At 39.3% G+C, this 187,058-nt stretch carries 160 protein-coding genes and 4 tRNA genes (1 of these 164 cut by a window edge); 105 read left to right on the forward strand and 59 right to left on the reverse strand.

Going from position 1 to position 187,058, the window contains the following annotated elements; all coding sequences use genetic code 11:
• From QNI15_RS12525 to QNI15_RS12535, 3 genes are all read left to right on the forward strand, one after another.
• Positions 1-1,905: the 3' portion of a T9SS type A sorting domain-containing protein gene (locus QNI15_RS12525; RefSeq protein ID WP_314031993.1), read on the forward strand. 465 nt of this gene lie to the left of the window's left edge; 1,905 of the gene's 2,370 nt are visible here — the last part of the coding sequence; its start codon lies beyond the left edge, outside the window; its stop codon occupies positions 1,903-1,905.
• Positions 1,906-2,046: 141 nt separating this feature from the next.
• Positions 2,047-3,285: a fumarylacetoacetase gene (gene fahA, locus QNI15_RS12530; RefSeq protein ID WP_314031995.1), complete on the forward strand. Its 1,239-nt coding sequence runs from the start codon at positions 2,047-2,049 to the stop codon at positions 3,283-3,285.
• A 15-nt stretch (positions 3,286-3,300) separates the two neighbouring features.
• The gene (locus QNI15_RS12535; RefSeq protein ID WP_314031997.1) at positions 3,301-4,200 is read left to right on the forward strand and encodes a flavin reductase family protein; all 900 of its coding nucleotides are present in this window, start codon (positions 3,301-3,303) and stop codon (positions 4,198-4,200) included.
• A 555-nt stretch (positions 4,201-4,755) separates the two neighbouring features.
• On the opposite strand, the gene QNI15_RS12540 is transcribed toward QNI15_RS12535, so the two are convergent.
• The gene (locus QNI15_RS12540) at positions 4,756-5,172 is read right to left on the reverse strand and encodes a hypothetical protein (RefSeq protein WP_314031999.1); all 417 of its coding nucleotides are present in this window, start codon (positions 5,170-5,172) and stop codon (positions 4,756-4,758) included.
• Between the two features lie 401 nt (positions 5,173-5,573).
• On the opposite strand from QNI15_RS12540, the gene QNI15_RS12545 reads away from it, so the two are divergent.
• Entirely contained in the window at positions 5,574-6,209 is a 636-nt protein-coding gene (locus tag QNI15_RS12545; RefSeq protein ID WP_314032000.1) for a hypothetical protein, read from the forward strand.
• A gap of 38 nt (positions 6,210-6,247) precedes the next feature.
• Here the strand turns inward: QNI15_RS12545 and QNI15_RS12550 are convergent, their stop codons facing one another.
• Complete coding sequence (locus QNI15_RS12550; protein ID WP_314032001.1) at positions 6,248-6,655, reverse strand: hypothetical protein; 408 nt, start codon at positions 6,653-6,655, stop codon at positions 6,248-6,250.
• A complete protein-coding gene (locus QNI15_RS12555; protein ID WP_314032003.1) occupies positions 6,655-7,050 on the reverse strand; it encodes a VOC family protein in 396 nt (131 codons plus the stop codon). The genes QNI15_RS12550 and QNI15_RS12555 overlap by 1 nt, the downstream gene beginning before the upstream one ends.
• A 199-nt stretch (positions 7,051-7,249) precedes the next feature.
• Between QNI15_RS12555 and QNI15_RS12560 the strand changes: the two genes are divergently transcribed.
• The 4 genes from QNI15_RS12560 (at position 7,250) to QNI15_RS12575 (ending at position 11,215) form a co-directional block, all read left to right on the forward strand.
• A complete protein-coding gene (locus QNI15_RS12560; RefSeq protein WP_314001276.1) occupies positions 7,250-8,269 on the forward strand; it encodes a hypothetical protein in 1,020 nt (339 codons plus the stop codon).
• A gap of 242 nt (positions 8,270-8,511) precedes the next feature.
• Positions 8,512-9,072, forward strand: coding sequence for a hypothetical protein (locus QNI15_RS12565; protein WP_314001278.1), 561 nt, complete (start codon positions 8,512-8,514; stop codon positions 9,070-9,072).
• A 402-nt stretch (positions 9,073-9,474) separates the two neighbouring features.
• The gene (locus QNI15_RS12570) at positions 9,475-10,353 is read left to right on the forward strand and encodes a helix-turn-helix domain-containing protein (protein WP_314032004.1); all 879 of its coding nucleotides are present in this window, start codon (positions 9,475-9,477) and stop codon (positions 10,351-10,353) included.
• 124 nt (positions 10,354-10,477) lie between these two features.
• Positions 10,478-11,215, forward strand: a complete 738-nt coding sequence (locus QNI15_RS12575; protein ID WP_314032006.1) for an SDR family oxidoreductase — start codon at positions 10,478-10,480, stop codon at positions 11,213-11,215.
• 601 nt (positions 11,216-11,816) lie between these two features.
• Here the strand turns inward: QNI15_RS12575 and QNI15_RS12580 are convergent.
• The 3 genes from QNI15_RS12580 to QNI15_RS12590 form a co-directional block, all read right to left on the reverse strand.
• Complete coding sequence (locus QNI15_RS12580) at positions 11,817-12,782, reverse strand: NAD-dependent epimerase/dehydratase family protein (RefSeq protein ID WP_314032007.1); 966 nt, start codon at positions 12,780-12,782, stop codon at positions 11,817-11,819.
• A gap of 76 nt (positions 12,783-12,858) precedes the next feature.
• Complete coding sequence (locus QNI15_RS12585) at positions 12,859-13,437, reverse strand: Crp/Fnr family transcriptional regulator (protein WP_314032008.1); 579 nt, start codon at positions 13,435-13,437, stop codon at positions 12,859-12,861.
• A 331-nt stretch (positions 13,438-13,768) separates the two neighbouring features.
• Positions 13,769-14,773, reverse strand: coding sequence for a hypothetical protein (locus QNI15_RS12590; protein WP_314032009.1), 1,005 nt, complete (start codon positions 14,771-14,773; stop codon positions 13,769-13,771).
• Positions 14,774-15,012: 239 nt separating this feature from the next.
• Between QNI15_RS12590 and QNI15_RS12595 the strand changes: the two genes are divergently transcribed.
• Positions 15,013-15,531 carry a hypothetical protein gene (locus QNI15_RS12595; protein ID WP_314032010.1) on the forward strand — a complete coding sequence of 173 codons (519 nt, stop codon included), beginning with the start codon at positions 15,013-15,015 and terminating at the stop codon, positions 15,529-15,531.
• Positions 15,532-15,775: 244 nt separating this feature from the next.
• Here the strand turns inward: QNI15_RS12595 and QNI15_RS12600 are convergent, their stop codons facing one another.
• From QNI15_RS12600 to QNI15_RS12620, 5 genes are all read right to left on the reverse strand, one after another.
• The gene (locus QNI15_RS12600; RefSeq protein WP_314001294.1) at positions 15,776-16,021 is read right to left on the reverse strand and encodes a helix-turn-helix domain-containing protein; all 246 of its coding nucleotides are present in this window, start codon (positions 16,019-16,021) and stop codon (positions 15,776-15,778) included.
• 608 nt (positions 16,022-16,629) lie between these two features.
• Positions 16,630-17,799: an AAA family ATPase gene (locus QNI15_RS12605; RefSeq protein WP_314032012.1), complete on the reverse strand. Its 1,170-nt coding sequence runs from the start codon at positions 17,797-17,799 to the stop codon at positions 16,630-16,632.
• A 111-nt stretch (positions 17,800-17,910) separates the two neighbouring features.
• A complete protein-coding gene (locus tag QNI15_RS12610) occupies positions 17,911-18,174 on the reverse strand; it encodes a helix-turn-helix domain-containing protein (RefSeq protein ID WP_314001298.1) in 264 nt (87 codons plus the stop codon).
• A gap of 1,327 nt (positions 18,175-19,501) precedes the next feature.
• The gene (locus tag QNI15_RS12615; protein ID WP_314001300.1) at positions 19,502-19,729 is read right to left on the reverse strand and encodes a hypothetical protein; all 228 of its coding nucleotides are present in this window, start codon (positions 19,727-19,729) and stop codon (positions 19,502-19,504) included.
• Between the two features lie 680 nt (positions 19,730-20,409).
• Complete coding sequence (locus QNI15_RS12620) at positions 20,410-21,801, reverse strand: alkaline phosphatase family protein (RefSeq protein WP_314001302.1); 1,392 nt, start codon at positions 21,799-21,801, stop codon at positions 20,410-20,412.
• 163 nt (positions 21,802-21,964) lie between these two features.
• On the opposite strand from QNI15_RS12620, the gene QNI15_RS12625 reads away from it, so the two are divergent.
• Positions 21,965-22,120: a hypothetical protein gene (locus tag QNI15_RS12625; protein ID WP_314032014.1), complete on the forward strand. Its 156-nt coding sequence runs from the start codon at positions 21,965-21,967 to the stop codon at positions 22,118-22,120.
• Between the two features lie 273 nt (positions 22,121-22,393).
• Here the strand turns inward: QNI15_RS12625 and QNI15_RS12630 are convergent, their stop codons facing one another.
• The gene (locus QNI15_RS12630; protein ID WP_314032015.1) at positions 22,394-23,023 is read right to left on the reverse strand and encodes a hypothetical protein; all 630 of its coding nucleotides are present in this window, start codon (positions 23,021-23,023) and stop codon (positions 22,394-22,396) included.
• Between the two features lie 783 nt (positions 23,024-23,806).
• On the opposite strand from QNI15_RS12630, the gene QNI15_RS12635 reads away from it, so the two are divergent.
• The 5 genes from QNI15_RS12635 to QNI15_RS12655 all read left to right on the forward strand — a co-directional run bounded on the left by QNI15_RS12635 (position 23,807) and on the right by QNI15_RS12655 (position 32,354).
• Positions 23,807-24,916, forward strand: a complete 1,110-nt coding sequence (locus QNI15_RS12635; protein WP_314032017.1) for a sensor histidine kinase — start codon at positions 23,807-23,809, stop codon at positions 24,914-24,916.
• The gene (locus QNI15_RS12640; protein WP_314032019.1) at positions 24,913-25,677 is read left to right on the forward strand and encodes a LytR/AlgR family response regulator transcription factor; all 765 of its coding nucleotides are present in this window, start codon (positions 24,913-24,915) and stop codon (positions 25,675-25,677) included. The genes QNI15_RS12635 and QNI15_RS12640 overlap by 4 nt, the downstream gene beginning before the upstream one ends.
• 312 nt (positions 25,678-25,989) lie before the next feature.
• Complete coding sequence (locus tag QNI15_RS12645; protein WP_314032020.1) at positions 25,990-28,629, forward strand: TonB-dependent receptor domain-containing protein; 2,640 nt, start codon at positions 25,990-25,992, stop codon at positions 28,627-28,629.
• Between the two features lie 350 nt (positions 28,630-28,979).
• Positions 28,980-29,261: a hypothetical protein gene (locus QNI15_RS12650; protein ID WP_313976807.1), complete on the forward strand. Its 282-nt coding sequence runs from the start codon at positions 28,980-28,982 to the stop codon at positions 29,259-29,261.
• A gap of 228 nt (positions 29,262-29,489) precedes the next feature.
• The gene (locus tag QNI15_RS12655; RefSeq protein ID WP_314032021.1) at positions 29,490-32,354 is read left to right on the forward strand and encodes a PQQ-dependent sugar dehydrogenase; all 2,865 of its coding nucleotides are present in this window, start codon (positions 29,490-29,492) and stop codon (positions 32,352-32,354) included.
• Positions 32,355-32,907: 553 nt separating this feature from the next.
• On the opposite strand, the gene QNI15_RS12660 is transcribed toward QNI15_RS12655, so the two are convergent.
• The 4 genes from QNI15_RS12660 to QNI15_RS12675 form a co-directional block, all read right to left on the reverse strand.
• The gene (locus QNI15_RS12660) at positions 32,908-33,483 is read right to left on the reverse strand and encodes a DUF4256 domain-containing protein (protein WP_314032022.1); all 576 of its coding nucleotides are present in this window, start codon (positions 33,481-33,483) and stop codon (positions 32,908-32,910) included.
• A gap of 189 nt (positions 33,484-33,672) precedes the next feature.
• Positions 33,673-34,056 (reverse strand): DoxX family protein, encoded by a 384-nt coding sequence (locus QNI15_RS12665; protein ID WP_313999682.1) that lies wholly within the window; start codon positions 34,054-34,056, stop codon positions 33,673-33,675.
• Positions 34,053-34,532 (reverse strand): SRPBCC family protein, encoded by a 480-nt coding sequence (locus QNI15_RS12670; protein ID WP_314032023.1) that lies wholly within the window; start codon positions 34,530-34,532, stop codon positions 34,053-34,055. The genes QNI15_RS12665 and QNI15_RS12670 overlap by 4 nt, the downstream gene beginning before the upstream one ends.
• 6 nt (positions 34,533-34,538) lie before the next feature.
• Positions 34,539-34,862 carry an ArsR/SmtB family transcription factor gene (locus tag QNI15_RS12675; RefSeq protein WP_313999686.1) on the reverse strand — a complete coding sequence of 108 codons (324 nt, stop codon included), beginning with the start codon at positions 34,860-34,862 and terminating at the stop codon, positions 34,539-34,541.
• A 295-nt stretch (positions 34,863-35,157) separates the two neighbouring features.
• Here QNI15_RS12675 and QNI15_RS12680 point away from each other — a divergent pair, with 295 nt between their 5' ends.
• Positions 35,158-37,539 (forward strand): ABC transporter permease, encoded by a 2,382-nt coding sequence (locus QNI15_RS12680; RefSeq protein ID WP_314032024.1) that lies wholly within the window; start codon positions 35,158-35,160, stop codon positions 37,537-37,539.
• A gap of 405 nt (positions 37,540-37,944) precedes the next feature.
• Here QNI15_RS12680 and QNI15_RS12685 read toward each other — a convergent pair whose 3' ends face one another.
• Complete coding sequence (locus QNI15_RS12685; protein ID WP_314032025.1) at positions 37,945-39,405, reverse strand: amidohydrolase; 1,461 nt, start codon at positions 39,403-39,405, stop codon at positions 37,945-37,947.
• Between the two features lie 246 nt (positions 39,406-39,651).
• The gene (locus tag QNI15_RS12690) at positions 39,652-40,659 is read right to left on the reverse strand and encodes a LacI family DNA-binding transcriptional regulator (protein WP_313977435.1); all 1,008 of its coding nucleotides are present in this window, start codon (positions 40,657-40,659) and stop codon (positions 39,652-39,654) included.
• Between the two features lie 391 nt (positions 40,660-41,050).
• Here QNI15_RS12690 and QNI15_RS12695 point away from each other — a divergent pair, with 391 nt between their 5' ends.
• The 18 genes from QNI15_RS12695 (at position 41,051) to QNI15_RS12780 (ending at position 61,242) form a co-directional block, all read left to right on the forward strand.
• A complete protein-coding gene (locus QNI15_RS12695) occupies positions 41,051-41,821 on the forward strand; it encodes an SDR family oxidoreductase (RefSeq protein WP_313999692.1) in 771 nt (256 codons plus the stop codon).
• A 66-nt stretch (positions 41,822-41,887) separates the two neighbouring features.
• Complete coding sequence (kduI, locus tag QNI15_RS12700) at positions 41,888-42,718, forward strand: 5-dehydro-4-deoxy-D-glucuronate isomerase (protein WP_314032026.1); 831 nt, start codon at positions 41,888-41,890, stop codon at positions 42,716-42,718.
• A 138-nt stretch (positions 42,719-42,856) separates the two neighbouring features.
• A complete protein-coding gene (locus QNI15_RS12705) occupies positions 42,857-45,190 on the forward strand; it encodes a glycosyl hydrolase family 28 protein (RefSeq protein WP_314032027.1) in 2,334 nt (777 codons plus the stop codon).
• Positions 45,191-45,214: 24 nt separating this feature from the next.
• Positions 45,215-45,562 carry a cupin domain-containing protein gene (locus QNI15_RS12710; RefSeq protein WP_313999698.1) on the forward strand — a complete coding sequence of 116 codons (348 nt, stop codon included), beginning with the start codon at positions 45,215-45,217 and terminating at the stop codon, positions 45,560-45,562.
• Between the two features lie 71 nt (positions 45,563-45,633).
• Positions 45,634-47,553: a glycoside hydrolase family 88 protein gene (locus tag QNI15_RS12715; protein WP_314032028.1), complete on the forward strand. Its 1,920-nt coding sequence runs from the start codon at positions 45,634-45,636 to the stop codon at positions 47,551-47,553.
• Positions 47,554-47,591: 38 nt separating this feature from the next.
• Positions 47,592-48,677 carry a pectinesterase family protein gene (locus QNI15_RS12720; RefSeq protein ID WP_314032030.1) on the forward strand — a complete coding sequence of 362 codons (1,086 nt, stop codon included), beginning with the start codon at positions 47,592-47,594 and terminating at the stop codon, positions 48,675-48,677.
• Between the two features lie 19 nt (positions 48,678-48,696).
• Positions 48,697-50,226, forward strand: a complete 1,530-nt coding sequence (locus tag QNI15_RS12725) for a tagaturonate reductase (RefSeq protein ID WP_314032032.1) — start codon at positions 48,697-48,699, stop codon at positions 50,224-50,226.
• 117 nt (positions 50,227-50,343) lie between these two features.
• Positions 50,344-51,744: a glucuronate isomerase gene (gene uxaC / locus QNI15_RS12730; RefSeq protein WP_314032034.1), complete on the forward strand. Its 1,401-nt coding sequence runs from the start codon at positions 50,344-50,346 to the stop codon at positions 51,742-51,744.
• Between the two features lies 1 nt (position 51,745).
• Positions 51,746-52,756: a sugar kinase gene (locus tag QNI15_RS12735; protein ID WP_314032035.1), complete on the forward strand. Its 1,011-nt coding sequence runs from the start codon at positions 51,746-51,748 to the stop codon at positions 52,754-52,756.
• Between the two features lie 144 nt (positions 52,757-52,900).
• Positions 52,901-53,566, forward strand: coding sequence for a bifunctional 4-hydroxy-2-oxoglutarate aldolase/2-dehydro-3-deoxy-phosphogluconate aldolase (locus QNI15_RS12740; protein ID WP_314032036.1), 666 nt, complete (start codon positions 52,901-52,903; stop codon positions 53,564-53,566).
• 3 nt (positions 53,567-53,569) lie between these two features.
• Entirely contained in the window at positions 53,570-54,889 is a 1,320-nt protein-coding gene (locus QNI15_RS12745; RefSeq protein ID WP_313976767.1) for an MFS transporter, read from the forward strand.
• A 23-nt stretch (positions 54,890-54,912) separates the two neighbouring features.
• Complete coding sequence (gene rhaM, locus QNI15_RS12750; RefSeq protein ID WP_313999715.1) at positions 54,913-55,227, forward strand: L-rhamnose mutarotase; 315 nt, start codon at positions 54,913-54,915, stop codon at positions 55,225-55,227.
• A gap of 45 nt (positions 55,228-55,272) precedes the next feature.
• Complete coding sequence (locus QNI15_RS12755) at positions 55,273-55,689, forward strand: nuclear transport factor 2 family protein (RefSeq protein ID WP_313999716.1); 417 nt, start codon at positions 55,273-55,275, stop codon at positions 55,687-55,689.
• Between the two features lie 233 nt (positions 55,690-55,922).
• The gene (gene fbp, locus QNI15_RS12760; RefSeq protein ID WP_313999718.1) at positions 55,923-56,948 is read left to right on the forward strand and encodes a class 1 fructose-bisphosphatase; all 1,026 of its coding nucleotides are present in this window, start codon (positions 55,923-55,925) and stop codon (positions 56,946-56,948) included.
• Positions 56,949-57,062: 114 nt separating this feature from the next.
• Positions 57,063-58,076 (forward strand): NAD-dependent epimerase/dehydratase family protein, encoded by a 1,014-nt coding sequence (locus QNI15_RS12765; protein ID WP_313999720.1) that lies wholly within the window; start codon positions 57,063-57,065, stop codon positions 58,074-58,076.
• Entirely contained in the window at positions 58,049-58,909 is an 861-nt protein-coding gene (locus QNI15_RS12770; RefSeq protein ID WP_314032037.1) for an MBL fold metallo-hydrolase, read from the forward strand. Before QNI15_RS12765 ends, QNI15_RS12770 begins: the two co-directional genes overlap by 28 nt.
• Positions 58,910-58,929: 20 nt before the next feature.
• Positions 58,930-60,219, forward strand: a complete 1,290-nt coding sequence (locus QNI15_RS12775) for a F390 synthetase-related protein (protein WP_314032038.1) — start codon at positions 58,930-58,932, stop codon at positions 60,217-60,219.
• Positions 60,220-60,261: 42 nt separating this feature from the next.
• Entirely contained in the window at positions 60,262-61,242 is a 981-nt protein-coding gene (locus tag QNI15_RS12780) for a 3-oxoacyl-ACP synthase III family protein (protein WP_314032040.1), read from the forward strand.
• 30 nt (positions 61,243-61,272) lie between these two features.
• Here QNI15_RS12780 and QNI15_RS12785 read toward each other — a convergent pair whose 3' ends face one another.
• The 3 genes from QNI15_RS12785 to QNI15_RS12795 all read right to left on the reverse strand — a co-directional run bounded on the left by QNI15_RS12785 (position 61,273) and on the right by QNI15_RS12795 (position 63,875).
• Positions 61,273-62,241: a 5-oxoprolinase subunit C family protein gene (locus QNI15_RS12785; RefSeq protein ID WP_314032041.1), complete on the reverse strand. Its 969-nt coding sequence runs from the start codon at positions 62,239-62,241 to the stop codon at positions 61,273-61,275.
• Positions 62,242-62,330: 89 nt separating this feature from the next.
• Positions 62,331-63,056: a 5-oxoprolinase subunit PxpB gene (gene pxpB, locus QNI15_RS12790; protein WP_314032043.1), complete on the reverse strand. Its 726-nt coding sequence runs from the start codon at positions 63,054-63,056 to the stop codon at positions 62,331-62,333.
• Between the two features lie 51 nt (positions 63,057-63,107).
• Positions 63,108-63,875 (reverse strand): glycosyltransferase family 2 protein, encoded by a 768-nt coding sequence (locus tag QNI15_RS12795; protein ID WP_314032045.1) that lies wholly within the window; start codon positions 63,873-63,875, stop codon positions 63,108-63,110.
• A 206-nt stretch (positions 63,876-64,081) separates the two neighbouring features.
• Between QNI15_RS12795 and QNI15_RS12800 the strand changes: the two genes are divergently transcribed.
• Complete coding sequence (locus QNI15_RS12800) at positions 64,082-64,705, forward strand: hypothetical protein (RefSeq protein ID WP_313999734.1); 624 nt, start codon at positions 64,082-64,084, stop codon at positions 64,703-64,705.
• 45 nt (positions 64,706-64,750) lie between these two features.
• Here QNI15_RS12800 and QNI15_RS12805 read toward each other — a convergent pair whose 3' ends face one another.
• Together QNI15_RS12805 and QNI15_RS12810 are read right to left on the reverse strand one after the other, a co-directional pair.
• Positions 64,751-66,427 carry an amidase gene (locus QNI15_RS12805; protein ID WP_313999736.1) on the reverse strand — a complete coding sequence of 559 codons (1,677 nt, stop codon included), beginning with the start codon at positions 66,425-66,427 and terminating at the stop codon, positions 64,751-64,753.
• Between the two features lie 499 nt (positions 66,428-66,926).
• On the reverse strand, positions 66,927-68,714 hold the full coding sequence (locus QNI15_RS12810; RefSeq protein WP_313999738.1) for an ABC transporter ATP-binding protein: 1,788 nt from the start codon (positions 68,712-68,714) through the stop codon (positions 66,927-66,929).
• Positions 68,715-69,061: 347 nt separating this feature from the next.
• Here QNI15_RS12810 and nusB point away from each other — a divergent pair, with 347 nt between their 5' ends.
• From nusB to coaE, 6 genes are all read left to right on the forward strand, one after another.
• Positions 69,062-70,237, forward strand: coding sequence for a transcription antitermination factor NusB (nusB, locus tag QNI15_RS12815; RefSeq protein WP_314032046.1), 1,176 nt, complete (start codon positions 69,062-69,064; stop codon positions 70,235-70,237).
• A 65-nt stretch (positions 70,238-70,302) separates the two neighbouring features.
• Positions 70,303-70,605 (forward strand): YtxH domain-containing protein, encoded by a 303-nt coding sequence (locus QNI15_RS12820; RefSeq protein WP_313976752.1) that lies wholly within the window; start codon positions 70,303-70,305, stop codon positions 70,603-70,605.
• A 118-nt stretch (positions 70,606-70,723) separates the two neighbouring features.
• Positions 70,724-71,158 (forward strand): DUF1573 domain-containing protein, encoded by a 435-nt coding sequence (locus tag QNI15_RS12825; protein WP_313999743.1) that lies wholly within the window; start codon positions 70,724-70,726, stop codon positions 71,156-71,158.
• 87 nt (positions 71,159-71,245) lie between these two features.
• On the forward strand, positions 71,246-71,587 hold the full coding sequence (gene yajC / locus QNI15_RS12830) for a preprotein translocase subunit YajC (protein WP_313976750.1): 342 nt from the start codon (positions 71,246-71,248) through the stop codon (positions 71,585-71,587).
• Between the two features lie 64 nt (positions 71,588-71,651).
• Positions 71,652-72,617: a hypothetical protein gene (locus QNI15_RS12835; RefSeq protein WP_313999745.1), complete on the forward strand. Its 966-nt coding sequence runs from the start codon at positions 71,652-71,654 to the stop codon at positions 72,615-72,617.
• A gap of 34 nt (positions 72,618-72,651) precedes the next feature.
• Positions 72,652-73,269, forward strand: a complete 618-nt coding sequence (gene coaE, locus QNI15_RS12840; RefSeq protein ID WP_314032048.1) for a dephospho-CoA kinase — start codon at positions 72,652-72,654, stop codon at positions 73,267-73,269.
• 13 nt (positions 73,270-73,282) lie between these two features.
• Here the strand turns inward: coaE and moaCB are convergent, their stop codons facing one another.
• Complete coding sequence (gene moaCB / locus QNI15_RS12845) at positions 73,283-74,230, reverse strand: bifunctional molybdenum cofactor biosynthesis protein MoaC/MoaB (RefSeq protein WP_314032049.1); 948 nt, start codon at positions 74,228-74,230, stop codon at positions 73,283-73,285.
• A gap of 452 nt (positions 74,231-74,682) precedes the next feature.
• Here moaCB and QNI15_RS12850 point away from each other — a divergent pair, with 452 nt between their 5' ends.
• Positions 74,683-75,666, forward strand: coding sequence for a GTP 3',8-cyclase MoaA (locus QNI15_RS12850; RefSeq protein WP_313999754.1), 984 nt, complete (start codon positions 74,683-74,685; stop codon positions 75,664-75,666).
• 18 nt (positions 75,667-75,684) lie between these two features.
• Here QNI15_RS12850 and QNI15_RS12855 read toward each other — a convergent pair whose 3' ends face one another.
• The 5 genes from QNI15_RS12855 to lon all read right to left on the reverse strand — a co-directional run bounded on the left by QNI15_RS12855 (position 75,685) and on the right by lon (position 85,766).
• Positions 75,685-76,095 (reverse strand): MaoC family dehydratase, encoded by a 411-nt coding sequence (locus QNI15_RS12855; protein ID WP_314032050.1) that lies wholly within the window; start codon positions 76,093-76,095, stop codon positions 75,685-75,687.
• 99 nt (positions 76,096-76,194) lie between these two features.
• A complete protein-coding gene (locus QNI15_RS12860; RefSeq protein ID WP_314032051.1) occupies positions 76,195-80,190 on the reverse strand; it encodes a PAS domain-containing protein in 3,996 nt (1,331 codons plus the stop codon).
• Between the two features lie 418 nt (positions 80,191-80,608).
• Positions 80,609-81,976, reverse strand: coding sequence for an ATP-dependent protease ATPase subunit HslU (gene hslU, locus QNI15_RS12865; protein ID WP_313999758.1), 1,368 nt, complete (start codon positions 81,974-81,976; stop codon positions 80,609-80,611).
• 115 nt (positions 81,977-82,091) lie between these two features.
• A complete protein-coding gene (gene porQ, locus QNI15_RS12870) occupies positions 82,092-83,138 on the reverse strand; it encodes a type IX secretion system protein PorQ (protein WP_314032052.1) in 1,047 nt (348 codons plus the stop codon).
• A 114-nt stretch (positions 83,139-83,252) separates the two neighbouring features.
• The gene (lon, locus tag QNI15_RS12875) at positions 83,253-85,766 is read right to left on the reverse strand and encodes an endopeptidase La (protein WP_313999762.1); all 2,514 of its coding nucleotides are present in this window, start codon (positions 85,764-85,766) and stop codon (positions 83,253-83,255) included.
• Between the two features lie 405 nt (positions 85,767-86,171).
• Here lon and QNI15_RS12880 point away from each other — a divergent pair, with 405 nt between their 5' ends.
• The 3 genes from QNI15_RS12880 to QNI15_RS12890 all read left to right on the forward strand — a co-directional run bounded on the left by QNI15_RS12880 (position 86,172) and on the right by QNI15_RS12890 (position 91,501).
• Positions 86,172-88,124 (forward strand): OmpA family protein, encoded by a 1,953-nt coding sequence (locus QNI15_RS12880; RefSeq protein WP_314032053.1) that lies wholly within the window; start codon positions 86,172-86,174, stop codon positions 88,122-88,124.
• Between the two features lie 477 nt (positions 88,125-88,601).
• Positions 88,602-90,236 (forward strand): GAF domain-containing protein, encoded by a 1,635-nt coding sequence (locus tag QNI15_RS12885; protein WP_313999766.1) that lies wholly within the window; start codon positions 88,602-88,604, stop codon positions 90,234-90,236.
• Between the two features lie 38 nt (positions 90,237-90,274).
• Positions 90,275-91,501 (forward strand): BaiN/RdsA family NAD(P)/FAD-dependent oxidoreductase, encoded by a 1,227-nt coding sequence (locus QNI15_RS12890; RefSeq protein WP_314032054.1) that lies wholly within the window; start codon positions 90,275-90,277, stop codon positions 91,499-91,501.
• An 11-nt stretch (positions 91,502-91,512) separates the two neighbouring features.
• On the opposite strand, the gene QNI15_RS12895 is transcribed toward QNI15_RS12890, so the two are convergent.
• The 4 genes from QNI15_RS12895 to QNI15_RS12910 all read right to left on the reverse strand — a co-directional run bounded on the left by QNI15_RS12895 (position 91,513) and on the right by QNI15_RS12910 (position 93,706).
• Positions 91,513-92,190, reverse strand: coding sequence for a hypothetical protein (locus QNI15_RS12895; protein ID WP_314032055.1), 678 nt, complete (start codon positions 92,188-92,190; stop codon positions 91,513-91,515).
• Entirely contained in the window at positions 92,183-92,770 is a 588-nt protein-coding gene (locus QNI15_RS12900) for a DUF4126 domain-containing protein (RefSeq protein ID WP_313999772.1), read from the reverse strand. Before QNI15_RS12900 ends, QNI15_RS12895 begins: the two co-directional genes overlap by 8 nt.
• Positions 92,771-92,849: 79 nt before the next feature.
• A complete protein-coding gene (locus tag QNI15_RS12905) occupies positions 92,850-93,284 on the reverse strand; it encodes a DUF2147 domain-containing protein (RefSeq protein WP_313999774.1) in 435 nt (144 codons plus the stop codon).
• A 104-nt stretch (positions 93,285-93,388) separates the two neighbouring features.
• Positions 93,389-93,706 carry a rhodanese-like domain-containing protein gene (locus tag QNI15_RS12910; protein ID WP_313976734.1) on the reverse strand — a complete coding sequence of 106 codons (318 nt, stop codon included), beginning with the start codon at positions 93,704-93,706 and terminating at the stop codon, positions 93,389-93,391.
• Between the two features lie 258 nt (positions 93,707-93,964).
• Here QNI15_RS12910 and QNI15_RS12915 point away from each other — a divergent pair, with 258 nt between their 5' ends.
• The 4 genes from QNI15_RS12915 to QNI15_RS12930 all read left to right on the forward strand — a co-directional run bounded on the left by QNI15_RS12915 (position 93,965) and on the right by QNI15_RS12930 (position 97,615).
• On the forward strand, positions 93,965-94,384 hold the full coding sequence (locus QNI15_RS12915) for an OsmC family protein (RefSeq protein WP_313999776.1): 420 nt from the start codon (positions 93,965-93,967) through the stop codon (positions 94,382-94,384).
• Between the two features lie 75 nt (positions 94,385-94,459).
• The gene (locus QNI15_RS12920) at positions 94,460-95,635 is read left to right on the forward strand and encodes a trans-sulfuration enzyme family protein (protein WP_314032056.1); all 1,176 of its coding nucleotides are present in this window, start codon (positions 94,460-94,462) and stop codon (positions 95,633-95,635) included.
• Between the two features lie 170 nt (positions 95,636-95,805).
• A complete protein-coding gene (gene ilvA, locus QNI15_RS12925) occupies positions 95,806-97,062 on the forward strand; it encodes a threonine ammonia-lyase IlvA (protein ID WP_314032058.1) in 1,257 nt (418 codons plus the stop codon).
• Positions 97,063-97,099: 37 nt separating this feature from the next.
• Positions 97,100-97,615, forward strand: a complete 516-nt coding sequence (locus QNI15_RS12930; protein ID WP_313999782.1) for a DUF6702 family protein — start codon at positions 97,100-97,102, stop codon at positions 97,613-97,615.
• A 15-nt stretch (positions 97,616-97,630) separates the two neighbouring features.
• On the opposite strand, the gene QNI15_RS12935 is transcribed toward QNI15_RS12930, so the two are convergent.
• A complete protein-coding gene (locus QNI15_RS12935) occupies positions 97,631-98,209 on the reverse strand; it encodes a hypothetical protein (RefSeq protein ID WP_314032060.1) in 579 nt (192 codons plus the stop codon).
• A 115-nt stretch (positions 98,210-98,324) separates the two neighbouring features.
• A complete protein-coding gene (locus tag QNI15_RS12940; RefSeq protein WP_314032062.1) occupies positions 98,325-98,813 on the reverse strand; it encodes a hypothetical protein in 489 nt (162 codons plus the stop codon).
• 297 nt (positions 98,814-99,110) lie between these two features.
• Between QNI15_RS12940 and QNI15_RS12945 the strand changes: the two genes are divergently transcribed.
• The 9 genes from QNI15_RS12945 (at position 99,111) to QNI15_RS12985 (ending at position 108,010) form a co-directional block, all read left to right on the forward strand.
• A complete protein-coding gene (locus QNI15_RS12945; protein ID WP_314032063.1) occupies positions 99,111-100,364 on the forward strand; it encodes a sulfite oxidase in 1,254 nt (417 codons plus the stop codon).
• Between the two features lie 19 nt (positions 100,365-100,383).
• Complete coding sequence (locus QNI15_RS12950; RefSeq protein WP_314032064.1) at positions 100,384-100,797, forward strand: hypothetical protein; 414 nt, start codon at positions 100,384-100,386, stop codon at positions 100,795-100,797.
• Between the two features lie 44 nt (positions 100,798-100,841).
• Complete coding sequence (rnr, locus tag QNI15_RS12955) at positions 100,842-103,082, forward strand: ribonuclease R (RefSeq protein ID WP_314032066.1); 2,241 nt, start codon at positions 100,842-100,844, stop codon at positions 103,080-103,082.
• A 72-nt stretch (positions 103,083-103,154) separates the two neighbouring features.
• Complete coding sequence (locus QNI15_RS12960) at positions 103,155-104,141, forward strand: hypothetical protein (RefSeq protein ID WP_314032068.1); 987 nt, start codon at positions 103,155-103,157, stop codon at positions 104,139-104,141.
• Positions 104,142-104,508: 367 nt separating this feature from the next.
• Positions 104,509-105,225, forward strand: coding sequence for a GntR family transcriptional regulator (locus tag QNI15_RS12965; protein WP_314032070.1), 717 nt, complete (start codon positions 104,509-104,511; stop codon positions 105,223-105,225).
• Between the two features lie 29 nt (positions 105,226-105,254).
• The gene (gene deoC / locus QNI15_RS12970; RefSeq protein WP_314032072.1) at positions 105,255-106,019 is read left to right on the forward strand and encodes a deoxyribose-phosphate aldolase; all 765 of its coding nucleotides are present in this window, start codon (positions 105,255-105,257) and stop codon (positions 106,017-106,019) included.
• A gap of 236 nt (positions 106,020-106,255) precedes the next feature.
• Positions 106,256-106,969, forward strand: coding sequence for a CDP-alcohol phosphatidyltransferase family protein (locus tag QNI15_RS12975; RefSeq protein WP_314032074.1), 714 nt, complete (start codon positions 106,256-106,258; stop codon positions 106,967-106,969).
• A 387-nt stretch (positions 106,970-107,356) separates the two neighbouring features.
• Positions 107,357-107,761, forward strand: a complete 405-nt coding sequence (locus QNI15_RS12980) for a response regulator (RefSeq protein WP_314032076.1) — start codon at positions 107,357-107,359, stop codon at positions 107,759-107,761.
• Positions 107,762-107,881: 120 nt separating this feature from the next.
• Positions 107,882-108,010, forward strand: coding sequence for a hypothetical protein (locus QNI15_RS12985; protein WP_313976719.1), 129 nt, complete (start codon positions 107,882-107,884; stop codon positions 108,008-108,010).
• Between the two features lie 4 nt (positions 108,011-108,014).
• Here the strand turns inward: QNI15_RS12985 and QNI15_RS12990 are convergent, their stop codons facing one another.
• The gene (locus QNI15_RS12990) at positions 108,015-108,944 is read right to left on the reverse strand and encodes a 1-aminocyclopropane-1-carboxylate deaminase/D-cysteine desulfhydrase (RefSeq protein ID WP_314032078.1); all 930 of its coding nucleotides are present in this window, start codon (positions 108,942-108,944) and stop codon (positions 108,015-108,017) included.
• 97 nt (positions 108,945-109,041) lie between these two features.
• Between QNI15_RS12990 and QNI15_RS12995 the strand changes: the two genes are divergently transcribed.
• A complete protein-coding gene (locus tag QNI15_RS12995; RefSeq protein ID WP_313999805.1) occupies positions 109,042-110,082 on the forward strand; it encodes an RluA family pseudouridine synthase in 1,041 nt (346 codons plus the stop codon).
• 283 nt (positions 110,083-110,365) lie between these two features.
• Positions 110,366-111,118: an acyl-CoA desaturase gene (locus QNI15_RS13000; protein WP_313999807.1), complete on the forward strand. Its 753-nt coding sequence runs from the start codon at positions 110,366-110,368 to the stop codon at positions 111,116-111,118.
• A gap of 52 nt (positions 111,119-111,170) precedes the next feature.
• On the opposite strand, the gene gldE is transcribed toward QNI15_RS13000, so the two are convergent.
• From gldE to mutY, 3 genes are all read right to left on the reverse strand, one after another.
• Entirely contained in the window at positions 111,171-112,463 is a 1,293-nt protein-coding gene (gldE, locus tag QNI15_RS13005; RefSeq protein WP_314032116.1) for a gliding motility-associated protein GldE, read from the reverse strand.
• 177 nt (positions 112,464-112,640) lie between these two features.
• Complete coding sequence (locus QNI15_RS13010; protein ID WP_313976714.1) at positions 112,641-113,117, reverse strand: single-stranded DNA-binding protein; 477 nt, start codon at positions 113,115-113,117, stop codon at positions 112,641-112,643.
• A 119-nt stretch (positions 113,118-113,236) separates the two neighbouring features.
• Complete coding sequence (gene mutY, locus QNI15_RS13015; protein ID WP_313999810.1) at positions 113,237-114,292, reverse strand: A/G-specific adenine glycosylase; 1,056 nt, start codon at positions 114,290-114,292, stop codon at positions 113,237-113,239.
• A 288-nt stretch (positions 114,293-114,580) separates the two neighbouring features.
• Between mutY and QNI15_RS13020 the strand changes: the two genes are divergently transcribed.
• From QNI15_RS13020 to QNI15_RS13030, 3 genes are all read left to right on the forward strand, one after another.
• On the forward strand, positions 114,581-114,883 hold the full coding sequence (locus tag QNI15_RS13020) for an HU family DNA-binding protein (RefSeq protein ID WP_313976712.1): 303 nt from the start codon (positions 114,581-114,583) through the stop codon (positions 114,881-114,883).
• A 113-nt stretch (positions 114,884-114,996) separates the two neighbouring features.
• On the forward strand, positions 114,997-115,926 hold the full coding sequence (locus QNI15_RS13025; protein WP_313999812.1) for a tetratricopeptide repeat protein: 930 nt from the start codon (positions 114,997-114,999) through the stop codon (positions 115,924-115,926).
• A gap of 832 nt (positions 115,927-116,758) precedes the next feature.
• The gene (locus QNI15_RS13030) at positions 116,759-118,315 is read left to right on the forward strand and encodes an Rne/Rng family ribonuclease (protein ID WP_313999814.1); all 1,557 of its coding nucleotides are present in this window, start codon (positions 116,759-116,761) and stop codon (positions 118,313-118,315) included.
• Positions 118,316-118,389: 74 nt separating this feature from the next.
• Here QNI15_RS13030 and QNI15_RS13035 read toward each other — a convergent pair whose 3' ends face one another.
• A complete protein-coding gene (locus QNI15_RS13035; RefSeq protein ID WP_313999816.1) occupies positions 118,390-119,055 on the reverse strand; it encodes a porin family protein in 666 nt (221 codons plus the stop codon).
• 225 nt (positions 119,056-119,280) lie between these two features.
• Between QNI15_RS13035 and QNI15_RS13040 the strand changes: the two genes are divergently transcribed.
• The 25 genes from QNI15_RS13040 (at position 119,281) to QNI15_RS13160 (ending at position 144,027) form a co-directional block, all read left to right on the forward strand.
• Positions 119,281-120,264 (forward strand): gliding motility protein GldB-related protein, encoded by a 984-nt coding sequence (locus tag QNI15_RS13040; protein WP_313999818.1) that lies wholly within the window; start codon positions 119,281-119,283, stop codon positions 120,262-120,264.
• 80 nt (positions 120,265-120,344) lie between these two features.
• The gene (locus tag QNI15_RS13045; RefSeq protein ID WP_313999820.1) at positions 120,345-122,141 is read left to right on the forward strand and encodes an ABC transporter ATP-binding protein; all 1,797 of its coding nucleotides are present in this window, start codon (positions 120,345-120,347) and stop codon (positions 122,139-122,141) included.
• Between the two features lie 144 nt (positions 122,142-122,285).
• Positions 122,286-122,368, forward strand: a tRNA-Tyr gene (locus QNI15_RS13050).
• A 77-nt stretch (positions 122,369-122,445) separates the two neighbouring features.
• Positions 122,446-122,518, forward strand: a tRNA-Gly gene (locus QNI15_RS13055).
• 84 nt (positions 122,519-122,602) lie between these two features.
• Positions 122,603-122,674 (forward strand) — tRNA-Thr (locus tag QNI15_RS13060).
• A 66-nt stretch (positions 122,675-122,740) separates the two neighbouring features.
• Positions 122,741-123,928 carry an elongation factor Tu gene (tuf, locus tag QNI15_RS13065; protein WP_313976706.1) on the forward strand — a complete coding sequence of 396 codons (1,188 nt, stop codon included), beginning with the start codon at positions 122,741-122,743 and terminating at the stop codon, positions 123,926-123,928.
• A 163-nt stretch (positions 123,929-124,091) separates the two neighbouring features.
• A tRNA-Trp gene (locus QNI15_RS13070) sits at positions 124,092-124,162 on the forward strand.
• 32 nt (positions 124,163-124,194) lie between these two features.
• Positions 124,195-124,395: a preprotein translocase subunit SecE gene (gene secE, locus QNI15_RS13075; RefSeq protein ID WP_313976705.1), complete on the forward strand. Its 201-nt coding sequence runs from the start codon at positions 124,195-124,197 to the stop codon at positions 124,393-124,395.
• A gap of 23 nt (positions 124,396-124,418) precedes the next feature.
• Positions 124,419-124,982 (forward strand): transcription termination/antitermination protein NusG, encoded by a 564-nt coding sequence (gene nusG / locus QNI15_RS13080; protein ID WP_313976704.1) that lies wholly within the window; start codon positions 124,419-124,421, stop codon positions 124,980-124,982.
• A 245-nt stretch (positions 124,983-125,227) separates the two neighbouring features.
• Positions 125,228-125,671 (forward strand): 50S ribosomal protein L11, encoded by a 444-nt coding sequence (gene rplK, locus QNI15_RS13085; RefSeq protein WP_313976703.1) that lies wholly within the window; start codon positions 125,228-125,230, stop codon positions 125,669-125,671.
• A 56-nt stretch (positions 125,672-125,727) separates the two neighbouring features.
• Positions 125,728-126,426 carry a 50S ribosomal protein L1 gene (gene rplA, locus QNI15_RS13090; RefSeq protein WP_313999822.1) on the forward strand — a complete coding sequence of 233 codons (699 nt, stop codon included), beginning with the start codon at positions 125,728-125,730 and terminating at the stop codon, positions 126,424-126,426.
• Between the two features lie 55 nt (positions 126,427-126,481).
• Positions 126,482-127,015, forward strand: a complete 534-nt coding sequence (gene rplJ / locus QNI15_RS13095) for a 50S ribosomal protein L10 (protein ID WP_313999824.1) — start codon at positions 126,482-126,484, stop codon at positions 127,013-127,015.
• 80 nt (positions 127,016-127,095) lie between these two features.
• Entirely contained in the window at positions 127,096-127,473 is a 378-nt protein-coding gene (rplL, locus tag QNI15_RS13100; RefSeq protein WP_313999826.1) for a 50S ribosomal protein L7/L12, read from the forward strand.
• 259 nt (positions 127,474-127,732) lie between these two features.
• Positions 127,733-131,605 carry a DNA-directed RNA polymerase subunit beta gene (gene rpoB, locus QNI15_RS13105; RefSeq protein WP_313999828.1) on the forward strand — a complete coding sequence of 1,291 codons (3,873 nt, stop codon included), beginning with the start codon at positions 127,733-127,735 and terminating at the stop codon, positions 131,603-131,605.
• Between the two features lie 136 nt (positions 131,606-131,741).
• Positions 131,742-136,055, forward strand: a complete 4,314-nt coding sequence (gene rpoC, locus QNI15_RS13110) for a DNA-directed RNA polymerase subunit beta' (protein ID WP_313976698.1) — start codon at positions 131,742-131,744, stop codon at positions 136,053-136,055.
• Positions 136,056-136,273: 218 nt separating this feature from the next.
• Complete coding sequence (locus QNI15_RS13115; protein ID WP_313999830.1) at positions 136,274-136,597, forward strand: DUF3467 domain-containing protein; 324 nt, start codon at positions 136,274-136,276, stop codon at positions 136,595-136,597.
• A gap of 119 nt (positions 136,598-136,716) precedes the next feature.
• Complete coding sequence (locus tag QNI15_RS13120; protein ID WP_314032080.1) at positions 136,717-137,328, forward strand: DUF4178 domain-containing protein; 612 nt, start codon at positions 136,717-136,719, stop codon at positions 137,326-137,328.
• A gap of 18 nt (positions 137,329-137,346) precedes the next feature.
• Positions 137,347-137,865 carry a hypothetical protein gene (locus QNI15_RS13125; protein WP_314032082.1) on the forward strand — a complete coding sequence of 173 codons (519 nt, stop codon included), beginning with the start codon at positions 137,347-137,349 and terminating at the stop codon, positions 137,863-137,865.
• Positions 137,866-137,896: 31 nt separating this feature from the next.
• Positions 137,897-139,237: a hypothetical protein gene (locus tag QNI15_RS13130; RefSeq protein WP_314032084.1), complete on the forward strand. Its 1,341-nt coding sequence runs from the start codon at positions 137,897-137,899 to the stop codon at positions 139,235-139,237.
• 35 nt (positions 139,238-139,272) lie between these two features.
• Positions 139,273-139,473: a hypothetical protein gene (locus QNI15_RS13135; protein WP_313976693.1), complete on the forward strand. Its 201-nt coding sequence runs from the start codon at positions 139,273-139,275 to the stop codon at positions 139,471-139,473.
• 28 nt (positions 139,474-139,501) lie between these two features.
• A complete protein-coding gene (locus QNI15_RS13140; protein ID WP_314032085.1) occupies positions 139,502-140,164 on the forward strand; it encodes a hypothetical protein in 663 nt (220 codons plus the stop codon).
• An 11-nt stretch (positions 140,165-140,175) separates the two neighbouring features.
• Positions 140,176-140,421, forward strand: a complete 246-nt coding sequence (locus QNI15_RS13145) for a DUF350 domain-containing protein (RefSeq protein WP_313999842.1) — start codon at positions 140,176-140,178, stop codon at positions 140,419-140,421.
• A 30-nt stretch (positions 140,422-140,451) separates the two neighbouring features.
• Positions 140,452-142,038, forward strand: a complete 1,587-nt coding sequence (locus QNI15_RS13150; protein ID WP_314032086.1) for a polyamine aminopropyltransferase — start codon at positions 140,452-140,454, stop codon at positions 142,036-142,038.
• A gap of 93 nt (positions 142,039-142,131) precedes the next feature.
• The gene (locus tag QNI15_RS13155; protein ID WP_314032087.1) at positions 142,132-142,914 is read left to right on the forward strand and encodes a phosphatidylinositol-specific phospholipase C/glycerophosphodiester phosphodiesterase family protein; all 783 of its coding nucleotides are present in this window, start codon (positions 142,132-142,134) and stop codon (positions 142,912-142,914) included.
• 42 nt (positions 142,915-142,956) lie between these two features.
• The gene (locus tag QNI15_RS13160) at positions 142,957-144,027 is read left to right on the forward strand and encodes a DUF3089 domain-containing protein (protein ID WP_314032088.1); all 1,071 of its coding nucleotides are present in this window, start codon (positions 142,957-142,959) and stop codon (positions 144,025-144,027) included.
• A gap of 33 nt (positions 144,028-144,060) precedes the next feature.
• On the opposite strand, the gene QNI15_RS13165 is transcribed toward QNI15_RS13160, so the two are convergent.
• The 4 genes from QNI15_RS13165 to rfaD form a co-directional block, all read right to left on the reverse strand.
• Positions 144,061-144,576 carry a tetratricopeptide repeat protein gene (locus QNI15_RS13165; protein ID WP_313999852.1) on the reverse strand — a complete coding sequence of 172 codons (516 nt, stop codon included), beginning with the start codon at positions 144,574-144,576 and terminating at the stop codon, positions 144,061-144,063.
• A gap of 559 nt (positions 144,577-145,135) precedes the next feature.
• Positions 145,136-145,465 carry a hypothetical protein gene (locus QNI15_RS13170; RefSeq protein ID WP_313999854.1) on the reverse strand — a complete coding sequence of 110 codons (330 nt, stop codon included), beginning with the start codon at positions 145,463-145,465 and terminating at the stop codon, positions 145,136-145,138.
• Positions 145,466-145,578: 113 nt separating this feature from the next.
• Positions 145,579-145,950 (reverse strand): hypothetical protein, encoded by a 372-nt coding sequence (locus QNI15_RS13175; RefSeq protein ID WP_313999856.1) that lies wholly within the window; start codon positions 145,948-145,950, stop codon positions 145,579-145,581.
• A gap of 424 nt (positions 145,951-146,374) precedes the next feature.
• Positions 146,375-147,340 carry an ADP-glyceromanno-heptose 6-epimerase gene (gene rfaD / locus QNI15_RS13180; RefSeq protein ID WP_313999858.1) on the reverse strand — a complete coding sequence of 322 codons (966 nt, stop codon included), beginning with the start codon at positions 147,338-147,340 and terminating at the stop codon, positions 146,375-146,377.
• A 372-nt stretch (positions 147,341-147,712) separates the two neighbouring features.
• Between rfaD and QNI15_RS13185 the strand changes: the two genes are divergently transcribed.
• Together QNI15_RS13185 and lpxB are read left to right on the forward strand one after the other, a co-directional pair.
• Entirely contained in the window at positions 147,713-148,132 is a 420-nt protein-coding gene (locus QNI15_RS13185) for a 6-pyruvoyl trahydropterin synthase family protein (protein WP_313976683.1), read from the forward strand.
• 61 nt (positions 148,133-148,193) lie between these two features.
• A complete protein-coding gene (gene lpxB, locus QNI15_RS13190) occupies positions 148,194-149,345 on the forward strand; it encodes a lipid-A-disaccharide synthase (protein ID WP_314032090.1) in 1,152 nt (383 codons plus the stop codon).
• 33 nt (positions 149,346-149,378) lie between these two features.
• On the opposite strand, the gene QNI15_RS13195 is transcribed toward lpxB, so the two are convergent.
• The 3 genes from QNI15_RS13195 to QNI15_RS13205 form a co-directional block, all read right to left on the reverse strand.
• Positions 149,379-150,224, reverse strand: a complete 846-nt coding sequence (locus QNI15_RS13195) for an N-acetylglucosamine kinase (protein ID WP_314032092.1) — start codon at positions 150,222-150,224, stop codon at positions 149,379-149,381.
• A 157-nt stretch (positions 150,225-150,381) separates the two neighbouring features.
• Entirely contained in the window at positions 150,382-150,621 is a 240-nt protein-coding gene (locus QNI15_RS13200; RefSeq protein WP_313976680.1) for a cytochrome b5 domain-containing protein, read from the reverse strand.
• 54 nt (positions 150,622-150,675) lie between these two features.
• Positions 150,676-151,428, reverse strand: a complete 753-nt coding sequence (locus tag QNI15_RS13205; RefSeq protein WP_313976679.1) for an RDD family protein — start codon at positions 151,426-151,428, stop codon at positions 150,676-150,678.
• Positions 151,429-151,703: 275 nt separating this feature from the next.
• Here QNI15_RS13205 and QNI15_RS13210 point away from each other — a divergent pair, with 275 nt between their 5' ends.
• The 6 genes from QNI15_RS13210 (at position 151,704) to QNI15_RS13235 (ending at position 158,550) form a co-directional block, all read left to right on the forward strand.
• On the forward strand, positions 151,704-152,705 hold the full coding sequence (locus tag QNI15_RS13210) for a stage II sporulation protein M (RefSeq protein ID WP_314032093.1): 1,002 nt from the start codon (positions 151,704-151,706) through the stop codon (positions 152,703-152,705).
• Positions 152,706-152,732: 27 nt separating this feature from the next.
• On the forward strand, positions 152,733-153,740 hold the full coding sequence (locus QNI15_RS13215; protein WP_314032094.1) for a hypothetical protein: 1,008 nt from the start codon (positions 152,733-152,735) through the stop codon (positions 153,738-153,740).
• Positions 153,741-153,831: 91 nt separating this feature from the next.
• Positions 153,832-154,713 (forward strand): DUF4129 domain-containing protein, encoded by an 882-nt coding sequence (locus QNI15_RS13220; protein ID WP_314032096.1) that lies wholly within the window; start codon positions 153,832-153,834, stop codon positions 154,711-154,713.
• Between the two features lie 61 nt (positions 154,714-154,774).
• The gene (locus tag QNI15_RS13225) at positions 154,775-156,106 is read left to right on the forward strand and encodes a DUF4350 domain-containing protein (protein ID WP_314032097.1); all 1,332 of its coding nucleotides are present in this window, start codon (positions 154,775-154,777) and stop codon (positions 156,104-156,106) included.
• A gap of 54 nt (positions 156,107-156,160) precedes the next feature.
• Positions 156,161-157,132 carry an AAA family ATPase gene (locus tag QNI15_RS13230; RefSeq protein WP_313999871.1) on the forward strand — a complete coding sequence of 324 codons (972 nt, stop codon included), beginning with the start codon at positions 156,161-156,163 and terminating at the stop codon, positions 157,130-157,132.
• 92 nt (positions 157,133-157,224) lie between these two features.
• A complete protein-coding gene (locus QNI15_RS13235) occupies positions 157,225-158,550 on the forward strand; it encodes a DUF58 domain-containing protein (protein ID WP_313999874.1) in 1,326 nt (441 codons plus the stop codon).
• A 448-nt stretch (positions 158,551-158,998) separates the two neighbouring features.
• Here QNI15_RS13235 and QNI15_RS13240 read toward each other — a convergent pair whose 3' ends face one another.
• Entirely contained in the window at positions 158,999-159,538 is a 540-nt protein-coding gene (locus QNI15_RS13240; RefSeq protein WP_313976672.1) for a hypothetical protein, read from the reverse strand.
• Positions 159,539-159,998: 460 nt separating this feature from the next.
• On the opposite strand from QNI15_RS13240, the gene QNI15_RS13245 reads away from it, so the two are divergent.
• A complete protein-coding gene (locus QNI15_RS13245) occupies positions 159,999-161,291 on the forward strand; it encodes a GDSL-type esterase/lipase family protein (RefSeq protein ID WP_313976671.1) in 1,293 nt (430 codons plus the stop codon).
• Positions 161,292-161,453: 162 nt separating this feature from the next.
• Positions 161,454-162,962, forward strand: coding sequence for an MBOAT family O-acyltransferase (locus tag QNI15_RS13250; RefSeq protein ID WP_314032099.1), 1,509 nt, complete (start codon positions 161,454-161,456; stop codon positions 162,960-162,962).
• 92 nt (positions 162,963-163,054) lie between these two features.
• Here QNI15_RS13250 and QNI15_RS13255 read toward each other — a convergent pair whose 3' ends face one another.
• Positions 163,055-164,665, reverse strand: coding sequence for an MFS transporter (locus QNI15_RS13255; RefSeq protein WP_313999882.1), 1,611 nt, complete (start codon positions 164,663-164,665; stop codon positions 163,055-163,057).
• A 239-nt stretch (positions 164,666-164,904) separates the two neighbouring features.
• Between QNI15_RS13255 and purN the strand changes: the two genes are divergently transcribed.
• The 5 genes from purN to QNI15_RS13280 all read left to right on the forward strand — a co-directional run bounded on the left by purN (position 164,905) and on the right by QNI15_RS13280 (position 169,988).
• The gene (purN, locus tag QNI15_RS13260; RefSeq protein WP_313999885.1) at positions 164,905-165,480 is read left to right on the forward strand and encodes a phosphoribosylglycinamide formyltransferase; all 576 of its coding nucleotides are present in this window, start codon (positions 164,905-164,907) and stop codon (positions 165,478-165,480) included.
• Between the two features lie 249 nt (positions 165,481-165,729).
• On the forward strand, positions 165,730-167,256 hold the full coding sequence (gene purH / locus QNI15_RS13265; protein WP_313999888.1) for a bifunctional phosphoribosylaminoimidazolecarboxamide formyltransferase/IMP cyclohydrolase: 1,527 nt from the start codon (positions 165,730-165,732) through the stop codon (positions 167,254-167,256).
• A gap of 184 nt (positions 167,257-167,440) precedes the next feature.
• A complete protein-coding gene (locus QNI15_RS13270) occupies positions 167,441-168,466 on the forward strand; it encodes a rod shape-determining protein (protein WP_313976666.1) in 1,026 nt (341 codons plus the stop codon).
• 107 nt (positions 168,467-168,573) lie between these two features.
• Positions 168,574-169,422 carry a rod shape-determining protein MreC gene (mreC, locus tag QNI15_RS13275; RefSeq protein ID WP_313999891.1) on the forward strand — a complete coding sequence of 283 codons (849 nt, stop codon included), beginning with the start codon at positions 168,574-168,576 and terminating at the stop codon, positions 169,420-169,422.
• A gap of 53 nt (positions 169,423-169,475) precedes the next feature.
• Positions 169,476-169,988, forward strand: coding sequence for a Rod shape-determining protein MreD (locus QNI15_RS13280; RefSeq protein ID WP_313999894.1), 513 nt, complete (start codon positions 169,476-169,478; stop codon positions 169,986-169,988).
• A gap of 6 nt (positions 169,989-169,994) precedes the next feature.
• Here QNI15_RS13280 and QNI15_RS13285 read toward each other — a convergent pair whose 3' ends face one another.
• From QNI15_RS13285 to QNI15_RS13320, 8 genes are all read right to left on the reverse strand, one after another.
• Complete coding sequence (locus tag QNI15_RS13285; RefSeq protein WP_314032117.1) at positions 169,995-170,723, reverse strand: ABC transporter ATP-binding protein; 729 nt, start codon at positions 170,721-170,723, stop codon at positions 169,995-169,997.
• A gap of 77 nt (positions 170,724-170,800) precedes the next feature.
• Positions 170,801-170,932, reverse strand: coding sequence for a hypothetical protein (locus QNI15_RS13290; protein ID WP_314032101.1), 132 nt, complete (start codon positions 170,930-170,932; stop codon positions 170,801-170,803).
• A 36-nt stretch (positions 170,933-170,968) separates the two neighbouring features.
• Entirely contained in the window at positions 170,969-173,962 is a 2,994-nt protein-coding gene (locus QNI15_RS13295) for a tetratricopeptide repeat protein (RefSeq protein WP_314032102.1), read from the reverse strand.
• Between the two features lie 319 nt (positions 173,963-174,281).
• The gene (gene gatC, locus QNI15_RS13300; RefSeq protein ID WP_313999906.1) at positions 174,282-174,569 is read right to left on the reverse strand and encodes an Asp-tRNA(Asn)/Glu-tRNA(Gln) amidotransferase subunit GatC; all 288 of its coding nucleotides are present in this window, start codon (positions 174,567-174,569) and stop codon (positions 174,282-174,284) included.
• A gap of 67 nt (positions 174,570-174,636) precedes the next feature.
• Positions 174,637-175,791, reverse strand: coding sequence for an endonuclease/exonuclease/phosphatase family protein (locus tag QNI15_RS13305; protein ID WP_314032104.1), 1,155 nt, complete (start codon positions 175,789-175,791; stop codon positions 174,637-174,639).
• A gap of 266 nt (positions 175,792-176,057) precedes the next feature.
• Positions 176,058-177,377, reverse strand: a complete 1,320-nt coding sequence (locus QNI15_RS13310) for an FGGY-family carbohydrate kinase (protein ID WP_314032106.1) — start codon at positions 177,375-177,377, stop codon at positions 176,058-176,060.
• 108 nt (positions 177,378-177,485) lie between these two features.
• The gene (locus tag QNI15_RS13315; protein WP_314032108.1) at positions 177,486-178,769 is read right to left on the reverse strand and encodes a sugar isomerase; all 1,284 of its coding nucleotides are present in this window, start codon (positions 178,767-178,769) and stop codon (positions 177,486-177,488) included.
• A gap of 167 nt (positions 178,770-178,936) precedes the next feature.
• Complete coding sequence (locus QNI15_RS13320; RefSeq protein ID WP_314032109.1) at positions 178,937-181,060, reverse strand: bifunctional aldolase/short-chain dehydrogenase; 2,124 nt, start codon at positions 181,058-181,060, stop codon at positions 178,937-178,939.
• 166 nt (positions 181,061-181,226) lie between these two features.
• Between QNI15_RS13320 and QNI15_RS13325 the strand changes: the two genes are divergently transcribed.
• The gene (locus QNI15_RS13325) at positions 181,227-182,237 is read left to right on the forward strand and encodes a GntR family transcriptional regulator (RefSeq protein WP_314032111.1); all 1,011 of its coding nucleotides are present in this window, start codon (positions 181,227-181,229) and stop codon (positions 182,235-182,237) included.
• A gap of 109 nt (positions 182,238-182,346) precedes the next feature.
• On the forward strand, positions 182,347-182,556 hold the full coding sequence (locus QNI15_RS13330) for an alkylphosphonate utilization protein (protein WP_313999924.1): 210 nt from the start codon (positions 182,347-182,349) through the stop codon (positions 182,554-182,556).
• Between the two features lie 14 nt (positions 182,557-182,570).
• On the opposite strand, the gene QNI15_RS13335 is transcribed toward QNI15_RS13330, so the two are convergent.
• The gene (locus QNI15_RS13335) at positions 182,571-183,644 is read right to left on the reverse strand and encodes an acyltransferase family protein (RefSeq protein ID WP_314032113.1); all 1,074 of its coding nucleotides are present in this window, start codon (positions 183,642-183,644) and stop codon (positions 182,571-182,573) included.
• A 286-nt stretch (positions 183,645-183,930) separates the two neighbouring features.
• Positions 183,931-187,058 (reverse strand): Ig-like domain-containing protein (locus QNI15_RS13340; protein WP_314032115.1); only part of this gene is annotated, 3,128 nt, incomplete at its 5' end.

The raw sequence follows: 187,058 nt of genomic DNA on the forward strand, positions 1-187,058 counted from the left end.
ATTAATGCAAATAATTCTTCTGCCCGAAAGGCAACTGTGAAGATTTATAACAAACAAACTGGGCAATCCATTGGATGGACTGCCTGGCCAGATTCAAGATCCATTGTCATTCCATTTGCCAACGCACAGGAGGCTACTACTAATCGGACGATTGGAATAAATCTTGATGAAAAGACTTTCAGTGAGTTTGATGCAGTATTTGAAATAAGTACATGGAGTGCCAATGATGCGTTGCTAAGTAAAAAGTATTACACCGTTCCTGTTGTTGTACGGCGGTTCTATCGGGTGTTACAAGCTAAATTTGTGAGTCCGATGGATGGTGATACCGGAGTTTCCTTGCTGCCTGTAATCCGGCTTACCCGTCCGGTTGAAACTGAAAAGCCTGGTTGTGATCGACCGGTTATTTTTGATACCTACGAGATAGATCGATATCCGGCAGACTGGCAGGGAGAAGACTATCAGGTAAAGGCGTTTGGCGATACTACATCCAGTTGGAGACTACCTGTTGCTTTAAAGCCAGGTGTTAAATATCAGGTAAAAGTAACCTATCGCAATGGTGGGGCTCCTTTTCCTCCATTGGAAGTATCTGAAACATTCACCACAATTGCCAGACCACTTTCTCAACCTTTGCTGGTTTCGCCTGCTCCGGATTCTACACTATATCTTGTTCCTTTTATAATGAGCTCTAATGGGGGCGATGTGACTGTGAATGCCAACGATTCCCGAGCCCGTTATATCAGAATTGATATATTTAAGACATCAACAGGAGAAAAAGTAAATTACCAACGCAATGGAGGAGTTACCTACAAGTTGCTTACTGCTGAAACTGCACAAGAAAATGTGAGTGCTGGTGCATTTATAAATGGATTTGACGGAACCCCCTATGCAGCGGAAGTCTTATTGACTACCAAGGATTCTCTAGGAGCAATGATCGGGCAAAGTAAATATAACATTACCATTAAGCCTCTTCCGGCAGATTCGACACTTGTTGTAGAATTTATAGATCCTGTGCAGGGACAAACGAATGTACCTTTGCGACCAACTATCCGTGTGAGAGAACCAGAAAATATATCTCAACATCAGTTGTATATATTCTATGGATCATACGAAATAGATCGGTATCCGGCAGATTGGCAAGGTTCAGACTATCAATTAGATCTTGTTCTGAATCGGGGTATCACATCCTGGCAGCCTGCTGCAACTTTACAACCCAATACTACTTATCAGGTACGGGTTGAATATCTTGTTCCTGGATATGGATCTTCCGATAAACAATCTATACTTACTTTTACTACAGGGCCTGCTGCAAGTACAGATCCACTACTGATCTGGCCTGCTGGCAACTCGTCGGTTTCACTATGCAATGTTGATACCTTACAGGTTAATGCCAATGATGCCAATGCGAAGAAGCTATCTGTAAAAGTATGGCGGAATGACCCGAGACAACTAATCAATGAATATACCTATGTCTTTGATAGTTCTTCTCAGGCAACACAGCTATTGCATATTCCGAACAATACGCAGAATATGCTAGCAAACCAACAATACCTGATAGAATTGAAAACACTGGCTGGCAACGGTAGCTTACTAAAACAAAAGTATTTTACCCTATTTACAACAGCCTGTTCTTCAGGTGCAAGACTGGCAGGTAATCTGGAACCAGCCCAAACATCTTTTGCATTTCCGAATCCATCTGCCACCGATTTCCAGGTACAACTACATGGAGGCTATCAGAATGCTAAACTGACTGTAATTGCAACAGATGGACGGATTGTTGGAGAGCAGGAGGGACAAGGAAATAGTGCAGTTCTGATTAAAACTACTAATCTGCCTGCTGGTTTGTATCTGATCCGGATTTCTGACCGGACAGGAATCAGAGAACAACTGAAAGTTGTAAAGCAATAGTACACTAAACAAAATTCAATACATTATTTCAACAGCACCGTTTGGCAGTTTTTCTGTAAAGCGGTGCTGTTCCTGTATATACCCATTTTATCTTCCTGAAAAATCTTCTACATTTAACGATCAACAAACAGAATAAGAGTTATGAAAAAATCCTGGGTACCAATACCAGAAGGAAGCGACTTTCCATTAGAAAATCTGCCATATGGTATTTTTCAGATTAACCGACAACATCCTCGTGCTGGGGTAGCGATAGGAGAGTACATTCTGGACCTTCATGCAGTGGCTTCTGTTGGCTTGCTGGAAGAGATACCCAATGCGGCTGAAGTTTTTGGTAGTTCTTACTTAAATGCATTTATGGCACTCGGGAAGCCTGTATGGCAAATCACCCGTCAAAGAATAATGGAATTACTCTTGGAAGGGAATAATGAGCTACAATCCTATCGGGATCAGGTATTGGTCAGGCAGGCGGATGCTACTTTACAGATGCCTGTTCAGATTGGTAACTATACAGACTTCTATTCCAGTATAGAACATGCAACTAACGTAGGGAAACAATTCCGACCGGATAATCCACTTTTGCCCAACTGGAAACATTTGCCCATAGCCTATCATGGGAGAGCCTCTTCTATTGTGATATCAGGAACCAATATTCACCGACCCAAAGGACAACGAAAAGCGGCAGATGCTGATTTACCTACTTTTGGCCCATCCAAACGAATGGATTTTGAACTGGAGGTTGCCTTTGTGATAGGCAAGGAAACAGCTTTAGGACAAACTGTTTCTACTAGTCAGGCTGAGGAGCATATCTTTGGCTTCTTTTTATTTAACGACTGGTCTGCCCGTGACATTCAGGGATGGGAATATCAGCCTCTGGGACCATTTCTCGGAAAGAACTTTGCTTCTTCCATATCACCTTGGATTGTGACCCTGGATGCACTGGAACCTTTCCGAACAGGCAGTCCGGTTCAGAATCCTGCTGTATTGCCATATTTGCAATATGAAGGGGAGCACTCTTTTGATATTCAGCTTGAAGTAGCCATTCAGCCGGAAGGGTTAGAGGAACAGGTAGTTTGCCGATCCAACTTCAACTATCTGTATTGGAACATCTGCCAGCAACTGGCACATCATACTGTTAACGGGTGTAATCTCTGTATTGGAGATGTTATGGCATCCGGTACTATCTCGGGTGAGAGTGCAGATAGTTGGGGATCACTGCTTGAGCTTACAGAGGGAGGAAAAAAGTCGTTGATTTTTTCAGATGGTATAGAAAGAAAGTTTCTGGAGGATAATGATACCGTTGTTATGAGAGGTTTTTGTGAAAAAGATGGCTTACGAATTGGTTTTGGGGAAGTACGTGGTAAATTACTGCCATCATTGTAACTACGGAATTATAGCATGATCCATACATTTGATTTTACCAAACTTTCCGTGATGGAAAGCCAGGGGCTGCTGCAAAGTTTAGTTTGTCCTCGTCCTATTGCCTTTGCCAGTACAGTTGATGCACTGGGCAATGTCAATCTGAGTCCTTTTAGCTTTTTCAACATGTTCAGTACCAATCCGCCTATTGTGGTGTTTTCTCCTTCCCGCAGAGGGAGGGATGCTACTACCAAACACACCTATGAAAATGTGCTGGAAGTACCGGAGGTAGTTATTAACATTGTAAACTATGCTATAGTAGAACAAACCTCTCTGGCTAGTGTTGAATATGAGAAAGGTGTAAACGAATTCATTAAAGCTGGGCTTACACCAGTGCCTTCTGAAAGAGTGAAACCACCACGGGTAGCAGAAAGTCCGGCCAGTCTGGAGTGTCGGGTAAATGAGATTATCCCGTTAGGAACGGGTGGGGGTGCTGGTACACTGGTCGTTTGTGAAGTATTGCTGGTACATGTGAAGGAAGAAGTGCTAGATGCATCCGGTAAGAGGGCAAATCCCAGAGCGTTGGATCTGGTTGCCAGGATGGGAGGAGATTACTATGCCCATATATCAAGTGAGTCGTTATTTATCGTACCTAAACCGAATCAGAAAAAAGGGATAGGCGTGGACCAGATTCCTTTTCGTATCCGTAACAGCCGGATTTTGTCAGGAAATAATCTGGGAAGGTTAGGCAATACGGAAGTAATGCCAGATAAGGATGCTGTGTCGGCCTTTGCAAATGACCCGCGCATTGCAGAGATCTTTGAACGGTTTTCGCATCATACAGAATCATTAGAAGATCATTTACATCAACTGGCAAAAGAATTACTGGAGGCCGGGCAGGTAGACAATGCCTGGAAGACTTTGTTACAGTTACCATAAGAATAGGAGTCATTCCAAATATTGAGTAAAAGGATTTGACTTTGCAGCGGAATAAATAGTGAAATAAATAAGCTACCATGAGCCGTTGTGGCGGTGTGCTGGCCTTCTTGCTGCCACAAGGAGAGCTCCTGTCCCATAACTTTTCTGAGAAAGTGGTTGGTACATACAGAAAAAATACTCTCTCTGTCCTCCTGAAAGGAATCCCCTGCTGTCCTTCTGAAAGAATCTTGTGACAAATAGAGCCATGTCCGGTTTCTGAGAGAGAAAAATATCTCCAGTCGGAAAGGCCGCTGGTCTTGCAACAGCCTGCCACGCCCACGCTAAATTGTGGCAGGCTTGGCGTGGGCGGGAAGATCCTTTCAGGAGGACAAAAAGGAAGAGAGGGCAAACGAAGGAGCACAGGAAGAAGAACTGTCCTTCCAGGAAGTGTGTTTCTGAGTGTTTTACTTAGCAGCAGTGAACCTCTTGGCTTTCCAGAAAAGCTACCTAAAACAAAAAGCCGTAGTCCAATAGACTACGGCTTTTCATATTCCACAAAATACTACCAGCTACATATCAAGCTGCCAGTGTTGCTTTGTGATTGGTGATTGCCGACATAGAGCCATCTATTACTGATAGGCGTTGCTCAATCTCATCTAGTTCCGATTCGCGTAACACTACCGCTGTGGTACCATATTGCAGCTTACGTTGTTGGGCAGTAAACAACTTGTATTCCGCCTTTACTTTTCGTGTCTCCATCTCCGTTTTAGTTGTGCCTTCAGGCAGCACAGCGATGATGGCAGTCAAAGAGTCTACTTCAGCTTCTGCTGAGGCTAAGGTAGCCTCAATATCACTTGCCCGGTCTGAGGCGTTATCACGGTTACGGGTAGTCGCGATTTGCTTGTATTCCAGATCACTTTTCAGGTCGCTGAGTTGGTCAAGTACTTTGTTGCAGTCTGCTTTGGTTGTCAATAAGGTTAATGTTAAGGCCATATGAATGTATAATTAGTTGTGTGTAACATAGAGTCACCAGTCAGTGTCCGGACTACTTGCTGATTGACTTTACAAATATCGGCATTAAATGCATGCGATTTTGAGCGTTGTTTTGATTATCAGAACTACGCTCAAATGGTACATTATACTTAATTATAGTTACTTTTATTCACCAGTGGTAGGTTTATATGCGTGGATTATCGGCAAATACTACATAGGAAAGAAAATAGTCGAAAGGAGAATTCTTTAAGAAAGGGTTATCCCTATTTTTGAAAGCAACTTTTCTACTGCTGACGTCAGATTAGTAGTAAAAGCAGAGTGATAAAGCAATGACTTCTGGATATAAGGACTGAATAGTTCATTGTGACACACATAAAAACACACTATATAAACGAATTACTATGGGATTATTTAAACGGATCTTCGGCAAAGGAGATGCAGAGCAGGACAAAAGGGTTAATAACGAAGTTGAGCAAATAAAGTCTGGCCAGATTACCAAAATCTATCCTATCCTGAAGCCGGGCGACTGGGTTGGGATACAGGCAGGTGCATTGAAACAAACGTTGTTAGGCACACAGGAACAGCCCGAACTGGTAGTTGCCTTTGGATATGATGCACCCACTAACTTTGTTTTTTTAATGCCTAATGACCTGGAAGGTAAAGATCCCGGTCAGGTACTGACTTCCGCCTACGAAAACCTGGAAGCGATAGAGTCGCCCTTCGAGTTTATTGGAAGTCTTGCTAACCAGGCATTGGCAGCCTCTGGCAATGACTTTTCAAGCGAAAAGATTCTTTGTCAGAACCATATGTTAAAGGCGCATGAACTACTACAGGCAGAAGAACTATTGGTGTCTATTCCAAGACGTACCTGTATGACAATTATCTCCAGACAAGCAGACAGAGATTCATTAGCTAAATTTGCCGCTATACACAACTATACCTGGCAGGACGACTCTTATGGAAACGCCCCCATCATCAATGCGTTATTTATTGTCAAAGATGGATTGATTAGTAGTGTAATCTCTCTGGATAAGTAATCAAGGGAGATTTAAGCTATGTGACAAGTTCATGGGGGTTAGTCTACTATGTCAAGCTTCTCTAAGAGGCTAGCAGCTTTCTTTGATTCATAGTCTTTTAGCTGTTTTTTGGTGGCCCGTCCTTTCCAGCTTATTTCCAGGATCTCGGTGAGCAGGACTTTATTGTAGTTGTGCAGCCACATTGCAATATAGGGATAAGCCTTAAAATGGTCGGGTAAGTGAAAAATCTCCGGGTGGCTGTCCAGGTATTTGTCTCTTTCCTCAAATCCGATCCGAATAGAGATAAACTCTCCACTGTCGTGAAGGCGACACATAAGTTTTCCGCGAACCGTTACCGAAGGTGTACCTTCATGAGAAATGCCTTCTTCTGTGTCAGGGAAGGTTAAGGCAACAGCCTTCACCGGATCAAAATCGGCATAGTTAAATTTTTGTCGCTGGTCTTTCATCAGTATGCGGGATGGGTTTGTGTACTTACTGCCCAGTAGTTGCCTGCTATGTCATAAAACGAACCTCGTGTGTCCGGATCTCCTTCTTTATTGACAGGCTTCTCGATGATCTGACAACCATTGTCTATGGCTAACTGAAAGGTACTGAATACATCTGGCACATAGATATGCAACATGGTTTTGTTAGCAGCATAGTTTTCCGTGCTGTTGCTGATCATAAGTACGGTATCGTCAAGCCGCAATTCTATATGAGCAATCTTGCCGTCTTCACGGCCAAAGCGTCTTAGAGTGGTAGCATCAAAGATTGTGGTAAGCTGATCTACCAGTTTTTGGGCATCGTCAACAATGAGGTATGGAGCAAGAGAAGTATACTTTTCAGGTTTGTAGGTGGTCATGTTGTGTGGTAAGTGCTGGTTGTGTGATTTCTACTAGTCTAGTGCTGAGCCTTTAACCAAAGATAGGTGCCTTGTGTAGGATTTGCAAGTGAGTAGTTTGTTTTGTTGGACCTGATACCCTTGAGATATAGTATCTTGTGTACATCCAATAGTTAGTATATTTACTGCCTCTGGTATATACATATATCCTTTAAAATTCATGAACAACAAGTTTGAGATCTTAGATAATCTGTCAATAATTACACAACCCGGAGTTTCAGTAAGTCAGCTGATGTTAAATGGTATCAGCCTTGGAGACGATGAAAGCCTGCTCAGCATAGAATTTGTAGAATCTCAATGGCAGGTTGACAAAATGACAAAGTGGGTAAAAAGCAAAATAGGTGGTCAATATAAAATCAAAAATGGAAAAGTTGTAGAGATATCTCTGATGGAAGAGTTGGTAGAAAGTCTACGAATCACCTCAACTAAAGATATTTTCCAGAATTTTGGCCCTACTAAGGCCATTGATAAAAAGTATGGTCAACTCCTTTTCCATTACGAACCCCGTAATATAGTAGTACACTGGTCTGAAACTGATAAGAAACTGACTAGAATCTTTTGGGGTGATGTAATCCCTTATCCGACCCTTCGTCGGGAAAATCTGCTAGAGCAATATCTTGACCTACGAGGCTTCTCGCCTGAGCCACACTCGTGGAGTGAAAAAAACTTTAGAAATAATCCACCAAGGCTGTATCGGTATAAGCAGTTAGACTCACTCTTCCAGGCATTTGGCATTGACCTAAAATACATGCAGTCATTTGAGGAGGGAGAGTTCATTAAAGCAAGACCAGTAACAGATTATACAGAATGGTTTAGTGATATAGAAGCTTATGGTCTCCAAACAGGCTTGGAAAGAGATAGAGACTTTAATAGGGATACTGTAAACCATGACAAATTGATACGCATATTTGCCTACTTATTCAAATACCGCATGGTATTGGAAAGAACACTTCAGTATAATTCTGGCTGGTTGGAAGCTGGCGCCACATGGGCTAGATACATGATTGATAAGACGGAAGGTTTCCTCAATGAAGAAAACAGAGCCTACATAAAGTATCTGGATAATTTGTTGTGTTTTGCCATAGATCCATATCAGCAGCAATACAAAAAATACGAGTTAATAGAAAAGTATGGATATCCGGATGTAGATCTGAGTGATATTGATGCTGACTATTATTAAATACATATCATCGCAGATTCATTCTATGAACGAGTTTGCGGACATTCTTATTGAAGAAATTGTGGGTCTTATCCAAGTTACTTCTATTATATTCCAGGCGACTAGAATACAGGCAGTTATCAATACTATTAATCTCAGCATATACAAATAACAAAGACGAAATAAATGCAGGAGAACGACTGACAGCTGCTTATTAAACCAGATAAAACTCTCTAATATAAAAAAATACCTGTAATCAAGTCATGAAAGCCCTTGCTTTACTATTTCTATCTATAATATTACTCTCTTGCAAAACTTCTGTTTTAACTAGTAAACGGGAAGGTTGTCTACTAGACTCTAGTAAGGCAGAAAGAATAATAGAATTTCTCACCCGTACTGTCCCCGAGTATAAGATTAAAGCTAAAGAAGACTTTTCTTTTGAGAAGGATAATTGCTTTATTAAGAGAGTTGGAATCTATGATTTAACAAATTCTCCCGTTATTAATACTTTTACAAATAGAAGCGAATTCAAATTAGAAAATTCCCATATCTATCATTTTTATGTACTAGATCCGCAACTTTCGTTTAGTCATATTTTGTATATAGATAGGAATGGTCAGTTCACCTTTTTTGAATCAATTAATTGCAAAAACAGAGGCAATACATTACAGGAAGTAATTAGTTATCTTACTCACAAGTTAGCAACAAACCCACAAAAAGATCAAATCATAGAAAGAGTCAAAAATTACAGAAATTATTATAGGATAGGTGCAATTGACGATATTTATGTACCTCTGCAATGTGACTGTGAATCTTGTGAGTAGAACAATTTTCTAACAAGTACATCTGACTTTGACTTCATAAGAAATCCCTTTCTTAAATCACTCTATTTTATCCTCCTAAAAGAATCAGTCTATCTCTTTGGAAAAGTCATCTCCCCCTTCGCTGTCCTCCTGAAAGGAACTCGTGACAAGACCGGCGGCATCTCCCTTTGGAGTACATTTTTCTCTCTCAGAAATCAAGCATAGCACTATTTGTCACAAGATTCTTACAGAAGGACAAAGAGGGGTGTATTTTTTCCAGACGGGCAGATGGGGAGTTTCTTTCAGGAGGACAGGAAAGGGATTTCGTCTTTCAGGAGGGCTGTCAGCTATGGATAAACAAGTAAGTCATTATGTTGTAAAAGGTAATAGCAATTCAAAGTTTGATTTTGTTAACTTTGTAGAATGAGCAATGCAACGATAACCGAGCTTCCGGGAAATATTACGGCAGATCTGCAACGGAAAGGATTTAAGGTTCACGAAATTTTAGAGACTGTAGATATCTCGCAATCCCATCGCAGAAGGGACTACTATAAGATCGTGTTGGCTACAGGCAATATGACCATTTACTATGGGGATCAAGTCCTGGATATTAACGATACTTTCCTGTTTTTCAGTAATCCCCATATCCCTCATACGGTTGTGCATCATACAGAGCAGAAGAAAGGGTATGCCTGTATTTTTACGGAAGCGTTTATGGCTGGCAGGGATCGTGAACTTCTACAAAACTCTCCTTTGTTTCGGGTTGGCACAACGCCTCTCTTTTTCCTAACTAAAGACCAGACGGCCTTTCTGACAAGCATTTACCAGAAAATGCTTGCTGTACACAATAGTCCTTATGACTATAAAGATGAATTACTCAGAAACTGTATAGAACTGATCATTCATGAAGCGTTACAAATGCAGCCAGTGCCTAATGGACTAACACAACGAAATGCAGCGTCACGGATTGCCTGGCTATTTATGGAATTGCTCGAAAGGCAGTTTCCTATTGAAAGTCCCAAAGATCCGCTCCGCTTACGTACCGCTCAGGACTTTGCAGAATCGTTGTCTGTGCATATCAACTACCTCAACCGGTTGGTGAAGGAAGTAACTGGCAAGCCTACCTCTGTACATATCGCTGAACGGATTGCCACAGAAGCTAAGGCACTATTGCAGCATAGCAACTGGAGTGTGGCAGACATCGCCTATGGACTGGGATTTGAGTATACTACTTATTTTAACAACTACTTCAAACGGGTAACAGGTGCTACGCCCAACTCTTTCCGGAAGAAAAAAGTTTGATTCTCATACTTTTTGGTTTGATTCTCTTTTAACAAAGACCCGCCAAAAAGAGACCTTTGTATGTATAAACAATTGAAGAGGACGGTCACGAAGGCCACTCTATTATACATTACATACGAAAACCATGAAAAAAGCATTGATTACCGGAGCCAATAAGAGTATTGGTTTTGAAGCTGCCCGCCAGTTATTACAACAAGGATATTATGTGTACCTGGGTAGCCGTAGTTTAGCAAATGGCCAGGAAGCTGTCGAGAAGCTGAAAGCCGAAGGATTACACGAAGTCGAAGCCATTCAGTTAGATGTAAGTGATCCGGAATCCGTAAAGGCTGCCCGTGCCGCAGTGGGTGAAAAAACAGAGGTACTGGATGTGCTGATCAATAATGCAGGCATCAACGGAGGTCGGCCACAAAACGCTCTTACAGCAAGCCTGGAGCAATTTAAAGCGGTATATGAGACCAATGTGTTCGGAGTGGTACTGGTAACACAGGCATTTATAGACCTGTTGCAGAAGTCGCCTGAGCCTCGCATTGTGAATGTAACCTCAGGGATGGGTTCACTTACCCTTCACAATGATCCTACCTGGAAGTATTATCACAATAAGGGTGCAGTGTACCACTCCTCAAAAGCGGCACTGAACATGTATACGGTTGTGCTGGCATACGAACTGCGTGATACAGCATTTAAAGTAAACATGGTTGATCCTGGCTTCACTGCTACTGATTTTAACCAACATCGGGGTACGGGTACGGTTGAGGAAGCAGGCAAACGTGTGGTAAAATACGCTGTCCTCGGCGCCAACGGCCCAACCGGAAAGTTTGTCAGTGAAGAAAACAACCCTGAAACAGGAGACATTCCGTGGTAAGCTTGGCTATTGGATGGCGTTAATACATTCGTATAAGGCGGCTCTTTGAAGTAGAATACTCCGAAGAACCAACTCAGGAGAAACATTCTCCTCCCTGTACTCCTAAAAGAGAGCCCTTATTGTGTCCGATAGTTTTTTCAGAAATGAAGATTAAAAAAGAGAGCACTGGTTCGAACGTCCGTTCGGACCCAAAATGAAAGCAACGTCTGTTGCGTTGGGACAAATTGAGCCTTGTTCAGATTTGTGATAGTAACTAAACAAGGTTTTACCTACCAACGCAGCGGACGCTCAATGCTGTCAACTTGAGAAAACCACTCAAACTACCTCATCTGTCCTTCTGGAAGAATCTCGTGGCAAGACCGGCGGCCGTTCCGACTGGAGATAATTTGTCTCTGACAAACCAAACGCGGCACTATTTGTCACAAGGTTCTTTCAGAAGGACAGAAAGATAGTCTAGTCCTTAGGAGAGGGATAAAGCTTTTCCCGTCGTTGGTGTTATTCACCAACGAGCTGTTTCCCACCGTTCAGGTTGGTGATAATACCAACATGGGGACATAATAGGAAGGCTGTGAGAGAATAAGGCTCTTATTATACCTCCACACTACTTTCTCATGCTGTTTAACCCTTCCTCTATGGTTACAAATGTCTTGTAGCCAAGTTCTTGCCTTGCCCGTTTGTCGTTGGTGATAAACTCCAGGCCTAGTGTGTTCACAAGTCCTTTATAGAGAAGTGGATGGCCTTTCAGCCTGAAGGTTTTCCAGACAAATTCCATAACAGCTGCGATACGTTTTGCCGCTGCCAGAGAGACAGTTTTATCAGGAATGCTGACACCTTGTGTGCCTACATAGCTTTGTATAAAGTCTTTGAAAACGGGAGTTTCTCCATCTGTCAGAAAATATGTTTTGCCACTTTGCTCTTTCTGATCTGCCAGTATCAAGGCATGACATACATTGGTGACATGACAGGTTACCAGGCGGTGATTGCCACCATTTATAAACTGCATTTGTCCTTTTTTTATAGCGTCTATAATGGCAGGCAATACATTAGGGTCGCCTTTGCCCCAGATCAAGGGTGGCCTCAGGGCTATAGTCTGAAAGTGGCGGGTGTTGGCTTGCAGAACCAGATTCTCGGCTTGCAGCTTGGTTCTTGAATAGCCGTCGATGATGTTATCAGAAACAAAACTCTCGTCTGCATGTACGATAGGCCGGCCATTCATGATAACAGAAGCGGCACTCAGATAGACAAATTTATGTACACCTGCATTTTTAGCAGCCGACAACAACAGTGCTGTTGCCTCAACATGTAGTTTTCGGAGGTCTTTTTCTGAGGCGAAAAAGTCTACAGAGGCAGCCAGATGAAATACTGTTTCACAGTCTTTCACTCCCTGTGCCAGTTGCTGAGCGTCGTTCAGATCACCTTTTATGGCAGTAGCACCTAGCTTTTCTACTTTTTGGATAGCCTGAGCCGAACGTGCCAGGGCTTTTACTGTATACCCTTGCTCTATGAGCATAGGAATAAGGTTTTGTCCCACAAAACCCGAACCTCCTGTTACAAATACCTGTTTCATATATCGATTGCGTAAGATTGCAATACAAAGATGCAGGCAACAGGAGGCACAAAACGTTTACAAAAGACAAGAAAGATCAGGCCTTCTCTAAAATTCGTTTCCGGATACGGCTCAGCGAAGTAGCCGTAATGCCCAGATAAGTAGCAAGCATATGCTGAGGTACCCTTTGCAGAATTTCAGGGTTTTGAGAGAGTAACTTTACATACCGTTCTTCCGGATTATCCAGAATAAATAGAGAAAGAGTCTGCTTAAACTGAATGAGTACACCTTCAAGTACCTTTCGTATGAACTCATTCATTAATGGTACTTGCTGATACAGCCTGTTCAGATCTGCTTTTTTCAGAACAAACAGAGTACAGGGTTCCAGGCACTCTATAATTTCTTCGCTTGGAATACCCATAACAATGCTATCAAATGCCCCTATAAAGCCATTCTCTGTCATAATATAGGTAGTGATCTGTTCACCGTCTTTCACAAAATATTTCCGGATACAGCCTGTGAGAAGAAAATACAGTGCATCCGTTTGCTGATTATAGGAAACCAACTCTGTTTTCGCAGGGACCTGTGTAAGCGTCAGAGCAGACACAAGGAGATTTTTGTCTTGCTCGGTAAATTTTACAAACCTGTCAGTATATCTAAAAAATATGTCTGTCATGAAGGTAACTGTCTGTATACAATGCAGTAAAGCTTAAATATACATAGGAAATGACAAGAAAGACGAATTAGGATTCGCCTATACTTTATTTCAATGGATACAGTGAGGTAGTAAAGTATGTTTTGAGAGGCATGTTTTGAGGAGGTTGAATCTGAAGTATTAAAAGCTGTTGTAAAATAATAAACAGATACTGGTTTTAAGTAACGATGTCTCAATTCCTACTTCACACTATAGGCGATACCAAATTTACTATGTACTTAGAAATATAGTAAATCCAGTATCACTGATAGCCTCCACCTTCTGTATTCCAGCCGTTACAGGGTTGCTCAACTTACTGACAGGTTATATTGTAAGTAGTAGTAGTGATCCTGGTCTGGCCATTGTAGGTATATTTCTGAATCTTCTTGGTGGGATATCCCTGCTCATTGTATTCGTACTCATATAGGTAGGACTCATACTCTTGTAGCGTATGAGTCGGATTACTATTATTATAATCGTTCTTATCATACGAAATCTGCTTGGTCATATTATACACCTCTTCTCCGGATATGTTGGCAGGGTGGCCTTTAGGAATAGGGTTTATCAGAGTTTCAATATCTTTCTTGGTATCATATTCATATACAGTGTAGGATTCAAGCAGATCAATATAATAGTTTTTAAGATTAATTAATTCTCCATCTGCATTATACTGATATACTATTTTATAGCCATTTTCCTTGGACTTAGACAACATACGACCTTTCTCATCTGTTTCCACCGTATAGTGGTAATTATAGTCACGTAACCCATCTCTTTGATAATACGCTAGGATTTCTGTTAGTTTTCTATCTGTATAACGATACAAAATTGAATCTTTATACCCAAGAACAGAGCCATCATTGGACAAGCTTTTTCCTTTCCATATCATAGATGTCATTTTACCATCTGTATTGTAATTGAATTCATTTGTATACTGATAAGAGGTTGATTCATATGTAGTATTGAATCTAGAAAGTTTACCTTGTATGTAAGTATATTTGACGATACCTTGACCAGGATTTGTACTCTCAGTAGTGGTTTTCTGTTCAGTTAAAAAACCTTCCGAATTATATATATTAGTTGTATAGATGATGATGCCTGAAGATATATTTTTTGTGCTGACCAGCAATCCTTGAATATTATATTCATAATGTATGGTAATCGTATCCCTGGAGTTGTCCGGGTAGAGCGTAATGGACTGGCTATCGGTTAATCTACAGGTTTTCTGAGGAGTGGGAGTTTCGTCATTGTCAGATTTGCAGGCAGTAATCAATACTAGTCCTGTTAACAGGAAAGGGAGTAATCGTTTAAACATCATGAAGTAGAAAGGTGACAGAATTATTTTTACTAAGGAGCAAATATATATGGAAAGAAAACAAGCTCTTTGTGATGTTACTATTTTATTTGGTTACCTCTGGTTAGTTGAAAGCAATAAATACTTCAGAATGAAGAGCAAAAGCCTGGCATTACTTATCAAAAAGTGGCCTGATTATGGATAGCATGCTACTCACTTTATAGGTTTAAAAACTGATTTATAAGTTTCCTGTTTACTTACTCATGAAAAAAATCCAGTTGAAACACTACCTGTTGGGACTAATCCTGATGCTGATCTCATTTTCTGCTTATTCGCAAAACTGGCATCTTGTAAGATTAGATAAAATAGGAACCCTTGAATTACCTGCCACCGAAACAGTCATGCGTACAGATACATTACAATATGTCTTTTGCCAGACTGAAAAAATGACGATTCAGATTGTGAATAGTACACTGCCTGGTAAGATAGAGCCAAATGTAGTAAAGATACCAGCAAAAAGAGCAAAAGAACTTCTGCAGGAATTTACGGAGCGTTATCTAAGAGGTGAAAACTATCAGATCTTATATCAGCTTGAAATAGATGTACAGAGTATGAAAGGAATGGATTTGGGATTCAAAGACCCTTCTGGAGAACTGACATATATGCGTATGCTTATTGTAAATAATTGTATCGTAATAATGGGAGTAAAAGCTAATAAGTCACATAAAGAAATAGCAGAGGTTAATAAAGATCGATTGTTTGAGTCCCTGACGTTATTTTAACAGAATACTCACCTGCTTATAGTGTAATTTGCAGGTGAAGAGATGGAGCACAAAACATTCACTGGAATAAATTATCAACATGAGTCATCCCGAACTTTGAGAATAAAGATGTCATGCCACCCTTATTGCGTGTTATCACCAACATAAACGATAGGAAAGAGCTCGTTGGTGATAACCCCAACGACGGGAAACTTTTTACAGGCGTCAGTATCTCTGTGACGCCTGTTTTAATATTCACTGCTTGTTACCCATTATCTGTAATCGACTTGTTGTACATATCGCCGCATCCTGTCATCAACCAGTTTAGATTGATATCGTAGGTAATGTGCAAGCTAAACAGGAAAAAACAGCTGGGTAAAGTGTATCCCTTTTCCATTTGAGAGATATTGCTTTGGCCTAATCCCATTCGCTGCACAAATTCGCGTTGAGGCAGTTTAACAATCTCTGTACGTATATAATGTATGCGTTGGCCTATCTTCTGTAAATTCATAGATATTATCAGTTAAAGTGGTGAATTAGTAGTAATGAGTTGAGTTATATTCAGGATGGCTGGTTGAATAGTATTTAGTTCAAACATTTGTGATGCGTTGATTTCAATATATTATGGTGGCTGATGAGCCAGACTACAGCTTGGTTGGATCAGAGGGTTTTGCATAGAGTTATAGTTAAAATTTTTGTTGTGTAGGATTGTGTTCAAGAATTTGTTTTGGGTTGAAGTATACATACATATCTAAATCAGAGATAAAATAGAGATTATAGATTTTCCTATTGCAAGCATAAGTTGAAGGTTGAACTATATGGTTATTTTGTACTATTAATGGTATATACTGTATTTTGCATATATTTTTTTAGTTCTTTTTAGTGCATCTACTGACCTAAAAAATGACCTAAAAAACACCACTTTTTTAGGTCATTTTAGTTTATTTCTGGCTCACCTGTTTTTTATCAAATATCATATAACAAACTATTTATCAATGCATTATCACGTATTTTTTGGTTCACTTTTTAGTACATTTTTAGTTTGTTGATTATTTTTTATTTTTTGGTTCACAGTTTCTCTCTCCTATAGGAGAGAGAAACTGTGAACCAAAAAAGTTGTCAGGGTATAGTAACAAGATGATAGATGGCTGCTTTTTTTCCACCACTAACTCTTACATATCCAAATTCAACAGCTTGAGCAATTAGACGTTTTACCTTACTTTCGTTTTCACCTGAGGCTTCCAGCATAAGTTTTTTAAACTCTACGGCTGGTATCTCAGTAGTCATTCGTTTGGTAAATATTTTTTCAATAATCTGCTGTAGCTTAGGTGCATGATTAGGGTTAGGCTGAGATGGAAGCATTATAGGGGCATCTATTGCTGTGAAGAAACGTCGCTCTTTATTCCAGATAAAATATCTTTCAACTGAATCTGAGCTGTGAGAAAGTTTGCCTAAATCAAACTCAGATGTGAGCATTCGTAGCCCTTTCCTCATGGGAACTTTCTTAAGCAGCAGAAATGCCCGGCTCCAGCGATGCAGGAACGTCCCAAAGTGCCCGGCGGCTGTTTCACTGTTTTTGTTGGGATGCAAGGTGCAGATTGTAGCCAGGTTAAATTCGGCTGTCAGGGTACGTATCCAGCGGACAGCCTCAGGGGCTCCTTCCGGATCGTTCATGTTGGTAGTGAGGTCAAGACAGCCGTCCAGTATCAAATAATCATAGGGCTCTCCATTATCAATCGCCTCCTGCAAAAACAGACGAATGTCGTCGCGTCTTTCTTCCAGGGTTCCCAGTTCAATTTGGGAGCGAATCCGCACATTGTACAACTGGTTGTCCTTCAGCAGGTTTTCGTCCATACCTGTCCGTCTGAAAATACGGCCTAACGACTTGGCTACATCGTCTGTGGATCGTTCAAAGTCAAACAGCACCATTCGGCTTTGTGGAGTAGCGGCTTCATAGTGAAAGCCAATCAGCGGGTTAGGATACGGTGTATGCGTGATATGGGATACAAATCCCGCTACAATGTCTTCCACCAGATTAGACTTACCTGCACCCGGAGCTCCAATTACAGATAGTATCTCGCCTTTGCTGATCAGATCTACATCATGAATACGAATGGCCGGCTTGCGGTTGCGGGCCTGGTACGTGAAGTCAATATCTATACTTCGTTTACGTTCCGGTTTGGGTTGAGTCATAGAGAAGTCCACCGGTCTCCCTTCTCTGAACTGATTGACCAGTTGGTGAAATTCGTTGCTGTTAGTATTCTGATGATTAGTGTTATATTGATTCATGGTGAGTTAAAAGTAGAGTATATTGTTAGTTCTGGCACATGGTTAGGTTGCAGACCTCTTTGAGCCTCATTGATACTTCACTGCAGTATGTCAGATTAATTCGAATTCTGCTTAACTAACATCCTGTTTGCCATCCATAATCCAAGCTTCCAGGTCAGTACGGCTGAAATACAACTTCTTGCCCCGCTTCATATAAGGGATGCGGTCTGCGGATACCAGATTATAAATAGTAGATTGGGCTAGTCCTGTGATTTGCATCGCCAGTTCAATACCTCCCAGATGTGCCGGAGAAGGTTGGCAGTAGGAATGAAGTTCCAGAACAAGAGCTTCCAGACGGATAAGTCGATCCTGAAGATCGTCAAACGGATTGTGCATGAATAAGTAGGTTTTGGTAAAGATTGATTACACCAGAACCCCTTATGAGGACAACCAGAGACAATACAGTTGAACGGTAAGTAGCAAAATATACGCTGAGCAAATCTGCCAAACTCCTGGTTGCCTTTTCGACGAAAAAGTAGTTATGGGTATTTACTTTTACTTACTTTTTGCTAAATTTGTAGAGCCTCGTTGCTGGTATGTCAACACCTCTTATACAAAGAGTCTGTATACTACAGGCAACATAAGGTACTCACATCTGTATTGTCTCTGATAAAAATAAAGCAGCCTTTCTGCAAAACAGAAGGTTGATTCTAAGTCCAGCTGTAGTTCTGTCGCCAAACTTCGCTACACTGGCCTCATGCTAGGAGTCTCTCACAAAGGGATTCCTTTTTTATTATATAACTAACTTGGTTTTTCTGCTGTACCGAATAGCCACTGGTGGCTGTGTAAGATTGGTATGTCTGAGATAAAAAAAGACAAACTCAAAACCCGATGCGAGCATCTTTAAATTCATGTAAATAAAAATATTTAGTAACATTTTTCTAACAATATCTGGCTTTCTAAAAAATAATCCGGTGAAGGGATAGGTAAAAGGCTTTGCTTTTTCGAGCAACTTCTGGCTGCTTTTTACTTTTCAAAAATAGAAAAAATAAGCTTTCCATACAAAGGTTATTTTGCCTGCATATACTATAACTTTTACCAGTACTCCTGGGTATTTTATGAAACTTACACCTTATTATATTTAGAGACTTTGTATTTTACTGAGAACCAGAATACTAGTCAGATACTCACAAAAGATGATCGTATTTTCCTTGCTACAGATATGGAGGGTGACGGAAAATATTTTTTTATAGCACACCAATAAGTATACAGGTAGTATAAGCAGCGACCAGAGAAGCGGAAGTTTAAAATTTGGCTCCAGTGAATTTAAAGCCTCTCAGAGCCTCTATAAACCTAAATCACCTGCCTGTTCGACAAATGACTTTACCTGATGTCTTTTAGTGGCTCTAATGCATTCTAAAAGCAAAATCGACTTTTTCCTATATTCTTGACAAAGCCGAATCCTTACATTCTGAAACCACCTCTTTACCTAAAAGAATTTTCCTGTAAGTGGCGTTACTGTGCTTTCGGAGAAGAAATATAACTAATGACAAAGATTACTGAATATCTCCAAGTGTTTATCTGAGTGTAAAAATAGTCTTACCAACAGTTTTTATAAGGTATACTTACCTAAAGACTTGCTTTATTGAGAGTAACAATTGAACTCTATACCACTAATTAATGTAGATATAGTAACAATTAAAAAAGTATATAAAATATTTTTTTAATTATCTTCCTGCTCTGGGAATAAATTCTGCCAATAGTCAGTAGCTGTCATAGATGGACTTCCAACTCTTATCAACCGACCTTCTGAAAGGAGTGTTTTTCTCTTCTCTCTTCCCTGCTTGTGTCCTCCTGAAAGAATCTGTTTATTCTTCCCTTCGTCAAAGGAGCTACCCCTTTCTGTCCAACTGGAAAAATCCCCTCTTTTGCCCTCCTGAAAGAATCTCACATTCTCTGTCCGTATGAAAAAGCCCCCACCTCGTTGTCCTTCTGTAAGAATCTTGTGACAAATAGAGCCACACTTGGTTTGTGAGTGAATTTATTCTCCAGTCGGAAAAGCCGCCGGTCTTGTCACAAGATTCTTTCAGAAGGACAGGGAAGGGAAATGCTCTTTCAAAAGATGTAGAGGGTAAGTAATCCTCTCAAGAGAACACAGAGGAATATCCTTTCAGGAAGATAAAAAGATGATGTGAAGTGATCCTTTAAGGAGGACTAAGAGGAAATGTTCTTTTCAATGAAGTATTTTTAAGAGTGGCTTTCTTTCATTAACAGTATAGAGTGGATACTTGTGTCAGAAACCTTTCTCCAGAAAAGATATAAATACAGGCGTGTTTAGGTTCAGATAGATTTTGCCTGTGTTTATAAACCAATAGAATGTACTGTAGGGGCGACTGGCGGTCGCCCTGGTTCCGAACGCGAATGATTGGGTTTATCAGACAACCGTTTCGGATGTATCCAATACCGTGCCTGTGAGAACCAGGGCGACCGCCAGTCGCCCCTACATTTCTCACTGTTTGTTTACAAATCTATTCCCTGACAAAACTGGGCATGCCTATACATAGCCAACCAGGCACAATCAATGAATGGTATCTTGTTCAAAACAAACAGACGTTCCAGTCCAGAATACACTTATACAGCTACTTCCTTTTGTGACTTCAGGTGAGCCATAATTACATCAAACACTTCAGTGGGCTGAATATGTGACTGTCCGAGTAAGTCCTTGCTTTTAGTCATAATCAACGGATATTCTTTCTTAGAATCGGGCATTCTACCGTGAGAGCCTTTTACCAGTGTAGGATCCAGTGGGATGATATCCATCAGCATCCGGAAGCCCAGCTTCTTTTTCAAGACTTTAAAAGCCACCTTAGGCAGAAGGAATTTAATCTTAGGGTCTGCATGCAGCTCTACAGGATCAAAGCCAGGCTTTTTATGAATCGCTACCAGACGTGCAAAATCAGGTGCTTTGGCATCGTCAAACCAGTAATAATAGCCAAACCAGGAGCGGGCATCTGCTATAGCTATTATCTCTCCGGCACGCGAGTGTGCCAGATGAAGTTGTTCGCGTTCTTTTCCTGCATATACCTTATCTACACCCGGAACGGCTTCGATCAACTTTTTAATCCTCGGAATATCCGACTCATTCTTAACATAGATATGAGCAATCTGGTGATCTGCAACCGCAAACGCATCACTGGCACCTGCATCCAGAAGTTCCAGTCCACGTTCTTCCCGAATGGCCAGCAATCCTTCTTTCCGAAGCACCCTGTTCAACATTATAGGACGGTCAACCTGGGTAATGCCGTATTCTGAAAGCAGAATCACCTGTGCACCCTTGCTTTCATAATACTCTACCAGCTGTTTGCACACCTTATCTATTTCCTGCAGATCTGTAGCAATTCTCGGATCTTCAGGGCCTATCCGTTGCAGGTTATAATCCAGATGAGGCAGGTAAATCAGGGTAAGTGTGGGGTTATATTTCTGATCCACCTCAATAGAGGCGTCTGCCAGCCATTGGGTAGATTTAATGTTCGTATTAGGCCCCCAGTAGGTGAACAAGGGAAATGTGCCAAATTTAGCTTGCAGGTAATCCCGCAAGTCAGCAGGTTGTGTATAGCAATCCGGAAACTTGCGGCCATCTTCCAGGTATTGAGGTCTGGGTGTCACGGAGTAGTCTACCGAAGAGTACATGTTAAACCACCAACCCATATTGGCACAGGTAAATGTAGGATCAAGCTCTTTGGCTACTTCCCATATCTTGGGAGCTTCAACCAGTTTATTGGACTGATGCCAGTTACGCACTTCACATACGTCCCGATAATACCAGCCATTGGCTACAATACCATGTTCATCAGGCCATTTGCCTGTATAATAAGTAGCATGTGCGGTACAGGTAACGGCTGGCATTACTGGTTGCACCGTTGCCTGACTGGCCTTTAACGACCACTCTTTAAGAAAAGGAGTATTTTCTCCGATTAGTCCGGTGGTTAAACCTACTACATCAATAACAACTGTTTTCTTCATGAAAGTATGTTTTTAAATAACAAAGACGCTTGGCAGCCTAGTATTCCAGTAAGCAGGCAATTTACATTATATTTCATTTTTTTACAGGTATCTTGATTCAAAACAAATAGTCCATTTATAACTACTTAGGGACCAATCCTATGAGAAAACGCTTGTGATTGCGATGCAGCCTATTAAGGACGAAGACGGACTACCCTCTGTGTTTACAGTACATCATTGGGATTGGGGCATCGGACTGGGTATTGCCTGTTGTGGCAGAAGCAATATAGAAGATGACTGGCATGCGGATAGTGATTGGGTATTTGTGGTTTCAGAGTAAGGCAACAACCCATTCCAACTCCTTAGCAGCAAATTGGTATTAGTAAAACTGTCAGATCTTTTTTTCTGGATTCATTAAAAGAGAAACTAATTCAGCGGTTGGATGAGGCTGGTGAAAATTTCCATTAATGGATCTAGATAACTATTCTTTCCTTAGCTTGTGATTTAGCCAAGCTCTCAATTAACAACACAGATAAAGTTCCTATATATAAGAGACTATTCTTAGGCTTACACTGAATATCTTTATTCTATATTACAGTTAAATAATCTAAAATTACATTTTCCTCACTACTGATTTAAAGATACTCATTTGCCCTTTCTTGTTAAGAACACAATATATGGTAACGTATCGTTCCGGGCTTATCCGAGGTGTGTTGTTTTGTTGTTCTGCAGGGGAATTCTTTGATTTATTATCAATAAAATAAGAAAAACTAAACTGCAAAGTATCTACATCTTCAGCATAATAACACAAATAAAATTTACTACTCATACCAGGTTTGACTTTTTTGAACTCTACTCCATAATGATACTCTATCATTATACTTTCATAAGGATCATAGCGATGGATTGCTTTAGGAGTATGATACTTAACAACATCAAGAGCAATTGTCGAGTCTCGTCCAGGAATAACAATGTCCCGAGAAGATCCATTGCTCACAGTTAAAAAACAAAATTTGTTTAACTTTTTTATATTTCCTAAAAGCTTTACTCCAGAAGAAGGCTTAGCTAAGGAAATATCATTTTTTTCAGGTACTTCTATGCTGTAACGAATACTATCGAACTTTACCAAAGAGGTATCCTCTTTTACAACTTGAGTTTGTTGAGCAGTATCAGCACTCTTTTCTTTTTGTCTAGAAGAGCAACTCAGAAAAAGACAAAAAAACAGGATGTTTATTGATTTCATTCTAAAACTATACACTATTTAATTATTTTTAACAATCTACATCTTTCCTTGATATTCCCATCCAAATTCAAAAAAATGAAGTGGTACCAACACCTAAAAGTGGGCAGGTAGGTTGTTCCCGCAAGAAAGGCAAACGACTAGTTACCTTGGTACGGGTGAGTATACTATAGTTCAAAATGCTAAAGTGCGTTGAATTTATTGCAAATAACAGGCTGGAAGGCCATTCACATTGTCTCTCTTCAGAAATTTTTTTGCATAGAGCTAACCGCAAAATTGTTGTTGCATGGAATTAACCGCAGAACTGACGCATGAGCGAAAGTCACTGCAAAAAATTTTGATGTGTATCTTCTGACCTCCCTTTCTGTCCTCCTGAAAGGATCTCGTGACAAATAGAGTGGCGCTTGTATTATGAGCGAAAAAAATACTCTCCAAATTCAGTGGCCGCCGGTCTTGTCACGAGTTCCTTTCAGGAGGACAAAGGGGGAGGATTTTTCCAGACGGTTAGGGAGAGGAGATCCTTACAGGAGGGGGAAGTCTCTTTCAGCAAAGCTCCATCGCTTCCACCTTTCAACCTTCTATACAACCTTCCGTCCTCAGAATTTCCGGTTCCGCAGACAAAAAACGGCATTCAGGAACATTCATTTTATTGAGCAACGATAGTAGCAGAAATTTGTAAGGAGAAAAAATCTGTGGCAATATCTGTCATTTAGAAAGGTAAATCATTTCTTTTCATAAAGTAAAAAATCACCTTTGCTATAAGTTGTTTTTTACCAAAGAGCTATTATGGCCTATCGTTTAAATACAAAGCAGAAATGGCAGTTGGCTATCAGCCTGATGGTGATATACTATCCCATTTTTCTGTATATGTACCTTCCCATTTTTGGTGGCGACTGGCAGGGTATCAAGGCCTCTATTCTCTTTCTTGTTGTTGACGCATTTGCTATCCTGTTCTTTTACTTTATCTGGATGGGCGTCACAGAGTGGATATTGCATCAACTGGCCGAGCGCTTTGGAGAAGGATTTCTGCTGGAATTTAAATTTCCGGCCCAACTGGTTACGGTAGTTCTTTCGCTGGTGCTGGCGGTTAGCTTTGTAATGGTTTATCGACGGGTTGTGGGGCTGATGGACTTTGGCCTTCAATACTTTACAGGAAAACATTTATTTCAGCAGCCTCCTTCTTATATGACCCATGCATTGTGGGCTTTTGTGGATCGGTCCAGCATTGGCTATTTTCTGATGCTGATGCTATCCAGCTTTTACCTGATTGCCAACCGACGCGCCAATCAGCGAATGAAAGAGATTTATGGGAAGGCAGAACGCTTTGAGAAAGAGAATATCCAGGCACAGTTTTCTGCTCTGAAAAATCAGGTAAACCCCCATTTTCTCTTCAACAGTCTCAGTATCTTATCCTCTTTGGTGCAGGTAGATGCCGAGCTGTCAGAAAAGTTTATTGACCAGCTATCCAGAGCCTATCGGTATATACTCGAACAAAAAGACAATGAGCAGGTCTCACTCAAGACGGAACTGGAATTTATTCAATCCTATGTTTTTCTGCTCAAGATCCGGTTTGAGGATAAGTTTAATGTGGTGATTCAGGTGCCTGAAACCTACTGGAATCACTATAAAATAGCCCCTTTGACATTGCAGCTATTGATAGAAAATGCAGTAAAACATAATCGTATGTCATCTGAGGAGCCACTGCAGGTGTATATCCGGGCTGAGAATACGAATCTTATTGTAAAAAATAAAATCCAGCTTCGTACACAGTCCGATATCTCAACCGGTGTTGGGTTGCAGAATATTATCAACCGCTACCACCTGCTCACCGACAGACAGGTCTGGGTTGGTGAATCAGATGGAGCTTTCATTGTTAAAATTCCCCTACTTTCATGAAAGTACTTATTATAGAAGATGAAAATCTGACTGCCCGCCGACTGGAATCTTTACTACTTAAGTATGATCCCAGTATTGAAGTTCTTGCCAAAATACCTTCTGTTGCTAAGGCTGTGCAATGGTTCCGGGAAAATCCTTCTCCGGATCTGGTGTTTATGGACATTCATCTCGACGATGATCTGGGCTTCCGTATCTTTGAACAGGTACAGCTACTGGTTCCTATTATCTTTACAACAGCTTATGACGAATACATGATACAGGCATTTAAGGTAAACAGCATTGATTACCTGTTAAAACCTGTAAACTATGAGGAACTCGTGGCAGCCTTAAACAAATATCAGCTGTTGAAAAAACAGGCTCAGGCAGCCACTCCTGATCTGACTACCTTGCTCAACCTATTGGGTAAACCCAAAGAGACAGACTACAAAGATCGTTTTATGGTTACTGTCGGGACAAAGATCCGTAGCATAGAGACTTCCGAAATTGCCTATTTCTTTCTGGAAGAAAAAGTTGCCTTTCTGGTTACTCAGGATGGTTTACATTTACCCGTAGACTATAGTCTGGATAAGCTAACACAGATACTCAATCCCCGGCAGTTTTTCCGTATCAGCCGTCAATACCTTGTGTCTCTGTCTGCAATTGAAACTATTCATACCTATTCAAGCAGCAAATTAAAGCTGGATCTGAAACCCAAGGCCCGCCACGAGGTATTCGTCAGCGGAGACCGGATAACTGATTTTAAGGAATGGCTGGGTAAATAAGCCTGAGAGGTTGTTTACATTCTTTTTAAAGAGAAGAAAAGGACAGATTTTAGAGCGAAGCGACCCGTCGTTGGTGTTATCACCAACGACCACTTTCCCATCATGCAGGTTGGTGATAACACCAACCTGGGGAAGGTTAACACCAACAACGGGAAGAGACTTTATAGAATAATTTCAGACAACCTCCTATAATCGACAGACATTCAAGAGGGAAAATCAGGGACTCATCCTACTAAAACAGGCACTCCGCAAGGTTGATTTTACCAGCAGAAAGAGGAGAAGTAATTTCGGCATATCTAATCTCCTAAGACTATGCGAAAATTACTTCTCCTCTTCACTTTTACTCTCTGCCTGACAACTGCTTTTGCTCAGACAGCTTCTGCCCCAAAAGGGAACGGAAAGATCACAGGGGTGATTCTTGACTCTACCAATCGTCAGGCCGTTTCGTTTGCCAGTGTATCTCTTCTCAATCCGGCTACAAACAAACCTGTCGACGGAGTTGTCAGTGATGACAAAGGAAAGTTTACCCTTTCTAAAATAGCCGACGGCAAGTATACTCTCTCCATATTTTTCGTTGGTTACCAGACCAAGGTTGTTCCAGGTATCACCATCAGTGATAAAAACGACAATATAGATCTGGGTACGATTCTGGTAAGCCCCAGTGTACAGTTGCTGAAGGAAGTGACCGTAGAGGCACAACGTAATATCATTGAGGAGAAAGTAGACCGCACGGTGTATAATGCTGAAAACGACGCTACCAATAAAGGAGGAGATGCCACCGATGTACTACGCAAAGTACCCATGCTTTCTGTAGACCTGGATGGAAACGTTTCATTGCGTGGTAGTCAGAATATCAAAGTATTAATCAACAACCGTCCTTCGACCATTACTGCCGGAAGTGTAGCCGATGCCTTGAAGCAAATTCCTTCGGATCTGATCAAATCAGTAGAAGTGATTACCTCTCCATCTGCCAAATACGATGCTGAAGGTTCAGGTGGTATTATCAATATTATTACCAAGAAAAATACACTTAGTGGTTTCTCCCTGAATACAGACGCCAGTGCAGGTACCAGAGGTAGCAACCTCGGTCTGCGGGGTAGCTACCGCAAAGGGAAAATGGGCTTCTCTCTGGGTGGATTTGGCCGTTATGGATACAATGTAAACGGAAACTTTAACAGTACGCAGCAAACCTACGTAAATGGAGAGCCAAACTATCTGACAAAACAAAGTGCCTATACCCGTAATAACTTCCTGTTTGGACATTATAATCTGGGCTGGGACTATGATATCAACGACAACAACTTCCTGAGTGCCTCTGTCCAGTATGGAGCCCGCAACCGGGATACCTACCAGGATGGATTGTCAAGCCAGACTTTCGCAGCAGATACATTAAACAAGAGCCTGTTACAGGATGTACATACTAAAGACTTATCTGGTACAGTGGATGTAAACCTGAACTATACCCATAACTTTAAAAAGCCTCAGCAGGAGTTCAGTATCTTAACTCAATATAGCCGTAATAACCAAACCAACGATTTTGTCAATTCGCTTCTATCAGAAAGTGATGAGTCTGTTGAAAGCAGACGCAAAAACCTGAACAAAAGCTATAATCAGGAAATTACCATTCAGATGGATTATCAGAATCCTATTGGCAAGAGTCAGATGCTGGAAGTAGGTGCCAAAGAGATCATCCGTAAAGTAACCAGTGACTATCAAACCCTGACGGCTACAGGAGCAACTGGTGCTTATGTGCTCAGTACTGATACTGCATTGACCAACGTGTTTAGTTACAACCAGAAAATTACTTCAGGCTATCTTTCCTATACCTATAATCTGCCTAAAAACTATAGCTTAAAGGCTGGTGCAAGATATGAGTATACGACCATTGATGCTGCCATGCAAAAAGAGACAGAGGCTATCTCTATTCCCTCGTATGGTGTGCTGGTGCCTAGCCTTAATTTGTCCAAAAAACTGAAAAATGGAAATATGGTCAAAGCGGCCTATAACCGCCGTATCCAACGACCTTCTCTACAATTTTTAAATCCTAACAGACAGTCATCCAATCAGTTAAATATAACTGTAGGAAATCCTGACCTGAAGCCAGAGTATACAAACAACTTTGAATTGTCTTATAGTACAAACATTAAAAGTACTTCGCTGAATTTTTCTACATTTATGCGAAATACTAATAATGTAATTGGCCCGTTAAGAAGTGCAAAGGGTGATACCATTATAACGACATACCAGAACGTAGGAACAGAAAATGCATATGGATTTAGTGTGTTTGTCAATATTAATCTGTCAAACAGATTATCACTCAATGGTGGAACAGATGCATACTATAGTTCACTAAATAATGGAACCTATAGTAATCAGGGTTGGGTATACAACATTCGTGGATTTGGAAACTATACGCTAGGCAAAGGTTGGGGAATACAAGCTTTTGGATTCTACAGAGGACGTCAGGTGCAGTTACAAGGATTTCAAAGTGGGTTTGGTATCTATAGTCTGAGCATAAAGAAAGATTTTGCCAACAAAAGAGGCAGTATTGGATTTGGAGCTGAAAACTTTCTTACGCCTGCCAATAGAATGCGTGTTAACCTGACTTCGGCAGATTTAGTGCAATCCAGTGTAACAGAAATGCACAATATGAGTTTTAAAGTAAATATCAGCTATCGGTTCGGAAAGATAAGTGCCAATGAGGGTCCCCGCAGAAGTCGCAAGTCCATTACCAATGACGACCTGAAAGAAGGTGGAGATAACACTGGTGCACAGCAGCAAGGTGGTGGAGCCCCTCAGGGACAAGGCGGAGGTACGCCTCAAGGACCGGGAGCAGGACCAGGAGGAGCAGGTAAACCATCCAATCAGTTGAAAGTGCCAGCTTTGCCTCAGCAAAAAACAGATTCAACCATGCAGAAAAAACCGCTGCCTGTATTGGAGCAAAAACAATAACACAGCTAAGTGGTTTATATATAGTGTAGTAGGCTCAAAAGATATTCATACAGATTGTCATAATGAAGTTGTTTAGGATAATTTTTAAATACGCTCAACGAACAGATTTTGTAGCGAGCCTCAATTTCACACCCCCTGTTGGTGTTATCACCAACCTGCATGAGGGGAAACAACTCGTTGGTGATAACACCAACGATGGGAGAAGGCGCAGTACAGGTATTTTTAGTTCTTATAAAACTTGTATTAAATCTGTCTTTAAAGCCTTATAAGATTATCCTAAACAACTTCAATGTATATAACCCGCTTCAAAATAAACTAAACTCCAGGCACTGAAAATAGTCTATGCAGTAATGATGTCGTTACAAACAAGCTATTTCAAGCCTTTACTAATTATTAAATATTATACCAACTACAGAATTATGATGGTGCCCTGGCTTCATACCCCCTATCTGGACATCCGGCATGTATCGAAAATACTTTATGGAAGTTCGAGCAGACTTTATGTGTATCGTTTACGACAGAAAATGAACGGTATCATACCATTTGAATCATGGGAACTCGATCAATTAGAGACTATTAAAGTAGAACTGCTGCAACATATCCATGAAGGAAGTCCTTCCAGTGTTATCTGAAACTTAACTAACCAAACAGTCTTTCATCCAGACCTCTCTGAACCTAGTGCCTAGAAAAAGAGAGGTCTTTTTTATTTTTCGCAAAACATATAACTTTTCCTGTACAAAATATTTACTTTTATATAGTTCAACACCAGCCTCTAAGCAATACTTCAACATACTATTATAAGTCCTGACTTGCAGACTTATACTCCGATAGAAACTTATTACTTTTTAACCCCTTACAGTATGATCACATCCAATTACTCACGAAAACGCATTTTTCCTGTTATGGGCATTCTGGCAGTAGTGGCTAGTCTGCTCTCTTTTTCGTCAATAAAACCAACATCTCCTCCTGCAGATGAAAAACCTGACGAAAGTCGATTTACACCTGTCGTAGTAACAGAAGATCTTGACGAACCTATGGTGTTTGAAGTACTGAAGGACGGTACTGCCTTTATCATTGAACGCAAAGGAGGATTTAAGAAATACGATCCGGTAACCAACACGACCAGTGTCATCGCCACCATTCCTGTTAACACCAAATACACCAGTGCGGAAGGTCAGGTGCGTGAAGCAGAAGAAGGATTGATGGGCTTGTCGCTGGACCCCAATTTTGAACAAAATCACTGGCTATACCTGTACTATGCTCATCCAACTGAAAAGAAGCACGTACTCAGTCGCTGGGAGTTTAAAGATGATGCTATAAAATCCGAAAAAGTGATGCTGGAAGTACCTACCCAACGGGAAGTATGCTGTCACACAGGAGGTGGCATGACGTGGGACAAGGCTGGAAACTTATACCTGACAGTAGGAAACAACACAGGTAACGGACAGTTTGGACAAACAGACGAACGACCTGGCAGAAGTAGCTGGGACGATCAGCGGGGTTCTTCCAATACCAATGACCTTCGTGGAAAGATCTTACGCATACATCCGGAACCCAATGGCAGTTATACCATCCCTGCAGGAAATTTGTTTCCCAAAGGCACTCCCAAAACCCGTCCCGAAATCTATACTATGGGACATCGCAATCCGTGGAGAATCTTTGTAGACAGCAAAACTGGCTATATCTATTGGGGAGAAGTAGGCCCTGATGCTACAGATGATACACCAGACGGTCCTCGTGGATATGACGAACTAAATCAGGCCAAGAAACCGGGTTTCTATGGCTGGCCTTATTTTATTGCAGATAATGTGGGCTATCCGTTTTATGATTATGTAGCCAAGAAAGGTGGAGATAAAAAAGACCCAACCAAACCACTAAACAACTCTGTAAACAACACAGGCCTTACGGAATTACCTCCCGCCCAACCGGCCTTTATTTATTATCCCTATGGCGTGTCCGAAAAGTTTCCATTGGTAGGTTCTGGCTCCCGTAGTGCAACGGGTGGTCCGATTTATCATCGTTCAGACTTTAAAAATGCAAAACGTCCCTGGCCAGCCTATTACGAAGGCAAATGGATAGCTACCGACTTCTCCCGTGGCTGGATTATGGCAATCACCATGGATGAGAATAGCAATTATAAATCCATGGAGAGAATATTGCCAAACTATCGTCCGGTAGAACCTATTGACATGAAGTTTGGTCCCAATGGAGACCTTTACGTACTGGAATATGGCAGTAACTGGTTCCGTAAAAGTGACAACTCTGCTCTGGTTCGTATTGAATACAATGGAGGTAATCGTAAGCCATTGGTACATGCCTCGTCCAGCAAGACAGGAGGAACAGTACCTTTTCAGGCAACCTTATCCTCACAAGGTACCAAAGACTTTGATGGGGATGCACTAAAATACCAATGGAAAGTAACTACTGCCGGAGGGGCACCCAAACTATTCACCACTGCCAATCCCGCTGTCACTTTTGACAAAGCAGGGGTATACACAGCTACGCTTACCGTAACAGATGCCAAAGGAGCAAGCAATAGCCAGTCTATCAAGATTATTGCTGGCAATGAACCTCCGGCAGTAACGGTAGATCTGGCTGGTAATAAAACATTCTACTTTACAGATCAGCCCCTGGCATATGATGTGACAGTCAGTGATAAGGAAGACGGCAGTCTGGCTAATGGAAAAATTACACCCGCTCAGGTAGCAATGAGTATAGACTATCTGTCTGAAGGATTTGACTATGCTGAAATCATTCAGGGCCAACGCAGCGTAGACGCTTCCACTCAGTTTGCCGTAGCCAAGGTGCTGATGTCCAAAAGCGACTGCAATGTTTGCCACCAGTTAAAAACCAAGTCGGTAGGACCCATGTTTACTGAGATTGCCACCAAATATCAGGGTGATGCGAAGGCTCCCAACTATCTGATTAACAAAATTCGGAATGGTGGTTCCGGCGTATGGGGAGAAGTCAATATGCCTGCCCATCCAGCTATGTCTGTCAATGATGCCAGTACCATTGTAAACTATATTCTGAACAGCACTACCAAAACACTGAGTACACTACCGGTAAAAGGAACGTATACCGTAAAACTTCCGGAAGGCGACAAAGGCAAAGGGTCTGTACTGATTCGGGCTGCCTATACTGACCGGGGTGTAAAAACCATTCCTGCCCAAACGGCAGAGAATAGCATTGTATTACGCAGTGCGGATGTAAGTGCGTCCAGTGCAGAAGTGATCAAAGGAGCTGAGATAAAGGCGAGAGGCATGGGAAGTGGCAGCAATGTAATACCTTTTGCCAATAGCTATATAGGTTTCAAAAAACTGGATTTAAGTGGCATTCAGGAGTTGGAACTGGCAGCTGCTGCACAGAAAAGAGATGGTAGTGTAGGTGGTACCATCGAGGTAAGACTGGATTCTCCCACAGGTGATCTGATTGGTGAGGTAAAAGTAGAAAGAGCACCTGAACAGGATATTGCCAAGGTAATGGCACAACTGGAATCCCAGAAGGCCGACAGTACCAAAGCAAAACCCGATGGAACCGCTCCCAAACCTGCTCCTGCTAATCCCAATCCTTTTTATCGTCCTCCTGTAAAGGCATCGATCAAGATGGTGAATGGCATACATGATGTGTACTTTGTATTCAAAAATGAGGCAGCCCGTCCTATCGAGCCTCTGATGACACTCACCAGTATAAAGTTTCTCAATGAGAAGAATGAGAAAAACTAGGTTCCTGAGTGAGTAAATAGTATACCTGAGTCATCTCGAATGTTGAATATGAGTAAAACCCAAGCCTATGTTTTTGAAAAATGTGGGCTTGGGTTAATTTTTTAGACAGCACTCTTTCTACGTTAGTTTCTAGTCCAGAACATCACTCTTCTTATCGCCTCTTACTTTTTTGTCACGCCACGGCGTGATAAGCAAAGAAGGGCCCTTACCTCCGAACCTCCAGCCTGCAAGCCAAGGGTTCTCCCTTATAATGTCCCATACCTTTTCAATTTTGAAGGCTTTAGGGGATAGTCTCTTTTTTGTGCCATTACACCCTTTTTTTGTCCTTCTGAAAGAATCTTGTGGCAAGGTTAGCGGCCTTTCCTTTTGGAGACTATTTGTCTCTCAGGAACCAAGCAGGGCTCTATTTGTCACAAGATTCTTTCAGAAGGACAGGAAAAAGGTGAGATGCTTTCAGAAATGTAGGGAGAGAATTTACTTTGACAGCATAAACTGGACGTTCGAACCAGTAGTTTTAACCTTAAAATAAGTTATTTCATATACTATGAGACCCTTAGACTCTCAGTGATCCACGGAAGCCTCTGGCTGCATAATATGACTCTGCTCCATTGTGGTATACGAACACTTTACCATAACGATAATCGCAGTAGAGGGCTCCACCAAGTTCACGAATATCATCAGGTGTTTTTACCCAACTGGATGTTTTTGCATCAAACTTTCCAAGCCTGTGTAACTCCCGGTACTCTTCTTCAGTTAACATTTCGATACCCATCGATTCGGCTACATCCATAGCGCTATCTGCTGGTTTGTGCTCTTTTCTGGATTCTAATGCTGCCCGGTCATAGCAGATGCTTCTGCGGCCTTTTGGCGTTTCAGGCGAACAATCATAAAAAATGTACTCACCTGTGTTCTTGTAATATCCTACCACATCCGGTTCTCCACCCGTTAGTTCCATTTTGTCAAGTGACCACAGTTTATCCGGATTGGCCTCCAGCTTTTCCTGCACCTTAACCCATTCAAGACCTTTATGGCGGTCCATGTTTTTCTCGAAACGGGTTTTCAGTGTTTTGAGAAGTTGTTCAGCTTCTTCTGCTAACAATTCTTTTTGAGGGCTTTTTACGTTGTTCATATCTTATCTGTTCAATAGGTGTGTTGAGTGTCTAACTAACTTGCTTTCCTAAAATGAATCTTTGACAGGTTCTACACTTGTCAATTCACTCAAAAATCAAAGGCATATCTATTTGGTAAAAGATCCTTTTAAAGGTGAGGAGGGTGCATTTCTTCTAATGAATAGAAATGTTTTTCAATCATTTTACCGTTATTGGCTAATGGCAATGACTTTTCTGTTGGCAGGTCTGAAGTACCACGATACCACAGTCAGTACCAGCAGAAGGAGTGAAGGAAGTATTTCGTTCACAGGATTACCTGATGCGATATGTGAAAATACGGCTCCCGACATAGCGAAGAAAAAACCTGCATAGGCCCATTCCTTTATCACAGGAAAAGCGGGAACAAACAAGGCAATGACTCCCAGAATTTTCCAAATGCCCAGTAATGTCAGAAAATAGACCGGATAACCCAGACCTGTGATAACATCTACATCTTTCTGCACTTTCAATAACTGCACTATACCGGTTGATAACATTCCCAATGCCAGCCAGATAGTAGCAATCCAATAGATAATTTTATCTCTCTTTGTCATGAATGTACTGTTTTTAATTTGCTTACAATGTCCTGTAATCGGTTATGTGCCATATTGATTCCTTGTGCAAAAGGCATCCGCAGCATCTGATTTCTCAGTTCGACGGATTTATATACTACATGCATAGTCAGTTTGCTGGTGTTGCTGGTGAGCTTTTCAAACTCCAGAAACTCCAGCTGTACGGGAAATGGTGTATTTTCCATTTCAAATGTCCGGGTGATCTTCTCATTAGGTACAAATTCATGAATTACTCCATTTGTCTTTAGTACCACGTTTCCCTGAGGATCAGACGTTTCAAACTGCCAGCTACCATGCTTTTTGCTCTCTAGCTTCAGCACCTTTGTTCCCATCCACTGTTCCACAATTTCGGGCTCTACATAGGCTTTAAAGAGGAGTTCTACTGGAAGTTCAAACTCCCGTGTAATGACCAGTTCCTGTTTGCCTTCTTCGGCATTAACCTTTGTTTTTCGCTCCATAGTTGTTTAGTCTTTGGGTTTATAGTTTTTCATTATGTCTTCCAGTTTGTTAAACCGGTCATCCCACATGTTGCGGAAGGGTTCGATAAAGTCAGCGATCTCTTTCATCTTTTGCGGGTTTAAGTGATAGTACATCTCTCTGCCGTTTTGCTGCTGTTTCAGCAACTCGCACTCTGTAAGTATTTGCAGGTGCTTGGAAACCGTAGGTCGCGCTGTATCAAAGTTTGAGGCTATTGCCCCCGCTGTCATGGCTTGCGTTGCAACCAACAGAAGAATGGCTCTTCGTGTCGGATCTGCTATGGCCTGGAATACATCTCGTCTTAAATTCATTGTGTAGCTATTTGACTACAAATGTATGTGTAGTCATTTGACTACGCAAGTGTTTTTTGATTTTTTTAGTATTAGAGAAAAGCACCTTATGAAATGAGAGAATAAGGGGGCCTTTTATACTAGTTTTCTATTCATTTTCGAACAACACCCTGTCCACTTTCGCACGAATTATGAGTATCAATGCCGCAATAAAGCTTACAGACATGGATTTTAGTATTGGTACAAGTATTGAGGTCAGATTTGGTATAATGAGAGTGTCCTGTTATTCTGAAATACATACTTAAACTTCCTTCCCATGTTAAAAAGCTATTTCAAAAGTACACTACGCACTATTACTAAAAGCAAATTGCATTCATTGATCAATATCACAGGCTTATCTGTAGGAATGGCTGTAGCCCTGTTGATCACTTTATGGATCTGGGATGAACTATCCTTTGATACCTATCACGAAAAGTATGATCGTATTGCACAGGTGATAGAAAATAGCACTCATAACAATGAAGTCCACACCTCAAAGGTAATTCCATGGCCACTGGAGGCAGCATTGCGTAAAGACTACCCGAACGACTTTAAATATATTGTTATGTCTTCGTTCACAGATCAGCATGTTTTATCTGCATCTGGTAAAAATGTGTTATTCAGTGGCAATTTCATAGGGGAAGATGCCCCTGAGATGTTATCGCTGAAGATGGAGAAGGGACAAAGAAATGCGTTGCAGGATGCTTCTTCAATACTTATTTCTTCATCAGTTGCCAAAGCATTATTTGGAGATACCGAGCCTGTTAACCAACTGATACAGATGGATAATAAAGCCATTTTCAAAGTGGCTGGGGTATATAAAGACCTGCCAGTAAATACAACTTTTCACAAAGTGGCATTTATGGCGCCCTGGAAATTTTTTGCAGGCAATAAAGATTGGATTGGAAGAGATCCCAACGACTGGAATGACAACTCACTCTTTCTGTATGTACAGCTTTCTGATAACGCAGATAGGCAGAAAGTATCCGAAAAGATCAAAAACACAAAACAACAGAATGGCCCGCCAGATGCAAAGCAGCAGTCAGCTTTGTTTCTTCATCCAATGGACCAATGGCATTTATATTCCAAGTTTGAAAATGGTGTTAACGTTGGGGGAGGTATAGAATATGTGTGGTTATTTGGTATTATAGGCGTATTTGTGTTGCTACTGGCTTGCATCAACTTTATGAACCTAAGCACTGCTCGTAGCGAAAAAAGAGCCAAAGAAGTAGGAGTTCGCAAAGCCATTGGTTCGTTACGTTCACAATTGGTAACGCTGTTTTTCTTTGAATCTGTTTGTATGGCTTTTACCGCATTGGTATTTGCTTTGTTCGTCGTCTTTATCAGTCTTCCTGCTTTCAATGTGCTGGCATCAAAGAAGATTATTATTCCCTGGGACAATCCAGTACTATGGGTATGGGTTATTGGCTTTACCTTGGTAACAGGAGGTCTTTCAGGGATTTATCCCGCATTGTATTTATCCTCTTTTAAACCTGTCAAAGCCTTAAAAGGGACATTTAAGGCGGGTAAGCTGGCAACTACTCCCCGAAAAGTACTGGTGACAGTACAGTTTGCTATATCTGTGTTATTGATTATATGTACAATTGTTGTTTTTAAACAGATACAATTTGCAAAAGACAGATCTGTTGGGTATTCCCGCAATGGCTTGATCAATATAGAAGCTTCAACCGGAGATTTGCATTCTCACTTTGAAGCTCTTAAGGATGAATTGTTGCAGAATGGTGCAATTGTCTCCATGGCAGAATCTTCAAGTCCTACCTATGGCATCAACAATAACCGGGATGATGTAGAGTGGAAAGAAAAAGATCCTTCTCAGAAATATACATTTGGCAGCATACGCACTACTGCCGAGTACGGTAAAACCATAGGCTGGAAAGTGGTACAGGGACGTGACTTTAACCTGCAAATGCCTACTGATTCAGATGCGGTCATCATCAATGAAGCTGCCTTAAAATACATGAACCTTGAAGATCCGATTGGGCATATTCTGCAATTCAGAAAACGATCTAATACTATAATCGGAGTAGTAAAAGATATGGTAATGAGTTCTCCTTATGAACCTGCCAAACCAACGCTGTATTATCTGGGAGGACACGGCTTTGACAATGTTATTATACGAATCAACCCTGCTACAAGTGCACATGAGTCAATGGCAAAGATTGAAAAAGTATGCAAAGCCTATTCACCTGCTGTTCCTTTTAGTTTTAGCTTTGTTGATCAGGAGTATCAGAAAAAGTTTAGTACTGAAGAACGGATAGGCAATCTGGCAACTGTCTTTGCTATACTGGCCATTTTTATTTCCTGTATTGGTTTGTTCGGCATGACCTCATTTATGGCTGAACAAAGAGTAAAAGAGATCGGTGTTCGGAAAGTACTGGGTGCTTCTGTGTTGGATGTATGGGCATTGTTGAGCAAAGAGTTTGTAGTGCTTGTATGTCTCTCATTCCTTATTGCCATGCCCGGTGCTTATTATTTTATGGATACCTGGTTGCAGCATTATACTTACAAAACGGAATTAGCCTGGTGGATCTTTGCAGCTACAGGAATCGGAACTCTACTGATTTCATTAATCACGGTGAGTTTTCAGAGCATCAAGGCTGCGCTAGCTAATCCTGTAAAGAGCCTCCGAACCGAATAGTTCGTAATTGTAGCTGAAATATAGGCTATTCTGAACTTTGAGGAAAAGAAGTTACAAAGAGAGTAATGATGCCTTCAATCGTGGATGGTAGTATAGGTGTGTAGGCAATCTTTTCTCCGCGAGGTTGGCCTTTGGCCTGCGGGGGGAAGGATTGGAGAAAAGTGTCCTTTTTTGCAGCTGGCACACATCCTGGCCCAACAAATTCTCATTTGTTGTCCTTTTTTGGACAAGCAAAAAATGAAGAAGCCACAAGAAGAGTGATGAAAAAGAATCTGAAAAAATAAAGGAAGAGAGATCTTTCAAAAATAAATCAGTGCCTATTCTTGTTAGAAGGATAAGCACTGATTTTGTAAAACAAACTTACATTGAGATGAGGCATGTCTAATTCTTTACCTATATATCTGCTTAATCCCGATAATTCAAAGCAGGCTTGCGATTTCCTACCAGTGGAGTATATTGGAAATTACTTCCTCTGGCTTTTGCAAATTCGTCTTTTGCCTTTTGTAACAGAGCAGGCGTTGTGAACAGATCAATAGCCGTAAGAGCCATTGTTTTGGCTGCTACGATCATCCCCTTAGCTCCAATATCTGTACCACCACAAGCCACCGCCTGCCAGCTGTGCGCAGGAGTGCCCGGCACCCACGTAGCTGTTGATATTCCAATAGTAGGTACGGTCCAGCTCACATCAGCTACATCTGTAGAGCCACCCATGCCTTCTTTATCTTCTGTAAGAGGTTCAACTTTAGCTGCCTGGTCTACAGGAGGAACAGTATAGGTAAATGAGGTTTGCAGCTTTTTGGCAAATTCAACCTCTTTTGCTGTGTAGGCAACACCACCCACAGTGTTCAGATTTTTATACATTACATCAGCCAGCACATTGTTATTCAGCATTTCATATACACCGCCGGTAATTTCGTATTCTACTTTGGTCTCTGTTCCCATGGCGGCTCCATTGGCAGCTTTTACAACCCGTTCAAAAACCTCACGTACTACCTCTCTGTTTGGATGGCGTACATAATAATATACCTCTGCAAAGTCAGGTACTACATTAGGGGCTTTGCCTCCACTGGTAATAACATAGTGGATACGAGTAGCAGACGGAATATGTTCACGCATCATGTTGACCATATTATCCATTGCTTCTACTCCATCCAATGCCGAACGACCTCTTTCCGGAGAAGCCGCTGCATGGGCCGAAAGGCCTGTGAATCTGAATTTGGCAGAGATGTTTGAGAGAGACGAACCCATAGAAACTGCATTGGCAGCTCCCGGATGCCAGTGAATCACCGCATCCACATCAGTAAAGAGACCTGCGCGCACCATATATACTTTACCAGACCCACCTTCTTCGGCAGGTGTACCAAAGACTTTAATCGTCCCTGTAAATTTCTTTTGTTCAATGAGTTGTTTTAACTCAATGCCTGTTGCTACAGAGGCTGTTCCAAACAAATGGTGTCCACATCCGTGACCGGCATTTTTACCTGCAATAGGTTTCTTCTCAGGCACAGAATCCTGAGCCAGTCCGGGTAATGCATCAAATTCAGCCAGAATGCCAATAACAGGTTTGCCACTTCCATAGGTAGCCACAAAGGCTGTAGGGATTTCAGCTACCCCTGCTTCTACTTTAAACCCATTATCTGCAAGGGTCTTCTGTAATAATGCAGAGCTTTCTTTTTCTTTATAGCCTACTTCTGCATACCCCCATATCTGTAAGGCTATTTTCTTATACGCATCATGCTTTGCCTGTATATCCTGAATAGCCTGGCTTTTTAGTTTGCTGTTAGTCCCCGAAGACTTCTGTGCCTGAGTCAGCTGACAGGTGGCCAGCCATACACAAAAAGGAAAAATGAGAGAGTGAAAACGCATGGGAGTTGTATGGTTTGAAAAACGTAATAGATTTCACCACACAAGATATAAAATGAACAATGCCTCAGCAAATACTATTCTGACAGAAAGACAAGATGCCGATTTTAATAGAATAGTACCTGGTCTTTATATGATGTATATTTTGATAAAAAAGCATTTTAGGTAAACTTAGTTACCTATGCCATATATTATAAGCTTTACCGTTATATCATATACTTTACGGGTAGAATTTCCAGATGAAATCTCTTAGGAAGAATTACGTACTTCCAGTGTAGTAGCTAGCTTTACCTTCTGGAATGGAAGGTTCTTCTTTTTCTCTTCAATCAGATCAAACAGAAGTTCGGCGGCTGTCTGACCGATTTCAAAGGCAGGCTGTACTACCGTTGTCAATGGAGGATCTATCAAATGAGCAATTTTTACATTGGTAAAACCAACAAAGGAAAGCTCTTCCGGTATTTTTACCTTCTTGTCTTTTAAAATAGTCAGGCAACTGAGAGCCAGACGGTCACTGGTAGTAAAGAATGCATCCGGGGCAGGGCTTAACGCGAGCAAACGATCCACATTTTCCAGCAGTTCCTCATTTGCGAAACCACAGTGACGGATCAAGGAATCTTCCAGTGGGATATTATATTTTTTAAGGGCAGCTTTATAACCGGCCATTCGTTCCTGGGTAATTGAAAGCCATTCCAGACTAGTCAGTAAAGCAATTCGTTTTCTTCCAGATAGAATCAGGTGTTCGGTTGCTTGAAAGGCTCCATCAAAATTATCGGCAATCACTGTATGTGTATCAATCTGTTCAGAGAAACGATCAAAGAATACAATAGGCATTCCATTGTTATGAGGCTCCTGCAAATGAGACATGTCAGTTGTATACCCTGAAAGCGATATCAGGATGCCATCTACCTTACGGGCGACCATGTGTTGCACATTAACGACTTCCCGCTCATACGATTCCTGACTCTGAAAAATCATCACATGATATCCTCTGTTATAGGCAATTGCCTCAATACCATTAATGGCTTGTGAGAAGAAATTGTTGGCAATTTCAGGTACAATCACACCAATCGCCCGGCTACGGTTTTCCTTTAAACTAAGTGCAATAGGATTTGGTTTGTAGTTCAGTTTCTCTGCATATTCCAATACCAGCCGCTTGGTTTCGGTATTAATTTCATGACTCCCTCTCAGTGCTCTGGACACTGTAGAGGTTGAAAGATTTAAGGCTTTGGCAATATCTTTTATGGTAACTGTCTGCACCTGAATAAATAATTTAAAGGCTATAGGGTGTTAATAGGGCGTCCTGGCTTCTATCTCTGTTGGCAGGTATTCCCAAAGGGATAAAATTACTGTTAAAGGTAGGGTAAACTTTAATAAGTACAAATCTTTATTTATATCTGATAACTGTTCCGACGGGTTTAAGTCTATCCCATCAACCCTATTAGCGCATATCTTACTGAAATTTATTCTGCCGTCGGAAATTTGCAATCGTTATCGGGAACGATTGCGTAAAAAAATAAAATTAATTGTTTGTTTATTTATATCCCCTCTTTTACCATTGATAGACCGAAAGTTTTTTCGTCATCACTACCAGTGATCTGCGCTATCAAAAAAATTCAACTTACATATTTATTTCACAGAGTAACCATTTATGTCTAACAACTCTCTTTTTGATCTTACAGGTAAAATTGCACTGGTAACCGGATGTGACAAGGGAATTGGAAAAGGAATTGCAATTGCGTTAGCAGAGTCAGGAGCTGATATTATTGGAGTATCCCGTTCCATACCGCTGACAGATAGTTCCATTGAGCAGGAAGTGCGTACTCTCGGAAGAAATTTTAAGGCCTATCAGGCTGATTTCTCTGTTCGGGGTTCCGTTTATCAGTTTATCAATCAGGTAAAGGCAGACTTTCCCCAAATAGATATTTTGTTTAATAATGCAGGTACCATTATGCGTCAGCCAGCGGCAGAGCACTCCGATGAATATTGGGACAGAGTACTGGACATCAATCTGGATGCTCAGTTTATCCTGGCTCGAGAACTAGGCAAGGATATGGTAGCCCGTGGAAGTGGGAAGATTGTCTTTACGGCCTCTCTGCTTAGTTTTCAGGGAGGAATCAATGTACCTGGATATGCAGCAAGCAAAGGGGCTATTGCCAGTCTGACGAAAGCCTTGTCAAATGAATGGGCCAGTAAGGGTGTAAATGTAAATGCGATAGCGCCTGGGTATATTGCTACCGATAATACAGAAGCTTTACGCAATGACCCTGTACGCAGCAAATCCATTCTGGATCGCATTCCGGCTGCTCGCTGGGGAGAGATTGAGGACTTTAAAGGACCAGCGGTTTTTATGGCATCCAAAGCTTCAGATTATGTACATGGCACTATCCTTACAGTAGATGGTGGCTGGATGGGAAGATAACAGAGACCAATACTCATTTTTAACAAATCGTACAATCTTACCTTACAAAGGCTTTCCTGAACTCGTATGGAAATAAGACATCAAAATAGTCCCAAAGAAGTAGCTACATTCAATACCCAACAGTTGCGTGACACCTTTCTGATTGAAAAGCTGTTTCAAGCAGATCAGATCAGTTTTGTATATTCTCATTATGACAGAGTAATTGTAGGTGGATCAGCTCCTGTAAACCAAACCCTCTCATTACCCAATCCGGAGGGCTTAAAAGCCAACTTCTTTCTGGAAAGAAGAGAGATAGGCATTATCAATGTAGGAGGCAAAGGGCAAATTATTGTAGACGGGACTTCATATGATGTCAACAAAATGGATTGTGTATATGCAGGCAAAGGCGTCAAATCTGTAGAATTCAAAAGTGCAGAGGTTGGAGATCCTGCAAAGTTTTTCTGGTTGTCTTCTCCGGCACATCAAACCTATCCGACAAAATTATTAACTAAAGAACAAGCTAACCCCACCAACATGGGGGCGGCAGAAACAGCGAATCAACGCACTATTTACAAATACATTCACCTGGATGGCATTCAAAGCTGTCAGTTGGTGATGGGGCTTACGGTACTTCATTCGGGTAGTGTATGGAATACCATGCCGCCACATACACACGACCGTCGTATGGAAGTATACTGTTACTTTGATGTACCCGAAAATCAGCGTGTTTTACACCTGATGGGAGATCCCGCTGAAACACGTCATATCTGGACTGCCAACCATCAGGCACTGATATCACCACCCTGGTCTATTCACTCCGGCTGTGGTACGGCAAGCTACTCATTTATCTGGGGTATGGCAGGAGAAAATCAGGTATTTACAGACATGGATGCAGTACAGGTTTCTGACCTGAGATAAAAATTGTAAGACATAGAATAATCAGAGTGATTCTATAAAGAAACTTTTAACAAGTCCTATATAAATAGGGGTATCAAGTTCACGCAATCAGGGCAGGCATATTGCCTGTTCCTGATTTTCAACTGTCGTTATCTTCTTATGAAAAAATATCTGATTTATACATCAGCCCTCCTGCTGCTTACAGCCTTCTCATTTCTGGACTCCAAACCGAGAATATTTCTGATTGGAGACTCTACCATGGCCAATAAAGCTCCTTCAGATGCTCCTGAAACAGGTTGGGGAATGGTATTTTCTGAGTTCTTTACAACTGATGTAGAAATACAGAATCATGCAGTAAATGGACGCAGTACCAAAAGCTTCCGGACGTTAGGGCACTGGGACAAAGTACACAATCAGTTACAGAAGGGAGACTGGGTATTGATTCAGTTTGGGCACAATGACCAGAAAGTAAGTGATACCTCCCGCTATGCTGCACCTCAGACTGACTACAAGCAAAACCTTATTCGGTATATCAAAGAAACACGAGCAAAAGGAGCTTCACCTATACTACTTACTCCCGTTATGCGCCGTAAGTTTGACGAGAACGGAAACTTTGTAGATCAGCATGGTGACTATCCGGCAGTGGTAAAAGCGGTTGCAAAAGAACTGAATGTCCCCTTAATTGATCTGCATGAAGCCAGCCGTAAGGTAATAGTAAATCATGGAGTAGAGGGGTCAAAGCAGTTGTTTATGCATCTGGAAGGAAAAGTTTATCCAAAATTTCCGGAGAAGAAGATTGATGACACCCATTTTTCAAAATATGGCGCTTCTGTAATGGCTTCTCTGGTCGCAGATGCGATTAAGACACAAAATATTCCACTGGCTTCTTACCTGGAAAAGTTCTCACCTGAAAAATATACGTATGAGTTGCCAGCAGTACAGGAACCTGCATTTCGGAAAGATACTTTCTCTATTGTCACCTATGGAGCCAAAGCAGATGGTATTACACTGAATACAAAGGCTATTGCGGACGCGATAGACGCCTGCAACAAAGCGGGTGGTGGCACGGTACTGATTCCACAAGGCTTATGGGTTACAGGGCCTGTCGTATTAAAAAGCAACATCAACGTGCATCTTGCCAAAGGTGCTATACTACAGTTTTCCTCAGATTTTAATCAATATCCACTGGTACAAACCAACTGGGAAGGCTTACCTGCAGTACGTTGCCAGCAACCCATTTCTGGTACAGATCTGGAGAATATTGCCATTACAGGTACAGGTATCATTGATGGAGCCGGAGATGCCTGGCGACCTGTAAAGAAAAGCAAACTGACAGCCGGACAATGGCAAAAACTGATAACTTCAGGCGGGGTATTATCGGATAATAAAGAAACCTGGTATCCCTCTGAGAAGGCGTATAAAGGATCATTGACACCCAAAGCAGGAGTACTGGAGCCTGGTAAAGAAAAAGATGTCACATCCATCAAAGACTTTTTACGTCCCAATCTGCTGGTACTGACCAATTGCAAACGTGTATTATTAGAGAGTATTACCTTTCAGAACTCTCCGGCGTGGTGTCTGCATCCACTTCTGTGTGAGCATATTACCTTGCGCAATCTCTATGTAAAAAATCCGTGGTATGCGCAGAATGGAGATGGGGTAGATCTGGAATCCTGCAGGAATGGAGTAATTGAAGACTGTACGTTTGATGTAGGGGATGATGGTATCTGTATTAAATCCGGTCGGGATGAAGAAGGTCGCAAACGTGGCGTTCCTACAGAAAACATTAGTATACGTAACTCTACTGTCTATCATGCACATGGTGGCTTTGTGATTGGCAGTGAGATGTCCGGAGGAGCCAGAAACCTGTTTGTATCCAATTGTACTTTCATGGGTACCGATGTCGGACTACGTTTCAAAACTACCCGTGGACGTGGGGGTATTGTAGAGAAGATCTATGTGAAAGACATTCAAATGACCAACATTGCCGGAGAGGCTATCTTATTTGATATGTATTACAGTGCCAAAGATCCTGTACCTCAGCCGGGAGACAAGAATGAGCTGCCTGTGATAGAATCCAAACCTGTCAACGAAGGAACACCTCAGTTCAGAGACTTTTATGTACATCATGTGGTTTGTCAGGGAGCTGAAACGGCTATTATGGTACGGGGTTTGCCTGAAATGAATGTAAAAGATATTCTGATCGAAAATGCGATGATTCAGAGTAAAAAGGGATTGGTGTGTATTGAGGGGAGTCATATTCAGCTAAAAGATATTGTCCTGCTTCCAGAAGAGAAAACGGTTATGCAGATTCAGAATAGCCAGCAGGTAGTGCTGGATAATATCCGTTACCCAGAAAATACAGACCTTCTGGTGAAGGTTACAGGTGATCGCTCCAAAAACATCCGATTGCTGAATACGGATGGAACCAAAGCCAAAAAGGAAATCGAACTCGGCGAAAAAGTATCCTCCAAAGTAATTCAGAAAAAATAAAAGACAGACTTTACACAATCAGATATGTCAGACGCTATTCAGACAAACGTATTTATTAAAGATCAGGACATTGCCTGGGAAGTTGTAGGGCAAGGGGTTAAACGTAAGGTGATGGCCTACAATCAGGATCTTATGATGGTCAAAGTTGCTTTTGAAACAGGAGGCGTGGGTGCATTGCATCATCACTATCATACCCAGATAAGTTATGTAGAAAGTGGAGCCTTCGAAATTACCATTGCCGATGAAAAGCAGGTCCTGAAGAAAGGAGATGTCTATTTTATTCCCCCGGATGTAATACATGGTGCACTCTGTCTGGAAGAGGGTGTACTGGTAGATGTATTTAATCCGCTACGGGAAGACTTTATAAAATAAGTTTAGACAACCTCTAACATAAGCCACTCTTGTTTGTAAAAACAAAGTACAAACCCATAAATGACCTTCTCATGAAAAAACAACTTCTGCTCTGCTATTGCATGCTGGGACTTTTTGTATCGGCAATAGCACAGACGCCCACCTGGTCAGAACGAATGACAGCCAGTATAATGGATGCCAATAAAGATTCTATTTCCTATCCCGGAGGAAGAGCTAACTGGAACTATGAAGAAGGTCTATTCCTGAAAGCTGTCGAAAGAGTGTGGTTCCGTACAGGAGATGCAGCCTACTATCGGTATATCAAGAAAATAATAGATGGGTTTGTGCATGAGGATGGTAGCATCCGGACTTATAAAATGGATGAGTACAACAGTGATCATATTACTCCGGGAAGATCACTATTGATGTTGTATCAGCAAACCGGACAGGAAAAATACAAACTGGCTGCCCAGGTACTTCGTCAACAGCTAAAAAATCAACCACGAACCAAAGAAGGAGGATTCTGGCATAAAAAACGGTATCCATATCAGATGTGGCTGGATGGCTTGTATATGGCTGAGCCTTTCTATGCAGAATATAGCATTTTATTTGATGAGCCTGACAATTTCAATGACATCATCAATCAGTTTGTATGGATGGAACAAAATGCCCGTGATGAGAAAACAGGTTTGTTGTATCATGGATGGGATGAAAGTCGGGGACAGAAATGGGCAGATCCTGCAACTGGAAAGTCGCCTAACTTCTGGAGTCGTGCTATGGGCTGGTATGCTATGGCATTGGTAGATGTACTGGACTACATCCCTGCCAATCATCCACGCCGTAAAGAACTGATTCCTATCCTGGACCGCCTTATGACTGCTGTTATCAAATACCAGGACTCTAAAGAAGGTGGATGGTATCAGGTGACTGATAAACTTACTGGCAAAGGAAACTATATGGAAGCTTCTGGCTCTTGTATGTTTGTCTATGCTCTGGCTAAAGGTGTTCGGATGGGCTATTTGAAAGATTCATTTATGGTTAATGCCCGCAAAGGATATGAAGGCATTCTGAAGAATTTCATTTCTACCGATGACAAAGGCATGATTCACCTGGAGAAGACTGTATCTGTAAGTGGACTAGGTGGAGATCCGTATCGTGATGGAAGCTACGAATACTACCTCAGCGAACGCATACGCAAAGATGATCTGAAAGGTGTTGGCCCTTTTATCATGGCAAGTATCGAGATGGAAATTGCACCAGATCTGTCTGTAGGTAAAGGCAAAACAGTAGCATTGGATTATTATTTCAATAACGAATACCGCAAAACAAAAGAAGGTAAAACTGAACGTTTCCACTATACCTGGGATGATCCCAAAGATTCTGGTTATTCGCTATGGGGTAACATATTCCGGGAGTACGGTAGCCAGACCGTTGCTATACCAGACGCACCTTCTGTGGCTAATCTTAAAAATGTAGATGTCTATATTATTGTAGACCCTGATACACCTAAAGAAACCGCCAATCCCAACTACATTCAGCCTTCGCATGTAAATACGATCAGCTCCTGGGTAAAGAATGGTGGTACGCTGGTACTTCTGGCCAATGATACGGCGAATGTAGAATGGAAACACTTTAATACACTAACCAAAGCTTTTGGAATCGAATTTACAGGCAAAAGCCGCAACATGGTTAAAAACGATGTGTTTGAGCAAGGTAAATTTGATATTCCTGCCAATCACCCCATCTTTAAAGATCCTAAGAAGATTTTTGTCAAAGAGCTTCTGACTTTGTCTGTAAAAGCTCCTGCTAAATCTATCTTGTCAGAAGGAGGAGATGTAGTGATGGCAGTTGCCAATGTGGGAAAAGGGAAAGTCTTCGTATTGGGAGATCCATGGATCTACAATGAATACCTGAATGGCAAACGCCTCCCTATGGAATATGAAAACTTTAAGGCGGCTAAAAATTTATCTGCCTGGCTGTTGTCTGGCAATAGTTCTATAGCTAAAAAATAAGCAGTGCCCTCTGCACATCGTCAAAACAAGATCGACTCATGAAAGGATTTTTATGCATGGTATTGCTTTTATGTGGGATAATGGGTAGTGCCAGTGGACAACGGATAGTGGTTGCTCAGGATGGCTCCGGTAAATTTCGGAATATCCAGGACGCCATTAACAGTCTGGATACACTTTCTCAAACAGAACGCGTAGTTTTTATAAAGAATGGTGTCTATAATGAGAAACTGTTTATTACCCGATCCTATGTGCGTTTACAGGGGGAGAGCGAGAAAGGGGTGATTATCCAAACGTCATTACCCAGAGATGTCTGGCGTTGCTCCAATCCAGATGATTGGGGTGCAGCCACTGTAAATGTAAAAGGACATGATCTGACTTTTGAGAACCTTACCATACTGAATACATACGGTTTTACAGCAACCAAAGATACTGTCGTTAATTGTACTGGTGAATCCGGGCAAAATAGTGGTACTAAAAAAGCCTATGCATTGCCTCGTGAAGCTAACGAACCGGAAGGTTCAAAGATAGTTCGTAAAAATGGGCACCAGTTTGCCATGCGGTCATTTCCGGGAGCTATCCGCCTTGTCTTCAAAAACTGCACCTTACGGGCAGGTGGTGGAGATACAGTGAGTCCCTGGGATGTAGAAGCAGGAATGTACTATTTTCAGAATTGTACCATGGAAGGCGATGTTGACTTTTATTGTCCCCGTGGCTGGGCGTATGCTGAGAATTGTCGATTTATTTGTCATAATCTGAATGCCGCTATCTGGCATGATGGCTCAACCAATGCCTCCTGCAAAACAGTACTGAAAGATTGTGTCTTTGAAGGTGATCCCGGATTTAAGCTCGGACGATTTCATAAAGAAGCACAATTTTATCTGATCAACTGCCAGTTTGCAGAAACAATGGCTGATGCAGACATTTATTGGGTAACCTCTGCACCCAAACCGTTGCAATGGGGTAAGCGGGTCTACTATTACAACTGTCACCGCAAAGGAGGAGACTTTGCCTGGCATGCAGACAATATGCAAACAACTTCTGTTTCTCTCAAGCAGATTACCCCTGAATGGACCTTCGATGGAAAGTGGAATCCTCTAAAAAATAAATCCAGGCAAAAGAACTAAAATCGTAAATCATACAATCATGAACCGTTTAGCTGAAAAATTGCTACCTCTGCTCGAAGAGAACCCCAATGTGCTTGTTCCCACTCCGGATATGCTTCAGCTACCGGAAAAAGTGCTTCAATTCGGAACAGGCGTTTTGTTGCGGGGTCTAACTGACTACCTGATTGATAAAGCCAATCGTCAGGGTATATTCAACGGTCGGATTGTGGTTGTAAAGTCTACCGACTCAGGTGATGCCACCGCTTTTGATGAGCAGAATAATTTGTATACATTATGTGTGAGAGGGATAGACAACGGAAGTCAGATTGAAACCAATACAATCTGTTCGGCCATTAGTCGGGTACTTTCTGCTAAAACACAATGGCAACAAATACTGGAATGTGCCCATAACCCGGAATTGCAAGTGATTGTATCCAATACCACAGAAGTAGGTATTCAGTTAATACAAGATGATATCCGGCAATCACCTCCTGTTTCGTTTCCCGGTAAGCTACTGGCATTTTTATATGAAAGATTTACTGCCTTTGCCGGAGATCCTGCCAAAGGAATGGTAATTGTCCCAACCGAGCTAATCCCCAACAATGGTAAAAAGCTTGAGTCTATATTATTTGAACTAGCCCATCGGAATAATCTGGAAACAGAGTTTCTCGACTGGCTGGAAAACTCTAACTTTTGTTGCAATTCCCTGGTCGATCGTATCGTACCCGGCAAACCGGATGAGGCAACCCGCCAGCAGATAACTCAGCAACTAGGCTATACAGATGATCTGATTACCATGTCAGAAGTATATCGGTTATGGGCTATAGAAGGAAATGAACATATTCGTTCTGTTCTCTCTTTTCATCAGGCAGATGAAGGCGTGATTATAGAGCCGAATATTGAGCTGTTTCGCGAATTAAAGCTTCGTATGCTCAATGGAACACATACACTTAGTTGTGGTCTGGCCTTTCTGAGTGGCATTACAACAGTTAAGGAAGCCATGTCAGACGAGAACATGTCAGCTTTTATCTCCAATTTGATGTTGGGAGAAATCGGAACTAGTATTCCTTATTCTATTTCTGAAAAAGCTATTCAGCGTTTTGGCATGCAGGTGCTGGATCGTTTCCGCAATCCATTCATTGAACATCGCTGGATTAACATTACCATGGAATATACGTCCAAGATGATTATGCGGGATATTCCGGTCTTATTACAGTACTACAAAAACTTCGGCACTCCACCTCCTTATATTTCACTGGGGTTTGCAGCGTATCTTCTCTTTACCAAACCTGTTAAGGAAGAAAACGATACATATTTTGGACAAGCACATGGAACATTCTATCCCATAAAAGACAGTCATGCCTCTTACTTCTTTGAAGCATGGAAAAATGTGAGTCCGGAGCAATTAGTTACAACTGTCCTAAAAAATACAAATATGTGGGAAACGGATCTTACAGCGCTACCTGGGTTTGCAGATAAAGTGACCGACTATCTGGTTCAGATGCAGGAAAAAGGTGTCAGAGAGGTTTTATTTTCGTTTTTTCCTAAAAACGTGTTGACGAGTCAATAATGCTCAGGCACACCTTACGTAGTATAAAAAAAGTACACAGCATAGTTGAAATAATTTTATTCCTAAAAAAAGAGGTGTATCATTGTCTTTTGCATTCTATACACCGTTTAGATCAATATGAAAAGTTTCCTGGACGACGATTTTCTGTTACAAACCGCTACTGCACGTAAATTATACCATGACTTCGCCAAGTCAATGCCTATAATTGACTACCATAACCATTTGCCTCCTCAGGAAATAGCGATAGATAAGAAATTTGAAAACCTTACCCAGATATGGCTGTATGGCGATCATTACAAATGGAGAGCCATGCGTACCAATGGAATAGATGAGAGTTACTGTACCGGAAACAAGTCAGATTACGAGAAATTTGAGAAGTGGGCTGAGACAGTTCCGTATACAATGCGAAATCCATTGTATCACTGGACTCATCTCGAATTGCAGCGATATTTTGGTGTCAAAGAAGTTTTAAACCCTACTACAGCAGCTTCTATTTACAAAACCTGTAGTGACTTGCTTCCTACTCCGGAATACTCTGTTCGGAACCTGCTGACAAAGATGAATGTAGAAGCGCTTTGCACTACTGATGATCCAACCGATTCGCTGGAATATCATCAGACTATTGCAAAAAGTGGCTTTCAGGTAAAGGTATTGCCTACTTTCAGACCAGACAAGGCTATGAATGTAGACAATACAGCTAGTTTTAATGAGTATGTTGCCAAAGTAGAGTCTGTATCCAATATATCTATTACTACGCTGGATGAGTATTTAGATGCTTTGAAAAAACGCCATGACTTCTTTGGTCAGATGGGATGTAAATTGTCGGATCATGGTTTGGAACAGATCTATGCAGAAGATTACACGGATTCTGAGATAAACGGATATTTTGAAAGATTACGAAAAGGTGAAACACTAAATCAGACAGAAAAGCTGAAGTTCAAGTCCGCCATGCTGATTTATTTTGCCCAATGGGATTGGGAGAAAGGCTGGACACAGCAGTTTCACATTGGTGCTTTGCGTAATAACAATTCCCGTATGTTGAAAACCCTGGGGCCCGATACTGGCTGGGATTCCATTGGCGACTTTGAACAAGGTCGTGCTATGGCTAAGTTTCTGAATACACTGGATACCGCAAATCAGTTAGCTAAAACGATCATCTATAACCTCAATCCAAGAGACAATGAAGTGATTGCCACCATGATTGGCAATTTCAATGATGGTTCTGTAGCCGGAAAAATCCAGTTTGGGTCAGGCTGGTGGTTTATGGATCAGAAAGATGGTATGGAAAAACAAATGAATGCCCTTTCCAATATGGGATTGCTGAGTCGTTTTGTGGGTATGCTCACCGATTCACGTAGCTTTTTATCTTATCCACGTCACGAGTATTTCCGTAGAATTTTATGCAATATATTTGGTAATGACATCGAAAATGGCGAATTACCAAACGATATTCCCTGGATTGGCCAAATAATCCAGAATATCTGTTACTATAATGCAAAACAGTACTTCCAATTCTAAAATGAAAAAAGTTGTAACCTTCGGAGAAATCATGATGCGGTTATCGGCTCCGTTAAATAGCCGGTTTATTCAAGCAGGACACTTAAATATTACCTACGGTGGAGGGGAAGCCAACGTAGTAGGATCGTTAGCACACCTGGGTATTCCGGTAAGCCATGTTACCTGTTTTCCGGATAATGACTTGGGATACGCAGCTGCCGCATTTTACAGAAAGTATGGAGTAGATACCAAAGATATGGTATTTAAAGGCGACCGGTTGGGGCTTTACTTTCTGGAAGTAGGTGCATCTATGCGTGCCAGCAAAATTGTGTATGACCGGGCTGGCTCAGCCTTTGCGAAGTTAGATCCGGCATGGTTTAACTGGGAAGAAATTTTAAAGGATGCACAGTGGTTTCACTGGACAGGTATTACACCGGCGATTTCTGCTTCTGCTGCTCAGGCTTGTGCAGATGCAATTCAGGTAGCCCGTAAACTGGGGGTGAAAGTATCAGCCGATGTAAATTACCGGAGAAACCTGTGGCAATATGGTAAAACAGTGAAAGAAGTAATGCCAGATCTGATTGCGGGTTGTGATCTGATTGTATGTGCAGAACAGGATGCAGAAGATATTCTGGATATTGTACCTGATGCAAACGAGGCAAATAGTTTTGTTTCTATTGCCAGTCAGGTAATGAAACGTTTCCCAAATATCAAACAGATCATTACTACCCGTCGGGAAACGTTGAGTGCCTCTTACAATAAACTAAAAGGTATTTCCTATGATCAGAAAGAGTATCTGGAAACGCCTGTATATGACATCAATCCAATTGTAGATCGTATTGGTGGTGGCGATGCATTTATGGCCGGCTTTATCTATGGTACATTACACTATACAAATGGGCAGGATGCACTGACATTTGCGGTGGCAGCTTCTGCATTGAAGCATACTGTAGAGGCAGATGTAAATCTGGCAACTGTGCCTGAAATAGAGCAGATTATGAAAGGTAATACCTCAGGACGTCTGGTACGATAAGCAATTATATGCCATTTATCCGGTAAAAGAAACTCTTGTTGAGCTAATAAAGAAAGAAACCTATACAAAACAAATCCATTAGCACTTCTTCAGTTTGTTTCGAGTAGAAGAATGGCTTTGAAAAATATTAAACTCTTACAGCTGATGTTAACCCAGTCTATAACAGATATTATTGCCGTACTCAGACAGTATCCTCTTGTTCCTGTCTTTTATCATGGAGATTTAGCGTATACACAAAACATCCTGAAATCCTGTTATAAGGGTGGGATGAGAGCATTTGAATATACCAACAGAGGTGAAAAAGCAAGAGAAGTGTTTCCGGAACTTAAAAAGTTTGTGGCAGAGCAATGTCCGGGTATGTTACTGGGGATTGGAACGATTTATAAACCAGAAGATGCCGAATATTTTATTCAGGCTGGAGCCGACTTTGTGGTGCAGCCTGTTACGACAGCAGCAGTAGCGGATGTATGCCATAAGCACTCTATTCCCTGGCTTCCGGCTGCGGCTACCTTAAACGAAATCTTTCATGCACGTGAATTGGGCGCTGCGGTAGTAAAAATATTTCCGGGAAATGTGCTGGGTCCAGGCTTTATAAAAGCAGTCAAAGGACCAATGCCTGATGCCAATCTGATGGTAACAGGAGGGGTGGAACCCAATCAGAAGAATTTACAGGAATGGTTTGGTTCAGGTATTCTTTGTGCAGGCTTAGGGTCTCAGTTATTTACAGCAACGGATGGTTCGTCCAGTGATGATCTGAGTAAACGTATTGCAGAAATTATGAGTTTTGTTCAATCTTTATCCAGGAAATAAACCATGAAAACCAGTCAAGCCGAACCACGCAGCCTGAATAAGCAAAACAAAGTTGGGAATTTCCGATGGGTTATTGTGGCGCTTTTATTTTTTGCAACAACCATCAGTTATCTGGACCGACAGGTTTTTGCTTTATTAAAGCCTACTCTTGAAAAGGAGTTTACATGGTCAGAAACAGATTACAGCTATCTGGTAATGGCTTTTACAGCTGCGTATGCAACCGGCTTACTGGTATTTGGTCGCATCATTGATAAGATAGGAACCAAGATTGGCTATGCAGTGTCCGTCATATGGTGGAGCTTAGCCGGAGTATTGACTGCTACAGCCACCAGTACATTTGGTTTTGGTGTATTCAGAGCCTTGCTGGGCCTCGGTGAAGGTGGAAACTTTCCAGCTGCTATCAAAACAGTAGCTGAGTGGTTTCCAAAAAAAGAAAGAGCCTTTGCGACTGGATTATTTAACTCTGGTGCTAATATTGGAGCGGTGATTACACCCATTATGGTTCCCTGGATACTGGGTGTATATAGCTGGAAGGCAGCTTTTATCATCACAGGTGGTATTGGGTTTGTGTGGTTTATCTTGTGGTGGTTTTTGTATTATCAACCTTCCAAACACAAGCTACTTACCCAGGAAGAATACGACTATATTAACTCAGACGTAGAAGAGAGACAAACAGAGCATGAACAACCTGTAAAGTGGATTCAGCTGTTTGGAATCCGTCAGACCTGGGCATTTGTATTCGGAAAGTTACTTACTGACCCTATTTGGTGGTTTTATCTGTACTGGTTGCCAGCCTACTTCAATGCTTCTTTTAATATTGATATCAGTAAGGGAGGATTGCCTCTGGCAACACTCTATACCTTTGCTTCCATAGGAAGTATAGGAGGTGGATACCTGTCTGGTTATCTGATTAAAAAAGGCTGGCTGGTATTTAAAGCCCGTAAGACATCCATGTTATTCTTTGCCTTGTGCGTAGTTCCTATTATGGCGATTCAGTTTACAACAAATATCTGGCAGGCAGTGGCTTTATTGAGTCTGGCTACAGCTGCTCACCAGGCATGGAGTGCTAACATCTTTACAACAGCTTCAGATATGTTTCCGAAGAAAGCCGTTAGTTCTGTGGTAGGTATTGGGGGCATGGCTGGTTCATTGGGTGGTTTCGTATTCCCCTATATCATTGGCCAGCTATTGGATCATTATAAAGCATTAGGCAACATTACAACTGGCTACAATATCCTTTTTGTAATCTGTGGACTCGCTTATCTGATAGCTTGGGGATTCATGCACCTGTTTGCCCCTAAGATGGAAAAAGTAAATATATAGTCTCATTTAATCTATAGTGGTGTATGTCTCGTGTCTCCTTTAAAATGTATCTAAAGCCGGGTTATAAGGAAGAATATAAGAAACGACATGATGCTATCTGGCCTGAGTTAAAGACGCTACTTCAGGAAGCTGGAATCAGCAACTATTCTATTTTTCTGGACGAAGAGACACATACTTTATTTGGAGTGCAGGAGATAGAAGGCAATGCATCCTCTCAACAACTTGGAAGTAACCCCATTGTGCAAAAATGGTGGACATTTATGGCAGATATTATGGAAACAAATCCGGATAACTCGCCTGTAACCAAACTGTTAGAAGAAGTTTTTTATATGGAATAAAATTCCAGACATATTATGTACACCATACTTTAAAATAAACTACGTATGAAACATTTTTTGCTGACCTTTCTGTTATGTTTTTCTATGGGATTGCTGATGGCACAGACTAGGATAGAAGATGAAATTACATCTCTGGAAAATAGACGATTTGATGCTCAAACCAATAAAAAAGAAGCTGTGCTAAACGAAATATATGCAGATGATGCTATCTACACTCATTCAAGCGGACTACGTGAGAATAAGACAGATTACATTAAACATGTATTGTCCGGGCAGTGGGAATACCAGAAAGTAACGCTGGAAGAATTGAACGTACAGCCCTTTGGTACAACAGCCATCGGGACAGGCCGCGTTAAAATAAATGCCAATACCTTGATGTATACAGTAGTTTACCTGAAACGCAAAGGAAAGTGGCAACTCGTAAACTGGACTTCAACCAAGTTACCACCACCACAAAATTAAGTTATATTTTTTCTGTCAGTATAAGACCTGTATTCCTCTTATACTGACAACTTTCAGAGTAGAAGCAACGCCATCACATCGCATTAGCCGCATTTTTTCTTAGATACCCTATCCCTATAAGTTCATTGCCTTGCCTTTCCAAATTGGTAAGACCATGGTTTGTATTTGCTTTTCGTAACGGATACCCTGCTTAATTATATATCTGGTAATTCTACTCTTAATCCTCTAATGCTATGACAGTATTAAATGAAAATGCTATTGCCAGTCCGGTAGGAATCACGCTGGACAGGTACATTAAACGCAAACAAAGCGAGTTTCCATTTGCTTCCGGTGAGTTATCTCAATTACTCAGAGATATCGCTCTGGCTGGCAAGATTATCAATCGTGAAGTGAACCGAGCTGGCTTAATTGACATAACAGGTGCTTTTGGAAATCAGAATGTTCAGGGTGAACAGCAGCAGAAACTGGATGTAGTGGCCAATATCCGGTTTATTCGGGCATTGAAAAACGGCGGGGAAGCCTGTGCCATTATTTCAGAAGAAACCGATGAGGTTATCCTGACAGGCAATGAACACGGAAAATATGTAGTAGCCATAGACCCACTTGATGGTTCTTCCAATATTGATGTCAACGTTTCGATTGGAACTATATTCTCTATTTACAGGCGTGCATCTCCTATTGGTGAAGCTCCCATAATGGAAGACTTTTTGCAGGGTGGACGTAAACAAGTCGCCGCAGGTTATATTCTCTATGGATCATCTACTATGATGGTGTACACGACAGGTCATGGTGTAGTTGGCTTTACCTATGAAAATTCACTGGGAGAATTTTTCTTATCTCATCCGGATCTAAAGATTCCGAAGCAAGGCAGTATATTTTCCTGCAATGAAGGGTACTGGTATCAGTATGCTGAGTGTGTTCGGTTGTACCTGGACCAATGCAAACGCCAGGGATATAGTGGCCGTTATATCGGATCATTGGTTGCGGACTTCCACAGAAACTTACTAAAAGGAGGCATCTATTTGTATCCTGCTCTTCCAACCCAACCGGAAGGAAAACTGCGGCTCTTATATGAATGTTATCCGTTAGCTTTTCTGGCAGAGCAGGCAGGAGGTAGAGCTATTAATGGCAGTCAGGCAATTCTGGATGTTATACCCACCAGCTTACATCAGCGAAGTCCTTTATTTATTGGTTCGGATGCAATGGTAAAAGAAATGGAGCGGCAATATCTGATGGAGAATCAGTTCCGGCATCAATAGGATAACAGAAGAATAAAATATCTATTCTCACAGATGGATATTTTATTCTTCAAATTTAGGTAAATAGATTCTTCAACCCTTACATTTACAGCTTTTTACCAATAGTCTGTTTTTGTGAGGCAATACAAAAAGATCGTTGTTACTGGAACATCCGGATTTCTGGGAAGCCGGGTAGCCAAGTTTTTGCCAACTGTTTTTATCGGAGCCACTATCCTTGCTACATCCCGTAAGTCGGATAAGAAACTTGCTCTCGAACAGGCAGGATGTATATTTATTCCAGGAGATCTGACAGATGCCGCTTTCTGCCAACAGATTCTGGCTGGTGCAGATGCCGTAGTTCATTGTGCTGCCTTATCTTCACCCTGGGGTAAAAGAGAGGACTTTGAGAAAGCCAATGTAACCGTAACACAAAATCTACTACAGGCTGCTATTGCAGAAAAAGTGAGTCGGTTTGTTTTTATTTCTACACCCAGTATTTACTTCAATTATACAGATCGATTCCTGATTTCTGAACAGGAGCCTTTGCCTTCCCGAATGGTGAATGAGTACGCAGCTACCAAACTAAAAGCTGAACGATTAGTGCTGGCTGCCAATAGTGATATACTGGAGACAGTTGCCTTACGCCCCAGAGCTATTATTGGGGCAGAAGATACGGTTATCTTCCCTCGGGTCCTGAAAGCCTATCAGGAGAACAAACTGGTTATCATTGGTTCTGGTACCAACAAAGGAGATATTACCTGTGTACGCAATGTAATTGAAGCTATAGTTTGTTCATTAAACGCCCAAAAACAAGTAATGGGACAAGCATACAATGTTAGCAATGACGAACCTGTAGTATTATGGGAAGTATTAAACAACCTGCTTCAACAACTGGGGTTAAAACCTGTTACGCGCAAACTTCCGTATTGGATAGTGATGACAGCTGCCTGGATCACAGAACAACGATACAAATGGTTTAAACCCAATGAGGAACCTCCTATTACACAACATGGCATTGGAAGTCTGGCCAGGTCTATGACTATGGATATTTCATTAGCTAAAAAGAATTTAGGATATAAGCCTGTACAAAGCACGCAGGAAGGAATAAATGAGTTTATCGAATGGTACAAGAGTCAGAAAACGGTGTAAAGCTTCGGATTTTTCAGTCAGGTTATTGTCTGTCAGACGGACATGTAGTGAATCCGAAAGCACGAAGGGGAAAGGTTTGTTTTTATGCGACATGGCTACTGATTCAGCATCCTGTACATGGCAATATCCTTTTCGATACAGGATACACAGACCGTTTCCATTCGGCAACCCGAAAAATGCCCTATACTTTGTATGCATGGGTAACACCAGTAGTTGTGCACAAAGAAGAAACAGCCATCGAACAACTTAAAGAAATAGGCCTTTCGGCAAAAGATATTGATACCATTATCCTTTCACACTTTCATGCAGATCATATAGGAGGAGTAAAAGACTTTCCCTTTTCACAATTTATTTGTAGCCAAAAAAGTATGGAAGAAGCGGTAGCAAAGAAAGGATGGTCTGCCGTCAAAAAAGGCATATTACCCGATTTGCTGCCTGATGACTTTGTGAGCAGGTCTAAAGCCCTAGAAGAACTTGCCCAACAAGAGATTGATCACTCATCAGGTCTGGTGATGTATGATCTTTTTAATGATGGTACGCTGAAACTGATAGAATTGCCTGGCCATGCTCGGGGCATGCTGGGTATACGGGTAGAACATACAGATGGGATTACTGTATTTGCTAGTGATGCCTACTGGAGTTTGGATACTTTTCAGCAAAGGATTTTACCCAGACAGAGAGTAAAGTTGTTTTTTGATAGTTGGGGAGACTATGTAGACAGTTCTGAAAAGTTATACAGATATCATAAGAACCATCCTGAAGAACAGTTGTTGTTCACGCATTGTCCACAAACAATGAATTTTATTACTGGCAGATCTGCTAAGATTAACTAAGTAGCTATAGGTGTAGATTCATGAAACTAAAAATAGTGTATTACTGGCTTTACTTTCGGTTCAAAAGAAAGTTTAAAACCAGAAAAGAACTGATACGATACCAGCAACGTAAGCTTCAGTCTTTTTTTGCCAAGATATTAATTCAATCGCCTTACTATGTGACATTTGTAAAAGAAGGAAAAGTGCTTGATGATTTTCCTATTATCAACAAGCAGATTTTCATGGAAATGTTTGATCAGATCAATACACAGGGAATCAAGAAACAACAAGCTATGGAAATAGCTTTGCAAGCCGAAGAAAGTCGAAATTTCTCTCCGGAATATGGGAACCTGACAGTCGGATTATCTACAGGAACAAGCGGAAAACGAGGGTTGTTTGTTGTATCTGAAAAGGAACGTGCCCAATGGGTAGGACTGGTGATGAATCGTGTAATCAAACCTGTTTTTTTCAAAAAACAAAAGATTGCCTTCTTCCTTCGGGCAAATAGTAATCTATACAGTTCTATCCAGTCATCTCTTTTTGAATTTGCCTATTTTGATATTTTCAAACCTATCGATGAATTACTTACGGATCTGAATGCCTATCAACCCGACATTTTGGCAGCGCAACCATCTGTTTTATCTGATATTGCAGATCGGCAACAAATAGGGTTACTACATATTTCTCCAAAGCAGATTATTTCTTTTGCAGAGGTACTACAGGATGAAGACAATCACTTTATTTCATCTGTTTTTAACGTTTCTATCACACAAGTGTATCAGTGTACAGAAGGTTTTCTGGGAGTAAGTTGTGCACATGGGACTATCCATCTGAATGAGGATTTCCTATTGATAGAGAAGAAAACAATCGAAGGTCGTAGATTTCACCCTGTTATTACAGACTTTACACGTAGCACACAACCCATAATACGCTATGAACTGGACGACATCTTGATTGAAAGAGAGTCTCCCTGTCCCTGTGGATCTGTTTTTCTGGGTCTGGAGCGAATCGAAGGACGGGCCGATGATGTACTCGTTTTTACTACATCAGAAGGTAAGGTTAAACTCTATCCGGATATAATCTGTCGAATGATTGCACGCAGGACAAATGACTTCCGGTCATATCGGATCGTTCAGACTGGCGAGTCTCATGTACGTATAGAATTAGACTGCGATCCAGGTGATTTTGATACTGTTGGACAAAAAATACAAGCAGGGATAGAGGATTTATTACAGACTAACCATGTTTACTCTATAATAATTGAGTTACAAAAAGGAATAACTACTAGCCCCGGAAGTAAGCTTCGAAAGGTTACCAGGGCAATCTTATAGTAAAGCGAATACAACAGAAGGAATATCCGGATAGACAATAGGATGAATATTAAAATACAGGCAATAGAAAAATACATGCCTGGATCTGTGGTAAATTCTACAGATCTGGAAAAGCATTTGCAGTTACCAGCTGGCTGGATTGAAAAAAATAGTGGAGTATTAACACGGAACTGGTCACATCCTTCCGAATCTGTAGGTTCGATAGGAGCTGAAGCGTTAAAGCGAGCCTTAGTAAAAGCTTCGTTGCAATTGTCAGACCTGGATTTGTTGATTGCTGCAGGTGCATCGTATGACCATCCAATTCCCTTCAATGCTGCACTCATCAAAAAACAAATTGATACAGAAGATGCCGATACTCCCTGCTTTGATATAGATTCTACCTGTCTGAGTTTTCTGCATGCATTGGATATAGCCCATCTCTATCTACAATATCGAGGACTGAAACGGATCGCTATTGTCAATGCAGAAATTGCTTCCCGTAATCTTGATCCCAATGATCCTAAAACCTACTCTTTGTTTGGTGATGCAGCTATAGCTGTAATTCTGGAAGCTTCTTCTACTGAGGGATATCAACCTATTGGAACAAGCTTCAAAAATTATACACAGGGAGTTGAGTATGCTAAAATCTATGCGGGTGGGTTAGTAAAGCAGGGAATAGGCGCTGTACCTGAAGAATTCTATTTTCAGATGCAGGGAAAACACATGATTAAGCTAACACTGGAGAAACTGGCTGGTTTTATGGATGATTTTTCCCGACAGACTCATACACAACTGACGGAATATGATTTTGTACTTCCTCACCAAACCAGTCGGATAGGGAATGAGTTGTTTATACGTACCTACAACCTTGATCCCCAAAAAATAGTTTTGACGTTACCCCACTATGGTAATTGTATTTCGGCTTCTATTCCATTGGGCCTGGAAGCATTATATAAGAGTCAGCAGCTTACCAAAGGCGACAAAATATTATTGGCAGGATCTGCAGCAGGTCTGTCTCTCGGAGCTATTGCATTACAGTTCTGACAATCCTTAAAAGTATAGAGATGCTTAAGGTTACAATTTTTGGTTAATGGCAAACCGCAGTATTTCAAACTCTCGATGTTGTGTCAGGAGAGTTTCCTCTGCGTGTTCAACAGATACAAGGGAAAAATGTATTTTGTCATGAGTAGACCTTTGAGCTAATCCCGACAGATCTGCCCCGATAACCGTCGCAATACGTGGATAACCCCCTGTAGTCTGATGATCTGCCATCAGAACAATTAACTGACCACTGGGAAGTAGTTGAATTGTACCTTTGGTAACAGCAGAGGATACCAGTTCTGTAGCATCCTCACGTTCCAGTGCTATTCCTTCCAGACGGTAGCCCATTCTGTCACTGAAAGAGGAGATCAGAAACTCTTGAGACTGGACAATCTCTTTTGCCTCCTGAGTAAGCATATCCCATTCTGGCCCTGCAATAATACGTACAGTATCAGTCCCATATAACTGTTGAAGGGTATTAAGTGAAATTCCCCAATGGGAGGAGTGAGTGAGCAGGGAAGGAGAGAAGTGATGTATTGATTTAAATGATAGGATGTCTGCTTTTTGCAGATTTCGACCTTTGTAACCGCCGGTACGTGCTTTCAGATTAGTACTCACACTGTCATGCCATTTTTCCAGCTGAAACCCACCCTGTACAGCCATATACAAACGTGCACCCTGAGGTTTGGCAGTGGCCTTAATGCGGGTTCCTCTACTAAGGTAGTGAGGTTTCCAGTTGTCCAGTGGTTTGTCATCTGCTTTCAGGCCAAAGTCTGCCCCTCCAAATGCAACAAGTGCATCTTCTTGAAGCTCTATTTCTCCCATTGGAAAATGAAACTCTATCACTCCTTCACTGGCATCATTACCTACCAGATAGTTGACCAGAGTGGACGCTATAGTATCCATCACCCCATTAGGGTTGATGCCAAAACTGCGATAACCCTGGCGTCCTCTATCCTGAACCGTTGTCAGCAAGCCTGTTTGAAGAATATATATACTCACAAAAAATAGATAAAGTAGATGCTGAATAATTTTGTTGCAGACAGAGATGTTAGTGTAGAAGCTATATTGTATACAACTTCACAGAAAAATCAGACTTCTTTGGCAGAGTTCCATGTGTAAAATGTATCTTCATCAATTTCATAGAACTGAACCTGATCACCTGCCTTCAATAAAACAGGTTTGTTGGTAGTAGGGTCAAATAGTTTGACAGGTGTTTTGCCAATGACCTGCCAGCCTCCCGGAGAATCCAGTGGATATACACCTGTTTGCTCACCTGCTATGCCTACACTACCTGCCTCAACTTTTAATCGTGGCTGTGACTTGCGGGGTGTGGCAATGCGGGAATCCATACCTCCCAGATAAGGAAACCCTGGTAAAAATCCCATCATATACACCCGATATATAGTAGCTGTGTGTATGGCAATTACTTCTTCTCGTGAGATACCTGTATGCTCATATACTTCTTTCCAGTCCCATCCGAATACTTCGCTGTAACAAACCGGAATTTTAACCAACATGTCTTTACCTGAATGAAAGACAGATTCATCTGTTGTTATATAGTCAAGCAGTATTTTCCGAACTGTATGATAGGCAGGAGTATGTGGAAATGTCTTCCGTACTGCAAAAATGTCATAAAAGACAGTCAGCGAGCTATAGGCTGGTAATACTTCCGTAAATCCGGGAAACGGACTGGCTTGTATGGCTTCTGCTAAAGCAAGTACTTGTGTATTGAGAGTTCGGTCAATAGTATTGCCAAAGCCCAGTACGACAGCAGACTCGCTCAGAGGGGAGATTTGAAAGTTTGTTGGTATCATACAAGAGAAATACCTGTAAACCACCTGTTATAATTTGTTACAAAACGGAAGCTAATATCCCCTGCGTCGTTTTAACACAAACAGTATTCCACGTAAGGTAATCCAAATATGATTAAAAATATTGGAAATCACACCAAAATGCTTTTGTAAAACCAGATAACGATCTTTTAGTGAGTTTCCATGATTTTTGCGGGAAAATCCTCCTGTCAGATAACGTGATAAGACCGCCTGTGTGTTAATAATTTCTTTAGAAGCTTTCAGACAACGGATTTCCCAATCAATATCAGAACTGTAGGGGTGTGACAAATCATACAGCGGAGCCAGATCTCTTCGCATAATGAAAGATTGATGACACACTACCATACCATACCGAAACGATTTCCAGGTGAGTACTGACGGTAATGCATGGGGGGTTACTTCACTGCGCAAGCCCAGATCATTATTGGCGGCATCATAAAACAAGGCATCTCCATAGTATACATCTGCATTGGCAGGGCTACTCTCTGCAATATAGGCAAGTGTATCCTTGTCATAGATTTTATCTCCGGCATTCATAAACCATATATATTTTCCGCGAGCTGCTTTCAATCCTTTATTCATGGCATCATATAAGCCTTTATCCGGCTCAGAAATCCAGTAAGAGAGATGATGCTCATACCGCCGTATGATGTTGAGTGTCTCATCTGTAGATCCGCCATCTATAATAAGGTATTCATAGTTGGTAAATGTTTGATTAATAATGCTTTGTATAGTAGCTGTAAGTACAGCATCCGCATTATAGGTTACCGTAATAATGGATAGGAGAGGTTGTTTAGACAAGGTATATACAGATAAATAGTCACAAAATAAGTGGTAACAAAAATATACTTTTCCCTCCTTTTGTTTACCTATCCAAGCCTTTTATTATTAAACCTTCGCAGGTGTACTAGTAAGAGTGACAGAATAAGCGACAAACTATGATGCTGCGAAGAAAGAGTTTGTTGTTATCTGAGGTATGTATTTTTGGGATTACTCCGATATTAGCTATGAAACGGATTTTATGTGTGGTGCTCCTTTCAGGTGCCCTTATCGTTGTCTTTTTTGCTTTTAACAAAGAGAATGCAACAGCTTCTGCTACCAAAGTTGCTGGTTCGCTAAACCCTCCTGTATGGGAACAATCCATAAGTAAGGAACGTGCTGCCCGCGTAAAGCGTGGAGATACCATGGCCTTGCCTGGTAAAGAACTACTACGGTTATTGCCCAACTGCATTGCAAGCTATCAACCGTCTGGTACTTCCGGAAGTTCACTGATTAGTCTGATGGGAAGTAAATACCGGGTGGCCGAACAGACATACAAAAAAGATAAGAAAACACTGAAAGTGTCAATTACCGACTATAATGGTGCCTATACTCTGTATAATGTAGCCACAGCAACTTTTGCCTCAGGTGTTGCTATTGACAATAATGAACAGATTGTCAGACCTATTGCCTTACCTTCTAAAGAAGCAAAGGGGTGGGAAACATTTGATAAGCAATCCAATAAAGCTACTGTATTTGTAGGCATAGGGGAGAGGTTTCTGATTACGATAGAGGCAACAGACCAGCCCAATCCTCAAGATCTGGAAAAGATTGTGGAAGGGCTTGACCTGGGGGTGTTTTCCGGAAAATAAATACTAGAAAAGAGAGCTTGTTTCTCTGTTCTAGTATTTATTTAGTTATAAAGCCAGTTTGGGGTGTTGCTGATGAAATGGAGTAGCATCCTGATAAAGTTTGGCGATTGCCAGCAATTTGGCTTCATCTAATAACTTTCCCATAAATGTAATACTAACAGGGAGTCCTTTGTCATTAAATCCATTGGGCACTACTACACAGGGATGTCCTGTCAGATTGGTCAATGAAAGATTGCCACCCATATAGGTAGGGGTAATATAAGCATCCAATCCTTTGAGTTTTTCATTCATCTGCTCAATCAGTAAGGTACGTATCCGGTTAGCCTGCAGATATTCCACTGCAGGGACAAAACGTGCTGCACGAAAGACATTAGGCCATGCATTTTTGCCCTGACGAACCATCTGATCATCTTTGTTGGAGCGGGTTAATTCATCAAAAGCAGCTGCACCTTCTACAGAGATAATCATGGTAGCATCCTGATAGGGGAGTTCCGGCAATTCAATTGGAATTAACTCTGCCCCCAGTTCTTTTACTTTTTGTAAAGTAGCATGGTCAAAAGGTTGATTGGGATAGGTACTTTCAAAAGCCGTTTTCAGATAACCAATTTTTAATCCCTTTAAGGAAGAAAGGGGGGTATAGTTAAAAGAAGCATCTATGACACTATGATCCAGTCCATCTGGGCCATAGATGGCATTGAATACTACTGCACAATCTTCTACAGTCCGGCACATAGGGCCGATCTTATCCATTGACCAGCTAAGAGCCATGGCTCCATGGCGGCTCACTCTACCAAAAGTAGGGCGCAAACCTGTAATGCCACATACCGTTGATGGAGAAACGATAGAGCCCAGTGTCTCTGTACCAATCGCGAATGGTATCAGACCAGCTGATACACTGGCACCTGAGCCTGCCGAAGAACCACTCGATCCCTCTGCTAAATTCCAAGGGTTGCGTGTTTTACCTCCAAACCAGACATCTCCCCATGCCAGTTCACCCAAAGTGAGTTTGGCTACCAGTACTGCACCTGCCTCTTCCAGTTTACGGATGACTGTAGCATCCATTTCAAGTACCTGATATTGATAAGGAACCGAACCCCAGGTTGTTCTATATCCTTTCTTTGCCAACAGATCCTTTGCTCCATAAGGAATACCATGCAATAAACCCTTGTATTTACCCGCTTTGATTTCTGTATCTGCTTGTTTTGCCTGTTTGAGTGCCAGATCTTCTGTTAGCGTAATAACAGATTCCAGTTTAGGACCATACTTTTTGAGTCGTTCCAGAAAAAACTGAGTTAGCTCCAGAGACGTAATTTTACGGGTACGAATCAGTTCGGCCAGTTGTGTGACTGTATAGAAAGCCAGATCTTCGTGATGGGCTGGCAAAGAAACCGCGCCTACCGGACTGGTTTTAAAAGGCTTTTTCTGCGTATTAATTTTAAATCCTTTTGGCAGAGGATTAAAGGTTAGAGCAGGAGCAATGTCATTAGACAGAGCTACTTTCCGAAAGTTGTCAAAGCCCTTTCGTTGGTCAGCGAGGTCATCCAGCATCGTATCCCGTTCGGCAGGAGTAAACTCCAGCCCAATAATCTCAGAAGCCTGCTGGACCATTGAAGAGGTAATAGGTTGGGATGATTGTCTGGTAAGAAAAGCACCAGACACAAAGCTGACTGAGGCAATACCTGCCAATAGCAGCCATCGTGAGTAGATAGGTTTGAGTTGCATGGTTAGGGTGAGACGTAATTTTAGAAACTAAATATAACGAGAGCCTGTATTTATTAAAAATGCGTATTTATTTTATTTGAGAGAATGAGTGCTTGTTATCGAATTACGCTAAATTATTTTCTGTGCATAACAAAGCTGTTACACATTGAGTGAGTATAGTTTGGTTCACAACAATTGGATACGCTGAGTTTATTGCAACAGTAGGCTGACGAATTAGTTTGTATTTTCTTTCTTCAGAAAATTTTTATCTGGAATCAATCCCAAAAATGTTTTTGCATAGAATAAATCGCAGGATTAATTTTTGACCAGAATTCACCGCAAAAATTTTTATATACATATTTTAGTTCAAAATTTTCTGACGCATAGAGTTAGGCACAATAGGTTATGCTGTTGTCAAAAAGACCAAGCCTGAAAAATGATAAAAATAAAAACGGGTTCGAATATTGATTCGAACCCGTTTTTATTTTCTTTATAAGTCATTTGACTGATAGAATCCAATTTAAACCTCTTCCGTTTGCAGTTGTTTTTCATAGAGTTCTTTGTATACACCATTCTGTTGAATCAAAGATTCATGAGTCCCTTGTTCAACAATCTGCCCTTCGTCCAGTACAATGATTCTGTCTGCTAGTTTGGCAGATGAGACCCGGTGTGAAATAATCACAGAGGTACGCCCTTTCATGATACGACTCAGACTATGTAAAATTGCATTTTCAGTTTTTGTATCTACCGCAGATAACGCATCATCCAGAATCAACAGACGAGGTTCACGCACGATGGCTCGGGCAATAGAAACCCGTTGTTTTTGTCCACCTGAAAGGGTAATACCCCTTTCACCTACCCGTGTATCGAAACCTTCCGGAAAGCGCACAATATTTTCATATAAGTCGGCATCTTTGGCGGCCTGTATAATCTGATCTTCTGTTACGGCATCTTCTTCCAGACCAAAGCGGATGTTGTTGCGTATGGAATCCGAAAACAGGAACACATCCTGAGGAACAAAACCAATTTGCCCACGGAGTGAAGGGAGGCTATAGTCCCGGATATCAACACCATCCACTCGTATATGTCCCTGAGTGACATCATACATACGACAGAGCAACATAGCTATTGTACTCTTCCCTGAACCTGTAGTTCCCAGTAAGGCTATCGACTGGCCTTCTCCTACCTCAAAAGATACATTATCCAGTGCCACAATACCTGAATCCGGATACACAAAGCGAACATTTTCAAAGGTTACTGTTCCCTGAATAGGCTTCACAATATTCTTTTCTGATACAATATCCGTTTTGGTTTGTAGAAACTCATTGATTCGTTGTTGAGAAGCCGCTGCACGTACAATCATACTGGTAGTAAAGCCAAGTGATGCAATAGGCCAGGTCAACTGGTACACATACATAATAAATTCTGCAATATTACCTGCTGTCAAGGAACCTGAAATCACTTCCCGGCCACCAATGTAGATAGTGAGAATGGTACTTAGACCTACCAGAGCCATAATCAGCGGATAGAAAAAGGCATCGATAGTAGTTAGTCTCAGCGATTTTGCTTTGTAGTCATTGGCTGCATCCGTAAACTGTGTGGCAGAATGACTTTCCCGCACAAAAGATTTTAGTACACGAATACCTGAAAAAGCTTCCTGAACAAATGTAGACAACTTAGATAGTTGAGCTTGAATACGTTCAGACCGTCTCTCTACAGCTTCATTAACAAAATAAATACTGACTACCAGGAAAGGAAAAGGAAGCAAGACATATAAGGTTAGTTTCGCATTGACAGAAAGCATATAGCCTACAACCAGGATTACCAGTGTAACCATATTAAGCAGATACATGATGGCTGGCCCCAGGTACATACGTACACGGCTCACATCTTCAGAAATACGGGCCATCAGATCTCCTGTGTTGTTGCGACGATAAAAGCTAAGCGGGAGTGTCTGATAATGCATATAGATCTCATTTTTGAGATCATACTCTATCAGTCTTGACATAACAATAATCGTTTGGCGCATAAAGAACAGAAAGATCCCTTTTATGACCGCCATTACCAGAATAACCACTCCATACATCAGAATGCTTTTGGCAAATACTTCGAGAATATGTTCCTGCGCCTGAGTGCCCTGAAGCAAAAAATACTGATCAATGGTTTCTTTCACCAGATCAAAGGCATAGCGTACTACCTGAGCAGGAACTACCGCAAACAAATTGGAAATAATAGTAAACAGGGTACCCAGCAAAAGATGCCATTTGTATTTAATAAGGTACTTGTTCAGATAGGCTAGGTGTTTCACGTTGTTTTTTGATGTTTTGCGTTTGTAATATATTGGTAGTTAAGAAGCTAAAAAGCCTGCTGTTAATCTACCTGATAAGACCTCTGATAAAGTAAGAAGCAAAAATTTTTCATTTTCCGTTCCTTTTATCAAATTAATAAACTTCAATCCTTGGTTCAGACATTTTTTCGTACCTTTGCGCCTGCAATTTCCGGATTATCTTTATAAAAAGCATTTTCGGAGATCGATATCCTAAAAATAAAATAAGACCTGATCATCGTGATGACGTATTCAGTAATCCAATAGATTTAATGAAAGGTCTTGTATTGAAGTAAAACCTAAAAACATTTTAAAACGTTCTTTGATAGATGCTGAACCGACGAATTCTTAGGGCAAAAGCGATGCAGGCTATATATGCATATACACAGGCTGTAGAATCAGACTACCAACTGGCACTGGATACTATTGCAGATACATTTGTACCCGATCTTAATTCTATGCTACCACAAGACCCTAAGAAGTTGGAAGGTAGTCGTCAATGGGCTACACTTTTGTTTGAAGAAAATTACAAAACCAAAGCTGTTTCGGCAGATGAAGAGGCTCCTGTGGAGATAAAAAAAGCTGCTAACTATGCTATTAGTTTTTTCCATACACAATGCCAGAAAGATGCCAGACACCAGGAGCAAAGTATGATCGCTGATGCTGAAAGTATTTATGATTATTATCTGCTTTCACTATGGCTGGTAACGGAAGTGGCAGATCAGATTTCGGTAGAAGAAGATGAGAAACGAAACAGGATTTTAAAAGAAGCACCCTTGTCTTCCCGAGCCCTGAAACTTACCAAAAATCAGGTAGTAGAATCATTACGCAAGAGTACTACATTTCAGGATAAACGAATTCGCAGTGGTATAGATAAGTTACTGGATCCGGATTTAGCACGACATTTGTTGCAGGAATTGAAAAAAGATGCAGCTTATACAGCCTACCAGCAATTGGATGCAACTACCTGGGAGCAGGACTGGCAGTTTATAACAGAAGTTTTAAAGGTAATTATATTCAAAAGTGAGCCTGCTGTACGGTTCTGGGAACAACTAGATAGCAACTGGAGTGGAAATGAAGATATCGTGAGAGGCATGTTTAATAAGACGATGCAGTTCATTAAGGAAGATCCAGAAGGTTTCTCTTTACAGAAACTTTCGGCTGACTGGGATGCTGATCGGGACTTTTTTCAGAAGTTATATAAACTTTGTATAGAAAAATTTGAAGAATATGAGACCCTGATTGCCAATAAAACAGCCAATTGGGACGTTGAACGGGTAGCACAGGTTGACAAAGTGATTCTGGTGATGGCCCTTGCTGAGTTGTTGAACTATCCAAGTATTCCGGTAAAGGTTTCTATCAATGAATACATAGAATTATCTAAAGTATATAGTACACCTAAAAGCAAGCAATTTGTGAACGGAATTTTGGATGCCCTGGCGGGTGACCTTTCTTCACAGGGAGTATTAAAGAAATCAGGTCGTGGATTGATTGATAATAAATAATCAGGTCTATAAGTCTATAAAATAAGTCGTTAAACTAGTTAATAACCATAAAACCATTTACATAGATGAGTCGTAACACAGGAACTTTGTTGGTGTTTCTGGCAGGTGCTGCCGTTGGCGCAACGTTAGGAATCTTGTATGCTCCTGATAAAGGAAAAAATACACGTGATATATTAAGCTATCAATTAGGAAAGTATCGGGATCAGTTGCGGCAATATATAAGTGAATTGATTCAGGAAGGAAATGAATTTCCTACTGAAGCAAAGTATGAAGGAGAAAGAGTTATCAATGATGCCAGAGAAAAAGCAGAAAAGTTATTGCTTGATGTAGAGACACTAATGGGACAATTGAAAAATCAGACCCGTTAAGAAATAGCAATGCATATAGGAATTCGTCTGATTCTATATCAGTCGTATATCTTATATGCATTGATATTTTATGTCTGCACCATCATAAACTTATTTGCTATTCTATTGGGATCATTTTATGAGAAAAATACTGATTTGTAGTACATTACTTGCAGTTTTGATCGTAACTGGCAGTTGCAGCAAACAAACAGAACAGGCAGCAGGAGAAACGGTTGTAGCTGCTTCGGAAGCACCATACATGAAATTTGATGAAGCTTCATTTGACTTTGGAGCTATTGAACAAGGGGCAGTAATAACTCACACCTTTGCCTTTACCAATACTGGCAAAACTCCTTTGATTATTGAACGAGCTGTTGCTTCCTGTGGATGTACTGTACCGGACTGGCCTCGTGAGCCTGTGCCTCCAGGAGCAAAAAGTGAAATCAAAGTAGAATTCAATAGCCAGGGAAAAGCAGGTCCTCAACAAAAAACGATTACTGTTTATGCCAATACACAGCCCAAAGAGTCTAAAGTTGTATTGGTTGGTGTAGTTAATGCAGTTCAGAATAACTAATTGGCATAAGGATACCTTAGGCATTTACAAAATGGTATCTTTGTGATACTTCTAATTCTTTTCAAATAAATAAACCTTCTAAAATCAATGAACTTTACATCTGTTTTATTGCAGGCAGCTGGCGGTGGCGGTGGTAGTACAATGCTTATATTGATGGGAGCCATGTTTGTGGTAATGTACTTCTTTATGATTCGTCCACAACAGAAACGCCAGAAAGATGCAGTTAAATTTCGCGACTCGCTGAAAAAAGGCGATATGGTAGTGACCATTGGTGGTGCACACGGTAAAGTAGTAGAAGTGGATAATGATACTATTACACTGGATATTGATCGTGGTGTAAGAGTAAAATTTGAAAAATCTGCTATTTCTCAGGAATCAAGTAAAAAATATGCTCAAACTGCTACAACAGAAGTAGCAGAGACTAAATAATCCCTTATGTTACGTGTCAGATGGGTGTGCATGATATACCCATCTGATTACAAATCTGGCAGGAATGATTGATCAGAAAAATATTTGGCGTAAACTTCTCCGATCACTGGTAGTTACCCGCAGTGCTGAATTTCCGGTAGTTGCACTGTGTTTTCTTGCCGCCACAACATTCTGGTTTTTGAATGCTCTAAATAAAGAGTATACAACCAAGATTACCTATCCAATCGAATTTGAGTACAATAAAGAACAATTCGTTTCTACAGTTCCCCTCCCTTCACAGATTACACTCAATGTAACCGGCTATGGCTGGACTCTTCTGCGTAAAACATTGGGTATTGATACACAGCCTATTGTATATCACTTCGAAAATCCGCTGAAAACAGCTTTCATTACCAGACATGTATTATTACCTGCTGTAACTGAACAACTTAAAGAGGCCAAAATCAATTATATCGAAAATGACACTATTCCTGTAGCATTTGATAAAAAGATGCAACGGAAAGTAGCTTTACAGGTGGATAACCTTCAGCTGGAGCTAAAAGAAAATTATTTTATTACAGATACTGTACAGATTTCACCTGATACTATCACCTTTGAGGGCCCTGCTCAATTTATCAAAGAACTTCCAGATCTGCTAATTATCAATGTGCCTGGTAAAAATATTGATGAGGACTATGAAGAGGAAGTGACAATTAACTATACTCAGAATCCGTTGATTTCACTGAGTAGCGATAAAGTGACCGTGCGTTTTCGTGTACGTGAGTTTCTACAACAGACCGTAGAGGTTCCTGTTGAGGCACTTCGCTTAGCATCTAATAAACTACTGCACTTACCTAATCAGAAAGTAGAAGTTGATTATTGGCTTTTACCTGAAGATGAACCTAAAACTACTGCTCAGAACTTTGGGGTAGTCGCTGATCTGTCCAAATGGAATAAGGCCGATTCTTCTATATCGTTAACCCTTATCAAAAAGCCTGACTGGGTGCGAAATGTAACTCTCCGCCCGGCTACGTTAAAACTGGTTAAGTAACAAGCCTGTACTTACTATAATCATCAAAGAATCTATGACACAGAAATCTGCCTTACGGATTGGAATTACAGGAGGAATGGGCTGTGGGAAAAGTATTGTGAGCCGTATATTTCATACATTGGGAATACCGGTTTATGATGCCGACTCACGGGCAAAATGGTTAATGAATCATGATCCTGTGCTGAAAGATAAAATCAGAGAGGCATTTGGCAAAGAATCCTATTCAGAAGATGGTTCTTTCAATAGAGATTATATTACAACCCATGTTTTTCGGGATGAAGAAAAGGTAAAGAAGATGAATAGTCTGGTACACCCACAGGTAGGAATTGATTATAAGAACTGGCAACAACACTATGCAGCCAGTCCTTATACATTGAGGGAAGCAGCTTTGCTTTTTGAAGCAAATGCTTATAAAGATCTGGATGCTGTAATTGTTGTAACAGCACCCTTGGAATTACGTATTCAACGCATCCTGCAACGTGATCCACACCGTACAGAGGCAGATACCCGCTCCATTATTGCCAAACAAATGCCTGAGGATGAAAAGGCCCGCCGAGCTAACCATCTTATCAAAAATGATGAGACAAAATTAATCATTCCTCAGGTACTCGAACTACATACACTTTTTACAAAGCGTTACTTGGACTCTTAAGTCATTCTGTAAATTAGTGGCCTTCGCCTTCAATCATATTCCGGCTATGAAATACCTGAGGTACTATAGCATCCAATGATTCCTGTACGCCTTTGGTACTACCTGGTAACGTAATAATCAACGATTTACCGGCAACACCAGCTACTCCTCTTGACAGCATGGCTGTAGGAGTACGCATCTGACCATGTACACGGATAGCTTCTGAAATACCTATTGCTTCACGTTCTATTATAGCTTTTGCAGCTTCTACAGTACAGTCTTTAGGACCAAATCCTGTGCCTCCGGTTGTAAAGATAAAAGGAACCTGCTGGCCTACCCACTGCTGAAGCTTTGCTTTGATTTGCTGAACATCGTCTGGAACAATCTGGTAATCGATTGTTTCAACATCAAATCCGGCCAGTATCTCTTTGATTTTTAAACCAGATAAATCTTCCCGTTTGCCGGAAGCGGTTGTGTCTGAACAAACCAGCACTGCTGCCGTATTTTTATGGATGAATTTCTTCCGGTCTGATTTGCCTCCTGTTTTCTTAAGTAATTTGACAGACGTAATTTCAATCTCTGTATCATCCAACGGTTTTAGCAAATCATATATAGTAAGGGCAGCTACAGAAACTGCTGTCAGCACCTCCATTTCTATTCCGGTCCGCCCTATCGATTTACCTTCACAATAAACAATCACACCATAACATCCTTGTAAATCTCTGAATTCCTCCGGTTGGTTGGTGTTGTCCAGATAATCATAAGTGATAGTCATCCCATCTATAGAAACAGGGTGACAATGTGGAATAAGATTGTGAGTATTCTTAGCAGCTAAAAAGCCTGCAGCCTTAGCTATATCAAATAAATTTCCTTTGGGTAATTTGTCAGCTTTTACCAGGTTAAGTGTTTCCTGGCTACACAGTACTACCCCTGTGGCTTTGGCTGTACGAAGAGAAATTTGTTTGGAAGATATGTCACGCATAAGAGCAAAATCAAGTGTTTACTAGAATAAATATATTGTCAACAAATACTATCTACTACAACTACAAAGTGAAAAACAAGCTTTCGAAGAGTTATTTAAACTGCTAGGAGTTTATATACTACATAGCCGGTTGGGAGTAATTCAAACAGAATCAGGCCTGCGAAAATAGCAGATTTATGCTGAATTTCTTTTCTGCGAAGATTTATCACAAAAAATTGCAATAGCGCATAATATATTGTTGCCCCCATCATTATACTCATAAATATAGTATTGCCTCTTTGTTGAACATCCATTCGGCAAAAGTTAAAGAGTATAATAAAACAAACAACCAGCAGGAACCAGTTATAGTAATAAAGTAGTTTTAGCATAAAAGTCACTGTGCTTATCAGAGTAGCATATAAAGAAATGCAAAAAAAATGTAACTTCGTTATTTCATACCAGAAAGAACGCTTATGACTGAAATTACAGATATTTATGGGAGAGCATTTAAGACCTTGCGGGTAAGCCTGACCAATACCTGTAATCTGGGATGTGTCTATTGTGTGGATGAATCTGACCAAAACCGTTTTCAGAAGCAGGATATTCTTTCTTCAAATGAGCTTCTTACTCAAAAAGCTCTTTCCGTTAATGAATTTATTGAAGTAATCCGTTCACTACATGAAGTGCTTGGCCTGGAGACTGTCCGGTTGACAGGAGGAGAGCCTACCTTATACCGTGATTTGGTTCCACTAATGAAAGGAATCCAGGGGATTGGGATCTCTGCAATTAAAATGACTACCAATGGATATCTGCTTAGTCACAAAATTGAGCAGTATGCCGCAGCCGGCCTTACTTCTCTGAATATCTCTCTGGATGCGATAGAACCCGAGCCTTTTTTTCAGATGAGCCGGAGACGTAATATCCAAAAAATTCTGGATGGTATAGTACGAGCTGTAGAACTAGGGTTGGAGGTAAAGATCAATTGTGTGGTAATGAAAGGTATGAATGAGCATCAGATTATGCCACTACTTAACTTTGCACAAAGATACAACATCCGCATTCGCTTTCTGGAACTTATGCAGATGGGACATCTGTATGGCAACTTTGAAGAATACTTTTTCTCAGAACAGGATATTCTGGATGTGATTGCTGCACAGACGTCCTTTGTAGCTTTACCAAGAGATCCTTCTGCTACGGCTAAATACTGGGAGTTGGCAAATGGATATCAGTTTGGTATTATATCCAATGAATCAGACCCTTTCTGTAACGATTGCAACCGGCTCCGGGTAGATAGCTATGGAAATATTTATGGATGTCTTAGTGAGAATACTTCTATTCCTGTGTACGAGCATCTGAATGAGCCTGACATAATGGAAGAAAAATTACGGCAGGCTCTGAGCCAGAAGAAGAAGAAATTTTCCGGAAGTACTCTCTCTATGCTTGCGATTGGAGGGTAAAGTGCCAATCACATGTAATCAAATTTTTGGAATCAACTGGCGGTTCATTACAACGGCTTCTCCTGTTGTTACAACCTTCTGTGTTTCCACCTCGATGATTTTGGTTTCAATTCTGGCAGATGACTTGGGAAGGATCTCCAATACAGTGAACACAGCCTGATAGGTAACTCCTACTACCATTGGTTGTACAAAATCCATAGATTGTTTTAAATAGATACTTCCTTCGCCTGGAAACTGGGTACCCAATACTTTGGAGAATACACTGCCTCCCAGAAAACCATGAATGATTGGTTTACGAAATATGGTCTTTGCGGCAAACTCTGCATCCAGGTGTAAAGGATTGGTATCACCTGTCACTGTAGCAAAAGCTTCTACATCTTTTTGTGAAAAAGAAAAGTCATGTGTATATATCTGATTAACCTCTAGCATATAACTGTTTCTGATTTTTTAGATTGAAGGGGTAAAAGTAAAAAGTCCTCGTGTAAATAACAGCGAGGACCTGGATTTTTAACAATTACCGAGCCTTACTCAGGCTTTGGTTTCTGTCTTTTCGTATACTGCCAGTTTGGCTTTTAATTCTTCAATCTGTTGCAATTGTATTTCTTTATCTTGTATAAGCTCTCCAAATTTTTTCTCAGTCTGAGATCTTTCTGTAATGTCTTTGGAATATACTGCAATTGCTGTTACTGTACCTTGTGCATTGCGAACCGGCACATAATTGATTATTAAATGGATTGGATTACCTTGAATTACCATTTCAATATATTCTTCAAACTGTTCACCTGAGAAAGCTCTTTCATATCTGGATTTTTCTTCTGCATTGTTCAGGAAGCCCAAAATGTCAAATCCTTTTTCCATCTTTATACCCATCTCTTCAAATTTGGCTGCAAATATTTTATTGAAAGAAAGTATTTTGTAATACCCATCAATAATTGCAATGGAATCAGTGCTCACATCAATAATATTGGTTAAGCATCTTTCTTTTTCCTGTACTTCCATCAGCATCCGATGCATTTCTTCTTGTGTAGCGGCTAGTTCTTCCATGTTCTGGCGTAACTCTTCTTCTTGTGCTTTGAGTTCTTCTGCCTGGCTTTGTGCTTCTTCTAGTAATCGTTCAGCTTGTTGTTTGGCTACTATGGTTTCCGTTACTTCTTTGGCAAAAACAGCTGCTGCAACAATTTGCCCTTCATCATCCCGAAGTGGGCTATAGGTTTGTACAAAAAACTGTTCGATACCATTCTCTTGCTCAAATTTCTCCATTATCTCAAAGAATTCTCCATTCAGTGCACGATCATAGTATTTCTTGTAAACAGGTTTTTGTTTCTCAGTAAAGATGCTGAGGATATCAAACCCTTTTCCAACTTCTATGCCCGCTGTTCTGTATGTTTTCTTTACAAGTTCATTAGCCAGAACAACCTTATACTCCCGATCTATAGTAATAATAGAATCGTTTGTTGAATCAATCAGATCATTCATGAAAGCTTCCTTCTCTTGTACTTCTTTTAAGATACGATGTAATTCCTCTCTTTGTGAATTAAGCTCTTCTGTTTGTTCCTGACTTTCTTTCAACAATTGTTCTGTTTGTTGTTGCAGTTTTAGTCTGTTGGTAATATCATGAGCAATCAGACTTACACCAATGATATTGCCTGTAGCATCTTTTAACGGATTAAATGATACCTGGAAGTCCAGATCAAAATGATGTCGGTGGGGAACATCTACTTTTTCACCGCCAAATGCTTTGAGATATGGCGCTTTGAACCTTTTCTCCTCTTCTTCTCCTTTTTGTCTTGCCATCTCCAGAAGGTCTGAACCTGCTTCCACAGGGAAACCATATTTTCCAAATTTTTCCTTAAAGGCATTATTGGCCAGTACAATTTTGAAATCCTGATCAATGGTCAGCAAGCTATCAGGAAGTCCTTCAATAATATCGTTGTAATACGTCTTCTGATCATTGATTTTTTGAAGCTGCTTTGCCATTTCTTCCTGATTACCAGAAAGTTCTTCCATACTCTGACGGAGTACTTCTTCTTGAGCCTGAAGCATTTCTGCTTGTTCGCTGGCTGCATTTTTGGCTTTTGTAATTTCTGTTACATCCTGAGCAAATATGGCAATCGAAATAACTTCACTGTGTTCGTTTTGAATAGGAGTGAAGGTAAAGTTAATATACCTATCCATATCCTGAAACTGATAGTGTTCATGAAGCTCTACTGTTTCACCTGCAAAGGTACGGGCATAAATAGCTTTGTGTTTCGGTTGTTCTTCGGGTGAAAGCAGAGTTGTGATATCAAACCCTTTGTCAACCTCAAACCCCATGTGTTTGTAATTCGCTTTCAACGCAGCATTGGCGCTAATGACCCTCAGATCTTTGTCGATAGTGACAATCATATCTTTAGAAACATCCAGAATAGTAGACATATAGCGTTCTTTCTCCTGCACCTGAGTCATTACCAAACGCATCTCCTCCTGGGTAGCCTCTAATTCTTCCATATTCTGACGCATCTCCTCTTCCTGGGCCTTAAGTTGTTCAGTCTGACTTTGAGCCTCTTCCAGCAATCGTTCTGCCTGCTGCTTAGCTACAACCATATCTGTAATATCTTTTCCAAAAACAGCAGCTGCAACAATTTGTCCTTCGTCATTACGGATAGGACTATAGGTAAGCGAAAAATGTTGGATAACTTTATCCAGCTCATATTTCTCTATAACTTCAAAAAAATCACCTTTCAATGCCCGCTGATAATATCCTCTGTATACAGGCTTTTGCTCATCTGTAAAGACATCCAGAATAGGAAAACCTTTATCTACATTCAAACCGTAGGGTTTATAAGTATCCTGAATCTTTTTATTGCAAACAATAATTTTATAGTCATGGTCAATTGTGAGGATAGAATCATTTGTAGAAGAGATCAGATCGCTCATAAATGCTTCTTTCTCCTGCACTTCTTTCAAGATCCTTTGCACTTCCTCCTGAGTAGCAGCCAATTCTTCGAGGTTCTGACGCATTTCTTCCTCCTGCGATTTCATTGCTTCTGTCATTTGCTGGCTCTGTACCAGCAACCGATTGGTGCGATCTACAACTCTGGCATTTGAGAACGTGGAAGCAATACTCTCTGCTACCTTTTCCGCAAACTGAATCTCATGAGGCTGAAAATCATGGAAAGACGCAATTTCAATGACTCCTTCTATTTTGTTTTCTACTTTCAGTGGAATTAATAGCAAGTATCTTGGATTAGAATCTCCAAGTCCTGAGGTAATACGGAGATAATGATCCGGAATATCCCTCAGATATGTGGTCATTCCTTCCAACCATACCTGGCCAATCAAACCCTGTCCTGGCAATATTTCTCTCTCCTGAAATTTCTTACGGTTATAAGCATAACAGGATTTGAGTTGTAGATAAGGATTAGGAGTATCTTCATTTTCAATAATGAATAGACCGCCCTGATTAGCGTTCATATATTTAACCATCTGTTGGATGATCTTATCTGATAAGATATTGAGATCATTACTACTACGTAGAATATCTCCAAAATGAGCAAAGCCTTCGTTAGCCCAAAATCGTTTTTTCTCTTCTGCAGATACTTTTTTCAATCCTTCCCGCATTTGGGAAAGAGAGATACCCAGGTCTCCTTCGTCATCAAAGACACTGATATTGTTGTCAAAATCTCCTTTTCCAACATAGAGAGCAAATTCTTTGATCTCACGGAGATTACCAGACAATATATTGAGTTCTTTGATAATAGTATTCAGTTCATCCTGAGATGCTGGAATTTCTTCCGGTAAATTTCCTTTACTTAGTTCACGCAGATATTCTTTTAACGAACGAATACGGGTGAGGACACCCACTATCATGAAGAAACCAATAAAGTAGGCGAGAACAAATGAAAGAATCACATATACGGGTACCAGCCAGCGCAACCGGCTTTCTACCCAATGTATTTCTGTTTGTGCACGTTCAATCTCTTTGGACTGTATTTCTTCATTTTTTATCACTGAGGCAGCCAGTGCACTTACTGATGGCTGAATTGTTTCGCTATACATCTTTTGAGCAGATGCACTATCTACAGGTTGTTCCAGCGCTGATTGTAACTGATTGTATTGATTCGAAATCTGAACAAGCAAACTTTTTTCTTCAGCTTTTAAGCATTCACTGGAAAGACTGATCAGACTATCTCTGGATGCAACAGCCGATAGTTTCAGTTGTTGCACTTCTGCCTCATCAATTGTTTCCTGAGACATGTTCTTTTGTTGCCAGGCAATAACAAGTCCTTTACTAATAGATTGTAGGTTGGAAGAATACTTTTGAGCATCTGCTGCTACAGTGAGTGCATACTTACTTTGCTCAATAGCAGAACGCCATTGCAGGTTAGTAAGTATCACTAATATAATTGCAACACTGCCCAACGAAAGAAAACCTATTGTCAGCTTTCCCTGAATAGTGTTATAGTTCAAATTGAAGTAATAGCGGATATAATGCAAAAGCCCTTTATCCGACTTCTTAGTAGAATTATCCTTTACCTGTTCCATATCAATGTATCATAATAACAGTAAGCCTATAAAATAGCATGGGCAAAATTACAGGATACAGCACTGGAGTTTGATAACATTTAGGGGGAAATCCTACAAGTGAGACATTCGTAAAGAAATGATACTAAGGGTATTCTATAGTAGATAAACACAAGGTGAAATATATTTTTCTTGTATGTAACTTACCATTGGTTAGATTCAATATACTATCTGATGAAATTGAACAAAGTCCTGAAATACAAAAGCCTCTCCTAAATAAGGGAGGCTTTTGTATGATAACGCTTTGTGTGTTAACTCAATAAGTAATTTTTGCAAAAGAGCTTATGCGTTTTTTCAGATGTCAGTTAGTTATATCGACAGAATTTACCAATATGCTAACTGAATAGTACATCTGAATAGTTCCAATGAAACTGATGCATTATAAAATATACTGACTTAAGTCTCTATTTTTCACAAGGCCGGAAAGTCTTTCATCCACTAGTTGCGCATTTACCACAATCTTTGCATTAGCTCCGATTACATCGGGTATGTCAAACAGGAATTCGTTTAATAAATGACTCATTACTGTATGCAAACGTCTCGCACCAATATTCTCAACTTCTGAGTTGATACGAAAGGCAATTTCTGCGATTTGCATCAATGCATCATCCTGAAACGTAAGTTCAACACTTTCTGCTGCCAACATTGCCTCATACTGTTTGGTCAATGCATTTTTAGGCTCTTTTAGAATATGGTAGAAATCATCTTTGGTTAAGCTTTGTAATTCTACCCGAATTGGGAACCGGCCTTGTAACTCAGGAATCAGATCTGAAGGCTTGGAGACATGAAAGGCTCCTGCTGCAATAAATAAAATATGGTCAGTATTGATTAATCCGTACTTGGTGTTGACCGCACTCCCCTCTACAATAGGGAGCAGATCTCGCTGCACACCCTCACGGCTCACATCCGGTCCACCGCTACCCCGGCTGGAAGATGCAATCTTATCTATTTCGTCAATGAATATAATACCTACATTCTCTGCTTTCCGAATAGCTTCTTCCTTTACTTCATCCATATCAATCAACTTGGCAGATTCTTCTTCCAGCAAAATCTTTCTCGCTTCTGCAATAGTGACTTTTCGTTTTTTAGCTTTTTTAGGCATCATGCCTGACAACATCTCTTGCAGATTCATCATTGTCATGTCATCCATGCCAGGTCCTACCATACCAATCTGAGCTCCTGCTTGCTGTACATCAATCTCAATCTTACGATCATCCAGTTCTCCACGTTGCAGCTTATCCCGAAAATTCTGACGGGTTCTTTCATTTAGCTCATGATCAGATTTGGGTTCATCATTGGTATTACCTGAGAATCCAAAAGAAGGCTGTTTCATCGGAGGAATCAGTGCATCCAGAATAATGTCCTCAACCATTTGAGAAGCCCGGCCCTTTACATCTTCTTTTTTTCGTGCCTTCACCATCTGTACAGATTGTTCAACCAGATCACGCACCATACTTTCCACGTCCCGGCCTACATAGCCTACTTCCGTAAATTTAGAGGCTTCTACTTTTGTAAATGGAGCATCTGCTACCTTAGCCAGGCGTCGGGCAATTTCTGTCTTTCCTACACCGGTGGCACCTATCATCAGAATATTGTTAGGGATGATATCTTGTTGAATTGATTCCGGAGCATTCATTCGCCGCCAACGGTTACGCAAAGCAATTGCTACATTCCGTTTTGCATCATGTTGCCCTACAATATATTTGTCTAGTTCAGCAACTATTTGTCTGGGAGTGAGATAATTCATTCAATTAAGAATTAAAAATGAGTTTACTATATACAACTGTTCCTTATCAGGAATATCGTCTGTTAACTAAAAGACGAATAAGAATGTTTTTCATTGTATGGAGCATTTTAATTACCTACTTAACTTCCTTTCTCTTAATTAATCCACCGAGGTTGGCTGTTAAAGTAATGTAGCTAACTCCACCTGCGGCCTGTTGATAAAACCGTGCATATCCTATATGTAATGATTTCAGTTTCAGTTGAAAGCCAAAAGAAAATCCGGCATTGAATGCACCATTAAATAACCGCATTTCCTGATGCACCAGATGGTTATATCCCAGGCGTATGTAAAAGGCTTTAGCAAGCACCAATTCTGTGCCTAGAGTAATATGTCGTGCCACTTTGTCAGCAAAGCTTATTTTTTTGGCAACAACATTTCCATTTGCATCCAGTGACGTACTTAGTGTTGGGTCATCATAGGCGATATCCGGCTGATGCAGATGATGGGCAGTAATAAAAAATCGAAAAGGCATAAATTCCGGTTTAAAGGTAGTGCCTATTTGTACATCAAACGGCATCACCTGTTGACTGGCTTCGGGAGTATATTTTTTTAGCGTAAGTCCTGCATTCTTTATAACCAGACCAATAGTCCAGTCCTTCTTGGGATGTTTCCATACTCCTCCCAAATCCATTGCAACTCCATAGCTACTGTAATTGGCAATTGCAGAACCTATAAATTTTACAGTAACTCCTAATGTATAGGCTCCTTCTGTACGAGCATGAGATAAGGAAACTGAATAGTCGCTAGCTTGAAAAGTACCTGTTACATTTCCGGAAGCGTCAGTTTCTTCCATAGTGCCATAGTTCATGTAGTGTATTCCCACGCCAAAACGATTTCCCCGAAATTGATCTGCATAGGCTGATGAGAAAGCTTGTATTTGTGCAAAGAAGGGAATATAGCTTATAGATAAATGCTTATCCATCTCTTTATTTAATAAGGCAGGATTGGAAGACTGACGATTGACATCGAAGTCTGCATTGCTGACATTAATACCACCTGAAGAGGCTATTGTTGCATTGGAAGGTTGACTCAGAAATGCAAATCCATTATGCCCTCCCAGAGACTGGGATTTCCCAATGCAAGAGTATAAAATCAGTAGAATACATCCATAAAATTTCACCATGAATAACCCGAATAGTCTGTTGAGCAAAAATAACAGTATTTTGATGTCTGGAGATTAAGAAATAAAAAAGGTTCAGATAATATATCTGAACCTGATGATTGTAGCAAATCAGACCTACACTGTAAGAACGTTCTGGTTCTGATTAGCAGATTCTTTTTCTTTTATATCATGCACTGAAAGATCAACCGCATTGGCTACTTTCTCAGGCAATAAAGCATACTGTAGCACTTCATCTACCGTGTTTACATACTGTATCTTTAATCCTTCGATATATTTTGGATTGATATCTTCAATATCTCTACGGTTTTTTTCACTCATGATAATTTCTACAATACCTGCCCGTTTCGCTGCAAGGATTTTTTCCTTGATACCCCCTACAGGCAATACCCTTCCTCGCAATGTGATTTCACCTGTCATGGCCAGCTTATCTTTTACTTTGCGTTGAGTATATACAGAGGCCAGTGAGGTGAACATCGTGATTCCGGCAGACGGACCATCTTTAGGAACCGCACCAGCAGGGATATGAATATGCAGATCAAATTGATCAAATATACGATAGTCAAGTTTCAGTGTATCTGCATGAGCACGTAAATAAGACAATGCCGCAGAAGCCGATTCTTTCATCACATCTCCCAATTGGCCTGACAGCGTCAATCGTCCACGTCCACGACTCAGACTGGATTCCACAAACAGAATTTCTCCCCCCACCTGTGTCCAGGCCAGACCTGTTACTACACCTGCCACACTATTATCCTGATAAGTTTCTTTATCAAATATTTCTGCTCCTAAAGCCTTTGTAATGAAAGCAGACGAGATCTTTTTCTCATACACTTCTTCCATTGCTACAGACTTTGCAATCTTACGCATTACAGTTCCGATTTGTCTTTCCAGTGAACGAACCCCCGATTCACGTGTATAGTCGTCAATGATCTTGATAATAGCCTTGTCATCAAATGTTACATCCTTGGTAGACAAACCATGTTCTTTGCGTTGCTTAGGAATCAGGTGTTTTTTAGCAATCTGTAGTTTTTCTTCTAGTGTATATCCTGTCAACTCGATAATTTCCATTCTATCACGCAACGCAGGCTGAATAGTTTCCAACGAATTGGCAGTTGCAATAAATAATACTTTGGATAAATCGTATTCTACCTCCAGATAATTATCCATAAATGTAGAATTCTGTTCTGGGTCCAACACCTCCAGCAATGCAGAAGAAGGATCTCCTCTGAAGTCGGAGCCTACCTTATCGATCTCATCCAGAATAAATACAGGGTTATCTGATTTGCCTTTGCGGATATTTTGAATCACCTTGCCAGGCATTGCTCCAACATAAGTCTTGCGGTGTCCACGAATTTCTGCCTCATCATGTACTCCCCCTAATGACATTCTGACATAGTGACGCCCGAGAGCCTTGGCGATAGAACGGCCTAAGGATGTCTTTCCAACTCCTGGAGGGCCATACAGACACAGAATTGGTCCGCGCAGGCTTTGAGTCAGTTTCAAGACTGCCAGATATTCAATAATACGATCTTTAATCTTATCCAGTCCATAGTGATCTGCATCCAGTATTTTACGGGCTTTGGCTAAATCAAAACTATCTTTGGTATATTCACCCCATGGAAGGTCTATCAGCAGTTCGACATAGTTCATCGCAACTGGATACTCTGCTGCCTGTGGATTAATGCGGGTTATTTTATCTAGTTCCTTGGCAAAGTGTTTCCCAACAGCTGCAGGCCATTTCTTTTTCAATCCCTTGGCTCTTAGCTCTTCAATTTCTTTTTCCGTGCTATCATATCCAAGTTCATCCTGTAATACCTTTATCTGCTGACGAAGAAAATAGTCCCGTTGTTGTTGATCAAGGTCTGAATGCACTTTGCTTTGTATCTCATGTTTTAATTCCAGCAACTGAATATCTTTCTGCATAAACTGAAGAAGCAACTCAGCCCGTTGCATACCTTCACTTACCTCCAGAATTTTTTGTTTATCAGATACTTCGGCGTCAAGATTAGAAGATAGAAAGTTAGTCAGAAAGCTAGGACTTTCAATATTCTCAATGGCAATCTGTGCTTCTCTTGGAATTTCAGGCCGAAGGTTAAGGATCTTTCCTGCAGCTTCTTTCAATGACTTAACCATTGCCTTTACTTCCTTATTAGTATTAGCAGGAAAATTGTCAGGCAACAGATTAATTTTTGCAGTCAGATAAGGATCCTGTTGTATGGGTTCCACTATCTCAAAGCGCCGCTTACCTTGTATAATAATAGTTGTATTGCCATCAGGTAATACAAGCATTTTGATTATATGTGCTACAGTACCTGTCTTGTATAAATCTTCATAGGTGGGTTCTTCCTTATTAGAGTTGGATTGCGCCACAACACCTATTACACGGGTGCCTTTGTATGCACGTTTCACCAGCCTGATAGATTTCTGCCTTCCCACTGTAATAGGAATCACCACTCCTGGAAATAAAACCGTATTTTTAACAGGAAGAATAGGAAGTTGTTCCGGAACTTTAAATTTCTCAAAATCTTCGTCTTCATCAGGAGATAATAGCGGAATCATCTCCACTGCATCATCGTCTGCAATGTCGGCTACTATCAAATTTTCATAAGGATTATTATTATACCTCATTGAATACATTTACTGTTTTGAATGAAAAAATCCGGGATGAAAAAAATAAAAAATACTCTAACTTCTATAACATTATCTTTAATTACTTTAATCGTCCGGTCGCATTTTTGACTGCTATTTTATACATGCCCAAAAACCTCGCCATTCTTGCGAATATGGCATCAAAAAGAAACAACTGACAGATTGACGGATTCACTCACCAGTTTCTTCATTTTTTTATCTAATATTACATTCGGAAAACTATGTGCCAGTCGATTACGATGTTGAGAACAACACTATTATGTAACAAACGATTATCTTTCGTGTTTTCTGCCCTAATAAATATTTTAACCAGCTATGCGAGGGAAGATTTATTTACTTAATTATATCGTTTGCATCCTATCGCTTCATATAGTGATACCTGCAATGTGTCAATACAAAAAGGTCGAAGGAGGCATCCGGCGACCACGTCATTCATCCACAGCTGAGCAACAGGCGGCTGCTATGGAAGCATTTCAATTTAAGGATTTACGTCCAAACTTCCGCTATTACGATGCTAAAAAGTTAGACGAAATCGAAAAGCTGGAGAGGGATAAAGAATGGGAAAAAGCGTATCCCTTATTGAAAGAATATGTTCAGAACTTTGGAATGAATAATTTCTTGCAGGATATGTACCTTGTCTGGCGTTTGGGACGTATGTCTGAACAAGCAAAAGATATAGGTCAGGCTAAATTTTTATATAGACTTGTATTAAAGCATCACCGAGGAGATATTAAAGTACTTGAACAGCACTATGACTCCCTTACCAGTACTGAGAAAGACTATTATGTCCCACTGGAATATTATTACGAACTGGTTGAGTTCCGTAAGTCTGTAGATACTTTGCTGCCCCCTGTAGGTGTCCTGATAGATATGGGTATAGAGATTAATTCTCCTAAAGCCGACTATGGGCCTACATTAAGTCCGGATAATAAATTCATCTTCTTTACGTCAAAACGAAATACTAAGAAGATGGGAATCAGAAACGTAACAGTGCAAAATGAGGATATTTATTATGCGCGTAATGTTGATGGTTATTGGGAACCAGCTCAACCACTTGATAATATAAACACTGCTTACAATGAAGGATCCGCTGTACTAACCAGAAATGGTAGAAAACTGTACTTTTGCCGTTGTGAGGCTCCGGGGGGTCTAGGAGATTGCGATATCTATATGGCAGAACTACAACCTGACAGCACCTGGGGTAAGATACAAAATCTGGGACCTAGAGTAAACAGTCGTTCCTGGGATTCCCAACCTTCGTTATCCCGTTCTGAGGATACTCTGTATTTCGCCTCAGACAGGTTGGGTGGATTTGGTGGCTCCGATTTGTACTTTACTTATAGATCAAAAGGAGGAGCATGGGCACCTGCCCAAAATATGGGACCTACTATCAACACCCGCAGAAATGAAGTAAGTCCGTTTTATCACCCCAATCACAATGTCCTGTATTTTAGCTCTGAGGGTGGGCACATTCCTAACTTCGGCAGCTTTGATATCTATAAAACCTATTATTCCAGAGGCATGTGGCAGGAGCCGGTTAATGTAGGACCTTTGGTAAACGGTAAAGGAAGTGAATACTATTTTACAATAGATATGGAGTCTAAGAACTTGTATTATGCACGTTCTGAGGAAACAGATATTCAGAATCTGGATCTTAATTCGTTTCCATTACCTATGGAAGCACAACCTAAAGCAATTGTGCATCTTCAGGGAGCAGTAATAGACTCTATCTCCAAGAATCCATTTACAGGTATAGTATCAGTTATTGATTTAACTAAAAGTATAGAGGTTGCTCCCAAATATCTGCGTCCGGATGGTAGCTATGATTTTGATCTGATTCAGGATCACGAATACCTGGTAATTGTAACTGGAGATGATTTTTTCCGGGTAGAACGACAGTTTAAACTGGTAGGAGATACGTCTATTTATATTGAAACTCCTGCTATTAGTTTAAAGAAATGGGCTTTTGCTTCTCTGGAATTTGAAGCTGGAAGTGCCAAGATCATTCCCGAAATGTATAACGACCTGAATAAGTTGGTTAAGTTTATGGCTGATCATCCAAACTTCAGTTTGCGTATCTCAGGACATACAGACTCACAAGGAAAACAGTCCGATAACCTCAAACTATCACAGCGTCGAGCAGATTCAATTAAGAAATATATTGTAGATAAAGGAAAAATAGATCCTGGACGAATAGAAGCCATTGGCTATGGAAGTAGTCAGCCATTGATAGAAGAGAAGACTGAAGATGATCGAAGTATTAATAGAAGGGTTGAGTTTGAGATAAATAAAATGAAACCCAAAACAGATCAGATGGGAAATAGGAAGAGAGATTAAATGGGGTTATACTAGTAATTTTACTGAAGAGTAGATTTCGCTACAGAGATCTACTTTTTCTTTTTTATGGACTATAGCAAGTAATATATATAAATAGGATCTCGTATTGCAGCCATTCAACTACAAAAAGGAAAACCTGTCAAAATGAGTAAGAAATTACATGTCATTAACACGTAGAACCCCCTAAAAGATACTCTGAAATACTCTTTCTGTTTATGAGAGTAACTATCTTATATAGAAGTTTCTATTAATTAATTGGCAATTCTGCCAGAAGATGAAGCTTTTTGGCTAAAAGCGAAGTATACAAGTTGCTTCGTATTTTTTGTTGGAAAAGTGTAATAGTTGTATGAAAAGACTGAAAAAAATACTTATAACTGATTTTCAGTAGATTAGAAAAATATTTGAATTGGTGTTTTGTTTCTTTTGTATCTACTAATACTCCCGTTCCTATTTTCCAATCTGCTATTTATCAGGTACATGAATTTTACTCATATACTAAGAAAATTCAGCATACATACTACACAAGGTAGAGTTGTCACCTTGAGTGCCAGCTTTCTGGCCGTTTTTATTGTTTTTGCAGGTTTTGTGTATCGGCAAAACAAGAGGACAGAAGATGTTAGTCAGATGACTATTGAGGTGCGGTTACCTGTTGCTTTAAGTGCAGCCAATGTACTCAGTAATATAGAAGCAGCGGCAACAGCTCAGCTTACATTTATCCTGACAAAAGATCAAAAGTATGTGGATCAGCGCCAGCAGATATGGAAAGATCGTATAAATCCTGAGTTAGCAAAACTGGTACAATTAAAACCTGTACTCCCTACTGATGAACAATTTAAAGTAGATAGTATCTCTGCCTGGATAAAGGGGTATCATACTACTCAGGAGGAGGAAAACTCTATTACACTACAGCTTCAGAAGCTGGATATGACGGATTCAACGAGTATTGCTCTACAACAAATTGGTACAGCTCGTTTAGCCGTCTTGGTTCCTCAGATTAGCAATTATTATTCAAAAATAGAACGTGAACTGACTATTCTGAGCCAACACCAGCAGGAACAGCTAGGCAAAGAAGTGGCTGACATTCTCCAAAGCATCAATGCTACTAACTCTACTATTGCCAGCTTATGTGCAATCATTGTAGTTCTGGCCATTATCATAGGCTATTATGCTTCTCAAAAAGCAAACAGTGCTATTGAGCAGACTACCTACCAGATACAGAGTCTCGCACAAGGTGAGATCGCTGAAAGTATAGCTGAAGTAAAAGGAGATATGAATGTGATTGTACAGGCTGGAAATCAGTTGAAAGACAATCTTAGAAATGCAGTTTCTTTTGCGTTGGCAGTTGGTGAAGGGAAATTTGATACCTCTTTTACTCCTGTTAGTGAAAAAGATGCTCTTGGCAATGCTTTATTATTCATGCGGGATAAGCTACAACTTGCAGCAGAGGAAGATAAAAAACGAAACTGGACTACTGAAGGATTGGCTAAGTTTGCAGATATACTACGTAGCACAAACGATTTCAAAGAATTATCTGCATTGATTATCTCTAATCTTGTTAAATACCTTAATGCCAATCAGGGAGGCTTATTTATTGTGCAGAAAGAGGATACTCAGGAACCTATACTGGAACTGGCTGCTTGCTATGCGTATAATCGGAAAAAATATCTTACCAAACAGATTTTGATTGGAGAGGGCTTGGTTGGACAATGTTATCAGGAGGGTGATTCTATCTATCTGACAGATCTTCCAAATGACTACATACATATTTCTTCTGGCCTTGGTACAGCACGTCCTACCTGTCTGCTTATTGTACCATTGAAAGTAAATGATGCTATAGAAGGAGTCATTGAACTAGCCTCTTTTCAGGAAATTGCGTTGCATGAAAGAGCTTTTATTGAAAAGCTGGGAGAAAATATTGCGTCTACTTTATCTGCGGCCAAGCTAAATGCAAAAACACAAAAGCTATTGGAAGAAACAAAACAACAGGCAGAGATTATGCGTAGTCAGGAAGAAGAGATGCGTCAGAATATGGAAGAACTAATGGCGACCCAGGAAGAAATGGAACGCAGACAATGGGAAAACACTGATTATTACGCACAGAATGCTGAATAAAAAATAGTATCTTGGCAGGCTCAAAAAATTGCCTGTACGTGTCAAAAACTTTTGTAGTGATAGGAGGCGGTGCCGCTGGTTTTTTTTGTGCGATCAATGCTGCACGCCTTAGCCCTGAACTTACTGTTGTTATTCTCGAAAAAACTCCCAAACTGCTTTCCAAAGTAAAAGTTTCGGGAGGAGGAAGATGTAATGTAACTCATAACTGCCAGTCAGTTAGTGATCTGCTGAAAAATTATCCACGTGGCCAGAATTTTCTAAAAAAAGCATTCTCTCACTTTTCTGCAACGGATACAGTTAACTGGTTTGAAGAAAGAGGAGTTTCGTTGAAAGTAGAAGCAGATGGACGCATGTTCCCTGTCTCAGATTCCTCTCAGACTATTATTGATTGTTTTTTAGAGGAAGCAAAAAAGTATGGAGTGAAGATATATTCCCAATGGAATGTTCACTCCCTTTCAAAACTGGACACAGGATTTGAAATTATATCTGATAAAGGTCAAGCAATACAAGCAGACCTTATCTGTATTGCGTGTGGCGGGTTTCCAAAGAAAGAACAGTTTGATTGGATTACTGGATTAGGCCATAGTATTGAATCTCCTGTACCGTCACTTTTTACATTTAACATACCAAAAAATCCTATTACTGAGTTAATGGGTATTTCTTTACCATTGGCGACAGTGAAAGTTGCAGGCTCCAAACTTGTAGAATCTGCACCCTTACTTATTACTCATTGGGGTATGAGTGGTCCTGCCGTATTACGCTTATCATCCTGGGGTGCACGGGTTTTATCAGAGAAAGGATATCAGTTTACAGGCCTTGTTCACTGGGTACCTGAAATGAATGAAGAAATGATTCGGGCAGAGATTCAGAAGATTCGTTTTTCCTCACCTGCGCAGAAAATTCAGAATGCGACCCTTTTCCGATTACCCCAACGCCTCTGGCATTTCTTAATTGACAGAGCAGGCATTACAGAAGATCTTCGCTGGACCGATTTACCATCCAAGGAACAAAACCGCTTAATCAAGGTACTAACAAATGATGAATATCCCGTAAATGGGAAAACTACCTTTAAAGAAGAGTTTGTAACCTGTGGAGGAGTAAAGTTAGCAGAGGTTGATCCGACAACTATGGAAAGCCGGATCATACCTAATTTATTTTTTGCCGGAGAGATTCTGGATATTGATGGTATCACAGGTGGATTTAACTTCCAACATGCATGGACAAGTGGCTGGCTGGCAGCGAAAACAGTTACCAACAGACTATAATTAGGTAACTGTTATTCTTCATCCCAGTCATCCTCATCTTCATCACTTATGTATGACCAATCTATCAATAAAGTATCCAGTATCTGCTCAAATTCTTCTTCCTGTTGACAGGCCAGAAAAATTCCCTGCCACTGGCTTTCGGCATCGGTCATAATAAAAAATACCTGCTTGCCATCCCGTGTGAAAATTTGATTATACCAGTGATTTTTGCCTTTTATTTCATGCCAGTTGGCAATATATTCTTTTAACGACCGGATTTCATTTTTATCTGGCTGCATGGTATTAGACGTATAAGGCAATCCACCCATAACAGCCTGAAGGTATGCCATCGACACAAAGAAGTTACTCAAGCTAGATGCGTCTAGTACCCATGTATTGCCATTGTCATAACTTCCGTATACAGGAGGATCATCCAGGCGCAGATCCGAACTGGCAATTGCCCAAAGTACTACGCCTTGATTTTCTTCATAAAAGATCAGATAATCAGAGTCAGACAAGTCCAGTTGTTCAGGAGACGCCAACTGGTTGAATACAGTATTGAGTTCACTATACAATCCCAATTGAGAATAATACTGTTTCAATACAAGTGGAAGGGAATGGGCTAAACGCTTTTCTGTTTGACTCAGAGTAAGATCATCATAGCCTTTCTTCTCAGACAGATTATATAAACTGTATATATCTTCAAACATTCTTAATTGATGTTTTGGCTAGTCGTCTGCTTTTGATTTTGCGGACAATAAAGCGAATGGAAATGATAAGGAGGATACTAACAACGATGGCTGTAATAACAGGGATGAAAATCGCCAGTAGCGATATCACTGCTGACCCTCCTATCTCTCCTGTTGCTACAAGTGGGTTGCCTGCACCGCCAGTAACCGTAGTAGAGGCAATACGTAGTGCCGCTGTGCCTCCACTTATCAGCGTAGCTGTACCACCACCTGCTATAATAGCCAGTGTCCATTTGAGCAGAGGATCAACGTCTGTCACAAAGCTGCTCATGACCAGAGTACCTGCAATGGTTGAAGCAGGTGTAGCAATTACATCCAGCAGATGATCAAACCATGGAATATAATAGCCCAGTATTTCAATAAGGGTTGCCGTACCAAAGAGTATGATAGCAGACAAGGTACCTATCCATGCAATGCCTTCCGGGAGGGTAAGCCAATGATTATATCCTGCTATCCCTGCAACAAAAAAAGGGACGAAGATACGAAATCCCGTTGCAGCACTTAATCCAAAACCAAGTAAAACACTTACTACCCATTCCATACTGAATACTTATTCTGATGAAAATGATGGGATTGATGTACTACACAAAGTATTATCTTATCTGAGGAAATCCGGATATTTATTTTACCCGTTTCCAGACAACTGTTTTGCCAATCAGCGAAATGCCTACAAATCCCCGAACTTCTAACGTATCAGGATCTTTTAAAGTCATTTTACAGCTATAATCTTTTCCTTCTTCCGGATTATAGATTCTACCATCTTCCCACACATTATCCTCATCATAGGTGAAATCACGTAAGTTTACCAGACCCAGTATAGGTTGAGTACGTTTTTTTTCATCCGGATTTTTTTTGTCTGCCTTAGGCTTACCTTCTTTGTCATTAGGTTCAGCGAGCCAGACAATCTTTCCATAATATTTATCACCCTGTTTGTAAATCTGTACTCTTCCTTTTCCTGTAAACCATGTGCCTACCACAGCATCAGGTCCTTTCTGTGCATAGCATAATACAGATGTGAGAATAAATGCAAATGTTAATACGAGGCTTTTTTTCATATGTCAATCTAGTAGACAAAGAGATAAAACAGGTATAATGAAGAAGTTATCAGTTACAAGCGTTAGATAAAAATGCATTTATAACTGATAACTCTGTTTGCAATTTAATATTGTGGTACGCTTGGGTCAATTTCTGCCGACCATGCCAGAATACCGCCCTTCAGATTGTATAGATTATCAAATCCGTGTTGTTGTTCCAAGTATTGCACAATCCGTCCACTGCGGGCACCACTACGACAATGTACAATAACCTTCTTATCACGGCTGATTTTATCTACATTGTCAGGAATTTGACCCTGAGGGATTAATTCGCCACATATATTGGCAATATCAAACTCATAAGGTTCGCGAACATCTATCAGTTGGTAGTCTTCGCCCTTGTCCTGCAGTTCTTTGAATTCGGATACGGTAATCTCTTTCATAAAACAATTATCTTATTGAAAATAACACTATTTTTTATTCACAAATCCTTAGAGGATTAGTACAAATGTAGAAAGGAAATGTTGTGGAAAAAAGTTTCCATATGAAAACCAATTTATCCATCTAATTATTTATTTCGGAACTTTTTACCGGGGTTTGTTATTATTTTTTACATAGTTAGTGTTGTTTTGTAATTTAGAATACAGATTTGGTAAACTCTGATTCTGAAAACGTAAAGTGATCTTATTTATTCTATACTCATGAAAATAGAACTGCAACGTAAAAATAAGGCTGTTCATCTGGAGGCTGTTAATGAAGATGGGGCTACTATCCAGATAGATGGTTCTCCTGCTGTAGGTGGTGAAAATAAAGGTTTTCGTCCTATGCAATTGCTTTTAGCTGGTCTTGGTGGATGCAGCACCATTGATATTGTAGGGATTCTGAGGAAACAGCGTCAGGAACTGGAAGATATTCGTGTAACAGTGGATGGAGAACGTGAGCCTAATGTAGAACCTTCTTTGTTTCAGGATATCCATGTGCATTTTACGCTTACAGGTAATCTGGATGAAGACAAAGTACGTAAGGCGGTTGACTTGTCTATGGAAAAATATTGTTCTGTTGCCAAAACCTTGGAGAAAACGGCTCGTATTACCTATGATTTTAAGATTGTAAAGCAATAAATTCCCTGTTTTCCTAAGTAAATATACTAGAGATCATACTACATTTGCGTTTCTATAAAACGCATTCCGAGATACATGAAAAAAAAGAGCAGCCAGTTTGAAACCAATGCCGTTCGCGTACGTGCGGAACAGACTCCATTCCGGGAACATACTACTCCCTTATTTTTAACGTCTAGTTTTACATTTGAAGATGCAGATCAGGCCAGTGCTTTGTTTGCAGATGAGATTCCCGGAAATATCTATACTCGTTTTTCAAATCCTAATACGAGTGAGTTTATTGACAAACTATGTGCGTTAGAGGGTGCAGAGGATGGTATTGCTACAGCGACAGGGATGGCTGCTATGTTTACAAGTATGGCGGCCCTAGTAAGTAGCGGTGATCACATACTGGCTTCCCGTTCATTATTCGGATCTACACATCAGATTCTGACTCAGATCTTTCCTCGCTGGGGTATTACACATACTTATGCGGATATAGACAAGCCTGAAACCTGGGAAGGATTAATCCAGCCTAATACAAAGATGATCTTTGTTGAAACTCCTTCCAATCCTTCATTAGATATGATTGATCTGGAATGGTTAGGTGCGCTGGCAAACAAACATGGCATTATTCTGAATGTAGATAATTGCTTTGCAACACCTTATTTACAGAATCCAATCAAGTATGGCGCGCACCTTGTGACACATTCGGCTACCAAGTTTATGGAAGGCCAGGGACGTGTGTTGGCGGGCGCAATTGTGGGTAAAAGAGAGCTGATCAAAGAAATCCGTTTCTTTGCTCGCCATACCGGGCCCTCTCTATCACCTTTGAATGCCTGGACTCTTTCAAAGAGTCTGGAAACGCTGGCAGTTCGAATGGAACAACATTGTCGGAACGCCCACCAATTAGCAGAATGGCTGGAAAAACAACCTGACGTTGAAAAGGTAATCTATCCGTTTTTGCCATCCTATCCACAATATGAGCTAGCAAAGAAACAAATGCGGCTGGGTGGCCCTATGGTAAGCTTTATTGTAAAAGGCGGACTGGCAAAGGCAAAATCGGTACTAAACTCACTAAAACTGGTTTCATTCAGCTCCAATCTGGGTGATACCCGTAGTATTGCTACTAGCCCAGCTATCACTACTCATTCCAAATTAAAACCTGAAGAACGAGCAGCGGTTGGTATTGATGACGGTCTGATTCGAATTTCCGTAGGTCTGGAACATGTTTCAGACATTATTGGAGATATCGAGCAGGCGTTACGTAGTTGACATGGCCAGATAAATGATTTTCTGACATTTGCTATATAAACCTCTGCAAGAGTTGTACCTTTGCAGAGGTTTTTCTTTTTTGCTAGTATAACTTTGATACTCAAAGGATAGCTTCTTAAAAAACAGTTGAATAGAACCCTTCATTTTGCATTACGAATTCTGAAATTCCTATGATTGCCCCTCCTACAGATGCACTGACGATAGACGTTGAGAAAGCCTACAGTGTACTTAAAGATGTAGTGGTACGGACACCACTACAATACGATGCTCGCCTATCAAAAAAATATGGCGCTGAGATTTATTTCAAACGAGAAGACTTGCAGGCAGTTAGATCCTATAAAATTCGGGGGGCATACTATAATATTTACAATCTTACAGATGAACAACGGGCAAAGGGTGTAGTTTGTGCCAGTGCTGGTAACCATGCTCAGGGATTTGCATCTGCCTGTAGCCAGATGAAAATCAAAGGTATTGTTTTCATGCCACAGGTAACCCCTCGTCAGAAAATTGAACGTGTACGTCAGTTTGGAGAAGACTGGGTTCGTATTGAACTAGTTGGAAATACCTATGATGAGGCTGCGCATGCTGCCAGTTTGTATTGTACCGAGAGAGAGATGACCTATGTGCATGCCTTTGATAACCTTAATACTATTGCAGGTCAAGGTACTGTAGCCTACGAGATTTTGGAGGAAATGCCAGATGTAGATATGGTAATATGCCCTGTTGGAGGGGGTGGATTGGCAGCGGGTGTATCCTATTATATGAAGTCAAAACAACCTTCTATTCAGATTGTAGGAGTAGATCCGCAAGGAGCGCCTAAAATGGTAGAGGCATTGAAGGCCGGATATCCTAAAGTGCTTGACAAGATCGATAACTTTATGGATGGGGTAGCTGTAAAAAAAGCAGGTAACCTAACCTTTGAATTTGTTCGCAGGTATGTAGACAAGGTTATTGCTTCACCAGAGGGAAAAACCTGTACGGTTATGATTGAGTTGTATCAGAATGAGGGTCTTATTACAGAACCTGCCGGAGCAGTCTCTGTAGCGGCTCTGGAACAGCTTCAGGAAGATATTGCTGGCAAGAAAGTTGTATGTATTATAAGTGGCGGCAACAATGACATTGCACGCTATGCGGAAGTAATAGATCGTAGTATGATTTATGAGGGATTAAAACATTACTTTATTGTAGAATTCCCTCAGAAACCAGGTCAATTATTACGATTCCTGCAACAGGTATTAGGACCAACAGATGATATTGTTCGGTTTGAATACCTGAAAAGTACGAATCGTGAATATGGTCCTGCATTGGTAGGGATTGAACTTACCAATAAAGATGATCTGACAGCGTTACTACAACGAATGCAGGATCTGAATATCACCTACAAAAATGTGATGCAGGATGATGTACTACGCAAATATTTAATGTAGTAAACAGATAATAGGCTATTGTGTATTCTCTTATCATATGAATAACTCTTTAGGAAAGCATCGTTTTCTTTTAACTCTTGGTCTCGTTTTTTCAATTTTCATTCTTTCTTCATTCAGAAAACATGAATTTCACTCCAGTTTGGCAGAAATCCATTATAATCCTGCTACAAAATCGCTGGAAGTAAGTTTGCGTGTATTCTCTGATGATCTGGAAACTGCACTTTCCAAGGAAAATAAACGTACATTAAAAGTAGAAGACAATGCGACAATAGATCCATTTATCAAGCAGTATCTATCAAGACATTTTGTACTGACAGATACAAAAAATGCAAGGAAATCTATTAATTGGGTAGGCAAAGAAATTACAGTAGATGTTACCTGGCTTTACTTCGAGGTTCCTGTTACAGAAGAACCGAATGGGTTAAAAATAAATAATACACTGTTATTTGAGTCATTTGATGATCAGGTAAACATTGTGAATGTAATTTACAAGAGTCAAAAAAAAACCTATTTGTTTAAGTCAGATCAGACAACACAGACTATAGAACTTTAAAAAAGAAAAACCGCTCTACAGCGGTTTTTCTTTTATTGGTTTTTTATATTGAGGTTTCCCTTTTCGGTAAGGGTCTTTTTGATCAGATTCCTTGTCAGTTTGTTGGGTAGGTACTGTATTACGACCTTTTGTTACTGCCTCACCCTTCTGTGAAGGAGCTGAAGCATTCTGCATATTGGCTTTTGAAGGATCACGTCTCATAGTATCTAGCCCAATTCCTCCATTCGAACTGCGGTTATACTCTGTACTTGGATCAGGACGGCTTGGCTCTGCAGTCATTGCGTTAGGTGTATTGGAATTGGTGCTGGTAGGATCTGGCTTTGCTTCCGCTTTTCTCTCAGCTGGTGTTTTTTCATGAGGAGTAGTTGAACCCGTGCCTCTGCTAGTATCTATAGTCTGATCTTTGTCATTCTTATTCCCAATTGCTCTATCCTCATTCCGATTGACGTTTTGGTTGTTTGTGCTCTGATTCTTATTTGAAGATTGACTGGTAGATTTGGGTTTATTCTGTTGTTCATTGGTTTTACCATTTTGCTGAGCGATTCCAGCAAATGAAAGCAATCCCATACCAAATAACATTAATATCGTTTTCATAGCGGTATATTTATAGTCAAATTATATGGATACTCAAGAAGTTATCTTGTTTATCTAACTTGAATAGATTAAAAGAGCAGAGATTTAAATCTCTGCTCTTTTAATGTGTTATTTTCTATTTAAGAGAATCCTTCCGGGAGGAATTGTTAGTTGATTTTTTCTTTACTGTTGTACTTTTCTGAGTGGTAGTAGTAGTTCGTTTGGTTTGATTCTGAGAAGGAACTCTACCACTTGAATCTGCTCCCTGGATTTTGTTGCCATTTCCAGAAGGAACGGTTTGTTGTGGTTGCTGACCAGGTGTTTGACTAGGTACACTCTGAGGTATTGTCTGGCTTGGCATAGTCTGTTCTGGTATACCCTGACTTTGGCTAGGTACTCCAGTATTAGGCACACCTTGTGATTGACCTGGAACTGTTGTACTTGGTGTTGTTCTGCCTGGGGTACTTGGAACCGGTGTAGGTAATGGTGTTCCTGGCGTAGGTGTACTAGGTACATTTGGATTTTGATACACGGTATCTCTTTTGTTTCCTGACGCAGGGGATTGCTGAGCAAATACACCATACGATACTAGCAGGATAGCGGCACTTAACATTAGCTTTTTCATATAACTGGTATGTTAAATTAATTTTTGATAATTGTAACTTTGTTATTTTCAGAACTTTCGTCTTCATTCCGACACCCAAAGAAGATAAAATAACATACCAATACACAAAAAAGTGTATAAACGAAGAAAACCTGGGTGTAGTGAAGCAACTTCTCCACAGTTGGGTAATAAAAGAAATAGATAAGTGCTCAAATGGGTAATAACCCAGAAAGATTTGGCTTGTTTTTTCTTTTTATCTACATTTATAAGCAATAAAACCTGATTTTAACCTGATTTTTCAGATAAATACACAATACTATGGCAGATCCATTCGATAACAAACCGCTATGGGATCGCAGAGGATTCTTACGAAAAAGCCTGGTAGGAGCATTCAGCGCTACGTTGGGGACCCAAATCGTTTTTGCTGAAAATATGCCCCGCTGGCACACACCATTAGCCTTACAGGCAGATAATCCATTAAGCTTACCTGCTGGCAAACATAAGGATTTGGTCATTCTGAACGATCGTCCCTGGAATGTTGAAACTCCGCCACACTTACTGGATGATGAAATAACTCCTGTAGATAAGATGTTTATACGTAATAATGGGAATACACCTGAAAGTATAGATCTGAAGAACTGGACTTTGACAATTGATGGTGAGTCTGTCAAAAAGCAAACAATTTTTAAGCTTAGTGAACTAAAAAAGAAATTCAAACCTTATACGTATCGGTTAGTATTGGAATGTGGCGGTAATGGACGTTCGGGATACTATCCAATAACTTCAGGTAATCAATGGCACGAAGGAGGCGTTAGTTGCGCCGAATGGACGGGTGTGCGTCTGCGGGATGTGCTGGAAAGTATAGGAATTAAAGATGATGCCATATACATTGGCTATTATGGAAAAGATGTCCATTTAAGTGGAGATAGTTCCAAACCTGTTATTTCTCGTGGAGTTCCTATCAGGAAAGCATTGGAGGAAGAGACGCTACTTGCGTGGGCTCTAAACGGACAAGATATTCCGCTAATTCATGGCTATCCGTTACGATTGGTAATTGGTGGCTGGCCTGCATCTGTTTCTGGAAAATGGCTTTCCCGGATCTCTATACGCAATAAAGAGCATGATGGCCCAAAAATGGAAGGACATTCCTATCGTGTGCCTGCTCATCCCATAGAGCCAGGAAGTAAAGTGCCTGACAGCGAGCTGAAGATTATTGAATCTATGCCTGTAAAGTCAGTCATTACATATCCGAAGTCAGGAGCTATTGTTCCGGATGGCAAACCACTTGAGTTGCGTGGACATGCCTGGGCAGGAGATCTGGAGGTGGTGGCCATGCAGGTCTCTATAGATTATGGTGCTACATGGATAATCTGTGATCTGAGAAAACCTCATAACCGACTGGCCTGGCAGCAGTGGTCTGTAACTATTCCCTTTCCAAAGAAAGGATACTATGAAGTATGGGCAAAAGCAACGGATTCAAAAGGTGTATCTCAGCCTATGGTTATTCCAGCATGGAATCCTGGTGGGTACCTGAACAATGCCTGTCATCGTATTGCTGTAAAAGTAGAATAATCCTTGAGTCAATTACAATATGCAATCTATAAAGGCTCAGACACTATTTTTAATTGGAATTGCAGGAGCACTTCTAATGGTGACAACGATGGAATTTCAGAGGAAAGCAGAAAGGAATGGTTTAACTACTGTACAGGATTCAATTCCTAAGCTGGATTCTATAACCGGATTAAAAATAGCTCCGGGATTTGATATGGTCCGGGCACAATGTACAGCCTGTCACTCTTCAAGACTAATCCTTCAGTATCGTGCTACACGTGAAGGATGGAAAGAACGTATCCGCTGGATGCAACAAAAACAAAATCTATGGGATCTGGGAGAAAATGAACCCATAATACTGGACTACTTAGCCAAAAATTATGGTCCGGAGAAGAAAGAGGTTCGTAGAGAACCATTGCAACCCATAGAATGGTATAAACTTAATTCAAAATGATAGAGAAGATACATTCTCTTTGCATTTTTTAAACTTGAAAAGATTTGAGAACGAAAAAAGAAACTAAAAAATCTGCAGGAAAAGATAGAGCAATTAATCTTAAAGAGCAGATTCTGTCTGTACTAAGACAAAACAGAAGCCAGGCATTCACAGCGAAACAACTGGCTAAAAAGCTGCAACTTAAAGGAGACCGGTATGAGAAGTCTCTGCGTGATATGTTGGATTTTCTGATTGAGACAGATGAAATATCTATGTTGTCTAATGGCACTTACCGCTATAATACGAAAACACAAACCAAGACAGGAGTAGTAGATTGGGTAAGTCCACATTACGCCTTTATTGTAGTAGGAAATGATGAGAAAGATATATGGGTACATAGCAGTAATCTAAACGGAGCACTGGATGGGGATACAGTAAATGTAGTAGTATACATGCATCGTGCAGGTAGTAAGCCTGAAGGGGAAGTATCGGAGATTTTACAAAGGAAAAAGGATGAATATGTAGGAATCATTGAGATTACCAAGCGACACGCTTTTGTAATTCCTGATAATCGGAAGATGTATGCCGATATATACATACCACTGGACTCGATTGGAAATGCAAAGGACAGAGAAAAAGTGTTGGTCAAAATTACCCACTGGGGAGATGCAGAACAAGGTCCACAGGGAAAGGTAACAGAGGTATTGGGTAAAGCTGGGGAACACGAAACTGAGATGCATTCCATCATGGCCGAGTTTGGGCTACCATTCCGCTTTTCGGAAGAAGTAGAAGCAGAAGCAAAAGCAATTCGTAATGATATAGAGTCCGAAGTGGCGAAACGTCGTGACTTTCGGGATATTGTTACCTTTACCATAGACCCTGAAGATGCAAAGGATTTTGATGATGCCTTGTCTATCCGAAAGCTGGAAAACGGACATTGGGAAATAGGTGTTCATATTGCAGATGTAACGCATTATGTCACTCCCGGTACTTCTCTGGAACGGGAAGCCTTTGCAAGAGCTACCTCCGTATATCTGGTTGATCGTACGATTCCAATGCTTCCCGAACGATTGTCCAACGACTTATGTTCGTTGCGTCCCAATGAAGATAAGCTTACTTTCTCCTCTGTATTTGAGATGGATGAGACTGGCAAGATTTATAATGAATGGTTTGGCCGAACCATCATTCATTCCAATCGTCGGTTTACGTATGAAGAAGTACAACGGATTCTGGAAGGAGAAAGTGGCGATTTTGCAGAGGATCTGAGACTACTGAATGACATTGCCAAACAGATGAAAGAAGATCGTTTCAAAAACGGAGCAATGAGTTTTGAAACGATAGAGGTGAAATTTAAACTGGATGAAAAAGGTGTTCCTTTGGCTGTATACCCTAAAATCCGGAAAGATGCCCATAAGCTGATTGAAGAATTTATGCTGCTTGCCAATAAAAAAGTAGCCGAATGGGTATATAAATACAAAAAAGGCAAGGAAAAGAATACAATGGTGTATCGTATTCATGAATCTCCGGATAATGAAAAGGTAAAACTTTTTGCTTCTTTTATACGTCGGTTTGGATATAAAATACAAACCGAGTCCGGTAAGATTGCAGATTCTATGAATCAGCTGATTGAAGATCTGGAAGGCAAACCGGAGCAATTTACCTTGCAAAACCTGGCGATACGCACTATGGCAAAGGCTCGCTATAGTACAGAACCGCTAGGCCATTTCGGACTGGCCTTCGCGCATTATACACACTTCACCTCACCAATCAGACGCTATCCGGATATGATGGCGCATCGGTTATTGCAACTGTATCTGAACGCAGGAAAGGCACCTGACCGTAATGTATATGAAGATCAGTGTAAGCACTCTTCTGAACGGGAGAAAGTTGCTTCTGATGCAGAACGGGCCTCAATCAAATACAAACAGGTTGAGTTTATGAAAAATGCCGAACAGAAAGACTATGAAGGATTAGTGACAGGTGTAACTGAATTTGGCGTCTTTGTAGAGATGATTGAAACCCGTTGTGAAGGAATGGTACGTATCAGTGATCTGACAGACGATTATTACGAGCATGACCCGGAAAATTACCGTATCATAGGCCGTAAAACCAAACGGATTATTACTTTCGGAGATAAGGTGACTGTAAGAGTCAAAGCTACTAATCTTGAACGCCGAAGCATTGATCTGACCCTGGTAAACTTTCCGGATGGAAAACCTCTCCAAGAACCCTCTAAAGATAAAAGAAGAGACAGTTCGAAAAGCAGAGGGGGTAAAAAGAAAGGAAGTAGCTCAAAATATTTTTAATGAATAGAACAGGATTGGAGAAAGAGATAACTTCCAGTCCTGTTTTTGTATAAACGCTTTTCTCAATTATGTATGGGTGGCAATCTTTTTAAACTTGGCCGACTTTCTAAGTCTGATTATCAGAAAGTAGAAGCTACACTAAAACCTTTTCTGGATAAGACTTTTGGTTCGTTGTATCGCATCCCCAGGTATTACGCTTCCAAACCTGATTTTGGAGACCTGGATATTATAGTCTCATCGAATGCCTTTGATGGGAACTGGGAAAGAGTGAAAGCAGATATTATCATAGAGTTACAGTTGAAAGAGTTCAAATCAGTAGGGCATGTGTTTTCAACTAGCTTTATGAACTTCCAGGTAGATTATTTTACTGTCGGCCACCAATACTTTGAAAGTACCTATAACTTTATGTGTTTTAATGATCTGGGTAACATACTCGGTAAAATGTTCCGCCGCTTTAACCTGAAATATGGAGAGGAAGGTTTACTCTATGTGTATCGTCGTGATGATGGGCATTACAAGAAGGACTTACCTGTATCTCAAAATATGGAAAAGATAGTAGGTTTTCTTGGATTGTCTTATGAACAATGGGTAAAGGGGTTTGATACATTAGATGACATGTTTAGTTGGGCCATACAATCCCCTTATTTCTCTGTAAAGCCATTTGTTGAACCTTCGAAGGTAACAGAGCAACGTATCGAAACCCGAACTACTATACAACGTTTTGTACAGTGGCTGGAAGAACATCAGATAACAAAAACTTATGAATACCTGGAAGATCGGGATCAGTATCTACCTATGATCAATGCATACTTCCCAGAAAGTCAATTGGATGAGCAGATCAAAAGGGAACAGATTAGGGAAGAAGAGGCAAAGATTATGAATGAGAAATTTAATGGAACTGTGGTAATGGAACTAACAGGCTTGTCAGGTAAAGAACTGGGAGCTTTTATTGTTCGTTTTAAAAGTCAATTTAACGATTTTGAAGACTTTCTCTTACAAACAGATAAGAGTGTGGTCCAAAACCGGATTGTTGAATTGTGGAAGACACCTGAATCATAATCAATATTCTGATATTTCTTCATTTTGACTGGAGTTCCAATTATTGACAATAATGACCTAAACTCCGGTCAAACTCAAAAGTGAACAGAATTTAGGTCAAATGAGAAAATGACCGTTATTCGAATATTTTCTGAATATGATCGGTATTCTAGTCAAACAGATAAATGAGTGATATTCTGGTCATTTTTTTATTTCTCAATAAATTTTTTTGATCAGGTAAATAAAAAGATTTGAACTAAAAAATGTTCAGATTAGCATCTTATACTATTTGATTGGAATAACTTGGTTAGCACAAAAATAAAAAAGGTATAACAACTTGTATAGACAAGTAAGAAGTACTATTTTGCTTGTCTATACAAGTTGTTATATGTCTATTCCTCACTACAAGCAACTTCATCAGTTGCTAAAACAGCAGATTCTGACTGGGACTTTTCAGGAAGGAACTCTTCTGCCTTCAGAAAACGAGTTATGTGCCACACATCATATCACACGTGCAACGGTCAGGCAGGCTTTGGACGAACTGGTGAAAGAAAAACTAATCTATAAACACAGAGGCAAGGGAAGTGTAGTAAGTCAACAACGAAAGAGCTTAGGTCTACTTTCATTTAAAGGATTTTCAGAGGTAGTAGGAGCCTCCCATACTTCTGTAAATACAGAGATATTGCATAAGCCTACTATACAACCCTGGCCAGAAGATTTCTTTTATCCTTTATCAGAGCGGGAGATTGAAGTAGGCTGTATCTATTTGGAAAGGCTTCGATTGGCTGATAACCACCCGGTGATGCTCGAATATACCTATATCCCTACTAGTGATCTCTCTGGCTTTCTGGAATATAATTTAGGTAAAGATTCTTTGTTTGAAACACTGCATGTGCATTACAATCTGGATATTATCAATGTTGAACAGGATATAAGGGCGATTGTAGCAGATAAAAATACTGCTGATCAATTAGGTCTTATGACCGGAGCGCCTATTCTACATATTTATCGACGTTATGGTACAAATCGTGCCGATTTCTATATATACAGTTCCTTATATTGTAACACTACTCATTATGCATTGAGTAATAGTTTTGATTCATAGATAACTATTTATTAACCAATTTACTTGTTATGGATAAAATCACTGAACTCGCCAAAATGATAGATCATTCGCTGTTGCATCCAACTATGACAGACGAAGATCTGAAAAAAGGATGTGAACTCGCCAAAGCCTATCACACAGCATCTGTTTGTATTAAACCGTATGCTGTAAAACAGGCGGCAGCCTGGCTTGCAGGATCGGATGTACTGGTTTGCACAGTTATTGGCTTTCCGCATGGGAACAGTACAACAGCAATAAAGGTGGCAGAGACGGAAAAAGCCTGTCTGGATGGAGCTACTGAAATTGATATGGTGGTTAATATAGGTAAAGTACTCAGCCATGACTGGGCATATATATCAGATGAAATCAAACAAATTCACGATACCTGTACTACCCATAATGCCATCCTGAAAGTAATATTTGAAAATGATTTTCTGCCAGATGATTCCTATAAGATTAAACTATGTGAAATATGTAGTGAAATTGGAGTTGAGTTCATCAAAACATCAACCGGATATGGCTATGTAAAACAGGCAGATGGTAGCTATAATTACAAAGGAGCAACTGAACATGACCTGAAACTTATGCGTGAACATGCATCTCCTCAGGTACAGGTAAAAGCTGCTGGTGGTATACGTACATTGGATGAACTACTAAAAGCAAAAGAACTGGGCGTAACCCGTATAGGCGCTACAGCTACAGTAGCTATGCTGGAGGAAGCGAAGAAACGTTGGAACATACAAACCGATGAATCTGTTAGTACATCCTTTGCTGGTGAGACAAAGGGGTATTAACAAAGTTGTTTATAGTATAAGGGGTATAGAGCAGAGTGTCAAACTCTGCTTTTGTTTTTAGAAGCGTAACAACAGGAGAAATAGTTATTAGTATGAACTCGTATTGTATGTTTGGTTTGCTAGATGAAAATATGTTTCTTTGAGCACTTCCTGTTTTAAAGTCTGATGAATATAGGATAATAATAGGGAGCTTTATACTAAACTGAAAATTGAATTAAAAACCACCACTACCAACTATGAAAAGACATATTCCTAATATTTTTACATGTGGAAACTTGTTTTGTGGATGTGTGGGTATAGTTCAGGTTTTTCAGAATGATCTTATTTCTCAGACTAATCTTAACTTTGCCGCCTATATGATTGGGTTGGCCGCAGTGCTTGACTTCGGCGATGGATTTGCTGCCCGGATACTTAAATCACATTCAGCGATAGGTAAAGAGTTAGATTCATTGGCTGATTGTGTCACATTTGGAGTTCTACCAGGAATAATGTTATATAAACTCTTGCAGCGAAGCCTAATGAATAATGATTATAGCCTGGAATTGTTTATTGTACTGCCCTACATTGCATTCCTGATTACCATATTCTCTGCCTTAAGACTTGCTAAGTTTAATGTAGACACCCGCCAGACAGATTCATTTATAGGAGTGCCTACACCTGCCAATGCATTATTTGTAGGAGCATTGCCACTCATTTTGTGGCAACATCCTCAGTGGAGTACCTATATCCTTAATCCGATTGTGTTATGTGGCTATATATTGATAATGAGTTTTCTGATGACTTCAGAAATTCCTTTATTTGCCTTAAAATTCAAAGATTTTTCTATAGCTAATAATAAAGTCCGTTACCTGTTCCTGCTACTTTCCCTTAGTTTAATTATTTTCCTGCAGTTTGCGGCACTTCCATTAATCATTGTTTTGTATATCCTTCTTTCTTTGATTAAATTCTAAAATCACATAAAAAGTCACAGGAATGTCCTTTTTACAATACAGAGCCCTGTTTTAATCCTCTTTTTTTAACAAACCCATCACTTTTATTACTTATAAGAGTTTATTTCCAATTCGCAACCTTTTTCTTTAGTTAAATAGGAAATACAATTCATTTTCAAATATTTAGTTTCTCCTACTCATCATTTTACCCTATAAAACCATAGGCGTATTTCTAACTCTGGAACTTATTCTTATAGTTTTAACAGGGCATAATGGCAAAATTACAAGTTGAGGCCATATACTGGTTTTACATTTTCACTCTTAGGCGTACTTATCTTCAAAGGTGCGAATCAAATTTCTTCGCCACAAGTATGTACTAGTGTTAAACAGATGTAAACAGATATTCTCATGCAGGAAAAATTGCTAATAATCCAGACAGAAAGCTCAGTTATAAAAACATTCGAGGCGGTATTGGGAAGTGAATACAAACTTATTGTAAAAAATGATGGCCTCGAAGCTATAGACTGGCTGGAAAAAGGAAACCACACTGATCTGATTATTGCAGATGCAGGTATGCCTTACTTGAACAGTGTCGATTTTATTAAAGAGTTACGCTCTAATATTGCTCATAGAAATACTCCTATTCTAATTTTGTCAGATCTTGATAAAGTTACAGAGCGCAATTTATATATACATGCTGGTGCCACAGACTTTACGATCAAGCCCTTATCCAAATCTCAGTTAAAACAACGTATACGCCAATTACTTGGGAAATCTACTATTGACTCCCAGGATGTCCTTCTGGCCAGCTAATTATATTTTCACTTTATAATAGCTAATAGAGTAAGTGTCTGGTTGGAATAGCTTTGCACTTACTTTTATATACAATCAGTCCCTTTACAAAAATTTTGTTCACTCTCTATTTTCACAGCTATGAAAACCAGTATTGCTATTGTTCTTATCCTTATTACTGCTGTTGCCTGTACCTCTGTAGACCCTGCTCATAGTGGCAAAAAGGCTTATGCTGCCAAAGCACCCAGAAATAAGTCTGCCTGGAAATAATAGTTTACAGGTTTGATAATTGGGGAAGCCTTCCCTGTAGGCCTCCTGTATGAACGGAGATAATGATATCTCCTCGTTTAAATCTACCCTGCAGGATAAGGTCTTCTACTCCAGCAAGCATTTTGGCTGTATAAACCTGGTCAATCAGGAAGTTATTTTCCTGTTCGAAGCGATGAATGAAAGAAAGTAATTCAGGAGTAGTTTTGGCATATCCACCAAAATGGTAGCTTGTCTCAAGATGCCAGTTTCTAAACGTAGGAACCGGCTGATCTTCCTGTAAATAATACTGTGAGAGTAATTCCTGAATATCGCTTTTCAGAAAGTCGCCTCCTTTTAATACAGGTATGCCCAGACATGTATTCTTGCCCTCCAGTCCTGCAATCAAGCCCGCTACAGTCCCACCCGTTCCACAGGCACAGCTAACATAATCAAAGGGGATATTTATTTCCTGAATAATTTCGGTGCAACCTTTCACTGCTAATGCATTACTACCACCTTCGGGAATCATGTAAAATGAACCATAGTGCTCCTGAATCTTCTTAAATAACTCTGATTTATCCTTTAAACGATATTCTTCTCTCGGCCAGAACTCCAGTTGCATATGACAGATTTGAGCAAACTGAAGAGTTGGAGACAACTGAGTAATTTCCTGACCTCGTATAATACCAACTGTTTCAAACCCAAATAAAGAACCCGCAGCGGCTACTGCATAGAGGTGATTGGAGTAAGCCCCTCCAAATGCTAGCAATGTTTTATATCCCTGTTCTTTTGCACATTGTAAATTGTATTTTAATTTTCTCCATTTATTCCCTGATATTTGTGGGTCGATCAGATCGTCACGTTTAATTAGCCATTGTACCCCAGCTTTTTCGGCCACAGCACTATAAATAGGTTGAATGGGTGTAGGTCTTTTATGAAACAGCTCTTCTGGCATAAGTTAGAGGTCTTGTAGAATGAATTGCAGTATACTAATTGCAAAGAAAACTGATTTTTACGATTGAGTTAATAATCTATTTTAATGAAGCAAAAACATGAACAGTGATTTTAGTGAAAATAATGAGTTAAATGAAGATGGGGATTTGTATGAACATTATCGCATTGTAGTGGATAAAGGGCAGTCCTTAGTACGAATAGATAAGTTTTTGATGGATCGCATTCCGAATGCTACACGTAATAAAGTACAACAGGGAATCGAAGCAGAATCTGTTAAAGTCAATGATAAAGTTGTCAAATCAAGCTATAAGATTAAGCCATTGGATGTAATAACTGTATCATTACCTGAGCCTCCACGGGATACAGAAGTTATTCCGGAAAATATTCCGCTGAATATTGTCTATGAAGATAACGAATTATTGGTTATCAATAAACCTGCCGGCATGGTAGTACACCCAGCATACCAGAACTGGACAGGCACATTAGTAAATGCGTTAGCTTATCACTTTCAAAATCTACCCACTACACAAAATGGGGAAGGCCGGCCAGGTTTGGTACATCGCATTGATAAAGATACTTCAGGGCTTATGGTTGTTGCAAAGACAGAGTTGGCAATGGCCCATCTGGCCCGGCAGTTCTATGATCATAGTATTGAACGAACTTATTATGCAATGGTGTGGGGCGAGGTCAATCCACCCGAAGGAACAGTTAATGTTAATCTGGGTCGCAGTCCCAAAGACCGACGGGTTGTAGCTGCATTTCCAGACAGTGATATTGGTCGCCATGCAGTTACTCATTATAAAACTCTCAAGGCATTACGCTATATCTCGCTAGTACAATGTAACCTGGAAACCGGACGAACACATCAGATACGTGCCCATATGCAATACATAGGACATCCTTTGTTTAATGATGAAACCTATGGAGGGAATAGAATACTTAAAGGAACAACCTTTACCAAATACAAACAATTTGTAGAGAATTGTTTTAAACTTTTACCACGACAGGCTCTTCATGCCAAATCATTGGGTTTCCAACATCCCAAAACCCGTCAATGGATGCAATTTGATAGCGAACTACCCGAAGACTTCTTATCTGTTCTTGAAAAATGGGAAAAATATGTAAATACACAGGAGTAAGACGTAATAAAATAGTCTCTGTCTATGCCATATTTTTAATAAAATGAAGAAACTTTTTCACTTTGTTTATCGTTCACACATCAACCTAGTATGAACGCCAATAAAAGTGTTTTAGCTAATTTGTTAGGCGAGCAACGGTTTTTCCCTCTGGAAAACGTGTAAAAGTTCAGATTTAAATTGCAGGAATCTTATTCTTTGGCTACTTTGCATACATTTTCCATACGGATCTAGACCCATTAGTGAATTCATTCTCAGTTATTAACATATAAAATTTCTTTTTCTAGTGATTATACTTGCTTTTTTCTTTGCCCACTGGTATATCTCATTATTTTGCCAGACGTTTTTTTTGCATCGGTATGCTGCGCATAAAATGTTTACCATGAATATGTTCTGGGAGAAGTTTTTTTATCTTCTTACATACGTATCGCAAGGGTCTTCATTTTTAAGTCCAAGAGGGTATGCTATTCTGCACCGGATGCATCATGCGTATAGTGATACCGATAAGGATCCTCACTCTCCACATCATACCGAGAATGTTTTTACAATGATGTGGAAAACAAAAGATATTTATAACGATTACGTAAATTTCCGTAAAGACCCTGAGCCTCAGTTTGATCGTAATTATCCTTACTGGAAAGCACTAGAAAATATTGGAGACTCATGGCCTTCTCGCATTGCATGGGGGACATTTTATGTATTAGTTTACATTGCTGCTTTTATATGGTTGGATATGCATTGGGCATTTTTCTTCCTGCTACCTATCCATTTTCTGATGGGACCCGTACATGGAGCTATTGTAAACTGGAGCGGTCACAAGTACGGTTATTCAAATTTCGATAATCACGATAAGTCTAAAAATTCTCTGATAATGGATGTGTTGATGATGGGAGAGTTATTTCAGAACAACCATCACAAACTGCCTAATCGTCTGAACTTTGCTGCTAAGTGGTTTGAATTTGATCCAACGTATCCCATTATAAAGGTATTGAGCTGGTTAAAGATTATTCAGCTAAAGCCTGTAAAAGTAAAAGCTTAATATATGAAAGCCCTGATGAATTCAGGGCTTTTTTTATAGAGTTGATCTATTTCTATGATTCGGTTTCTATAGTAACTTTAATTCGTTTGATGCGTTTGGTATCTGCGGAAAGGACTGAGAATATCCAGTCTTTATACCGTACTTTTTCACCTGCAAGTGGTAACCTTGTAAATAACTCCAGTAATAATCCTCCCAGTGATTCACTATCTCCCCGAACTTCATCAAAGATTTCTGAATCTATCTCCAGGATTTTAAAAAAGTCATTCAAAAGAGTTTTGCTTTCAAAAACATAGGTATTTGTGTCAATTTGAGTGAAAGATTTCTCTTCTTCGTCAAATTCATCCTGAATATCTCCCAGAATCTCTTCAATGATATCCTCCATTGTGATGAGTCCGGATGTTCCACCATACTCGTCAACAACAATCGCTATATGAACACGACGGATCTGAAAGTCATATAATAAGTCATCTATCCGTTTGTTTTCGGTAATAAAGTAAGGTGTACGAAGAAAATGTTTCCAATCGAAGTATTCATCCTTATCAAGATAAGGTAGAAGATCTTTAATATATAGAATGCCTGCAATCTCATCAATAGTGTCGTTATATATAGGGACACGAGAATAACCTGACTTATTTATCTTGTCCATGAGTTCATGAAAATCCAGACCCATCGGAAATGCAGTAATGTCCAGACGAGGACGCATGATTTGTTTTGAAGGAATTGTACTGAAGTTTACAATTCCTTGTAGAAACTGCTTTTCATTTTCTGTAGTCGAAGATGTATCTGTTTCCAGCACATGAGTAAGTTCATCTGCGGATATCTTATATCCTTTCTTATGAAGCGAAACCTCTATATAATGTGTTATTTTAAGTAATAGCCATACAAAAGGAAATAACAGGCAGTAGGCTATAAGAATAATATAAGAGGTTGCCTTACCCAATGGAGATTTATTCCATTTGTAAATTTTAGGCAATACTTCCTCAAAAAAGATAACAACAAAACTTATAAGAAAAATTAGTACTATTTTGGTGAAAATACCAATCGCATAAGAACCCTGTGTATACCAGACCACATAAATAAGTAAAATACTAAGAGCTATTGTTAGCAAATAGTTTGCGAGGACTAGAACAGCCAGAAGGTGTTTAGACTTACTAAAAAGATGATTAAGAAAAGGAGGGAGGCTGAGTGAAGATCTAAGATCGTTCTTTTGATTTGTGTTTGTCAGGGACGAAAATAATGTCTCAACATTTGAGAAGAGTGAAGAAAGAAACAGAAAAAGTATGAGTAGAACAACTGTAGATACATAAAAAGCAGATAAGGTGCTTGCTATATTGAAAGCAAACACCCCATACGATAAAGGATCGTCCGTATCTGTACTATTTTCCAAAGACGTAAAAAAACGTTTGTAGAAATGATTGAAATAGTCAAATGTATTCTGAACATAAAGTGCTCAGAATACTTGTTGATGAGTATTTGTAGTAAATATGAGGCTACAATCGGTCTTTTACAAACTATTTAGTAGTTAGAATGGCAAATCGTCATCACCATCACCCGCTGGAGGTAGAGGAGGATCTATTTCTTTCGTAGTTGCCTGTGGTGTATACGTATTTCCAGAACCAGATGAATTACCACCAGAAGAATATCCGGAACCTCCCTGATCGCCTCCTTCACGGGAACCAAGCAGCGTAAAATCAGTACCTAGTACATCTAAAGAATAACGATCTTTGCCATCTTTATCCTGATAAGTGCGTACACTAAGTTTGCCTTCTACAAATATCTGAGTGCCTTTGCGTACATATTTTTCAACAACATCAGCTTTTTGATTCCAGAACTCTATTCTAAACCACTCTGTTTTCTCATGTCTTACACCATTCCGATCTGTGTATGCATCATTAACAGCAATAGAAAAGTTAACCACTTTACGATCGGGACTTAGTTGACGGATTTCTGGGTCACGACCTACATTGCCGATTAATGTGATTTTGTTGTAACTCGCCATGTCAATACGATTAATTTAGTTTAATGAAAATCCAATGACAAAACAATAAAGAAAACCAGAAAAGAAAAAATATAAAAAATGACTTTATTGTTTTTGTAGCCTTAATCAGTTAAAACTAGCTAAAAAAAATGTTCACTCAAATACTTGTTTATTAAAATAGGCTTGGGAAGTTGTTCTACTTCTTCTAGTGTATAAAATGTCAGACCTTCCTGTACCGGAGGTAGAGTCTCCAGTTGTATATGCCAGAAACGAGCTTCGATATGCTGATGACTTAATAAATGTGTATATACTTTTTGGGGTTCTTTAACAGTGTAGACAGTATCAGATAAATCCAGATTATGCTGTTTTAATAAATCCTCTGTGTCTATAATACTGTCATTTTCACTCAACCAAAAATCGTACAATCCCTGCCAAATATCTTTACCCGCTCTCAATCGCATTGCAATACGGTCATGAATATGAAAGACTATGTAATGAAAGAAACGATTTTTTATAACGGTTTTTTTACTTTTTATAGGAAGGATGTTTTGACGTCCTGTGAGAAACGCTTCACATTCCTGCTGAAAAGGACATAATAGACAATCGGGAGAAGAAGGTGTACACTGAATAGCTCCAAACTCCATAATAGCCTGATTATATAAATCTGGACTATCTGACGAAATAAGCTGGTTTGCTAATGTTGAAAATATGGTTTTGGCTTTGGTGGTAGCAATATCTGTTTCCAGACCATACAATCGGGCTAGTACCCGGAACACATTACCATCCAATACAGCTACAGATTCTTTGAAAGCAAAAGAAGCGATGGCTGCCGCTGTGTAAGGGCCAATCCCTTTTAGTTTTACTAAATTGATATATGAATTAGGGAATGATCCATTGTGTTGATTTACAATGACTTTAGCTGTCTCCTGCATGTTTCTTGCCCGAGAATAATAACCCAGCCCTTGCCATAATCGTAATACTTCCTGCTCTGGTGCTGCTGCTAAATCAAATATAGTTGGAAACGATTTTACAAAATTTTCATAATAAGGCAGTCCCTGTTTCACCCGAGTTTGTTGTAGAATTATTTCTGACAACCATATTTGATATGGATCATTTGTATGACGCCAGGGAAGATCTCGTTTATGGTACTCGTACCATTCAATAAGACGAGAAGCAAATGTGTCTTGGATAATCAATGATAAAAATAATTAAAGTCCTTTTTCGTTATAATGTATAAAAGCCTAAAATTGTTCAAAATCTTTAAAGGTAATAGTATGTGGTTTACTTTTCCTGTAAAATAAGTATATATTTAGGTAGAAGGGAATTGTAACAGAAGTGATGTAGTATTTGCCTCAAAATTAAATGATTATAAACAGTATATAATTTTTATTATAAGATACAATATATTAATTTTGCAACGTTTGATACAACCTAAATCGTCAATGAATCTATAAATAGTGCAAACTCTTAACCAGTTTATCACAGTGACTAAAGCAGAAGTAATTACAGAAATCGCCGAAAAAACCGGTATTGACAAGGCTGACATCGCCCAAGCAGTAGAATCTTTTATCTCCGTTGTGAAAAACTCAATGGCTGAAGGTGAAAATATCTATATCCGTGGTTTTGGTAGCTTTGTGAATAAGAAAAGAGCCAAGAAAGTAGCTCGCAACATCTCTAAAAACACAGCTATGATCATTGATGAACATTTCGTTCCATCATTCAAGCCTGCTAAAGATTTTGTTGAGCAGATTAAGACTAGTAAAAAGATAAAAGTATCTGCTAACTAATCTGAAGAGATTTTTCGGCTTACTTTTATATTTTAAGTTTATAAATACTACGGCAAACTAGACTCATTACCGTAATAGCCATATACTCATTGTAATACTGAACTTGTGTTACAATGAGTATATGGCATTTTTTTATTAGACACGGACGGGATGCATTGGTATTGTCAGGAATGATTACCAACTTTGTCGTTGGTTATATATTATATGTTATGAAGAAATCTCAGATTATTTCGATTGTTATTGCTGTTGTTGCTATAGGAGTGTTGTATAGCTTACCTAAAGTAATTGTAAGCGACAAAGACAAGAAAATAGATCGCAAGCCAACAGGGCAGCAGGCTGAGGCTGTTACTGCAGAGTCTTCACATAATCAGTCATTGTCAGCAGAACAGGCGAGTGTTATAAAAAATCTGACAAATCAATATAAAAATAGCACGGATAAAGAAAAAAAGATTATTTTTGCGGATTCTTTAGCTGGCATATATCGAAAAGCAATGATTTTTGATAGTGTTGCAGTATATCGTGAGTTGATTGTTGGACTGGAGCCTTCCGAAAAAAATCTGCTAAGTGCTGCTGATGCCTGTTATGATGCATTCTTTTTTGTGACAGATGCTGGAAAGGTAGAAATTTATGGAGAGAAGGCTCGGGGATATTATCAGAAAGTTCTGGATAGAAACCCAAAGCAATTAAATGCAAAAGCTAAAATGGCAGTTACATATGCTAACTCTGCTTCTCCTATGCAAGCAATTGCTATGTTGAGAGAAGTTATTGCAGAAGATCCAAAAAATGAACAAGCGTTGTTCAATTTAGGATTGCTTTCTATCCGTTCAGGTCAGTATGATAAGGCTGTTGAGCGATTCAAAGAAGTATTAAAAAATAATCCTGTTAATCTGCAGGCTAAATTATACTTAGGAATAAGTTATGCAGAACTGGGAGATAAAGCTAGTGCCAGACAATTTTTAGAAGAAGCTAAATCTGGTACAGACGATGTAATGATATTAAATGCTGCTGATGAGTATTTAAAAGAACTGGAAGCAGCTAAGTAATATCTATTGATCTTTAGGATATCTGATTCTAAAAAATATTGAAGATCTTTTATCATATTTATTCACTTTAAAATATTTTACAATTATGCCCTGCGGAAAAAAAAGAAAGAGACACAAGATTGCTACACACAAAAGAAAAAAACGCCTTAGAAAAAACAGACATAAGAAGAAGTAATTCTTCACAAGACTTCCCGCTAGCTAGATAGTTATCGGGAAGTCTTGTTTCAGACTTTTCTAAATATACCGGTGAGATTATATAATTGTACGTCAGGAAAATAATACTGCTTTATTGATCTGGATAAATATAGGTCATAGCAGACGAAACGCATCGGGTTATCAGGTAAACTCCATAGTAGTTTAATTAATAAGAGTTTTATCCTTTGATTTCCTACATTGATCTGTCAAACAGTAAACTAACTTAGAAAGTTGATAACTCTATATTTCGTAAAGGTAAATTGGCGCGTATACAAACTGCCGCGTCTGCTCCTGAAAAGAAATTTTACAGAATGCTAACTTGTTAAAGTTTGGTTTGAACAGTTTATTAGAACAGATCTATTATTCGAAAAAATTAAAAACACAGTATATATTGCTAAATCTATCCTTATAAGAAGGAAATAGTACTATGCCACTGTTGTTTTACATGTATGTTTTCATATTCTGACAAAGTTAATTACAGTAAACTCTTTTAGTGGCCATCTAAATCCCCATATTGCCATCAGAGTTAATTGTTTTCCACGTACATTAGCTTACTCTACGGTATTATTCTGTATCGATTTTCTGTTTGTTTATTACTGACAGTAGGTCGCATTGGTCATTCAAAAAAATTACAACGTTGAGTAACGAATTAGTTATCAATTCCACTGAAAAAGGTGGGAGGATAGCTCTTTTAAGAGACAAACGAATTGTAGAGTACCATATTGAAGAGAGCGAAAACCAGTTTACAGTAGGTGATATCTATTTGGGTACTGTGCGTAAAATATCGCCAGGTTCAAATGCAGCCTTTGTGGATATTGGACATGAAAAGGATGCTTTCCTGCATTATCAGGATTTAGGTCCCAACTTTTCTTCATTGCACAAACTAACACAAGATGTCATTGCAAAGCGTATCAATGGTACACGTTTAAATGGTGTACAATTAGAGGCTGAAATTGACAAGTTTGGTAAAATTTCGCAGGTACTTACTAAGAACGCACCTATTCTGGTGCAGGTCGTAAAAGAGCCAATTTCAACCAAAGGCCCGCGACTCTCCTGTGAGTTGTCTCTGGCGGGTAGGTATATTGTATTGGTACCATTTTCCAATTCTGTTAATATTTCTAAGAAAATCACGAACAAGCAGGAGCGTCAAAGATTAGCTCGTTTGCTGAATTCTATCAAACCACAAAACTTTGGCATCATTGTACGTACAGTGGCCGAAAGTAAAGAAGTGGCAGAACTGGATCGTGATTTACAGAACTTGATGGAGAAATGGGAAAATGGGATGAAGTTATTACGGGAAGCTAAACCCCGTGAAAAAATAATAGGAGAGATGAATCGAGCGTCTTCTATGCTGCGGGATATGCTCAACGAAAGTTTTGATAGTATTACAGTGGATGATAAGGACGCTTATGAAGATATCCGAACCTATATCCACACTATTGCCCCTGAAAAAGAAAAGATTGTAAAACTTTACAGTGGTAAAAATAAGATATTTGAGCAGTTTGGAATTGAGAAGCAGCTCAAGTCAATCTTTGGCCGGTCGGTAAGTCTACCAGGTGGAGGATATCTCATTATTGAGCATACCGAAGCTATGCATGTGATAGATGTGAACAGTGGTAGTCGCTCAAACACCGAAGCTGACCAAGAAGCTACAGCTGTTAATACTAATATTGAAGCTGTAAAAGAAATTGCTCGGCAACTAAGAGTACGTGATATGGGAGGGATCATTTCTATTGATTTTATTGACATGAAAAAGGCAGAAAACAAACGCCTGATTTATGAAAAAATGAAAGAAGAGATGCAAAGTGATCGATCCAAGTTTACAATTCTACCTTTGACAAAGTTTGGTGTAATGCAGATAACACGTCAGAGAGTAAGGCCGGAGCTTCACATTTCTACAGGAGAGACCTGCCCTACTTGTGGCGGTACTGGTAAGGTAGGACCAACCATTCTGTTGACAGACCAGATTGAAAGCAATTTGGAATATATTATCACACGGCAGAATGAAAAGCATATTATTCTTACAGTTCACCCCTATCTACATGCTTATTTCACAAACGGACTTCCTTCCAGACGAATGAAATGGTTTTTCCGGTATAAAACCTGGATTAAGATTGTTAAAGATTCTTCTTTAGGAATTACCGAATATAAGTTTGTAAATAAATTTGGCGATGACATAGAAATCATACCATAAGCAGACCAGAAATAAAAAAGCATTGTGTCTAGACACAATGCTTTTTTATTTCCGGCCAAAGATATGTCAGAACTTTAAAACTTAACTCCAAGGTCAAGAGAAAACATACTATTACGAACCTTTACGAAATCATTTACACGATCACTGCCATTTTTTACATTATTACCCAGTGCATTTACAAGACCACGATTATAACTCAAACCAAAGAATACTGCGGTATTTGTTCCCATTATAAGTTCGCTACCTGCTCCCAATAACAACCCGGCATCAGCAGGGCGAAAGGCGTTTTTTCCATTCACAGAGTTATAGATATAGTTTGTAGGTTTATCTAAAGGCTTCTCTGCCAATTTAGCATCAAGAGTTCCTCCAATTAAGAAGTAAATTTTCATGTCTGTAGCAATTTCATTGGTAAAAAACTTTAGAGCTACAGGTATTTGCAAATACTGCATATTATATACACTGGAAAGATTTGTACCTTTTACAGTTCCTTCTATACCAGAGCGTTTTACAGTATACCATAATCCTGTATGGAAGGCATAATTATCTGCAAAGAAAAAATCCATAACAGGACCTGCACTAAAACGCAAACCAGAACCATTTTTACCTACTACATCATAATCGCCTTCCGTAACAGCAGAGTTAAATGCAACAGCTGGTGAGAATTTAAAGCCCAATTTTACCTGAGAGAATGCCTGCACAGACAAAAAAGCGGCGAAAAAAAGTAATGCAATTTTTTTCATAATTTTGTACGTTTTCTAGCTTATTATAAAGCGGGTTTTGTTTAGAAAAAGATACTACTTTAATTTGAAAGAATTTTATAGTTTACTTAGACTCCAGACCTATACAACTGAATAGCTTGTAGCACAATTGTTTATCTCTTTATGTCAATCAGTTAGCTGCAAGTTTACATATTCCCACCGCAAAATCATAAAATTTTATTACTCATAAATCGTCTTATCACTGAAATGAACGACAGAAAATTGCTAAAAAGTATAATTGCTGTATTGTTCCTGCTTGCTGCATGTACATCAAAGGAAGTTTCTCCCATTGTAATTGAACGACTTGACGTAGAAATGATCAATCTTAAAACAAAGGCAGAAATTCAATATTTTTTGGATAAACACAAGAACCTTAAGGAGACATTTTTCTTGTCAGAAGCAGATATGCCAGATTCTGTTCTTGTTGATCGGATTTATCAGACAGTAACTAATCCTGCTTTTCAGAAATTTTACAATGAACTAAATAAGAGTGCCGGCGATTTGGGAGAAGTAAAGACACAATTTGCGGAAGCATTTAGTCAAGTACAGAAACTTTATCCGGATTTTAAGCCGCCTAAAGTCAAAACTGTAATTTCTGGGTTAGGCCATTTTTCAAGAGATGCAGCGGCTTTATCTGTTTCGGATAGTTTGATAGTTATCAGTCTGGACTTTTATGCAGGAGAAAAAGCTACATTCGTACCTAGTGTACCTAATTTTTTACTAAAAAAATATACATTACAGGCACTAGTGCCATCCATAATGAGTGTATTGGCAGAGAAATTTATTGTTACAAATACAGAGGATAAGTCTCTTTTAAATGACATGATTGTTGCGGCCAAGAAGTTGGAGTTTACACATGAGGTAATGCCAGAAACACCAGACAGTTTAATTATTTTTTACACTGAAAAACAATTGAATGACGCTGAAGAACACAAAAATGTAATCTGGGCACATTTTATAAAAGAGAAGCTATTGTATGAAACAAATCATTTTAAAAAAGTAAAATATATAGGAGATCGTCCTTACACAGCCGAAATTGGGACAGATTGTCCAGGCGCAATAGGAAGATGGATAGGATGGCAGATTATAAAAAAATATAGGGGCGAAAATTCAGATGTAACATTGCCAGCTTTACTGAGTAATCCTGATTCTCAGAATATTTTTATGAAGTCGAAGTTTAAAGGCGAATAGATAACTGGAAGCTGGAAATAAGAGAAATATTGGAGATAAGAAATTAATGTTGTAGTTGTTTTATAAAAAGTATTTGAAAAATGGCACGTGGTAATAGAGATGATATCTTGGAAGAAGACAAAAAAAGGAAAGTAAATAAAGCTGGTATAAAAAGTTTTTTGGAGATTTTCAGGTTTGTAAGACCTTACAAGGGGTATCTTATTGTAGGATTAATAAGTTTAGCATTGTCCGCATTAGCTACCTTAGGCTTCCCATTATTAGCCGGAAAATTAGTTGATGCTGCTGACAACAAAGCAGGGGGATATTCCATTAACCAGGTAACTATTGCCTTAATGGGTATATTATTACTAAATGCAATTTTTGCATTTCTAAGAATAAGAACTTTTGCTAACGTTAGTGAAAAATCTTTACGAGATATACGAGTTGCTTTATACGATAAGCTGGTGCATTTATCTATACCTTTTTTTGAAGAACGAAGAGTAGGTGAGTTGACTAGTAGAATAACTTCTGATGTACAGCAGTTACAAGATGTGCTTTCTTTTACATTGGCTGAGTTTCTCAGACAAGCAATTACATTAGTTGTCGGTATTTTATTGTTGCTGGTTTTTTATCCCAAGCTAACACTTTTTATGTTGGCTACTTTTCCAATAATTGTCATAGGTGCAATAATCTTTGGAAGATATATACGAAAACTTTCTAAAAAAACACAGGATAGCCTGGCATATGCCAATACAATAGTTATGGAGACTCTTCAAGGAGTACATACTGTGAAGGCCTATACCAATGAAATGTATGAGACAACTCGTTATTCAAATGCTTTGGCAAAAGTAATCCAGAATGCCTTAAATGGTGCAAAATACAGAGGATTGCTTGTCTCTTTTATTATTTTCGTGGTATTAGGCGGAATTGTTGGAGTAATATGGTATGCCGCTACTTTGTATTCTCAACGAATTATCACAGCCGGTGATCTTATCAGTTTTACTTTATTTACAGGATTTGTTGGGGCTTCTGTCGCAGGCTTGGGTGAAATTTATTCTCAACTACAAAAGACTATCGGTGCATCAGAACGTATAAGAGAGTTACTGGCACAAGAAAATGAACAGACAACTTTTCCTGAAAAAGAAACCTTAAAACAGGTTGGAGATATTGTATTCTCAAATGTACATTTTAGCTATCCAACTCGTCCAGATATTGAGGTTCTCAAAGGGATCACTATTCAGATTCGTAATGGACAGAAAATTGCTTTAGTTGGTCATAGTGGTTCAGGAAAATCAACCATCACCTCTCTTTTATTGAGATATTATCAACCTTCTACCGGAAACATTTCTGTCAGTGGGATTGATATTGAAGCTATAGAACTAAAAGAACTACGTAAACACATTGGTATTGTCCCTCAAGATGTGTTGTTGTTTGGTGGTAGCATAGCTGAAAATATATCATATGGAAAGCCTCTGGCTACTTTAGATGAGATTAAAGACGCTGCACGCAAGGCAAATGCTCTGGAATTCATTGAAAAGTTTCCTGAAGGCTTTAATACAGTTGTAGGAGAGAGGGGAGTGAAGTTATCCGGTGGCCAGCGACAACGCATTGCCATTGCAAGAGCTATTCTCAAAGACCCGGAAATCTTAATTCTGGATGAAGCAACAAGTTCATTAGATGCAGAAAGCGAACGGCTGGTACAAGAGGCATTAGATGAGTTAATGAAAGATCGAACTACGATTATTATTGCACACCGATTAGCCACTATACGAAAAGTAGATTATATTTATGTTATCGGTGATGGCCATATTCAGGAACAAGGAACCCATGACGATCTATCAGAAATGGAAAATGGGATTTACAGCAACTTATTACGTCTTCAATTTGAAATTTCATAAGTAATTGATTGTTAAGTTTTTGATTTAAAACGAAACATGGTGTGCGTAATTTTTTGAAAATTTTTCACTTTTTTTTTGATAAAAATTTGCCTGTAAAGAAAAAGTCGCTACTTTTGCATTCCCTTTCGCAAGGGACATGAATAAGGGGGTGTACCAGAGTGGCCAAATGGGGCAGACTGTAAATCTGCTGACTTATGTCTTCGGTGGTTCGAATCCATCCGCCCCCACTCAATCAGTGCTGAATGAATTTGTAGAATAGTGTAGTTTGAAGATTTTCATTCGAGAATTATCAGTGTTAGTTTAAGCGGGAGTAGCTCATTTGGTAGAGCGATAGCCTTCCAAGCTATAGGTGGCGGGTTCGAGCCCCGTCTCCCGCTCTAGGAAAAGTAGAAGGTAGCTTACTTTCTGCTTTTTCTTTTATGGTCAGGATGCTATTTAGCATCTACTTTAAATTGACTTAGGCCGTCGTAGCTCAGGGGTAGAGCACTTCCTTGGTAAGGAAGAGGTCGTGGGTTCAATTCCCATCGTCGGCTCTGTTAAGTACAATTTTTTTATTAATTATACTTTTATCACATAACTTAAAACGAGGATTTTCAAACATGGCAAAAGAAACGTTTGACCGTTCCAAACCCCACGTAAACGTTGGTACCATCGGTCACGTAGATCACGGTAAAACTACTTTGACTGCTGCTATAACAATGGTGTTGGCAAATAAAGGGTTGGCAGAAAAAAGAGACTTCTCTTCTATTGATAATGCTCCTGAAGAAAAAGAGCGTGGTATCACTATTAACACAGCTCACGTAGAATATCAAACTGTAAATCGTCACTATGCCCACGTTGACTGTCCAGGTCACGCTGACTATGTGAAAAACATGGTTACAGGTGCTGCTCAGATGGATGGTGCTATTCTGGTGGTTGCTGCTACAGATGGTCCAATGCCTCAAACAAAAGAACACATTCTTTTGGCTCGTCAGGTAGGTGTACCTCAGTTGGTTGTGTTCATGAACAAGGTTGACTTAGTTGATGATCCTGAGTTGTTGGAGCTGGTTGAGATGGAAGTTCGTGAGTTGTTGAGCTTCTATAAATTTGATGGAGATAATACTCCAGTTATTCGTGGTTCTGCTCTTGGTGGATTGAATGGTGATCCTCAGTGGGTTAAAACTATCGATGAATTGATGGAGTCTGTAGATTCTTGGATTCCTCTTCCTGTTCGTCTGGTTGATCAACCATTGTTGATGTCTGTAGAAGATGTATTTACTATCACAGGTCGTGGTACAGTTGCTACAGGCCGTATCGAGCGTGGTGTGGTTAACGTAGGTGATGCAGTTGATATCTTGGGTATGGGTGCTGAAAACCTGAAATCTACAGTTACAGGTGTTGAGATGTTCCGTAAATTGTTGGATCGTGGTGAAGCTGGTGATAACGTAGGTTTGTTATTGCGTGGTGTAGACAAAGATCAAATCCGTCGTGGTATGGTTATTTGTAAGCCAGGTAGTGTAAAGCCTCACGCTAAATTCAAAGCTGAAGTTTATATCCTGAGCAAAGAAGAAGGTGGACGTCATACTCCATTCTTTAATAAATACCGTCCACAGTTCTACTTCCGTACAACTGACGTAACTGGTGAGATCATGCTTCCTGAGAACGTAGAGATGGTTATGCCTGGTGATAACATTACTATTGAAGTACAGTTGATCAATACCATCGCTATGGAAAAAGGTCTTCGTTTCGCGATTCGTGAAGGTGGACGTACCGTAGGTGCTGGTCAGGTAACTGAAATCTTAGACTAATTAATTGATTTGATTGGAATGCCTTCTCATAGCTTTTGAGGAGGCATTTTTATTTCTCTGTTTTTAGAAAAATAAAAAAAAGAGTTTACAATAATCGTGCTTTATTTTGTTTTTCTAAATCAAATGCATATCTTTGCAGTCCGTTTTTCTGGATACCATACACACGGGTGTAGTTCAAGGGTAGAATAGCGGTCTCCAAAACCGTTGATGGGAGTTCGAATCTCTCCACCCGTGCCCTTAATATAGTTCAGCAATCAATACAGGAAATGAAAAAGTTTTTCGCGTTTATCAAAGATTCTTTTGTAGAAGTAAAGGAAAATGTATCCTGGCCAAAGTACTCTGAAGTGCAAGCGAATGCTACTTTGGTATTGGTTGCTTCGTTATTGTTTGCATTAGTGATTGGCTTGGTTGATTTTGGATTTAGAGAGGCTATGCAAAAGATTTATCAATCGGTTTTTAGTAATTAATCACGAAAAACGTATTTTTTCCGATGAGTGAGTTAAAGTGGTATGTACTCCGAGCTGTGGCCGGACAAGAAAAGAAAATTAAGTCTTATCTTGAAACTGAAATTGCACGGCATAATCTGTCAGACCACATTTCTCAAGTAATAATACCTTCTGAAAAAGTGTACGAGATAAGAAATGGAAAGAAGAAGGTACGGGAAAAAAACACATTGCCTGGTTATGTGATTATTTCCGCAAATGTTGAACATCCAGAAGTAATGCATACTATTACAGGGATTCCAGGTGTATTAGGTTTCTTAGGGAATGAGAATAAGCCTGGAACGTCAAGTAAAATACCTGTTCCTCTTCGCCAATCTGAGATAAATCGTATCTTAGGCAAGATGGATGAGGAGGCTGAGCAGGGCGAAAAGCTGGAAACTCCGTTTATAGTTGGAGAGACAGTTTTAGTAATGGATGGTCCATTCAAATCTTTTAAAGGTACGGTGGAGGAGGTTTTTGAAGAAAGGAAAAAGCTCAAAGTAATGGTGAAGATCTTTGGTCGGAACACCCCTGTTGAGCTTAGCTATGTTGAAGTGGAGAAAGAAGAGTAGTATAAAAGATTGTTTGGGTATTGTTTGACTGTTACGCCTCAATATATAAGAAGAAAAAAGATTTCATATCTAATCTTTCAACCTTCTTTTGCAGTGCACTAAACATGTGAGCTTCCAACACATAAGGTAGTGCGAAGTTAGAGAGTTTAATAAAGGAGTGTGACCTTCTTGTTTAAAAGTGATTCTCTTAGCATTTATGATGCGAATCAGTATGTTCCTATTCGCTTAAAACTTATTTCAAAAAAATGGCAAAGGATATTGCTGGATACTTGAAACTGCAGGTAAAAGGAGGACAGGCAAACCCTGCACCGCCAATTGGCCCTGCATTAGGTAGTAAAGGTATCAATATCATGGAGTTTTGCAAGCAATTCAATGCAAGAACTCAAGATAAAATGGGACAAGTAGTTCCTGTTTTGATTACTTACTACACTGATAAATCTTTCGAATTTGTTCTTAAAACTCCTCCTGCAGCTGTATTGCTAATGGACGCTATTAAGATACAAAAAGGTTCTGCTGAACCTAACCGTAAAAAAGTAGGCTCCGTTACTTGGGAACAGGTAAAGAAGATTGCCGAAACAAAGATGCCTGATTTAAATGCTTTGACAATTGAGTCTGCAATGAAAATGATTGCAGGAACTGCGAGAAGTATGGGTATTACGGTTTCAGGAACAGCTCCCTGGGAAAGTTAATTTAAATTTTATATAAACGGAAGAATTACCGCAATCTTCTGGAAAACCTGAAAATAATGGGAAAGTTAACTAAAAAACAAAAGGAAGCACGGTCTAAATACGATTTGAGCAAAGCGTACTTGTTAGCGGAAGCTGGAAAAATTGTAAAAGACATTACTTATACTAAGTTTGATGCTTCTGTTGATATTGATATTCGTTTGGGTGTAGATCCTCGGAAAGCCGACCAAATGGTTCGTGGGACAGTTGCTCTGCCACATGGAACAGGAAAAGAAGTTAGAGTATTAGTACTTTGCCCTCCTGATAAAGAAGCAGAAGCAAAAGAAGCTGGTGCAGACTACGTTGGTTTGGATGAGTACATTTCTAAGATTGAAGGAGGATGGACTGATGTCGACGTAATTATTACTATGCCAACAGTAATGGCTAAAGTAGGTAAATTAGGTCGTGTGTTGGGTCCAAGAGGTTTAATGCCGAATCCTAAGTCTGGAACTGTAACGATGGAAGTTGGAAAAGCAGTGAAAGAAGTGAAAGCCGGTAAAATTGACTTTAAAGTAGATAAAACCGGAATTGTACATACCAGTATTGGTAAAGTTTCTTTCTCTCCTGAGAAGATTGCTGAAAACCTTCAGGAATTGATGAATACAATCATGAGATTAAAGCCATCTTCAGCAAAAGGAACCTATGTGCAGTCAGTTTATATCTCGAGTACAATGAGCCCGGGCGTCCAAATTGACAAAACCAGTATTCAAGGTTTGTAATTGCAAGCCTTCTGATGTTAAACTATTTGATGACGATTAACCGTCGAGCTATAACATGACACGCGAAGAAAAAGCGGTTATTATTCAAGAATTAACCGAAAAATTTCAAGAGAAGCCTTTCTTTTATATCATGGATGCCTCTGGCATGACCGTGGCACAAGTAAATGCTTTTCGTCGTATGTGCTTTGATAAAGGTATTGAATACCGTGTGGTAAAAAATACTCTCATCAGAAAAGCACTGGAACGTATTGAAGGAGATTTTACTCCTTTTAATGATACTGTACTGACAGGATTTTCTGGAGTTCTGTTCTCAAATGAGTCAGGTAAAGCACCTGCTACTTTGATTAAAGAGTTCCGTAAGAAATCTGGAAAAGATAAGCCTGTTTTTAAAGGAGCTTCTGTTGATGCAAGTCTTTTCATTGGCGAAAGTAGCCTGGAAACTCTGTATACACTGAAGTCTAAAAACGAACTTATCGGAGAAATCGTTGGCTTACTACAATCTCCTGCCAAAAATGTTGTATCTGCTCTGCAAAGTGGTGGAAACAAACTGGCTGGTATTGTCAAAACTCTTCAGGAAAGAGAAGGATAAAGCTACAGTATCTAGCCTGAAGTTTCAGGTATTTAAAATTATCTATCAATTAAATCATTCACTATTAATTTTATAAAACAATGGCAGATTTGAAAGCATTTGCTGAACAGTTGGTTAACTTGACTGTTAAAGAAGTAAACGAATTAGCTCAGATTCTGAAAGATGAGTACGGTATCGAACCTGCTGCTGCAGCAGTTGCTGTTGCTCCTGCGACTAGTAACGAGAATGCTCCTGCTGAAGTTGCAAAAACAGCTTTCGATGTGATCCTGAAAAATGCAGGTGCTAACAAGCTGCAAGTTGTTAAATTAGTAAAAGACCTAACTGGTCTGGGTTTGAAAGAAGCTAAAGATTTAGTTGATTCAGCTCCAAAACCAGTGAAAGAAGGTATTGCTAAAGACGAAGCAGATGCTTTAGTAAAACAATTACAAGAAGCCGGTGCTGAAGTAGAATTAAAATAATCTATCTATATATCGGTCTGAGGGAAGAGGCCTGCCTTTAAAAGTCAGGTCTTTTTCCTATTTGTATTATTTAAAAATTTCACTCTTGTTATATTGTAAAGAGTAGATCAAACAGGTGCTGGGTTCATTGCATGCTATTTTTTTGAAAAATCGGGTGAGTTTTTGAGAAAAAGATGAAATTGGGAACAATTTTTGCTAAGTAGCCGTTTTATTGGTTGTACCCTCCTGTATTAATCTCCTAACTTAAACATATAAGGCCTTGACTACCAATCGTTTGAACAATCGCATAAGTTTTGCCTCCACACGGCAGTTGGTAGATTATCCGGACTTTCTGGATATCCAATTGCAGTCATTCGTAGACTTTTTTCAGATTGAGACTGCTCCTGAAAAAAGGGCTCAAGAGGGGCTTTACAAGGTATTTATGGAGAATTTCCCGATTACTGATTCCCGGGAAAATTTCAAACTAGAATTTATAGATTATACTATTGATCCTCCGAAGTATTCGGTGGATGAATCTATAGACAGAGGTCTAACCTATTCTGTGCCTTTAAAGGCTAAATTAAGACTTTCATGCAGTGACCCTGATAATGAAGATTTTGAGACCATTGAGCAGGAAGTATTTCTTGGCAATGTACCTTACATGACAGAGAGAGGGTCATTTGTAATCAATGGAGCTGAGCGGGTAATTGTATCTCAATTACATCGTTCTCCAGGTGTGTTCTTCTCTATGAGTAAGCACACAAATGGAACTAAGTTATATTCTGCCAGAATTATCCCTTTCAAAGGATCCTGGATTGAATTCTCGACAGACGTAAATAATGTAATGTATGCCTACATTGATCGGAAAAAGAAATTTCCAGTAACTACATTGTTACGTGCTATTGGATTTGGTTCTGATAAAGAAATATTAGATTTATTTGGTCTGTCTGAAGAGCTGCCTGTAAATAAGGCTACTCTTAAGCGTATGGTGGGGCGTAAGCTTGCTGCGCGGGTATTACGTACATGGACAGAAGACTTCGTAGATGAGGATACTGGAGAAGTTGTGTCAATTGATCGTAATGAGGTCTTACTGGAACGTGATCATGTAGTAAAAGAAGGTGATTTAGACGTAATACTGGATTCAGAATCCAAGGTAGTGATTGTACATCGTGAAGATGTAAACGTTGCAGATTACAGTATTATTTACAATACATTACAGAAAGATAACTCAAATTCTGAAAAAGAGGCGGTTGAGCAAATCTATCGTCAGTTAAGAAATACAGAAGCACCTGATGAGCAAACAGCTCGTGAGGTAATTCATAGTTTGTTTTTCAGTGATAAACGTTATGATCTTGGTGAAGTTGGTCGATATAGAATTAATAAGAAATTAGGTCTGGAAATTTCATCTGAGGTTAGAGTTTTAACAACGGAAGATATTGTTTCTATTGTTAAATATCTGATTGGTTTGATTAACTCTAAAGCCCTTGTTGATGATATTGACCACTTAAGTAATCGTCGGGTACGTACAGTAGGAGAGCAGTTATATGCTCAGTTCGGTGTTGGTTTAGCTCGTATGGCACGGACGATAAAAGAACGTATGAACGTACGGGATAATGAAGACTTCAAACCTGTTGATTTGATTAATGCCCGTACATTATCATCTGTAATTAACTCGTTTTTTGGAACAAATCAGTTGTCTCAGTTTATGGATCAAACCAATCCATTATCTGAAATAACGCATAAACGCCGTATGTCAGCTCTTGGACCTGGTGGTTTGTCCCGTGAACGTGCAGGTTTTGAAGTACGTGACGTTCACTACACACACTATGGACGTTTGTGTACAATTGAAACGCCAGAAGGACCGAACATTGGTTTGATCTCTTCTTTATGTGTGCATGCTAAGATTAATAGCATGGGCTTCATTGAAACTCCTTACCTGGAGGTTGACAATGGAAAAGTAAAAGTAGAGCAGGAACCTATTTATCTGACTGCCGAAGAAGAAGATACACACTACATTGCGCAGGCTCGTGTGGCAGTGGATGAAAAAGGTAATTTCCAGACTGATAAAGTAAAGACCCGTTATGAAGGTGATTTCCCGGTTGTAGAGCCAGAGAAAATTACTTACATGGACGTTGCTACGAATCAAATTGTATCTGTTGCAGCATCTTTGATTCCTTTCCTGGAGCATGATGATGCGAACCGTGCTTTGATGGGATCAAACATGCAACGCCAGGCTGTACCTTTATTACGTCCTGAAGCACCAATAGTAGGTACAGGTCTGGAAGGTCGTGTAGCTCGTGACTCTCGTGCGTTGGTAGTGGCTGAAATGAATGGTGTTATTGAGTTTGTTGATTCTACTAAGATTGTAGTACGTTATGATTTGACTGATAATCAGCGTTTGGTAAGCTTTGATGAAGAGCTTAAAACGTATAATCTGATCAAATTCCGTCGTACAAATCAGGATACTTGTATCAATCTTAAACCTATTGTCTTCAAAGGACAACGCGTAGTTAAAGGTGATATTCTTTGTGAAGGATATGCAACGCAAAAAGGAGAACTTGCTTTAGGACGTAACCTAATGGTTGCCTTCATGCCTTGGCAGGGATATAACTTTGAGGATGCGATTGTAATTTCTGAAAAAGTTGTTCGTGAAGATATCTTTACTTCTTTACACATCGAGGAATTTGAACTGGAAGTTCGGGATACCAAGCGTGGTGAAGAGGAACTAACTTCTGAAATACCTAATGTAAGTGAAGAATCAGTTAAAAATCTGGATGAAAATGGTATTATCCGTGTAGGTTCAGATGTACGCGAAGGCGATATATTAATAGGTAAAATCACTCCAAAAGGAGAGTCTGATCCAACACCTGAGGAAAAACTGCTTCGGGCGATATTTGGAGATAAAGCGGGTGATGTGAAGGATGCTTCTATGAAGGCACCTCCATCTTTGAAAGGTGTTGTTATTGATACCAAATTGTTCTCTCGTCCAAAGAAGGATAAAGATGGTCGCGAAAAAATGAAGAATGAGGTGAAAACCTTAATGAAGAAGTATAGTCGTGATCTGAATGCCGTAAAAGATGTGATGGTTGAGAAAATGGTTCAATTACTGGATGGTAAAACCAGCCAGGGTGTGAAACATAAGTTTGGTGATGAGGTAGTGTCCAAAGGTGTGAAGTTTTCTCGTCGTAATATTGTAGAAAACCTGTTTCCCGATAAAAATATCTATCGGGATGAGAGTTCGTATAATGTTCCGGAGGAAGTAAACTTATTATCTGACCTGACACTGGAAAACTGGACTAATGAACCAGAAGTCAGTACCTTATTGGAAGGTCTTGTTAAAAATTACAACAAGAAACGGAATGAGATCTCAGCCAGATTCAAGCGTGAGAGATTTACATTAGAAGTCGGAGATGAGCTACCTGCGGGTATTGTACAATTGGCAAAAGTTTATGTTGCCAAGAAACGCAAACTGAAAGTGGGTGATAAAATGGCGGGTCGTCACGGTAACAAAGGGGTTGTTGCCCGTATTGTTCGTGAAGAAGATATGCCATTCCTGGCTGACGGAACAGCTGTGGACATTGTGTTGAATCCACTTGGGGTACCTTCCCGGATGAACCTTGGACAGATTTATGAAACAGTATTAGGATGGGCTGGAAGAAAACTGGGCAAAACATATGCAACACCAATATTTGATGGAGCTACTGAGGAAGAGGTATTAACTGAGTTAAAAGATGCAGGTTTACCTGATTTTGGACGTACCTATCTTCACGATGGTTTGACAGGACAAAGATTCGACCAGCCTGTTACAGTTGGTATTATCTACATGTTGAAACTGGGCCACTTAGTTGATGATAAGATGCACGCTCGTTCAATCGGACCTTACTCATTGATTACACAACAACCATTGGGTGGTAAAGCACAGTTTGGTGGTCAGCGTTTTGGTGAGATGGAGGTTTGGGCATTGGAAGCATTTGGTGCTTCTCATATTCTACAGGAAATTCTGACTGTAAAATCAGATGATGTTGTAGGACGTGCTAAAGCTTATGAAGCTATTGTAAAAGGTGAAAACATGCCGAAACCAAATATTCCTGAGTCGTTCAATGTATTGGTTCATGAATTGCGTGGTCTTGCATTAGAGATCACATTGGAATAATTGTTTTACGCAGGGTCTGACTTTCAGACTCTGCGTTGATCTTATCCAATATAAGAAGAAAGCGTAGTCATAAGCTTCTTTTGAGGATTACAGGGTTTTAAACATGTATTGTCGCCCATAATTATATTCCTAACCTATGGCTTTTAGAAAAAATAAAAAAATCAACGCAGACTTCTCGAAGGTCACGATTAGTCTTGCCTCTCCACAATCCATTCTGGATAGTTCTTATGGTGAGGTGACACAGCCTGAAACCATTAACTACCGGACATATAAACCCGAAATGGGAGGGCTTTTCTGCGAACGGATTTTCGGACCAGTAAAAGACTGGGAATGTCATTGCGGTAAATATAAAAGAATTCGTTATAAAGGTATTATTTGTGATCGTTGCGGAGTTGAAGTAACGGAGAAGAAAGTTCGTCGTGAACGCATGGGACACATTGAGCTGGTTGTACCTGTAGCGCATATCTGGTATTTCCGTTCATTACCAAATAAAATAGGTTATCTGTTAGGTTTACCAACTAAGAAACTTGATCAGATTATCTATTATGAAAGATATGTTGTCATCCAACCAGGAGTAAAAGAAGAAGAAGGTGTAAAACAACTAGATTTTCTGACAGAAGATGAGTATCTGGATATTCTGGATAAGCTTCCTCGTGAAAACCAACTGTTACCAGATGAAGATCCACAGAAATTCATCGCTAAGATGGGTGCTGATGCATTAGAAATGCTTCTTTCCAGAACTAAGCTGGATGACTTGTCTTATGAACTTCGTCACGTAGCATCTACAGATACTTCTCAACAACGTAAAGCCGAAGCTTTAAAACGATTGAAAGTAGTAGAGGCATTCCGGGATGCAAATACACGTATTGAGAACCGACCTGAATGGATGGTTATCCGTATGGTACCTGTAATTCCACCAGAGCTTCGTCCTTTAGTACCTTTGGATGGTGGTCGTTTTGCAACTTCTGATTTGAACGATCTATATCGTAGGGTAATTATTCGTAACAACCGATTGAAGCGTTTGATTGAAATCAAAGCTCCTGAAGTTATCTTACGTAACGAGAAAAGGATGTTACAGGAAGCTGTTGACTCTTTGTTTGATAACTCTCGTAAAGTAAATGCCGTTCGTTCAGAAGGAAATCGTGCACTGAAGTCACTTTCAGATATGCTGAAAGGTAAGCAGGGTCGTTTCCGTCAAAACTTGCTAGGTAAACGTGTTGACTATTCTGGTCGTTCGGTTATCGTTGTAGGTCCTGAACTGAAATTGCATGAATGCGGTCTGCCTAAAGATATGGCTGCCGAGTTATTTAAGCCATTTATTATTCGTAAACTGATTGAGCGGGGAATTGTTAAAACTGTAAAATCAGCGAAGAAAATAGTTGACAGAAAAGATCCGGTTGTTTGGGATATTTTGGAAAATGTACTGAAAGGGCATCCGGTTCTACTAAACCGTGCTCCTACATTGCACCGTTTGGGTATTCAGGCATTCCAGCCAAAACTAATCGAAGGAAAAGCAATTCAGTTACACCCACTGGTAACTACAGCATTCAACGCTGACTTTGACGGTGACCAGATGGCGGTACACGTACCACTAGGTCAAGAGGCAATTCTGGAAGCGTCTTTATTGATGTTGGCTTCTCATAATATCCTGAACCCTGCGAACGGTGCTCCAATTACAGTACCTTCTCAGGACATGGTATTGGGATTATACTATGTAACGAAAGGACGGAAACATACTCCTGAATATCCTATTGCAGGTGAAGGTTCTATCTTCTATTCTGCAGAAGAGGTAATTATTGCTGTTAATGAAGGTAAGTTATCTAAGCATGCTAATATTAAAATTCGTACAAAAGTACGAAATGAAAATGGCGAGCTGGAAACGAAAATTATAGAGACGGTGGCAGGTCGTGTGTTATTCAACCAGGCTGTTCCGGAAGAAGTTGGATACATCAATGAGTTGTTAACCAAGAAGAAGCTACAGCAGATCATTGGTCATGTCTTCAAAACAGTAGGTATGTCTCGCACTGCCAAATTCCTGGATGATATTAAGGAACTTGGTTTTCAGATGGCATTCCGTGGAGGTTTATCAATTGGATTGAATGATGTAAAAGTGCCAGAGGCGAAAGCAAAACTGATTGATAATGCCGTTGGTGAAGTAGACAATGTTTGGAATAACTATCTGATGGGTCTTATCACTGATAACGAACGTTATAACCAGGTAATTGATATTTGGACTCGTGTAAATACTCAAATTACAGAGTCTTTGATGAAACAACTGGAAGGTGATCAGCAAGGATTTAATTCTATCTATATGATGATGCACTCTGGCGCACGGGGGTCTCGTGAACAGATTCGTCAGTTAGGTGGTATGCGGGGTCTGATGGCTAAGCCTCAGAAAAACTTACAAGGTTCCGTTGGTGAGATCATTGAAAACCCAATTATCTCAAACTTTAAAGAAGGTTTGGATGTATTGGAGTACTTTATCTCTACTCATGGTGCTCGTAAAGGTTTGGCCGATACTGCATTAAAAACTGCTGATGCTGGTTATCTGACTCGTCGTCTGGTAGATGTGGCTCAGGATGTAATCATTAACGAAAGTGATTGTGGTACATTACGCGGTATAGTGGTAACAGCTCTAAAAGATAATGAAGATATTGTTGAACCACTATCTGAACGTATTTTGGGCCGTGTTACTGTACATGATGTATTCGACCCGATCACAAATGAACTGATTATCGCTTCTGGTGAACAGGTAACTGAAGAAATTGCTACACGAATTGATCAAACCAGCGTAGAAGCTGTTGAGATTCGTTCGGTATTAACTTGCGAAACCCGTCAGGGTGTATGCGCAAAATGTTACGGACGTAACCTTGCTTCTGGTCGTATGGTTGAAAGAGGTGAAGCAGTTGGTGTTATTGCTGCCCAGTCTATCGGTGAACCAGGAACACAGCTTACCCTTCGTACCTTCCACGTGGGTGGTGTGGCGTCAAACATTTCTTCGGATGCAAACATCAAAGCTAAATTTGATGGGGTGATCCAATTTGAAGAACTGCGGACTATCACAACCGTTAACAACGAAGGTGAGAAAGTAAACGTAGTAATGGGACGTTCAGGTGAGATCAAGATTATGCAGGAAGGTACTGATAAAGTATTGATCAGTAACCACGTACCATATGGCGCATTCCTGAAAGTGAACGATGGTGAGAAAGTGAAACGCGGTGATGAACTTTGTTTCTGGGATCCATATAACGCTGTAATCTTGTCTGAATTAGATGGTACTGTTCAGTTTGAATCGATTGAAGATGGTATAACCTTCCGTGAAGAGTCTGATGAACAGACTGGTTTCCGTGAAAAGGTAATCATTGATACAAAAGATAAGACGAAAAACCCTGCAGTAGGGGTATATACTAAAGATAAAGAAGGTAAGTCATATAACATGCCAGTAGGTGCTCACTTGGCCGTTGAAAACGGATCAACTGTACGTGCTGGACAGGTTCTTGCTAAAATTCCTCGTGCAATAGGTAAAACGCGTGATATCACGGGTGGTCTGCCTCGTGTAACGGAATTGTTTGAGGCACGTAATCCTTCTAACCCTGCTGTAGTAAGTGAAATTGATGGTGTTGTTACGTATGGAGGTATTAAACGTGGTAACCGTGAAATCTTTATCGAATCGCGTGATGGGGTTCGTAAGCGATATATGGTGCCATTGTCTAAACACATCTTGGTACAAGATAATGACTTCATTCGTGCTGGTGCACCACTTTCAGACGGAGCAATTACTCCTTCCGATATTCTGGCTATCAAGGGACCAACTGCTGTGCAGGAATACCTGGTAAATGAAATTCAGGAGGTTTATCGTCTGCAAGGTGTGAAAATCAATGATAAACACATTGAATGTATTGTGCGCCAGATGATGCAAAAGGTTGAAATCATTGAAGCTGGTGATACTAACTTCCTACCTGGTCAGTATGTGGATCGTTTTGAATTCCGTGAAGCAAATGATCTGATTATGAATATGAAGGTAGTTTCAGATGCTGGTGATTCTGAAAACCTGAAACCTGGACAGATTATTTCTTCTCGTCGTTTGCGTGATGAAAACTCCAGTTTGAAACGTCGCGACTTACGTCTGGTAGAAGTAAGAGATGCGGATGCTGCTGTTTCTCAGCCGACATTGCAAGGTATTACACAAGCGTCTCTGGGTACAGAAAGCTTTATCTCTGCTGCATCATTCCAGGAAACAACTAAGGTGTTAAGTGAGGCTGCTGTACGTGGTAAAGCAGATCAATTGATTGGTTTGAAAGAAAACGTAATCGTTGGTCACTTGATCCCTGCTGGTACTGGTATGCGTCGTTATCAAAACCTGATTGTTGGTTCTCAGGAAGAATTGGAAACAATGACTACTGCCAAAGAACGTCAAACCAGTTCTCGCCGTCGTGAGCTTCAGGACTAATCATGAAGCTATAAAATAGATTAATAATACAGTTAAAAAGAGTTATGGGATACTTCTCATAACTCTTTTTTATTAGGGTAGGAAATTCAGTAACTAGGAGAAATTTATATCTTTTCTTCCAGAAGCAGGGTGATATTTCTATCTTGTGGCCTGAAACTGATAAGTTGTAAGTGAAGGGGATAATCTAAAAATATATCATTTGTAAACTTGTATCGATTATGGCTGATAAAAACAATCCGGAAGAAGAAAACCAACTTAATATCGAGCTGTCGGAGGAAATGGCAGAAGGTGTATATTCCAATTTGGTTATGATTGCTCATTCCAATAGTGAATTTGTATTAGACTTTATTCGTATTATGCCAGGAGTACCTAAAGCCAAGGTAAAATCTCGTGTTATCATTACTCCTGAACATGCTAAGCGACTATTATCTGCACTTAAAGATAATGTAAGGAAGTACGAAGATGCTTTTGGAACAATCCGACAGACAGAAGAAGGCTTTACATTACCTATGAGTTTTGGTGGAAAAATGGGAGAAGCGTGATCAATATATGACATTAAAGATAGAAAGGCCTGATAGGTTAGAACTTATCAGGCCTTTCTATTTGCAAAGATGGTTACTTATCATATATTTTGCTATTAAGATTATAACATCTGTTTTCCATGCCTTTACCGTCTCTGAATTGTCCTTCTTGTGGTTCAATGCTGGAGTTAAAGTACCGCCATTCCAAAATGGTAGTTTGTAAGTATTGTGGCCAGACAAGTTATCTCAATGTAGATAGCATTTTTACAGTTGGGTCTCCAATTTTGTTGGTAGATTACGGATCTGTTTTATCTGTAGGGAAAAGAGGTAAGATAAAAAATAAGCCTTTTGAAGTAATAGGAAGATTACGATTTGATTATGAAGATGGATTTTGGGATGAGTGGCTGATACTAATGGATAACGAAACAGAGCTCTGGTTGCAGGAAGATGAAGGAGAGTTTGTTCTTTTTCGAAAGAAAAGCCTTTCAGACCCTCTTCAATATACAAGTCTGATTGTAGGATCAATAACGACAATAGATATAGAAAATGTTTTTCTGACAGAGAAAAATAAAGCAGTTATCAATGGAGGAGAAGGTGAATTACCTTTTCAGGTAGTTGCAGGCGAAAAAGCTGATTATGTAGATGGGATTGTTGTAGGTAAGAAATTGATTGCTAGTTTTGAGTATATGTCGGAAGGAGTTGTATACAATGTGGGAGAACCTTTATCTATGAAAGATTTTTTGTTTACCTAATCCTACAATCTGAGCAAGATGAACAAAATTACTATAGTCATCCTTCTACTAATGCAGATTACTCTTTGTAGCTGTGATGTTACACAAACAAAAAAAGAAGTGGCTACAGCATCCATTCATTATGATACGGTGAACTTTGGCAGTTATTATAATGTACCTATGGATTCTGCTTTCTTTTTTTCCATAAAAGATATTAAGAATACCGAGTTATCAGATTTTACAGTAGATAGTGCGTATGTGATTACTGTAAGTCTTAAAGGAAAGCAGGATATTCCGTTTCGTTTAATCTCATTGAATAAAAATGTAGAGGTAAAACCTATCCAGGCAGGTGAGAATAAATATCAGTTGAATATACAACAACGTGTGCCTACTGCTGATAAATATTATGCGAAACTGGCAGTGATACCACCTGATAGTACGAAATATATTTTCAGAAACAGATTCTGGCTTGATTCAACGAAGTCAAAGTTTGAGGAGGGCACAATGGTAGTAGATACAATTTGTAAACTAACCTATAAAATAAACTCTGATAAATAGCAATAGTCCTGAGAAAGGTATTAAAAAAGCTATGGCCTCAATTAAACCACAATCATATTTTCAAACAATAAAACAATTCCGGTGTACTAACTGCGGTGGTGAGATTTCATTGATCAACTCCCGCACACGCTATATCGGTTGTCAATATTGTGGGGCTGTTGTCGATGCTCGTTCAGAGGCACATCAGGTTATTACTAAGCTAAATCAACCATCCAAATACCCTCCAAAGTCTTTCATTCGTTTGGGAATGCAGGCAAAATTTGATGGAGTCAGGTATCAGGTATTAGGGCGTACATGCTGGCGGTCATTGTACAAGGAATATTGGAAAGATGAAGATGGGAGTGGCTATTCTGACGAAACCTGGAAATACGATGAGTGGGTTCTGATGAGCGAGTATCAAACTTTTTTTTATCTGATAGAAGATGAAGAAGGATATGCTATTTCAACCTCAATAGTACCTGTATACCCTAACCTGCTTTCAAATCTGAAAATTAAAGATTTCTACTCCAATAGTATCCGGCAGGTACAGGAATATGGGAATTCGGAAGTCGTGTTTTTCGAAGGTGAATCTACTTACCAGATACATGCGGGAGATAAAGTTCAGTTTACAGAATATGTGGCAGGTAATTCTTTTATTGTAGAAACAAGATTGGATAATACAGGTACTGCGAAGGAGATCGAATTTTTTGAGGAAACGAAAATTAGCCGAAACCAATTGCTGACAGCGTTTGGAGGCAACCCGGAGGTTGACAAACTCTTGCAATTACGTACTCAGCGACGTGCAAATAATAAATTCTGGTTAAAGACATTTGGCTTTGCAGGGATAATCTTTCTGCTTTTATTGTTTTATTCGCTGGGCTCTGGAAATCAAATATTTACGCAGAAATTTGTAATTCCACAAGCTTTAGACTCAAATAAGATCAGTGAGACTCCAGAGCTACTTACGTTAATCCGGCCTTTTGAGGTTCAGCCAGGGATGGTCAAACTGGTATTATCTGCTTCGTTTCCTGATAATAGTGATGCATGGGTAGGACTAGAATTACAAGACAGTAAAGGAGAAATAGCTAATGTATTAGATGATAATTTTTTTCAGGAATCAGGTACAGAATATTGGCAGGAAGATGGTGAGAGTGGCTGGGAAGACTGGGAGGAGTCTGAAAGAGAAAAAGAAGCTTATTATCGGGTAGAACAAACCGATACATATTCGGGGAAAGTATATGTGATACCTAATGCCAAAGGTGATGTGACTGTGCAGTTTACTGTATTTCAGGGTAGTATACTAAGCAGATACTTTATGATAGCCGCTATTTGTTGTGGAGTAGGTTTTGTAATTACGGTGCTAGCTGGCATAAGAGATTGGAATGTGATGTAGATAGTAAATAGCAGATTTAATACAATTATATACTTATGCAAACATTTACAAGAATACTTATTGTAAGCGGATTGGCTATTATGTTGGTTGTGGCATACCTGGCTTCTATAAAAGGCTATGGTTTGACAAGAATGACAGATCCAAAGATTCAGGAAGAGATTCGGAAAAATAATGGAAGTATACGGTATTTTCAGGGGCGTAGTATTAGGGGTGGTGGACCTCGATACGGTAAATAGAATAATAGCAGTATAAGTAAAAATATTCATGTCAGATACCTTTACAGAATATAGGAAGTATCCATCTGTTGAACATGATCAGAGTTTTCTGGATTTATTGGAAGATAATGAGATAGAATATCATGTTGAAAAAACGGCTCCATCTTTTGATGTAACATTTGCTCAAAATCAACTCGGTGAAGACATTGTTATTAAGCTAAAAGCTTTCGACTTTGAAAGAGCGAATGAACTTCTTGAAAAAGTAGCTATAGAGAGTTATAACATAATTGAAAAAGATTATTATCTTTTTGAGTTCACCGATGAGGAGCTTATGGATATTATAGCCAAGCCTTACGAATGGAATCTATTTGACTATCAACTGGCTCAGCAAATCCTGAAAGAAAGAGGAAAATCAATACCTGTTGAACTGACAACTGCTCTCAAAAGAAGTAAAATAGAAGAACTGGAAAAAACAGAATCTTCTCCTGTACCCTGGATATGGGCTGGCTATATACTTTCGCTAGTGGGAGGGTTATTGGGTTTTTTCATAGGATGGCATTTATTGGCATCCAATAAAGTTCTTCCTGATGGTAAAAGAATAAAAACGTATGATTCTGCAACCCAGTTTCATGGAAAATGCATAATGATAGTTGGAGGATTCTGCATTATCATTTGGCTTATCATTCGATTAACAATAACTTTTTATATATAAAATTTTCTATTATGTATACACTGCTTACAATTTTACTTCAGGCTCCTGGATTTTGGGAGAAAGGTATCATGGGCACAATCATCTATAGTGTTATTGGACTCATTATGTGTGTAATAGGGTTTAAAGTAGTAGATTGGTTAATTCCAGGACATTTGGCACGACAGATTGCAGAGGAAAAAAACGTAGCTGCGGCTTTGGTAGCGGCTGCCTTGATTTTAGGTATCTGCATTATTATTGCCGCCGCCATAGCAGGATAGCCAATTATTACTGGCAAAACCTTTTTTTTAATGAATACAGAAAATAAGGCTGAAGAAGATAAAACAAAAAATCAAAATAAGTTAACCGCTGCCGTGCTGCCGGTCTTGCTGGTGTCTGTTTTTATTATTGCCACCTGTGGCATTTTGTATGAATTATTAATAAGCAGCATTTCTACCTATTTTTTAGGAAGTAGTATCCTACAGTTCTCTTTGACAATTGGTTTTTTCATGTCATTTATGGGAGTAGGATCATTTTTATCAAAATACATTCATTCAAAACTCCTGGATCAGTTTGTTACTATTGAGATTATTCTAGGAGTGCTTGGCGGCTTCTCAGCCTTTATTCTTTACCTCTCGTATTCTCTCACAGAAAACTATCATCTGATTGCCTTCACTTTAATCAGTTTGCTAGGTACATTGATTGGACTCGAAATACCATTGGTGACACGAATAGTGCATAGTTATGCAAGTCTAAAAGATACCGTAGCCAAAGTGTTATCTTTTGATTACATCGGGGCATTGCTGGCATCTATTATTTTTCCTTTACTATTACTCCCTTATCTGGGAACAATGCGTACTTCCTTTCTTATAGGAATACTAAATCTGGCTGTAGCGGCATTTAATAGTCAGATATTTATGAATGATCTGATCAGAGGCGTGTGGAAGCGTAATATTTCCATTGCTTTGATTTTGGTATTATTAACTGGCTTTATTTATTCATTTCATATTGTCAGTTTTTTTGAACAGTTTGTATACCAAGATGAGATATTACTGACCAGACAATCTCCTTATCAGCGGATTGTTGTAACCAAATGGCATCAGGATTATCGATTGTATTTAAATGGACATTTACAATTTTCAAGTGCAGATGAATACCGTTACCATGAGCCATTAGTACATATACCAATGGCATTATCGTATAATCATGAGAAAGTGTTGGTGTTAGGTGGAGGAGATGGTCTGGCTGTGAGAGAATTATTAAGATATAAGGATATTCAGCAGATTGATCTGGTAGATCTGGATAAGGCTATGACAGATCTGGGACAACAACATCCTATATTTAGGCAGCTTAATAAGAATTCATTAACTAATAAAAAAGTAAGAATATTTAATGAGGATGCGTATAAGTTTATAGAAAAATCTACTGATATTTATTCTGTGATCATTATTGATCTGCCAGATCCTAGTGATCCGGGCTTAGGAAAATTATACTCCCGTGAATTTTATCAGCTACTTCAGAAACGGTTGGCGATAGATGGAATTGTAGTTACACAAGCAACCTCGCCTTATTTTGCTACTGAGGCTTTTTGGTGTATTACTCATACATTAGGAAATGTTTTTACAACTATAAAACCATATACAGTGTATGTGCCTTCATTTGGGCAATGGGGATTTGTATTAGCTGCGAATAAACAAAATAAAAGATTGAGTAAAAATACTGTATACACAATCCAGCAAATGCTGAAAACCCAGCCCATGCGATTTTTGAAAGCACAAATTGTACCTGGTCTTTTTGCTTTTGATCCAGATATGGCAGAACGTCCGACCCCTGTCAATACACTGGACACTCAGATCCTTGTTCAATCTTACGAAAAAAGTTTGCGTAACTGGGAATAAGAAAGCATAACAGAATGATAACGTAGTTGCTTCACAGAGTTTGTTATGGTAAATCTATCTTCGCGCCTTTGATCATATTATTATCCGAACTTTATGAAAAAACAGGCTCTCTATCTTCTTTGCTGTTTATTTTCTCAGGTGCTTTTTGCACAAGTAAAGCCATTAGCCCATGCCCATGCCCATAATGATTATGTACATACACGCCCACTTTTCGATGCACTAGAGCAAGGATTTACAAGTGTAGAGGCAGATATATATCTTGTAAATGGTGAACTATATGTTTCGCATAACCCTCCAAAAGAGTTGGATACCAAACGAACATTGAAGGAACTATATCTGAATCCACTGCAGAAGCTTGTAAAGAAGAATAATGGAAAGGTATATGCTGCTTATACAGGGATTTTTTACTTAATGATTGATTTTAAAACTTCAGCAAATGAAACATATGAACTCTTGAAAGAGCAACTAACAAAATATCCGGAACTTCAGAACAATCCACATTTTATTATTTTCATCTCTGGCAATCGTCCCATAGAAAAAATTCGTACTGATAAATCTGCAAAAGTAGGCTTGGATGGCAGACCTGCAGATTTAGGTTTGAATATTCCTGTGAGCCAAATGCCTGTAGTAAGTGATAGTTTTACAAATATTTGTAAATGGGATGGAAAAGGTGATATACCTGAGACAGAACGTCAAAAACTGATTTCCCTAGCTCAAAGGGTTCATGCAGAAGGTAAGAAGCTAAGACTATGGTCAAGTCCGGATGATGCCAATGCCTGGAAGGTATTGATGGATGTCGGCGTAGATATGATAAATACTGATAAACTCGTTGATTTAAAGAAATTTCTGGAAAAATATCAACCTGCTCACAATTGAAAGATTGATTTTTGTGTTTAGTAGGAAAATAGCTAATAATCTATGAAGCGATCAACTATTTTTCTTTGTGTGAGTTTTTGTATGGGTGTTATCATGGGTAGTGCAGGCCAAGGCAATGCTGAGCAGTGGCCTGCTTTTTCCTCAGATCTAACTCCTCCAGCACCTGATTACTCTCGGGTTGAGTATTGGGCAGCTCTACCTTCTATAAAAGATAAAGCGGATGAACTTCCCAAACGTAGTAAAGGGCTGAAAGATCTGCAGGCGGAGGCCAAAGCGGATGTGTTTTTCGTTCACCCTACTATCTATACCTATAAGCCAACAACAAAATATATCTGGAATGGTGATGTAACAGATATAGAGCTAAATAAGAAAGTAGATGAATCAACTATTCTTAATCAGGCATCGGTATTTAATGCTGCTGGCAAAATATATGCTCCACGCTATCGGCAGGCACACTTCTTCTGTTATTATACATCTCAAAAAAAAGATGCTTCACAAGCCTTTGACCTGGCGTATAATGATGTAAAATCTGCATTTGAATATTACCTTACTCATTACAATCAGGGACGCCCTATTATCATTGCAGCGCATAGTCAGGGCACTCAGCATGCTAAACGACTACTAAAAGAGTATTTTGATGGTAAACCTTTACAGAAACAGTTAGTAATAGCCTATCTGATTGGGATGCCAACACCTGCTAACTATTTCAGTCAGATACGACCTGCTATTTCTGCCGAACAAACAGGTGGATTTGCTACATGGTGTACCTATGCAAAAGATTACTATCCGTTAGAATATGACTATGAGCAATATAAATCGCTTGTTGTAAATCCTTTGACGTGGGATACAACATCTGTGTATGCAGACAGGAAGCTGAATAAAGGTGGGGTTGGATTAGGATATAAAATGACTAGTGCGGGTGTAGTAGATGCACAAAGACATGGCGGCATGTTATGGATAAGCAAACCTCACATTCTGGGTGCAGGCTTAGTACATACCAAGAACTGGCACATTGCCGATTATAATTTGTTCTGGTTGAATGTACGCGAAAATGCTGTGTTGCGTGTTGAAAGTTTCTTACGAAACTACTCAGGAAAGTTACCCTCAGAATAATGTGTAATTTTGTTCTGAGGGCAGCTTTTCAGTTTATTCTTTACGTTTTTTGTATTTGGTAAGCTGCAAATGCAGATCCTCAATCTGTTCACTTAAGCCAGGCTGGTTAGGACGAATTGTATACAAAGCCTCCAGAGATTTTAAGGCTGCCCAGTGATCGCCAATTACAAGGTAGATGGATGCCATACCTGAAAGCCCTCCAAAATGTCGGGGCTCTAACTTCAGTGTTTGTTTAATATCATCTATTGCCTTTTTGAAGTCCCCACGTAGGTAGTAGGCTGTTGCTCGTTTGTTCCAAGCTTCTGGGTAGTCCGGATTTCGTTGGATCATTCTGGCAAAAATACGTATAGCGGAGTCAAAGTTCTCATTTCGAAGAAAACGGCAACCTCGTTTCATCATTGTATTGATTTCATCAGAACCTCCTTCCATCCAGATATCCCAGATCATATCTTCAACAGCCTCAGCTTCATTTTCATTTTTCGTCGATTTTAATATCGTAAACAGACTGTCAAGCATTTCGCCAGAATGAGATTTGTTAGGATACAACATAGGTAAGTTGTGTTTGGAAGTTAATAACTAATAAGATCAAAAAGTATCTGTCGTTTGTTACTCGTATCAGTGTGCCAGACTAAAAATATAAATTTGAATAAGGCGATGAAAGGCTATGCGGTAATTATAATTACCAATGCGCATTTACATCCTTACATTTACACAGATTAAGTGTATGGTTTTGGGCCTTCTGCCAGTCGGCTCTGTTATATATAATACTGTAACAGAGGTTGATGTAAAAAATATTTCTTAGAAGATATATCCTGAGACGGTGTCGTATTATACGTTAAAGCAAGAATAGTAAGTTAATATTAAAAAATTAATTTTCAAGTACTTAAAGCTTTATTTTTTTAAGTCATCTATTTGTTTAGAATTATGAGAGCCACAGCAATATGATTCATCCTATAGAAATAGATTGGAGATCAAACTAAATTTTGTTTATTAGCTTGGGTCTCTAATCCTATATCTATAGGATAAAATAGTCTAAAGGAATTGAAAAGCCTGAACAAGTATCTTTATGAGATAGGATCAAGTAGGTTAATTGTATAACTATCTTAACTCAAGCTACTTTTTCAACAGGTTGTTGATCAGCTAGTGAGGCTACCCATTCATTATAGTTTTTCTCGATCCACCTTCCTAACAGATAGTTTACTGAAAGAGGCAGGGCTACACGTAAAAACCATGAGGTTCGTTTAGGAAATACAAGATTGATTGCGGCAAATGAAACAGTTTCAACCCCATACTTTAAAAGATTATGGGCAATCTGGCTATCCAGTAATTTAGCAACGTTAGAATATGGATATTGTTCGACAACAGATCCAGTCCCTGGTTGCGATGATTGAATATCTTTCTGCTCTTCTGTCTCGGAAGCAAAACTGTGGTTCTTCATATACAGTTCTATTCTATAACTATTGATAATTTATTTGGTTAGCTGTTTTTGTACAAAACAGTAACAGCTATTAAACTAAAAGGTGGTAAGCAAGAGACGGTTAGCTAACGCTGTTATTGAGTTTGTAATACTCTGGGGTTGCTTTTCACAGGTATCTTAATTTCACGTACCGCAGCTCCAGGTTGTTCAGATGCATAAATAAAGTTCTTATAACTTCTGCGAATCTTGTGTAATGCTATTTCCAGATCCCGGACTACATACGAATGGCAATAGCCACGATGTTTAGAGTGAGTGTAAATAGTGACAGCTTCTGTTACAGGATTAACAGAAAATCTTCCTACCCTACACCCTTTGTATACAATATAAGGATCATAAATGGCATAGCCTTTATTGATTAAGGCTTTTCGCAGAACTTTCCATTGAATTGGCTTTTGCAATAACCAATCCAATACCAGTTTGATGGGCATTGTGAGGTTATTTCTCATATACTTACATATTATCAGATGAATAATTACACTAAAGTTTTATGGAAGTGGTTTGTCGTCAATAGAATAGTAAACTAATGTGCCTTTGAATATAAAAGCTTATTTTTGTTCGTAATTGTCTGATATACAGTGGGTTTACGGTTAGTGGGATATGCTGTGAATGCGTAAAATATTCTACATAAGCACATTTATTTGATTAGGAAGGATATACTATGGATTGCTCAGGAGAATGTCTTTCTACAATTTAGTGAAAACGGTATGCAAAAAGAGCTACTTACTTAATTAGTAACCTTACAATATAAAAATGTAACCCCATATCACTCACTCATTTGAATGATATGTTTGTTCTGACCGCAGATTATGACAATTCGATAGAAGAACTGTTACTGCAAGAGAGGAGAATACAAATCAGGTACTCTAATTCTTAGTAGTAAGTACCTGTTAGTAAATAATTAGTAACATAATCATGAATTCCTTCTTCCAGACTATGAAAAGGCTTGTCATAACCTATGGATCTGAGTTTTCCCATTGAAGCCTGAGTAAAGTACTGATACTTGTCTCTGATATCTGCAGGGGTATCTACAAAGTCAATAGTTGAAGGGGTATTAAGTGCCTGAAATGTATTGTTAGCAAGGTCAAGAAAAGTACGGGCTTTACCGCTTCCCAGATTGTAAATACCTGAATCTCGTCGACAGTGCATCAAGTAACTACAAACTTCAATCAGATCTTTTACATAAATAAAATCACGCATTTGTTCTCCATCTTTGAAATCAGGATTATGAGATCTGAACAATTTCATTTTACCAGAATTGCGAATCTGATGGAATGCGTGAAAAATAACGGATGCCATACGCCCTTTGTGGTATTCATTTGGCCCATATACATTAAAAAATTTGAGACCAGCCCAGAAGAAAGGTTTTTTATCCTGTTCCAATACCCACTTATCAAAATCATTTTTGGAATCTCCGTAGGGATTCAATGGCTTTAATAAAGGAATGATTGCTTCACTGTCTTCATACCCATGTTCTCCTAAACCATAGGTTGCTGCTGAAGATGCATAAACCAACGGAATCTGATAGTCATAACACTTTTGCCAAATAGTCTTGGAATAGTTGATATTCAAACGTTCAAATATAGACCAGTCAAATTCGGTTGTATCTGTGCGGGCTCCAATATGAAAGAGAAATTCTACCTCTTCATAATTTTGGTCTAACCATTCAAAGAAATTATCACGATGTACACGTTCCTTTATTTTCTTACCTACAAGATTGCGGTTTTTTTCTTCGTTTGAGAAATCATCAACAGCTATGATGTAGTTGAAATTATCGGCATTCAGGCGGCTAATCAGGCAACTCCCGATAAACCCAGCGGCTCCCGTTACGATAATCATGAATAATAATTTTTTGAAAGTTAGGAAAAAAGATCGCTTAAAAAGTGAATGGCTATACTAAAAAGAATAAAGCTTGAAGCTATTCTGACTTTATAAACTATCAGTTGAGAAATAAAACATAAGTAGTTTTACCAAAGGTAATTGCAAATCTACAATAAAAAAATGAGAAGATGTGCAATATAATATTTATAAAAAATGGTATTTTTTGTAGTAATAAGGCCATTTTTTGTTTTGAAGTAGATTAACCATATTTTTGTAAATTCTTTTAAATGAAATATATCTATCGTGAACAATAGTTCTGTTCTGAACGGTTTGCGATTGTTAAAGAGTATAAGTAATAGCTTGATTATTAGAGACTAAATAAAGAGTGTGATGATTTACATAACACGAAAAGAGCATTTTAATGCAGCACATAAATTGTACAATCCCAATTGGACAAAAGAGAAGAATGACGAAGTTTTTGGACCATGCGCCAATGAGTATTTTCATGGACATAACTTTGAATTAATCGTTACTGTAAAAGGGCGCCCTGATCCGGATACTGGATTTGTGATGGATATGAAGAAGTTAGGTGGATTAATGAAAGACTTAGTCATTGATAAAGTAGACCATAAAAACCTGAATCTGGATGTGGATTTTATGAAAGGAAAAATGACCAGCTGTGAGATATTTATCGAAGAGATATGGAAGATACTAGCACCTGCTATTGAAACGGCTGCTCCTAATGCCAAACTTCATAAGTTGTTGCTTATTGAGACTCCAAAAAACTTTGTGGAATATTATGGAGAGTAATCTATGGTAAATAGTGTGTTTTGCAAGCTTATTCTATTTTCTCATACATTACTTGTTCATTATGAAATATTATGTCATTGCAGGAGAACGGTCAGGTGATCTGCATGCTGCCAACCTTATTAAAGCAATTGCACAGGAAGACAAACAGGCTGAGTTTCGGGGATGGGGAGGTGAACAAATGGAAGAGGCTGGTGCATATTTGGTAACTCATTACCGAAATATGGCCTTTATGGGATTTTGGGAGGTAATAAAAAATCTAACCACCATCAGAAAGTTTATTAAAAAGTGCCAGGAAGATATTCTTCTATGGAAGCCTGATGTAGTAATCCTTGTCGATTATGCCGGCTTTAATATGCGGATAGCAAAGTTTTGTAAACAGCATACTATCCAAGTATTTTATTATATCTCACCTAAAGTATGGGCATGGAATCAGAGCAGAGCCTATAAAATCAAAGCCACTGTAGATCGTCTATTTGTTATTCTGCCCTTTGAGAAAGAATTCTTTAAGAAGTATGAATATGATGTTGACTATGTAGGGAACCCTTTGCTTGATGAAATTGACGCTTTTAAACCTCAATCTGATTTTTTGGTAAAAAATAACCTCTCCGAAAAATCTGTTATTGCTCTTTTACCTGGAAGCCGGTATCAGGAAGTTGAAAAGATGCTATCCGTGATGCTTGATGCTGCCCAGTTGCTAAATAAAGAAAAGAATAGGCAATATCAATTTATTATTGCAGGGGTATCTAATCTCCCCAAAGCCTTGTATGAAGATAAGATAGCCACATTAGAAAAAGAGCTCAATGTTAGCGTAATTTATAATCAGTCCTACGATTTATTGTCTGTTGCGACTGCTGCCTGGGTAACTAGCGGGACTGCAACATTGGAAACTGCGTTATTTCATGTTCCGCAGGTAGTTTGTTATCGTACAAGTGCATTTACCTATCAGATTGTACGTGTGCTTATAAAAGTAAAATATATTTCTCTGGTAAATCTGATTGCAAATGAACCTGTTGTCGTAGAGTTAATTCAAAGCGAATTAACACCTCAAAAGGCTTTCAACGAATTGACTAAACTTTTGCCAGGAGAAAAAGGTCGACAAAGCCAATTAGAGGGATATAACAAGGTAGATAAATTGATGGGAGAACCTGGAGCTTCACAACGAACCGCCAGATTGATGATGAAGTATCTTACGTCATCTACACAAAGCCAGTAAGATAAGTATCGACTGGCTTTGTGTAAAGAAAATTTAGGATACTGTTTGATGGAACTGAATCAGACCTGTAATAGGATTGTCAATAATATTTTCAATATGAATATTTTTATCCTGAGCAACTTTACGAAGGATATCCTGATAATGGAAGGCGATTGAACCTGTGAAGTGAATCGGATAATCCTGGTAATTGGCAAACTTATTTACATATCGGTTGATAAACGCAACAAATCCGTTGTATATAAGTTGTTGAGAGTAAGGATGTGTAATATGATCAGATAAGAAACGAGAAAAAGAGGCAAAGTAACTGCTTGGGAAATTACGTTTATAGGCGTATTCCAGTACAGTCTCGATATTCAGATGGTATGTATCTTCAAATGCCTGGTGTAACTCTGCTGGCATTTCTTCATGGAAGAAGTGTTGAATAAGTGTTCTTCCCAGATACCCACCACTACCTTCATCTCCTAACCAGAAGCCTAAAGATGGACGTCCTGCAATGATATCATTGCCATCATATAGACCTATGTTTACGCCTGTTCCAATAATACAAATAATGCCTGCTTTATGACCACTGAGAGCTCTTGCTGCTGCTAGCAGATCATGACCAACATGAACCTGTGCATGTGAGAATAGACGGCTTACTCCTTCTTTGACAATGTTACAATTTGTCTCAGTTGAACAACCTGCCCCATAAAAGTGAATTTCGTCAACGGCAGTTGTACCTAGTTGGGGAAGTAGTTGAGATGCTATCTCAGCATAAATTTGGTCTGCATCCTGATGGTAAGGATTAAAACCGGCTGTTTTCGCCATTTTCACAGAGCCTTCTTCGGTTAGCAACCTCCAATCCGTTTTAGAAGAGCCGCTTTCAGCAATTAAGATCATTGGTATGAAGTAAATAAGGGAGCAGAAGTACAATAATGTATTAAAAAAAAGCAATTCTTCCGCTAAAATAATAGCTTTTTTTTAATTAAATGCTATCGTTCGTCGATAAAAGAAAAAAATTTCTTTTATCGACCTGTCATGATAAATTTTTTTATTATCAGCCTACTAATATACCAATAACCTCAAATTTATCAAAAACATTTTCGGTGTGTGGTGCATCTTCCATTTCTGGAGTCAGGTCCTGACCTGCCCAATGTTCATAATGCTTGCCATTGCGCCATAGCTTTGAAATGGTGACATCATAAATAAAACCCTGATAGGCAACCCATATCTCAGGTTTGTCCTGACCATTTCTAAGTGCTAGCTGTGAACGAGTATATTCTTTAAGATCCTGCATGTATAGGAAGAATTATGAAATCAATAAAATTAGTATTTCATAATCCGGAAAGTTTTATTGTTGGGATGTGAGATAGGTGTAATCCTTTAAAATAGTTTGTAGAAACTCAAGATTCGATTGAGCAGTTTGCACATCAAGCAGTGTTTGCAATTTAGCAGCTAATGAGGAAAGTAAATAAGGATCATTGCCATTGCGATGATATGTTTGTAGTGTCTCTCTGATGATTTCAATATCCCGATCACTCAAACGGATTACCTGAGGATATAAAGGCTGATAATTAGAGTCAACTTCAGGTAGACGAGTCTGAGCCAGTGTAACCCGTCGCTTCATTGTGATTACTGTCGTGCCAGCAGCCATATCTCCCAAACGTTGTCCCTGGGCACTGGTGCTTATAGTTATGATTGCGACTAAACCAATATTACAAGGAAAATAAACATCAATAAGTCTTAGCAGCCAGCGTATTAGATAATTGCCTATTGTTGGCTGAGTTCCATCTAATCGTACTACTTTTATATTGAGAGCTCGTTTGCCAATGGTTTGCCCATCCATAACAATCTCAAGTATCAATGTATAAAACATGACAGGCAAAAAGAGCAGTAGTATCAGAATACTAATAATATCAAATTTTTCCAGATATGAGTTTATACTTACTATATTCGTAGCAGCTCCAATTATAAACAATAGAATAAATACATAAGCTATTTGGATTAACCTGTCAATAATACCGGCAAGCAAACGATCTCCCACACCTGCGGGTTGGTACTCAATAAATACATTCTGAGTAGTCTGAATTTGTATAGTGTTCATACTTTACTGGATAAGCAAGATGTGGTGTTAATATATAGGGTAATATGTGAGATAAAGTGGATTGCCAAACAAAAATAGCCTAATACTTGAAAAAATCCTACATCTCAAATAGACAGGGATTTGGGAGTGAGTGAAAATAAACCATTATTTGGTAACCTGTATATTTGCCTTTATCCAAAAAGATACATTTCTTACACGGTTTTGTATAGAGCAATGGTTACCAGTGAAATACTTTGACCATTAAAATAGTATCTTTCCGGACAGACGTAATAACTATGAGAGAGGCATCTTTTGTAAAACAAAATACACCACGCTGGCAACAATTTGAGGAAATGTTAGTTGGTCATCAGGCTGGCAACCCTGATCAGTTGGCAGAACTGTTTGTTCAGCTAACGGATGATTTGTCCTATGCCCGTACACATTATCCGAACAGCCAGACAACTTTATATCTGAATAATCTTACAGCGAAAGTCCATCAATCCATTTATCGGAATAAGAAAGAAGAGAAGGGGCGATTGATTCGCTTTTGGAAAGAAGAGTTACCTTTATTAATGTATGCTTCCCGCAAACAGTTATTGTATTCTTTTCTTATCTTCTCCATATCTGTAGTGATTGGTGCAGTGTCAGCTGCCCATGATGACAGGTTTGTACGATTGATACTTGGTGACGGATATGTTGAGATGACATTGGATAATATAGAGAAGGGAGACCCAATGGGGGTATATAAACAGGAAGGAGAGACTCTGATGTTTTTAGCAATCACTAAAAATAATATAATGGTCTCATTTATAACATTTGTGTGGGGAGGTTTTCAGGGAATAATGCCAATGTTTCTTTTACTGTCTTTTGGGACAGGAATTTCATTGGTGAATAATGGAGTCATGCTTGGAGCCTTTCAATATTTCTTCTATCAAAAGGGATTGTTACTGGAATCTGCACTTACGATATGGATACATGGTACATTAGAGATTTCTGCAATCATCATTGCCGGATGTGCGGGTATAGTAATGGGAAATGCTGTGTTTTTTCCAGGCACATATACCCGAATGGAGTCCTTTAAACGTGGAGCGATGACGGGAATGAAGATAATCATAGGTATAGTTCCTATATTTATCGTTGCCGGATTCCTTGAAGGCTTTGTTACCCGACATACGGAAATGCCTATAGTTTTGAAACTAGCTATTATTCTTACATCTGCCTTCTTTATAGTCTATTATTTTGTTATTTATCCTATGCAGTTGCATAAGAAGCAATTAGCAATGAATATTGAAGAATAGAATCGAATAGATTCTTATAAAAATCTCATGAACACCCAGAAAATACAATTTCAGCAGATCCGTGACTTTGGACAGGTATTCAATGCCGGATTTGCATTTATGCGTGGACACTTCTTTCGCATCTTCAGATATCTGTTATCTATAGGGGGACCTTTCTTGTTGGTAGGAGTAGGTGTAACAGCCTTATTAATGATTCGTATGCAAAGTTGGACTACATCTATTAGTAAAGGAAGTGTTTTGCCATTTGCATGGACAGATTTTGGAATTACATATCTGGTAAATCTTCTTTCATTCTTTGTGGGGTTTGTAATGATAACAGCTGTGATAAACGCCTATATAAAGCTATATATAGAGAGCCCAGAGGTAAATCCGGATATCCAGTTGGGAGAAGTATGGAGTCAAGTTAAGAAAGATTTCTTCCGGTTAGCTGGACAACTCCTATTAGTATCTGTCTTTATTTTTGGATTAAATATACTGTTCTTGGTTCTGCCAGGATTACTGGGAACAGGTATGACGTCGGTTGGAATTGTTTTACTTGGCTTCTTTATAGGGTTTGGTTTGTTTATTTTTTTGATGCCCTATGTTGTAGGCGTACTGATTACTCAGATTTATTTTGGTAAGACAAGTTTCCTCAAGAATATTGCACGTACATTTTCTTTGGTTCAGGGTAATTGGTGGATAACTTTTGGATTGGGGTTTGTAAACACAATTATAATGAGTACGGTATTCTTCATCTGTTTTTTCCCTTTCTACCTTATAATGATAATTTCTATGGTTTCTCAGATGAGTTCTAATCCGGGGCAAACTCCTGATTTCTCATCAATGACTGTGGTAATCGTGGCTATGATTGTATTTATGACATTAGGGTACATGGCAACTTTTATTATTCATAATGTTATGGCTGCTGTGCATTATTTTAATTTGGAAGAGCGTAAAGGTGGTGGTGGCTTATTAACTAAGATTCAGAGTATAGGATCTGGAGACAATAGTCTGAAATCTCCTGTTGATTTTTATGATGAAGAAGAAAAATATTAACGATAAAGAAGACATAATTCTTTATAACCAAATAGGTAGAGAAGCTTCATTCTCTTTTCTATACTTGTTTTATCAAGAATCAATATTATCCGTGCGAAAAAATAATAATCCAAAATTTCAAAATAGATTCTTTAAGCAGACTTCTTCTATTCTGTGTAGGGGGCTATTTGTAGGAAGTGTATTTCTATCTACTCTGAATCTGCAGGCACAGGATACTACAATTGTGAAAGATGCAGTTGTAGATTCGGTTGCTATACCTACTACAGAGGAAGATAATCCGATCTCCGTTCATGAACGCCAACAGTGGCGCCCGGTTGTGGCCGAACCGCAGTTACAGGAGGCAAAACTTCGTAAGTTCGATCCTGATAAATTAAGTGATTTTGTAAATAATAGCGATTATCAATACGATATCAAACAACCTGCTGACCGATTATCCTGGTGGGAAAGATTTAAGGCATGGTTGAGTGAACTACTCAATGATTTATTTCGTGGGTATGGTAAAATACCAGGTGGTGATCGTACTATCAAAATCATTGTAATTGTTATTTCGGCTGGTCTTTTAATTTTTGCTTTGATAAAGTTTATTGGAGCAGATCCCAGAAGTTGGTTTAAACGTTCTGCCAAGACAGATGAGCTTTCACTGGAAGATATCGAAAATGATATTCATTCGATCAGCTTCGATGAAATGATTGCAGATGCAGTAGCTAAGCAACAACACAAACGTGCAATACGATTGTTCTATCTTAAATCCCTGAAGCAGCTAAGTGATAGAGACTGGATCGACTGGCAACCCTATAAGACCAACTATGAATATGTAAAGGAACTCAAGAAAAACGAGCTACTTGGAGATTTTAAACAGTTGACTTATTTATTTGAGTATATATGGTATGGTGATTTCCAGTTAGATGCAGTTTCATTTAAAGAAGCTGAACAGCGATTTTCTGGCTTTGAGCAAAAAATGAGGATAATGTAAATGAACGAGGCTGATCTCTGATTATAGCTTTACAGAGTCTTCTTATGATTATTACTACTACATGAAAAAATATAGCGCACCTCTTTTGTTTTTTGGAATAGCAATAACTCTGTTGGTTCTTCTTCAGATGAGTTCTCCACGACCAATTGACTGGACTGAAAATTACTATGCACAGGATAAAAGACCCTATGGAGCGAAGGTATTGGTTGATATGCTTCCATCACTTTTTCCTAAACAAAAAGTCAACATTCCTCAAACTTCACTCTATAAACGTAGGAAGCAGCTTAAACAGGGCAACTATATATTTGTAAACAAGAATTTCTTTTTGCGCCGAAGTGATTTGCATTTGTTACTGGATCTGGTATATAAAGGTAGCAATGCGTTTATTGCAGCTTCAAGCCTCTCCAGAGAGTTAGAAGATACACTGGATATTGAATCTAAGTATGTGTGGGCTGCATCAGATGTAAAGATAAATTTTACAGATCCTAAAATGCGTAGTTCACGTTCATTTGATTATACGCATATCAATTATCTGTATGGTATTCTCAGAGAAGACTCTGCAACCTCAATACCTCCGGTACAATTAGGAACAGTAGAAATCAGTGATATTGACATCCGGAATAAAAATGCGGGTAAATCAAAGGCTGCTACCAACTTTGTGGCAATTCCCTGGGGCAAAGGATACTTTTTTATCCATACGATGCCACAGGCATTTTCTAACTATAATATGATTCATCCCGAGAATGTAGCGTATATAGCCAAAGCATTTTCATATTTACCTGAACAGGAGGTATTTTGGGAGGACTTTTATACAGAAGACACTTATGCTTCTACCTATGTATCAAGAACAGAAGATGGGGAAGCAGGGAAGGAATCATATGAAGCCCCAACCGAAGAAGACCGCTGGGATGATTCAAAAATGACCCCTATTCGAAAAAACGAAGAACAGGGAGAAAGCCAATCCATGTTTCGTTTTTTATTATCCGAGCCTCCACTAAAATGGGCATTCTATCTGACATTGTTGTCTCTGGTGTTGTTTGTTTTCTTTGAAGCAAAACGTCGGCAACGGATTGTTCCTATCATAAAGCCACTGGCAAATACTACACTGGAATTTACAGAGACAATCGGACGACTATATTTTCAACATCAGGATCATAAAAATATTGCCGAGAAGAAAATTACCTATTTTCTGGAATACATACGTACACGCTATTACCTGAGCACACATCAGATAGATGATGAGTTTTATATTTCTCTTGCCCGGAAAAGTGGATATGACAAAGAAGAAATTATCTTACTATTCAGATACATTCAGTATATCCAGAAACAGGGTATTATCACAGAAGAACAACTCCTTGATCTGAACCGGCGAATCCAGAATTTTATTAAATAATAGACTAACAGTGTCTAAATAATCTAGCAATCATTTATAAAACAGAATTTATTAATGAACGAATTTGAAGCACGTACAGACCTGAGCCAGTTACGGGATGCTGTTGATCAGGTGAAAACTGAAATTGGAAAAGTAATTGTAGGACAGGAAGAAATGATAGAATTGCTACTAGCTGCTATTCTGGCAGATGGTCATGCACTTATAGAAGGAGTTCCCGGTGTAGCCAAAACGTTGACGGCCAAACTGATTGCCAAGACGGTATCTGTTGGATTCTCCCGTATTCAGTTTACCCCCGACTTAATGCCATCTGATGTGTTGGGAACTCAGGTATTTAATCAGAAAAGTTCAGAGTTTCAGTTTAAGCAAGGACCTATCTTCTCAAATATTGTTTTGATTGATGAGATAAACCGCTCTCCTGCAAAGACACAGGCTGCTTTATTTGAGGTAATGGAAGAACGTCAAATAACGGTTGATGGCACGACTTATCTGATGGATGCTCCTTTTCTTGTACTGGCAACCCAGAACCCGATAGATCAGGAAGGAACCTATCGGTTGCCAGAAGCCCAGCTAGACCGTTTTCTGTTTAAAATAGACGTGAAGTATCCAAACCTGGATGAAGAAATACAGATTTTGACACAGGCTCATTCCCGAACCTCCCATACTGCAATAGAAGAGGTAAGCCCTGTTCTTACAGTTGAACAGATTGCTCAATACCGTCAGCAGGTGAAAGCGCTTCGTGTGGATGCCAGTCTTATCCGGTATATTGCTCAGATTACAAACAATACCCGAAATAGCCTTTCATTATCATTGGGTGCATCTCCCCGGGCTTCTCTAGCTATATTGAATACTGCCAAAGCTATTGCAGCTATTCGTGGACGTGATTTTGTAACACCTGAAGATATTAAACGCGTCACCATTCCTGTACTGCGCCATCGGGTAATGCTGACTCCTGAAAGAGAAATGGAAGGTGTAATAGCTGATGATATTATAAAACAGATTCTGGATGGTATTGAAGTACCCAGATAACAGTTTACACATGTTTCTGGCATTTTAACGTATTTGTGTGTTTTAACAGAATAACTCTTCTGAAAATACACAAATACAGATAGTAATAGCTTATGATACGATCTCTCTATCTCAACAATCGTTTTTTTATTGTAGTCATCGCCATTATCGGACTGTGTTGTCTGGGTTTTGCCTATCCCTTTTTTTTTACAATAGCTCAGGTAAGCCTATTGGTTACAGGCTTTTTGTTGATTGCAGACATTCTGCTATTGTATCGCCAGAAAAATGGGATAAAGGCAAAACGGAGTGTACCTGAAAAACTATCTAATGGGGATGATAATCCAATAGATATTTCTTTGCAAAATGGCTATGGATTTCCTGTGACAATCCGGATGGTAGATGAAGTACCATTCCAGTTTCAGTTGCGGGATATGGATCTCCGTTTAACACTGCAAGCCAGAGAGAACAAACAGGTAAGATATACATTACGGCCAGTAAAAAGGGGAGAATATCAGTTTGGGGCCCTTAATATCTTTGTTTCCGGAATAATTGGGTTGGTTCGAAGACGATACATATTTGATCAGGGCGAATCTGTACCTGTATATCCATCGTATCTGCAAATGAGAAAATATGAGCTTCTGGCTATCTCGGATCGTCTGACCGAAATGGGCATTAAGAAGATCAGGAGGATAGGGCAGAACCGCGAATTTGAACAGATAAAAGAGTATGTCCAGGGTGATGATATCCGGACTATTAACTGGAAAGCTACTGCACGACGTAATAACCTCATGGTGAATCACTACCAGGATGAGAAATCACAAAACGTATACTCAGTGATTGACAAGGGGCGGGTTATGAAGATGCCATTTGAAGGAATGAGCCTGGTAGATTATGCAATCAATGCAAGCCTGGTACTTTCAAATATTGCCGTTCTGAAAGAAGACAAAGCAGGTATTATTACATTTAATCACAACATTGGAACTGTACTGCCTGCAAGTCGTAGTAATCTGCAGATGAAAAGCATCCTTGAGGTTTTATATAATCAGCGCACTAACTTTAAGGAGTCTGACTATGAGTTATTATATACCCGCATCCGGCGAGTAATTACCCAACGAAGCCTGGTGATATTATATACTAACTTTGAAACCTTGTCCAGCATGGAAAGGCAACTGCCTTTTCTGGTACAAATTGCAAAAAATCATTTGTTGGTAGTTGTGTTTTTTGAGAATACAGAATTAGTAGAAATATTAGAGAAGCCTGTATTCAATACAGAAGAAGTGTATAAGCAGACAATAGCACAAAAGTTTGCCTTTGAAAAAAGGCAGATTGTGAAGGTACTACAACAACACGGTATTCATGCTGTACTTACCCCCCCACAAAAGCTAACCGTAAATACTATCAATAAGTACCTGGAGCTGAAAGCAAGAGGTCTGATATAAAATATGAGATTTTTCTTCCAATAAAAAAGGATCTGTTATGTCAGATCCTTTTTTATTGGAAGAAATTTATGTAATCCCATTCTTGTCAGACAGGTTTAATCTATTTATCATTCACCACAAGAGAAACCTCATGCGTATATTTCTATGCAAGCAAGAGCTTTGCGGTGAATTCCGATCAGATTTTGTTTTTGCAGTGAACTATGCGCAAAACAAAAAAGTGATCGGAACTCCAGTCAAAATGAAAAATGATTGGAATTATGTTTAAAAGCAAATGTGCTATGTATACTATGCAAACTTTTCATTAGTCAGAGGGCCTGCCTTGTCTTCTTTGAAAAATATTTTGCAGTGAACAATGCACAGACAGGACATCTTTCCAAAAGAAGTTGCTACCCTTTATTTATAATTAATATGAATCAGAAAGGCGTATTAGACTGATATACCATAGGAATTATAAAGGATCTGCAGTGACTTTGAACGTTGTATTTATTTTCAGTTCCATTTCTGGCCAAGGCGCAGAACGAGTTACCACTTCATTTTCAAGTGTATAATTTGATTTTTTTATGTATTCATCCAGTTTCTCCTGAGTAGGGTCGAGCTCCAGCTCTTTTCCAACAGTTGTAGGTATACTCGTTTTAGATGCAATCAGAACTTTAGGTAGACCATCTGCTTTAATGTATATTTTAATCGATTCAATAAAACGGAAGTCTGCATCACTGGGTGACGTAATGGCTAATTTAAGTTTTTCAAGGACAATGTTTTTAACCAGGTTCGCATTTGTACCTTCGTTTTCAAATGTCTGACTTGAGTTAGTAGTAATAGATGGTGTAGGAACAATGTTATTGAAAATAGGATTGACCATGTTGGCACCTGGTATTGTACAGGTTGACTCATTGTTAATCCGGAAAGTAAGCAATCGATTCAGTTGATCTTTACAGCTATAGCTTAAGAAGGAAATAAAGAGGGTAACAGCAAGTAAAACTTTTTTCATAAAAGAGTTAGAGATTAAATAAACAATATGTTGAGGGGTATATCATACAAACTACGGGAAAACCAGAGACATGGTTTTCGCACTTTTACAGTTTATAGGATATATGTAAGAAAGTGCTGAAACTGATCAATTTTAGAACTTTCTCTGTAACAGAATGATATAGAGTGAAATGGCAAAAATCCTGGATGAAAAGGAGAATTGGGATTGTGAAGAAGAATTTTTCTTTGATGCTGTAAATAAAAGAAAGTGATGAAATAAGTTTCAGGAAGAGATAGGAAAAGGTTATAAAAATACAATTTGGCAATAGAAACAAATCTGTTCTTACGTTTTGATCACGATAATTTATTACTTTAGGGTTTATAAATTGAAAAACTTTCTGCAATATTTGTATAAAGAAAGTTTTGTTAAAGTGCTTTTTCTGAATCTGGTAAGGAAGTAGCATATAAAATGTCAATTCATTATGACACAAAAGATTGTTTGGGGACTACTGGCTTTGTCTCTTTTGTTGTCCTCTTTCTCTGGTAAATTGCCTGTAAGCTCGATACAGCCATATTCTTCCAAAGCAGCTAAGGCTGCCAGTGCTTATCCTTTCATCAAGCAGGATAAAAATCAAATTATAACGTATCAGGGGGAATCTATGAAGTACTTCTATGCTTCGTTAGATTCGCTTAGTCACCATACCAAACAGAAGGTTAATGTTATTCATATAGGAGATTCTCATATACAGGCAGACTTCTTTTCGGGACATTTACGTGAAATGCTTCAGGCAGATACTCTCTTTGGCAATGGAGGACGTGGCCTGGTATTTCCTTACAATGCCGTTCGCACCAATGCTCCTGACAATCTGAAGATTGCCTATACAGGTATATGGGAAGGATGTCGCAATATTTCAAGAGATAAAAGCTGCAACTGGGGGCTCGCAGGAATTACGGCTACTACCTATAGCCCTGTAGCAACCTTAACTATAGATCCTACCACGAAGGCTGTGTTACCTTACTCCTTTACAAAGGTCCGGATATTTTTTGATACGCGTGATTCTACGAACTTCCTGTTAAAGATTTTAAACCAGGATACTCCACTAAATATAAAGCTGGAGGATGGATATGCTATATTAGAGTTACCTCGTCCCACTACTACTATTACACTTGGATTTGAGAAAAGCAGTGAAGGGCAAAATCATTTTACATTACAGGGAATTGCACTTGAAAATGATCAGCCTGGTATACAATACCATTCTGCAGGAGTGAATGGAGCAGAAGTGACGTCTGTACTTCGTATGCCTTCTCTGGAAAAAAATATGGCTGTATTAAAACCTGATCTGGTGATTATTTCTCTTGGTACTAATGATGCATTTCGTAATCTGGATACTAAATTATTTAAGCGTAATTATGGCGAGTTGATCCAACGTATTCGCCGTGCCAGCCCTCATACGTCTATTCTATTAACAACTCCTGGTGATAATCTGCGTGGAAAGAAATATGTTAACCCTGATAATGCCAAAGCAGTAAAAATAATGAATGAGTTGGCTGAAGAAACAGGTGTAGCTGTATGGGATTTTTATGAAGTAATGGGTGGCTTACAGTCCATTAAACGCTGGTATGTAAACAAACTGGCTGCCTATGATAAGGTGCATCTGACTCAGCATGGTTATATGCTTCAGGCAGAACTTCTATATGATGCATTGTTGAACGATTATGAAACCTACAAGCATAACAAGGAAGGCCGTCCGCTAGCTGCAGGTGGAGGTAAATAATAAGCTATAGAAATGAATACAGATGTTGAGTAAGCAGATATTTATCTGCTTATTTGCATTTATATACAACTCGATTTCAATTAAATACACTCGTTAAACTCTAATTTATAATTACACTTGCTTACACTTAAAGACATCTTCAGTTTTGATCCGCAACACCCTATGATCTTTACCACACCCTTATTTTGGGTGTTTTTTGGTGTGGTCCTGCTGATCTATCAGTTCATTTATCCAAACCATACTTTACGCAATGTTTTTCTGTTAATCTTTAGCGTATTCTTTTATTATAAGTCTGTTGGTTATTTCTTTATTCTACTGATTTTGACTGCCATCATTGATTATACAATGGGTTGGCAGATATATCAGACACAGACAAAATGGAAGAAAAAATTTTTTATTGTGTTGAGTTTGTGTTTAAACCTGGGTTTGCTTTCTTATTTTAAGTATGCTTATTTCTTTGCCAGTATTCTGAATGAAACATTCGGATGGCACTTACAACCAATAGACTATCTGGCTGTGTGGTCTAATGCCTGGACAGGAGGTAAGCTGGATATTTTTAAAATTATAGCTCCAGCCGGAATCTCATTTTATACATTTCAGAGTATCAGCTATTCAGTTGATATTTATCGGGGGCATTTGAAGCCAGTAAAGAGTTTTTGGGACTTTGCCTTTTTTGTTAGTTTCTTTCCGCAGCTTGTGGCAGGACCTATTGTTCGTGCGGTAGATTTCGTTCCTCAGATTGATAAACCCTATAAAGTTAGTGCAGAGGAGTTTAACCATGCAATCTATCTGATTGTAGGAGGATTGGTTAAAAAGATTCTGGTATCTGATTATCTGGCAGCTAATTTTGTTGATCGGGTTTTTGATAGTCCTGAGACATATACAGGATTTGAAAATTTAATGGCTGTATATGGATATACCATTCAGATCTACTGTGACTTCTCTGGTTATACAGATATGGCTATTGGAGTAGCTCTATTATTAGGCTTTCGCTTAACGATCAACTTTTTATCTCCTTACTCTGCTGTGAATATTACAGACTTCTGGCGGCGTTGGCATATATCGCTTTCTACCTGGTTGCGTGACTATTTATATATCTCCTTAGGTGGAAACCGAAAAGGTAAAATCCGACAGTATTTAAATCTGTTTATCACTATGTTGCTGGGAGGCCTATGGCATGGAGCCAACCTGAAATTTATTATATGGGGTGGTTTACATGGTCTTGCATTAGCCTTTCACAAACTTTGGATGGATATTACAGGATCAAAAAACAAAACCTCTACAGGTTTGGGTCGTTTCATTGCTCAATTTATCACATTTCATTTTGTCGCTTTCTGCTGGATGTTTTTTAGAGCACGTGACCCTGATCAGGGAGCATGGGGAGTGGATTGGTCAAAAGATGTATTGATGGTATGGAGAATGTTAAATCGTATTGCCTATCATTTTGAGCCTCAGTTAATCATTCAGCAAATCATTGCTTACAGGTTTATATTTCTGATTATGGTTACTGCGTATCTGATTCACTGGTTGCAACGGCATACAAAAGAGACATTTGAAGGATGGTTTGGGGCAGTACCTGATTTTGTGAAAGCGGCTATCATTGTTTGTATTATAATGGCACTTTATCAGGTTAAAACAGATACTCAACCTTTTATTTATTTCCAGTTCTAAGTTGATTTAACCTCTACATGTATAAAAGAAAAGGTGCTGCATTCTCCAATGCAGCACCTTTTCTTTTATAGGATTAGTTAACAAATCTCAGATTAATGTCCGCCACTCATAGGTTTGTCAAAGTCCATTCCCTGTGATTTTAAGATGCCTTTCACACGGATAGCAAACCATGCCAGATACAGGAAGCCTACAATAGGAACTATATATGACCAGTGGATACCAATTGCAGGTACATCTGCCAATCCTCCCTGGAATGGCGGGATTAAGGCTCCTCCTAATATCATCATAATAAGGAATGCTGATCCTTGGCTTGTGTACTTCCCTAATCCAACGACTGATAAAGCAAAAATACAAGACCACATTACAGAACAACACAATCCACCACTGATAAAGGCAAAGACAGCAACTTTTCCGGTCGTAAATAAACCTAATAACATTGCAATAACACCCAAGACACTTACTGCCAATAGTGTTTTAGTTGGCTTCTCTTCTCCCCAGAACATAACTGCAATCAAAACACCAATACACAGTACATAAATGTATAGGTCACTGACATCTGTACCACGTAGCATATTTACACCTAGGATAACCGCAAAAGCTAGTAAAGGAACTAGAATTGTAGCGATTATCTTCGAGTTCTTCGATAGGTTAAATACAGAGATAGCACCAATCCATCTACCAATCATCATACTGCCCCAATACAAAGAAATGAAGTGAGATATATGAGATTCGTCTAAGCCACCAAACTCAGGTAATTTCAACAATGCACCCATATTACTTTGAATGGTAACCTCTGTACCTACATAGATAAAAATTCCAATCATCCCTAAGATTAATTGAGGAAACTTGATTGCTCCCCAGCCATCACTGTTCTTAATAGCACTTGTGTAAGAAACAAACAATATAACCAGCACCCCTATGATTGTTAGAGATATTAAAGCGAGGCTGCTTATTTCTGTAAACAAACCTAATAATATAACAACTCCTACCAATGCAGTCATTACCAGTAAGGAATTGGTAGCCTTTGTTGTTTTCTCAAATTTCTCATCAGTAGTCACTCGTGGTAGTTTGGAAACTGCAAAAATAATAGCAACTAATCCAAAAACTCCTGCCAAAATTAAATATAATGAATTGATTGATTTAATATCCGCACTAGCACCTGCACCTTCTGCTACATTACCAAATAACAAAAAACTAACTACTAATGGGCCAATAGTTGTTCCAAAAGAATTTAATCCACCTGCCATATTAAGTCGATGTGCACCTGATTCTGGGCTTCCCAATGCGATAGCAAAAGGTTGAGCTGCTGTTTGTTGTAGTGAAAAGCCAAGGGCCACTACAAAGAAAGCTCCCAAAATGAGGCCAAACGAACCTGCATTAACAGCAGGAATCATGCATAATGCCCCTATAATAGAGATTGTCAGTCCAAGTATAATACCATTTTTATACCCTATTTTATTTAATATATCAATTCCGCTGGCTACAGAGAAAATATAGAGGAGTAGTGATCCAATATAGTATGCTCCATAAAAAGCTGTGTCTATTAATTGAGACTGAAATTGATTAAGATTAAAGTGTGTCTTACAAAATGGAATGAAGATCCCGTTGGAGGCAGCCACAAACCCCCAGAAGAAAAAGACGGTGATAAGAATAAAAAACTGGGGGTGAGTACCAGTTTTAGTTTGCTCTTTAGTTATAGACATAATTATTGATTGAGGTATAAGTTACAGAGTCGTAAAAATATCCAAAAAAAACTAAATAAAAACGAAATAGAGATATTTAGAATAATTGAAATAGCCTATTTGCCTGATTAGGCGTTACTTAGATAGTTAGAAGATTTTAGGTGGATTTAGTTCTGGTAAGCCGAGCGGTTTTTGCCAAACATTATTTTATGAACAAAATTTAATTTGCACCTTTGCACTCCTTTATACATACCCCCTTTATGACTTCTATTGCCATTTTTGCTTCCGGTTCTGGCTCCAATGCTCAAAAGATCATGGAATATTTTGACAATCACCCTTCTATTCAGGTAAAGCTGGTATTGTCAAACAAAGAAGATGCACCTGTATTATTACGGGCAGCTAATTTTATGGTGCCCACGTATGTGTTTGACCGCAAAACATTTTACGAAACAACCAAAGTAGAGGAGGAACTAGCAAGCTATAAGATAGATTATATTGTACTGGCAGGATTTCTTTGGTTAATACCTCTTCCGTTGATACAGAACTACCCTGATAAAATTATCAATATTCATCCGGCACTGTTACCTAAATATGGAGGAAAGGGAATGTATGGAATGAAAGTGCATGAAGCTGTGGTACAGGCAAAAGACACAGAAACAGGTATTACTATTCACCTAATTAATGAAGAGTATGACAAAGGTGAGCATCTCTTTCAGATATCTTGTGCAGTTGAGATTGGTGATACACCAGAACGTGTGGCAGAAAAAGTACATGCGTTAGAACATGCACATTTTCCAAGAATAATTGAAGATTGGATACAGAGAAGAGGTAGATAAATAGACTGGATTGACTTGATGCAAGAGAGATGGGAGATAGCTGGTTATTGAAGAAATATGAAAAAAAATACTATTTCTGATAGTGTATTTTAAATCAATCAGCAAAAAAACTAACTTTGCGCCTTCGTTTTTCTTGAGTACGATTTTGATTAGTTTTTAATAGTTAAATTACATCCTTTAGCCAGCTGGTAAGCTGGAATATTTTGTTTCTGTATCTGCCTATTCACTCTATCAGCAATTTCAGTTTTTATGTCTTCTCGTAAAATACAATCAGCCCTGATTTCTGTTTATTACAAGGATGGTCTTGCGCCTATTGCTCAATTGCTTCATCAACAAGGTGTTACTATATATTCAACTGGTGGAACACAGACGTTTCTGCAGGATCTGAATATCCCTGTAATTCCAGTAGAAGAGCTGACATCGTATCCATCTATTTTAGGTGGTCGAGTAAAAACTCTTCATCCTAAGGTTTTTGGAGGGATTTTGCACCGTCGCGATGAGGCAGCTGACTTAGATCAGGTAAAACAATATGAGATCCCTTCTATGGATCTGGTGATTGTAGATTTATATCCATTTGAAGAAACAGTTGCTTCAGGTGCCTCTGAAGAAGATATTATTGAAAAAATAGATATTGGAGGCATTTCTCTGATACGTGCTGCTGCGAAAAATCACAAAGATGTTGTCATTGTTTCTTCTCGTGAACAATATGCAACATTAGAGCAAATATTACGTGAAAAGAACGGAGAAACCGAACTCGCTGACCGCAAGCATTTTGCTGCTCAGGCTTTTGATATAACTTCTCATTATGACACTGCCATTTTCAATTATTTTAATCAGGAAGAAACGATTCCTTCATTGAAAATATCGGAGCGTCAATCTCAGACATTACGTTATGGCGAAAATCCGCATCAAAGAGGATGGTTCCATGGTGATTTAAATGCCATGTTTGATCAATTACATGGTAAAGAATTGTCTTACAATAACTTACTGGATGTAGATGCGGCTGTGCTTCTTATTGAAGAATTTAAAGGAGAAACAGCATATGCCATTCTGAAACACAATAATGCATGTGGAATTGCAGTAGATCCTAATCCAACTCAAGCCTACCTGAAAGCCTTAGCCAGTGATCCTGTTTCTGCATTTGGAGGTGTTATTATCACTACAACTGAAGTAGATATTGCCACCGCAGAAGAGCTAAATAAATTATTTTTTGAAGTGTTGATTGCTCCCTCATTCAGCCAGAGTGCATTTGAGTTACTTACAACTAAAAAGAATCGGATTCTTTTAAAGAAAAAAGATGTAACATTGCCTAAAATGCAGGTGCGCACAGTCTTAAATGGTATCATGCGTCAGGATCGGGATGCGAAAATGGAGACAGTGCCTGAATTACGTACTGTAACTGACAAAGTACCAACAGAAGCCGAAAAAGAAGAATTGATTTTTGCTGCAAAAATTTGTAAGCATACTAAATCAAATACTATCGTTTTATCAAGAGACAAGCAATTGATTGCTAGTGGGGTAGGGCAAACATCCCGAGTAGATGCTCTAAAGCAAGCTATTGAGAAAGCTCGTTCTTTTGGATTTGATCTACAAGGTGCTGTTATGGCATCAGACGCTTTCTTCCCATTTGCTGATTGCGTCGAAATTGCACATGGGGCAGGGATTACAGCTGTGATACAACCTGGAGGATCTATTCGTGATCAGGATTCTATCAATTTTTGTAACCAGAATGGTATGGCAATGGTCACGACAGGAATTCGCCATTTTAAACATTAATGCCCTATATAAATCTACATAAATGTAGAAAATCTTACAAGGCATAACTCTTGTGTCAAAAGTAGTATTTTTCATAGATTTGCTTTTGGCTGTTTTGTTTGTAATTTTGGAGATTTAGTGGTTTATACATCTAAGTATGAGAGTTGTTTGATTTGTTTGAACTAATGTAATTCAAAGAAAATATATGGGATTGTTTAACTTTTTGACAAGTGATATTGCGATAGATCTGGGCACTGCTAATACACTGATTGCACATAAAGACAAGATTGTTGTAGATGAGCCTTCCATCATTGCTATTGATAAAATGAATAATCGTGTACTGGCTATCGGCAAAGAAGCCATGCAGATGCACGAAAAAACACATGAAAATATCAAGACAATCCGGCCTCTTAAAGACGGTGTGATTGCTGACTTTACCGCTGCCGAACAGATGATCAAAGGTATGATCAAAATGATCGATACTGGTAGCAAGTTATTTACTCCTTCTCACCGGATGGTAATCTGTATTCCTTCTGGAATTACGGAGGTTGAAAAACGGGCCGTTAAAGATTCTGCAGAACATGCAGGTGCTAAAGAAGTATATATGATTTATGAACCAATTGCAGCTGCAATCGGAATCGGTATTGATATTGAACAACCGGTTGGTTCAATGGTTGTTGATATTGGTGGAGGTACAACAGAGATTGCGCTTATTGCTCTTTCTGGTATTGTATGTGATCAATCTATACGGGTAGCAGGTGATGTCTTTACGAAGGATATTCTGGACTATATGCGTCGTCAGCATAACTTGTTGATTGGAGAACGGTCTGCCGAACGAGTGAAGATTGAGGTGGGTTCTGCTTTGACTGAACTCGAAGTACCACCAGCTGATTATGAGATCCGTGGACGTGATTTGATGACCGGTATTCCTAAGACTGTAAAGGTTACTTTTACAGAGATCGCGTATGCTCTGGATAAATCAGTATCTAAAATAGAAGAGGCAGTATTAAAGGCACTGGAGATGGCTCCTCCTGAATTATCTGCAGATATTTATACTAATGGTATTCACCTTACTGGTGGAGGTGCTTTACTACGAGGTTTGGATAAAAGAATTGCCGCTAAGACTAAGCTTCCAATCCATGTGGCAGATGATCCTTTAAAGGCTGTTGTACGTGGTACAAGTCTGGCTATGAAAAATCTGCGTAGTTTCCGTCCTGTATTGATGACCTAATTTTTACTGAATAGGGAACAACGCAAACATAACTTCGTATATAGGATGTTTTAGTATAATTCATCTAGGTATACATTTGCGTATTTCCCTATTCACACTACAAGAACATGCAGCGGATTTTTTGGTTTTTATTTACTTACAGGGCTTTCATTCTATTTGTACTGCTGGAAATTTTCTGTGGATGGCTTATTGTGAAAAATAATGCCTACCAGGGAGCCTATTTTTATAATTCTTCAACCCGATACACTGCGGATGTCCTAAAAAAGACACAAGAGGTAAAAGATTATTTTGGGCTTAAAGATGTCAATCGGGAACTGGCTGCAGAAAATGCCCAATTACATCAGATGTACGAACAACTTGCATTGAGTAAAGTTGCACAGCAGGGGAGTTATAAGCCTGATTCGGCGCTAACTCAACGATTTAAGTTTGTTGCTGCGAAGGTTATACGTAGTTCTACTGTTTCACCACGTAATACCATTACAATAGACAAAGGTACATTGGATGGGATTAAACCTGATATGGGAGTCATCTCTCCACAGGGAGTAGTAGGAAAGATAACGGCATGCTCGGAACATTTTTCTGTAATAACTTCTATATTACACATCGACTATAGATTATCTTCACAGATAAAAAAGAATGGAAGTGTTGGGACTGTAGAGTGGGACGGTAAAAATAGCCAGATATCTGCAATGAGATATGTTCCACGTTATGTAGAGGTTCAGGCAGGAGATACTGTCGTAACATCCAGTTATAACTCTGTATTTCCACAAGGTGTATTGGTTGGTGTTATTAAGAAAGTTAGTGCTGCACCATCTGAAACTGCGTATGACCTGACAGTACAGTTGGCAACTGATTTTAACAGATTGTCTTATGTATATGTAATCAACAATATTTACAAAGAAGAACAGGAGATACTGGAAAAGAAAAACGTTCCTGTAGAATCAAATACGCCATAATCTATATCTGGGAAAGAAAAAGATATCTATAAGCAACCGGCGGCCGACTTACTATGAATGGTAGAGAATTTTTTTTGCAAGCTATATATTTTGTCATTTATGTAGGGTTACAGATGGTTTTTGTCCGTAACCTGGTTGTATTTGACGTAGCTTTTTGTTTTGTCTATGTAGCATTTATTTTATTGCTGCCTCTGGAGACAGATACTGTCCTATTGTTATTGCTTTCTTTGATAACGGGTCTGCTTGTAGATTCTTTCTATGATACAGCGGGGATACATGCCGCAGCTTGTGTGCTAATAGGGTATTTGCGTCCATGGGTGATTCGAATTATTACACCTCGTGGGGGATATGACCAGAACCTGAGGATATCACTGGATCATATGGGAACAGAGTGGTTCTTTTCTTATTCCCTTATTCTTATCGTATTTCACCATCTGGCTTTATTTCTCATTGAAGCAAGCCAATGGAGTTTGGTTCCATTGGCGTTACTCAAAACACTTTGTAGTTCTGTATTTACCTGGATTATGTTGGTTATTATTCAGTATCTTTTTTATCGGAGACGATAGACTGATTTACTTTATCAGGCCGTTAGCTTCTACTCTGGCTTTTCTGATCTCTGTATTAATGATATCTGTTTCGATTAATCCATCGCGAAGTCTGACAATGCGGTGTGCATAACGTGCTATGTCTTCTTCGTGTGTTACCATGATAATAGTATTGCCTTTGCTATGTAATTCCTCAAAAAGGTCCATGATCTCATAAGACGTTTTGGTATCAAGGTTTCCCGTAGGTTCATCGGCCAGTAGGATACTTGGATCGTTGACAAGGGCACGTGCTACCGCAACCCGTTGGCGCTGACCTCCTGATAGCTCATTAGGCTTATGTTTATATCGTTCTCCCAATCCTACACTTCGTAAGGCTTCCAGGGCTTTTTCTGTTCGGTCTGCCTTGTTAAATCCTGCATAAATAAGAGGAAGCGCTACATTTTCCAATGAAGAAAGACGGGGAAGGAGATTAAAGGTTTGAAATACGAACCCAATTTCTTTATTTCTTATCTCTGCCAGTTCATTGTCACTCATATCACTAACATCCTTACTATTCAGGATATATTTGCCATTAGTGGGGGTATCCAGACAACCGATAATGTTCATCAAGGTTGATTTTCCCGAACCCGATGGACCCATAAATGCAACATATTCCCCTTTATTAACAGATATAGTTACAGATTTTAGGGCTTCAATTACCTCCTCACCCATGATATATCGTTTGGAGATGTTGTGGGTTTCAATGATCTTCTTCATCGGATTAGTTTGATAGTTTAATCCTATCTCTGTATGAGTACAGAAGTAGGGATTTGGCATGATATGGATAATGTTAATTAGAAGAACTCGCACACAATTACCAATACCTCCAGAATAATGGAAATGACGTCTGTCGGTTGTTTGTTTTTTTGTGATGACTCTGATTCCTCAGGATTCATGGAGTCTTCTGCTGATTTTTCCAGTTCCATATATTCATGGATTTTTCTATTTTAAAAATAGAGAAATTACTTCCATTCTGCCAGCTTTTTTTCTATCAAAGCTCGTTTCTCTTCGTATTTTGGTGCAAAAGACTGATAATCGGCAGGGGAGAGGATTCTCTTGAGCTCTTCCATTCCTTGGGCTGCATAGTCTGTAAGATTTAATTCAAGTGATTGTAGAACATAGGCTTTCTGAATTTCAGGCGCCATAGCATTTGTTTGTAGCGCTGTAGTTAAGATCTCATAGCCCCGATCCGGATTATTCTGACGATTATAAAATTCTTCAGTAGCCAGAACGATGCTTTCATCAAAAGGAAGTTCTTTCATTGCTTGCAGATAATATTTTTCAGCCTCTGCTTTTTTACCTGCACTAGCTGCTATCTCTGCCTGATAAAATGTCTTTCTTGGTGAATGAGAAGAGGTGATAAGCTTAGCCAGTGTATTCCAATCTTTTTTCAGCCATACCGTTTTTAGTTGTAGTTCATTAATTAACTCTTTTGCTGAACTATCAGTAACAGACAAAGACTGAAGCGCCTGTAGGTCACTTTCTGCTGCACTGGTATTGTTTGCATTCAGATGATTCTCTGCCAGATACAACAAAGCAGATGCTCTAAAGCTTAGATCATTAATACTGGATACAACAGGAGTAAGATCCTCTTTTTTACTAAAGTAGACCAATGCCACTTTCTCAGCATCAGATAAAGAATCTGTTTTATATCCGGATAGAGTATGTGTTACTTTGGCCATCGTATTCGATACTCCTCTGAATTGAGGTATGGGGCTCATACGTAATGCTTGCCATAGGGAGTCTGCTCTTCTAAAATCCCCAGTTTCTGTTAATGCAAACCCTTGGTTAACTAAACTAAGTGTATCTCCTGCCTTGACAGCTTTTTCAAACCGATATACGGCTAATGCAGGAGCATTTTGTTGTAAATACCAGGTACCTAATGTTTTATTTAAGTGTGCTGACTGTTGCCCACTGGTTCCTTGTTCCGTATTTTTTAAAATATCTACTCCTTTTGCAATGTTTTGTGTATAATATAACTGTACAGCTTGAGCAAAATCCAGATAGCTGGTGAACAAGGAGTTTTCCGGTTTGGTGGTTATAAGTTTGAGTTGGTGAGCAGGAACAGTATCCTTATCTGTTTTGTGGTTCAGAACATAGTTATACAAGTAGGTAAATCGTTCTCGCGTTAATAGAGTATCTGGAATTGGAAGATAAGCTTGTTTATCCTGTTTATGTAAAATATTGCTCATCACCAGTCGGTTGCTCTCCAGAGCATAATAACTGGATGGCTGGATTGTTCCAAATATCGAATCTATTTTCTGAACGGAGAGATTTTTAGCCCAGAAGGCCACAAGGTTGGTTTGTACTTCTTCAGATTTATTTGTGAGATCAAGTGCCTGATTATAATAATAATATGCGGAGTCTAGTACATGAGTTTTTTCATACAAAATGGCCAGATTATTAAATAATTCACCACTATTTGGAAACTTCTGTGTACCTTCTTTGAGTGTAAATAATGCCTCGAAAAACAATTCCTCCTGACTATAAAGCTGGCTTAACGCTGCATATGTATAAGGGGTGGGCTTATTGGTAATTGCCTGTTTTAAGAAGGCGGCCATAACTTCCGGGTTGTTGTGTTGCTTGGCAATGGTCGCCAATGCATAATTGGATTTATGGTTGCGTTGCTGAAATAGTAATGCTTTCTTGTAATAAGATTCAGACAATACATAACTCTTCTCCGCAAAGTAAAGGTCTCCCAGATAGTTATGATAGCCTGCAACTCCTTGGTTAAATGGCAACATGCTAACCCTGAATAAAAGAGCCAGCATAATCAAAGCTGCCAGTGCAAATGAAAGTCCAAAGGGCATGATACGAGGCTGATACATTATTTTATGTACAGGTAATCCCTGAGTCATTGGACCACGGAAATTAATTACTACATACATGTAGAATGCTATCCCCATTGCCAGATGTGAATAGATAATGGTATCCTCATACATATCCATCATTGGATCATTGCCTGTGGCAATAGCATATCCGATACTACTTATAGTGATAATGCCCAACACCACATAGAGCATAGTACTATATGGATCCGATAGCCAGGAATCTACTCGCTTGCGAAATCCCCATATCCCCAGTATAAGAGTAATAATGAGTAGATAAAATCCATTAATGTATAGGAAGTTCCAGTCAATAAGACCTGAGTTATACAGATAAGAAACTATTAGATTACCTACATAAAAAAGAGTAATCACTGTAAAATGGAAAAGACTGTTACGACTGGTGGTTATGCCTGTATTAGTGATAAGCAGCAACAAATGAGAAGGGATCTCGTGAGCTGTAATAAAGATAAACAATACACTGATAATTGCCAGAATTCGTGTACCATACGACAGAATACTCATGGACGGATTGTGTATTGCTGCAAACTTTATGGAGATAAAAGCTACAAACAAAATCACTAGCGTAAATGTCAGCAATCGGATGGGTAGTGATATGTCAGGACGGAATGCATGGAAATAATAACTAACAGGTAGAATAACTATAAGAAATACAATAAGGATTGTAAAGTTAGAGAATCCCCATACCTGTAATATATCAAACTGAAATGATGTGAATAAGGCTATGACAACCATCATGCTTCCCAGATACCACCACCTTGATAATGAAGGCAACAAGCTTAGTATCCATATCATAGCAATCGCAACACTACCGCCATAAATATATGTGGCTATATCATTGATTTGCATGTCTGAAGCTTCAAACCATTCTACTACGAGAAAGCTTGGGGCTGTTGTTGTAAAATTGAATATACCTTTTGTAAAGCTGTCTATGTCAAAAGAAATATCCTGAACTTCATTTACCGTATTCCAGCTAATAACAGAATTGGCTCCTATTACCTTTTGAATGAAATAGATAATAATAGAAATGCCAAACAGAACAAAAAGGCTTATATATAAACGACGATACAGAGGGAGCCAACGGTTCCAGAAAAATAAATCCTGTTTCATGTAGAAATGCAAAACAATAAAATGGATAAAGGCCTGCTGTTTATTCAGACCTGGAAAATCTTTCAGTAATTGAAAAATAATGTAAAAGAATAGATATAAGTGTGAGCTTATCCGTAGGTAAGTAAATACTAATAAGCTATAACACAATAAATTATAAAGGATATTTCTTTTACAAAACGATGGGGCAAATATGATATATACATTGTGTTTGCCAAAAGTAAATCAGGCAAATTGCGAAACAATGTAAGTTTTTGATGAAAAAGAATCCCCCAAAAAGATCTGTAAGTTAAAAAAGTTAGGAAGAGTGCCTGAAAATGCCTTATTCTATCACTTTGGGTACGCGAAAATGCTCTCCATCCTGTTTAGGCGCGTTTTCAAGAGCTTTAGATCGAGGTAATGTTTCAGAAATAATATCCTCGCGCATTACATTAAGGTCAGTATTAATATGAGTTAGTGGCTCTACATTACTTGTGTCTATCTCGCTTAATTTCTCTACCCAGGTTAAAATCCGGTTGAGATCATTCAGGATTTCTACTTCATCTGATTCTTTCAAATCCAGACGAGCTAGATTAGCAATTTTACGTAATGTATCTTGATCCGCATTCATAGTAAGTATCTATCTACCTGTTAGTATTCTGATTGGGATTACAAAAATATAAAAAAACGTATATGTCCTATCTTTTTTGTTTGGGATTAATAAGCGTATAAGTAGCTGAAATCGGGAAGTGGTCTGAGAAGCCTATTTCCCGATGAGTCTGAAAATCAGAAACACCTAAGTGTGTATTACTATAAAACTGATTGTCTATACGCAAAAAGAAAAGTTTACTATCGTTGTAGGAAAATCCAAATCCGCTACCTGCATCTTCAAATGCATTGGCAAGGTTTTTACGTATTTTCTGATAGGCAAAGCTATAGGGTACTGCATTAAAATCTCCACAAACAATCACAGGATAAGGGCTTTCCTGAATGTAACGTTCCAATATTGTTACTTGCCTGCTATGGGTGATAAAGCCTCTTCGCAATCTGGCAAAAACATCTTTAAAGCCTGATTTTACTTCCTTGTATTCTTTATTAATGCCAAGTTTCTCTGCACGGATACTCATAGAATAAAGGTGCACACTAAAAACTCTCAATGTATCTTCACCCACCTTAATATCTACAAAGATGCCCTTATTTAGTGTTCGTCTGTCAAATATTATATCTCCAGTATGAATAATGGGGTATTTAGTGAATATAGCGACTCCATCAAATCCTTTGCTACCATCCGATTGGGCCAGAGGTGTGATATAATAGTTGTAATTGCCACTGGTTGCGATTTTAGATATAGCGTTAAATGTTTTTGATCCATCTTCATCATGAAACTCCTGTAAGCATTTAATATCTGCATCACTCTGACTAATCCATTCAATAATCTTTTTAGGTTTGGACTTGTCTCCTTCATAATAGTCGTGTGCATTGAGACGCTGTGTATTATAGCTAAGTACTTTAATGGTGTTTTGAGTGCTATCTGGAGCTTCTTTCCAATGTAAAACAAAAGTGCGTTCAAAGAGAGGATAAGCTATAATGAGTATCAGGATGGACACAATAGCTCGCTTGGAATAAGCCCATATCCAATAGATACTAAGAAAAATATGTATAACCAGAATGATAGGAATAGAAAGTGTAATAAACCCTACTGGCCAAAAGCGTGTAGGGGGTATATGAATAGCCAGAAAGGCTATCAGACTATATAGGTACAATAAGATGTTAAAAATCCATACGATTCGCTGTCGCCAGCTTAGTTTTTGAATACGCTGGTTAGTCTGAGAATATACTTTAGTAAAGAACACGTTATGTAAGCTGTTGTATGGTTTTATAATCGCTACTCTGGACAAAGGTAGAATAGCTGATAAGAAAAATAAACTTTTTGATGTATCTTCTACCAATCTGATAGGATCACTATCAAATTGTTCTGAAAAGATTTAACGTGTATTACTCTGAAAAGATTTGCTGGAAGGTCGAAAATGGATGAATGGTTGTTATAACCATCTGAGGAAGATTTACATCAGGCTTGAGAGTAAAAGCCTGATGTGTTAGGTCGAGATATATTGTAGGTTTATATACTTATTGCCATTGCTGCACCTAAAGATGAACCCAAAGGGGTAGGAGTGGCAATTATTTCAAAAGAAGGCAGCGATCGGTTTAACATTTCAAGGAATAAGGAACTATTTGTAAAGCCGCCATCCACAAACAATTTTTGAATATGAGTACTACCAGTTGCCAGCTTTATAGAACGTATCTGAAGGTCGATCATCTCAATCATCATTCGATGTAATGCCTCTTCAAAAGATTTAAAAACAGACAAGTCTGTCTGTTCTGCACCTACAATACTGTTGTCGGGAAACTGGAGGCTCTGCCAGCAAAAAGACTTTTCAGGCAGGTCTTTCCATTTTATATATATTCTTTCATCGAACTCAACCTGGCGAAAGTAATCAGGAGATTTCTGAAAATAAGTGGCTAATAATTGGGTTTGATAATTGTACTCATTTCCCAGAAAAAGCCTGGATGCTTTGACCGCTTCTCCATTTGTTTGCAGATACAATAAACAATCCTGGTTTAACTCTTCTTTGGTAAGTGGTTCGTTATTAAAAGGGTTGAACGTAATATTCCAAGTGCCTGTAGAAAGAAGTAAAAAAGGTTCTTTGTTTTGAACAATATAAGGTAATAGTGCGGCGGAGCTATCATGAATGCCTGTTCCCACACGAATCGTATGACCATTTACTTCTGAAAACGTAAATTGAGTAGTAGGTACTAATGGTGGCAGAATGATGTCAAGCTGTTCATTAATCACCCACTTATGATAATGTCGTGTAACAAAGTTCCACAAACCTGTATGACACCCAACACTGGTATACTCACTGGCAGCCAAACCAGTAAATAAGTAACTACAGTATTGGGGAAAATGGAGTGAATACCGAATTTTTGCAAATAAGTCTGGTTTTGTTTTACGAAGCCAGTAGAGTTGCAACCCTGAATTGAGCATACCTAGTGCAGGAGACGCTGTATGTACTGAGAATGTATCTTTCCCTTCATTCTTTTCATAAAAGTCTTCCAGCAACTCAGATGGATAGGGCTTTGTATAATTATAAAGAGGCGTCAATGGAGTACCCTGTGCGTCCAGATGAACAAAACTGGCGCCATAGGTTGAAAAATTGAGACGTTTGATTTCAATAGTATCAGACTGTAAAAATCGATTTAATGTTTGTTGCATCCATGATGTGACAGCGGATAAATCTTCACATGGATAACCATCTTCATCCGTTGTCTCCGGAATGGAAATGTATTCCTGATGTAGTTCTCTGAAATCGAAATCAAATAGAAAGAATTTCTTATTGGTTTTTCCAATATCAAATACGGCGATGGTTGGCTGCTTCATAAATGTTATATAGATACAGATCCTGTGTTACATTCTTCAACACAGGATCTGGTTAGATAGAAAGATCATGCATTTTAATCATGATCTACACTAAAAGGTATGCTATTTTTATAAGCCTGTTGCCACAGTGACACTACCCCGTTCCTTAATCAATTGTTGTCGTATATTTAAGTAGCGATAGGCTTTAATAGGCTCTATAACACCCCCTGAACGTAAACGTGCTTCCTGTAATAGTGGACGTACATCCGTCCGAAATGCATCTTGTAGAATTTCCTGACCAACAGACACGTCATTGTTTAATTGAGCATCCCATAGACCTTGACGATCTACTATCAATGCCTGGGCGTAAGCCAGACGGATAGCTTCCAGTGATTGAATCAGATCTTCCAGAGGATCTTTGAGATTGTGACTGGCATCAATCATCCAGGCAGGCGATGGATTCTGTGCTGTATTATTTTCCAGTCCGTACACTAATTCATTAAATATGAGATACAATTGGTATGGTTTGATACTACCTACTGTCAGATCATCATCACCATATTTGGAATCGTTAAAGTGAAATCCTCCCAGTTTACCCCGGTACATGAGCGTGGAAACAATTTGTTCAATGTTGGTATTATGCAAGTGATGTCCTAAGTCAACTAAAGTATAGGCTTTATTACCTAATTCATTTGCCAACAAAAATGAAGTACCCCAATCCTGAATAACTGTTGAGTAGAAATAAGGCTCATAGGGTTTGTATTCAATAAACAGTTGCCAGTCGGCAGGTAATTGAGCGTATATCTCCTGTAAAGACCGTAATGTATTGTCTAGTGCTCTGCGAAAGTTTAGTTGGCCGGGAAAACTTGATCCATCTGCCAGCCAAACGGTTATAGACTTGGAGCCTAGTGCTTGCCCATAGCTTATTACTTCTATATTGTGCTCTACAGCTTGTTTACGTACATCTGCATTGATATGTGAAAGGGAACCAAACTTATAACTCAAAGCCTGATCTTTCTGATCCTGAAAGGTATTGGAATTCATCGCATCAAATACAATATCCAGTTCGCTAGCCTGTTGCTTGATAGCTTGCGCATCACGTGGTATATCCCATGGAATATGTAGTGAGATAGCTCCCGCTGATCGGGTAAGAGCATGCAACAACCCAATATCATCCAGTTTTTGTTCAAGGTTGCCAGGTTCTCCACCTGTTGAAAAACGTCCAAACCGGGTTCCACCAGCTCCCAAAGCCCAGCTGGGAATTGCTATCTGAAATTGCCGGAGTTTCTCAACCACAGCATCTGCATCAATGGATTTTTGAGCCAGCAGTTCTTTGGTTATGCGATAGTTATTTTCATGAACCTTAATAGCAATGGCATTATACTGATCTATATGAAACGATTGGATACGCATAGTAGGACAGGTGTAAGAGTGAATAAGTAAGAATAAAAAATGATGTTATCTGCATAGTAGTAAGTGGTTGTTGTATGGTATATTTTCATACTTTACACTAGAAAAATACTATTTTATAAAGAGAAAGAAAAACGCGCTTTAAGCGCGTTCTCAATAACTAACAAGTATTAACGAGGGAAGGCATTTGCCAAACCACCATCTACATTCAACATGTTACCTGTAGATTTGGATAATAATCCTCCTACTAATACAAACACTGCATTCGCTATATCTTCCGGAAGAATAATCTCATTGAGAAGTGTCCGTTTGGCATAAAAGGCAGGCAATTCTTCCACAGAGATACCATAGGCTTTAGCCCGTCCTTCAGCCCAGCCACTTTGCCATATTTTGCTATCTGCAATAACAGCATCCGGATTTACTACATTTACCCGAACTTTATCTCCGGCAAGTTCGGCTGCCAGTAATCGGCTCATATGCAATTGTGCCGCTTTTGCAGAGCCATACCCAATGTTATTAGGTCCGGACATAAGTGCATTTTTGCTGACAATATTAACAATATCTCCACCGAGACTCTGCTTACGTAATACATTAACACCAGCCTGAGATACAAGGTATTGGCCCTTAACCAATACATCATACAGTAAATCCCAATCTTTTTCTGTTGTTTCCTCAATAGGCTTAGAGATAGATAGACCGGCACAGTTTACAATAATGTCAATCCCTCCAAAACTTAACGAAGCCTGTTCGAACGCCTTAGCAATTGCCTCTGCAGAGGTAACATCCAACACAACAGATGCAAATGCATCTTTGCCGAATGATTTTTTGAACTCTTCTGTTGCGCCTTCCAGACGTGTGCTATCATTATCATTGAGAACAACACATGCACCTTCTTCTGCAAATTTTCTGGCAATTGCTTTACCTATACCACCTGCACTGCCTGTTATTAGAGCTATCTTACCTGTAAGTGGCTTGGGTTTAGGCATACGTTGTAACTTTGCCTCTTCCAGAAGCCAGTATTCTATATTAAATGCTTCCTGTTGTGGAAGAGAAGTATATTCAGAAACGGCTTCTGCTCCCCGCATTACATTAATAGCATTGATATAAAACTCCGCAGCAACACGGGCAGTTTGTTTGTCTTTGGCAAAAGTAAACATACCTACTCCCGGATACAGAATCACAACCGGATTAGGATCACGCATAGCTGGGCTATCTGGATGTTTGCAAGTTTCGTAGTAGTTGCTATATATTACCCGATAAGCATTAAAGGCAGGGGCTAACTTCTCCTTTAGTGCTTTGGTATTAGTAAGATCCTCTTCAGGTTTAAGATTTAAGACTAGAGGACTGATCTTTGTACGCAAAAAGTGATCAGGACAACTGGTGCCCATTGGGGCCAGTTTACTAAGATCTTTTGAATTAATAAACTCTAATACACGGTCATTATCAGTGAAATGTCCAATCATTTGAGTATGTGAAGAACAAAATCCGCGTAATGTAGGTGCCAAGAGAGCAGCTTGTTGTAATCTTTGCTCTTTAGGAAGAGCATTAATCGCCGTGCCTCCAAATACTGGACCTTTTTTACCATAGTTCTCCTGTAAAAATTCCGAATAACGTTCTATTACATCCAGTGTATTTACATAACAATCATAGGCTGTATCACCCCAGGTAAACAAACCATGTGAACCTAACATGATACCTTTTAGATCAGGATTTTCTGTTACTGCTTGTTGAAGTTTCAAACCCAGATCAAATCCCGGACGCTGCCAGTCTACCCACCCTATAGCGCCATTAAATAACTCCTGATTGATTCGCTTCCCATCTTTTGCAGCAGCAATAGCAATGGCCGCATCAGGGTGAAGGTGATCAATATGTTTGTATGGTAAGAATGCATGTAAAGGAGTATCAATAGAAGGGGCTTTGGATGATAGATCATATATACAATGGTTAAATAACTCTACCATTTCATCTTCAAATGCCAATCCCCGATATCTTTTTTTCAAAGCGTGCAAACGATCCAAATACAATGCTGCCAATCCGCTACGTTTAAGCGTGCCAATATCCCCTCCAGAACCTTTCACCCACATTACATCCGTTGGTGCGCCACTTAAAGGATCTGTTTCTACCGTTTTCACGCTGGTATTTCCTCCACCATAGTTCGTTAACCGTAAGTCAGCCCCTAACAAGTTGGAACGGTAGAGCAAAAGCGCGACCTCATCTCCTGCTAACGTTTCTGCATGTGCATGATCCCATAAATAGCTCACATATTTGTAAGCAGACACTGCTGGATTATTCATTGTTTTAAATGTATTAATTTGTGGATGATGTAAAAATAAAAGAACTTTACTCTCTGTCTTTCCTGTACTTTCCTGTTATACCAAAGATTATATAGCATAAGTCCGGATTGTTTCATAGATACTATACCTACAAATACTGGCAACCCATTGTTTAATTTTATATCTCATGTATAGGTTACAGATTAATCCTGAAGAGAAAACACCCAAATACAAACAAATAGTATCTTCTGTTATCCATGATATTGGAAAAGGTATATTAAAACGTGGAGACCATCTACCTTCTATTAACTATGTCAGTGAAGAATACTACCTGGGACGTGATACGGTAGAAAAGGCCTATAGAGAGCTAAAGGAACTAGGATATATTTCATCAGTGGCAGGGAAGGGATTTTATGTGGAAGGTGCTCCTGCTAATAAAATTCGTGTTTTGTTGGTGATGAATAAATTAAGTTCGTATAAGAAAATTGTCTATTACTCTTTCTTGAAAGCACTTGGTGATAAGGCAACCGTTGACTTACATATTCATCATTATAATGCAGCTCTTTTCAGAGAGATCATAGAGAAAAATCTGGGCAAATACCATTATTATGTAGTGATACCTCATTTCTATGAAAACATAGATAAAGTAGACATCCGGCAGACATTAGAACAGATTCCCAGAGATGAGTTGATCTTATTAGATAAGGATCTTCCTGAAGTAAAGGGCGAAATTATTTCTGTATATCAGGATTTTGAAAGAGATATTTACCAGGCACTTGAGACAGGACAGGATCTGTTAAAAAAATATGAACGGGTAGTACTTGTATTTCCCAGTGATGGAAACTATCCGCAGGAAATTGCCCGTGGATTTAAACTATATTGCATTCACTACCAGAAAAAGTTTGCTATCATCGAAAATGCAATGGATGAAAAGATAACTTCGTCAACAGCCTATATTGTTATAGAGGAAACAGACCTTGCTGAGATTATTAAGAAAATTCGTCAAACTCCCTATGAAGTCGGAAAAGAGGTAGGACTTGTTTCTTTTAATGATGCAACTCTAAAAGAATTGTTGTCTATCACAGTGATAACTACTGACTTTGAGACTATGGGGCGCACGGCTGCCGCCTTGTTACTGGACAAAAAGAAACTTCGTATTAAAACTCCATTTTCTATGATCAGAAGGCAGTCATTATAATTATTTAGATCTTGCAATACTGTAACTATGAATATTCTGATAAAAGTGTGTTATGTGTAGTACAAATTAGTATGTATTTTTACGCAAAATATACTAAAACACAATACTAATGGAAGTAAAAGATAGTAATGGAACCCTATTGAATGATGGCGATTCCGTAAAACTGATAAAAGATCTAAAGGTAAAAGGATCTTCTATCACATTAAAAAGAGGAACTGTTGTAAAAAATATTCGTCTTACGGATGATGAAGAGGAGGTAGATTGCCGGGTTGACAAAGTAAATATTGTGTTGAAGACTTGTTTCCTTCAAAAGATGTAAGAAAAACAAAAGCCTCAGACAACTGAGGCTTTTGTTTTTTGAGACTTGAAGAAAAATTGATTCAGAATAGTCAATAACCGTTTTTCTACAAGACTATAAAACAGACAACTTAGAATCACCGTTAGTGTAAACAAAAGTATAGCCCCAGCCAGATTATTCATTACTTCATTTAGATGGAGCTTTACTACTAGTTTGATCAAGATGGATAAAACTGTTCCATGAATTAAGTATAATGAGTAAGACGCATCCCCCAAATAGACTAGTACTCTGGGAACAACTGTTTTTAAATATAAAGATCCAAAAATGAGCAATGTCGCAGGAATGCCAAATAGGTACACCCTACTGATTGGTGCTGTAAAAGCTGTTGGATCTTGAAGGACAGCCTGACAATATACCACAGAAGCTACTATGAATAATATGGCACCAGCAAAGAGAGATAATCTCCAGAATTGAAAATCCGGATATTTAGTATATAAGTGAGCAACAAGGCAACCAAATGCGAAATTTATAATTACCGGATTCAGAAACGCATCAATGGCAAATATTCCTGTTTGAATGTGGAAAAGAGTGCTGATCAAAATAATGCTTATCCAGCCCAAAAAAGTATAAAGTAGTAGCTTGGGCGATTTCAGATAAGTAAGAGCAAATACAAGATAAAAGATAATCTCATACGATAAAGTCCAGGCTACTCCCAATACATATTTTTCCTGAGGAAAAAGAAGGAACGAACCTATAATGACTAGTGGATCTTCTTTGTGTACTTGATCTGCAGAAGGTGCTGCAAAATAGGCTAACAAAAGTAATATGGTTACTACCCAGTAGATAGGATATATTCGGATAAAACGTTTCTTCAGAAATTCTCCTACACCGAATCCCTTATTTCTGGATGTATATAGAATAATGAAGCCACTCAGAACAAAAAATACATCTACTCCGGAAAAGCCTGCCTTGAATGCATTGTTAAGAAATAGATAACCTAATTGCGCATTAATCATCTCTGTGCCATGGTAAAACATAACAGCAATGGCAGCAAATGCACGCAAGGCTTGTAACGGATCTATTTTTGATGTTTTTACTTTGGGGCTCATAGTAAAGAAATAAAGTATCAAAAAGTTTTATTTTCAAAATAAGGAGAGTCAAAGATAGGGAAAGTTGAGATATCAATTTACTTTAAAATCCATTGAATAGAGTTTTATCAAGTAGAAAGATAAAAAAGGATATAATCATTTTGTTAAGCCACTATATTAGCCTTTACTCAAAATATCTAAAATATACTATCTTCAAAGAAAAGAGGAGAATTCCTGACCAAATATATTTCAAACAAAAAGCCCATCCTGCGATGGGCTTTTTAAACTAATTTCTATTTCCAACTATTTACTGAATTACAACTTTAGAGTGTTGTATTCCTTTCTGTCCTTTTACCGTTACAGTATACATACCTCTGTTTAATCCTAGGTTCTGCAGTTGAACTATTCCGTCTATTACCTCTGCAGTTTGTTGCAATGCAACATTACCATTCAAGTTATAGAAAGTTACTACCATATCTTGTCCATTCTGACTTTGATCATCTATTTTAAAAGCTACCTGATCTCCATTGGAAGGGTTTGGATAAGCTACCAGACTTGAGGATGCTATTCTTCCAGAGTTAGATGCAGTTGCAGTAGGGATCTTTTTGTATAGAACACTTTGTGGAACAATTGTTGGAGTTGCAGAAGAACCTCTTCCTGGATTCTCAGTACCAGGGATGCTGCTATATAATTCTACACCACTATTATCCCAACACATACTTTGAACAATTTCAATAGTATAGAATCCTGCACCTGCAAAGCTAACCCGAGCTGTTTGTGATGAGAATGTCCAGTTTGCTTCATTCAAGGTTACTTGGATACCATTAACTGTAAGAGCTGCAAATCCTTGTGAGAATAATGTGAAGTCTATGTCAATAGTACTGTTACCTGGTACAACATCATACTCTGGTTTAACTTCAAGATAGCCATGTAATCTCAGAGTGGATGTTTCCAATGTTTGACCAGGAGCCCCGCTTCCATCTTTACCAAGCCATGATCCCCAGCTATTTGTGTAAGAAGATGTTGCTGTTGAACCATTTGGATAATCAACTGATGAAGATCCAAAAGTGAATGTAGGCGTTTGACCTGCAATTGCGATCCGGGTTTTAGCAACACTGAATCCAAATTGTGTGTAAAGTTCGCCGTTTAATCCATCTCCTGTTGTTGCTGTTGGAGTAGAAGCATTTACAATTACACTAACAATTGTAGAAGTAGCTACTCCTGTTTTGTCATCTGTAGCTTTTGCTGTGATAGCATAAGTTCCAGCAGCAGATGGTGTCCAGTTCAATGTATACGGAGACGTTGTAGATTCACCTATTTTAGATGTTCCTGCAAAGAATTCAACTTTACTTACTTTTCCATCACTATCTGTTGCAGATGCTGTAATTGTAATTGCATTGCCTGATGTGAAAGATGTGTTATTTGATGGTGACGTAATCGCTACAACAGGAGCTTGATTTGGAGCTGTAATGGTAACATTAACAGCCGTTGAAGTAGAGACACCTCCTTTATTATCAGTAGCTTTTGCAGTTAGTGCATACGAACCAGCTGTAGTTACATTCCAGCTGAAAGAATATGGAGAACTTGTTTTTTCGCCAACTTTCGTAGAACCTGCAAAGAATTCTACTTTCGCGATTGATCCATCTGCATCACTTGCATTGGCTGTCAGATTGATAGAGCTACCTGTTGGGTAAGATGCATTCGCTACTGGATTCGTCAAGCTTACAACTGGGAGTTTGTTAGCGGTTGGTTGTGCACTAACAATAACACTTATAGTCGATGAAGTAGTAACGCTTCCTTTATTATCAGTAGCTTTTGCAGTCAGTGCATAGGTTCCGACTGTTGCTGTGCTCCAAGTGATTGAGTAAGGAGACGCTGTCTTTTCACCAATTTTTACAGCACCTGCATAAAATTCTACTTTCGCGATTGATCCATCTGCATCACTTGCATTGGCGGCTACCGTAAAGGATACTCCTGTTTGATAACCTGCATTTGCAGAAGGAGATGTCAATGAAACAATCGGAGCTTTATTCGCAGGAGCATTAATTACTAAACTCACAGCAGATGAAGTAGTAACACTTCCTTTGTTATCTGTTGCTTTTGCTGTGATAGCATAAGTTCCAGCAGCAGATGGCGTCCAGCTTAATGTATACGGAGATGTTGTTTTTTCGCCAAGCTTAGTTGATCCTGCAAAGAACTCTACCTTTGCAATTGCACCATCACTGTCACTTGCATTAGCTGTTATACTTACCGCGCTGCCAAGAGTCAATGTAGTATTAGACGGTGACGTAATCGCTACAACAGGAGCTTTGTTCGGAGCTGTAATGGTAACATTAACTGCTGTAGAAGTAGTAACACCACCTTTATTATCTGTTGCTTTCGCTGTGATGGCATAGGTTCCTGCTGTAGCAGCACTCCAAGTGATTGAGTAAGGAGATGTTGTTTTTTCGCCAAGCTTAGTTGATCCTGCGAAAAATTCTACTTTTGCAATTGAACCATCGCTGTCACTTGCATTGGCTGTTAGTGTTACGTTTCCAGTTGTAAATGTTGCATTCGCTGTTGGCGCAGTCAGACTTACTACTGGAGGGATGTTTATTGCGTTTACAATTACACTAACAATTGTAGAAGTAGCTACTCCTGTTTTGTCATCTGTTGCTTTTGCTGTGATAGCATAAGTTCCAGCAGCAGATGGCGTCCAGCTTAATGTATACGGAGATGTTGTAGATTCACCTATTTTAGATGTTCCTGCAAAGAATTCAACTTTACTTACTTTTCCATCACTATCTGTTGCAGATGCTGTAATTGTAATTGCGTTACCTGATGTGAAAGATGTGTTATTTGACGGAGAAGAAATTGCGATAGATGGTGCCTGATTTGGAGCTGTGATAGTTACGTTAATAGCTGCAGAAGTAGTTACTCCACCTGCATTATCTGTTGCTTTTGCAGTCAGTGCATACGAACCAGCTGTAGTTACATTCCAGCTGAAAGAATACGGAGAACTTGTTTTTTCTCCAACTTTCGTAGAACCTGCATAAAATTCTACTTTCGCGATAGAACCATCTGCATCACTTGCATTGGCTATCAGATTGATAGAGCTACCTGTTGGATAAGATGCATTCGCTACTGGATTACCTAAGCTTACTGTTGGTAATTGGTTTGCAATTCCTGTTCCTCCTGACTCATAAGCTCCAATGTCTGGTCCGTTGCCACTATAAGTCATTGCTAATGGGGCTGTTGGTAGACTGTTTGTTCCTTTATCAATCAAGGCACTACCTGCTGCTGTAGACAAATAGGGGAGAGCTAAAGCCCCAGAACGTAACAAAGCAGGTGTAGTCTGGGTGTTGTTACTTACTGTCGCTCCGGATGGAATCGCTGCAAAGGGCTCACTGTGATGGTTGTTGGTTAACTGCAACCCCTGTGGTTGAGCAGTGCCTC

This window comes from Xanthocytophaga flava, assembly GCF_030068545.1.
GTDB lineage: Bacteria > Bacteroidota > Bacteroidia > Cytophagales > 172606-1 > Xanthocytophaga > Xanthocytophaga flava.

What these genes read in the sequence shown, in the direction of transcription:
- fahA (WP_314031995.1), top strand. Translation starts at nt 2,047, where the DNA reads ATGAAAAAATCCTGGGTACCAATACCAGAAGGAAGCGACTTTCCATTA.
- QNI15_RS12535 (WP_314031997.1), top strand. Translation starts at nt 3,301, where the DNA reads ATGATCCATACATTTGATTTTACCAAACTTTCCGTGATGGAAAGCCAG.
- QNI15_RS12540 (WP_314031999.1), bottom strand. Translation starts at nt 5,172, where the DNA reads ATGGCCTTAACATTAACCTTATTGACAACCAAAGCAGACTGCAACAAA.
- QNI15_RS12545 (WP_314032000.1), top strand. Translation starts at nt 5,574, where the DNA reads ATGGGATTATTTAAACGGATCTTCGGCAAAGGAGATGCAGAGCAGGAC.
- QNI15_RS12550 (WP_314032001.1), bottom strand. Translation starts at nt 6,655, where the DNA reads ATGAAAGACCAGCGACAAAAATTTAACTATGCCGATTTTGATCCGGTG.
- QNI15_RS12555 (WP_314032003.1), bottom strand. Translation starts at nt 7,050, where the DNA reads ATGACCACCTACAAACCTGAAAAGTATACTTCTCTTGCTCCATACCTC.
- QNI15_RS12560 (WP_314001276.1), top strand. Translation starts at nt 7,250, where the DNA reads ATGAACAACAAGTTTGAGATCTTAGATAATCTGTCAATAATTACACAA.
- QNI15_RS12565 (WP_314001278.1), top strand. Translation starts at nt 8,512, where the DNA reads ATGAAAGCCCTTGCTTTACTATTTCTATCTATAATATTACTCTCTTGC.
- QNI15_RS12570 (WP_314032004.1), top strand. Translation starts at nt 9,475, where the DNA reads ATGAGCAATGCAACGATAACCGAGCTTCCGGGAAATATTACGGCAGAT.
- QNI15_RS12575 (WP_314032006.1), top strand. Translation starts at nt 10,478, where the DNA reads ATGAAAAAAGCATTGATTACCGGAGCCAATAAGAGTATTGGTTTTGAA.
- QNI15_RS12580 (WP_314032007.1), bottom strand. Translation starts at nt 12,782, where the DNA reads ATGAAACAGGTATTTGTAACAGGAGGTTCGGGTTTTGTGGGACAAAAC.
- QNI15_RS12585 (WP_314032008.1), bottom strand. Translation starts at nt 13,437, where the DNA reads ATGACAGACATATTTTTTAGATATACTGACAGGTTTGTAAAATTTACC.
- QNI15_RS12590 (WP_314032009.1), bottom strand. Translation starts at nt 14,773, where the DNA reads ATGATGTTTAAACGATTACTCCCTTTCCTGTTAACAGGACTAGTATTG.
- QNI15_RS12595 (WP_314032010.1), top strand. Translation starts at nt 15,013, where the DNA reads ATGAAAAAAATCCAGTTGAAACACTACCTGTTGGGACTAATCCTGATG.
- QNI15_RS12600 (WP_314001294.1), bottom strand. Translation starts at nt 16,021, where the DNA reads ATGAATTTACAGAAGATAGGCCAACGCATACATTATATACGTACAGAG.
- QNI15_RS12605 (WP_314032012.1), bottom strand. Translation starts at nt 17,799, where the DNA reads ATGAATCAATATAACACTAATCATCAGAATACTAACAGCAACGAATTT.
- QNI15_RS12610 (WP_314001298.1), bottom strand. Translation starts at nt 18,174, where the DNA reads ATGCACAATCCGTTTGACGATCTTCAGGATCGACTTATCCGTCTGGAA.
- QNI15_RS12620 (WP_314001302.1), bottom strand. Translation starts at nt 21,801, where the DNA reads ATGAAGAAAACAGTTGTTATTGATGTAGTAGGTTTAACCACCGGACTA.
- QNI15_RS12625 (WP_314032014.1), top strand. Translation starts at nt 21,965, where the DNA reads ATGCAGCCTATTAAGGACGAAGACGGACTACCCTCTGTGTTTACAGTA.
- QNI15_RS12630 (WP_314032015.1), bottom strand. Translation starts at nt 23,023, where the DNA reads ATGAAATCAATAAACATCCTGTTTTTTTGTCTTTTTCTGAGTTGCTCT.
- QNI15_RS12635 (WP_314032017.1), top strand. Translation starts at nt 23,807, where the DNA reads ATGGCCTATCGTTTAAATACAAAGCAGAAATGGCAGTTGGCTATCAGC.
- QNI15_RS12640 (WP_314032019.1), top strand. Translation starts at nt 24,913, where the DNA reads ATGAAAGTACTTATTATAGAAGATGAAAATCTGACTGCCCGCCGACTG.
- QNI15_RS12645 (WP_314032020.1), top strand. Translation starts at nt 25,990, where the DNA reads ATGCGAAAATTACTTCTCCTCTTCACTTTTACTCTCTGCCTGACAACT.
- QNI15_RS12650 (WP_313976807.1), top strand. Translation starts at nt 28,980, where the DNA reads ATGATGTCGTTACAAACAAGCTATTTCAAGCCTTTACTAATTATTAAA.
- QNI15_RS12655 (WP_314032021.1), top strand. Translation starts at nt 29,490, where the DNA reads ATGATCACATCCAATTACTCACGAAAACGCATTTTTCCTGTTATGGGC.
- QNI15_RS12660 (WP_314032022.1), bottom strand. Translation starts at nt 33,483, where the DNA reads ATGAACAACGTAAAAAGCCCTCAAAAAGAATTGTTAGCAGAAGAAGCT.
- QNI15_RS12665 (WP_313999682.1), bottom strand. Translation starts at nt 34,056, where the DNA reads ATGACAAAGAGAGATAAAATTATCTATTGGATTGCTACTATCTGGCTG.
- QNI15_RS12670 (WP_314032023.1), bottom strand. Translation starts at nt 34,532, where the DNA reads ATGGAGCGAAAAACAAAGGTTAATGCCGAAGAAGGCAAACAGGAACTG.
- QNI15_RS12675 (WP_313999686.1), bottom strand. Translation starts at nt 34,862, where the DNA reads ATGAATTTAAGACGAGATGTATTCCAGGCCATAGCAGATCCGACACGA.
- QNI15_RS12680 (WP_314032024.1), top strand. Translation starts at nt 35,158, where the DNA reads ATGTTAAAAAGCTATTTCAAAAGTACACTACGCACTATTACTAAAAGC.
- QNI15_RS12685 (WP_314032025.1), bottom strand. Translation starts at nt 39,405, where the DNA reads ATGCGTTTTCACTCTCTCATTTTTCCTTTTTGTGTATGGCTGGCCACC.
- QNI15_RS12695 (WP_313999692.1), top strand. Translation starts at nt 41,051, where the DNA reads ATGTCTAACAACTCTCTTTTTGATCTTACAGGTAAAATTGCACTGGTA.
- kduI (WP_314032026.1), top strand. Translation starts at nt 41,888, where the DNA reads ATGGAAATAAGACATCAAAATAGTCCCAAAGAAGTAGCTACATTCAAT.
- QNI15_RS12705 (WP_314032027.1), top strand. Translation starts at nt 42,857, where the DNA reads ATGAAAAAATATCTGATTTATACATCAGCCCTCCTGCTGCTTACAGCC.
- QNI15_RS12710 (WP_313999698.1), top strand. Translation starts at nt 45,215, where the DNA reads ATGTCAGACGCTATTCAGACAAACGTATTTATTAAAGATCAGGACATT.
- QNI15_RS12715 (WP_314032028.1), top strand. Translation starts at nt 45,634, where the DNA reads ATGAAAAAACAACTTCTGCTCTGCTATTGCATGCTGGGACTTTTTGTA.
- QNI15_RS12720 (WP_314032030.1), top strand. Translation starts at nt 47,592, where the DNA reads ATGAAAGGATTTTTATGCATGGTATTGCTTTTATGTGGGATAATGGGT.
- QNI15_RS12725 (WP_314032032.1), top strand. Translation starts at nt 48,697, where the DNA reads ATGAACCGTTTAGCTGAAAAATTGCTACCTCTGCTCGAAGAGAACCCC.
- uxaC (WP_314032034.1), top strand. Translation starts at nt 50,344, where the DNA reads ATGAAAAGTTTCCTGGACGACGATTTTCTGTTACAAACCGCTACTGCA.
- QNI15_RS12735 (WP_314032035.1), top strand. Translation starts at nt 51,746, where the DNA reads ATGAAAAAAGTTGTAACCTTCGGAGAAATCATGATGCGGTTATCGGCT.
- QNI15_RS12740 (WP_314032036.1), top strand. Translation starts at nt 52,901, where the DNA reads ATGTTAACCCAGTCTATAACAGATATTATTGCCGTACTCAGACAGTAT.
- QNI15_RS12745 (WP_313976767.1), top strand. Translation starts at nt 53,570, where the DNA reads ATGAAAACCAGTCAAGCCGAACCACGCAGCCTGAATAAGCAAAACAAA.
- rhaM (WP_313999715.1), top strand. Translation starts at nt 54,913, where the DNA reads ATGTCTCGTGTCTCCTTTAAAATGTATCTAAAGCCGGGTTATAAGGAA.
- QNI15_RS12755 (WP_313999716.1), top strand. Translation starts at nt 55,273, where the DNA reads ATGAAACATTTTTTGCTGACCTTTCTGTTATGTTTTTCTATGGGATTG.
- fbp (WP_313999718.1), top strand. Translation starts at nt 55,923, where the DNA reads ATGACAGTATTAAATGAAAATGCTATTGCCAGTCCGGTAGGAATCACG.
- QNI15_RS12770 (WP_314032037.1), top strand. Translation starts at nt 58,049, where the DNA reads ATGGTACAAGAGTCAGAAAACGGTGTAAAGCTTCGGATTTTTCAGTCA.
- QNI15_RS12775 (WP_314032038.1), top strand. Translation starts at nt 58,930, where the DNA reads ATGAAACTAAAAATAGTGTATTACTGGCTTTACTTTCGGTTCAAAAGA.
- QNI15_RS12780 (WP_314032040.1), top strand. Translation starts at nt 60,262, where the DNA reads ATGAATATTAAAATACAGGCAATAGAAAAATACATGCCTGGATCTGTG.
- pxpB (WP_314032043.1), bottom strand. Translation starts at nt 63,056, where the DNA reads ATGATACCAACAAACTTTCAAATCTCCCCTCTGAGCGAGTCTGCTGTC.
- QNI15_RS12800 (WP_313999734.1), top strand. Translation starts at nt 64,082, where the DNA reads ATGAAACGGATTTTATGTGTGGTGCTCCTTTCAGGTGCCCTTATCGTT.
- QNI15_RS12805 (WP_313999736.1), bottom strand. Translation starts at nt 66,427, where the DNA reads ATGCAACTCAAACCTATCTACTCACGATGGCTGCTATTGGCAGGTATT.
- nusB (WP_314032046.1), top strand. Translation starts at nt 69,062, where the DNA reads ATGCTGAACCGACGAATTCTTAGGGCAAAAGCGATGCAGGCTATATAT.
- QNI15_RS12820 (WP_313976752.1), top strand. Translation starts at nt 70,303, where the DNA reads ATGAGTCGTAACACAGGAACTTTGTTGGTGTTTCTGGCAGGTGCTGCC.
- QNI15_RS12825 (WP_313999743.1), top strand. Translation starts at nt 70,724, where the DNA reads ATGAGAAAAATACTGATTTGTAGTACATTACTTGCAGTTTTGATCGTA.
- yajC (WP_313976750.1), top strand. Translation starts at nt 71,246, where the DNA reads ATGAACTTTACATCTGTTTTATTGCAGGCAGCTGGCGGTGGCGGTGGT.
- QNI15_RS12835 (WP_313999745.1), top strand. Translation starts at nt 71,652, where the DNA reads ATGATTGATCAGAAAAATATTTGGCGTAAACTTCTCCGATCACTGGTA.
- coaE (WP_314032048.1), top strand. Translation starts at nt 72,652, where the DNA reads ATGACACAGAAATCTGCCTTACGGATTGGAATTACAGGAGGAATGGGC.
- moaCB (WP_314032049.1), bottom strand. Translation starts at nt 74,230, where the DNA reads ATGCGTGACATATCTTCCAAACAAATTTCTCTTCGTACAGCCAAAGCC.
- QNI15_RS12850 (WP_313999754.1), top strand. Translation starts at nt 74,683, where the DNA reads ATGACTGAAATTACAGATATTTATGGGAGAGCATTTAAGACCTTGCGG.
- QNI15_RS12855 (WP_314032050.1), bottom strand. Translation starts at nt 76,095, where the DNA reads ATGCTAGAGGTTAATCAGATATATACACATGACTTTTCTTTTTCACAA.
- QNI15_RS12860 (WP_314032051.1), bottom strand. Translation starts at nt 80,190, where the DNA reads ATGGAACAGGTAAAGGATAATTCTACTAAGAAGTCGGATAAAGGGCTT.
- hslU (WP_313999758.1), bottom strand. Translation starts at nt 81,976, where the DNA reads ATGAATTATCTCACTCCCAGACAAATAGTTGCTGAACTAGACAAATAT.
- porQ (WP_314032052.1), bottom strand. Translation starts at nt 83,138, where the DNA reads ATGGTGAAATTTTATGGATGTATTCTACTGATTTTATACTCTTGCATT.
- lon (WP_313999762.1), bottom strand. Translation starts at nt 85,766, where the DNA reads ATGAGGTATAATAATAATCCTTATGAAAATTTGATAGTAGCCGACATT.
- QNI15_RS12880 (WP_314032053.1), top strand. Translation starts at nt 86,172, where the DNA reads ATGTGTCAATACAAAAAGGTCGAAGGAGGCATCCGGCGACCACGTCAT.
- QNI15_RS12885 (WP_313999766.1), top strand. Translation starts at nt 88,602, where the DNA reads ATGAATTTTACTCATATACTAAGAAAATTCAGCATACATACTACACAA.
- QNI15_RS12895 (WP_314032055.1), bottom strand. Translation starts at nt 92,190, where the DNA reads ATGTTTGAAGATATATACAGTTTATATAATCTGTCTGAGAAGAAAGGC.
- QNI15_RS12900 (WP_313999772.1), bottom strand. Translation starts at nt 92,770, where the DNA reads ATGGAATGGGTAGTAAGTGTTTTACTTGGTTTTGGATTAAGTGCTGCA.
- QNI15_RS12905 (WP_313999774.1), bottom strand. Translation starts at nt 93,284, where the DNA reads ATGAAAAAAAGCCTCGTATTAACATTTGCATTTATTCTCACATCTGTA.
- QNI15_RS12910 (WP_313976734.1), bottom strand. Translation starts at nt 93,706, where the DNA reads ATGAAAGAGATTACCGTATCCGAATTCAAAGAACTGCAGGACAAGGGC.
- QNI15_RS12915 (WP_313999776.1), top strand. Translation starts at nt 93,965, where the DNA reads ATGAAAATAGAACTGCAACGTAAAAATAAGGCTGTTCATCTGGAGGCT.
- QNI15_RS12920 (WP_314032056.1), top strand. Translation starts at nt 94,460, where the DNA reads ATGAAAAAAAAGAGCAGCCAGTTTGAAACCAATGCCGTTCGCGTACGT.
- ilvA (WP_314032058.1), top strand. Translation starts at nt 95,806, where the DNA reads ATGATTGCCCCTCCTACAGATGCACTGACGATAGACGTTGAGAAAGCC.
- QNI15_RS12930 (WP_313999782.1), top strand. Translation starts at nt 97,100, where the DNA reads ATGAATAACTCTTTAGGAAAGCATCGTTTTCTTTTAACTCTTGGTCTC.
- QNI15_RS12935 (WP_314032060.1), bottom strand. Translation starts at nt 98,209, where the DNA reads ATGAAAACGATATTAATGTTATTTGGTATGGGATTGCTTTCATTTGCT.
- QNI15_RS12940 (WP_314032062.1), bottom strand. Translation starts at nt 98,813, where the DNA reads ATGAAAAAGCTAATGTTAAGTGCCGCTATCCTGCTAGTATCGTATGGT.
- QNI15_RS12945 (WP_314032063.1), top strand. Translation starts at nt 99,111, where the DNA reads ATGGCAGATCCATTCGATAACAAACCGCTATGGGATCGCAGAGGATTC.
- QNI15_RS12950 (WP_314032064.1), top strand. Translation starts at nt 100,384, where the DNA reads ATGCAATCTATAAAGGCTCAGACACTATTTTTAATTGGAATTGCAGGA.
- QNI15_RS12960 (WP_314032068.1), top strand. Translation starts at nt 103,155, where the DNA reads ATGGGTGGCAATCTTTTTAAACTTGGCCGACTTTCTAAGTCTGATTAT.
- QNI15_RS12965 (WP_314032070.1), top strand. Translation starts at nt 104,509, where the DNA reads ATGTCTATTCCTCACTACAAGCAACTTCATCAGTTGCTAAAACAGCAG.
- deoC (WP_314032072.1), top strand. Translation starts at nt 105,255, where the DNA reads ATGGATAAAATCACTGAACTCGCCAAAATGATAGATCATTCGCTGTTG.
- QNI15_RS12975 (WP_314032074.1), top strand. Translation starts at nt 106,256, where the DNA reads ATGAAAAGACATATTCCTAATATTTTTACATGTGGAAACTTGTTTTGT.
- QNI15_RS12980 (WP_314032076.1), top strand. Translation starts at nt 107,357, where the DNA reads ATGCAGGAAAAATTGCTAATAATCCAGACAGAAAGCTCAGTTATAAAA.
- QNI15_RS12985 (WP_313976719.1), top strand. Translation starts at nt 107,882, where the DNA reads ATGAAAACCAGTATTGCTATTGTTCTTATCCTTATTACTGCTGTTGCC.
- QNI15_RS12990 (WP_314032078.1), bottom strand. Translation starts at nt 108,944, where the DNA reads ATGCCAGAAGAGCTGTTTCATAAAAGACCTACACCCATTCAACCTATT.
- QNI15_RS12995 (WP_313999805.1), top strand. Translation starts at nt 109,042, where the DNA reads ATGAACAGTGATTTTAGTGAAAATAATGAGTTAAATGAAGATGGGGAT.
- QNI15_RS13010 (WP_313976714.1), bottom strand. Translation starts at nt 113,117, where the DNA reads ATGGCGAGTTACAACAAAATCACATTAATCGGCAATGTAGGTCGTGAC.
- QNI15_RS13025 (WP_313999812.1), top strand. Translation starts at nt 114,997, where the DNA reads ATGAGTATATGGCATTTTTTTATTAGACACGGACGGGATGCATTGGTA.
- QNI15_RS13035 (WP_313999816.1), bottom strand. Translation starts at nt 119,055, where the DNA reads ATGAAAAAAATTGCATTACTTTTTTTCGCCGCTTTTTTGTCTGTGCAG.
- QNI15_RS13040 (WP_313999818.1), top strand. Translation starts at nt 119,281, where the DNA reads ATGAACGACAGAAAATTGCTAAAAAGTATAATTGCTGTATTGTTCCTG.
- QNI15_RS13045 (WP_313999820.1), top strand. Translation starts at nt 120,345, where the DNA reads ATGGCACGTGGTAATAGAGATGATATCTTGGAAGAAGACAAAAAAAGG.
- tuf (WP_313976706.1), top strand. Translation starts at nt 122,741, where the DNA reads ATGGCAAAAGAAACGTTTGACCGTTCCAAACCCCACGTAAACGTTGGT.
- secE (WP_313976705.1), top strand. Translation starts at nt 124,195, where the DNA reads ATGAAAAAGTTTTTCGCGTTTATCAAAGATTCTTTTGTAGAAGTAAAG.
- nusG (WP_313976704.1), top strand. Translation starts at nt 124,419, where the DNA reads ATGAGTGAGTTAAAGTGGTATGTACTCCGAGCTGTGGCCGGACAAGAA.
- rplK (WP_313976703.1), top strand. Translation starts at nt 125,228, where the DNA reads ATGGCAAAGGATATTGCTGGATACTTGAAACTGCAGGTAAAAGGAGGA.
- rplA (WP_313999822.1), top strand. Translation starts at nt 125,728, where the DNA reads ATGGGAAAGTTAACTAAAAAACAAAAGGAAGCACGGTCTAAATACGAT.
- rplJ (WP_313999824.1), top strand. Translation starts at nt 126,482, where the DNA reads ATGACACGCGAAGAAAAAGCGGTTATTATTCAAGAATTAACCGAAAAA.
- rplL (WP_313999826.1), top strand. Translation starts at nt 127,096, where the DNA reads ATGGCAGATTTGAAAGCATTTGCTGAACAGTTGGTTAACTTGACTGTT.
- rpoC (WP_313976698.1), top strand. Translation starts at nt 131,742, where the DNA reads ATGGCTTTTAGAAAAAATAAAAAAATCAACGCAGACTTCTCGAAGGTC.
- QNI15_RS13115 (WP_313999830.1), top strand. Translation starts at nt 136,274, where the DNA reads ATGGCTGATAAAAACAATCCGGAAGAAGAAAACCAACTTAATATCGAG.
- QNI15_RS13120 (WP_314032080.1), top strand. Translation starts at nt 136,717, where the DNA reads ATGCCTTTACCGTCTCTGAATTGTCCTTCTTGTGGTTCAATGCTGGAG.
- QNI15_RS13125 (WP_314032082.1), top strand. Translation starts at nt 137,347, where the DNA reads ATGAACAAAATTACTATAGTCATCCTTCTACTAATGCAGATTACTCTT.
- QNI15_RS13130 (WP_314032084.1), top strand. Translation starts at nt 137,897, where the DNA reads ATGGCCTCAATTAAACCACAATCATATTTTCAAACAATAAAACAATTC.
- QNI15_RS13135 (WP_313976693.1), top strand. Translation starts at nt 139,273, where the DNA reads ATGCAAACATTTACAAGAATACTTATTGTAAGCGGATTGGCTATTATG.
- QNI15_RS13140 (WP_314032085.1), top strand. Translation starts at nt 139,502, where the DNA reads ATGTCAGATACCTTTACAGAATATAGGAAGTATCCATCTGTTGAACAT.
- QNI15_RS13145 (WP_313999842.1), top strand. Translation starts at nt 140,176, where the DNA reads ATGTATACACTGCTTACAATTTTACTTCAGGCTCCTGGATTTTGGGAG.
- QNI15_RS13150 (WP_314032086.1), top strand. Translation starts at nt 140,452, where the DNA reads ATGAATACAGAAAATAAGGCTGAAGAAGATAAAACAAAAAATCAAAAT.
- QNI15_RS13155 (WP_314032087.1), top strand. Translation starts at nt 142,132, where the DNA reads ATGAAAAAACAGGCTCTCTATCTTCTTTGCTGTTTATTTTCTCAGGTG.
- QNI15_RS13160 (WP_314032088.1), top strand. Translation starts at nt 142,957, where the DNA reads ATGAAGCGATCAACTATTTTTCTTTGTGTGAGTTTTTGTATGGGTGTT.
- QNI15_RS13165 (WP_313999852.1), bottom strand. Translation starts at nt 144,576, where the DNA reads ATGTTGTATCCTAACAAATCTCATTCTGGCGAAATGCTTGACAGTCTG.
- QNI15_RS13170 (WP_313999854.1), bottom strand. Translation starts at nt 145,465, where the DNA reads ATGAAGAACCACAGTTTTGCTTCCGAGACAGAAGAGCAGAAAGATATT.
- QNI15_RS13175 (WP_313999856.1), bottom strand. Translation starts at nt 145,950, where the DNA reads ATGAGAAATAACCTCACAATGCCCATCAAACTGGTATTGGATTGGTTA.
- rfaD (WP_313999858.1), bottom strand. Translation starts at nt 147,340, where the DNA reads ATGATTATCGTAACGGGAGCCGCTGGGTTTATCGGGAGTTGCCTGATT.
- QNI15_RS13185 (WP_313976683.1), top strand. Translation starts at nt 147,713, where the DNA reads ATGATTTACATAACACGAAAAGAGCATTTTAATGCAGCACATAAATTG.
- lpxB (WP_314032090.1), top strand. Translation starts at nt 148,194, where the DNA reads ATGAAATATTATGTCATTGCAGGAGAACGGTCAGGTGATCTGCATGCT.
- QNI15_RS13195 (WP_314032092.1), bottom strand. Translation starts at nt 150,224, where the DNA reads ATGATCTTAATTGCTGAAAGCGGCTCTTCTAAAACGGATTGGAGGTTG.
- QNI15_RS13200 (WP_313976680.1), bottom strand. Translation starts at nt 150,621, where the DNA reads ATGCAGGATCTTAAAGAATATACTCGTTCACAGCTAGCACTTAGAAAT.
- QNI15_RS13205 (WP_313976679.1), bottom strand. Translation starts at nt 151,428, where the DNA reads ATGAACACTATACAAATTCAGACTACTCAGAATGTATTTATTGAGTAC.
- QNI15_RS13210 (WP_314032093.1), top strand. Translation starts at nt 151,704, where the DNA reads ATGAGAGAGGCATCTTTTGTAAAACAAAATACACCACGCTGGCAACAA.
- QNI15_RS13215 (WP_314032094.1), top strand. Translation starts at nt 152,733, where the DNA reads ATGAACACCCAGAAAATACAATTTCAGCAGATCCGTGACTTTGGACAG.
- QNI15_RS13225 (WP_314032097.1), top strand. Translation starts at nt 154,775, where the DNA reads ATGAAAAAATATAGCGCACCTCTTTTGTTTTTTGGAATAGCAATAACT.
- QNI15_RS13230 (WP_313999871.1), top strand. Translation starts at nt 156,161, where the DNA reads ATGAACGAATTTGAAGCACGTACAGACCTGAGCCAGTTACGGGATGCT.
- QNI15_RS13235 (WP_313999874.1), top strand. Translation starts at nt 157,225, where the DNA reads ATGATACGATCTCTCTATCTCAACAATCGTTTTTTTATTGTAGTCATC.
- QNI15_RS13240 (WP_313976672.1), bottom strand. Translation starts at nt 159,538, where the DNA reads ATGAAAAAAGTTTTACTTGCTGTTACCCTCTTTATTTCCTTCTTAAGC.
- QNI15_RS13245 (WP_313976671.1), top strand. Translation starts at nt 159,999, where the DNA reads ATGACACAAAAGATTGTTTGGGGACTACTGGCTTTGTCTCTTTTGTTG.
- QNI15_RS13250 (WP_314032099.1), top strand. Translation starts at nt 161,454, where the DNA reads ATGATCTTTACCACACCCTTATTTTGGGTGTTTTTTGGTGTGGTCCTG.
- QNI15_RS13255 (WP_313999882.1), bottom strand. Translation starts at nt 164,665, where the DNA reads ATGTCTATAACTAAAGAGCAAACTAAAACTGGTACTCACCCCCAGTTT.
- purN (WP_313999885.1), top strand. Translation starts at nt 164,905, where the DNA reads ATGACTTCTATTGCCATTTTTGCTTCCGGTTCTGGCTCCAATGCTCAA.
- purH (WP_313999888.1), top strand. Translation starts at nt 165,730, where the DNA reads ATGTCTTCTCGTAAAATACAATCAGCCCTGATTTCTGTTTATTACAAG.
- QNI15_RS13270 (WP_313976666.1), top strand. Translation starts at nt 167,441, where the DNA reads ATGGGATTGTTTAACTTTTTGACAAGTGATATTGCGATAGATCTGGGC.
- mreC (WP_313999891.1), top strand. Translation starts at nt 168,574, where the DNA reads ATGCAGCGGATTTTTTGGTTTTTATTTACTTACAGGGCTTTCATTCTA.
- QNI15_RS13280 (WP_313999894.1), top strand. Translation starts at nt 169,476, where the DNA reads ATGAATGGTAGAGAATTTTTTTTGCAAGCTATATATTTTGTCATTTAT.
- QNI15_RS13285 (WP_314032117.1), bottom strand. Translation starts at nt 170,723, where the DNA reads ATGAAGAAGATCATTGAAACCCACAACATCTCCAAACGATATATCATG.
- QNI15_RS13290 (WP_314032101.1), bottom strand. Translation starts at nt 170,932, where the DNA reads ATGGAACTGGAAAAATCAGCAGAAGACTCCATGAATCCTGAGGAATCA.
- QNI15_RS13295 (WP_314032102.1), bottom strand. Translation starts at nt 173,962, where the DNA reads ATGAAACAGGATTTATTTTTCTGGAACCGTTGGCTCCCTCTGTATCGT.
- gatC (WP_313999906.1), bottom strand. Translation starts at nt 174,569, where the DNA reads ATGAATGCGGATCAAGATACATTACGTAAAATTGCTAATCTAGCTCGT.
- QNI15_RS13310 (WP_314032106.1), bottom strand. Translation starts at nt 177,377, where the DNA reads ATGAAGCAGCCAACCATCGCCGTATTTGATATTGGAAAAACCAATAAG.
- QNI15_RS13315 (WP_314032108.1), bottom strand. Translation starts at nt 178,769, where the DNA reads ATGCGTATCCAATCGTTTCATATAGATCAGTATAATGCCATTGCTATT.
- QNI15_RS13320 (WP_314032109.1), bottom strand. Translation starts at nt 181,060, where the DNA reads ATGAATAATCCAGCAGTGTCTGCTTACAAATATGTGAGCTATTTATGG.
- QNI15_RS13325 (WP_314032111.1), top strand. Translation starts at nt 181,227, where the DNA reads ATGTATAGGTTACAGATTAATCCTGAAGAGAAAACACCCAAATACAAA.
- QNI15_RS13330 (WP_313999924.1), top strand. Translation starts at nt 182,347, where the DNA reads ATGGAAGTAAAAGATAGTAATGGAACCCTATTGAATGATGGCGATTCC.
- QNI15_RS13335 (WP_314032113.1), bottom strand. Translation starts at nt 183,644, where the DNA reads ATGAGCCCCAAAGTAAAAACATCAAAAATAGATCCGTTACAAGCCTTG.